At 59.6% G+C, this 230,686-nt stretch carries 218 protein-coding genes, 7 tRNA genes, 1 other RNA gene, 3 pseudogenes and 1 riboswitch (1 of these 230 cut by a window edge); of the genes and pseudogenes, 179 read left to right on the forward strand and 50 right to left on the reverse strand.

Annotated features, from left to right (window positions below):
• The 9 genes from VB144_00005 to dut all read right to left on the reverse strand — a co-directional run.
• The coding region (locus VB144_00005; protein MEA4882043.1) for a ribonuclease J at positions 1-1,578 on the reverse strand (1,578 nt) is incomplete at its 3' end.
• Positions 1,579-1,802: 224 nt separating this feature from the next.
• Complete coding sequence (gene dapA / locus VB144_00010) at positions 1,803-2,702, reverse strand: 4-hydroxy-tetrahydrodipicolinate synthase (GenBank protein ID MEA4882044.1); 900 nt, start codon at positions 2,700-2,702, stop codon at positions 1,803-1,805.
• Positions 2,703-2,752: 50 nt separating this feature from the next.
• Entirely contained in the window at positions 2,753-3,982 is a 1,230-nt protein-coding gene (dapG, locus tag VB144_00015) for an aspartate kinase (GenBank protein MEA4882045.1), read from the reverse strand.
• The gene (locus VB144_00020) at positions 3,979-5,004 is read right to left on the reverse strand and encodes an aspartate-semialdehyde dehydrogenase (protein MEA4882046.1); all 1,026 of its coding nucleotides are present in this window, start codon (positions 5,002-5,004) and stop codon (positions 3,979-3,981) included. Before VB144_00020 ends, dapG begins: the two co-directional genes overlap by 4 nt.
• Before the next feature lie 41 nt (positions 5,005-5,045).
• Positions 5,046-5,672 (reverse strand): dipicolinate synthase subunit B, encoded by a 627-nt coding sequence (locus VB144_00025; GenBank protein MEA4882047.1) that lies wholly within the window; start codon positions 5,670-5,672, stop codon positions 5,046-5,048.
• A 160-nt stretch (positions 5,673-5,832) separates the two neighbouring features.
• The gene (dapB, locus tag VB144_00030; GenBank protein ID MEA4882048.1) at positions 5,833-6,624 is read right to left on the reverse strand and encodes a 4-hydroxy-tetrahydrodipicolinate reductase; all 792 of its coding nucleotides are present in this window, start codon (positions 6,622-6,624) and stop codon (positions 5,833-5,835) included.
• 127 nt (positions 6,625-6,751) lie between these two features.
• A complete protein-coding gene (locus VB144_00035) occupies positions 6,752-7,255 on the reverse strand; it encodes a hypothetical protein (GenBank protein ID MEA4882049.1) in 504 nt (167 codons plus the stop codon).
• 64 nt (positions 7,256-7,319) lie between these two features.
• Positions 7,320-7,586 (reverse strand): aspartyl-phosphate phosphatase Spo0E family protein, encoded by a 267-nt coding sequence (locus VB144_00040; GenBank protein ID MEA4882050.1) that lies wholly within the window; start codon positions 7,584-7,586, stop codon positions 7,320-7,322.
• Positions 7,543-7,965 (reverse strand): dUTP diphosphatase, encoded by a 423-nt coding sequence (gene dut, locus VB144_00045; protein MEA4882051.1) that lies wholly within the window; start codon positions 7,963-7,965, stop codon positions 7,543-7,545. Before dut ends, VB144_00040 begins: the two co-directional genes overlap by 44 nt.
• 288 nt (positions 7,966-8,253) lie before the next feature.
• Here dut and VB144_00050 point away from each other — a divergent pair, with 288 nt between their 5' ends.
• A complete protein-coding gene (locus tag VB144_00050) occupies positions 8,254-9,597 on the forward strand; it encodes a glycosyl hydrolase family 18 protein (GenBank protein MEA4882052.1) in 1,344 nt (447 codons plus the stop codon).
• 29 nt (positions 9,598-9,626) lie between these two features.
• Here VB144_00050 and VB144_00055 read toward each other — a convergent pair whose 3' ends face one another.
• From VB144_00055 to VB144_00080, 6 genes are all read right to left on the reverse strand, one after another.
• Positions 9,627-10,622, reverse strand: coding sequence for a polysaccharide deacetylase family protein (locus tag VB144_00055; protein MEA4882053.1), 996 nt, complete (start codon positions 10,620-10,622; stop codon positions 9,627-9,629).
• Positions 10,613-11,554 (reverse strand): polysaccharide deacetylase family protein, encoded by a 942-nt coding sequence (locus tag VB144_00060; GenBank protein ID MEA4882054.1) that lies wholly within the window; start codon positions 11,552-11,554, stop codon positions 10,613-10,615. Before VB144_00060 ends, VB144_00055 begins: the two co-directional genes overlap by 10 nt.
• 132 nt (positions 11,555-11,686) lie before the next feature.
• Positions 11,687-14,278: a helicase C-terminal domain-containing protein gene (locus tag VB144_00065; protein MEA4882055.1), complete on the reverse strand. Its 2,592-nt coding sequence runs from the start codon at positions 14,276-14,278 to the stop codon at positions 11,687-11,689.
• Positions 14,275-15,144, reverse strand: coding sequence for a deoxyribonuclease IV (locus VB144_00070; protein MEA4882056.1), 870 nt, complete (start codon positions 15,142-15,144; stop codon positions 14,275-14,277). The genes VB144_00065 and VB144_00070 overlap by 4 nt, the downstream gene beginning before the upstream one ends.
• Positions 15,145-15,278: 134 nt before the next feature.
• Entirely contained in the window at positions 15,279-18,353 is a 3,075-nt protein-coding gene (locus tag VB144_00075; GenBank protein MEA4882057.1) for a glucodextranase DOMON-like domain-containing protein, read from the reverse strand.
• A 299-nt stretch (positions 18,354-18,652) separates the two neighbouring features.
• A complete protein-coding gene (locus tag VB144_00080; protein MEA4882058.1) occupies positions 18,653-18,997 on the reverse strand; it encodes a DUF3795 domain-containing protein in 345 nt (114 codons plus the stop codon).
• Positions 18,998-19,922: 925 nt separating this feature from the next.
• Here VB144_00080 and VB144_00085 point away from each other — a divergent pair.
• From VB144_00085 to hutU, 8 genes are all read left to right on the forward strand, one after another.
• Positions 19,923-20,930 carry a LacI family DNA-binding transcriptional regulator gene (locus tag VB144_00085; protein ID MEA4882059.1) on the forward strand — a complete coding sequence of 336 codons (1,008 nt, stop codon included), beginning with the start codon at positions 19,923-19,925 and terminating at the stop codon, positions 20,928-20,930.
• 73 nt (positions 20,931-21,003) lie between these two features.
• Positions 21,004-21,927 (forward strand): ribokinase, encoded by a 924-nt coding sequence (rbsK, locus tag VB144_00090; protein MEA4882060.1) that lies wholly within the window; start codon positions 21,004-21,006, stop codon positions 21,925-21,927.
• A 143-nt stretch (positions 21,928-22,070) separates the two neighbouring features.
• On the forward strand, positions 22,071-23,414 hold the full coding sequence (locus tag VB144_00095; protein MEA4882061.1) for an extracellular solute-binding protein: 1,344 nt from the start codon (positions 22,071-22,073) through the stop codon (positions 23,412-23,414).
• A gap of 100 nt (positions 23,415-23,514) precedes the next feature.
• Complete coding sequence (locus VB144_00100; protein MEA4882062.1) at positions 23,515-24,384, forward strand: sugar ABC transporter permease; 870 nt, start codon at positions 23,515-23,517, stop codon at positions 24,382-24,384.
• Positions 24,385-24,386: 2 nt separating this feature from the next.
• A complete protein-coding gene (locus VB144_00105; GenBank protein MEA4882063.1) occupies positions 24,387-25,232 on the forward strand; it encodes a carbohydrate ABC transporter permease in 846 nt (281 codons plus the stop codon).
• A 24-nt stretch (positions 25,233-25,256) separates the two neighbouring features.
• Positions 25,257-26,573 (forward strand): ADP-ribosylglycohydrolase family protein, encoded by a 1,317-nt coding sequence (locus VB144_00110; GenBank protein ID MEA4882064.1) that lies wholly within the window; start codon positions 25,257-25,259, stop codon positions 26,571-26,573.
• The gene (gene hutH / locus VB144_00115) at positions 26,573-28,099 is read left to right on the forward strand and encodes a histidine ammonia-lyase (GenBank protein ID MEA4882065.1); all 1,527 of its coding nucleotides are present in this window, start codon (positions 26,573-26,575) and stop codon (positions 28,097-28,099) included. Before VB144_00110 ends, hutH begins: the two co-directional genes overlap by 1 nt.
• Positions 28,100-28,160: 61 nt before the next feature.
• Entirely contained in the window at positions 28,161-29,810 is a 1,650-nt protein-coding gene (gene hutU, locus VB144_00120; GenBank protein ID MEA4882066.1) for a urocanate hydratase, read from the forward strand.
• Between the two features lie 34 nt (positions 29,811-29,844).
• Here hutU and hisIE read toward each other — a convergent pair whose 3' ends face one another.
• The 8 genes from hisIE to VB144_00160 form a co-directional block, all read right to left on the reverse strand.
• Positions 29,845-30,498 carry a bifunctional phosphoribosyl-AMP cyclohydrolase/phosphoribosyl-ATP diphosphatase HisIE gene (hisIE, locus tag VB144_00125; protein MEA4882067.1) on the reverse strand — a complete coding sequence of 218 codons (654 nt, stop codon included), beginning with the start codon at positions 30,496-30,498 and terminating at the stop codon, positions 29,845-29,847.
• Between the two features lie 79 nt (positions 30,499-30,577).
• A complete protein-coding gene (gene hisF / locus VB144_00130) occupies positions 30,578-31,351 on the reverse strand; it encodes an imidazole glycerol phosphate synthase subunit HisF (GenBank protein MEA4882068.1) in 774 nt (257 codons plus the stop codon).
• A gap of 2 nt (positions 31,352-31,353) precedes the next feature.
• Positions 31,354-32,178, reverse strand: coding sequence for a HisA/HisF-related TIM barrel protein (locus VB144_00135; protein MEA4882069.1), 825 nt, complete (start codon positions 32,176-32,178; stop codon positions 31,354-31,356).
• Positions 32,179-32,778 (reverse strand): imidazoleglycerol-phosphate dehydratase HisB, encoded by a 600-nt coding sequence (hisB, locus tag VB144_00140; protein ID MEA4882070.1) that lies wholly within the window; start codon positions 32,776-32,778, stop codon positions 32,179-32,181.
• 2 nt (positions 32,779-32,780) lie between these two features.
• A complete protein-coding gene (gene hisD / locus VB144_00145) occupies positions 32,781-35,171 on the reverse strand; it encodes a histidinol dehydrogenase (protein ID MEA4882071.1) in 2,391 nt (796 codons plus the stop codon).
• Positions 35,168-35,848 carry an ATP phosphoribosyltransferase gene (gene hisG, locus VB144_00150; protein MEA4882072.1) on the reverse strand — a complete coding sequence of 227 codons (681 nt, stop codon included), beginning with the start codon at positions 35,846-35,848 and terminating at the stop codon, positions 35,168-35,170. Before hisG ends, hisD begins: the two co-directional genes overlap by 4 nt.
• A complete protein-coding gene (locus tag VB144_00155) occupies positions 35,845-36,897 on the reverse strand; it encodes an ATP phosphoribosyltransferase regulatory subunit (GenBank protein MEA4882073.1) in 1,053 nt (350 codons plus the stop codon). The genes hisG and VB144_00155 overlap by 4 nt, the downstream gene beginning before the upstream one ends.
• A 94-nt stretch (positions 36,898-36,991) precedes the next feature.
• The gene (locus VB144_00160) at positions 36,992-37,342 is read right to left on the reverse strand and encodes a YerC/YecD family TrpR-related protein (GenBank protein ID MEA4882074.1); all 351 of its coding nucleotides are present in this window, start codon (positions 37,340-37,342) and stop codon (positions 36,992-36,994) included.
• Positions 37,343-37,542: 200 nt separating this feature from the next.
• Between VB144_00160 and VB144_00165 the strand changes: the two genes are divergently transcribed.
• The gene (locus VB144_00165) at positions 37,543-40,701 is read left to right on the forward strand and encodes a PD-(D/E)XK nuclease family protein (GenBank protein MEA4882075.1); all 3,159 of its coding nucleotides are present in this window, start codon (positions 37,543-37,545) and stop codon (positions 40,699-40,701) included.
• Entirely contained in the window at positions 40,698-44,279 is a 3,582-nt protein-coding gene (locus VB144_00170; GenBank protein ID MEA4882076.1) for a UvrD-helicase domain-containing protein, read from the forward strand. The genes VB144_00165 and VB144_00170 overlap by 4 nt, the downstream gene beginning before the upstream one ends.
• Here the strand turns inward: VB144_00170 and VB144_00175 are convergent.
• Positions 44,245-45,396 carry a DUF362 domain-containing protein gene (locus VB144_00175; GenBank protein ID MEA4882077.1) on the reverse strand — a complete coding sequence of 384 codons (1,152 nt, stop codon included), beginning with the start codon at positions 45,394-45,396 and terminating at the stop codon, positions 44,245-44,247. The two genes, VB144_00170 and VB144_00175, sit on opposite strands and share 35 nt — an antisense overlap.
• Before the next feature lie 399 nt (positions 45,397-45,795).
• On the opposite strand from VB144_00175, the gene VB144_00180 reads away from it, so the two are divergent.
• The 4 genes from VB144_00180 (at position 45,796) to VB144_00195 (ending at position 50,062) form a co-directional block, all read left to right on the forward strand.
• Positions 45,796-45,870, forward strand: a tRNA-Asn gene (locus VB144_00180).
• Between the two features lie 1,447 nt (positions 45,871-47,317).
• The gene (gene rsmI / locus VB144_00185; GenBank protein ID MEA4882078.1) at positions 47,318-48,148 is read left to right on the forward strand and encodes a 16S rRNA (cytidine(1402)-2'-O)-methyltransferase; all 831 of its coding nucleotides are present in this window, start codon (positions 47,318-47,320) and stop codon (positions 48,146-48,148) included.
• Between the two features lie 5 nt (positions 48,149-48,153).
• Entirely contained in the window at positions 48,154-49,278 is a 1,125-nt protein-coding gene (locus VB144_00190) for a tRNA guanosine(34) transglycosylase Tgt (GenBank protein MEA4882079.1), read from the forward strand.
• Positions 49,259-50,062 carry a hypothetical protein gene (locus VB144_00195; protein ID MEA4882080.1) on the forward strand — a complete coding sequence of 268 codons (804 nt, stop codon included), beginning with the start codon at positions 49,259-49,261 and terminating at the stop codon, positions 50,060-50,062. Before VB144_00190 ends, VB144_00195 begins: the two co-directional genes overlap by 20 nt.
• Before the next feature lie 176 nt (positions 50,063-50,238).
• Here VB144_00195 and groL read toward each other — a convergent pair whose 3' ends face one another.
• Together groL and groES are read right to left on the reverse strand one after the other, a co-directional pair.
• Entirely contained in the window at positions 50,239-51,861 is a 1,623-nt protein-coding gene (groL, locus tag VB144_00200) for a chaperonin GroEL (GenBank protein MEA4882081.1), read from the reverse strand.
• A gap of 70 nt (positions 51,862-51,931) precedes the next feature.
• Positions 51,932-52,216 (reverse strand): co-chaperone GroES, encoded by a 285-nt coding sequence (gene groES / locus VB144_00205; GenBank protein MEA4882082.1) that lies wholly within the window; start codon positions 52,214-52,216, stop codon positions 51,932-51,934.
• 211 nt (positions 52,217-52,427) lie between these two features.
• Between groES and VB144_00210 the strand changes: the two genes are divergently transcribed.
• The 21 genes and pseudogenes from VB144_00210 (at position 52,428) to VB144_00310 (ending at position 71,531) form a co-directional block, all read left to right on the forward strand.
• Positions 52,428-53,195: a PrsW family glutamic-type intramembrane protease gene (locus tag VB144_00210; GenBank protein ID MEA4882083.1), complete on the forward strand. Its 768-nt coding sequence runs from the start codon at positions 52,428-52,430 to the stop codon at positions 53,193-53,195.
• A gap of 125 nt (positions 53,196-53,320) precedes the next feature.
• Positions 53,321-54,085, forward strand: coding sequence for a YebC/PmpR family DNA-binding transcriptional regulator (locus VB144_00215; protein MEA4882084.1), 765 nt, complete (start codon positions 53,321-53,323; stop codon positions 54,083-54,085).
• Positions 54,086-54,198: 113 nt separating this feature from the next.
• The gene (gene ruvC, locus VB144_00220; protein ID MEA4882085.1) at positions 54,199-54,708 is read left to right on the forward strand and encodes a crossover junction endodeoxyribonuclease RuvC; all 510 of its coding nucleotides are present in this window, start codon (positions 54,199-54,201) and stop codon (positions 54,706-54,708) included.
• Complete coding sequence (gene ruvA / locus VB144_00225; protein ID MEA4882086.1) at positions 54,705-55,310, forward strand: Holliday junction branch migration protein RuvA; 606 nt, start codon at positions 54,705-54,707, stop codon at positions 55,308-55,310. Before ruvC ends, ruvA begins: the two co-directional genes overlap by 4 nt.
• Before the next feature lie 18 nt (positions 55,311-55,328).
• A complete protein-coding gene (gene ruvB / locus VB144_00230) occupies positions 55,329-56,366 on the forward strand; it encodes a Holliday junction branch migration DNA helicase RuvB (GenBank protein ID MEA4882087.1) in 1,038 nt (345 codons plus the stop codon).
• Complete coding sequence (locus VB144_00235; protein MEA4882088.1) at positions 56,363-56,911, forward strand: epoxyqueuosine reductase QueH; 549 nt, start codon at positions 56,363-56,365, stop codon at positions 56,909-56,911. The genes ruvB and VB144_00235 overlap by 4 nt, the downstream gene beginning before the upstream one ends.
• An 80-nt stretch (positions 56,912-56,991) precedes the next feature.
• A complete protein-coding gene (recO, locus tag VB144_00240) occupies positions 56,992-57,759 on the forward strand; it encodes a DNA repair protein RecO (GenBank protein MEA4882089.1) in 768 nt (255 codons plus the stop codon).
• Positions 57,756-58,202, forward strand: a complete 447-nt coding sequence (locus VB144_00245) for a DUF4342 domain-containing protein (protein ID MEA4882090.1) — start codon at positions 57,756-57,758, stop codon at positions 58,200-58,202. Before recO ends, VB144_00245 begins: the two co-directional genes overlap by 4 nt.
• A gap of 124 nt (positions 58,203-58,326) precedes the next feature.
• Complete coding sequence (locus VB144_00250) at positions 58,327-58,956, forward strand: stage II sporulation protein M (GenBank protein MEA4882091.1); 630 nt, start codon at positions 58,327-58,329, stop codon at positions 58,954-58,956.
• A 32-nt stretch (positions 58,957-58,988) separates the two neighbouring features.
• Complete coding sequence (locus tag VB144_00255; protein ID MEA4882092.1) at positions 58,989-59,858, forward strand: glycine--tRNA ligase subunit alpha; 870 nt, start codon at positions 58,989-58,991, stop codon at positions 59,856-59,858.
• Complete coding sequence (gene glyS, locus VB144_00260; protein ID MEA4882093.1) at positions 59,848-61,971, forward strand: glycine--tRNA ligase subunit beta; 2,124 nt, start codon at positions 59,848-59,850, stop codon at positions 61,969-61,971. The genes VB144_00255 and glyS overlap by 11 nt, the downstream gene beginning before the upstream one ends.
• Positions 61,972-62,053: 82 nt before the next feature.
• Positions 62,054-64,705, forward strand: a complete 2,652-nt coding sequence (gene ppdK / locus VB144_00265) for a pyruvate, phosphate dikinase (protein MEA4882094.1) — start codon at positions 62,054-62,056, stop codon at positions 64,703-64,705.
• A gap of 138 nt (positions 64,706-64,843) precedes the next feature.
• The gene (locus VB144_00270; protein ID MEA4882095.1) at positions 64,844-65,866 is read left to right on the forward strand and encodes a deoxyguanosinetriphosphate triphosphohydrolase; all 1,023 of its coding nucleotides are present in this window, start codon (positions 64,844-64,846) and stop codon (positions 65,864-65,866) included.
• A 288-nt stretch (positions 65,867-66,154) separates the two neighbouring features.
• The gene (gene dnaG, locus VB144_00275; GenBank protein ID MEA4882096.1) at positions 66,155-68,038 is read left to right on the forward strand and encodes a DNA primase; all 1,884 of its coding nucleotides are present in this window, start codon (positions 66,155-66,157) and stop codon (positions 68,036-68,038) included.
• A 63-nt stretch (positions 68,039-68,101) separates the two neighbouring features.
• Entirely contained in the window at positions 68,102-69,208 is a 1,107-nt protein-coding gene (rpoD, locus tag VB144_00280; GenBank protein MEA4882097.1) for an RNA polymerase sigma factor RpoD, read from the forward strand.
• 68 nt (positions 69,209-69,276) lie between these two features.
• Positions 69,277-69,351, forward strand: a tRNA-Asn gene (locus tag VB144_00285).
• A 2-nt stretch (positions 69,352-69,353) separates the two neighbouring features.
• Positions 69,354-69,428 (forward strand) — tRNA-Ile (locus tag VB144_00290).
• A gap of 369 nt (positions 69,429-69,797) precedes the next feature.
• Positions 69,798-70,156: RNase P RNA component class A (gene rnpB, locus VB144_00295), an RNA gene on the forward strand.
• Between the two features lie 256 nt (positions 70,157-70,412).
• A pseudogene (locus VB144_00300) lies at positions 70,413-70,568 on the forward strand (rubredoxin).
• 87 nt (positions 70,569-70,655) lie between these two features.
• Positions 70,656-71,153 carry a rubrerythrin family protein gene (locus VB144_00305; protein ID MEA4882098.1) on the forward strand — a complete coding sequence of 166 codons (498 nt, stop codon included), beginning with the start codon at positions 70,656-70,658 and terminating at the stop codon, positions 71,151-71,153.
• Positions 71,154-71,195: 42 nt separating this feature from the next.
• Entirely contained in the window at positions 71,196-71,531 is a 336-nt protein-coding gene (locus tag VB144_00310; GenBank protein MEA4882099.1) for a rubredoxin, read from the forward strand.
• 89 nt (positions 71,532-71,620) lie between these two features.
• On the opposite strand, the gene VB144_00315 is transcribed toward VB144_00310, so the two are convergent.
• Complete coding sequence (locus VB144_00315) at positions 71,621-71,749, reverse strand: hypothetical protein (GenBank protein ID MEA4882100.1); 129 nt, start codon at positions 71,747-71,749, stop codon at positions 71,621-71,623.
• A gap of 642 nt (positions 71,750-72,391) precedes the next feature.
• Here VB144_00315 and spoVT point away from each other — a divergent pair.
• From spoVT to VB144_00345, 6 genes are all read left to right on the forward strand, one after another.
• Complete coding sequence (gene spoVT, locus VB144_00320; protein MEA4882101.1) at positions 72,392-72,925, forward strand: stage V sporulation protein T; 534 nt, start codon at positions 72,392-72,394, stop codon at positions 72,923-72,925.
• A 278-nt stretch (positions 72,926-73,203) separates the two neighbouring features.
• On the forward strand, positions 73,204-73,407 hold the full coding sequence (locus tag VB144_00325) for a hypothetical protein (GenBank protein MEA4882102.1): 204 nt from the start codon (positions 73,204-73,206) through the stop codon (positions 73,405-73,407).
• 112 nt (positions 73,408-73,519) lie between these two features.
• Positions 73,520-73,663, forward strand: a riboswitch (TPP riboswitch).
• A 78-nt stretch (positions 73,664-73,741) separates the two neighbouring features.
• Complete coding sequence (thiT, locus tag VB144_00330) at positions 73,742-74,308, forward strand: energy-coupled thiamine transporter ThiT (GenBank protein MEA4882103.1); 567 nt, start codon at positions 73,742-73,744, stop codon at positions 74,306-74,308.
• Complete coding sequence (locus VB144_00335) at positions 74,274-74,960, forward strand: thiamine diphosphokinase (protein ID MEA4882104.1); 687 nt, start codon at positions 74,274-74,276, stop codon at positions 74,958-74,960. The genes thiT and VB144_00335 overlap by 35 nt, the downstream gene beginning before the upstream one ends.
• Before the next feature lie 375 nt (positions 74,961-75,335).
• Positions 75,336-78,458, forward strand: coding sequence for an isoleucine--tRNA ligase (gene ileS, locus VB144_00340; GenBank protein MEA4882105.1), 3,123 nt, complete (start codon positions 75,336-75,338; stop codon positions 78,456-78,458).
• Positions 78,439-79,275, forward strand: a complete 837-nt coding sequence (locus VB144_00345) for a PHP domain-containing protein (GenBank protein MEA4882106.1) — start codon at positions 78,439-78,441, stop codon at positions 79,273-79,275. Before ileS ends, VB144_00345 begins: the two co-directional genes overlap by 20 nt.
• Before the next feature lie 123 nt (positions 79,276-79,398).
• Here the strand turns inward: VB144_00345 and rpmB are convergent, their stop codons facing one another.
• Entirely contained in the window at positions 79,399-79,590 is a 192-nt protein-coding gene (gene rpmB / locus VB144_00350; GenBank protein MEA4882107.1) for a 50S ribosomal protein L28, read from the reverse strand.
• Positions 79,591-79,761: 171 nt separating this feature from the next.
• On the opposite strand from rpmB, the gene VB144_00355 reads away from it, so the two are divergent.
• From VB144_00355 to VB144_00380, 6 genes are read left to right on the forward strand one after another with little or no spacing between them, the layout of a single operon-like run.
• The gene (locus tag VB144_00355) at positions 79,762-80,139 is read left to right on the forward strand and encodes an Asp23/Gls24 family envelope stress response protein (GenBank protein MEA4882108.1); all 378 of its coding nucleotides are present in this window, start codon (positions 79,762-79,764) and stop codon (positions 80,137-80,139) included.
• A complete protein-coding gene (locus VB144_00360; GenBank protein MEA4882109.1) occupies positions 80,139-81,857 on the forward strand; it encodes a DAK2 domain-containing protein in 1,719 nt (572 codons plus the stop codon). The genes VB144_00355 and VB144_00360 overlap by 1 nt, the downstream gene beginning before the upstream one ends.
• Before the next feature lie 17 nt (positions 81,858-81,874).
• Positions 81,875-82,729 carry a DegV family protein gene (locus tag VB144_00365; protein MEA4882110.1) on the forward strand — a complete coding sequence of 285 codons (855 nt, stop codon included), beginning with the start codon at positions 81,875-81,877 and terminating at the stop codon, positions 82,727-82,729.
• Between the two features lies 1 nt (position 82,730).
• Complete coding sequence (rsmD, locus tag VB144_00370) at positions 82,731-83,288, forward strand: 16S rRNA (guanine(966)-N(2))-methyltransferase RsmD (protein ID MEA4882111.1); 558 nt, start codon at positions 82,731-82,733, stop codon at positions 83,286-83,288.
• A gap of 3 nt (positions 83,289-83,291) precedes the next feature.
• Entirely contained in the window at positions 83,292-83,780 is a 489-nt protein-coding gene (gene coaD, locus VB144_00375; protein ID MEA4882112.1) for a pantetheine-phosphate adenylyltransferase, read from the forward strand.
• 4 nt (positions 83,781-83,784) lie between these two features.
• Positions 83,785-84,246 carry a hypothetical protein gene (locus VB144_00380; GenBank protein ID MEA4882113.1) on the forward strand — a complete coding sequence of 154 codons (462 nt, stop codon included), beginning with the start codon at positions 83,785-83,787 and terminating at the stop codon, positions 84,244-84,246.
• Positions 84,247-84,268: 22 nt separating this feature from the next.
• Here the strand turns inward: VB144_00380 and ylbJ are convergent, their stop codons facing one another.
• Positions 84,269-85,501: a sporulation integral membrane protein YlbJ gene (ylbJ, locus tag VB144_00385; protein MEA4882114.1), complete on the reverse strand. Its 1,233-nt coding sequence runs from the start codon at positions 85,499-85,501 to the stop codon at positions 84,269-84,271.
• A 135-nt stretch (positions 85,502-85,636) separates the two neighbouring features.
• Here ylbJ and VB144_00390 point away from each other — a divergent pair, with 135 nt between their 5' ends.
• The 109 genes and pseudogenes from VB144_00390 to VB144_00930 all read left to right on the forward strand — a co-directional run bounded on the left by VB144_00390 (position 85,637) and on the right by VB144_00930 (position 190,555).
• Entirely contained in the window at positions 85,637-86,566 is a 930-nt protein-coding gene (locus VB144_00390) for a peptidoglycan-binding protein (protein MEA4882115.1), read from the forward strand.
• 89 nt (positions 86,567-86,655) lie between these two features.
• A complete protein-coding gene (locus VB144_00395; GenBank protein MEA4882116.1) occupies positions 86,656-87,873 on the forward strand; it encodes an acetate kinase in 1,218 nt (405 codons plus the stop codon).
• Between the two features lie 14 nt (positions 87,874-87,887).
• A complete protein-coding gene (locus VB144_00400; protein MEA4882117.1) occupies positions 87,888-88,358 on the forward strand; it encodes a DUF177 domain-containing protein in 471 nt (156 codons plus the stop codon).
• A gap of 129 nt (positions 88,359-88,487) precedes the next feature.
• Positions 88,488-88,667: a 50S ribosomal protein L32 gene (gene rpmF, locus VB144_00405; GenBank protein MEA4882118.1), complete on the forward strand. Its 180-nt coding sequence runs from the start codon at positions 88,488-88,490 to the stop codon at positions 88,665-88,667.
• An 87-nt stretch (positions 88,668-88,754) separates the two neighbouring features.
• Positions 88,755-89,768 (forward strand): phosphate acyltransferase PlsX, encoded by a 1,014-nt coding sequence (gene plsX, locus VB144_00410; protein MEA4882119.1) that lies wholly within the window; start codon positions 88,755-88,757, stop codon positions 89,766-89,768.
• Between the two features lie 96 nt (positions 89,769-89,864).
• Entirely contained in the window at positions 89,865-90,113 is a 249-nt protein-coding gene (gene acpP, locus VB144_00415) for an acyl carrier protein (protein MEA4882120.1), read from the forward strand.
• On the forward strand, positions 90,079-90,816 hold the full coding sequence (gene rnc / locus VB144_00420) for a ribonuclease III (protein ID MEA4882121.1): 738 nt from the start codon (positions 90,079-90,081) through the stop codon (positions 90,814-90,816). The genes acpP and rnc overlap by 35 nt, the downstream gene beginning before the upstream one ends.
• Before the next feature lie 93 nt (positions 90,817-90,909).
• Positions 90,910-91,647, forward strand: a complete 738-nt coding sequence (locus VB144_00425; protein MEA4882122.1) for a sigma-70 family RNA polymerase sigma factor — start codon at positions 90,910-90,912, stop codon at positions 91,645-91,647.
• 76 nt (positions 91,648-91,723) lie between these two features.
• A complete protein-coding gene (gene smc, locus VB144_00430; protein MEA4882123.1) occupies positions 91,724-95,266 on the forward strand; it encodes a chromosome segregation protein SMC in 3,543 nt (1,180 codons plus the stop codon).
• A gap of 47 nt (positions 95,267-95,313) precedes the next feature.
• Positions 95,314-96,258, forward strand: a complete 945-nt coding sequence (ftsY, locus tag VB144_00435) for a signal recognition particle-docking protein FtsY (GenBank protein MEA4882124.1) — start codon at positions 95,314-95,316, stop codon at positions 96,256-96,258.
• Positions 96,259-96,360: 102 nt separating this feature from the next.
• Positions 96,361-96,780: a YlxM family DNA-binding protein gene (locus VB144_00440; protein ID MEA4882125.1), complete on the forward strand. Its 420-nt coding sequence runs from the start codon at positions 96,361-96,363 to the stop codon at positions 96,778-96,780.
• Complete coding sequence (gene ffh, locus VB144_00445; GenBank protein MEA4882126.1) at positions 96,777-98,117, forward strand: signal recognition particle protein; 1,341 nt, start codon at positions 96,777-96,779, stop codon at positions 98,115-98,117. The genes VB144_00440 and ffh overlap by 4 nt, the downstream gene beginning before the upstream one ends.
• 52 nt (positions 98,118-98,169) lie before the next feature.
• Positions 98,170-98,472: a 30S ribosomal protein S16 gene (gene rpsP / locus VB144_00450; GenBank protein MEA4882127.1), complete on the forward strand. Its 303-nt coding sequence runs from the start codon at positions 98,170-98,172 to the stop codon at positions 98,470-98,472.
• 12 nt (positions 98,473-98,484) lie between these two features.
• Positions 98,485-98,745, forward strand: coding sequence for a KH domain-containing protein (locus VB144_00455; GenBank protein MEA4882128.1), 261 nt, complete (start codon positions 98,485-98,487; stop codon positions 98,743-98,745).
• Positions 98,742-99,260, forward strand: coding sequence for a ribosome maturation factor RimM (rimM, locus tag VB144_00460; protein MEA4882129.1), 519 nt, complete (start codon positions 98,742-98,744; stop codon positions 99,258-99,260). Before VB144_00455 ends, rimM begins: the two co-directional genes overlap by 4 nt.
• A 33-nt stretch (positions 99,261-99,293) precedes the next feature.
• Positions 99,294-100,049 (forward strand): tRNA (guanosine(37)-N1)-methyltransferase TrmD, encoded by a 756-nt coding sequence (gene trmD / locus VB144_00465; GenBank protein MEA4882130.1) that lies wholly within the window; start codon positions 99,294-99,296, stop codon positions 100,047-100,049.
• Between the two features lie 62 nt (positions 100,050-100,111).
• A complete protein-coding gene (rplS, locus tag VB144_00470; GenBank protein ID MEA4882131.1) occupies positions 100,112-100,465 on the forward strand; it encodes a 50S ribosomal protein L19 in 354 nt (117 codons plus the stop codon).
• A gap of 75 nt (positions 100,466-100,540) precedes the next feature.
• The gene (gene lepB / locus VB144_00475) at positions 100,541-101,266 is read left to right on the forward strand and encodes a signal peptidase I (GenBank protein MEA4882132.1); all 726 of its coding nucleotides are present in this window, start codon (positions 100,541-100,543) and stop codon (positions 101,264-101,266) included.
• 40 nt (positions 101,267-101,306) lie between these two features.
• A complete protein-coding gene (gene ylqF, locus VB144_00480) occupies positions 101,307-102,164 on the forward strand; it encodes a ribosome biogenesis GTPase YlqF (GenBank protein ID MEA4882133.1) in 858 nt (285 codons plus the stop codon).
• Positions 102,161-102,763, forward strand: a complete 603-nt coding sequence (locus VB144_00485; protein MEA4882134.1) for a ribonuclease HII — start codon at positions 102,161-102,163, stop codon at positions 102,761-102,763. The genes ylqF and VB144_00485 overlap by 4 nt, the downstream gene beginning before the upstream one ends.
• 100 nt (positions 102,764-102,863) lie before the next feature.
• On the forward strand, positions 102,864-103,232 hold the full coding sequence (locus VB144_00490; GenBank protein MEA4882135.1) for a YraN family protein: 369 nt from the start codon (positions 102,864-102,866) through the stop codon (positions 103,230-103,232).
• An 18-nt stretch (positions 103,233-103,250) separates the two neighbouring features.
• Positions 103,251-104,798 carry a YifB family Mg chelatase-like AAA ATPase gene (locus VB144_00495; protein ID MEA4882136.1) on the forward strand — a complete coding sequence of 516 codons (1,548 nt, stop codon included), beginning with the start codon at positions 103,251-103,253 and terminating at the stop codon, positions 104,796-104,798.
• Positions 104,791-105,978, forward strand: a complete 1,188-nt coding sequence (locus VB144_00500) for a DNA-processing protein DprA (GenBank protein MEA4882137.1) — start codon at positions 104,791-104,793, stop codon at positions 105,976-105,978. The genes VB144_00495 and VB144_00500 overlap by 8 nt, the downstream gene beginning before the upstream one ends.
• Positions 105,979-106,100: 122 nt before the next feature.
• Positions 106,101-108,227: a type I DNA topoisomerase gene (gene topA / locus VB144_00505; GenBank protein MEA4882138.1), complete on the forward strand. Its 2,127-nt coding sequence runs from the start codon at positions 106,101-106,103 to the stop codon at positions 108,225-108,227.
• Positions 108,217-109,590: a methylenetetrahydrofolate--tRNA-(uracil(54)-C(5))-methyltransferase (FADH(2)-oxidizing) TrmFO gene (trmFO, locus tag VB144_00510; GenBank protein ID MEA4882139.1), complete on the forward strand. Its 1,374-nt coding sequence runs from the start codon at positions 108,217-108,219 to the stop codon at positions 109,588-109,590. The genes topA and trmFO overlap by 11 nt, the downstream gene beginning before the upstream one ends.
• A gap of 92 nt (positions 109,591-109,682) precedes the next feature.
• Positions 109,683-110,573, forward strand: a complete 891-nt coding sequence (gene xerC / locus VB144_00515; GenBank protein MEA4882140.1) for a tyrosine recombinase XerC — start codon at positions 109,683-109,685, stop codon at positions 110,571-110,573.
• A gap of 47 nt (positions 110,574-110,620) precedes the next feature.
• Positions 110,621-111,169 (forward strand): ATP-dependent protease subunit HslV, encoded by a 549-nt coding sequence (hslV, locus tag VB144_00520; protein ID MEA4882141.1) that lies wholly within the window; start codon positions 110,621-110,623, stop codon positions 111,167-111,169.
• A gap of 15 nt (positions 111,170-111,184) precedes the next feature.
• Positions 111,185-112,582, forward strand: coding sequence for an ATP-dependent protease ATPase subunit HslU (gene hslU, locus VB144_00525; GenBank protein MEA4882142.1), 1,398 nt, complete (start codon positions 111,185-111,187; stop codon positions 112,580-112,582).
• 121 nt (positions 112,583-112,703) lie between these two features.
• Positions 112,704-113,471 (forward strand): GTP-sensing pleiotropic transcriptional regulator CodY, encoded by a 768-nt coding sequence (gene codY, locus VB144_00530; protein MEA4882143.1) that lies wholly within the window; start codon positions 112,704-112,706, stop codon positions 113,469-113,471.
• A gap of 175 nt (positions 113,472-113,646) precedes the next feature.
• A pseudogene (rpsB, locus tag VB144_00535) lies at positions 113,647-114,327 on the forward strand (30S ribosomal protein S2).
• Between the two features lie 218 nt (positions 114,328-114,545).
• Positions 114,546-115,145: a translation elongation factor Ts gene (tsf, locus tag VB144_00540; GenBank protein ID MEA4882144.1), complete on the forward strand. Its 600-nt coding sequence runs from the start codon at positions 114,546-114,548 to the stop codon at positions 115,143-115,145.
• A gap of 180 nt (positions 115,146-115,325) precedes the next feature.
• Positions 115,326-116,045, forward strand: coding sequence for a UMP kinase (gene pyrH / locus VB144_00545; GenBank protein MEA4882145.1), 720 nt, complete (start codon positions 115,326-115,328; stop codon positions 116,043-116,045).
• A gap of 2 nt (positions 116,046-116,047) precedes the next feature.
• Entirely contained in the window at positions 116,048-116,605 is a 558-nt protein-coding gene (gene frr, locus VB144_00550) for a ribosome recycling factor (GenBank protein MEA4882146.1), read from the forward strand.
• Between the two features lie 20 nt (positions 116,606-116,625).
• Positions 116,626-117,405 carry a polyprenyl diphosphate synthase gene (gene uppS / locus VB144_00555; protein MEA4882147.1) on the forward strand — a complete coding sequence of 260 codons (780 nt, stop codon included), beginning with the start codon at positions 116,626-116,628 and terminating at the stop codon, positions 117,403-117,405.
• Positions 117,405-118,232 (forward strand): phosphatidate cytidylyltransferase, encoded by an 828-nt coding sequence (locus VB144_00560; protein MEA4882148.1) that lies wholly within the window; start codon positions 117,405-117,407, stop codon positions 118,230-118,232. The genes uppS and VB144_00560 overlap by 1 nt, the downstream gene beginning before the upstream one ends.
• Before the next feature lie 18 nt (positions 118,233-118,250).
• A complete protein-coding gene (gene ytvI / locus VB144_00565) occupies positions 118,251-119,294 on the forward strand; it encodes a sporulation integral membrane protein YtvI (protein MEA4882149.1) in 1,044 nt (347 codons plus the stop codon).
• A gap of 7 nt (positions 119,295-119,301) precedes the next feature.
• A complete protein-coding gene (dxr, locus tag VB144_00570) occupies positions 119,302-120,447 on the forward strand; it encodes a 1-deoxy-D-xylulose-5-phosphate reductoisomerase (protein MEA4882150.1) in 1,146 nt (381 codons plus the stop codon).
• Positions 120,447-121,487: an RIP metalloprotease RseP gene (gene rseP, locus VB144_00575; GenBank protein ID MEA4882151.1), complete on the forward strand. Its 1,041-nt coding sequence runs from the start codon at positions 120,447-120,449 to the stop codon at positions 121,485-121,487. Before dxr ends, rseP begins: the two co-directional genes overlap by 1 nt.
• A 27-nt stretch (positions 121,488-121,514) precedes the next feature.
• Positions 121,515-122,591: a flavodoxin-dependent (E)-4-hydroxy-3-methylbut-2-enyl-diphosphate synthase gene (gene ispG, locus VB144_00580; GenBank protein ID MEA4882152.1), complete on the forward strand. Its 1,077-nt coding sequence runs from the start codon at positions 121,515-121,517 to the stop codon at positions 122,589-122,591.
• A gap of 45 nt (positions 122,592-122,636) precedes the next feature.
• Complete coding sequence (locus VB144_00585) at positions 122,637-124,451, forward strand: proline--tRNA ligase (protein ID MEA4882153.1); 1,815 nt, start codon at positions 122,637-122,639, stop codon at positions 124,449-124,451.
• Entirely contained in the window at positions 124,420-125,049 is a 630-nt protein-coding gene (locus tag VB144_00590; protein ID MEA4882154.1) for a glycosyltransferase family 2 protein, read from the forward strand. Before VB144_00585 ends, VB144_00590 begins: the two co-directional genes overlap by 32 nt.
• Positions 125,050-125,077: 28 nt before the next feature.
• Positions 125,078-128,860, forward strand: a complete 3,783-nt coding sequence (locus tag VB144_00595) for a PolC-type DNA polymerase III (GenBank protein ID MEA4882155.1) — start codon at positions 125,078-125,080, stop codon at positions 128,858-128,860.
• A 231-nt stretch (positions 128,861-129,091) separates the two neighbouring features.
• Entirely contained in the window at positions 129,092-129,577 is a 486-nt protein-coding gene (gene rimP, locus VB144_00600) for a ribosome maturation factor RimP (protein ID MEA4882156.1), read from the forward strand.
• Positions 129,564-130,601, forward strand: a pseudogene (nusA, locus tag VB144_00605) (transcription termination factor NusA). Before rimP ends, nusA begins: the two are co-directional and overlap by 14 nt.
• 55 nt (positions 130,602-130,656) lie before the next feature.
• Positions 130,657-130,941 carry a YlxR family protein gene (locus VB144_00610; GenBank protein MEA4882157.1) on the forward strand — a complete coding sequence of 95 codons (285 nt, stop codon included), beginning with the start codon at positions 130,657-130,659 and terminating at the stop codon, positions 130,939-130,941.
• A gap of 153 nt (positions 130,942-131,094) precedes the next feature.
• Complete coding sequence (gene infB / locus VB144_00615) at positions 131,095-134,055, forward strand: translation initiation factor IF-2 (protein MEA4882158.1); 2,961 nt, start codon at positions 131,095-131,097, stop codon at positions 134,053-134,055.
• Positions 134,056-134,122: 67 nt separating this feature from the next.
• Positions 134,123-134,515 carry a 30S ribosome-binding factor RbfA gene (gene rbfA, locus VB144_00620; GenBank protein MEA4882159.1) on the forward strand — a complete coding sequence of 131 codons (393 nt, stop codon included), beginning with the start codon at positions 134,123-134,125 and terminating at the stop codon, positions 134,513-134,515.
• Positions 134,512-135,498: a bifunctional oligoribonuclease/PAP phosphatase NrnA gene (locus tag VB144_00625; protein MEA4882160.1), complete on the forward strand. Its 987-nt coding sequence runs from the start codon at positions 134,512-134,514 to the stop codon at positions 135,496-135,498. Before rbfA ends, VB144_00625 begins: the two co-directional genes overlap by 4 nt.
• The gene (gene truB / locus VB144_00630) at positions 135,486-136,403 is read left to right on the forward strand and encodes a tRNA pseudouridine(55) synthase TruB (protein MEA4882161.1); all 918 of its coding nucleotides are present in this window, start codon (positions 135,486-135,488) and stop codon (positions 136,401-136,403) included. The genes VB144_00625 and truB overlap by 13 nt, the downstream gene beginning before the upstream one ends.
• Positions 136,404-136,414: 11 nt before the next feature.
• Positions 136,415-137,380 (forward strand): riboflavin biosynthesis protein RibF, encoded by a 966-nt coding sequence (gene ribF / locus VB144_00635; GenBank protein MEA4882162.1) that lies wholly within the window; start codon positions 136,415-136,417, stop codon positions 137,378-137,380.
• 121 nt (positions 137,381-137,501) lie between these two features.
• The gene (rpsO, locus tag VB144_00640; protein MEA4882163.1) at positions 137,502-137,762 is read left to right on the forward strand and encodes a 30S ribosomal protein S15; all 261 of its coding nucleotides are present in this window, start codon (positions 137,502-137,504) and stop codon (positions 137,760-137,762) included.
• A 96-nt stretch (positions 137,763-137,858) separates the two neighbouring features.
• Positions 137,859-140,090 carry a polyribonucleotide nucleotidyltransferase gene (pnp, locus tag VB144_00645; GenBank protein ID MEA4882164.1) on the forward strand — a complete coding sequence of 744 codons (2,232 nt, stop codon included), beginning with the start codon at positions 137,859-137,861 and terminating at the stop codon, positions 140,088-140,090.
• Positions 140,091-140,228: 138 nt separating this feature from the next.
• Positions 140,229-141,362 (forward strand): butyrate kinase, encoded by a 1,134-nt coding sequence (gene buk, locus VB144_00650; protein ID MEA4882165.1) that lies wholly within the window; start codon positions 140,229-140,231, stop codon positions 141,360-141,362.
• Positions 141,356-142,252, forward strand: coding sequence for a phosphate butyryltransferase (locus VB144_00655; protein ID MEA4882166.1), 897 nt, complete (start codon positions 141,356-141,358; stop codon positions 142,250-142,252). Before buk (VB144_00650) ends, VB144_00655 begins: the two co-directional genes overlap by 7 nt.
• Positions 142,253-142,269: 17 nt before the next feature.
• Positions 142,270-143,358 (forward strand): butyrate kinase, encoded by a 1,089-nt coding sequence (gene buk / locus VB144_00660; protein MEA4882167.1) that lies wholly within the window; start codon positions 142,270-142,272, stop codon positions 143,356-143,358.
• A 3-nt stretch (positions 143,359-143,361) separates the two neighbouring features.
• Positions 143,362-143,568 carry a 4Fe-4S binding protein gene (locus VB144_00665; GenBank protein MEA4882168.1) on the forward strand — a complete coding sequence of 69 codons (207 nt, stop codon included), beginning with the start codon at positions 143,362-143,364 and terminating at the stop codon, positions 143,566-143,568.
• Between the two features lie 14 nt (positions 143,569-143,582).
• A complete protein-coding gene (locus tag VB144_00670; GenBank protein MEA4882169.1) occupies positions 143,583-144,653 on the forward strand; it encodes a 3-methyl-2-oxobutanoate dehydrogenase subunit VorB in 1,071 nt (356 codons plus the stop codon).
• Complete coding sequence (locus tag VB144_00675; protein MEA4882170.1) at positions 144,650-145,405, forward strand: thiamine pyrophosphate-dependent enzyme; 756 nt, start codon at positions 144,650-144,652, stop codon at positions 145,403-145,405. Before VB144_00670 ends, VB144_00675 begins: the two co-directional genes overlap by 4 nt.
• On the forward strand, positions 145,398-145,934 hold the full coding sequence (locus VB144_00680; protein ID MEA4882171.1) for a 2-oxoacid:acceptor oxidoreductase family protein: 537 nt from the start codon (positions 145,398-145,400) through the stop codon (positions 145,932-145,934). The genes VB144_00675 and VB144_00680 overlap by 8 nt, the downstream gene beginning before the upstream one ends.
• 477 nt (positions 145,935-146,411) lie before the next feature.
• A complete protein-coding gene (locus VB144_00685) occupies positions 146,412-146,615 on the forward strand; it encodes a hypothetical protein (protein MEA4882172.1) in 204 nt (67 codons plus the stop codon).
• Positions 146,612-147,718, forward strand: coding sequence for a DUF3866 family protein (locus VB144_00690; protein ID MEA4882173.1), 1,107 nt, complete (start codon positions 146,612-146,614; stop codon positions 147,716-147,718). The genes VB144_00685 and VB144_00690 overlap by 4 nt, the downstream gene beginning before the upstream one ends.
• On the forward strand, positions 147,719-148,303 hold the full coding sequence (locus VB144_00695) for an NUDIX hydrolase (GenBank protein ID MEA4882174.1): 585 nt from the start codon (positions 147,719-147,721) through the stop codon (positions 148,301-148,303).
• Positions 148,300-149,541 (forward strand): endonuclease Q family protein, encoded by a 1,242-nt coding sequence (locus VB144_00700; protein MEA4882175.1) that lies wholly within the window; start codon positions 148,300-148,302, stop codon positions 149,539-149,541. Before VB144_00695 ends, VB144_00700 begins: the two co-directional genes overlap by 4 nt.
• Positions 149,542-149,680: 139 nt before the next feature.
• Positions 149,681-150,313, forward strand: a complete 633-nt coding sequence (gene spoIIM, locus VB144_00705; GenBank protein MEA4882176.1) for a stage II sporulation protein M — start codon at positions 149,681-149,683, stop codon at positions 150,311-150,313.
• A gap of 94 nt (positions 150,314-150,407) precedes the next feature.
• Positions 150,408-151,346, forward strand: a complete 939-nt coding sequence (gene xerD, locus VB144_00710; GenBank protein ID MEA4882177.1) for a site-specific tyrosine recombinase XerD — start codon at positions 150,408-150,410, stop codon at positions 151,344-151,346.
• Between the two features lie 12 nt (positions 151,347-151,358).
• On the forward strand, positions 151,359-152,573 hold the full coding sequence (locus VB144_00715; protein ID MEA4882178.1) for a phosphopentomutase: 1,215 nt from the start codon (positions 151,359-151,361) through the stop codon (positions 152,571-152,573).
• Between the two features lies 1 nt (position 152,574).
• Positions 152,575-153,882: a pyrimidine-nucleoside phosphorylase gene (locus VB144_00720; GenBank protein MEA4882179.1), complete on the forward strand. Its 1,308-nt coding sequence runs from the start codon at positions 152,575-152,577 to the stop codon at positions 153,880-153,882.
• Positions 153,883-153,964: 82 nt separating this feature from the next.
• Positions 153,965-155,209, forward strand: coding sequence for a D-alanyl-D-alanine carboxypeptidase family protein (locus VB144_00725; GenBank protein ID MEA4882180.1), 1,245 nt, complete (start codon positions 153,965-153,967; stop codon positions 155,207-155,209).
• 88 nt (positions 155,210-155,297) lie between these two features.
• Positions 155,298-155,666: an STAS domain-containing protein gene (locus tag VB144_00730; GenBank protein ID MEA4882181.1), complete on the forward strand. Its 369-nt coding sequence runs from the start codon at positions 155,298-155,300 to the stop codon at positions 155,664-155,666.
• Positions 155,645-156,076, forward strand: a complete 432-nt coding sequence (spoIIAB, locus tag VB144_00735) for an anti-sigma F factor (protein MEA4882182.1) — start codon at positions 155,645-155,647, stop codon at positions 156,074-156,076. The genes VB144_00730 and spoIIAB overlap by 22 nt, the downstream gene beginning before the upstream one ends.
• A 4-nt stretch (positions 156,077-156,080) precedes the next feature.
• Complete coding sequence (locus VB144_00740) at positions 156,081-156,800, forward strand: sigma-70 family RNA polymerase sigma factor (GenBank protein MEA4882183.1); 720 nt, start codon at positions 156,081-156,083, stop codon at positions 156,798-156,800.
• Positions 156,801-156,850: 50 nt separating this feature from the next.
• Entirely contained in the window at positions 156,851-157,318 is a 468-nt protein-coding gene (locus VB144_00745) for a SpoVA/SpoVAEb family sporulation membrane protein (GenBank protein ID MEA4882184.1), read from the forward strand.
• Positions 157,319-157,321: 3 nt separating this feature from the next.
• Positions 157,322-158,329 carry a stage V sporulation protein AD gene (spoVAD, locus tag VB144_00750; protein MEA4882185.1) on the forward strand — a complete coding sequence of 336 codons (1,008 nt, stop codon included), beginning with the start codon at positions 157,322-157,324 and terminating at the stop codon, positions 158,327-158,329.
• A gap of 15 nt (positions 158,330-158,344) precedes the next feature.
• On the forward strand, positions 158,345-158,695 hold the full coding sequence (locus tag VB144_00755) for a SpoVA/SpoVAEb family sporulation membrane protein (protein ID MEA4882186.1): 351 nt from the start codon (positions 158,345-158,347) through the stop codon (positions 158,693-158,695).
• Complete coding sequence (locus VB144_00760) at positions 158,692-159,672, forward strand: acyl-CoA dehydratase activase-related protein (protein ID MEA4882187.1); 981 nt, start codon at positions 158,692-158,694, stop codon at positions 159,670-159,672. Before VB144_00755 ends, VB144_00760 begins: the two co-directional genes overlap by 4 nt.
• Positions 159,626-160,774, forward strand: coding sequence for a CoA protein activase (locus VB144_00765; protein ID MEA4882188.1), 1,149 nt, complete (start codon positions 159,626-159,628; stop codon positions 160,772-160,774). The genes VB144_00760 and VB144_00765 overlap by 47 nt, the downstream gene beginning before the upstream one ends.
• Positions 160,775-160,798: 24 nt before the next feature.
• Positions 160,799-161,416, forward strand: coding sequence for a site-2 protease family protein (locus VB144_00770; protein MEA4882189.1), 618 nt, complete (start codon positions 160,799-160,801; stop codon positions 161,414-161,416).
• A 20-nt stretch (positions 161,417-161,436) separates the two neighbouring features.
• Positions 161,437-162,417, forward strand: a complete 981-nt coding sequence (gene trpS, locus VB144_00775) for a tryptophan--tRNA ligase (GenBank protein ID MEA4882190.1) — start codon at positions 161,437-161,439, stop codon at positions 162,415-162,417.
• Positions 162,414-163,193: a ScpA family protein gene (locus VB144_00780; protein MEA4882191.1), complete on the forward strand. Its 780-nt coding sequence runs from the start codon at positions 162,414-162,416 to the stop codon at positions 163,191-163,193. Before trpS ends, VB144_00780 begins: the two co-directional genes overlap by 4 nt.
• 4 nt (positions 163,194-163,197) lie before the next feature.
• Positions 163,198-163,758, forward strand: a complete 561-nt coding sequence (gene scpB / locus VB144_00785) for an SMC-Scp complex subunit ScpB (GenBank protein MEA4882192.1) — start codon at positions 163,198-163,200, stop codon at positions 163,756-163,758.
• A 128-nt stretch (positions 163,759-163,886) separates the two neighbouring features.
• The gene (locus VB144_00790; protein MEA4882193.1) at positions 163,887-164,426 is read left to right on the forward strand and encodes a DUF2953 domain-containing protein; all 540 of its coding nucleotides are present in this window, start codon (positions 163,887-163,889) and stop codon (positions 164,424-164,426) included.
• Between the two features lie 120 nt (positions 164,427-164,546).
• A complete protein-coding gene (ytfJ, locus tag VB144_00795) occupies positions 164,547-164,990 on the forward strand; it encodes a GerW family sporulation protein (GenBank protein ID MEA4882194.1) in 444 nt (147 codons plus the stop codon).
• Positions 164,991-165,128: 138 nt separating this feature from the next.
• Entirely contained in the window at positions 165,129-165,782 is a 654-nt protein-coding gene (locus VB144_00800; protein MEA4882195.1) for a TrkA family potassium uptake protein, read from the forward strand.
• 91 nt (positions 165,783-165,873) lie between these two features.
• The gene (locus tag VB144_00805) at positions 165,874-166,866 is read left to right on the forward strand and encodes a pseudouridine synthase (GenBank protein ID MEA4882196.1); all 993 of its coding nucleotides are present in this window, start codon (positions 165,874-165,876) and stop codon (positions 166,864-166,866) included.
• Positions 166,817-167,083 carry a hypothetical protein gene (locus VB144_00810; protein ID MEA4882197.1) on the forward strand — a complete coding sequence of 89 codons (267 nt, stop codon included), beginning with the start codon at positions 166,817-166,819 and terminating at the stop codon, positions 167,081-167,083. Before VB144_00805 ends, VB144_00810 begins: the two co-directional genes overlap by 50 nt.
• Positions 167,084-167,133: 50 nt before the next feature.
• Complete coding sequence (locus tag VB144_00815; GenBank protein ID MEA4882198.1) at positions 167,134-168,408, forward strand: aminoacetone oxidase family FAD-binding enzyme; 1,275 nt, start codon at positions 167,134-167,136, stop codon at positions 168,406-168,408.
• Position 168,409: 1 nt separating this feature from the next.
• Complete coding sequence (locus tag VB144_00820) at positions 168,410-168,967, forward strand: hypothetical protein (protein MEA4882199.1); 558 nt, start codon at positions 168,410-168,412, stop codon at positions 168,965-168,967.
• 89 nt (positions 168,968-169,056) lie between these two features.
• On the forward strand, positions 169,057-169,749 hold the full coding sequence (gene cmk / locus VB144_00825) for a (d)CMP kinase (GenBank protein ID MEA4882200.1): 693 nt from the start codon (positions 169,057-169,059) through the stop codon (positions 169,747-169,749).
• Entirely contained in the window at positions 169,731-170,342 is a 612-nt protein-coding gene (locus tag VB144_00830) for a lysophospholipid acyltransferase family protein (GenBank protein MEA4882201.1), read from the forward strand. The genes cmk and VB144_00830 overlap by 19 nt, the downstream gene beginning before the upstream one ends.
• A 22-nt stretch (positions 170,343-170,364) precedes the next feature.
• A complete protein-coding gene (fsa, locus tag VB144_00835; protein MEA4882202.1) occupies positions 170,365-171,012 on the forward strand; it encodes a fructose-6-phosphate aldolase in 648 nt (215 codons plus the stop codon).
• Between the two features lie 2 nt (positions 171,013-171,014).
• Complete coding sequence (locus tag VB144_00840; GenBank protein ID MEA4882203.1) at positions 171,015-173,135, forward strand: bifunctional 4-hydroxy-3-methylbut-2-enyl diphosphate reductase/30S ribosomal protein S1; 2,121 nt, start codon at positions 171,015-171,017, stop codon at positions 173,133-173,135.
• Between the two features lie 144 nt (positions 173,136-173,279).
• Entirely contained in the window at positions 173,280-174,191 is a 912-nt protein-coding gene (locus VB144_00845; protein ID MEA4882204.1) for a peptidylprolyl isomerase, read from the forward strand.
• A 72-nt stretch (positions 174,192-174,263) separates the two neighbouring features.
• A complete protein-coding gene (locus VB144_00850; protein MEA4882205.1) occupies positions 174,264-175,637 on the forward strand; it encodes a DUF512 domain-containing protein in 1,374 nt (457 codons plus the stop codon).
• 1 nt (position 175,638) lies between these two features.
• A complete protein-coding gene (gene der, locus VB144_00855; protein ID MEA4882206.1) occupies positions 175,639-176,949 on the forward strand; it encodes a ribosome biogenesis GTPase Der in 1,311 nt (436 codons plus the stop codon).
• A gap of 21 nt (positions 176,950-176,970) precedes the next feature.
• Complete coding sequence (gene plsY, locus VB144_00860) at positions 176,971-177,570, forward strand: glycerol-3-phosphate 1-O-acyltransferase PlsY (GenBank protein ID MEA4882207.1); 600 nt, start codon at positions 176,971-176,973, stop codon at positions 177,568-177,570.
• 82 nt (positions 177,571-177,652) lie between these two features.
• Positions 177,653-178,552: a HEAT repeat domain-containing protein gene (locus VB144_00865; GenBank protein MEA4882208.1), complete on the forward strand. Its 900-nt coding sequence runs from the start codon at positions 177,653-177,655 to the stop codon at positions 178,550-178,552.
• A 29-nt stretch (positions 178,553-178,581) separates the two neighbouring features.
• Entirely contained in the window at positions 178,582-179,250 is a 669-nt protein-coding gene (locus VB144_00870; GenBank protein MEA4882209.1) for an MgtC/SapB family protein, read from the forward strand.
• Positions 179,251-179,290: 40 nt separating this feature from the next.
• Positions 179,291-180,037 (forward strand): 5'/3'-nucleotidase SurE, encoded by a 747-nt coding sequence (gene surE / locus VB144_00875; protein MEA4882210.1) that lies wholly within the window; start codon positions 179,291-179,293, stop codon positions 180,035-180,037.
• Positions 180,019-180,276, forward strand: a complete 258-nt coding sequence (locus tag VB144_00880; GenBank protein ID MEA4882211.1) for a hypothetical protein — start codon at positions 180,019-180,021, stop codon at positions 180,274-180,276. Before surE ends, VB144_00880 begins: the two co-directional genes overlap by 19 nt.
• Before the next feature lie 64 nt (positions 180,277-180,340).
• Entirely contained in the window at positions 180,341-181,282 is a 942-nt protein-coding gene (locus VB144_00885) for a D-alanine--D-alanine ligase (protein MEA4882212.1), read from the forward strand.
• A gap of 126 nt (positions 181,283-181,408) precedes the next feature.
• Entirely contained in the window at positions 181,409-182,923 is a 1,515-nt protein-coding gene (locus VB144_00890) for a sigma 54-interacting transcriptional regulator (protein MEA4882213.1), read from the forward strand.
• Between the two features lie 133 nt (positions 182,924-183,056).
• Positions 183,057-184,097 (forward strand): L-erythro-3,5-diaminohexanoate dehydrogenase, encoded by a 1,041-nt coding sequence (locus tag VB144_00895; protein MEA4882214.1) that lies wholly within the window; start codon positions 183,057-183,059, stop codon positions 184,095-184,097.
• A gap of 16 nt (positions 184,098-184,113) precedes the next feature.
• A complete protein-coding gene (gene ablA / locus VB144_00900) occupies positions 184,114-185,352 on the forward strand; it encodes a lysine 2,3-aminomutase (protein ID MEA4882215.1) in 1,239 nt (412 codons plus the stop codon).
• Positions 185,300-186,448, forward strand: coding sequence for a hypothetical protein (locus VB144_00905; protein MEA4882216.1), 1,149 nt, complete (start codon positions 185,300-185,302; stop codon positions 186,446-186,448). The genes ablA and VB144_00905 overlap by 53 nt, the downstream gene beginning before the upstream one ends.
• On the forward strand, positions 186,429-188,030 hold the full coding sequence (locus VB144_00910; protein ID MEA4882217.1) for a lysine 5,6-aminomutase subunit alpha: 1,602 nt from the start codon (positions 186,429-186,431) through the stop codon (positions 188,028-188,030). The genes VB144_00905 and VB144_00910 overlap by 20 nt, the downstream gene beginning before the upstream one ends.
• 5 nt (positions 188,031-188,035) lie before the next feature.
• Positions 188,036-188,812: an OAM dimerization domain-containing protein gene (locus tag VB144_00915; protein MEA4882218.1), complete on the forward strand. Its 777-nt coding sequence runs from the start codon at positions 188,036-188,038 to the stop codon at positions 188,810-188,812.
• A gap of 35 nt (positions 188,813-188,847) precedes the next feature.
• Entirely contained in the window at positions 188,848-189,270 is a 423-nt protein-coding gene (locus tag VB144_00920) for a hotdog domain-containing protein (protein MEA4882219.1), read from the forward strand.
• Between the two features lie 3 nt (positions 189,271-189,273).
• The gene (locus VB144_00925) at positions 189,274-190,098 is read left to right on the forward strand and encodes a 3-keto-5-aminohexanoate cleavage protein (protein ID MEA4882220.1); all 825 of its coding nucleotides are present in this window, start codon (positions 189,274-189,276) and stop codon (positions 190,096-190,098) included.
• Between the two features lie 217 nt (positions 190,099-190,315).
• The gene (locus VB144_00930) at positions 190,316-190,555 is read left to right on the forward strand and encodes a hypothetical protein (GenBank protein ID MEA4882221.1); all 240 of its coding nucleotides are present in this window, start codon (positions 190,316-190,318) and stop codon (positions 190,553-190,555) included.
• A 181-nt stretch (positions 190,556-190,736) separates the two neighbouring features.
• Here the strand turns inward: VB144_00930 and VB144_00935 are convergent.
• Positions 190,737-190,812 (reverse strand) — tRNA-Trp (locus VB144_00935).
• Between the two features lie 168 nt (positions 190,813-190,980).
• On the opposite strand from VB144_00935, the gene VB144_00940 reads away from it, so the two are divergent.
• From VB144_00940 to VB144_01010, 15 genes are all read left to right on the forward strand, one after another.
• Positions 190,981-192,669 carry a spore germination protein gene (locus tag VB144_00940; GenBank protein ID MEA4882222.1) on the forward strand — a complete coding sequence of 563 codons (1,689 nt, stop codon included), beginning with the start codon at positions 190,981-190,983 and terminating at the stop codon, positions 192,667-192,669.
• Positions 192,666-193,778, forward strand: a complete 1,113-nt coding sequence (locus tag VB144_00945) for an endospore germination permease (GenBank protein ID MEA4882223.1) — start codon at positions 192,666-192,668, stop codon at positions 193,776-193,778. The genes VB144_00940 and VB144_00945 overlap by 4 nt, the downstream gene beginning before the upstream one ends.
• Positions 193,778-194,998 carry a Ger(x)C family spore germination protein gene (locus VB144_00950; GenBank protein MEA4882224.1) on the forward strand — a complete coding sequence of 407 codons (1,221 nt, stop codon included), beginning with the start codon at positions 193,778-193,780 and terminating at the stop codon, positions 194,996-194,998. The genes VB144_00945 and VB144_00950 overlap by 1 nt, the downstream gene beginning before the upstream one ends.
• Positions 194,999-195,011: 13 nt before the next feature.
• On the forward strand, positions 195,012-195,230 hold the full coding sequence (locus tag VB144_00955) for a hypothetical protein (protein ID MEA4882225.1): 219 nt from the start codon (positions 195,012-195,014) through the stop codon (positions 195,228-195,230).
• 11 nt (positions 195,231-195,241) lie between these two features.
• On the forward strand, positions 195,242-196,594 hold the full coding sequence (locus VB144_00960; protein MEA4882226.1) for a GH1 family beta-glucosidase: 1,353 nt from the start codon (positions 195,242-195,244) through the stop codon (positions 196,592-196,594).
• Between the two features lie 128 nt (positions 196,595-196,722).
• On the forward strand, positions 196,723-197,304 hold the full coding sequence (locus VB144_00965) for a phosphate propanoyltransferase (GenBank protein MEA4882227.1): 582 nt from the start codon (positions 196,723-196,725) through the stop codon (positions 197,302-197,304).
• Between the two features lie 25 nt (positions 197,305-197,329).
• Positions 197,330-198,541 carry a DNA polymerase IV gene (gene dinB, locus VB144_00970; GenBank protein MEA4882228.1) on the forward strand — a complete coding sequence of 404 codons (1,212 nt, stop codon included), beginning with the start codon at positions 197,330-197,332 and terminating at the stop codon, positions 198,539-198,541.
• Positions 198,538-199,323, forward strand: coding sequence for a DUF72 domain-containing protein (locus VB144_00975; GenBank protein ID MEA4882229.1), 786 nt, complete (start codon positions 198,538-198,540; stop codon positions 199,321-199,323). Before dinB ends, VB144_00975 begins: the two co-directional genes overlap by 4 nt.
• Before the next feature lie 25 nt (positions 199,324-199,348).
• Positions 199,349-199,570: a zinc ribbon domain-containing protein gene (locus tag VB144_00980; protein ID MEA4882230.1), complete on the forward strand. Its 222-nt coding sequence runs from the start codon at positions 199,349-199,351 to the stop codon at positions 199,568-199,570.
• 15 nt (positions 199,571-199,585) lie between these two features.
• Complete coding sequence (locus VB144_00985) at positions 199,586-200,677, forward strand: M24 family metallopeptidase (GenBank protein MEA4882231.1); 1,092 nt, start codon at positions 199,586-199,588, stop codon at positions 200,675-200,677.
• Between the two features lie 26 nt (positions 200,678-200,703).
• Positions 200,704-201,636 carry an efflux RND transporter periplasmic adaptor subunit gene (locus tag VB144_00990; GenBank protein MEA4882232.1) on the forward strand — a complete coding sequence of 311 codons (933 nt, stop codon included), beginning with the start codon at positions 200,704-200,706 and terminating at the stop codon, positions 201,634-201,636.
• Positions 201,633-202,385, forward strand: coding sequence for an ABC transporter ATP-binding protein (locus VB144_00995; protein ID MEA4882233.1), 753 nt, complete (start codon positions 201,633-201,635; stop codon positions 202,383-202,385). The genes VB144_00990 and VB144_00995 overlap by 4 nt, the downstream gene beginning before the upstream one ends.
• A complete protein-coding gene (locus VB144_01000; GenBank protein ID MEA4882234.1) occupies positions 202,382-203,584 on the forward strand; it encodes an ABC transporter permease in 1,203 nt (400 codons plus the stop codon). The genes VB144_00995 and VB144_01000 overlap by 4 nt, the downstream gene beginning before the upstream one ends.
• A gap of 21 nt (positions 203,585-203,605) precedes the next feature.
• On the forward strand, positions 203,606-204,430 hold the full coding sequence (locus VB144_01005) for a DNA-formamidopyrimidine glycosylase family protein (GenBank protein ID MEA4882235.1): 825 nt from the start codon (positions 203,606-203,608) through the stop codon (positions 204,428-204,430).
• On the forward strand, positions 204,409-204,996 hold the full coding sequence (locus VB144_01010) for a peptidylprolyl isomerase (protein ID MEA4882236.1): 588 nt from the start codon (positions 204,409-204,411) through the stop codon (positions 204,994-204,996). The genes VB144_01005 and VB144_01010 overlap by 22 nt, the downstream gene beginning before the upstream one ends.
• A 163-nt stretch (positions 204,997-205,159) precedes the next feature.
• Here VB144_01010 and VB144_01015 read toward each other — a convergent pair whose 3' ends face one another.
• Positions 205,160-205,606: a LysM peptidoglycan-binding domain-containing protein gene (locus VB144_01015; GenBank protein ID MEA4882237.1), complete on the reverse strand. Its 447-nt coding sequence runs from the start codon at positions 205,604-205,606 to the stop codon at positions 205,160-205,162.
• Between the two features lie 241 nt (positions 205,607-205,847).
• On the opposite strand from VB144_01015, the gene lexA reads away from it, so the two are divergent.
• On the forward strand, positions 205,848-206,465 hold the full coding sequence (lexA, locus tag VB144_01020; GenBank protein ID MEA4882238.1) for a transcriptional repressor LexA: 618 nt from the start codon (positions 205,848-205,850) through the stop codon (positions 206,463-206,465).
• A 142-nt stretch (positions 206,466-206,607) separates the two neighbouring features.
• Here the strand turns inward: lexA and VB144_01025 are convergent, their stop codons facing one another.
• The 5 genes from VB144_01025 to VB144_01045 all read right to left on the reverse strand — a co-directional run bounded on the left by VB144_01025 (position 206,608) and on the right by VB144_01045 (position 209,010).
• The gene (locus VB144_01025; GenBank protein ID MEA4882239.1) at positions 206,608-206,967 is read right to left on the reverse strand and encodes a hypothetical protein; all 360 of its coding nucleotides are present in this window, start codon (positions 206,965-206,967) and stop codon (positions 206,608-206,610) included.
• Positions 206,968-207,158: 191 nt separating this feature from the next.
• Positions 207,159-207,560 (reverse strand): TIGR04086 family membrane protein, encoded by a 402-nt coding sequence (locus VB144_01030; protein MEA4882240.1) that lies wholly within the window; start codon positions 207,558-207,560, stop codon positions 207,159-207,161.
• A gap of 89 nt (positions 207,561-207,649) precedes the next feature.
• Positions 207,650-208,258: a uracil-DNA glycosylase gene (locus tag VB144_01035; GenBank protein ID MEA4882241.1), complete on the reverse strand. Its 609-nt coding sequence runs from the start codon at positions 208,256-208,258 to the stop codon at positions 207,650-207,652.
• 575 nt (positions 208,259-208,833) lie between these two features.
• Positions 208,834-208,917: transfer RNA gene (locus tag VB144_01040), tRNA-Leu, on the reverse strand.
• A 16-nt stretch (positions 208,918-208,933) separates the two neighbouring features.
• Positions 208,934-209,010: transfer RNA gene (locus VB144_01045), tRNA-Pro, on the reverse strand.
• 237 nt (positions 209,011-209,247) lie between these two features.
• Between VB144_01045 and mscL the strand changes: the two genes are divergently transcribed.
• Together mscL and VB144_01055 are read left to right on the forward strand one after the other, a co-directional pair.
• Positions 209,248-209,712 carry a large conductance mechanosensitive channel protein MscL gene (gene mscL, locus VB144_01050; protein MEA4882242.1) on the forward strand — a complete coding sequence of 155 codons (465 nt, stop codon included), beginning with the start codon at positions 209,248-209,250 and terminating at the stop codon, positions 209,710-209,712.
• 81 nt (positions 209,713-209,793) lie between these two features.
• Positions 209,794-210,036 carry a hypothetical protein gene (locus VB144_01055; protein ID MEA4882243.1) on the forward strand — a complete coding sequence of 81 codons (243 nt, stop codon included), beginning with the start codon at positions 209,794-209,796 and terminating at the stop codon, positions 210,034-210,036.
• 147 nt (positions 210,037-210,183) lie between these two features.
• On the opposite strand, the gene lepB (VB144_01060) is transcribed toward VB144_01055, so the two are convergent.
• On the reverse strand, positions 210,184-210,963 hold the full coding sequence (lepB, locus tag VB144_01060) for a signal peptidase I (protein MEA4882244.1): 780 nt from the start codon (positions 210,961-210,963) through the stop codon (positions 210,184-210,186).
• A 677-nt stretch (positions 210,964-211,640) separates the two neighbouring features.
• Here lepB (VB144_01060) and VB144_01065 point away from each other — a divergent pair.
• From VB144_01065 to VB144_01080, 4 genes are all read left to right on the forward strand, one after another.
• A tRNA-Pro gene (locus tag VB144_01065) sits at positions 211,641-211,718 on the forward strand.
• 116 nt (positions 211,719-211,834) lie between these two features.
• Positions 211,835-212,740, forward strand: a complete 906-nt coding sequence (locus tag VB144_01070; protein MEA4882245.1) for a patatin-like phospholipase family protein — start codon at positions 211,835-211,837, stop codon at positions 212,738-212,740.
• 229 nt (positions 212,741-212,969) lie between these two features.
• Complete coding sequence (locus VB144_01075; protein ID MEA4882246.1) at positions 212,970-213,896, forward strand: DUF2935 domain-containing protein; 927 nt, start codon at positions 212,970-212,972, stop codon at positions 213,894-213,896.
• 154 nt (positions 213,897-214,050) lie between these two features.
• The gene (locus tag VB144_01080; protein MEA4882247.1) at positions 214,051-214,779 is read left to right on the forward strand and encodes a hypothetical protein; all 729 of its coding nucleotides are present in this window, start codon (positions 214,051-214,053) and stop codon (positions 214,777-214,779) included.
• A 176-nt stretch (positions 214,780-214,955) separates the two neighbouring features.
• On the opposite strand, the gene VB144_01085 is transcribed toward VB144_01080, so the two are convergent.
• The 13 genes from VB144_01085 to VB144_01145 all read right to left on the reverse strand — a co-directional run.
• Complete coding sequence (locus tag VB144_01085; protein MEA4882248.1) at positions 214,956-215,228, reverse strand: HU family DNA-binding protein; 273 nt, start codon at positions 215,226-215,228, stop codon at positions 214,956-214,958.
• A gap of 82 nt (positions 215,229-215,310) precedes the next feature.
• Positions 215,311-216,789, reverse strand: a complete 1,479-nt coding sequence (spoIVA, locus tag VB144_01090; GenBank protein ID MEA4882249.1) for a stage IV sporulation protein A — start codon at positions 216,787-216,789, stop codon at positions 215,311-215,313.
• A gap of 123 nt (positions 216,790-216,912) precedes the next feature.
• Complete coding sequence (locus VB144_01095; GenBank protein MEA4882250.1) at positions 216,913-217,758, reverse strand: ribonuclease H-like domain-containing protein; 846 nt, start codon at positions 217,756-217,758, stop codon at positions 216,913-216,915.
• 17 nt (positions 217,759-217,775) lie between these two features.
• On the reverse strand, positions 217,776-219,014 hold the full coding sequence (locus tag VB144_01100) for a hypothetical protein (protein ID MEA4882251.1): 1,239 nt from the start codon (positions 219,012-219,014) through the stop codon (positions 217,776-217,778).
• Between the two features lie 27 nt (positions 219,015-219,041).
• Positions 219,042-220,331 carry a methionine gamma-lyase family protein gene (locus tag VB144_01105; GenBank protein MEA4882252.1) on the reverse strand — a complete coding sequence of 430 codons (1,290 nt, stop codon included), beginning with the start codon at positions 220,329-220,331 and terminating at the stop codon, positions 219,042-219,044.
• Positions 220,318-221,298 carry a tRNA (adenosine(37)-N6)-dimethylallyltransferase MiaA gene (miaA, locus tag VB144_01110; GenBank protein ID MEA4882253.1) on the reverse strand — a complete coding sequence of 327 codons (981 nt, stop codon included), beginning with the start codon at positions 221,296-221,298 and terminating at the stop codon, positions 220,318-220,320. Before miaA ends, VB144_01105 begins: the two co-directional genes overlap by 14 nt.
• Positions 221,295-222,137, reverse strand: a complete 843-nt coding sequence (locus VB144_01115; protein MEA4882254.1) for a class I SAM-dependent methyltransferase — start codon at positions 222,135-222,137, stop codon at positions 221,295-221,297. Before VB144_01115 ends, miaA begins: the two co-directional genes overlap by 4 nt.
• Positions 222,134-223,921, reverse strand: a complete 1,788-nt coding sequence (gene mutL, locus VB144_01120; GenBank protein MEA4882255.1) for a DNA mismatch repair endonuclease MutL — start codon at positions 223,919-223,921, stop codon at positions 222,134-222,136. Before mutL ends, VB144_01115 begins: the two co-directional genes overlap by 4 nt.
• A 5-nt stretch (positions 223,922-223,926) precedes the next feature.
• Complete coding sequence (gene mutS / locus VB144_01125) at positions 223,927-226,548, reverse strand: DNA mismatch repair protein MutS (protein ID MEA4882256.1); 2,622 nt, start codon at positions 226,546-226,548, stop codon at positions 223,927-223,929.
• Complete coding sequence (gene miaB / locus VB144_01130) at positions 226,548-227,900, reverse strand: tRNA (N6-isopentenyl adenosine(37)-C2)-methylthiotransferase MiaB (protein MEA4882257.1); 1,353 nt, start codon at positions 227,898-227,900, stop codon at positions 226,548-226,550. Before miaB ends, mutS begins: the two co-directional genes overlap by 1 nt.
• A gap of 59 nt (positions 227,901-227,959) precedes the next feature.
• A complete protein-coding gene (locus VB144_01135) occupies positions 227,960-228,643 on the reverse strand; it encodes a DUF554 domain-containing protein (protein ID MEA4882258.1) in 684 nt (227 codons plus the stop codon).
• 35 nt (positions 228,644-228,678) lie between these two features.
• Positions 228,679-229,896, reverse strand: coding sequence for an FAD-dependent oxidoreductase (locus tag VB144_01140; protein ID MEA4882259.1), 1,218 nt, complete (start codon positions 229,894-229,896; stop codon positions 228,679-228,681).
• A 374-nt stretch (positions 229,897-230,270) separates the two neighbouring features.
• A protein-coding gene (locus VB144_01145; GenBank protein MEA4882260.1) for a hypothetical protein crosses the window boundary here: on the reverse strand, positions 230,271-230,686 show its 3' portion. Its footprint extends 88 nt past the window's final position; the window shows 416 of its 504 coding nt (coding positions 89-504); the start codon falls outside the window, past its right edge; its stop codon occupies positions 230,271-230,273.

Consider the following 230,686-nt stretch of genomic DNA (forward strand, 5'->3'; position numbering starts at 1 on the left):
CCCCTCTCCCTCGAATCGCTCGACAACTTCCGACGCGACCGATCGGATCTCCTCGATGAACTCCTCCGAACCCTTTACGTACACGAAACCTCGAGAGACTATCTCTGGTCCGCCGACTACCATGCCCCTGCCGCGATCCACGGCAACGACTGCCATGAGGATTCCGTCTTCTGCAAGGAGTCTCCTGTCACGGAGCACCACATTCCCCACAGCTCCCACTGACAGCCCATCCACGAGCACATGCCCCGCGGCAACGCGCCCGGCGAGCTCGGCCGAGCCATCGGTGAACTGCATCACGTCGCCAATTTCCGGGATCATTATGCTGGATCTTGGGATCCCCAACTCCTGCGCGATCCGGGCGTGCTTCACAAGGTGGCGGTACTCGCCATGGATCGGGACAAAGTACTTGGGCCTGACCAGGTTTATCATGAGCTTAAGCTCTTCCTGGCTCGCGTGCCCTGATACGTGGAACCCCGAGAATGCCTCGTATATCACCTCGGCGCCCTGCTTGAACAGGCGGTTGATGGTGCTCCCGATCATCCGCTCGTTTCCAGGCACAGTGCTCGCTGAGATGATCACCGTGTCCCCAGGAACGATAGATATCTTCCTGTGATCCGACATGGCCATGCGAGTGAGAGCGGACATGGGCTCGCCCTGGCTCCCGGTAGTTATGACCACCGTCTTTGACGCAGGTACAGAGTCGAGGGCTTCCACCTCGACCAGCGTTCCGGGCTCCACGTGCAAATAGCCCAGCTCGCGAGCGATCCTCACGTTGTTCTCCATGCTGCGGCCCACGATGGCGACGCGGCGGCCAACCTCTGTGGCGGCATCGAGGACCTGCTGGATCCGCTCGATGTGGGATGCGAAGGTCGTAACGAATATCCTGGCCTTTGCGTCGCGGAAGGCGTCTCCGAAAAGCCGACCCACTACCCGTTCGGATAGAGTGTACCCAGGCCTGTCGGCGTTGGTGGAATCGGCGAGCATCGCAAGCACTCCGCGCTCTCCAAGCTCTGCAAAGCGTCGAAGGTTCATCACCCGACCGTCCACAGGTGTCTGGTCGATCTTGAAGTCACCAGTGTGAATGACGACCCCTGCTGGCGTCTCGAGGGCAAGGGCCACGCAGTCAGCGATGGAGTGGCTCACGTGGATGAACTCCACTCCGATGGATCCAACCTGCACCCGGTCGCCTGCCTCAACCACGTGCGCTCTGGAGTTGAGCTTCAGCCCGTGCTCCTTGAGCTTCAGGTCAACTAGGGCAAGAGTCAGCCTGGTGCCATACACTGGCACCTCGTTAAGGCGCTTCAGTACGTATGGAAGCGCGCCTATATGATCTTCGTGTCCGTGTGTCAATAGAATCGCCCGTACGCGGTCCTTGTTCTCCTCCAGATAGGTGACATCGGGTATGACAAGGTCGACTCCAAACATGTCCTCATCTGGGAACATCAATCCGCAGTCGATCACGACTATGTCCTGGCCATACTCAAGAACCATCATGTTCTTGCCGATCTCGCCAATTCCACCCAGAGGGATCAGCCGAACGGGTGTTGCTCCGGCGTTTGCCACTGTGTCGATTCGCACCTCGCAATTACTCGTTTCATACTCCGCTTACGCGGTTTCAATACCCGCTCCCCAGAGGGACGCGGCTATTGTTCAATGCAGTTTCGTTTAGCTCGCCAACGTTTCAGATTATACACGTACAGGCCTGTACCTTACAAGGACCAAAGCCCTTGCGATGCAGACCGAGCATCCGATAACCCGGCTGTCTCCCCCGTCGACCCACTGCGGAGCCTTCCGCCGCTGGGCTACGCCCCCAATAGTGACAGCGATTCCAGAACCGACCTGACCTGAGCACGTTCCCCATCGGCAGCCTCCACCAGAGGAGACCTGAGCCCGCCAACATCGCAGCCAATCAGCTTGAGCGCCGCTTTTATCGGGATCGGGTTGCTCGTGACGAAGATGACCCGGAAGAGCGGCAGCAGCCTCCTGTGAAGCTCTGCAGCACGCATCACATTGCCTGCGATGAACGAGGCAATCATATCCTGGATCTCCATCCCAGCCACATGCGACGCGACGCTCACGACGCCCTCTCCGCCGATGGACATGATTGGAATGGTCATGTTGTCGTCGCCGCTGTACACTGCGAACCCCTTGGGGGTCTTCTCCCGTATCTCAGCCACCTGTTCAAGATTCCCGGAGGCCTCTTTGAGAGCCACGATGTTCGCGAAATCACGTGCGAGCGCGATCATGGTGTCGGCAGAGATGTTGGACGCAGTCCTGCCTGGCACATTGTACACCATCAGCGGGAGCTTCGTGGCCTTTGCCACCTGAGAGAAATGCCTGTACAGCCCGGCCTGTGGAGGCTTGTTGTAGTATGGCGCCACAATCATCGCACCATCCACGCCTATGGCCTCCGCCTCTGCAGTAAGCTCAATCGTGACCCTCGTGTCATTTGTGCCAGTTCCCGCAATCACCAAGGCCTTTCCGCCAACCTCATCAACCACCGCTCGGAATAGGTCCAGTTTCTCCTGGTGAGTGAGGGTTGCTGCCTCGCCGGTTGAACCCGCCACGACGATCCCATCGGATCCGGTTTCCACAAGCCGCTTCGCGAGGGCGCGGGCCACATCTAGGTCAACCGACATGTCAGGCGCGAATGGTGTCACCATCGCGGTGAAAACCCGCGCAAATCTGCCGTTCTTCCTCAAGGCAATACCTCCCGATGTACAGGAATCCGCAGGAATTCCCAAATTGGCGCTCATCTCGAGAGCTCGAACTCTGCGTGCAAGGCCCTTGCCGCCCGCTCCATATCGGCCTCAGGCACGAGGCATGAGATGGAGTGGTGCGAGTCGGAAGTCTGCAGGATCCGGACACCTGTGTTGTGAAGAGCACGTACTACCTTCGACATGACGCCGGGAACCCCTCGCATGCCCGCTCCCACCACCGACACCTTAGCGCACCCAAGGTTCGCTTGCGCGGCAAGGCCTATGCCTCTGAGCGCCCCAATGGCATGATCGGCCTGTTTGGCTGCTACGATGAAAGCAATCCTCTCAGGGAAGACGCTGATCATGTCGACAGAGATGCATTCATCAGCAAGTGTAGTGAACACGTCGAGAACCCTGCCGGTGGAGTTGAAGTCGGCTTCAGCCAGGGTAACCTGAGCCATGCCTCCGAGGCATGTCACGCCTGAGATGAATCTATCCGGAACAGACACCGGAAGGCCCGGTTTGCTCGCCCCGTCGGTCACGAGGGTCCCACGGGCATCTGAGAAAGTGCTCCTTATGAGCAAGGGGATTCGGGACTGCATCGCGATCTCCACGGCACGCTGATGGACTACCTTTGCGCCAAGGTTAGCCATCTCCAGTAGATCAGCATATGCCATCGTCTCCTGGTACCTCGCCTCAGGCACGATCCTGGGATCAGCGGTCATTATCCCCTCTACATCGGTGAATATCTCTATCACATCTGCCTCGAGCACCGCGCCTAGCGCTGCGGCCGTAGTGTCGCTCCCTCCACGGCCTAGAGTGGTAATGTCCCCGGATTCGGTGGCGCCCTGGAAACCCGCTACCACGGCCACCTTGCCCTGGGCCAACGCCTCAAGGATGCGCTTCGGGTCGATCTTCCGGATTCGGGCGTCGCCAAAGGCATCGTCTGTGATGATTCCCGCCTGCCCGCCGGTGAGTGAGACGGCCGGACACCCGGCCGCCGCTAGCGCCGACACGAGCACGACTGAGGAGATGATCTCGCCGCAGGCTATGATCGCATCCTGCTCCCGGGGAGACATGTTGGCCCCTCCCCGCTCGGCCAGTTCGATCAGGGAATCCGTGGAATAGGGCGCAGGCTTGCGCCCCATCGCCGACACGACGGCAACAACATCATGGCCTCCAGACCGGGCCTCCAGTATCCTCGATACGACCCTGGCGCACGCATCCGGATTAGCCACAGATGTGCCGCCGAACTTCTGAACGATGATGCTCAAGGCCGTCACCTCTGCTTCCCATACAGGGCAAGGGCGATCTGGACGGCATTCGATGCTGCGCCCTTCCTGAGCTGATCCCCTACTATCCAGAGCCAGATCGCGTTCGGGGCAGACGGGTCTTCCCGAAGCCTGCCCACTTCGACTGGGTCGGCGCCAGAGGCATGGATCGGCATGGGGTAGCTGAAGTTGGCAGGGTCATCCACCAGCACTACACCTGGGGCTGACTGAAGAACCTGCCTGACCTGGTCAATCGGGGCGTGTTCCTTTGTCTGTACGTTCGCCGACACAGAATGCGACCGGAACACCGGAACCCTCACCGTGGTGGCGCTTATCTTCAAAGACTCGTCGCCCAGGATTTTCCTTGTCTCATCAACCGTCTTGTGCTCCTCCTTGGTGTACCCGTCCTCGAGGAATACATCCACTTGGGGCACGACATTGAAGGCAATCTGGTGATGCACAGGCGCTGTTCGGTAAGGCATGACCGACGGCTTTGGGTCCTCTCCCGCCAGGACCGATTCTGTCTCCTGCCGAAGCGCCTCCATGCCCCAGTGGCCCGCCCCGGATACTGCCTGGTATGTGGAGACTATCATCCTGCCGATTCCCCAGCGCCGGTGTATCGGGCCGACTGCCGTGACGGTGATGATGGTTGTGCAGTTCGGGTTGGCGATGATTCCAATGTGGGACTTGGCGGCATCCATGTTGACCTCTGGGATTATGAGTGGGACAGTGGGATCCATCCGAAACGCACTGGAATTGTCGATTACCAGGGCTCCGCGCCTAACGGCCTCAGGCGCGAGTTCTCGGCTCACCGATGCTCCCGCCGAGAAGAAGGCCACATCGACGCCGCGAAACAGCTCGGGCGCGGCCTCTGCCACGGTAAGGTCGCCCAAGGGCGTGGACACGACAGTTCCTGAAGAACGCGCCGACGACATCAGAGTCATGGTCGAGACTGGCAGGCCTAGCTCGAATATGGCCGAGATCATCTCTCGTCCCACTGCACCTGTTGCCCCGACGACTGCAACATTGAGCATATATATCAACTCCCGCGGTGTGTATAAACAAGTTTACTTTGCTATCGGTCACAGGATTCCTGCTGCCCGACACGGGCATCACGCCATTTTTCGATCAGCATCGGCTGAGCCTGCCTGCCGGAGAGCGCCTCCTCGATGGTCTTCTCCATCTCGTTCATCCGCGCCACAAGAGATGTGGGTTTCCCAACGGGATCATCCTGCCCGTATGGTATGAAGAACACGTTTCTCCGAGCAAGCAGCGTTCCTATGTGGCGTGCGCACCCCGAGAGCCCGTCATTGGTGGATACTCCAATCACCAGGGGCCTTCCGTTACGCAGGTGCGCCTTCGCCGCCATCAGGACCGGAGAGTCCGTGATGGCCAGAGCCAGTTTAGCCAGGGTGTTGCCAGTGCATGGAGCAATCACGAGGCAGTCGAGAAGTCGCTTGGGCCCGATCGGCTCAGCCTGGGCTATAGTCTCTATTGTGCGGTTTCCGGTGAGTTTCTCGATCCTGTCCCGAATATCCTGCGCACGTCCGAACCGGGTGTCGGTGCGCGCAACCGACTCCGACATGATCGGGACTACCGACGCGCCCTCAGCCACCAGGCTCTCAATCTCCGGAAGGACCTCAGGGATGGTGCAGTGCGAGCCTGTGAGTGCGATCCCGATGCATTTGCCTTCGAGGGTCATCCGGCGACACCTCCAGTGGTCACCCACTACAGCGTGCGGCAGGCACTGATCCGCTGCCGCCGTTCGCAGTATATGGCTGGAGACACGCCGGTGTGTATGTCCGCCGACGGCCAGCGCCTGCTGATGAGGCGCGAGCGCGTCGACCTCTTCTTTATAGGGCCTAATCCATCAGCGAGTCAAGCCCAAGCACGACCATATCCGAGAGCATCACTCGCCTGATGGCTAGCAGGACCCCGGGCATGAACGAATCACGCCCCATGGAGTCGTGCCTGATGGTAAGGACCTGCCCGGGTCCGCCGAATATCACTTCCTGATGAGCTACAAGCCCGGGCAACCGCACTGAATGGATTGGCACTCCCTCAACTTCCACCCCACGCACGGCACTATCTCGCGCCCGGGCGCCAACTGCGTCGCCTCGACCGGAAGCCACCTCATGCGCGGTGGCCACAGAGGTGCCAGAGGGGAAATCCACCTTCCCGTCATGGTGCAGTTCGATTATCTCGCATGCAGGCATGTACTTGGCGGCTGCCCTCGCGAAGCGCATCATCAGGACCGCCCCGAGGGCGAAGTTCGGCACGATTGCACCCGCGACACGTTCCTTCGTTGCCTCATTCATCAGATCGCTGATCGCCTCTGGCCCCAGACCCGAGGTGCCTACCACGAACCTCACGTGATTCGCGATGGCAGTCATAGTGTTCTCCTGTGCTGCCCGCGCAATGGTGAAATCGACCATTACGTCAGGACGGCAGTCCCGAAGTGCGCCGTCGAGATCATCCCGAATCTCGACCCCGAGTGGGCCGACTCCAGCGACGACCCCTGCATCCTGCTTCACGAGGGAACGGTCTACCGCGCCTGCCAGTTCCATGCCTTCTGCTCTGACCACTGCGCGAACTACCTCTCGTCCCATTCGCCCAGCGGCGCCAGTTACCAGTACTCTTGGGTTGGACCCCATGGGCCAGACGCCCCCTTCCGTTATCCTATATGATAACACGGGCAGAAGGGCCGGTCGACGGCATGTGCTTAACACACACGTCGCGACCGGCCCGGACGCGCTTCCTGGCTACTGTGTTAGCCCTTGCCTAGTGAGTCTCCACATCGGACGCGCCGAAATCCCGCATTGTCTTCGCAGCAAGATCCACCTTATCGCCTGATGTGTCGACCACCGCAAGTATCTGCCCTTCACGCACCTTGCCCTCGTAGTACTTCCCTCGCTCGGCCGGGATCCCCATGTCAACCAGCCCACCGACGAGCCCTCCGCCTACCGCTCCAGTGAGGGTCGCAGCGAGCGGCCCTGCCGCCACTATTGGCCCGAGCCCCGGAATAGCCAGCGCGCCAAGACCAGCCAGAAGGCCTGTCACTCCTCCGAGGACCCCGCCGGTGGCTGTTCCGCCCATTGCAGCACCTGCATTGGACATCGTAGCGCCGCCACCCTGCTGGCCCTCTTTTCCGCCTCCGCCTCCGCCTCCGCTTTCACCTTTGGCAACCACGGATATCCTGTCCTGCGCGAGCCCGGAATCGCGCAACCGCCTGATGCAGGATTCAGCGTTATTGCGAGATGAGAAAGTGCCGATTACCCTGGACATCACTCAACCTCCTTGAAACGGAAACACTTGAACCCTGTGACTAGTGTCTCCAGGAGGTGTGAGTTCATTCCCGAGTTGGGATTCTCTCCTTCACCCTGAGGAACTGGACAATGAGCTTGTCAAGCTGGCCAGAGACAGCGTACGCTCTGCCAGACGCACATGCCGTCCCCTCCTTGATCACAATGTCGTGGAGTTCAGCGCGAAGAGCCTCGATATCCTGTCGGAGCAAGTCAAGTCGCTCCTCGATTGCCTCATCCATGGTGGGTTTTCGCACCTTCCTTCGGCGATCAGCCGGTGTGCCCGAATCCGCCATCTCCGCGTGCAGTCTCATCAAGCGACTCCGCCTCGGAGAGTTCCGCTCTTGTCACAGGCGCTATCACCAACTGAGCGATGCGGTCGCCGTGTCGGACAAAGAACTCCTCCTCGCCCAGATTTATGAGAACCACCGCGATCTCCCCGCGGTAGTCGGAATCTATGGTCCCCGGCGAATTGAGAACTGTCACGCCGCGCTTCGCCGCGAGTCCGCTCCTCGGGCGGACCTGTCCTTCATACCCTGGAGGCAGCGCTATGCGCCAGCCAGTGGGAACAAGACCACGGGCGCCTGGGGCGATGCTGACTTCCCCATCAAGGCAGGCCCGAAGATCGAGCCCAGAAGCCGACTCCGTCATGTAGCAGGGCAGCTCGGCACGGGGCTTCCCTGCACAGCGCATAACCTTCACAGCCAGGCGGCCTGCGGATCCGCCGCTCTGGGCAGGCTCTTCCGTATGCATGAGATCTCCTCCTTTGCTCCGGCGCCGGAAGGACGCCTCGGCTGTGATTCGTCTTGTTTGCCGCAACTCCTGCGAGAACTGCGAAATACATCGTACTATGGAAACCGAATCCATACTGCCCCCTATTTGCTTGAAGGATTTGCGAGTGAGGACTCGAAATCTGCATCTAGCTGCGCTGCGGCATATGAACCAGGAAACCACGGACGTCCATGGAGGGGAGGGAACCAAGTGCAGCCTAACGCAACCGCAACAGCTCTCGTCGTGCTCCTGTATCTAGCAAGTTCTCTAGCAGGCACTCACACTAGTAAGACGGGCTCCCAGGTCCCCACGCCGCCTGGCGTCCACACAACACAATCCACCCCCCAAGCACGAAACGACGCAGTCGAGGACATGGCAGGCCGCAGCGCAGCCGTCTCCGGCACGGCCAACGTCCGTTCAGGCCCTGGAACCAACTACCCGAAGATCGCGTCGCTGCCGAAAAACAGCCCACTGCACCTTCTGAGCGAGGTCAATGGATGGTGTCAGGTGAGCCTTCCATCTGGAGGGTATGGGTGGATCGCGCGGCGCCTGCTTACCCTCGGTCCTGACCCGAGCGGCAGCGAATCCGCCTCACGCGGCAGAGACGTCGTCGGTTACTACACTGTGGACTATCCTGGCGACAGGTCTTCATACAATGTAGTGCGCACCTACTCAGGCGCTCTCACAGCCATCGCGCCATTCTCCTTTTCGGTGGACCATGTTGGCAACATCGATGGGCAACACAGTGCAGAGGCACAGGAACTTGCAGCCTCCAGAGGCCTTACGAACCTTGCTTTGGTTCACAATCTCCGCGGGGATTCATTCAACCGCTCGGAGATCTCAGCGATGCTAAACTCCAAAGCAGCCAGGAAACGAGCGGCGGAGGGCATCCTCACCGTTTTGAAGACTCACCACTACGACGGTGTGAACATCGACTTCGAAAACGTTCCTCCGTCAGATCGGGCAGTGCTTACCCAGTTCATGCAGGAGCTTCACGCGAGTCTGTCCCCGCTTGGGTACAAGGTCACCATGTCTGCGCCTGCGAAGCATAGCGATTCCCCCAAGTCTTCATGGATCGGGGCTTTCGACTATTACCAGCTGGGCAGGGCAGTCGACCAGTTCATGATCATGACGTACGATGAACACACGTCTGGAACACCGGCAGGTCCAGTTGCATCGCTTCCGTGGGTCGAACGCGTGGTCAAATACGCAACCACCCAGATTCCGAAGGGGAAGATCCTCCTCGGGGTGGCCGCTTACGGATATGACTGGAACACCGCGACCAACCGGGCCAGGGCGCTGACCTACTCGAAGGCCATCTCGACTGCGGCGAAACACGGCAAGAAAGTGCTGTGGGATAACAAAGCGAAAACCCCCTACTTCCGCTACACGTCGGCTGGCGTCTCGCGGGAAGTGTGGTTCGAAAGCGCGGATAGCCTCAGCGCCAAGCTGGATATCGTGAAGAAGTACGACCTCGGAGGAATCGCCATCTGGAGACTGGGCCAAGAGGACACAGAATACTGGAAACTTATCAAGACCGAGCTGATCAGATAGACCACATAGCGAAAAACCCGCTCCCGCGGTCACCTGCTATCCATCGGCTTGCCCATTGGCAGCAACTCTGAGACCGTAACCGCCCGGTATCCCTTGTCCGATAGTGTAGCGAGGACGGCAGGGAGGGCCCGGGCGGTGGGCTCGGTAGGATGAACGAGTATGATGTTCCCGCCAGCCAGCCTTCGCTGCGACCTCTCCAGGATCAGTGTGGGCTCGGGCCGCTGCCAGTCGATGGTGTCGACTGTCCACATCACCGTGGTATAGCCAAGCCTCGCCGCAGCTGCCACGATCTTCTGGTTCACCTCTCCGTAGGGCGGGGCGAAGAGAACGGTTCTTACTCCAGTCAGCTCCCTGATGAGATCCTCGTTCTTCGTGATCAGCGCCGCAAGCTCCGAATCCGACAGCAGCTCGGGATGTGGATGCTCGTATCCGTGGTTCGCCAGTTCGTGCCCTTCTGCTGCTATCCTCTGCGTGAGCTCTGGGAACTTCCTCACCCACGTGCCAGTCAGGAAGAACGTAGACTTGGCGCCTGCGGAGGCCAGGGAGTCCAGTATTCCCGGAAGGCACTCCTCACCCCACGCCACATTGAACGCAAGGGCCACGGCTGGTTCATTCGTCTGCACCCCGTACACCGCTTTGAGCATCTGCGCGGTCACTGAAGGCTGAACGAGGCGCGTGAGCAGGCTCACCTCTTCGCCTCGCTTCGCCTCCATGACAATCTGCACTGTCCTATCCACGTCCACTGAGATCCCCGGTTCTTCAGGAATGATGTCTCCGGTCTCACTGTGATACATGGCCTCCACGGGCTGCCTTTCCACCCGCGCGGCCGTGGCCAGGACCACATCCCGCACTTCGCTTCCGAAGAGCCCTCCCACCTGCACCCCTTGGACAGTCACTCCGGACCTGGCCCCGTGAGCGAACCTCCTGAAGCGAGGCATCCAAAGAGCAAGGCACACCCCGAGGATGGCAAGGACGATCCCAGTAGAGATGAGAACCACGGTCCGGCGCCTGATTGTTATGAACACCAACTCCCCATCCCTCCCTCCGTCGCTCTCGGCAGCCCCGACCGGCGGGGCGGCAACGTCCCCGGCTTGCTCGGCGCAGGGGCAGGAACAGGAGTAGAATCGCGCTCTGGTGCGCCTGGCACAGGCGGCGCCCCACTCCTCACCGGCCTCTGCTCACCTGTGTTGCGGTCAACGTAGGTCTCACCAGCAAGCAGGAGTTCGGATACTGGAATCACGGTGTATCCACCGGCCTTGAGGTCTCCGAGGATTAGCTCCAACGCCTCCACGGTATGCTTGCCGGCATTGTGGAAGAGCACCACTGCGCCTGGGTGGACTTTCGACATTACTCTGTGGCGTATCTGGGCAGCCCCTATGTCCTTCCAGTCAAGTGAGTCCACACTCCACTGAATGGTCCTGCATCCGCACTCCTCCGCCAGAGCGATCACCGGGTTGCTGTAGTCGCCGAACGGCGGCCGGAACAGTTTGGGACGCACCCCAGTCAGCAGAGCGATGGCCTTTTGAGTCCTCTCCACCTCCTCTCTGATCTTCTCCGGGGGCAACGCGCTCATATGGGGGTGAGTCCAGGAATGGTTTCCGACCTCGTGCCCGCGCTCAGCAATCGCCTTCACCTTGTCGGGAAATGATTGGATCCAGTTTCCAGCTACAAAGAAGGTCACGTGCACTCTGTGGCGGTCGAACAGGTCGAGCAGAGCCAGGGTCTTGTCATCTCCCCACGTGGCGTCCACAGTGATGGCAACCGCCTTATCCTCTCGCGCCACCTTGTATACGGGAACGAGCCTGCCGCTGGTCCCACTTGTAACTGCGGCGATCACGCACCGGCCAACGCTCGCCGCTGTTTCACTCACAATCGCCAGGATCGCCGCCAGCGCCAGAATCACGATCCCAACGGCGATAAGGATCTTTCGCTTACTGACAACGTATATGAATACCACGGACATCCTCCCCTCGTGGCTCGATTGCCCGTAGTACATATGGCGGAAACCGATGGTATAGACTATGAGAGGGCAGCGGGCAATGCTCTCAGATGGAAGCGGCTGTGGGCGACGGCTCACTGGCGCGACGGCTCACTGGCGCGACGGAGGAATCCATCCCGCCAGGCGCGTGCATACCAGGTCTGTTGACCCGACCACCATTTCGCACTTGGGAAGTGCGGAGATGAAGTGACGCCCGTAGAATCGCTGAGAAGTCCGGGAATCGAGCACTATCACCGCCCCTCGATCAGTCGAGTTTCTGATGAGGCGGCCGAAACCCTGTTTGAACCTTAAGACTGCGGAAGGCAGCGTGAACTCCCTGAATGCATCGCCGCCGTTTGCCCGAATGCGCTCGATTCTGGCCTCGATCACAGGATGAGTTGGCACCGCGAACGGAAGCCTCGGAATTACGACACATGAGAGTGCCTCACCGGGCACATCTACACCCTCCCAGAAGGAGTCGGTTCCGAACAGCACTGACCGGGTATCATCGCGGAACTCGGTGAGAAGGGCGTGCCTCTGCTTTTCACCCTGCCGCAACAGGCGTATTCCACGGTCCCGGAAGAACTGCTCCATCCCACGGGATATGCGATCAAGCAGCCTGTACGAAGTGAACAGGACGAAAGCCCGGCCATCCGATGCATCGAGCACATGGGACACCGCTTTCGCCAGCGGTTCCTCCCAGTTGGCGCTGTCAGGAGCTGGCAGGTCATTCGCTACGCCCAGCAGCACCTGTTTCTCGAAATCGAACGGCGACGGTACGACCATCTCCCGGACGCGGCCAGACTCGGCGCAGTCCAGGCCCAGATCATGCCTGATGTACTCGAAGCTCTGCCCAACCGCCAGGGTGGCAGATGTGAACACCACCGATTCCTGCCCGGCGAGGAGGTGGTTTGCGATCTCCCGTCCACCCTCTATCGGCGCCGCCACGACCCGGACATTCGACCGGAGCCCAGTGCCAGAGCAATCGATCCAGTAGACATATTCAGGGGATGCAGAAGACATGGCAAATTCCAGGGAAGCGGCGTACTCTCGAATGCGGCCGGCATATGCCGACAGCTCCAGCCTCTCCGAGTACTCGTCATCTCCCTGGTCGGCTTCGGCGCCTTCGTCAGCGTCATCGGCGCCGAGCTCCTTCACCAGCCTGGCCAGGATCTCGGCCAGCTCCTTGAGGGAGGAGACCAATCGCTCGTGCGCAGGCCAGAGCGTTCGATCCCATTCATCGGACTCCCTGACCGCATCAGTGACGCGAAGGATCCTATCGGCGCCCTCGCCGGGGACACGGGACAGCATCTGCCTGGCGATTTCGAAAAACATCTCGCTGGCCTCACGAGTGCGGATCGCCGCCGGCATCGCCTCTGAGTCCAGTATGTCGGCACAGACCCTCGCCATGGCCTGGTTGGCTTGATCCGCCCACGGACCCCACGACCCAAGCAGATGTCCGCGGAGGCCCACCAATGCACCGAAGTCGAGGGACGTGGAGGAGCGGGATCGCTCCTTGCGGTACACGGCGTTTAGAAGCCGGACTAGGCTCAGTCGGGACGCCATGCGTCCGAAATACTCCGATGCCACAGCCGCAGCATTGTGGGCTTCATCGACAACCACTGCGCGGTACGGAGGCAGCAGGCCACGCTGTGCATCACCGCCACTATCTCCCCTGATGGAGCAGTCAGCGAAGAGGATGTGGTGGTTAACCACCAGGATCTCTGCTTTCTCCATCCCGCTTCGGGCCTTGTAGAGGAAGCACTCAGAAAAGAACTGGCATCGGCTGTGAGGGCACATGTCCGCCTCGCAGCTCACGAGTTCCCACACCTCCGCCTCTGGAGCGAAATCCATGTCGGAGCGGTCGCCGGTCTCCGTGTTCCGCGCCCAGGAAGCAATCCGAGCGAACTCGTCTCGCTGCTCCGGTTCGAGCATAGGCTCGGATTCGGCATTCAGACGAACAAACTTGCGCATGCAGAGGTAGTTGCCCCTACCCTTCACCAGCATGGCATGGATCGGTTCTCCTAGGGCCAGAGATAGGCCTGGGATATCCTTGTAGATCAGCTGCTCCTGCAGGTTGATGGTGTTGGTGGAGATCACCACGCGGATCTCATTCCGCTTGGCCCAGAGGAAGGCGGGAACCAGATAGGCGAGGGATTTTCCAGTGCCGGTGCCCGCTTCCACCACCAGATACGCGGCGTCGGAGAAGGCCTGGGACACTGACAGGGACATCTCCGCCTGTCCGGCTCTCGCTTCATAGCCATCGAACTTGGCAGCCAAAGGCCCGCTTGATGAGAAGATGTGCCGGATATCCGCGGGATCGATAATGATCGATCCCGACTCATTTGCGAGCGGATCGGTGACTGGACGAATTCGGTCGACAGCATTGTCCACTATCCAGAATCCGATCCCTCTGGCGCCTAGGGCGGCAGCCACGGAAATGTCGGCGTCTGATGGCATAAGCTTGCCAGATGGGTGATTGTGCATGACCACCTGCCCTCGGATCAGGGTAGGATCTACCACCGGAGCTGCATTCATGTTCCCCACGGCGAGGATCGAGATCTCCACCACGACGAAATCCCGATCACATCGCCCAACGGCGAACACCTCAGCGCCGCCCGCCTCCTCAATGGCGCGGCGCAGCTTTTCCACAGCATCGGAGGTAATGTAGTTGGCCACGGCCCCAACAGGCTCGGCTTTCAATCTTGCTCCTCCTCATCTGTGTGAGGTTCGGCACATGACCTGATCGCAGCGAGGTCACGCTCTTGATCTGCTGGTGAATCCACTGGAGTTTCGAGAATAAACGGCAGATCGTGAAGTGACGGATGCACTATGAGGTTGCGAAATCCGGCAAAGCCGATGAAGCCTTCCCCGATGTGTTCGTGGCGGTCTCTGTGCGAACCCAGAGCTCCCTTGGAATCGTTGGCATGTATCACGACCAGTCGCTCAATGCCCACTGCTCTATCGAGCTCATCAAGCAAGGCGTCGATTCCTGCGGTCGATGTGACGTCGTAGCCTGCCCCAAATGCGTGGCAGGTGTCGAAGCACATGTCGATGGAACCACGTGCATCCGCCAGTTCGACTATGTGTGCAAGCTCTGTGAAAGATGAGCCAACCTCTGTGCCGCTGCCCGACATATTCTCAAGACACAGCCGCACAGATGCGCTGGTCTCCAGGTAGGCCCGGTCGATCGCGCGAGCCACTCGCTCTCCCGACGCTGCCGGCCCTGCTCCCATGTGGTGCCCGGGGTGCATCACTACGTACTGTGCGCCAAGGATGTCGGCGCGGGAAAGCTCCTGGGCAAGAGCCGCCACTGAGCGCTCGTAGGTCTCGTCCTCGGGTGAAGCAACGTTGATGAGGTAGTTCGTGTGGATGACGATGGGGGCGAGTCGTGCCGCTCCAACCGCATCGCGGAAGGCAAGGCCGTCCTCCTCCAGGATGGGCTTGCTTCTCAGTGTGCGAGGGCTTCTGCTGAACATCTGAACAGCGTCACACCCGAGTTCCACTGCCCTCCGAGCTGTGCTTTCGAAGCCGTCAGATATGGAAAGATGAATACCGAAGCGCGGCATGTGCTGCATCCCTTCCTTCCCTGGGGTGTGGATGGTCTTCTCCTATTCTACATGTGAACACGGTACGTAAACAAGCAGGGGCGACCGGCCGAACCCAAGGCGTGGCCCGCCCCCGCTGTCTCATGCCGCGCCGGTTATGGCCGAGTAGTCCAGGGATACACCATCTGGACTTCAGCTTGCCTACGCGCGCCAGCGTCGTAGTTGCTGAGAGTCTGCTCCTGGCTGTGACCGACTGGGACGAGCATGTCGATGACATTGGGGTCGAATACGCCGTTGTCGCCTCCACCGAACCGCCACTCCGCCGCCTGCTCCATGACCTCGCGGACCCTCAGGTTTCCCTGGGACGGGTAGCCCTCCTGTCCGAGGACGAACACCTGAAATCCCCACCCTGGCTCGGGCGTACCGACTATCGACTTGGGAACTGTGATCGACACCACGTTGTTGATAGGATCGACGCTGGCAGTGATCCCACCGACCTCAGAGCCGTCTGCCGAGAACACCCTCTGATGCCATCCCTCTATCCAGATTGCGTAATCCCAGGCGCTCTCGGCCGCAAAACTCACCCTTCTTCCGCCCAGCGCCTCAGTGAGTCCGGATCCTATCGTATGATCGGTGTCGATGTATATGTCGATGGTCTGCACCGAGAGGCCAATGCCAGACTTCCACGGGTTTACGATCTTGCCTGCGAGACCCACGTTCAGGGTCAGCTCATCTCCGCCATCGATGCACTCAAAGGAGGTCAGGTCAAATGCGCCGGGCGTGAACACAGCATTCATCGGGTAGGCGTACGTCCCTGGCCCATGATCATCTCCCTCGGGATCGCTGATGCGGAACAGGCTGACGCCACTACCCACGATCGGCGCCATGAAGTCAGCAGGGCCGGAAGCGGGGATCACGTCGACGTTCCTTCCCCCGCGCGTCGCCACCACTGCAAGCACCGCCGTGTCGGCGCTGCTGATGCCGAGCGCTGCGAAGGGAACCGATACCTCCAGTGCTTCTCCCACTCCGGCTGTTTGGAGCTCGCACACATCCTCCCAGGCTCCATCGCCTAGAGCAAGAGCGAGCCTAGCCGTGACCGGTCCGTTCTCGACCACCTGCTTGAAATCCACCATTATCTCAGCTCCCAAAGGGAATCCGAGCACCGTTCCGTCCGGTGCGTCTCCCGCTCCCGCGAACTTCGGGAGCGGATTAGCTTCCGACCGGCGCGGGATGCTCACATACAGAGCGATCTGCGCATCGCTTCCGTACAGACAAGCGATGTTCTCATCGGTCATGACCCGCACATACAGGTTCTCAGCGTCCACTCCAACCCGCAGGGATCTGAGGAGTTGCTCACCTCTGTCGCCACGAAGCAGTGCGGCAGTCTCTTTGGCATAGAGGGCGGACTTATCCCACTCTCCCCAGTCGATGCGCCCATCCATGGATGGATCTTCCATCAGGCCGGAGAGCCTCTCCTCTGCTGGCGCCGGCTTCTTCGGGATGATCGGTATGTATAGATATCCCGGGACTGGAAGACCCAAGCAGCTATAGACATTCCGCAGATGAACCCTAAAGAGCTCATCGAAGGCCTCGTCGTTCCCTGATGATTGATCAGCCCCGTACCACCAGAACCAGTCAGACCCTTCCGCAGCGAGAAGCTCGTCGAAGGCCCTGCCCACCTGCCCCTCAGGGGGTTCGCACAGGGGAGCGATGGCCGTGTCCAGGGCCTCGCGCGCCTCATATAGGTAGTCCCATGCTCGGTTCTCCTCGGCCTCCCCTATCCACGTTTCCAGGTTGTCGGCTATCCATGAACCGGTGTGCAGTACGGGTATACGCAGAGTCGCAGGGTGCTCCGCAAGATACTCCTCAACAGTCACCGCCTTGAGATCCGGGTCGGAGTTCAGCGCCGAGTACATGGCGTGCAGAAACTCCTTGCCATCGTTTGCGTAGTACTCCCAGCAGTTCTCGCCATCTAGAGCGATAGTCACTAGGTGAGGCCCTGGGCAGTCTGCCAGGCTCTGACGCACACTCCTCAGATAATCGAGGAGATCCCGGGCAGCGCTGCGGCCGGGCATCCCTGAATAGCTGAATCCGATCTTGTCCGAAAGGACAGCATCCCGGAACAGGATAGTGACCTGCTTCCCGTTTTGCTCCACCACATATGGTCGATATAACAGTTCCGGGCGGACGACGTTCCCGGCGCCATCGCGGAGGGCTACACCGAGGGATCTGGCAAGCACTCCTTCGCTTGATGCCATCCAGCTGAAGCCGGCATCGTGGACGAGGTCAATGAGTTCCTGCCCTACTGCCTGTTCCGAAGGCCACAGACCCCGTGGCTCAGTGCCGAAGTGTTCCCTGTATGATGCAACAGCCTTGGCGAGATGGGCCTCCACATCCTCAGGATGCCGAAACGAGCTCTGCGGAAGATCAAGCTTTGGGCTTGAGATCCTGGCAAGGCAGTTGTCGAGAAGCAGGGGCATGATCGGATGGTAAAACGGCGCGGCAGTGACCTCGATCTGCCCGGTACGCTGCATCTCTCGATATAGCGGGACGGTATCCTTCACGATCTCGATGTGCTTTGCCAGCACCATTAGCTTGTCGGCCTCGGTGAAACCCCTGGCCTTGTCCACCAGATATCCCATCCGCAGGTCGGAATCGACGAAGTCAGGGTCGAGCCAGGCAAGGTTGAACCATGTTTGCAGGTCCAGAAAGTCCTGCTCGGTGTAGGCTTCGATCGCCTGCGCAATCGACTCATCGCTTACCGATGCACCACGCTTTTGGAGGAGTTCCCAGTATCGAGGATGCCTCTTGATGATGTTGTCCCAATTCGCGTCGAAGAAACGCCTGAGTATGAAGTTCTTGTCATCAGTGGTGAGCTCAGAAGCCGGCTTCTCCGTGAGCATCTGCTGGATATCCTTCGCCCCGGCAGCGTACTCGTCCAGCTGCTGGAGGAGCGATGGAACCAGGTTGAACGCGACATGCACGTTAGGGTAATCCTTCAGCATCGCAGCCATGTCGTAGTAGTCCTTGGCTGCGTGCAGACGGACCCAGGGCATCATGTATGTTCCAGTGGCGGTATTCTTGTAGAAAGGCTGGTGATTGTGCCAAACAAGGGCCACGTACAACGGTTCTCTCGCTGCGGCGCACGCCTGCGCGGGACCGATAGCCCAGATCACGATGAGAGCTGCCGCGATGATACGCACGACAAGCATATTCCTGCCATGGCTCATGGCCACGCCTCCCCGCCCCAACAAGATGGGGTAATAGGTGAGTACCCTCCATGTGCATTCGCCCCTCAGGGTGGTTGGTCCTCCATAAGCGGACAGGAAAACGGCGGCGGAACGCACACGGCGCGGGCATGGTGCAACCCGCCGCAATCGCGATGCAGCCTGATTGGTCAGCCGCGCCTCGGCCCACCCCAACGTCTGTGGAAGAGTACGAGGCTGACGGCGAGAGGGCCATCATCACCGACGGCCCACCCCAACGTCTGTGGAAGAGCATACATGCAGACGGCACGCCCTGCAGAAGCCTACCTCTTGGCTCTCAGCCCATCAAGGGTTTCCTTGGCGCCTGGAGCCACCTTGAAGAAGCCTTGAAGCTGTTCGCACCCGTACTCAGAGCAAGACCCGCAGTTCGCCAGCTCTCTCTTCGTGGTGCATGCCCTGATCCCACAGTCGGAGCAGTAGGCGTACACCCTTCCACTCGTAGCCGTGCAGCCATCGCAGTTGATGTCATCCTTTGTGATGTTTCCGCCAAACTGCTTCACCCACTGCTGAGCGACCCTCTCCCGCATTGCGTCATCATCTGCCTGAGTCGCGATGTAAGCAGGGCAATCAGTGCACACGAGACCACAGCAACCTACTATCCTGTCCATGTTCGACATTCCTCCCTTCCGATCCGTGCCTGGAACATATGTTCTATGCGCCGCCAGCAATTCCTTCTCCTGGCGCAAGGTATTTCCTCGTTGAAACGTTGGCGGGCGCCGCCGGCGACCACTCACCCGAGCAAGTGCATCGGTGGTCCCCGCCGCCCGTGACTGCACGCCCGAACAAGCGCCGAAGCATACGAGGTAGGCGGAGCCGCCGCGCCGCCTTTCCCTTATGTCCAGCTACGTGCGTTGTGCCCGCCGCGGGCATCGTCGCACCGAGAACCTGCCGCCGATCCACTGGCCGCATTCAGTCACGCCTCGGCGGCATGCCTCATAGGTCCGGGCGGACTTTCTCATTTTTGAGCGCGAGACGCCGCAAAACACTCACGGGTGAGAATATACACCCGCCGTTTCACTCAAAATTGAGAATCGCGGCCCCGATCCCGGCCCCGCCGCCCGCGACTGCTCACCCGAACAAGCACAAGAGCACATAAGGTAGGCGGCGCACCCGCGCCGCCATTCCTTTATGTCCAACTACGCGGTTATGCCAGGTCCGGGAGTGGCCAGTGCGTGATCACTGGGGCTAGGCGACTCAAGGCTGCCGGGAGCGTTTCCGGGGCGTTTCGGGCTCCAAAACTCCCCGTGGGAATGCGATGTGGGGGCCAGTCTGGGTAAAAGGCGTCCATCTTCAGCGGGAAGCTGAGCGCCCTGCGCCCAGCCTGGGCTCGCATACCCCGGCCGGTATGCGAAAGCCAGACCCGAAATGCAAGCTGAAGGTGATCACCGTGTGCAACTCGAGCCTAAGAATCGAAAAAAGTCGCCCGGTTAAGCAGGAATACTCACATCACTGGCGAAATGTGAAACCGCTATCATATGCAAACGCTTACATATCGCAGGCCCGCTGATATCGGACGCGAGGAGGTGAGCTGGAATGTCCACTATCTATGAGATTGCCAGGATGGTCGGAGTCTCCACGGCCACTGTCTCGAGGGCGCTGTCCAGCAGAGGCTACGTTCGAAAGGATCTCAAGGAGAGGATCCTGCAAGTTGCTCGCGAAATGGATTATATGCCAAACTCGTTCGCTCGCGGACTTGTGACCAAACAGAGCCACATTCTTGGTCTCATCATGCCCGACATATGCAACCCGTTCTTTCCTGCCGTCGCCCGAGGTGTTGAAGATGTTGCGAGTGAGAACGGGTACAATGTGGTGCTGTGCAACACGGACGGAAGCCGAGCAAAGGAAAATGACTACATAAGCGTGTTGCGCAGCCAGCAGACCGACGGGGTTATCTTTACCACGTCTCAGGTCAGCTCACGCCATGTGAAGGCGCTAATCGAGGCGGGCATTCCCGTGGTACTAGCCGACAGGCGCCTGGATATCGAGTGCGACATTGTTGTGGTCGACAACGTTGAAGGGGCCTATCAGATGACTCGCCATCTGCTCGAGATGGGCCACACCAGGATCGGCATCATCACCGGACCCATGGGAGTAGCCACTAGCGCCGAAAGGATAGAAGGCCACAGGAGAGCTCTCGTGGAGGCGGGCGTCGAGATCTGCGACGATCTAGTGATGGAAGGCGACTATCGACAGCCCAGTGGGCATGAACGGGCCCTGGAGTTTCTGCGTATGCCCAGCCCGCCCACAGCGGTGTTTGCATGCAACGATCTCATGGCGGTCGGGGCGCTGTCTGCGATCGAGGAAGCAGGCCTTATGGTTCCAAATGATGTCGCAGTCGTCGGGTTTGACGATATCGCCATCGCTTCAGCTGTGAAACCTCGCCTGAGCACGATGGCTCAGCCCATGTACGAGATCGGCGCCATAGCAAGCAGGATGCTGATTGGCCGCATCAAGAGTCCGACCAAACCCTATCAGACTGTAGTACTCCAACCCCAGTTGGTTATCAGGGAATCAAGCATCATGAGGGCACGTACATCCTAGCAGAAGCGGCTGGATCTCCGATCGGCGCGGCGTTTCGGCACACAGAACGGCGTAGTTGCAGGGAGTTGTGAACATGCAGCCAGCGATAGTAGTTGTGGGTAGTTTGAATATGGACATGCGTTTCGGCGTGGTGCGACTGCCGGCGCCGGGCGAAACGACCAGTGCTCGTTGCGCCGAGCGTTCTCCAGGCGGAAAAGGCGCTAACCAGGCCATCGCAGCGTCCCGCTTGGGTGCTCTGGTAGCCATGGTGGGCCGGGTGGGTGTGGATTCCCAAGGCGACGAACTGCTGGAGAGCCTGAGCGAGGCCGGTGTGTGCGTGGACCATATCGTGCGCGACGCGCATGCTGCCAGCGGAATGGCTTTCATTACCGTTGATGAAGACGGTCGAAATGTGATAGTAGTCTGGTCGGGCGCCAATGGCAGGCTTTCCGAGGATGACCTGAAGGCCGCGGAGAACGTCATTTCTCGCGCTGGGGCGCTGGTTGTTCAGTTCGAGACCCCCATGCCGACTGTGAAGGCGGCCTTGAATGCTGCAAAGCGCCACGGCGTGCTCACGATATGCAACCCGGCGCCTGCGCAGGATGTTGGCGCCGATCTTCTATCGCAGGTAGATATCCTCATGCCCAATGAAATTGAGGCGTCACTGATGGCCAATGTGCATGTGGCGGATGCACCAGGGGCGATTCGAGCGGCCGAAGTCCTTCGGACACGTGCAGCGTCGAGAGTCGTGGTCACGATGGGGGCAGAGGGGGCAGTGTACGTGGGGCCAGAAGGCAAGTGGCACTGTCCAGCGTTTCGCGTTAAGAGCGTTGACACAACCGGAGCGGGGGACGCGTTTGTCGCGGGCTTCGCGGCGTCATGGCTTGCGAAACCGGATCCATGGGAGAGCTTGCGGTACGCGTGTGCAGTCGGAGCCCTGGCCACTACTACTCCGGGGGCGCAATCGCCGGCCATATCTCGCGGTTGTGTAGAGAGACTGCTCCAGGCTTCATGTTAGGCGCGAAGCGCGGGGCCTAGGAGGTGAGATATCGAAGGCCATCGGCTACAAGCAACGCAGCTATTCACTCACACTGTTGCAGTCATCGATGCAGTGAAACACGAAGCGTCTGATATCAAGACATGGGAGGACTGAGTGCAGAAATGACGACGAAAAGCTCGTGGCTCAAGTCAATACTATGCACGCTCGTAGTTGCGATCATGGCACTAGCGCCGATGGCGACCGGTGCGGCTAGCGCCCCGGTGACGATTCGTTTCTGGATCGAACAGACCCAAGACGAGGCAATGAAGCAGATGGGGGAATGGTTCGAGCAGTTCAACAAGAGCCAGAAAGAGGTAAGAGTTGAACTCAGGAACGTAGGCTCTGGGGATGAGTATCTTCAGGCAGTGCGCGCGGCTCTTGCATCCGGTTCCGATATCGATCTCTTCAGGCTGTTCGGGCCGAGCACGATGCCTCCGTTCGCGGATGCGGGGCTTCTGCTAGACCTCACCCCATATTCCACCAAGTACAACTGGAAAGACAAGCTGTTTGCCTACGCTTTGGAGAGCCACACCTACAAGGGAAAGCTGTTCGCATTCCCAGGCAACCCTGAGACCCTTCTCCTGTACTACAACAAGACGCAATTCGACAAGCGAGGCTGGAAGGTCCCAACGAACTGGGACGAGCTATGCAAGACCTGTGAGAACATCCAGAAGGCAAATTACATCCCGATCGCCTTCGGGACCCGTGGGTTCACTCCGGCGAACGAGTGGTGGCTATCTGTCGTGTTCAACTCCGCCGCAGGACCCGAGAACGTGTACAAAGCGCTAACGGGGCAGATACCCTGGACATCAGCTCCATTCGTTGACTCCATCAACAAGCTGAAGTTCATGTGGGACAAGGGCTGGATCATGAACAAGCAGATGTATGATGTGTCGAACGATGACGCCATAGCCATCTGGGGCGCCCAGAAGGCCTTGATGATGATGGATGGAAGCTGGGGCGTTAAGTACGCTCCCACATACGCCAGAGACTTCGAGTGGGCGCTTGTTCCGTTCCCGTCAATGGGCGCCCCGAAGGCCACCTTGCCGCTAGCGCTTGGCTTTACGGTCGGAGTCAGCTCTAGGACTAAGCACCCCGACGCTGTCGCCCAGTTCCTGAACTGGCTCACTGAGAATCCAAAGAGCGCTGTGGAGTACGGCATCAAGTCCAACCTGGAGTTCTGGCTGCCTCTGAAGAAAGGCACTCCGGATCTGCTTCCTGCCACAACCGCCCCGAAGACTGGGGACATGTACAGGGCAATCTACGAGGCCGAGTCCACCGGACGGTTTGGCTATGCAACCTGGACTTTCTGGTCACCCGAAACCCAGCTGTATATGTACGAGAATCTTCCTCGTGTGCTGCTCGACATGATGTCGACTGAAGACTACCTGAAGGAAGCCCAGTCCATATTCGCAAAGGAGCTTGCAAAGGGCAAGGTTCCTCCTGTGCCCAAGCCTGCCAAGTAGAAGAACGGCGCGTGTGGATGTAGTTGAGGAGGCGCGGCAGCAGAGAACCGAAACCACTGTAGGGCGCTGCCGCGCCCTCAAACGAAGGAGCTGTCTTCTGATGAACAAGCGCAGACTCAGCAAGAAGGTACAGGCCGCGCTGTTTTGCGCGCCGGCCGTCGTTCTGCTGATAGTGGTCATAGGAATACCTTCAGCGGCGAGCCTGGCGATGTCGGTTTTCGACTGGGATGGCCTGAGCAAGCCCACATTCGTTGGTCTTCATAACTTCTGGGAGATCATCGCCGAGGATAAAGTGTTCAAGATCGGCCTTGTGAACAACATTAAGTGGACGATGATCTTCATGGTGATTCCCATCCTTCTTGGATTGGGCATTGCCTTCGCGTTGGCCTCGGTAAGGAGACTGCGTCTCCTTTACATGACCATCCTATTCATACCGGTTGTGCTTTCCCGCGTTGTCGTGGCTAGATTGTGGGGATGGATCTTCAATCCGTTCTTCGGAATCAACCTGCTGTTTGAGAGGCTCGGATGGGCGTCTTTGAGCCAGTCGTGGCTGGGAAACCCGAAAATCGCGCTGTATTCCTTAGCTTTTGTGGACAATTGGACATGGTGGGGGTTCGTGATGGTCATCTTCCTCGCCGCCATACAGCAGATAGACCCTGCATACTATGAGGCTGCTGTCATCGATGGGGCGAGTCCATTTCAGAAGTTCAAGTTCATCACGATACCGCTGGTTCGGTCGACGCTCAACTTCATACTGCTGTTGACAGCCGTGTGGTCGCTTTCTGCGTTTGACTTCAGCTACATCATGACCCAAGGTGGTCCGGGACACGCTACCGAGATGATGTCGACATGGATATACAAACAGGGAATCCTGAACTTCAGAGCCGGCTACGCGAGTGCCATGTCAGTGCTTCTTCTGGCTTTCTCGGTAATCGTCATAGTCGTGTTCTCTGCGGTTAGGAGGGACTAGAAATGGAGAGGATTTCGAAACGACGAAGTGACTTCCGACATCAGCTTTTCCTTCACCTGGTGTTGGTGGTTGCCTGCCTGTACGTCCTGACTCCCCTGTTCTATCTGGTCGTGAACTCGTTCAAGGACAACTACGAGGTAATCATATCGCCGTTTGCGTTGCCTTCCGCTCCTACGTTGGAAAACTACAAGAAGGCCTGGACCACGGGCGGGCTGGCGGCTTCCATGCTAAACACAGTCCTCGTTGTCGCGGTGTCGACTGCTGCTCTCGCTGTAGTATCGTGCATGATGTCCTACGGCATGGCATTCATGGGACTCCGGACTGCGCCCCTGTGGTCCGCTATCCTGATGCTGGTCATGCAGGTCCCTTTGCACATGTACATCGTGCCGCTTTTCGTGATGTGGAAGCGCTTGGGGCTGGTCAACAACCCGCTGGGAATAATCCTGATCTATAGCGCGGTGTATGTTCCATTCTCCGTGCTCTTCCTGAACTCGCAGTTTGCCTCCATCCCAAAGGAGATAATCGAAGCGGCTGAGATTGATGGCTGCTCATATGTGGGCACGTTGACGCGAGTGGTCGTGCCGATAATGCGACCGGCGCTGGTGACATTGACCCTTATCAACGCGAAGTGGGTATGGAACGAATTCACATTCTCGATGACGTTTCTCCAAGAACCCGCATTCCAAACAGTTACCGCGCGGTACCTGCAGTTCAGCGCGAGGTTCGTTGCTGACTATGCTGTTACTGGGGCGGGGGCGGTAATCAGCGTTCTTCCGATTGTACTGGTTTATCTGCTGTTGCAGAGAAGGTTCATCGAAGGGATGACTTCAGGAAGCGTGAAAGGCTAGCAATTGGCAAAGGAAGTGGCGCGAATGAACCATGCAGAGTCGCAGGCGGCTGAGATGTGGCAGGACATAATGACCTACAGCCGCACTGTTGAAAACCGAGTTATCGAAGGTATCGATGCCCTAGAGAAACAGGGATACGACGTGTCAGAGGCGCGGGCGCTGGTTCCTGAGGGCTGGGCGGCGTTCAACGGCAAGGACTACTGGCATCTTCAGAAGGTAATCGCAATGATCTGGGAGGCTCTGCGCAGGGCGCCCAAGATGGTGAACGATGATCACAAGCCGGACACCTGGGAAGAACTCAAGCGCAGCTGGACGGCTGCTGTGCCCACCTTGGGGTACGATGTGAGCGAGGGAAATGCGGAGTACCGCAACAAGGTGTATGGGGCCTGGTATGGCAAGTGCATCGGCTGCGCATTGGGAGACCCGAACGCAGGATGGTCCAGCGAGAAGGTTCGCAAGAACCGCGGCAAGGTCACTGATTATCTCCAGAAGCCTGATACGCGCAACGATGATATCAACTACCAGATTATCGTCTTGCACTGCATCGATGAGCACGGCGTCGAGTTCACCAGCAGGGATCTGGGCTACGAATGGGTCGGCCACCTGGATCTCGATATGACGTACACTGCAGAACGGCAGGCGCTGGAGAACCTCCACAGGGGGCTTATCCCGCCATATTCGGCCCGGGAGAACAACCCATTCAGCGATTGGATCGGGGCTCAGATGCGCGGTGAAGTGCATGGATTGATCGCGCCTGGACGGCCTGACGTCGCAGCTGAGCTTGCGTACAGAGACGCCATCATCTCCCATGTCAAAGAGGGAGTGTACGGCGAGGTCTTCAACTCCGTCATGGTGAGCCTGGCATTTGTCACCTCTGACATCAACGAGATCATACAGCGCGCACTGGGATACGTGCCTCGCAACAGCGAATTCGCATCAGTCATCAGATCCACGGTTGCGAAGTGCAAGGAGCATGCTCATTGGGAGGATGTGCTCCAGTGGATCAACGAGACCTATGGAGATCTGCACTGGATCCACACTCTTCCGAACGCTGCCATCGTGGTGATGAGTCTGCTCTGCGGAGGCGGAGACTTCAGTGAGAGCGTGCTGATCTCAGCTAGCTGCGGATGGGACTGCGATTGCAGCACTGGACAGGTGGGCGCCACTATGGGAACCATTATCGGTGAGAAGAACATCCCAGCAAGGTGGAAGGAGCCTATTGCGGATCGGCTGGATACTGATGTAGTCGGGTTCAGCACCATTCAGCTGCCCAAGCTTACTGACTGGACGTGCGGTGTTGGCAGAAGGATAGCTAGGGAATACAAGGAGAAGGGACTCTAATGCACGTTTGCCTCGATGGAAGAAACCTATGTATAGGGGACGCGGTTGCGGTGGCCAGAGAGGGAGCCCAAGTGTCCCTTGCCCCTGATGCCCGGCTCAGGATATGTGAGTCGTCCGCGCATGTGGATGAACTCCTGGGCGGGAAAAGACCTGTGTATGGAGTGACGACCGGCTTCGGCAAGTTCGCAGATGTCGTGATATCCCCTGAAGACTCAGCGGTCTTGCAGCGCAATCTGCTGCTCTCCCACGCCTGTGGGGTTGGGGACCTGTTGCCGGACGAGGTGGTGCGGGCAGTGCTTCTGCTCCGCGCGAATGCGCTTGCGTACGGATGCTCCGGCGCCAGGGCGGAGGTCGTGGAAACTCTCATCGCCATGCTCAATGCGGGTGTGCACCCGGCGGCGCCATCTCAGGGGTCTGTGGGGGCCAGCGGCGACCTGGCGCCACTGGCCCACACTATGCTTGTGCTGATTGGCGAGGGCGTCGCGCGTTACAGGGGCGAGACGCTTCCGGGCGCAGAGGCGATGGCGCGGGCGGGCATTCCAACGATCATGCTGCGCGCCAAGGAGGGTTTGGCCCTCATAAACGGCACTCAGGTCATGACGGCTATTGGGGCCCTGGCAGTGCACGATGTCACGATGTTGGCCAGGGTGGCGGACATCGCCGCTGCGATGGCCACGGAGGCTCTTCGAGGAACGACGGCTGCATTGGATCCCAGAGTGCATGCGGTGCGGCCACACCCAGGTCAGGCAGCGTCTGCTCGCAATATGTTGCGGCTGATCGAGGGGAGCGAAATCCGCGAATCACACAGGAACTGCCCGAAGGTGCAGGACGCGTACTCGCTCCGGTGCGCACCACAGGTGCACGGGGCTGCCCGGGACGCCATCGGATACGCGAGGCGGGCCGTGGAGACGGAGATGAACTCCGCCACCGACAACCCACTCATTTTCATGGACAACGGCGATGTGATCTCCGGTGGCAATTTCCATGGGGAACCCATTGCAATGGCTATGGACTTCCTGGGCATTGCTGCTTCAGAGCTGGGGAGCATAGCGGAGCGACGCACGGAGAGGATGGTCAACCCGCAGCTTTCGGGGTTGCCGCCCTTCCTCACCGAACATGGTGGGCTGAACTCTGGGATGATGATAGCGCAGTACACTGCAGCCGCCCTGGCATCGGAGGACAAGATACTGGCGTCGCCCGCAGTGGTCGATTCGATACCCACCTCTGGCAACCAGGAAGACCATGTGAGCATGGGAACAATCGCCGCACGCAAGGCCAGGCGGATTGCAGAGAATGTCACAAGCATACTAGCAATTGAGATAATGTGCTCTGCACAGGGCATGGACTTCGTTGCTCCTCTGAGGCCGGGGGCCGGCACTGGGGCGGCCTACAGAGCTGTGCGGGACGCCGTGGAGCATCTTGAGCATGACCGAGTGCTGGCGGACGACATCGCGAGCCTGCGCGAGCTAGTGAGGTCGGGCGCGCTGCTGCGTGCCGTGGAGCGCGCAGTGGGGCCTCTCGAGTGACCGCAGGTTCGGCGTTCGGCGGCGGCAGGCTGCACAGATACACAACTGGAGGGATCACCGCATGCCAAGAGTCATAACAGCCCCGCGCGGGACTGAGATCTCGTGCAAAGGGTGGCAGCAAGAAGCAGCGCTGCGGATGCTGATGAACAATCTGGACCCAGAGGTCGCGGAGCGACCCGAGGATCTGGTGGTGTATGGCGGCAGGGGCAAGGCTGCCCGGAACTGGGCGGCGTTTGACGCCATCGTTGAGTCCCTCAGAAACCTGGAGTCTGACGAAACCCTTCTGGTCCAGTCAGGCAAGCCAGTGGCGGTATTTCGCACCCATCCAGATGGCCCGCGCGTGCTGATCTCCAACTCTATGCTCGTTCCGCACTGGGCCACCTGGGAGAAGTTCTGGGAACTCGAGGCCATGGGTCTCACGATGTACGGCCAGATGACTGCGGGCAGCTGGATATACATTGGCGCCCAGGGCATTCTGCAGGGCGCCTTTGAAACGCTCGCTGCAGCGGCGCGCCGGCATTTCGGCGGAAGCCTCAAGGGCAGGCTTGTGCTCACAGCTGGGCTCGGGGGCATGGGCGGAGCCCAGCCGCTTGCCGCTATATTCAACGATGGCGTAGTCATCGCGGTCGAGGTGGATAGGTCCAGGATTGATAGGCGGATCGCGACCGGCTATTGCGAGATGGTCACCGACAGCATCGACGAAGCCATCGAGCTTGCCCGGGAGGCACAGGAGAAGGGCATTCCCAGATCCATTGCGCTGCTAGGCAATGCGGCGGAAACGCACGCGGAGTTCGTCAGGCGCGGTGTCATACCAGACCTGGTTACCGACCAGACTTCAGCCCACGACCCGCTCAACGGCTATGTGCCAGCGGGCCTCACCTTGGAGCAGGCGACTGAGCTGCGCAAGACAGACCCGAAGGATTACATTCGCAGATCCCGAGAGTCGATGGCTGCACAGGTCCGGGCAATGCTGGAGATGATGGATCGCGGCGCCGTCGTGTTCGACTATGGCAACAATCTGCGTCAGGCAGCGTTTGACGAGGGCGTGGGTCGCGCTTTCGACTACCCTGGTTTCGTGTCGGCCTACGTGCGGCCGCTGTTCTGCGAAGGGAAGGGACCGTTCAGGTGGGTTGCCCTGTCGGGCGATCCGGAGGACATCTGGGTGACAGACGAGGTCATCATGAAGGAGTTTGCCTACGATGAGCACCTGGTGCACTGGATTCAGATGGCTCACGATCGGGTGACGTTTCAGGGACTGCCGTCGCGCATATGCTGGCTCGGCTACGGAGAACGCGCCCGGTTTGGCCTGATAATCAACGACCTTGTGGCGAAGGGGAAGATCAAGGCGCCGATTGTTATCGGTCGCGACCACCTGGACTGCGGTTCGGTGGCCTCGCCCAACCGCGAGACTGAGGGCATGAGAGACGGCTCCGACGCCATCGCCGACTGGCCGGTGCTTAATGCGCTGCTCAATGCGGTAAACGGCGCCACGTGGGTGTCCTTCCATCACGGCGGCGGAGTGGGGATCGGGTATTCGCTCCATGCAGGCATGGTCGTGCTGGCCGACGGGACGGAGGCCGCAGCAAACAGGCTGCAACGGGTGCTCACTTGTGATCCAGGCATTGGAGTAGTGCGTCACGCGGATGCAGGCTACGAGGAGGCGCAGGCCTTCGCTCGCAGTCACGGGATCAAGATTCCACACGTGCGATAGCGCCCTTCCAGTCACCACTCACTGAACGCCTCGTTCACGCCGGCCCTCGCCTACGCCCGAGCTCCGCGCGGAGGCTGGCAAGAGGTATCCCGAGTGCGGCTAGGGCAACCAGGGAATGGTACACAAGGTCGGCGAGTTCGGAGACCACCTCGATCGGGTCACTGTTCTTGGATGCGATCATGAACTCGCCGGACTCCTCTCCCACTTTTCGGAGAACCCGATCGATGCCCGCCTGGAGCAAGCGAGAGGTGTAAGAGGCATCGGAAGGGTTGGCCTTTCTGTCGAGTATCACCGCGTAGAGTTCGTCGAACACATCTCCGCTTCCCGAGGCGGGCTCTTCGCTTACGGTGGCTGCTGGGAGCGTCCTATGGAAGCAAGTGTACGTTCCCTCGTGACAGGCCGGTCCCGCCGGGCACACCCTGAGCAGGATCGTGTCATAGTCGCAGTCCACAAGAATGCCCGCAACCTGCTGCGTGTTGCCTGATGTGGCTCCCTTTTCCCACAGGCAATTGCGGGATCTGCTCCAGAACCAGGCGCGCCCTGTTTCGCAGGTGAGGCGAAGCGCTTCACGGTTCATGTAGGCCAACATCAGCACCGCTTCGGTGCTTGCATCCTGAACAACCGCGGGGATGAGCCCATCCTCCGAGAATCGAAGACGGTCTTGTGATATTTCTTCTGTGTTGTACATGGTTTCGCCCTCCAAGTGCCGAAGCGGACGGCGCACAGCGCACCGCGAGACGCGCGCCGCGTTTTCGGTGGTCATGCTGTCACTGCCGTGTTGGCACACCGTTCTCGCGGAGATGCTCCTTGATCTGGTGGATGGTGAGTATCCCCAGATGGAGGACTGACGCCGCCAGGGCGGCCGAGGCGCCTCCATCCGTGAGAACGCGCACGAAATCCTCAAGTGATCCCGCTCCTCCAGATGCCACCACGGGCACTCCGGCTGCGTCTGCCACGGCGCGGGTGAGAGCGATGTCATAGCCTGATCTGGCGCCATCTGCCATGATCGAGGTCAGAAGTATCTCTCCAGCTCCCAAAAGCGCGCCTCTTGCCGCCCATTCCACCGCGTCGATGCCTGTGCGGGTGCGGCCGCCGTTGATGCATACCTCCCAGCCACGGCCGTTGAGGCTCTCAGTTGCATCGATGGCCAGAACAACCTTGTCACCGCCGAAGGCCTCTACAGTGCGTGCGATCAGATCCGGGTCTGAGACAGCCGCCGTATTCATCGATACCTTTGAGGCGCCTGCACCAAGGACGTCGGCCGCATCCTCCACCGATGCTATTCCTCCGCCCACCGTGAGCGGGACTGTGGCCCGCAGAGCTACCTTACGCACCTCATCAATGGCGGTCTTGCGCCTTTCGCCGGACGCGGATATGTCGAGGAACGCGAGCTCGTCCGCGCCTGACTCCGAGTAGCGGGCCGCCAGTTCAGCAGGGTTCCCGATGTCGCGAATCCCCTCGAAGTGCACTCCTTTCACCACACGCCCGCGATTGAAATCGAGGCAGGCCACGATTCGTCTGGCGCTGTCGGTCATGCCCATGCTCACGCCTCCTCAGTCCTCATTCCTGTCATTGTATCCGAACACTGCACCCATGAGTTGTCTACTACGCTCTGGACCTCGCGCAGCGCATCTCGGAGAGACAGCAAGCCCGTGTACAGCGCCTGCCCGATGATCATCCCTGTGATTCGACCCATAGTGGGCGAAAGCTCCGAATCCTGCGCTGCAATGGCTATCCGGGCCACGTCCTCAAGGGATGATACTCCTCCCGAGATCGTGACCTCCAGACCGCACGCGGCGACTTCCATCCCGAGGGCGACGTTTGGGCCACACAGCATGCCATCGTACCGTGCATCAGTCACAACGGCGCGGCTAACGCCTGCTGCGCGCGCCGTCGTCGCGAATTCGGCCGGCGCAAGGCCACACCCATCCACCCAGCCACGGGTGAGAACACGCCCATCGCGCACATCAACTGCGACGGCGATAGCGTCCGGCCCATACTCCGACACCAAGGCGGTTGCCATCTCAGGTTGACTGACGGCCCACGTGCCCAGGAGGACGCGGCTCACTCCGCTCGCAAAGGCCGCGCGGACATCATCCATGGTGCGTAAACCCCCTCCTAGCTGGACGTGAGCCCCCGTCCGTTGAACAATCCTCCTGACTGAGCTGAGGTTAACGGGATGCCCTTCCTTCGCCCCGTCCAGATCAACCACATGGAGCAGGCCGGCGCCTTCCGCTACCCAGCGCTGTGCAGCTTCTGCGGGGTCATCGAAGAAGATTGTCTCACGTGCGAAATCCCCTCGCATCAGCCGGACGCACTTCCCAGCCCGGACGTCGATGGCGGGAATTACCTCAGCCCGAGCTGCCATTCATAGCACTCCTTTCGTGGATGGAACCGCGCCCTGCCTCGGGTTGATCTCAACCGCTTCCGAAAGCGCCCTTCCGTACGCCTTGAAGATGGCCTCAAGCATGTGATGGGTGTTCTGGCCATAGGCCAGGTCCACATGGAGGGTGGACCGTGAGGCCCTTGCGAATCCAGCGAAGAACTCTGGAACTGCCTCGGTGTCCATCTCTCCAACGCGTTCCCCGAGCCCCGTGACCCTCCATACCAGCTGGCCCCTTCCTGAGAGATCTACTGTGCATGTGGCCAGGGCCTCATCCATCGGAACCACTGCGTGACCGTACCGGCGGATTCCGCAGCGATCCCCAAGGGCTCGATCGAGAGCCTCTCCGAGGCATATGCCGATGTCCTCAGAGAGATGATGGCAGTCGACCTGTAGATCTCCGCTGGCTGCCACTGTGAGATCGAAAAGCCCGTGAGCGCCGAAAAGCGACAGCATGTGGTCGAGGAATCCGCATCCCGTCTCTACGTTGCAGCTGCCAGAGCCATCGAGGAGAATCCGCACCTTGATGTCGGTCTCTTTTGTGGTCCTAGAGATCTCGCACACCCTGTCGGGAGCCGAATCCATGCTCATCGAACCTCCACCTCCTCAAGCACTGCACCGAGGGCGTTCAGAAACGTGCTGTTCTCCCACGGAGCGCCTATGGTGACCCTGAAGAAGTCGGGGGCGTCCTCAATGCACCTGACCAGGACCTCGCGTTCCATGAGCCTTCGCCTGATTTCATCGCCGGGAACGGGGCATCGAACAAACAGGAAATTGGCGTTCAGTGCACCGTGGGACAGTCCGAGCTCTGAGAGGCCCGCGGCGACGTGGGCTCGCTCCTTCAGGATCAGATTCACAGCGGACCGCTTAAGGTCAGGCCTCGCGAGCGCCTGCCGTGCTGCTACAAGAGAGAGTGTGCTGCAGTTGTATGGCAGCCTCACACTCTGCAGAAGCTGAGTCATCAAGGGGCCCGCCACGGCGAATCCTGCCCGCAGCCCGGCTAAGCCGAACGCCTTCGACAAGGTCCTGGTGATCATGAGCCTGCCGGAACGCCCTGGCACTTCTGTGATGAGCGTGTCGCCGCAGAACTCGTGGTAGGCCTCATCCACGACCACATACGCCCGCGCGCAGGCGACGATCTCCCGGATTCCCCGGGTGAACAGGTCGCCTGTGGGGTTGTTCGGATTGCATATGAACACCAGGGCGTCGTCACACCGAAGCTCGCGCTCCAGAGCGTCCATGTCGATGCCGAACCCCCCAGAGGGACCTTCCGACAGGGGAATTTCGTGCACCGGCAGGCCGACGGCCTCGGCGATCCTGCGATACACGGTGAAGGTGGGCGGCATGATCGTTACATGATCGATGCGCGGCCTCAGGGCCAGCATCGTCATTTGTATGATCTCGTCGGAGCCGGCGCCGAGTGTCACCCGGTCCGCATCGACATCAGCCTCTGACGCGAAAGCGTTAGCCACATCCTGCTCCAAGTCAGCACATGGATATCGGTTGAATGGCATCTTCGTGATCTCTCGGACGATGTCGGCCTTGAGCGCCTCCGGGATATCCAGGGGGCTCTCATTGGCATCGAGCTTGACCACGATCGGGGAGATCACCTGTTGCACCGATTGCACCCGGTGTGCTGGTTGCGCCTGTTGCATCAGGCTTACGGCCTTCGCCGATCTGAGCACCGAGCCGAATCTGCCCGCGTTCTGCACTGCCGAGGCGCGCATCTCCATTGATGCTGCGTGCCCGTCGAGCCCCTCGGCTCGCGCCAGCATGATGGCGTCTGCACTTGCGACGAGCAGTGACTCCGCCGTGCATTCCACCGTATTGATCGGCCTCAGGAAATCGCCAGCGCTCAGCGAACCCCGATGCCTAGCAGAGCCCATTGTTGGGAGGACGTGATTCGGGCCGGCCATATAGTCGCCAATCGGTGTAGGAGTGTATTCGCCTACGAATACGGTCCCGGCGGATCTAATGGACGACGCTGCCTGCCGCGGGTTATCCACCATTATCTGAACATGCTCAGCTGATGCCTGATTGGCGAGGGAGATCGCATCTTCCACTGAATCCACCTCTACGATGGCGCCCCATCGGGATAGCGACTCGCGGATCACCGCGCGTCGCGACCTGAGGGGAAGCTGAGACGAGATCTCCGCTTCGACACGGTCCGCCAGAGACCGCGAGACAGAGACGAGGACAGCGGAGGCGAGCGGATCATGTTCCGCCTGGGCTATCAGATCCGCCGCCACCAGGGCGGGATTCGCAGATGAATCGGCGATGATTAGCACCTCGCTGGGCCCCGCGAGCATGTCGATGCCCACATCACCCCATACAAGGCGTTTGGCGGCGGTGACAAACGCGTTGCCAGGTCCAACGATCTTGTCGACCCTCGGAACGCAGCCAGCGCCGTAGGCCATGGCCGCGATTGCACCTGCGCCGCCGGCCCTGAAGACTCGGCTGACGCCGCACAGCACGGCGGCTGCCAGGATCAGCTGGTTCACTGCGCCGCTTCGCCCAGGGGGTGTGCACATGATGACCTCTCTCACACCCGCCACTTTGGCGGGAACTGCAGTCATGACGACGGTAGAAGGGTAGGGAGCGGTTCCTCCGGGTACGTATATTCCCACCCTCTCGATTGGCTCGAGCCTGTAACCGAGCCTCGCTCCATCCGAGGAGGTGCATTCCCAGCTTTGGCCGACTTGCTTCGAGTGGTAATCCCGCACATTGTCGGCTGCATGCTCTATCGAGCGTAGAAGGTTCCTGTCGGCGCAGGTGAACGCCTGCTCCATTTCTGACCGAGCAACCTCAACACCGATGGCGGTAAGATCAGCACCATCGTACTTCGCGGCGAGACGCACGAGGGCGGCGTCTCCATCGCGCCTGACCTCCGACACGATCTCGGTCACATCAGGCAGCTGCAGGCTGAGCGCCGCTGCCCGACGCTGCATGTACTCAGCAGGCGTCATGCGCGGGATCATTCCCCAACACTCCCATCCTGATTGGTCTCAAACGCCGACACTACTGCTCGCGCACCCTCTGGCCACAGGCCCATGCTGGCGCGGTTTGCTATCAGCCTGGCTGTTGTGGCGCTGATGGACTCGATTTCGGAGAGTCCGTTCTCCCGGAGGGTGCGTCCCGTTGAGACGATATCGATTATGGCATCTGCGAGCCCGGCCTGGGGAGCGAGTTCGAGTGCTCCCCGCAATGTGATTATCTCGGCTGGGATTCCAATCCCGCGGAAATAGGTGTATGCCACGCGAGGGAACTTGGTGGCCACCCGGAGCGGACGTGAAGGCGGGCTGCACAGGCCGGCCCGTTTCTCGCTCACGCGGCGATATAGCTCCGCAGCAACGGGCTCAGGAGCTGCCAGTGCGAACCGAGCTGCCCCGAAACCCAGGTCGAGCAGCTCATACACGTCTGGGCAGTCCTCGTCGAGTACATCTTTTCCCACGATTCCGAAATCCGCCGCACCGTGACTGACGTACACCGGCACATCTCCAGGCCTGGCCAGTATGTATCTGGCCGGACCTGATTCGAACATGAGTTTTCGTGTTCCCTCGGCGATATCGCATTCAAACCCCGCCCTGGCAAGCGCATGGAGGCAGTCATCCAGCATACGCCCTGATGGAAGCGCAAAGGTGACCTGGGCGCTCATCTGGACATCCCTCCGTTCCGCGACTGCGCCGTGGCTTTGGTGCATATACCCACGATTCGGTCCAGTTCGACTGCAAACCCAACGGCCGGCTCGCTTGACCCCATCAGCCTCAACAGTCCATCATACCTCCCGCCTCCAGCTATCGGAGCGGGGCAGCCTGGAGTGAACGCTTCGAACACCGTTCCGGTGTAGTAGGCCAATCTGCGGACGAGGCCAAGATCGACTACGGCGTGGTCGCGCATGTCGCAGCAGGCCAGTCCGGCCAGCACTGCGTGGATGTCGCGGATGGCCTCGTGCAATCGACCTGATTGATCGAGGCGCGCCAGCGCATGGGCGTCGGCGAGAGCCGAATCGCCAGAAGGAAAGAACAGCATGTTACGGATGAGCTCGCAGTCAGATCCATGCACAGAAGAGGCGGCGATCATCCGCGACACTGCGACCATGTCGTGCCTGAGCAGGGCAGAGCCTAGCTGCACTTTGCCGGGGACGTTCAGTTCCAGCACATCCGTGACCGCCTCGAGTGCCCCCATGTGCCCGATCCGGATCTGGAAATCGCTGATGCCCGTGATCGACAGGCACCTCGCTAGGGCGACTGCAGCGGCGACGTCAGTGGAACGTCCCTGGCCGCCGAAGATCTCGGCCCCAAGCTGTTGAGTTTCAATGGCGCCGCGCTCCCATGGAGAAGTGGCGATGCTCCACTCAGCGGGATGCGGAGGCCGAAAAACCGTTCCAGAGTAGAAGAGCTTGAGAGGGCGGGGAGATGAAGCCAGTTCGCCCTGGGCGATCGCGGCCGCAGCCTCGGTTAGGTCGTGGCGCAACACGACAACCTCCGCTCCTGGGCCGACCAGCTTGTACCCTGCATCCATCATCTCTCTGATTGGCGCCGGAGCTTCAGGGTCATAGGACTGCATTGTTGGGATGGCCACCTCTGTGTGACCCAGTGCTGCCAGGAGAGAAGCGACTCCTGACTCGACGCGTCTCCGAATAGCAGGCTCAGAGGGGATCAGCGCGGTGTTCTCGTCTGTGGCGTAGTACGGCATACAGCTCATATTGACCTCACCTTGACTTCATCACGGTAATACTTTAACGCGGTAAAGCAAGAAAGACGACATTGCCCAATTCTAGCCTGCGAAAGCGGGATTGTCAAGACGTCGTGTGCGAGTTTGGCGCGGGCCTCGACGAGTCCGGACACAGGAGACCTCGGTCCTTCATCCTGTCGAGCACCAACCGGTACCCGTCGGCGCCGTAATGGAGGAAGCGCTTCACGCGGCTGATAGTAGCCGAACTTGCGCCCGTCTTCTGGGAGATGTCGGTGTAGGTAAGGCCGGAGTCGATCATCCTGGCCAGCTCAAAGCGGGATGACAACGATTCTATCTCCGAGACGGTGCACAGATCCTCGAAGAACCTGTGACACTCGTCAACACTGCCGAGTGTAAGGATCGCCTGGAATAGAACGGCACTTCGCTCGTCTACGATTCTGCTGTTCGGACTCATCGCCGTGACCTCCTGTGATCTGACGTTCAAGCGACCGCTCTGTATATCAATTCTGCATGAGTGTCTGTTGACCTCCTTCGTCCTGAAGCCTAGGGTGCGATCATCTGCAGGTGTACTGGGGGCAGTAGACGAATGAACAACTGTTGAGAGGCTGGTCTCGTCATGTGCGGGATTGGATATCGATCGGAGTGAGGAGAGTCATGGGTTGCTCGCCATATCTCAGTCGGGTAGCGGAGGCAGTCGAGAGCGGACGGCATCGGGAGGTCGCGCTGGTAATGCCCTCGGCCCTGCTAGCCGCGCGAGCCCGTGCTGAGCTGCTGCATATGCTTCCGTCGCAGACCGGCTTCGGAATCCCGATCTACGAGTTCGATCAGTTCGTGCTGAGGCTCGTCGCCCGCGCGGGCAGTCGACTGGCCGTTCGGAGGAGGGGCCTCGGCGATTTCCAACAGGAGATAGTCGTAGGAAGGCTTCTTGTGAGGGCCGCCGAAGCGGGAAGACTGAAGCGGTTTGGCAATGCGGCGATGAGACCCGGCCTTGCCAGGGCCATCTGTTCGCTGATTGATGAGATGAAGATGGCCCTGGCTACTCCGGATAGCTTGCAGCGGGCCCTGCCTGGCCAGTCGCCTCGTGCTCCCATGCAGATAGACTTCGTAGAGGTGTGGCGGGATTATGAATCGTTCCTGGCCAGGGCAGGATGCGGCCGTTCTGAGGATGGTTGCCTCGATCTGGTGCATGCTCTTGAGCAGGATCCCTGCTGGGTGTTGGGCGACCTGAAATCTGTCTGGTTTGAGCACCTGGCAAATCCCACGCCCGCTTCCGCCCTGGTAGTGAAGTCGATTGCGCATGCAGTGGATGAGTGTGAGGTGAACCTGCCTTACGAATGCAGCAGGCAGGAGGTATCATCGGCGGTGAGCAGGGCCCGTGTTCTCCTTGGAGATGTACAGGTAGTCGCGAAACCGGCAGGCGCCTACCTCAAGGAGCGCAGTTCCCTTCGGATCATCACGGCCCCGGGGCCCTCCCAGGAGGCGCGGGAGGCCGCGAGAGAGATCAAGGCGCTGATATGCCGGGAAGGGTTCCGCCCGGCTGACATATGTGTCGTGACCGCTGATAGTCGAGAATTCCGCCCCGAATTCCTGGCCGCGCTTAGCGAGTTTGAGGTTCCCTGTTCAACGCGGGACGCGAGGCCCCTTGCTTCGTCTCCGCTGGTGGCCGATTGTCTAGCACTGGCCGAGGCCATGACAGCCCAGAGGTCTGGATTCGATCTCGTGGCGTTGTTCTCCAGTCCATATGTGGGGCTCGGCCCTTCCGCAGGGGCTGACCTCCTCCGTTCTCTGGGGGTGAGGGGGCTTTCGCTTCCCCTGGCGCGCTGGAAGGCTCGCCTGTCTTCCTCGCCTGGCTGTGATCAGGCTGCCGAATACTGGTCCTGCCTCAGTCGGGCGTGGAGCGGAAGAGGAGAGGGCGACTCATTGCGCAGGCATGTGCAGGATTTCCGGTCAATCCTCTCGGAGCTTGGCATGCCCCGAGCGTTGTTCTCCCGCGACAATCTGGCCTTCGCGGTTCAGGCTTGGGCCGCTTGGTCCGGATTTGATACTGCGCTAAGCCGCATCGAGGAGGCATCGGAGGTTCTTGGCGAGGCTGAGGGAGGCGCCACCTGGGCGGATTTCGTGACCATCCTCAGTTCTGAAATCGGTCGCGACGCCTTCATGCTTGAGCGAGGCGACTCTGCGGGTGTTGCCGTAACCGATTGGAGCAGTATGGCGGGACTCAGCTTCCCCGTGGTGTTCCTGTGTGGGATGCTCGAGGGCGTGTTCCCGAGAAGGATGAGGCGGCCGTGGATCTTCACTGAGGCCGACATGGCGCATCTGGCGGATCGTGGCATCGATGCTCCGGCGCCAGGCAGGTTCGCGGAGAACGAGAGGTTCCTATTCCGCATGGGGGTGGGAGCGGCCGAGAAGCGGCTGTACATTACGTATCCATCCTCAAGCTCCGACGGTGCAGCCGTGAGGCGCTCGTTCTTTGTGGATGAACTACTGGAAGAGGCCGGGGTGGCGCATGACATGGAAGGCGCCGTCTCGCGGAGGCTCTCTCCCGCGGATCTGTTTCCTGAGGAGTGGGAACTCACGGCGAGCCAGCGAGAGCTTGAACTGTGTGCTCTGTGGAGGCTCGCCCGTGGGATGTCTGATCCTGGGGTGGAGGCATGGGCCGCCACGCGCCCGGAAGATCTGAAGCTCGCCATGGTCTGGTTTTCCAGGCGAAAACGGGCAGATGCGCTGGAGTTCACCGAGTACGATGGACGTCTGTGCGAGCAGGCGCTTCTCTCTTGGCACTCCTCTGAATGGGGCCTCGATAGGGTCTGGCCCGTTAGCGGATTCGATGACTACGGCAGGTGTCCATTCCTTTTCTTCTGCCGGCGTATCCTTGCTTTGAAGGCGCCGGATGGAGCGGAACCCGAGCTTCCGGCGATGGAAGGAGGAACGGCTCGTCACGAGATACTGCGCAGGTTCTTCCAGGGGCTGAAGGGGACGGTCGACTCTGAGCGAGGTGAGGAGTACGCCGACACGATCAGGGGGATCACCGCGGATGTATTCGCTGGGATCAACAGAGAGAATACTGCGGCGCCGCCTGGGGCGTGGAAGGCCTACGAAGACGCAATTGCTGATCAGATGGCCAGAGTAGCCCGGGCTGAGGCCAAGTTCGCCGAGGACACCGGCGGCATGTGGTCACCTGCCTATCTGGAATGGGGCTTCGGGCCGGGCTCTTTCGATCGGCCTGCCGACTCTTCGGTGGAGGCGCCGCTCATGCTCACCGCAGCGGGCCCCCTGGTATCGGGAAGGATCGACAGAATCGACCGCGGACCAGATGGCGCGCTTGCTCTCTATGACTACAAGACCGATCATTGCCCCGAAGGTCGAGACGTGGCGAGCATGGTCAATATGCAGATGGCGATCTACATGCTTGCCGCTTCGGAGTTCCTCGCGTCGAAAGAAGGCAAGGTGGCAGGAGGGTCCTACTACAGCATCGCGTCGGCAGACGTCAAGTCGGGGCTGTGGATCCGGGATTTCGCCGACTTTCTTCGGGCTGGCCGCAAGGGGCATGGGAGACTCGATGAACAGTCGTTGCACGAATTCCTCTGCAGCGCACGGGAACGGGCCTTCGAGATCGCGCGGGCCGTGGCCTCGGGCCAGTTCCTCGTGTATCCTTCGTCCTGCGGACTTGATAGGTGCCCATACATACGTATCTGCAGATACGATCGGGATGTAGCTTTTGCCAAGGTGGGAAGAGCTCCCGACGCGGATGAGTGCGGCCGCGGCGCCCACGATTCGGAGCAGGAAACTCCTTTCGGAGGTGATGCGCAGTGAGGGAGTATTCCGATGAGCAGAAGAGGGCCGTCTACGGCCTGGATGAGAGCCAGATTGTAACTGCAGGCGCAGGATCAGGGAAGACGCGAGTCCTTGTGGGAAGGTATGTGGAGATACTCGCTTCCGGTCGAGCCGACCTCGATGAGATCGTGGCGATAACCTTCACTGAGAAGGCCGCGAACGAGATGAAGGCCAGGGTGTGGGAGGAAGTCTCCCATATGGAGAGATCCGCCTCATCAGAAGGCGAGGCCTCAAGATGGAGGGAGATCGGCCGCAGAATCCCGACAGCACGCATAAGCACCATCGACTCGTTCTGTGCTCAGCTGCTGCGGGAATATCCCATCGAGGCGGGAGTGGATCCGGATTTCGCGATTATAGATGAACTCCAGGCCGCCAGGGTCATGAGATCGGCAGCGCAGGAAGTGGTGGAGAATGCCATTCTCAGGCGCGACCTTCCCATCAAGACGCTGGTGGGAGAGCGCGGGTTTGGCCAGGCGGCGGATGCTTTCTCGGGCCTTTACGAGCAGATCCGAATAACCGGTCGTCCGCTCTCGGAGATCCGCGATACAGCTATAGTTGCGCTTCGAAGGTCAGAGAATGAGGCCAGAGAGGCACTGGAAGATTTCCGCGCTGCCCTTGCAGCAGCCGGAGCGAACGCAGCAAGCATCGCTGCGCTGGACCATACATCGTCAGCCTTTCACATTGATGCTGCTGCTCTGGTGAAATCCCTTCCCGGAAAGAGGAACGCGGCGGCGAAGAAGGCTGCGAGCGACGTCCTCAAGGAACTCCTGCCGCTCCTCGCCGATGTGTGGAATGTGGATTTGGTGGAATCGGCATTCGCGGTATGTGAGGCGCTGGATGGGGCATATGCACTTGCGCGAGGCAGCGGGCTTCTCATGGACTTCACGGGCGTGGAGCTGGCTGCGAGAGACCTTCTCCGGGATAGCGCTGCCGGAAGAGCATGTAGGGAGAGGTTCAAGTTCCTCCTCATGGACGAGTGCCAGGACACGAACGGGCTGCAAAGTGAGATACTGTCGCTCCTCGTGGGCGAGCCCGCGGTCAACAGGAAGTTCATCGTGGGCGATCCGAAGCAGTCGATCTATCGGTTCAGAGGAGCGCGTGTGGAGCTGTTCCAGCGGGAGATCGCCGAAGTGAACAGCACTGGCATGGCGCGGGTGGAGCTTGGGACCAACTACAGATCACACCCGGATCTTGTGAACGTAACCAACGCCATGTTCTCCAGGATAATGTCAGATTCCGAGGCGTGCTTTGCGCCTGCTGTGGCAGGGAGAAGCGGCGTGAATATCTGCGAGCCCAGGGCGGAGTTGATGCTCGTCGTGCGCGCTTCGTCCGGCGATGATGAGGAAGGGCAGAAGCCAACAGCTGCCCACGCGGCGGCGACGGAGGCGACCGTGGTGGCCAGGCGCATAAGGGAGATGGTGGAGGGTTCCGTCAAGCCACTGTGCGAAACCACGCCAGATGGTCACATGCCGGCGGCGGCAAAATGCGGCGACATCGCCATTCTCCTAAGGGCGATGACTTACGTGAAAGCGTACGAGCACGCCCTCGAGAAGGAGGGAGTGCCATACTACGTCGTGGCCGGGAAGGGATTCTACGGAACTCCGGAGGTGCAGTGGACCATGGATCTGCTGCGGGCGGTGGATGATGAATCGGACGAGCTGTCTCTGGCGGGTTTCCTTAGGTGTCCGCCTGTGGGGCTCTCGGATGAGACTCTACTGTGGATGCGTCTGGCGTTTGGAAGCCTCAGTTCTGCTGTGGCAGATTGTGCGCCGGAGGCCGCAGCATGCCCAGAGCAGACCGGGACGTACGTTCCCCCTGCAGAGGAGAGGCTCAAGTACGAACGTGCTCGAGATCTGGTGCAGTCGCTGAGGCAGGCAGTTCGAAGGGTCTCCGTCGGCGAACTGGTGAAGGCCGCCATAAGCGGGGCCCGGTTTGAGGAGTACTTCGCGATGGGTGTCTCTGGGACTCAGGCTATAGGCAACATCCGCAAGCTGGTCTCCATGGCTTCGGACTACTCACGCACGAAAGCCAGCCTTGGGGGATTCGTGGAGGATGTGGAGCTGGCAGAGGGATTTCGCGCACGGGAGGCCGAGGCTGCGGTCCACGAGGAGTCTGGCGATACTGTTAAGATCATGACGGTCCACAAGGCCAAGGGGCTGGAGTTTCCAGTTGTCTTCGTCCCTGACATGGGCCGCAAGCCAATGTCCAGGCAGGGCATGTTCCTCCTAGACCCCGAGATCGGATTGGTGTTGAAGCCGCGGCAGGGAGAGCCGAAGAGCCGCACCTTCGCTCGAATCGACGATGCGGCCAGGGCAGGAGACGAGAGTGAACTGAAAAGGGGCCTTTACGTCGCGGCCACCAGGGCATCTGATTATCTCGTCATGAGCGCGACTCTGAACGAAGACAAGTCGGGGAAAGGCGCCTGCAGCGCGGAGTTGGGGTCGTGGATCGCCCCGGTGCTTGACGCCGTGCTTGGGACAAGTGAGAACCTGGACCTTTCCAGCCTGGGCCAGGAGGGGGTGGTCGCGGACTTGGATGGGGCGGGAGCACTGATCCGAGTGTCTGCGCCATCTCCGAATTCCGTGCCCGGTGTGGCTGTTAAGGCAGACCAGGATGTCGCCGCCGCGGTGGAAGTGGAGTGTGAGCGTTGGCGTGGTCGGCAGGCGCCTGGGATTCGCGGGGTCGCGCCATTGGCACTGCCCGTGGATCGAGTGGTTGGCGATGGTGAGGGCAGGCGGCTATCAGTATCCGGCCTGATGTGCTATGCCCACTGCCCACGCTGGTATGTGTACGAGTATGTGTGTAGTCTTCCTCCTGTGCCTGCCGACCTTACGGGTGCGGCCGGGGCCGGGCTGAGGCTAAACGCTGCTCTGAAGGGCGAGATAGTTCATGCACTGTGCGAGACAGTGCGTTCCTCAGAACAGGTTTGTAGAGCCCTCGAAGACGAGTTAGTTAGGCGCGGGGTTTCCGGCGAGTTGTTGGCGCAGACTGTCGATGAGCTTGCGCCCATAGTCTACACATTTCTGCGCCATTACGGAGGACGCGCTGAGAGCCATGCCGTGCATGAATCGGCATTCTCCCTGAACCTTTCCGGATTCGTCATATCCGGTGTGGTGGACTACATCAGTGAGAGTGCCGATGGGTCGATCATAGTGGTGGACTTCAAGACCAACAGGATAGGGAAAGAGCAGGTGGCGGCCACCGCCGAGGGATACAGGCCACAGCTCGACGCGTACGCGCTGGCTGCTTCGCGAGGGCGTGGAGTGCCGAACGTTATCTCAAGGCTCCACTTCCTCTATCCAGACGAGCTGTGGGAAGCCAGCTACGGCCGTGCCGAGCTGGCCGATTCCGAGAGCAAGCTGATCTTTCTTGCTGAGGCTGCAAGTGGCGCCACACTCTCGAACACACTTCCATCAAGGATAGGGGAGTGCGGATGGTGCCACTACACCGCTCTGTGCTGGGGCTGGCCCTGTGGGGACGGTTCAGTAGGCGCCGCGCGCGCAGTGCCGGACGGGCTCCAGGCTATCGGAAAAGCCCGGCGAGAGGAGGTGTCTTGAGCACAATCGCTCCACGCTCGCACAGCTCCTGGCAGCAGTAGCACCTGATGCACTTCGAGTAGTCGAAGTGAGCTGCTCCGTTCGCCATGGTAATGGCCTGAGCTGGGCAAGCGCGCGCGCATACTCCGCAGCCGCGGCACTCCCTGGGGAGCAATGCAGGCCTGGTGGTGAGCATGTTCCGAAGGGTGATTCCTGCCCAGCCAGTGGTGAGGGTCTTCCTCAGCGATGGACGGGAGGCGCGCGGCGTCTTGAAGCCTACCACCTTAAGCTCATCGATGGGCGGTCCGGATACAGCTACGTCTGCCAGGGATCGTGGCCCAAGCCCAAGATCGGCAGCGGCCGAGAGTGGAGGGCTGTCCATCGGGTTCAGCCCTATGATAGAGCATGCGGCGATGTCCGCAGCGAGGCCGTTGGTGGAGGCCAGGAGAAGACCGAGCGAGACTGGATCCCCGTTGCGGGGACCGTTTCCCTCCATGGCCACTATTCCATCGAGAATGGACAGGGTAGGAGTTGCCACAGCATAGATCTGGGCGAGGAGCGCTGAGAAGGTGTCCCGATCCTGAAATCGAAGGTGATACTTGGCCTTCGAGACGCCGGAGATCACGCCGAACATGTTCTTTATGCACCCGGTGTACGCCACTAGCCCATGCGCCTTCAGCTTCGGCAGACTGATGATGACGTCAGCATCAAGTATGGGTTCGGCGATGGGAAGGGAAGGCGCGATGTGCCCGCTTCCCAGGTGTACTTCGCGGGTGTTCGAGAAGGACGCCTCTTCCACAGAGAGCTCCTCCATGACTTCCAGCAGGCCGGATTTCCGCGCCGCTGTCCGAAAGCTTTCGGCGCCGGGGCTTTCGCCTACCGTCGCCTCTCCGCCTGCAGAGCGCACCTCTTCGATCACAGCGCGCAGGATCTCAGGGTGTGTCGTCGCACCTCGTTCGGGAGGCGTGCCTGCGATCAGATTGGGCTTGATCAGCACGCGGCTGCCAGGCGAGACAAATGCCTCAATCCCTCCTAATGGAGCGATGGCGGCATGAAGGGCCTGTTTGACCCTGGCACGGTCGTAATCAGCGCATCGGACTATCGATACCAGTGGCTGCTCTGGTTGTTTCGACTGCATCGTTTCCACGCGGAATCCCCTTCCAGAGTGTGCTTTGTCCACGCTCGAATATACTACACCTCCATCAATCGGGCAACCCAGACACGCGCCTAAACACGCGCCGTGCGCCCAGACACGCGCCGTGCGCCCAGACACGCGCCGCCGTCGTCCTGATTGCCGTCCCGGTTGCCGCCATCGGGCTCAGAACCTCCTGCACTCTCTTAGCGCCCCATTGCATCTTCGATCTCCTATGGCGCACCCGCACCACATTGGGCTCCGGCGCCATGTCTTTTGGCGGTCTGACCGGTCAAGCGCCGATCTTTTGGGCATTCTTGACGCGTCCGGACCTTTTTTGCGTTCCACGACCGGCAGGGCCTTGACTGCGCGGCGGCAGGCTGGTATTATGCTGTTTGATGATGTTCCTCGATAGCTCAGCGGTAGAGCAACCGGCTGTTAACCGGTGGGTCGCAGGTTCGAATCCTGCTCGGGGAGCCAGAGATCTATCCGCCGATTTCGGCGGTTCCTATTCAATGGCAAGACCCCGTGGGTTGATCCCCTCGGGGTCTTGCCATTTCCACCGCATCCACGCCCACCGTAAGCGCATCGCCCGGCGCATCCAGGCCCTGGCTGAGGGCGACCTTTCGGAGAGAGTACGGCGCAGGGCCGAGGAACTGGCCAATGATGCCGACTTGAGAACGCGGGCGCCGCGTGATCCGGCTACATTAGGTTCTGCCGAGGTCAAAGCGAGAATGACGATCCGGCTCCCGCTGTCGAGGTGCACGTGAACTGCATCGCGCGCCCGACCCATCACTGAAAACGTGTCTACCTGCGAGTCAGCCACGCCACATCATGCCATGCGGTTGGCCGCGGAAGCTCCCTGTCGCGGATTCTGCCGGAGCTGACGTTTGGAGGGCCTCAATGCTGGATTCATCGACATTGCGGGCGTTTCAACGTCGATTCCATCGACATTGAGCTCGTCTCACTGCTGGATTCGTCGACATCATCGCCCCAGGACTCGGTCGCGCCGTTCGCGCCTCGTCAGGGAGCGCGGGCGCGCAGCCAGGGAGCCCTATATTCGGTTCCCAGCTGCAGCCCGAGCCCGTTTCAGTGATGTTTCCCGCTAAGGTGTACGGATCTGACCCAGGCTATCTCGCAAGGTGGCCGAAATCGGATCAGCTGGGCTCATTTCCATGCGGAATCGTGCGGAATGGGGGGTATATGTCGGCTCGAGTTGGCTCAAATTGGCCAGAATAGGCGTCTACATGACAGAAACTAGGCGAGGAGAGGTTGCCGGGAGCGCTTCTGGGGCGTTGCAGGGTGCTAAATCCCCCGTGGTCATGCGCTGTGGCGGTCAACCTGGGTCATAAGCGCCCACCTCCCGCAGAAACCTGGTCACTCCGCGTCCAGCTTGCACCTAGATACCGTGTTGGGTATGCGTGGCGTGCGAATCCGAGAGGAAACTGGGACTCTGTATTGGAATGGAATCTCTTTGAGGCAGATTCCGTGATGGCCCCTGCATTCCTGCTGTGCGGTCGTCTCGGCAACCAGATCCTAGAATGGCGTCTTTCGGGTAGATGGGATGCTCAAGTGGAGACAGTAGGCGACGGGCCTGAAACCTGCCGACAAACGAGGCGCATAGGGAAACAGAACTTAACGCGGCTTTCGGTCAACAGGGAAGTGGCTGCTCTTTGGCAACTCGTGATATGATAGGAACCTAGGGGTTGACGATCGGATGGAGAATGGTTATGAAGAGGGTTGCACTTGGGGAGCCATTTTCATTTCCGCACTGAACAGTCGAATACCAATGCTCTTCGCAACCCTGTCCGGTTTCCGGCGGGGTTTTTTGCCACCTGCGCAGGGTCGTTAGGATATCGTCTGTTGCGTTCGCGGCTTGGCGCCATTCTCCCACCTGCGCAGGGTCTACAGAGGCGCATCACTACAGGTGCTGGCGTCTATCTTCGATACTGGCATGTATGATATAGCATCAGATGAAGAAGGGACTAAGGAGATGGCGACTGGAACAGGAAGGCTCGTGATCATCGCAACACCCATCGGCAATCTGGAGGATCTGACGTACCGAGCGGCCAGGCTGCTCGGCGAGGTCGATGCACTGGCGTGTGAAGACACTCGGCACACCCGGATTATCCTTGATAGGTATCAGATCCGGAAACCAGAGATCATGTTTTCCTACCACGAGTATAACGAGGATCGTGCCGCGAACCGCATTCTCGGCCTCTTGGAGGAGGGGCTCTTGGTGGGAGTCTGCTCGAATGCGGGGTGCCCCGGGGTCAGCGATCCGGGCTACCTGGCTGTGAGCCGCGCTGTTGAGCGGGGGTTCGCTGTTGAGGCGCTTCCGGGCGCATCTGCAGTTCTCACTGCTCTGCTGGCTTCAGGGCTACCAACGTCGTCCTTCACGTTCAAGGGCTTTCCCCCGAAGAAGCCTGGCCGGAGGCGGGCCTTTCTCGAAATGGAACGGGACCTTCCACACACCCTGATTCTGTATGAGACGCCCCACCGAGTCCTGCCTCTGCTGCAGACGGCCCTGGAGGTTCTGGGCGACAGGATGACGGCGGTCTGCATCGAGCTCACGAAGATGTTCGAGGATGTGCGTCATGGGCATCTGTCTGAGATCATCGGGGCACTGACCGGCGTGAAGATCAAGGGCGAGGTAGTTGTGGTCATAGCCGGCAACAATCCGAAGTTCACAGCCGAAGCAATTGAGGACAGGGCCGAGCCCGATACCGACGCTTGCGTCGATGGAGATGAGGGGTGAAATCGATGAGCACTGCCCCACACACGAGGCATGGAGGGATGCCCGTTCCCACCTTCATCCCTGACGCGACTAGGGCCGTGGTTCGTTCCATCGACTCACGGGATCTGGAAAGCGTCTCCATCAGAGCCCTGATGGTCAACACCCTTCACCTGTCAACGCACCCCGGGGTATCCACTGTAGCGTCAGCGGGCGGAGTGCACAAGTTCATGGGCTGGGACCGGCCAGTTGCATCCGATTCCGGGGGGTTCCAGGTTTTCTCTTTGATCTCCGAGGATCCTAGCCTTGGCAGTGTAACCGACCGCGGTTTCACATACCGCACTGCGAGGGGCGGAGAGAAGCAGACCCTCACACCGGACAAATGCATTGAACGGCAGTTCAAAATCGGGTCGGACATCATGTTCTGCCTGGACTACTGTACTCATCCAGATGCGCCGAAGCAGATGCAGGAGGAGAGCGTTCGCCTTACGGTGGCGTGGGCCCGGCGGTGCAAGGAGACATTCACGCGACAGGTCGAGCAGCGCAGGCTCAATCCCTCAGATCGCCCGCTGCTTTTCGCTGTTGTGCAGGGAGGGGAGGCCCCGGCTCTTCGTCGCGCCTGCGCAGAGCAGCTGTTGGAAATCGGCTTCGACGGGTATGGCTACGGCGGATGGCCGATCAGCCCCTCCGGTGGGCTCGTAGATGCGGTGGGTCTGGTTGCCGAGCTGGTCCCTGACGGCCTGCCGAGGCATGCTCTGGGCATTGGGAAGCCCGAGAACGTGGTGTGTGGCGCGGGTATGGGCTATACGACGTTCGATGCGGTTATTCCCACGCGTGATGCCCGCCACAAGCGGCTGTATGTTGCGGTCGACAACTTCGCGTCGTTGAACCTTCGCGGAGGAGAGTTCTACGAGAACCTGTATATCCAGGATGACAAGTTCGTGAGGGATGATCGTCCAGTTGAGGAATGGTGCGATTGCCCCTGCTGCACACGGTATTCCCGCGCGTATCTGCACCACCTGTTCAGCATAGGCGACACTCTGGCCTTGCGGTTGGCGACTATGCACAATCTGCGCTTCTATACGCGACTTTCGGAGCGGCTGGCCGAGATCCTGGCCAGAGGTGAGCGTCTCAATGATGCAGGATCTTGCTAGCCAGGTCGTGGCGTCCTTGACCTCCTCGAAGAAGTATGGCGACCTGTGCCCGGACACATTAGGACGAGTCGCGAACTGGGCCGTCGCGCGGCATCCCGATCGGGATGAGGCAACAAAGGCAGCAAAGCGGAAACTGCACCAAGTGCATGCGTCGTTCATGACTTTGGCGCAGATCTCTCGGCTGGAACTGCTAGAGGGGGAATTGCCTGACCATCCCTGTGACGAGGAGGTGCGCGCCGTGTTCCACAGCGCGATGTGTTTGCATACCTCGACGAGGGAGCGCATGGAGATCATGGAGGAGCTGTATCCTGTGCTTTGGGAGCAGATCGGCGCCCCGCACAGGGTTCTGGACCTAGCCTGCGGGCTGCATCCCCTCGCTATTCCGTGGATGGGACTTCCGCATGATGTTGCGTATCGCGGGGTTGACATCGACCAGAGGCTCGCTCGGGCGATCAACGCACTCCTGGAACGGGCGCGCTGCGCCGGGCAGGTTGATTGCCGCGATCTGCTGACTGGCATGCCCGAGGGCGATTGGGACGTGGCACTGCTTCTGAAGGCCCTGCCCAGCCTGGAGCAGCAGGAGAAAGGCGCCGGCCTGCGGATGCTGAGTGCGCTCCGAACCAGATGCGTGGTGGTGTCGATGCCCGCGAGAACCCTGTGTGGGCGTGAAAAGGGCATGTACGAGCATTACGACGCCATGATTTCGAGCCTAACGGCGGGGCTTGGGTGGCGCTCACGGCAGCTTCGCTACCCGCAGGAGACGTTCTACCTCCTAGAGCACTGAGCTGCCAGCTCACGATGGAGGCAAGCGGCCGTCTGGCGGCGAGTGCATGCCGCGGCGACTGATAGGGAACAGGGGAAAGGCCCTCGTCTGACATGCCAGACGAGGGCCTGCTTTCGCGAAAGTGTTGGGGTATGCTATCACATCCTAGCTCAGATCATATCGCGGTCAGTCCCGAATTAGTAGTCCATTCCGCCTCCCGGAGGATATGGCGGAGGGGTCTCCTTCTTCGGAATGTCGGAGATGACAACCTCGGTCGTGAGGAGCATCGACGCGATGGATGCGGCATTCTGCAGAGCATAACGGGTGACTTTCACAGGGTCGATGATGCCGGCCTTGACCAGGTCGCAGTACTCGCCGGTGAGGGCGTTCAGGCCGAAGCCCGGGGTCTTCTCTGCCTTTACCCGCTCCACTACGACTGAGCCCTCGAGGCCCGCATTGTTTGCGATGGTGCGAAGAGGCTCCTCAAGCGCGCGCTTGATGATGTTGACGCCGGTCTTCTCATCGCCATGAGCGTCGATCTTGTCGAGAGAGGGGATGATGGTGACGAACGCGGTTCCGCCGCCTGCAACGCTTCCCTCTTCAACAGCCGCCCTGGTGGCGGAGAGTGCATCCTCGATCCTGTGCTTCTTCTCCTTGAGCTCGGTCTCGGTTGAAGCGCCGACCTTGATAATGGCGACGCCGCCTGCGAGCTTCGCTAAGCGCTCCTGGAGCTTCTCACGGTCGTAGTCGGAATCGGAATCCTCGATCTGCCTGCGGATCTGGTTGATGCGCCCTTCGATCTTGGACTTGTTGCCGCCGCCCTCTACGATGGTGGTCTTCTCCTTGTTGATCTTGACGGTCTTGGCCCGGCCAAGCTGGCTGAGTTCGACCTTCTCAAGCTTGGCGCCGGTCTCCTCGGAGATGAACTCCCCGCCGGTGAGGATCGCGATATCCTCAAGCATGGCCTTGCGCCTGTCGCCGAAGCCTGGGGCCTTGACGGCGGCCACATTCAGGATGCCGCGGATCTTGTTCACAACTAGGGTCGCAAGGGCTTCGCCCTCGATATCCTCAGCGATGATCACGAGAGGCTTGCCGCCCCGGGCGACCTTCTCGAGAAGCGGGAGCAGATCCTGAACGTTAGTGATCTTCTTCTCATAGATGAGGATGTATGGATCTTCGATTTCCGCTTCCATGCTCTCCGCGTTGGTGGCGAAGTAGGGGGATATGTAGCCCTTGTCGAACTCCATGCCTTCGACCTGCTCAACGCTGGTGTCGATACTCTTCGATTCCTCGACGGTGATGACTCCGTCCTTGCCCACTTGGTCCATGGCATCAGCTACCCACTTGCCGATGGTGTCGTCGTTCCCGGAGATCGAGGCCACATGGGCGATGTCTTCTTTAGTGGCGACTGGGATCGACATCTTGTGCAGCTCCTCGACCACCACTGCAACGGCCCTGTCGATTCCGCGTTTCAGGAACATGGGGTTTGCGCCGGCGGTGACGTTCCTCAGGCCCTCGTTCACGATGATCTGGGCGAGAACCGTAGCGGTGGTGGTTCCGTCTCCCGCTATGTCGTTGGTCTTGGACGCGACCTCCTTGCAGAGCTGAGCGCCCATATTCTGATTAGGATCCTCAAGCTCAATCTCCTTGGCGACGGTGACGCCGTCCTTGGTGATGACAGGGGATCCAAACTTCCTCTCGAGCACCACATTGCGGCCCTTGGGCCCTAGTGTGACCTTGACCGCAGCGGCTACTGCGTCGACGCCCTTCTTGAGCGCCGCGCGAGCGTCCTCATTGTATGACAACTGCTTCGCAGCCATGAGCGTTTTGCCTCCTTTGAAACGTGTTCATTATGCCTTGAATGCCGTGACGGACCTTATATGTGCGACCCTACTTGACTGCAAGGATGTCGGACTCGCGGAGTATCAGGTACTCGTCGCCGTCCACCTTCACCTCAGTGCCGCCGTACTTGGCGTACACGACCTTGTCGCCCACCTTCACATCGACGGGGACGCGCCTCTTGCCTTCCTCATCCCACTTGCCAGGGCCGACTGCTATGACCTCGCCCCACTGCGGACGCTCCTTTGCGGTGTCGGGAAGGACGATTCCTCCTGCGGTCCTGTCCTCCTCAGTGCTGGGCTTGACTAGCACTCTATCGGCACACGGTTTCAGCATCGTAGATAACCCCCTTCGCACGTTGCTTTTAGCAGTCACCTCTGGTGAGTGCTAACAACGCTATGATACAGTGACTGTTTCGGGATTGTCAAGGCTTGTGATAGAATAATTGACAGGTTAGGCAATGCTCCTCTGAAGCAGGCAGCCGCGTCGCCGGATATACTGGTACGTATCAGTTGGTCGGGTGAAGGAAAGGAACGGGTTTTGCCACATGGGCCAGGATTGGCTGTCGCTGCTAATGCTGTTCGGTGTGTCGGTGGTCCCAGGCGCGCTTTGGCTTGTCTACTTCTACCGTAAGGACAAATACGAGGCTGAACCACCTGCCCTGGTTGCGAAGGTGTTTTTCGTGGGCGCTCTCATGATAATCCCAGCCGGGATCATTGAGACACCTCTCCGTGATATCCTTACGAACCCACCATCCTTCTCAGCGCTTCTGCTTGCGTGCATTCTCGGAATCGGGCTCATCGAGGAATACCTGAAGTACTGGGCTGTAAGGCGTACGGTGTTTCACCGGCCAGAGTTCAACGAGCCTGTTGACGGAGTGATCTACGGAATCTCGGCAGGGCTCGGATTCGCTGCGTTCGAGAATGCCATGTATGCGACCTCATATGGTCTCCAAGTTGGGGCGATGAGGGCGGTCCTCACATCGATCGTCCACGCTTCCTTCTCGGGGATCGTGGGATTTGCAGTCGGATTGGCGAAGTTTTTGCCCAAGCCTGTGCAGATGCCGGTGATCGGCAGGGCCATTCTGGTGGCAGCAGTGCTCCATGGGCTATACGATTTCCTACTTATCACCGATCTGATGAACTTCTACCTTACAGTGCTCGTGGTCGTCTTCCTTTACGGCGCGCTCATCGCAAGGATTAGGGCCGCGCTTGCCCTATCTCCATTCGGAGGCGGGCGTGCGCGCATCACTGATGTGGACGATGATGACTCCGGGAGCGATTCCCAGGGGCCAGATAACGATGGAGTCTCATGAATAGAGCCTGCTCTGTGATGACCTGTGCTGTGCAGGCGGGCCGAATGCCTTCCCAACCTGCTGTGGCTGTGGTAAAATGTAGCCGATAAAGGCGGCCGGGTCTCCGAAGGAAGGGGGTAGGCAGGATGTCCGGTCATTCCAAGTGGGCTAACATAAAGCACAAAAAGGCCAAGGCCGACGCTCAGCGTGGCGCGGCATTCACCAAAGCGGCGCGCGAGTTGATCGTCGCTGTCAAACAGGGTGGCCCTGACCCCGAAGCCAACTTCAGGCTGAGAATGGCTATTCAGGATGCGAAATCCGTGAACATGCCCAACGAGACGATGCAGCGCGCCATCAAGAAAGCGGCAGGCGATTCCGACGGCGTGAGCTACGAGGAGATCGTCTACGAAGGATACGGCCCTGCGGGTGTGGCTCTGATAGTGGAAGCTACCACCGACAACCGCAACCGAACCGCGTCCGACGTCCGCTACATCTTCTCGCGGCACGGGGGGAACCTGGGCGAGACTGGCTGCGTGGGCTGGATGTTCGACCGCAAGGGGTCGATAACCATCGATAAAGAGAGCTTCGCCGGCGGCGAAGACGCCATGATGATGATCGCGATGGACTCGGGAGCTGAGGATCTCAAGGAGTACGAAGAGCACTACGAGATTCTCACGTCCCCGGAAGATCTCGACACAGTGAGAAAAGCTGTGGAGCGTGCAGGCGTGGAGTATTCGGGTGTCAGGATCATCAGTGTTCCGAAGGCCCTCATGACCCTGAATCTCAAAGAGGCCATATCAGCGATGAAGATCGTGGATGCCCTTGATGAGCACGATGATATCCAACACGTGTATCACAACTTCGACATTCCCGATGAAGTTCTTGAGCAGCTTGAGAGGGATGACGACTAGGGCGTGCCCAACACGCTGGGATGGCGACCACGCGCGTGGCGTGGCCGCTTTTCTATGTAGGCGGGCAGGCGCAGGGATCTGCTGGGGTGTGAGCGGACGCGGGGGTGAGGCAGGTGCTGGTTCTGGGCATTGACCCTGGGACTGCCACAACAGGCTACGGGCTGGTGCGGGAGAGGTGCGGCAAGCTTGAATGCATTGGAATGGGCTGTGTTCTCACCAAGGCGGGAACTCCCCTTCCCGAGCGGTTGGAGTCCATATTCGACCAGCTCTCGGCTATCATCGCGGACGAGAAACCGGATTGCGCTGCAGTGGAGAAGCTCTTCTTCAACACGAACGCTACGAGCGCGCTTGCTGTGGGGCACGCTAGAGGCGTGGCGCTTCTGGCGTGCCAAAGGGCAGGATTGCCAGTGGCGGAGTATACTCCTCTTCAGGTGAAACTGGCTGTCGCCGGTTTCGGTAGGGCCGACAAGAAGCAGATACAGAGCATGGTGAAGCTTCTGATGTCACTCCCTGAGGAACCTAAGCCTGACGATGCAGCAGACGCTCTGGCGATCGCCATCTGCCACATCAACACAGCGCCGTATTTTGCGAGAGCATGCTTGGATGGTGATCTGAGGTCATGATATCGCAGTTGCGTGGAAGAGTAGCCGCGCTGGAGCGTGATGCAGTGGTGCTCGATGTGGGCGGGATCGGGTTTCGCGTTTCCGTGCCTGCCGGAACCCGTGCGTCCTTGGGGCGGGTGGGCGAAGAGGTTCGACTGCTCACCACAATGGTGATCAGGGAGGGCTTCGTGGGCCTGTACGGATTTGAGACATCCGAAGAGCGCGGGCTATTCGAAATGCTCCGAGATGTGAGCGGGATCGGACCCAAGACCGCCCTATCCATACTGTCGACTCTCCCCCCAGATCGTCTCATTCTGGCGATATCTTCAGGCGACATCCGCACGCTTTCTACAGCTCCCGGCGTGGGCAAAAGGACTGCAGAGAGGCTTGCCGTCGAGTTGCGCGGCAAGGTGGGCGAGCTTGCTCCAGCCGACGCTGCGCCCGATTCAGGAGCTGACTACGGCAGCGGGCAGGTTGGAGATGCCATAAGCGCTCTCGTGTCCTTAGGCTACTCACCAGTGGAGGCAGAGCGGGCGGTGGCGACCGCCGTTGCCGCGGGCTGCTCAGGCGAGGCATCGGTTATCATTCGCGCTGCCCTTTCCCGCCTAGCCCGAACAGAATGATCAGGGGGTTGCCGAGCCATGGATGATCAAGATGACAGGATGGTAGCGGGAGCGCAGACCGGTGAGGATGGCGCCTCAGAGCTGAGCTTGCGCCCGAAGAAGCTCGCAGAGTTCATAGGGCAAGACAGAGTAAAGGAAAGCCTGTCCATATTCATAAGAGCCGCTCTTGCCCGTAATGAGACCCTCGACCACGTGCTGTTCTACGGGCCTCCTGGGCTCGGGAAGACGACTCTAGCTGCGATAGTCTCGAATGAGATGGGTGTGAGGTTCAGAGTGACTTCGGGGCCTGCAATAGAGCGTGCAGGGGATCTGGCAGCCATACTCACGAATCTAGGCCCCGGAGATGTTCTATTCATCGATGAGATACACAGGCTGAACAAGGCTGTTGAGGAAGTCCTGTACCCTGCCATGGAGGACTACGCCCTCGACATCATCATAGGGAAGGGCCCCTCCGCCAGGTCGATCCGGATCGATCTCCCCCGGTTCACGCTTGTGGGGGCGACCACGCGAGCCGGACTGATATCCCATCCCCTGCGCGACCGGTTCGGGGTCATCCACAGGCTGGAGTTCTACACAGTGGACGAGCTGGCCACTATCGTATCGAAGTCAGCTGATATCATGGGAATACGAATCGACAGGAACGGCGCCTATGAGATCGCCAGGCGTTCAAGGGGCACGCCGCGAGTGGCCAACAGGATGCTGAGGCGCGTTCGAGATTATGCGCAGGTAGTTGCGGACGGCGCAATAACCCTAGCAGTGGCGGGCGACGCGCTCTCCATGTTCGAAGTCGATGGCCTAGGCCTCGACCGGCTCGATAGGAAGATCCTCTCCACCATAATCGACAAGTTCGGCGGAGGCCCTGTAGGAATCGAGACCATAGCTGCATCAATCAACGAAGAGCGGGACACCATCGAAGATGTGTACGAGCCCTACCTACTGCAGCTCGGATTCCTGGATAGAACCCCGCGTGGGCGCGTCGCCACGGTGAGAGCATACGGCCACATGGGTCGGCAGTTGCCTGAAGGCAATCAAGATGGGCAGGCGACTCTGCTTTGAAGATCTTGCTCCATTCATGCTGCGCTCCGTGCACCACCTACTCACTGGAGGCGCTCAGGGCCTCAGGCCATGATGTCCTGGGTTACTTCAGGAACCCCAATATTCACCCATACACTGAGCACCGCCGCCGCGTTGATACGTTCAAGGCGTACTGCGCCGCGGTGGGCCACGAGGCGATTATCGACGAGGCGTATGGATTGCGGGAGTATCTCGCTGCAGTTGGATCAGATATCGACAACCGCTGCGAGGTGTGCTACCGAATGCGGCTTGGTCCCGCAGCCGCCATTGCCGCCGAGAGAGGCTGCGATGCTTTCACTACAACGCTCCTGATAAGCCCATACCAGAACCACGAGCTTCTCAGGAAGGTGGGAGAAGCCGAAGGCGCCCTTGCGGGGGTGGCTTTTGCGTATTTCGACTTCCGACCGGGATACAGGAGGAGCGTCGAGATGTCGAAGGAAATGGGCCTCTACCGCCAACCATACTGTGGCTGCATTTTCAGTGAGGAAGAGCGGTACTCGAAAGCCTTCCGGCGGCGGCCTGAGTGAGGCCTGCTGCATACGGCGGAACCTGCATGGGAACGGTAGTGTACGTGATCCCTGCAGTCCGCATGTGAGGTTGATGCGGATTGGCCCTTGTAAGATGTGAGGGTGTTATCCTCAGGGTTCGTGATTACGGCGAGGCGGACAGGATCATTACTGTGCTTTCCGGCCCTGAAGGCAAGTTCGATGCGGTTGCCCGCGGTGCGCGGAGGCCGAGGAGCCGGATGGTCGGCGTCACTCAGCAGTTCTCACAGGCGGCTCTTCTGCTATTCCGGGGGAAGAACCTGGATACTTTGAGCACAGCGGAGCTCGTGTCTGCACATCTGAACCTATCATCGGATGTGCTGCGCATGGCATACGCCTCATACGTTGCTGAACTCATCGACAAGATGACTGGCGAACGCGAGAGGAATGATCACCTGTACCACCTGGTCGTTGCCACATTTGACGCGCTTGACTCGCTCAGCTGTGACCCGGCTCATGTGGCGCTTGCTTTCGAGGTCAAGTTCATGAGCCTGATAGGTTTCAGGCCTGAGCTGTGGAAATGCGTGGGGTGTGGAGCTTCGGCGGAGGCCTCTGGCTGGTTCGGGCCTGAAGCAGGGGGCCTTCTGTGCGACCGCTGCAGGCAGCGGGATCGCGGCAACGTGCCGTTTGGAACAGAATCCCGGCAGGCTGCCATCGCGATGCTCACATTGGGATATGGCCAGATATGCCTGGAGATGGCTGAACCGGGCGGCACGACCCAACTGCAGATGGCGCTACGGTCCTACGTGGACCATCGGGTGGAGCGCAGGCTGCGTTCGCTTGACTTCATCGAAGATCTCAGAACGATGGAGCGGGGGGAAAACCGGTGAAAGTGGACCTCAACAAGATAGATCAGCTTCGGGAGAGGATCGATCTGAGCTACGAGGAGGCGGTGGCCTACCTCGAGGCAGCAGGCGGAGACCTTGTACGTGCTCTTGTCACGGCTGAGCGTGACTTCGTTGCCAGTTCAGCTGCTGACGGGGAAAAGCCTGAGGCTGTTTTCGAGGACGCGGGCGAGCCTGCTGGGGACGGGTTCGGGGCAAAGTGGATCGACAGAGTGTCGAGCCTGATGCGCAAGGGGTCCTCGATGAGGCTTGTTGTGGAGCGCGATGGAACCCAGTTCGCCAGTGTTCCCGTGGCGGCAGGAGTAATCGGGATCATGTGGGCGCCGGAGCTGGCAGCTGTGGGCGCATTTGCTGCGCTTGCCTCGCGGTGCTCTGTCCGGATCGAGGATCCAAATCCAGGCACTGCGCCTAGGACCGGCGGTGATTGACAGGCTCAGGAGTGTTTGCTATAGTGAGGGCACATAAACACCCCCGGTGTTTCGGGAGTATGGCCTCTCGTCCCCATGGAACCTCAGGGGCGGAGGCTTTTTTCATGGAGGTGGGCGGTCAGAGTTGAAGAGTGTCTCCGTCCTCTACAGGCGGGCCCTTCCAATGGCTTTTCGCAGTCACCGGCGGTACCTGCTGTTTGCCGGTGTGCTGTTCAGCGCCTGCATCGTCATTGGCTACAGGGGATACTCCGGCTCCGGTGATTCGCTTCCGTGGGTTTTCGCAAGCCTTGTGAGGCTGAAGGACAGCATGGCCACTGCCTCTCCGGGGCGGAGGATCCTGATTCTGTTCTGGAACAACTTCAGGGTGACTCTGATCTCCGTGGGTTTGGGCTGGCTTTTGGGACTAGTCCCCCTCGTAAGCCTCGCATTGAACGGCGTCATCATCGGGGTGGGAGTCAGGTCGATGATGCTGAGATCAGGGGCATCTCTGCCTGCAGTGGCAGCATCCTTCGCGGCTCATGGGCTGTTCGAGCTGCCAGCCTTCGTGGCCGGGCAGGCAGTGGGCATTAGGATAGGGTTCCTGACGCCTCTCGCCTGGCGGGGGAAAGGCGGGGCTCCGGATCTCGGTCGCGCAGTTGCAGAGGGAGTGACGATACTGGTTCTGTTCGTCGTGCCTCTTCTGGCTCTCGCAGCTGTTCTGGAGCTTGAGGTGAGCCCCGCAGTGCTCAGGATGGCAGCCCCTGTCCTCAAGTAGTCGTCCCTGTAGGTGAATGGGAGGGAACGTGCTTGAACTTTCAGGACCTAATAGTAAGACTGGAGCATTACTGGGCCAGCCATGGCGTCACGATACAGCAACCTTACGTGATCGAGGTTGGGGCCGGCACCATGAGCCCGCATACGTTCCTCCGGGTTCTCGGGACCCGTCCGTGGAATGTGGCATATGTGCAGCCTTCGCGGAGACCTGCAGATGGCAGATACGGCGAAAACCCGAACCGCCTGTTCCAGCATCACCAGTGCCAAGTGATCCTTAAACCAAGTCCAGACGATGTGCAGGACCTCTACCTGGGTAGCCTCGCTGAAATCGGCCTCAACCCTCTCGAACACGACATCAGGTTCGTGGAGGACAACTGGGAGGCTCCTACGCTGGGCGCATGGGGCGCCGGGTGGGAAGTGTGGCTCGATGGAATGGAGATAACCCAGTTTACGTACTTTCAGCAGGTGGGCGGCATGGACGTGAAGCCCGTGTCGGCAGAGATCACCTATGGGCTGGAGAGGCTCTCCATGTACCTGCAGGGCGTTGACAACGTGTACGATCTGGAATGGGCCAACGGGCTATCCTATGGGGAGGTCTATCGTCAGGCGGAATTCGAGTTCTCAAAGTACGCGTTCGAGCTGGCTGATGTGGATGCCCTGCGTGGATCGTTCGATAGTTGCGAGCACGAGGCCATTCGATGTGTTGAGGCAGGCCTCTTGCTCCCTGGATACGACTACGTGCTGAAATGCTCCCACGTGTTCAACCTGATGGATGCGAGGGGCGCCTTTGGCGTCGCTCAGCGAGCCGCGTACATGGCTCGAGTCCGCGCGCTTGCGCGAAAGGTCGCAGTGGCCTGGGTTAAGCGCGAGAGGGAGGAGGCCCCGACGAACGATGGTGAGTGAACGGAAAGACGCCGTTCTAGAGATCGGGATGGAAGAGATCCCCGCAAGGTTCATGCGCCAGGCCATAGAGGATGCGAGAGCTCGCGCGGTGGAACTCCTCGCCGCGGCGCGACTCGATGCCGACAAGGTGCTGGCCTTGGGCAGCCCAAGAAGGATAGCCGTGTACCTAGAGGGAGTGGCGCCGTCACAGCCTGACCTCATGAGGGAACTCCGCGGTCCCGCGGCAGCTGCCGCCTACGGCCCGGACGGCCTCCCAACCAAGGCGGCGGTGGGGTTTGCGAGATCAGCTGGTGTGAGCGTGGGGTCACTGGAGAGGCGCGCGACCGCCGGAGGGGAGTACATGTTCGCCCATGCGGTGGAGCCTGGCCGCAGCGCGGAGGCTGTACTCACTGAGATATTCCCTCAGATCATCTCGGCCTTATCATTTCCGAAGTTGATGAGATGGGGTTCGCACGACTACAGGTATGTTCGCCCGATAAGGTGGATACTGGCCCTTCACGGCGGGGACATTGCGAACTTCCAGTGGCACGACATTAGGAGCGGTCGGACCACGATGGGACACCGCACCCTCGCCCCAGGCCTGTGCGAGATCCGGTCGGCTTCCGAATACTGCGACCGTCTCCGCGAGATAGGTGTAATGCTCGATCCCGAGGCGCGCACCGACTCCATACGGGAGCAGGCGAATGTGTTAGCACTAGCCCACGGAGGTAAGGCGATAATCGATCCCGAGCTTCTTGAGGAGGTCACGTTCCTTGTGGAGTGGCCCACCGCCTTCGTGGGAGCGTTCTCCAGGGAGTATCTCGACCTGCCTGAGGCGTGTGTGATTACTCCGATGAAGGATCACCAGCGCTACTTTCCAGTGCGCGATGGCAACGGCGTGCTCTTGCCGCTGTTTATCGCCATCCGCAATGGAGGAGACTACTGCCTCGACACCGTGAGGGCGGGGAACGAGAAGGTCCTAGCGGCGCGGCTCGCCGACGCCAAGTTCTTCTACGATGAGGACATGCGCACCCCTCTCCAGGACAGAATCGAAGCACTTCGTGAGCTGGCCTTTCAGGAGAAACTGGGGACAATGTATGAGAAGGCCGAGAGAGACCGCGAACTCGTTACGGTGCTTCTCTCGGGTGACGCTGCTCTTGCTGCTGCCCAGAGAGCTGCCGAGCTTGCAAAGGCCGACCTAGTCACCTCAGTGGTGCGCGAGTTCACCGAACTTCAGGGGGTCATGGGCAGGGAATACGGGATCAGGCAGGGCGAAGCGCCGGACGTCGCGCAGGCCGTGTTCGAGCACTACCTGCCGAGATTTGCAGGGGACGCCCTTCCGGCGACCCGCGCAGGCGCAGCTCTGTCGGTTGCAGACAAGATAGACACCATAGTAGGCTACTTCGGGCTGGGCCTGATCCCCACCGGATCGGCGGACCCGTATGCTCTGCGCCGGCAGGCGGCAGGGCTTGTCGCAGTGCATTCACAGTGGAGGTTCGATCTGGGCCTTGATGCCCTTGCGGAGAAGGCCGCAGAGCTGTACGATACTGCGGGGACGCTGGGTGAAACCCGTGAGAAGACAGTGGCTGATGTCATGGAGTTCCTCCGGGCGAGGGTGAAGGCAGCGCTGGAAGAGGCCGGGATCAGATACGACATAGCCGATGCGGCGCTTGCTTCCGGAGTGGCGCGCCCCGGATCAGTGTTCGAGCGGGCGAGAGCGCTAAGCGCAGTAGCGGATGAGGCTTGGTTCCTAGCCCTCGCTACTGCGGCCTGCCGAGTGAGGAACATAGCTGGAAACACGGAGTCGGCCTGTTTCACCACAGAGCGCTTCGAGGATGCGGCCGAATCCGCCCTGTACGATGCAATGAGGCAGTTGGAAGCGGACATACGTCCGATCGTCGGAGGCGGAGGAACCTCGCACGGGGCATTCGTGGATTCCGCAGCCTATCAGTCGAGCCTTGAGCGGATGAGCAGAGTGACTCAGGCGGTGAACGATTACTTCCAGGCAGTGATGGTCATGGCGCCGGACCCACAGGTGAGGGAGAACCGACTTACGATGCTAAGGTGGGTCCAGAGTATTCTCTTCTCAGTCGGGGATTTCTCGCGGGTAGTGTTCAGCGCGAAAGAGAGCTAATCGCGGGAGAGGATATTCCGTACGGAAGTCGAATTCGATGCAACTTGATGGACAGCGTATTGCATGGAATAGGAGGATCAACATGGGAGAGTGCAAGAAGCCAAAGCATGTGTACTACTTCGGAGGCGGCAAGGCTGAGGGAACAGGTGAGATGAAGAACCTCCTTGGGGGCAAAGGGGCTGGTCTGGCTGAGATGGTCAACCTTGGCATCCCGGTGCCGCCAGGGTTCACTATCACCACGGAGGTATGCACCGCTTATTACACGAACGACCGATCCTGGCCTGAGGGCCTCACGGAGCAGGTGGATGAGGACCTTTCCCGCCTTGAGAAGGACATGGGGGCCAGGTTTGCAGACCTGGACAATCCGCTGCTCGTCTCGGTCAGGTCAGGCGCTCGCGTGTCGATGCCGGGGATGATGGACACCATCCTCAACCTCGGGCTCAACGACTCGACTGTGCAGGGCCTGATCAAGAAGTCGGGAAACCCCAGGTTTGCCTATGACAGCTACCGCAGATTCATCCAGATGTACTCCGATGTGGTGCTCGGCGTGGAGCACGGCCTCTTCGAGCATGCTCTGACCGAGGCGAAGAAGGCGAGAGGCGCTAAACTCGACACTGAGCTCAACACGGAAGACCTGGTTGGCCTGGTCGCGGAGTACAAGAAGATAGTCCGCGAGCACACGGGCGTGGACTTCCCGGATGACCCCAAGGAGCAGCTCCGCGGGGCGATCGACGCCGTATTCGGGTCGTGGAACAACCAGCGCGCCATTACATATCGGAAACTCAACAACATCGCAGGCGACTGGGGAACAGCCGTCAACGTTCAGGCGATGGTCTTCGGCAACATGGGAGAGACTTCAGGCACGGGAGTCGCATTCACTCGTGACCCAGCCACTGGCGAGGGCGTGTTCTACGGCGAGTATCTCATGAATGCACAGGGAGAGGACGTAGTGGCAGGCATCCGCACTCCCCAGCCCATAAGCACCCTCAAAGACAGGATGCCGGAGATCTATGCCGAGCTTGTAAAGATCTACAAGGTTCTCGAGAATCATTACAAGGACATGCAGGACATCGAGTTCACCATACAGGAAGGCCGCTTGTTCATGCTCCAGACCCGGACCGGGAAGAGGACAGGACCGGCCGCTGTTCGAATTGCCGTTGAACTGGTGAAGGAGGGGCTCATCGACGAGAAGACCGCGGTGCTCCGCGTTCCTCCCGCACATCTCGATCAGCTTCTGCACCCAATGATCGACCCCAAGGCCAAGGTGCAGGTCATTGGCAAAGGCCTTCCGGCATCGCCTGGCGCCGCAGTCGGTCGCATCGTGTTCACTGCTGAGGCTGCCGAGGAGTGGGCATCCCGCGGCGAGAAGGTAATCCTGGTGAGGACTGAGACTTCTCCCGAGGACATAGGCGGAATGGACGCCGCAGTTGGCATCCTCACCGCCAGAGGCGGCATGACCTCTCACGCTGCAGTGGTTGCACGTGGAATGGGGACCTGCTGTGTAGCAGGGTGCGGAGCTCTGATGGTGAATGAGAAGCAGAAGAAGCTCACGTGCGGTGCGATGGCCCTCGAGGAGGGGGATTGGATCACACTCAACGGTTCAACGGGAGAGGTAATACTGGGCAAGGCCCCCCTGGCTCAGCCGGCGCTCACAGGCAACTTTGGCAAGCTGATGGAGTGGGCCGACAAGTACCGCGCTCTCAAGATACGCACTAACGCCGACACCCCGAAGGACGCGAAGCAGGCGCGGGCGTTCGGCGCCGAGGGAATCGGCCTGACCCGCACAGAGCATATGTTCTTCGCCGAGGATAGGATTCGCGCTATGCGCGAGATGATCCTGTCAGATACTGAGGAGCAGAGGCGCACATCACTTGCCAAGCTGCTCCCATTCCAGAAAGGCGACTTCATAGGCATCTTCAGAGAGATGGCCGGGCTGCCGGTAACCATCAGGCTCCTGGACCCTCCTCTACATGAGTTCCTTCCTACCCACGATCAGAAGAAGCAGATCGAGGAGATCGCGGCTGAGATGGGGATCTCCGAGGACAAGGTGCTTGAGCGCATCGAATCCCTGCATGAGCTCAACCCGATGCTCGGCTTCCGTGGTTGCCGCCTCGGCGTGGTGTTCCCTGAGATCTTCGAGATGCAGGTGAGGGCGATTTTCGAAGCCGCCTGCGAGCTTACCCGGGAGGGAGTCGCTGTCCTTCCTGAGGTCATGATACCGCTGGTGGGAACCACCGGAGAGATGAAGATGATCAAGGAATACTCAGTCCGCGTAGCTGAGGAGACGATCAAGGAGTATGGAGTCGATCTCCACTACATGGTCGGAACGATGATCGAAATCCCTCGCGCCACTGTGATCGCTGACAAGATCGCGGAGGATGCGGAGTTCTTCTCGTTTGGCACCAACGACCTCACCCAGATGACCTTCGGGTACAGCCGGGACGATGCCGGCAAGTTCCTCAAAGACTACACCGACAAGAACGTGCTGAAGAGCGATCCGTTCCAGTCCCTTGACCAGGAAGGCGTTGGTCAGCTTGTCAAGATGGGTGTTAAGCTTGGCCGCGCAACAAAGCCCGACCTCAAGATAGGCGTGTGCGGTGAGCATGGTGGAGACCCTGATTCGGTCGACTTCTTCCACCGGGCGGGCCTGAACTACGTGAGCTGCTCGCCGTTCAGGGTGCCGATCGCGAGGCTCGCCGCGGCGCAGGCGCAGATCAAGAACCCCAGGAAGTAACGGATGAGCGAGGCGGGCAAGAAGGATAAACCGCCCTCCGGATCAAATACCCCCGCATGGGGGATTCGCACGGCCCACGCGGAGTAAGCCCCGCGTGGGCCGTGCGCGGCCTCAGGTGAGCTATTGGAGGGATGCACGGTGAGTATCAGAGAGAGGATAGAGGCGGAGGAGGCCCAGCGGCTCTCCCCCTACGCCGCACTCGCCCGCGAATCCCGCGGACGCGATAGGTCCGAGGCGCCTGACGCATTCCGCACCTGCTATCAACGGGACAGGGACAGGATCATTCACTGCAAAGCCTTCAGGAGGCTCAAGCACAAGACCCAAGTGTTCTACTCGCCTGAAGGAGATCACTACCGTACCAGGCTCACACATACCCTCGAGGTATCGCAGATCGCCCGGACGGTCGCGCGAGCTCTGTCGCTGAACGAGGATCTCACAGAGGCCATATCCCTCGGTCATGACCTTGGGCATACTCCATTCGGCCACTCCGGGGAGGCGGCACTAAACGCGGTGCTCGAGGGAGGATTTCGCCATAATGAGCAGAGCCTGCGTGTGGTGGAGTTCATTGAGCGAAGGGAGAACCATGAAGAGCGAGGATTGAACCTCACCTGGGAGGTGCGGAATGGCATTGTGTGCCACTCCGCAGAATGGCCGGAGTACGCAGTGACCCTAGAGGGGCAGGTGGTGAGATACGCCGACAAGATTGCGTATGTGAACCATGATGTGGATGATGCTATAAGGGCAGGGATAATCACCGAGAGCGCGATTCCCGATGAGGCCAGGCGCACTCTGGGAATGAGCAGGGCCGAGAGGCTTGATACGCTGGTAGGAGACTTGATCGAGAACAGCTCTGGCCAGCCCAACGTCGTGCTAAGCCCCGAGGTTGCAGAGGGTATGGCGGTACTCCGTGAGTTCATGTTCGAACGGGTGTACACCGGCTCTGCGGCGAAAACAGAGGCGGAGAAGGCCAAGGCGCTTCTCATTCAGCTCTACTACTACTACATTGACCATGTGAATGAGCTCACTTGCGATTCGGGTGAGCCATCCGCGCCTGGCGACCCTGTGCAGACAGCTGTGGATTACATCGCGGGCATGACTGATCAGTATGCAATGAAGCAGTGGATGTCCAGGTTCGTCCCGGCGCCATGGGCAGTCTACTAGTCTTGAGCCGAGCAGTCGCATAACACGGGCATCCTTCGAAAACATTAACCGTACTCTCACCGGAATGGCTTCGAAGCGGAAACATTGGGCATAGGAGAAGGGAAACGCAATCCTGGGTAGAATTATCGAGAAGCAATCAGGCGCTGTCAGCCGCGATCCGGACGTTCCTCGCTTCCGGGAGGTCGTGAATTCGGAAGCGGGGTTTTGTTTGACAGGACCAAATCGCGCCTTGCAGGATAACGACGACCGCCGGCGAACAATACCCCGGCAGGGGCTGGTCGATGAGTGATGACAGGTTCCAACTACCGGGATGAGTTGGTCGACAAAGTACGAGAATCCAACGACATAGTATCCGTGGTATCAGAGTATGTGAAGCTCAAGAAGATAGGGAACAGACACGTGGGGCTCTGTCCCTTTCACTCGGAGCGCACTCCGTCGTTCAGTGTATCCGCTGATAGGCAGCTTTTTTACTGTTTCGGTTGCCACATCGGTGGGAATGTGTTCACCTTCATCATGAAGATGGACGGGCTGACCTTCCAGGAGGCGGTGCGGCGCCTTGCAGAGCGGGCCGGATTGGACATATCGTCCAGGGAGGAAGCTCCACAGGAGCGGGCGGCCAGGGAGCGTCGAGAGCGTTCGTATGCTGTCAACGCATTGGCCATGGCATACTACAGGCAGGTGCTGATCCGCACGAAAGCCGCCCAGCAGGCTCGGGAGTATTTGGAGCGTCGAGGTGTTGGCCCGGAGGCGCAGGAGAGGTTTGCCATAGGTTATGCCCCTCAGACGTGGGATGCGCTCATAAGGGCGCTCGAAACCAAGGGCGTCACTGCGCAGGAGGTATGCGATGCAAGCCTCGGCGTGCCGAACTCGGATGAGCGCTCCCACGGGTCTCATGATCGGTTCCGGAACAGATTGATCTTTCCGATCGTTAATGTGTACGGTCGCGTGGTTGGGTTCGGCGGGCGCTCCCTAGGAGAGGATACTCCCAAATACCTGAACAGCCCGGAATCTGCCGTGTTCGCGAAGAGGGCCAACTTGTACGGGATCAATATTGCGGCTGATTCCATCCGAACCGCGGGGGATGCAGTGGTCGTGGAAGGCTACATGGATGTGGTGGCAGCTCACCAGGCTGGCGAGGGCAATGTGGTGGCGAGCCTAGGCACTGCGCTCACTCCCGAACAGGTGAGGCTGATTTCGAGATACGCGAGCCGCATAGTGATATGCTACGATGCGGATGCAGCCGGCGCCCAGGCGACTATGCGCGGTATCGGCACTGCGAGAGATGCTGGGCTTGAGGTGCGGGTGGCTTCTCTGCCAGATGGGCACGATCCGGATTCACTGGTGAGGGCAAAGGGAGGAGATGCGCTCCGCACTGCGATCCAGAGCGCGGTCCCCTTCGCTCGGCACCAGGTGGAGCGGGCCATTGCTCAGGCTGACCCGAGCGATTTCGAGAGTCGAGTCAGGGCAGCTCGGGCTGCAATCGAGGTTATTGCCGGCGTCGATGACGAGGTAGAGCGGACAGAGTACATCCGGGAGCTGTCAGGCAGGTTGCAGGTGGATCCGTCTGCGTTCACAACTGAAGTGAGGAAACAGAGGGCTAGGCGTGCGGCGCAGCAGCGTGAGGCGCGGGCAGGCGCCCGGCGGCCTGCCGCAGGCGCTGCGTCGAGAACGGTTCAGCCAGCCGCCGCCGAGTCGGTCGGCACGCTAGGCGCCGACGACTCCGTTTCAGAGAGCAAGGCATATCTTGAGGTTGAAAGCGCCCTGATTAGGCTCGCGGCGTTGGGCGCCACTAACCGCGCCAGGGTGATCAAGGAAGTGGGGCAGGATGGGTTCAGGGTCGCCGCAAACCAAGAGCTCTTCCGGCTTCTGTGTGAGCAGGGCATGAATTCGGACTCCCTATCCGCAGCTGAGCTGATCGATATGGTTCCTGCCGATCTGAAGAGCCACTCCGCAGCAGTCCTTTTCGGGGCGAAGCCCTGGGAGGGTGAGGCGAGTGCAGCGGAAAGAACCATTGCGGCATGGAGGCAGTTCACAATGAAGCGCCGCCTTTCGGAACTCGACGTGGAGATACGCGAGGCGGATGCGTCTGGCGAGGACCAGCGAGTGAGCGCACTTCAGCAAGAACAGCAGAGGCTTCGCGGGGCCTTAGGTCCTGATGTGACCATATACTAGGCAATCCATACATCCGGAGATGCACGCAGCTGTTCGGAAGGGGATTCGGAAGGTGAGGAGACTATGCCCAAGGAATTGACCGCGCCCGAGCTTAAGGAACTCGTTGCTAAAGGAAGAAAGCGGGGCGCCCTCACTTACCGTGAGATCATGGACGCGTTGCAGAATATCGACCTCACTACGGAGCAGATAGACGACATGTACGAGGTCCTGGCTGAACATGGCGTTGAGATCGTTGCGAGCGCTCCCGAAAGTAATGCTCCCGCGGATGTTCTGGAGCCAGAGGATGAAGTAGTGGAGCGGGAAGAGGATGTCGAAATCGATCTGACGGTTCCTGAGGGCATTGCAATAGATGATCCGGTGAGGATGTACCTTAAGGAGATCGGTAGAGTCCCGCTGCTCACAGCGGACGAGGAGGTAGATCTCGCCGAGAGGATCGAGGCTGGCGATGAGGATGCGAAGCGTCGGCTCACCGAGGCCAACCTGAGGCTTGTAGTGAGCATAGCGAAACGTTATGTCGGCAGAGGCATGCTCTTTCTCGACCTCATCCAGGAAGGCAACCTGGGGCTTCTCAAGGCAGTCGAGAAGTTCGACTACAGAAAGGGTTTCAAGTTCAGCACCTATGCCACCTGGTGGATTCGTCAGGCGATTACCAGGGCCATCGCAGACCAGGCTCGAACCATTAGGATACCTGTGCACATGGTCGAAACCATCAATAAGCTTGTTCGAGTTCAGCGCCAGCTCCTTCAGCAGCTGGGGCGGGAACCCATACCAGAGGAGATCGCTGACGAGATGGATCTCTCCGTTGAGCGCGTAAGGGAGATCATGAAGGTGGCGCAGGAGCCTGTGTCCCTTGAGACTCCCATAGGCGAGGAGGAGGATTCGCACCTAGGCGATTTCATCGAAGACGAAGACGCTCTGGCTCCGCCGGACGCCGCGGCATTTCGCCTTCTCAGAGAACAGCTGCAGGAAGTCCTGTTCACCCTGGCGCCGCGGGAAGAGAAGGTGCTGAGGCTCAGGTTCGGAATCGACGATGGGCGGGCGCGCACCCTGGAAGAGGTCGGGCAGGAGTTCGGGGTTACCCGCGAGAGAATCAGGCAGATTGAGGCGAAGGCTCTCCGGAAGCTCAGGCATCCAACTCGCAGCAAGAAGCTTAAGGACTTCCTGGAGTGAACTGAAACCAATGGGCCTGACGCCTTGACCCAGGGTCGCCAGTACAGTATAATAATCAAAGTGATCATTCCTCGATAGCTCAGCGGTAGAGCAACCGGCTGTTAACCGGTGGGTCGCAGGTTCGAATCCTGCTCGGGGAGCCATCGGGCCCATAGCTCAGCGGTAGAGCGGTCGGCTCATAACCGATTGGTCCCTGGTTCGAACCCAGGTGGGCCCACCATAATTGTGAACGGGGCGGACAGATGTCCGCTTCTTTGTTTTTCCTGGCAACAAGTCACAGTTTCGAATGAAGGAACTTGGCAAGCTCTGTAGAAGTACAATGAACGAGGTGCCGGAACCTGATAGTCTGCATCGGAGGCGAATCGCGTCTTGAGGCGCAAATGCGAAATCTGCGGCAAGGTGATTCCCAAAGATAGAGTCGAAGCGCTGCCAGAAACCAGGCGGTGTATCGAATGCGCAAGGACTCGTGGAACAGATGTATCTGCGAGGCGCATCGACGTTGGAATGGACCCGGATACCTATAAGGATCTTCTGGGAGCGGTCCGTAGTTGACCGCCGACATCCGGCTGTGCTACGATAACGGTTGGAGCAAGCAGCCTGAGTGGTCGCGGGCGGCGCAAGCCGCCTGAGGAAAGTCCGAGCTCCGCAGGGCAGGGTGCTGGGCAACGCCCAGTGAAGGTGACTTCAAGGAAAGTGCCACAGAAATCAAACCGCCTGTGCTCTCGTTTATTGCGAGGCGACAGGTAAGGGTGAAACGGTGCGGTAAGAGCGCACCAGCGTCCGGGCGACCGGGCGGCTAGGTAAACCCCACCCGGAGCAAGACCAAATAGGAGGGATACAGGGCTGCCCGCCCTTCCCTCGGGTTAGGTCGCATGAGGCTCGCGGCAACGTGAACCCAAGATAGATGATCACTCTCGACAGAACTCGGCTTACAGGGCTGCTTGTGGCCATCTGTGACGCCCGAGGCCGGCGCTATGCGGCCTACGGGCGTTGCCTCATTCATAGGGCGCTGAAAGGGAATACAGCGCAAACGTGGAAATCCACAGTGAATACCGCACCATACACTGACGAGGTTATCAATTAGAAACCTCATTGCGGTGATCCGCCTCGGTCATTGTTGACAGCCGATACGGTTCCATGGTATACGGATGTACATGGGTCAGCTCAGGCTGAACCCTGTGAACCGAAAGGGGGCAGTGCCACGAAAAAATGGGTTTGCACTGTGTGCGGTTACATCTACGATCCTGCAGAGGGAGATCCAGATGGCGGAGTAGCTCCAGGTACGCCTTTTGAGGAAATCTCGGACGATTGGGTCTGTCCCGAGTGTGGCGCTGGCAAAGACGCGTTCGAAGAGGCGTGATCGACTGTACTGCAGAAACCATTCACAGATAGGAGGCTTATGCCATTGGGAGCCAAGCTTGAGGGAACCAGAACATACACGAACATAATGGCCGCATTTGCTGGCGAGTCGCAGGCTAGGAATAAGTACAACTACTTCGCCGATATCGCGCGCAAGGAAGGCCTTGAGGGCATTGCCGCGATCTTCGAGGAGACTGCGGATAACGAGAAGGCTCATGCGAGAAGGCTTGCGGGGTTCGTGGGCCTAGTTTCCATAACCGAGAAGAACCTAGTCCACGCAGCCGAGGGCGAGAACTACGAGTGGACTAGCATGTATCCAGAATTCCAGCGGATCGCTCGAGAGGAAGGTTTTGACGACATCGCCGTAGTCTTCAAGGAGATCGGCGAGGTGGAGGAGGAGCACGAGAAGAGGTATAATGCACTCCTGTCCAACCTTCAGAACTGTAGGGTCTTCAAGAAGGACGAACCCATAAGGTGGAAGTGCCGGAACTGCGGGTATGTCCACGAGGGACCAGAGGCTCCGAAGTCCTGCCCCGCCTGCGGTTATCCCCAGTCCTACTATGAGGCGGCCTGCCGGAACTACTAGATTCCATCCGTAACTAGCCGAGCCTGAGAGGAGGCGCTGAAGTTGAAGCTATGGAGATGCGGAGTGTGCGGCTATGTGCACGATGGCGACACTCCTCCGGAGAAGTGCCCCAAGTGCGGCGCACCCAGGGAGAAGTTCTCGGAGATACCCCAGGCCGATGCAGACATGATCCGCAGATCGCGGTTCACGAATGACCTCCATTGCAAGCTGATAACGCTGATGGAAGAGGTTGGAAGGCTGGCGAATGCCGGCATCGAGGATAACCTGGACCCGCCATGCGTGGGAGTGTTCAAGCTCGCGAAGGAGCAGGCATGGATCATCGGGCAGGCGTCCAAGGCCGAGATCAGAGGCCACATAGGCAAGAGCAAATGGAGCTAGGCTAGCGTACATAGGCAGATGCTTTCGGATGCAAGGTGGTAGGGGCAGTGATCATCTCCTCTGCCACCTTGCCTTTTGCCTCCTGATCCTCACCTGGGCCAGTACAGTCTCCCGAGGTAGGCGACTCCGATGATGGCCGCGACGTGAAGGATCCACCAGCCCGCTCTGAGGAATTCCCAAACAGTGTTGTCAACGGGGTTCTTTACTGCACTGGTCATGTCATGTCCCTCCGACTTGTAAGCATCGTTTGACGACACATTCAGCTTTCCCATCTTCCCATGTAATATACGTCTTGGAACAATATTCCATAGATCTGGCCGAATATGTAGCGTGCTTCAGGTTATGATACCTAACGAGGTTTGCGACGGTCGAGCTAAGACCTGCGACGGATCTGGCCATAGGAGTTGTCGGGTTCGTCGTGCGTCGAGCAAAGGTTGGTTGTGATCGTATGCACGATCACAGCCGGCCGGAGCGAAGATCGTTGTAGGTGGCCCAACTTATGGCGGCGGTTGATGAGATCGTCGCTGTAGGGAAATCCATCTGCAGCGGTTGAGCTAAGATCGGCGTACGGGCGAAAGCGTGGTGCTGTAGTCGAGAGACTACAGTATGATGCCCAAGTCCGGACGTTGGTCGATCAAAGGTTGTTGTAGTCCGCGTAATGGCTGTTCGGCGCCGAGAGGTGTCGGATAGTCACGCAGCGGGGTGCAGCAGCCGGAGAGAAGATCGCCGCAGACCTCCTTTTATTTGCGTTCGAGGCCTAGTTGAGGCGGCTGCTGCCCACATTTGGCTCTAACCGGTGCGTTTCCCTGAGCATAAGCGCGCATGCTCGACGGTAAAATACTAGCAAGGGAGGGATGCGCGTGAAGGCGACAGGGATAGTGCGAAGGATAGACGACCTTGGAAGAGTAGTCATTCCCAAAGAGATCCGAAGGACCCTCCGAATACGCGAAGGGGACCCGCTTGAGATATTCACAGACCGCGAGGGCGAGGTCATCCTGAAGAAATACTCCCCAGTGGCTGATCTCGGGGAGTTTGCTCAGGAATACGCAGACTCACTTTGCGAGGGCGCCGGGCATATCGTGCTCATCGCAGATCAGGATGAGATAGTTGCCGTCGCTGGACTGCAGAAGAAGGGTTTCGTCGAGCGCAGGATCACAGAGCATGTGGAAGAGGTGATGCGCAACCGGAAGCCCGTACTTGCCAACACTCCGAACGAGAACCCTCCTGTGGAGGACATGGAATTCACAGCCCAGGTCATCGCACCGATAATTGTTGAGGGTGACATTGCTGGTGCAGTCATCCTTGTATCGAAGGACGGGCGCAACATGGGCGATCTTGAACTGAAGATGGCGGAGACTGCAGCGGGATTCCTCGCAAAGCAACTCAGTCAGTAGGTCTTGCCAGGATCGATCCGCAGACGGGATCCTTCTGAGATCCCGTTTTGTGTTTTCGTGGGGCGCGTTGGCCCACACAGTAGTCGCGAATATGCGTGTTGCTCGATTACGATACCACTCGGTGTGCGTCTGGCTGCTTCGAAGTGGAGCGGTTCGAGGCGTGCACGGAAATCCCGGCGATATCCAGCCATCAGCGCATAGTGAGCCCGGGAGGGGTCCGAAGGACAGAAGGGCGCCGCGTCGAAACAGAGACGGTGACATGGGAGGGGGTTGCCCAGATGCACGTTTCTGAGATACGAGGTGTCCTTGTCGCCGTGGTGGTAATGGATGATCGCGATGTGGGAGCGGTCGGCGGCATGGACGATTCCCAGATGGTTGCAGCAGCAAGGCGCGCGTTGGGAGAGGTTGTGCCTGAGAACCTCATCAGAGACATCCTGGTTGGCAGGGAAGGCTCTTCTCTTCATGTGGCCTTCAGCCTGTAGATGGTCAGCATGTTCCTCGTGCTCCTGCGGGTGGAAATGAATACATTTCTCTTCGGAGCTAGGAGGTTTTCCACTCTCGATGTATAACTAACTCAGACGTACAACATCATAGCCAATCCGCTAGGGGAGCCGTATGGGCTGAGAGCGGGCGGCGGCGCGGTCGATCTGCGCTCCTCCGTCCGATACCCTTGAACCTGAAGGCACAGGCGACTGTGCCGTGGGCAATGCCAGCGTAGGGAAGCGGTTAAGCCGTTGCAGGCTGCGGATTTGTCGTGTTCGCGGCCTGTTTTCTTTACTTCGGCTCAGCGGGATGGCCAAGTGGGAGGCGCATGTAATGCCAAGCTCAAAGAGGCCGAGATCGAGCTCAGCCAGTATCATTGCCGAGGTCGGAGTCGCGGCGGCGCTATCTGTGGTTTTGGGCAAGATCGCGGTCTACCGTATGCCCCAGGGGGGGTCTGTTTCGCTGGAGATGGCGCCGATTCTCTTTCTTGCGTTCTACCGTGGAGTCCGTTCGGGGGTGTTGGCCGGGCTGGTCTCCGGTCTCGCCGAGCTGTTCATCGGCGCTACGATTGTCCATCCGGTCCAGGCTGCTCTCGATTACCCAGTGGCCTTTGCAGTCCTAGGGCTTGCCCCCTGGCTTTCACTTGGAAGCGGCGTGCTCCGCACTGTAACTGGGACAATCGCCGCAACTGCTCTTCGCTATCTTGCTCACGTGGTGTCTGGGGTGGTGTTCTTCGCACAGTACGCACCGGAGGGCACTCCAGTATGGCGGTATTCAGCCGTGTACAACGCGACTTTCCTCGGGCCGAAACTGCTAGTATCCCTGGTCGTAGTCGTATACCTCATGCAGAGGGGAGCCTTCAGTGATGGAGCGCGCGCTTACAAGCGAAGACGGCGCTAGGGGTGTGGATGCACTGGTATTCGCCGCAGGGGATTCTGCATGCCGCGATGCCAGGCGCTTTGGGGTTCGCGACCGAGTCACCGTGATATGTGCAGATGCGGGTGTCGAGCGATGCTGCGCGGCGGGTCTGGCGCCGGACATCGTTGTGGGCGATTTCGATTCCGTATGCCCTGCCATCCTCGAGAAGGCGCGCCTCGGAGGCGCTAGGATTGTGCAGCATCCGGTCTGCAAAGACGAAACTGACCTCGATCTGGCCTTGGCTATTGCCATCGAGGTCGGGGCGAGGTCAGTGATCGTAAGCGGGGTCACTGGAGGCCGCATCGACCACACGCTGGCGAATCTCGAGGTATGCATGAGGTATGCCCGAGACGGCCTGCGGCTCTGCGTGGTGGAGGAGTGGGGTGAAGCCTACTTCGTGGCCGGGCGGTCACGAAGTGTTGACATATGCGGTCGGCCGGGCGAGATCGTTACAGTGATGGCCAGTGCACCAGAAGCTCTAGGGGTTCGTACTGCCGGCCTGCTCTACCCGCTTCGAGCGGAGACCCTACCATGGGGTGCGTCCCGCGGCGTGTCCAACCTCATGACGCATGTGCAGGCCACAGTCGAGGCGCGTGAGGGCAACCTCCTCGTCATTCACCTCCTGCATGGTTGACGCTCTCTGGTTCCATGTGTTAGATTTATGCTATCGAAATACTGCAAAGGCTGTGAAGGGGAAGAGTAGGGCCGGGGGCGGCTTTCAGAGAGCGGGGGATGGTGGGAACCCCGTGCAGGTCCGGCCAACAAAATCACCCCTGAGCCGCGCGCTGAAAGTGGGCGAGTAGGCGCAGCCGCGTTCCCCGCGTTACAGGGGATCACCGTTTGAGTGGGCCGGCGTCTGCAGGCGCCAACTGCATACCCGCAGTTAGCTGGCCAAAAGGGTGGTACCACGAGCTTGCCCCTCGTCCCTTGTATGGACGAGGGCGTTTCTTTTTCGCGGTACGGCCCGAACGGGACGTAGATGCAGGCGACAAGGAGGCAGCAGCCAGGCATGTTCAGGAAGGTCGACGCATCAATGGATTTCCCCCGCATGGAGCAGGAAATCCTCAAGCGCTGGCGCGAGGAGCATGTGTTCGAGGAGAGTATGTCGAGGCGGGAAGGTTCCCCGAGGTTCGTGTTCTATGAAGGGCCTCCCACTGCGAATGGCATGCCGCACCCGGGGCATGTGCTCACCAGGGCGATGAAGGACGTAGTCCTTCGCTACAAGACTATGCGCGGGTACCAGGTGAGGAGGAAGGCCGGCTGGGACACTCATGGCCTACCGGTCGAGCTTGAGGTTGAGAAACAGCTGGGCATAAGCGGCAAGCCCCAGATCGAGCAGTACGGCGTCGAGGAGTTCGTGCGCCGCTGCAAAGAGTCGGTCTTCAAGTACGAGCAGGAATGGCGCCGGATGACTGAGCGCTTGGGGTTCTGGGTGGACATGGACGATCCATATGTCACCTATCACGACTCCTACATTGAGTCGGTATGGTGGGCCATCAAGACCATCTGGGACAATGGATTGATGTACCGCGGTCACAAGGTGGTTCCCTACTGCCCTCGGTGCGGAACTGCACTTTCCTCTCATGAGGTTGCGCAGGGCTACCGGGAAGTGACCGAGCCATCGATATTCGTCAGGTTCAGGGTGAGGGGGCAAGACCATGTCTCGTTCCTGGCCTGGACCACCACGCCGTGGACTCTTCCGTCCAACGTCGCACTGGCGGTCTCGCCCGATTTCGAGTATGCCTATGTCGAGGTCAACGGGGAGACCCTGATCTTGGCCCGGGAGCTGGCAGAGTCCAGGATTCACGGGGACTTCGTAATCTCCAAGGTGGTCCGCGGATCTGATCTGCTCGGGATGGAGTATGAACCCCTGTTCTCATTCGCTGAGCCAGATCGGCCTGGGTTCAGGGTGGTGGCCGGCGACTTCGTCACGCTCACTGAGGGCACTGGCATCGTGCACATCGCCCCTGCTTTCGGTGAGGACGACATGCGCGTTGGGCGTGAAAACGGCCTACCTGTGATACAGCTTGTCGACACTCAGGGCAGATTCGACGACCGAGTGACGCCATGGCGCGGGATATTCGTAAAAGAGGCAGATCCGCTCATCATAGATGATCTACGGGCACGAGGCCTTCTGTATGAGGCGATGGATTACACCCACACGTATCCGTTCTGCTGGCGATGCGACACTGCGCTCCTGTATTACGCCCGCAACTCCTGGTTCATTCGCATGTCGGAGGTACGTGACAGGCTCCTCGCCAACAACAAGCAAATCAACTGGGTCCCAGAGCACATCCGAGACGGCAGGTTCGGCAATTTCCTCGAGAACGTGATCGATTGGGCGGTGAGCCGTGAACGGTACTGGGGCACACCTCTTCCCATATGGACCTGTGAGAGCTGTGGAAAGCAGCACGCGGTGGGAAGTGTGGCAGAGCTCAAGAGCATGGCGAAGGCACTGCCTGACCACCTCGAACTGCACAGGCCCTACATCGATCAGGCCATCCTGTCCTGCCCGGATTGTGGAGGCGACATGCGCAGGGCGCCGGAGGTCCTCGATTGCTGGTTCGATTCGGGATCGATGCCATTTGCGCAGTGGCACTATCCCTTCGAGAACCAGGATCTTTTCAGCCAGGCGTTCCCGGCGAGCTTTATCACAGAGGCGGTGGACCAGACCCGTGGGTGGTTCTACACTCTCCTTGCCATATCCACGCTGCTCTTCGACAAGCCGCCTTACGAGAACTGCGTAGTGCTTGGGCTGGTGCTCGACGAGAATGGTCAGAAGATGAGCAAGAGCAAGGGCAACGTAGTGGATGTGTGGAGGCTCTTCGACACTCAGGGAGCCGACGCGACGCGGTGGTACCTGTACACAGTGAACGCTCCATGGAGTCCGACCCGCTTCTACGCAGAAGGCGTAACCGAAGCCATGCGCAAATTCCTGGGCACTCTCTGGAATGTGTACTCCTTCTATGTGCTCTACGCCAACATCGATTCGTTCAGCCCGCAGGAGCATACTGTGCCCCTCGCGGAGCGGCCGCTTATCGACCGGTGGCTGGTGTCTCGCATGAACGGTCTCGTCGGAGAGGTATCTCGTGCGATGGACGGGTATGATATCACTGCTGCGGCGCGCAGGATTGAACAGTTTGTCGGCGATCTCTCCAACTGGTATGTGAGGCGGTGCCGGCGCCGATACTGGGCCGGCGAGATGACTCGCGACAAGGAAGCAGCATATCTTACTCTCCACGAGGCGCTGGTCACCGTAGCGAAACTGGCGGCGCCGTTCACGCCGTTCGTGGCAGAGGAGATATTCACAAATCTCCAGCATGAGCAGGGCAGCGTCCATCTGCAGGACTACCCCGTCGTATGTGCGGGGGCTTGCGATCCCAGCCTGGAGCGTAGGATGGACCTTGCGCGGCAGGTGGTGTACCTTGGCCGTGCCGCCCGCAACGAGGTGAACATCAAGAACAGGCAACCGCTGACTCGGATTGTGGTCTCTGCCACCCCTGACGAGCAGGAAGATATCTTGGCCCTGTCGGATCTCATCGGCGATGAGCTCAACATTCGGGCCATCGATTTCGCGGCCGACATGTCTGAGTTCGTGTCCCATAAGGTGAAGCCCAGGTTCGATCTGCTCGGGCCGAAACACGGCAAGCTCATGAGGGCGATAGCCGCGGCAGTCGCGGAGTCGGATCCGGAGTATCTGGCGGCGGAGGCAGCGGCCGGACGCGAAGTCGCGCTCACCCTCGGCGATGATCAGAGCGTGTCTCTACTTCCCGAGGAGATCAGTGTCGAGACTACTGCTGCCGAGGGCTACCACGTGGAATCGGACGGCGGTCGATCAATCGCTCTGGCCACCGAGATCACCGAAAGCCTCAAGATGGAAGGATTCGCAAGAGAGCTTGTAAACAAGATACAGGCGTCACGCAAGGAGGCCGGGTTCGACATATCCGACAGGATCGTGACCTACCTCGCCGGTGGAGACGACTCAATGCGCGCCGCTGACATTCACAGGGACTACCTCATGGCAGAGACTCTCTCTCTCGACCTTCTGAAGGGAGAGATCGAGGCCGAGTTCGTGCGCGAGTGGGACGTAAATGGCGAGAAGGTGACTATAGGTGTCAGAAGGGTCCGCTGATCTTCACTGCCACACAACTGCATCAGATGGCACATTCACGCCGGGCGAACTCGTGCAGGAGGCCGCCCGGCGCGGTCTGACGGCAATAGCCGTCACCGACCACGATTCTGTGGACGGTGTCGCGGAAGCATCGGCCATGGGTGCGGAGGTTGGCGTATGGGTGGTGCCGGGCGTGGAGATAAGCACAGATCTGGACAATGGAGAGATCCATGTGCTCGGGTACTTCATCAACACGCGGGATGGGCGTCTCTCGGATCTGCTGAGTTCGCAGAGGGAAAGCAGGCATGCCCGGGTGGTGCAGATGATAGGCAAACTCGCTGACCTTGGGGTGCACATTTCGCTCGAGGATGTGATGGCTTGCGCAGGCGACGGCGCACTCGGCAGGCCCCATGTCGCGGCAGCGCTCATCCGAGCAGGATACGTCACATCCTGGGATGACGCCTTCGCTCGCTACATAGGAAGGCATGCCTCGGCATATGTGCGTCGCTCCAAGCTTACGCCTACTGACGCAGTCACCGAGATCTCGGCCGCGGGAGGGGTTTCGGTGCTGGCTCACCCCGGCCTTTCGAACAGGGATGACATGATTCCCCAGCTGGTGCGTGCGGGTCTCGCTGGCATCGAGGCGATCTATCCAGACCACTCCCGCGAGCAGCGTTTGCACTACGAGAGAGTGGCGGCTCAGTATGGGCTGATTGTGACCGGCGGGTCCGATTGCCACGGCCCCCGCTCGAAATCCGGGGTGGTTTTGGGAAAAGCCACTGTGGATCAGTCGGTGGTCGCCTCATTGGCGGCCCGTTCCCGCGCTGTCCTGCAGTGAGTGCTATTGGCTGGCATCAATCAAACAGATGGTGAACAAGAAGCGCCCCCTTGCAGGGGGCGCCGCGTCTGGACAGAGGAGATCGAAAGAACGATGAACTGGTGGCGAGATCAAGCTAGGGGCTCAGACCGCCCGTGTCACTTTTCCAGAGCGAAGGCACCTTGTGCACACCGTGATGCGCATGGACGTGCCGCTAACAATGGCCCTGACCTTGTGAAGGTTAGGATACCACCGACGCCTGGTCTTGATCTCAGAGTGGCTAACACTGTTTCCCGATGTCGGCGCCTTGCCGCATATTGCACACATCTTCGACATGATAATTCCTCCTCGTAAGGCCTGAAACACACGATGTAAATGGTATCACAGGCTGGCGCAGTACGCAAGTGACGCCGAAGAAGGAATACCCAAGAGACGCGCAGAATAAATGAGAGATGTTTGAGCCGAAAAACATGGGTTGTCTTCGAGGTTGGCATTGGAGGTTGCACGATGGGCAAAGAGTTGAGCACCGGGCTGGGTCAGATCACCATGTCTGACGATGCGATCGCCGCCTTGGCCGGCATGGCTGCAACAGAGTGTTACGGCCTTGTCGGCATGGCGTCGCGCACCTTCACAGACGGCATAGCGGAGCTCTTGGGAAGAGAGAACATATCCCGCGGAGTCGAGGTCCACGTGGAGGGCGACGACGTGTGGGTGCATCTTTATATCATTGTTGAGTATGGCACCCGCATCACCGTGGTGGCGGGAAACGTGATGGACAAAGTCAAATACGTGCTTGAAACCAGCACAGGGTTGCATGTGGCAGGGGTCAACATCACGGTCCAGGGCGTTCGAGTGGGTGCGGACGGAAAGGAACGACGCAAGTAATGGCTGGAGCGATGCACAGTCATGGCCCTCAAGTGATGACCCTGGATGGGCAGACCCTTCTTCAGGCATTCGCGGCTGGGGCGGCATGGCTTGGTGAAAATAAGAGTATAATCGACTCACTGAATGTTTTCCCTGTTCCCGACGGAGATACCGGAACGAACATGTACCTCACGGTATCATCTGCGCTGAAAGAGGCGCAGAAAGTGAAGGCCGGCTCCGTCGGATCTGTCGCCGATGCGATAGCGATGGGTTCGCTCATGGGAGCGAGGGGCAACTCAGGCGTCATATTCTCGCAGCTCATGAGGGGATTCTCGAAGAAGCTCCACGGGCTTGCCACGGTCGGTCCCCACGATTTCGCTGCTGCGCTCACCGAGGCATCTTCAGTTGCTTACAAGGCGGTCATGAAGCCAGTTGAGGGCACTATACTTACGGTGGCAAGAATGGGCGCCCGGGCAGGAGTCCAGGCCGCCAGGGACGGAAATGACATTAATGCAGTCCTCGCTGCCGCTCTTCGGCAGGGGGAAGCCACCCTCGAGAAGACTCCAGAGATGCTTCCTACCCTGAAGGAAGCCGGCGTGGTCGATGCGGGTGGAAAGGGGCTCATCATCTTTCTGGAGGGATTCGCCCGTGGGCTTCGCGGCGAATCCGCCGAGGCCATCCTAACAGCAGAAACACGTCCCGGAGCGCAGGTCGCGCCGGAGGTTCCAGCCAAGGCGCATGCAGCAGTAGCGCACGCGCCGAAGCAGAAGATCGAGTTCACATACTGTACCGAGCTGATTGTGCGCGGCACAGAGCTGGACACGGAGGCTATCAAACGGTCTCTGGCTGCTGCGGTGAAGGGTGATTCCACCCTGGTGGTCGGCGGTCCGGATACTGTGAAGGTGCACATGCACACGAATTTCCCAGGCAAGATCCTTGAGGCGTGCGTTGCGCACGGCTCGCTCCATGAGATCCACATCAACAACATGGAGGACCAGAACGAGGAGTTCGCCGCAGTGGGAGGCGCGCAGCCTGAGGGGGCGCCCCTTGCCGCGCCGGTCAAACGTCCGTCTAGGGATATGGGGATTGTGGCCGTAGCATCGGGAGACGGGATCGAGATGATCCTCAAAAGCCTCGGTGTTGACGTGGTCGTAACCGGCGGCCAAACAATGAACCCGAGCATCCAGGATATCGCCGCCGCGGTGCGAACAGCGGGCGCCCGCGAGGTCGTGGTGCTTCCGAACAACGGGAACGTTGTGCTCACCGCCAGGCAGGCCTCTGAAGTCCCAGACATCAGCGATGTTGCTGTGCACGTGGTGCCCACCAAGACCGTGCCTCAAGGGCTAGCTGCGCTTCTCGCAATGTCGCCGTCTGCGCCTACATCTGAGAACGTGGCGAGGATGGTGGATGCCATTGCGAAGGTGAGGAGCGGAGAGATCACCTACGCTGTGCGGGATTCGAAGGCTAACGGGTTCACCATTCATGAGAATGATGTAATAGGCCTGGCGGATGGGACCATCAAGGCAGTTGGACAGGATCTCGGCGAGGTCTTCCGGGAGCTTTTCGGAGCGATGCACTCAAGCGAGGACGAGATCGTCACCGTACTATATGGGGCGGGAGTCACTGAAGCGGAAGCGGAGGCGCTTGTTGAGGCCATGCGGGAGCAGTACTCCGATATCGAATTCGAGCTTCAATACGGTGGGCAGCCACTGTATTTTTACCTCGTGTCGGTTGAGTGAGGAGGTAAACAGTCGTTATGACAAGAATCGCTATTGTCACTGACAGCAGCTCCGATCTTACGCTCGACATCTGCAAAGAGAACAACATAGCCATGGTTCCACTCACTGTGCACTTCGGATCGGAGAGCTACATCGACAGGGTGGAGATCACAAGCGCTCAGTTCTTCGAGAAGCTTGTGGCGAGCTCAGTGATGCCCAAGACCAGTCAGCCATCGCCTGCGGATTTCGAGAAGGTCTACAGACAGATCCTAGAGGACCACGACTACGTATTCTCTGTGCACATCTCATCCAGTATGAGCGGAACCTGCCAGAGTGCAATGATAGCAGCTGAGGCCGTCAATCCCGGGTCCATCGAAGTGATCGATGGGCGTGCAGTCTCCCTTGTGACCGGCCTGATGGTTCTGAGCGCCGCTGAGGGCGTTCGGGCTGGGGAAAGCGTGGAGGAGATTCGCAACCGCATTCACTTCGTGATGGACAACTTCGGACTGTACTGGACCCTCGATACTCTTGAATACCTGCGAAAAAATGGGCGCATCGGCCGCGCCACTGCGTTCATCGGAGGCTTGCTATCAATCAAGCCGATCATGTCGATCACCGATGGAGAGATATCCGGAGTGGAGAGAGTTCGCGGCGTCAGCAGGGTGTTTCCACGCATCATCGAGCTGATGGAGGCCGACATCGCACCGGGATCGCCCATCGATGTGGTGGTTCTTCACGCCGCAGACGAGGTTCAGGGCTGCCAGTGGATGAACGAGGTCAAGTCGAGGTTCAACTGTCGACGGCTGTGGCTCACTGAGTGCGGTCCCATCGTTGGTACGCACGCAGGCCCTGGCACCATGGCTGTGGCCTGGCGCCCCAGCATTATTAAGTAGCATGAGGGTCATAGCTGGCGCAGCGAAAGGCCGACGACTGGCATCTCCATCTGGCAGGTCCACCAGACCCACATCAGACAGAGTGAAGGAATCGGTCTTTGGAATCCTCGGCGATCTCGTTGAGGGTTCGTGTGTGCTTGACTTATACGCAGGCGCGGGTTCACTTGGAATCGAGGCGCTTTCGAGGGGCGCATCGAACTGCGTATTCGTGGATCACGACAGGACAGCGTGCGACGCCATAAGGCGCAACCTCGATGTGCTGGGTATGCTCTCTAGGGGCACGATCGTTCGCGATGATGTGGAACGCTTCATCAGGCGCGGAGCTCTTGGGAGAATGTATGGCATTGTGTTTGCTGATCCACCATATGAAATGGACAGCCTTTCGGAGCTCCTGAACCTGATGAATGGCACGGGGATTCTTTCCGAGCGGGCAGTGATCGTGCTCGAATACTCATCTCGGGCGGGGGCCATCCGCAGTGACGGCCCTCTCGAGTGCGTGAGACAGGAATCCTACGGAGATACACGAGTCTCTTTTCATAGGCTGTCGTCGGAGGGATGATAGTTGACCGTAGCGATATGCCCAGGCAGCTTCGATCCGATCACCATGGGCCACATCGACATTATCAAGCGAGCCGCAGCCATATACGACAGGGTGATCGTCGCGATACTTGAGAACTCGGGCAAGGCCCACCTTTTCTCCATTGAGGAACGGCTCGAGATGCTCCGAACAGCCTGCGCTCATATTCCCAACGTTGAGGTGGATCATTTCGAAGGTCTTCTCGTCGACTATGCGAGGTCGAGAGGATCTCGCCTGGTTGTGAAAGGCCTTCGCGCAGTATCCGACTTCGAACTGGAGTTTACAATGGCCCTCATGAACAGAAGACTCGACCCATCGCTGGAGACTGTCTTTGTTGCGACATCGTCAGAGTATTCTTTCCTGAGTTCCAGCATGGTGAAGGAAGTCGCCCGACTCGGAGGGGACGTCCGCGGGCTGGTGCCTGACTCGCTGTTGGCGCGCGTGCAGGCGCGTTGCATGGAAAAGGGCAGGTGATATCGTGGTCAAGCAGTCGGTGGTAGAGTGCCTCGACAAGATGGAGAGCATCATCGAGTCTGCAAGCAAGGTTCCCCTATCAAGCAAGCGCGTCGTGGACGGAGTCGAACTCCTAGAGCTTATCGACAAGGTCAGAATCGCTCTCCCTGAGGAGATACGACAGGCGGAGACGCTCATAGCAGAACGGAACAGGATAGCATATGAGACGCCATATCCTGAGTCCGCAGCCCCACGCCAGGCGTCTGCCTTCAGCGAGGCCTTGGCCGATGCCAGAGAAGAGGCCGGCCGGATCGTCGAGGAGGCGAGGAGAGAGGCTGCGGAAGTGCGCTCCGGCGCGGATGAGTATGCGGAGTCCACACTGTCTTCTCTCGAGGATACTCTGGAGAAGACGGCCGCGGTGGTGCGCAAGGGAATCGAGGAACTGGGACGACGAAACCAAGGGCCGGTCCAGGGGCGTCCCAGCTAGACTCGCCCTGCCAAGAACGGGGTCAGCGGCGGACCCGGAAGGCAGTGTATCGAGGCTTCGCGAGAGCCGCGAGCACAACTGTTGCTGCTGCGCCGAACCCCATGAGCTTTCCGAGGCTTGCGCATGAGTTCAGGAGCGTTGACACGAAACCCGGATACGTGTATGCTGCCCCGACCGCGAGTACGGTATTGTCGGCGAGAGGCCAGATTCGCATGAGCACAATTGCTGCCGCCCCGGCGAGGGCGGCGTGCACAGTTCGGGCCGCTAGGTAGGGAGTCAGCCGGACATCAGTGCCGAACACCATGCTGGCGACCTGCGCGAACACTGAGAGGCCGCTCCATGCGATTATGGCGCTGGTTGCTACAACTCTCTGGGCGATGGGGGCGGCTGCGCGGCTCGCGAGTTCGGAGCCTATTGTGATCTCGAAGAAGCCGCTTACGAGCGGGGAGATGATCTTGTTCGACACTCCGAGCGGCGACAGGATCGCCGCTATGGGCGCTGATATCAGCTCGGTTCCGTGGAACACTGCGAGAACACGGACGATGACGGAGAAGACCATGATGCATCCTCCCACGAGGAGGAGGGTGTTCACTGATTCCCTGATGGAATCCCCGAATATCTGCCCAAAGGAACGGCTATCCTGTTTTCGTGCTGTGTACAGCTCATGGGCAGCCCTTGACAGCAGGGACTCGCCGCGGCGATAGAGTTCGGTGGGCCTTTCGTCTTCAGCCCTGCCGTAGAACTTGAGCAGGAACCCCAGGAGTATCGCCGATATGTAGTGAGACGCGGCCAAGAGCGGACCGAGACGTGGTGCGTGGAACATCCCAACGGCCACGGCGCCTGCCATGAACAGAGGGTCCGCGGTGTTTGTGAAAGAGACTAGCCTCTCTGCTTCCACGCGGGAGCAGAGGCCCTCGCGGCGGAGCCTTGCAGTTATCCGTGCTCCCATTGGGTATCCTGAGGCTAGCCCCATGGCCAGGGCGAAGGCGCCTACCCCTGGAGAGCCGAAGAGGGGCCGCATGAGCGGTTCGAGGAGTGCGCCTATGAAATGGACGACTCCGAGGCCCATCAGGACCTCAGATGCTACGAAGAACGGCAGTAGCGCGGGAAACACGATTTCCCACCACACGCGTAGGCCATCGAGGGATGCTCGGAAGGACACCTCTGGAAGTGCGATTATGGCGATGGTGATCAGCGCGGCGAATGAAGCTGCTGCGTACACGCTTCTTCGCCTTGGTTCGAGGCGCGTTCTCATGTGAATTCCACTCCCTTCGGCGCGACGGGTCGTCCTCGTATCTATATTTGCAGCCCGGTGTGCGTATGCTGAAGGAGTTTCGTGAGAGCGGTAGAATAGAAATCGATATGGTTCCGACGGGGGGCTGGATCGTCGATGATAGGATCACCCGCGTCTACGAGGATACATCTGGGTCGAACAGTGCTGCTGGCGTTGCTGGCGGCATCCTGTGTCAGCGGGGCGGTGATCGCTCTCGTGCCGGGGCGCGTGTGCGCCGCAGAGAACAAGGCGCCAGCGCAGACTTTGCGAAAGGGCGACCGAGGAGAGTATGTGTGCGAGTTGCAGGAGTACCTCAGCCTTGCCGGGTGTCTTAAAGGCGTATCAGATGGGGTGTTTGGCCCTGCTACCCACAGCGCGGTCGTGAAGTTCCAGTCGGACCATGGTATACTGGCAGATGGAATCGTGGGCCCCATGACGTGGGCTGCCCTGGCTAAGGGGACCGGGCCGAAGGAGTCTCGCTCCTACGTGGTGGCGCAGGGCGACACCATGTACGGTATCGCCAAAAAGTTCGGAGTGAGTGTTGAGGCGATAGCTTCTGCGTCCGGGGTTGCCAAGCCGGAGATGATTCGTCCTGGCCAGAAGCTAGTCATACCGGTGTCATCGTCCGCCTCATCTAGGGCTCAGTCAGGCCGTGGGAATGTGGAGTTGCTTGCGTGGGCTGATGCTGCCAAAGTCTTTGTGAGCAGGGCCACGATTACTGACGTAGCCAGCGGGCTTTCCTTCAATGTGCAGAGGCGCGGTGGGCACAACCATGCCGACGCGGAGCCTCTCACGGCGGCGGATACTGAAGTCTTCCGGAGAATCGTGGGCGGCGCCTGGTCGTGGGAGCGGAGGGCCGTGATTGTAACCGTCGGCGTTCGCAGGATCGCTGCTTCGATCAACTGCTGTCCCCATGGTGGGCAGGCGATCCGGGGCAACGGCTTCGATGGGCACTTCTGCGTGCATTTCCTGGGGTCGCGCACTCATGCCAGTGACTTGGTGGATCCGGATCATCAGCGTATGGTCCGTGTGGCCGCGGGCAGGTAGAGATGCCGTTCGCACCTGACGTTGGTTCGCGTTTCGCAACATGGCGCAGGCCATGTTTTCTTTTTGAACGCTGAGGAGGTCTATGTTCGATGAAGATTCTGGTCGTCAATTGCGGCAGTTCGTCGGTGAAGTATCAGCTTTTCGACATGTCGGATGAGTCGTGCCTCGCCCGCGGAGGAGTGGAGAGAGTCGGGACGCCAGAGGCTTTCCTGGTCCATCGGCCGAACGGAAAAGGAAAGACTCAACTCAAGGTGGACGCGCCCGATCACGAGCGTGCCCTAGACGCTGTCTTCCGGGCTTTGGTCGATCCAGCGATAGGTGTGATCGGCGATCTCTCGGAGATATCCTCCATAGGCCACAGGGTTGTTCACGGAGGAGAGAGATTTGCCGGATCGGTGCTGATCGATTCCGAAGTGATGCAGGCCTTGATCGACTGCCAGGATCTGGCGCCGCTTCACAACCCCCCGAACATCATGGGCATCGAGGCGTGCAGGCGGCTCATGCCAAGTCTTCCCATGGTGGGAGTGTTCGACACGGCGTTCCATCAGACCATGCCAAAAGAGGCTTTCATGTACGCGCTTCCGTACGAGATGTACAGAAAGTACGGTGTGAGGCGCTACGGATTCCATGGCACGTCCCATAGGTACGTGGCCGGGCGGGCCGCTGGCCTCCTTGGGCGACCAATTGAGGAGATTAGCATCGCAACTTGCCATCTTGGCAACGGCTCGAGCGTCGCTGCTGTCAAAGGCGGCAAGTCGATCGATACGAGCATGGGTTTCACACCCCTAGAAGGGCTCGTCATGGGAACGCGGTCAGGCGACATCGATCCTGCGATCGTGTCCTTCCTCTGCGAGAAACTCGGCAAGAGCGCAAGTGAAGTGGTCCTTGGCTACCTGAACAAGAAGTCCGGGGTGTTGGGGCTTTCTGGTGGACTGTCCAATGATTTTCGCGATCTCGAGGAGGCCGCTTCGAAAGGCCACGAGCTTGCTCAGCTTGCGCTGGATGTGTTCGCCTACAGGGTGGCGAAGTACATTGGGGCGTATGCTGTTGCCATGGGCGCTCTGGATGGCATCGTCTTTACGGCCGGAGTCGGCCAGAACTCCGGGGATATGCGAAGGCGCATATGCGACAGGCTTGGATTCTTTGGGGTCCGGCTCGACGTGGAGAAGAATACATCGAGAAGTGTTGAGCAGATAATATCCCTGCCCGGATCGGGTGTTGCTGTCATGGTGATCCCGACCGATGAGGAGATAACTATAGCTCGGGATACCGCGGAGCTTGTCGGCAAGCTGCGGTCTGGGTCCTGACAGAGGTGGATCTGATGCGCATTGACGTGGAGTCACTTCGAGGGGAGAAAGGCGCCTCTGTGTCCCTCGACCTCGTGGAGGAGTTCCTTCCCCTCGATCTTCAGCGTTCGGAGATTAGATTCATGGAGCCTTTGCGCTTCGTTGGGCAGGCGACTAATACAGGTCAGAGGATCGTGATCACGGGCTACGCGACCGGGCGTGGAACGGCCACTTGCGACAGGTGCCTGGGAGAGTTCACAATGGATTTCCATGTCCCTTTCGCTGAGTCGTACTACAGGCGAGATGAAGCCCCATCTGCCGTGGACGAAGATGAGGGAGTCTACGATGGCGAAGTGATTGACATTGGGCCGGAGGTTGAGAAGGCCATCCTGCTTTCGCTGCCGTTCAGGATAGTCTGCAAGGAGGAGTGCCGTGGGCTGTGTCCCACGTGTGGAAAGGACCTTAACCTTGGCGAATGTGGGTGCGCCGGCAATGATCGCGTTTGAGGATCGGCGGGGTCTTGCCTCGCTGAGCGAAGAATAGTACAATAGGAAAGCTTGACGTTTTCCATTAGACTAGGGGGTGGGGAGGTTTTTCGGGGCATCTGCCAAGCGAGCCTCGAATAAACCGGAATCATGGCTAATCCAAAGCAGCGATTCGGAAAGTCGCGCACTCGCAAGCGCAGAGCTAACTGGAAGGCCGAAGCCCCTTCTCTCTCCGTGTGTCCGCAGTGCAAGAAACCAAAACTCCCTCACACTGTGTGTGCGGAGTGCGGATACTACAATGGCCGAGAAGTCATCGTAGTGGCAGAGTAGCGAGGGCAAAAGCAGGTTGAGCGGATTCACTCGGACTGCCACAGGTTCGGGCGAACCCGCTCTAAGCTTTTTATGGGGGAGTGTTCAATGCGCATAGCCGTTGATGTCATGGGCGGCGATCTGGGGCCGCGCGGGATGGTGGCAGGCGCTGCAAGGGCATTCGAAGAGTATGGTTCCGACATGATACTCGTAGGCGATGAGCGCATCATCCGCAGCGAGCTTCGCGAGCTGGGAAAGAGTGAATCACCCCTCGAGATCATGCATGCGCCGGAATCCATTTCCATGGATGAGGATCCGCTCTCAGCCGTGAGGCACAAGCGCGATTCCTCACTGGTAGTTGGGGCCAGGTTGGTGAGAGATGGGTCAGCCGGGGCCCTGGTGTCGGCTGGGAGCACAGGCGCATTGGTCGCCGCGGGTCCGCTTGTTGTGGGGCGGATTCCCGGCGTCGCCAGGCCTGCTTTGGCTACGCCCATTCCAACCACGGGAAACCCCTGCGTCATGCTTGACGTGGGAGCAAACCCGGAGTGTAGGCCAGAGCACCTGCTTCAGTTCGCCGTCTTGGGGGCGGCCTACGCAGCATCGGTTTTTCACATCGAGAGGCCCAGGGTTGGCCTCCTCTCCAACGGCGCCGAGGCTTCGAAGGGAAACGCAGTGACCGTGGCAGCCCACAAGATGCTTGAGGACCAGTCCAGGCTGGAGTTTGTGGGCAACGTGGAGAGCCGTCTCTTGCTGCAGGGTGTGGCAGATGTGATCGTGACGGATGGATTCACCGGGAACATAGCCTTGAAGCTCATGGAAGGGGTCGGGCTCACCATATTCGAAATGGTGCGCGAGGCTGCGGCTTCGAGCATGCGCGCCAAAGTCGGCGGGCTGCTCATGAAACCCGCACTTCGGAGTGTAAAGGCCCGGATGGACTACTCGGAGTATGGAGGGGCGCCTCTTCTCGGCCTCTCTGGATTGCTGGTCAAGGCGCACGGCAGTTCTAACGCGAAGGCTTTTGCGAACGCGATACGCGTTGCGGGCGAGGCAATGGATTCAGGGCTCACGCTCCGCATGCGCGAGGGAATCGGGAACCTCGGAGCCATTCCCGAGGCCGAGTAGGCGGTTTTCTCGGAAGATGTGCATCAGCGCTGACTTGAACAAGATTCGGTTACCCGATAATATGAGTACAAACGCGCGCACGCGGAGGTGTTGATGATGACGGAGTCTGAGGTCATGGCAAAGGTGCGTGAGATCGTCGCCGACAAGCTCGGCATCCCTGAGGAGGAGATCCTTCCGGAGTCGAGCTTCATCGAGGATCTTGGCGCTGATTCGCTTTACCTGAACGAGATCGTGTACGATCTTGAGGAGGAGTTCTCCATTAGGGTTCCAGATGCGGACTTCGATTCCCTCAGAACAGTGGGTCAGGCTGTTGCCTACATACTGGAACGTGTCTCAAACAGGTGATGACCGTGGCCTGGTAGAGGCCACTATAGGCTGCCATTTCGGCGATTCCGGACTCCTGGTCCGCGCCCTTACTCACACTTCCTACGCCTCTGAGCACGGGCTGGAGCGCTCTGAATCTAACGAACGCCTTGAGTATCTGGGTGATGCTATCCTCAAGGCAGTAGTTGCAGGGGAACTGGTTCGGGTTATGGGAGATGCTGATGAGGGCAAGCTCTCGAAAGTATCCGCTCAGGTCGTGAGTGGGCTCTCGCTTGCACGCGTGGCGAGAGAGATGGGGCTCGACGCCCACGTGAGGCTTGGCCACGGCGAGGAGAGCACCGGCGGCCGAACGCGGACTCGGAACTTGGCTGGGGTGATGGAAGCCGTGATAGGGGCTCTCTACCTCGACTCTGGATTCGAGCACGCCAGGGCCTTCATCGTCAGAGCCATGTCGCCTACCATTGAGGCGGTCATGTTGGGGCCAGCTAGCGACTATAAGACTGCTCTTCAGGAAGAGGTGCAGGGCGGTCCCTTGGGTGCGATATCATATCGAATCGTAAGAGCCGAGGGCCCACCTCACAGGCCATGTTTCACGGCAGAGGCGCTCATCGGAGAGGCGATAGCCGGCTCTGGGGAGGGGTCTAGCAAGCGCCAGGCGGAGCAGGAGGCCGCAAGATCCGCTCTGGCCTCACTGCTCGATGCGTCGTCACATCGGGATTCGTAACGCGAGCCATCCGCGAATACCTGCAGGGACGTCCAAATATGATTCAGATAGGATGCACGATGCAATCTGGATCGGCGATTTGGAGGTCTGGCCATGGTGGAGCGGGAAGACGACATATCTCTCGTCGCAAGATCGAAGCGGGGTGAACAGGGCGCTTGGATAGAGCTGGTGAAGAGGTATACTCCCATGGCGCGCTCCCTGGCCCGAGCTTCCTGGCGTCCGACTCATGACTACGACGATGCATTGCAGGAGGGCATGATCGGGCTCATCCGTGCTGTCATGCAGTTTGATCCGACCTGTGCTGGCATCAGGTTCAGTTCGTTCGCGTACCTCTGCATATACAGGCAGATCGCGAACTGGGCGGCTCGCGCATGGAAGATGCCTACCTACGCCCTTCGGTCCGTGGCGCCCAACAGGGCGGAAGCCAGCACGGAACTGGGACTGCTCCCGCCTGACGTGAAGTCGTCGCGCCCCCTGAGCCCTGAGGATGCGGCGGTTGAGGGCGAATCCGCGGCACGGGTGGCTGAGGTTCTTCGTGGGCACCTGTCCACCTTGGAGCTATCGGTAATCCTGATGGTCCTCGCAGGCTACTCGGCGGGGGAGATGCCCGGTCGTCTTGGGGTTACATACAAAAGCGTGGACAACGCTCGTTCGAGAGCTCTGCGCAAGCTCGGGCGCCTGGTCAGAAGATATGGCTCACTGGGCAACCCGGATCTGCCGTTGTACGGCAGGCGGCGGGAGGATCTGTGCTTGAGCCTCAGGTCATATAGGCGGGCGCCAGAGGGCGTGCCGAAAGACGTGCCGGAGCATGCACGCGCAGATGGCGAGTAGGCGGCGGAGTTGGCATCTATGGTAGAAATGCGGGCCGGCTCATACCGGCCCATTGCTATGGGAGGGCCATTCATCTTTGTACTTAAAGAAGCTCTCTCTCTTCGGGTTCAAGTCATTCGCAGGCCGAGTTGAACTCGACTTGACCCGTGGCATTGTCGGGATCGTCGGGCCCAACGGTGTTGGCAAGAGCAACATATCCGACGCCCTCAGGTGGGCACTGGGCGAACAGAGTGCGCGGTTGCTCAGAGGCTCGAAAATGCAGGACGTGATCTTCGCCGGCAGCGAAAGCCGGCGCGGGCTGGGTTACGCTGAGGTGACCCTTGTATTCGACAACTCCGATCAGTTCTTCGATATGGATTTCGACGAGGTTACGGTGACGAGGAAACTATACCGTTCAGGTGAGGGCGAGTACTCCCTGAACGGGGTGGCTTGCAGGCTTCGGGACATTAGCGATCTCTTCTCTGGGACAGGCCTGGGCCGAGAGGCCTATTCCGTGGTGGAGCAGGGCAAGATCGATTCGATACTGTCTGCGCGTCCCGAGGACAGGCGCGCGGTGTTCGATGAGGCTTCTGGCACAGCCAAGTATAGGGTCCGGAAACGGGAGGCAGAGCGGAAACTCGCTGAGGTTCACGCAGACCAGCTTAGGGTTGGCGACCTCGCTGCGGAACTCGCAAGGCAGCTGCCGCTGCTCGAGGCCCAGGCGGAACAGGCACGACTGTGGCAAGACCTTACTGATCGGGCTTCCCGAATGGAGCTAGATATCCTCTCTGCTGACATTCTACAGCTTGCCAGCCGTCGGGCGGAGCTTGCCGCTCGGCTCGAAAGCCTTATCGAGGAAGAGAGAGCCGACGCTGTCGCGGTCGCAGAGTGCGAAGCAGCTCTGGAAGACGCAAGAATGAGCGTGGCGCAGGCAGAGTCGGCGGTGGACGCCATGCATTCAGCTGCCTCCGAGGCTGCCGCAACGGCAGAAAGGGAGAGCGGGCGCGTCCAGGTTTGCGAAGAGAGACGGGCCGCTCTAGAGGCCCAGTCTGCTCAGATTGAGGCAATGCTTTCTGCTGAATCGGATCGGCTCACAGTCCGACGTTCTGAGTTCGCGGATGTATCGGCGCGGGCAGCAGAGGCGAGGTGCAGCCTCGAGCAGTGCGTGCACGAGGCGAAGCAGCTAGAGGCGCGAGCTGCGGAACTTGCGGCACAGGTTGCAGCGGCCGAGTCGGCGGCGGAAGGGAGCAGAGCGAGCCTCTTCGGTGCGCTTGCGCGCGGGGCGGAGCTTCGTTCGAGGTCCGCAGCGAACGAGGCGTCGAGGCGATCAGGGCAGGCGCGGGTGGAGAGAATCCGCGCACAAATCGCTTCCCGCAGCAAGGAGCAGGAGCGTGCCGAGGAGGCTTCTGAGCAGGCAGCTATCGAGGCTGTTTCGCTGGAGCGGGCCTGGGCGGAGGCGGGCAATGGCCTTGACCTTGCGAAGGCGGATCTGGCAACCTCCAGGCTTCGCCTTGAACAGAGTGCTGGTCGATTCGGTGCAGCCAGTTCCGTGGAATCTGAGATCCGTGCGACCCACACAAGCCTCGAAGCCATTCAGCGTCAATACGAAGGATACGGACGCGCTGTGAGGACCCTTCTTTCGAAAGACGGCGGGAAGCGGCTCGGGCTTCTCGGAGTTGTCGCTGACCTCATCAGGGTCCCAAGAGAGTATGAGACGGCCGTGGAGGCCGCTTTGGGAGCGGCTGTCCAGAACATCGTAGCGAGTTCCTCCGACGCCGCCGAGCGTGCGGTGGGGATTCTCAAGTCTGGAAAATCCGGACGCGCTACGTTCCTTCCCCTCGATATCCTGCGGCCGTCGCCGTTGCCTCGCTCTGAGGTTCCGCATGGCCCTGGCATAGTGGGCCTTGCATCGGAGCTGGTTGAGTGTGCCCCTGAGCACCGAAAGGCAGTCGACTATCTCCTCGGGAGAGTCGTGGTCGTGGCTGAACTCGCACGTGGAGTGGCCCTGGCCAAAACCGGGCTCAGGTGCAGGATAGTGACACTGGATGGGGATGCCATTTCCTCAGGAGGAGCGATCACCGGAGGAGAGATCCCCGATAGGCAAGCTGGACTGCTTGCCCGTTCACGGAGGCTCGAGGAGATTCAGGCTGATCTGGCCCGTGCGGAGGCTGAACGCAGCAGGCTCGGGCAGGACCGGGAGTCTGCGGCATCAGCGGTCGAGGCTTCCGAGGAGGCACTCGGGGCAGCTCAGCGCAGGAGGGCAGAGTGCGAACTTGCGCTGAGGACTCTCACTGAGAGGGCGCGAAACCAATCATCTGCGCACGTGCGCTCGTCGGAAGAGCTGGAGGCGCTCAGGCTTGAGTTGGAATCTGTTCTGGCTGAGAACGAGTCGCTAGAGGCAGATGCAGTGCGGATCAGTGATGAGGCGGTCGAGGCGGAGCTTGCGCGCGCTGAGATCGGACAAGCGCAGGCTGCTGCTGCTGAGAACCTCGCTTCGCTTCGGGCCGACGCGGCCGCGGCTTCGAGATGCTGCACCGAAGCGGCATCTGCACTGGCCGCTTCACGGGAGAGGACGAAGGCGCTCGACGCCGCCCTGGAAAGAGCCAAAGCGGATTGCGCTGCATCCGCGGCAGAACTGGCGCGACTTGGGCAGGACACCGAACGGGTCGTTGCAGAGTCTGCATCGAACATGCGCGAGATCGAAGCCGCGCGGGAGGCTGCAGCCGTGTGTGCGCAGTCCCACAGAAGGATGCAGGAGGATCTGGATTCGGCGCGTGAGGCCAAGGCGTCTCGTGCTGAGGCGGCCAATGCGGCCGAGAGAAACGCCAGAGCGGCGAGGAGGGCCCACGGGGCAGTCTCGGACCTTCTCGCGCAGGTGCGGGTGGAGGACGCGCGGGTGGAGGCTGAGTATGAATCCGCAGTGGGCAAACTGGCCGCATCATACTGCATGAGCCCTGAGGAGGCGCTCCGCCGCGACGTTGTGCTGGAGTCCAGGGAGAGCGTGCTCTCGGAAATAGCTGTGGTTCGTGCGAAGATATCAGAGATGGGGCCGGTGAATCACGCCGCAGTTGAGGAGCACTCCGGCCTCGCCCAGAGATGCGCATTCCTCCAGGGCCAGCTAGCGGATCTTGATGAGGCGCAGGAGTCGCTTGCCAGGGTTGCCGGCGAAAGCGAACGGGTGTGCAAAAAGCAATTCATGGAGACCTTCGAGGCGATCAGGATAGAGTTCAACGACATCTTCGACGACATATTCGGGGGCGGAACTGCGGATCTGATTCTCGATGACACGGATAATCCACTCGAATGCGGGATCGATGTGGCCTGTCAGCCGCCTGGCAAGAAGCTCACGAACCTGTCCCTACTCTCAGGGGGAGAGAGGGCTCTCGTGGCGATTGCGCTCTTGTTTGCGATCATGAGAGTCAAGCCAAGCCCAGTTTGCGTCCTTGATGAGATAGACTCCGCACTTGATGAGGCGAACGTTGCCAGGTTCGTAGATCTACTGGGTCCGTTCTCACGGCAGGTTCAGATTCTCCTGGTCACTCACAGGAAGCGCACTATGGAGTGTGCAGACACGCTCTTCGGAGTGACAATGGAGGAGTCCGGCGTATCGAAGGTGTTCTCAATCAGAGCAGCACAATAATGATGAGTCCCGCAGCATAAGCATCGCGGATTCACGGAGGTAGGTCCATGTCGCCATCGGTTTTCTCCGCTATTCGTAACGGGCTTGCGAAGACGAGAGACGCGCTCATGGGTAAGATCGAGGCTGTGTTCTCTGGCAAGTCGGCACTTGATGAGGATTCCCTTGAGGAGTTGGAGGCAGTCCTGATCCAGGCGGATCTGGGTGTATCGGCGGCGCGTTCGGTCATTGACTCGCTGCGCGCTCGCAGATTGCGCGGGGAGAAGCTCGACGCGGATGGTGTGAGATCGCTGCTTGGAGATGAGCTCATGTCCATCCTTGGAACTGAGCCGTCTCCACTCGTGCGTGCAGCAACATCCCCGACAGTCATCATGGTGGTTGGCGTAAATGGCACGGGGAAGACCACGTCAGTCGGGAAAATCGCGGCGAGCCTCTCGAACGCCGGAAACCGGGTGATGCTGGGGGCTGCCGACACTTTCCGTGCCGCCGCCATCGAACAGCTGGAGGTATGGGGCGGAAGAAGTGGATCTACCGTCATCAGGCACCAAGAAGGATCGGACCCTGCTGCAGTGGCGTACGACGCATTGCAGGCCGCAAGATCTCGCGGCGCCGACTATCTGCTGGTGGACACGGCGGGCAGGCTGCATACAAAGAGCAACCTCATGGAGGAACTAAAGAAGGTCAGGAGAGTCATCTCCCGAGAGTGCCCAGATGCTCCCCACGAGGTGCTGCTGGTAATCGACGCCGCCACGGGCCAGAATGCGATTGCGCAGGCGAGAGTGTTCAACGAGGCAGTGGGGGTCACAGGAATCGTCCTAACCAAGCTTGACGGGACGGCGCGTGGCGGAATAGTCGTGGCAGTAAGCCAGGAGTTGGGGATCCCGGTCAAGTTCGTTGGAGTGGGCGAAGCAGTCGATGACCTCCGTCCATTTGACCCGCGTGAGTTCATTCAGGGCTTGCTCCGACCGGAGGGCGTCAGCACGGCAGCGGAATAGCGGACCGATGAGGCAAGGATGAGTTGACACAGTTCGCCCGAGGCCATATACTTGCTGGTGTAAAGGTTTGCACCTTAACACTTGGATGGATGGTCGATGTAGATGCTCGGCAAGATGATTCGCATGGGCGAACTGCTTGACAGATACGGACTTCTTCTCACCGAGCGCCAGCGTGAGATGTGCGACCTCCACTACCTTCAGGACTTCTCCCTTGCTGAAATCGCCGAGCTTCATGGGGTGTCGCGCCAGGCGGTCCACGATACGCTGGCGCGAGCGGAGCGGTCGATGGAAGGATACGAGCAGGTCTTCGCGTTGGTAGCCGAGGGCGAGTCGAGGGAGAGACGGCTCGCACAGCTGGATGAGTCGGTGTCCGCCGCGATTTCGGCGGTGCTGGCTGTCGCTGATCATACAGGCCCTGGCGCTGCAGAGCTGTTAGAGGCGGCCTTGGCTGAGCTTACTCGCGCAAAGGAGTGCATCGCTTCACTGTCGAGCGAAAACTGCTGCAGGGAAGGTGACGTCTGATGTTTGAGGGGCTCTCGGCGCGGCTTCAGAGCGTTTTCAAGAACCTGAAGAACAGAGGCAAGCTCACGGAGAAGGACGTGGACGCCGCATTGCGCGAGGTGCGAATGGCGCTTTTGGAGGCCGACGTCAACTTCAAGGTTGCCAAGGACTTCATTGGGCAGGTGCGAAGCCGCGCTGTGGGCGAGGACGTGTTGTCGAGCCTGACCCCCGCCCAGCAGGTGATAAAGGTAGTCCACTCCCAGCTCACCGAGCTTATGGGTGGGCAGGCCTCAAAGATAGCGTTTGCTCCCAAGCCTCCTACAGTGATCATGCTCGTGGGGCTGCAGGGCTCTGGCAAGACCACAAGCTGCGCGAAGCTGGCGAACACCCTTCGTCGACAGGGCCGCAAGCCGCTGCTCGCCGCCGCGGACGTGTATCGCCCTGCCGCCATTAAGCAGCTCGAGGTGCTCGGAGAGCAACTCCACGTGGAGGTCTTCACCCTTGGAGAGCGGGCTGATCCGGTGGATATCGCTGCAGGCGCAGTCGAGCGTGCGAAGTCGTTCGGCTACGACACGGTGATTCTCGATACAGCCGGAAGGCTCCACATAGATGACCTTCTGATGCAAGAGCTTTCCCGGATCAAGGAACGGATCCATCCGGACGAGACTCTTCTCGTGGTGGATGCCATGACCGGACAGGATGCCGTGAACGTGGCCACATCCTTCAACCAGCGGCTCGTGATCGACGGGGTGATCCTCACCAAACTCGATGGAGATGCACGGGGAGGCGCCGCGCTTTCGGTTCGGGCGGTCACTGGCAAGCCCATCAAGTTCGTCGCCGCCGGAGAGAAGCTGGATGCCCTTGAGCAGTTCCATCCGGATCGGATGTCGTCGAGGATCCTTGGCATGGGCGATATGCTCACTATGATCGAGAAGGCGCAGGAGATCTTCGATGTTGAGCAGGCAAAGAAGGCCGAAGAGAAACTCCGCAAGCAGGAGTACACCCTCGACGACTTCCTGAAGCAACTTCAGGACATGCGCAAAATGGGTCCCCTCGATCAGTTGCTGGGCATGATCCCGGGATTCTCCAAGGCAAAGGCCTTCAAGGATGTCAAGGTGGATGAGAAGGAACTCGGACACGTTGAGGCGATAATCCGCTCAATGACCCCAGCGGAACGGAGGAACCCCGCGATAGTCGACGGGTCGCGGAAACGGAGGATCGCCGCTGGAAGCGGAATGAAGGTACAGGACGTGAACGGGCTTCTCAAGCAGTTCGGGGAGGCTCGTAAGCTGTTGAAGCAGCTTGGAGACGCGGGACGCCGGGGCGGCCCAGTGGGCAAGCTCCCGTTCATTCCATAAACGCAGGATAACCAGGCTCAAGTGGACCAGGCATTCGGAGGTGTTTTACAGAATGGCTCTTCGTATCAGGCTGACCAGAACAGGAGCGATCAAGCAACCCCATTATCGGCTCGTCGTGGCTGACTCACGCTCGCCTCGCGATGGCAGGTTTGTGGAGATCATAGGCCACTACAATCCTCGAACCCAACCAGTTGAACTAGTAGTCGACGCCGAGCGCGCGGCCGAGTGGCTTGGGCGCGGGGCGCGTCCGTCAGACACTGTGCGTGCGCTTCTCGTGAAAGCCGGCGTGGAGGCCGCTAAGAACGGGACACGGCTGGCCAGTGCTGCTGAGCCTGCTGAGGGTTCCGAGAAGTAGTCGGTGAGATTGATGACTGCAGCTAACAGGGAAGAAGGACGACTTCGAGATCTGGTGGTCTTTCTCGCAGCAAACATTGTGGACGAACCGGAACAGGTGCAGGTGAGGGAGATTGACAACAACGATTCCGTGATCTTCGAAGTGTCGGTCGCCCCCGATGATATGGGCAAGATCATCGGGAAGCATGGCCGCATCGCCAGGGCGATACGCACCGTGACCAAGGCGATGGCTGCACGCGAGGGAAAGCGCGCCATGGTCGAGATCGTGGGATGACTAGCGACCCGTTGATCCTGGTGGGAGAGGTAATCGGCGCCCACGGGCTTCGGGGCGAGGTCAAGGTCGCAACGTGCAACGGCTCACCTAGGAGGTTCCAGGGCGTACAGAGGGTATACCTGGAGCGCAACCCAGGGGATGAGCCCGTGCCGGCGCTGGTGGACTCCGAGCGCGCCCACGGCCGGTTCGCTCTCGTGAGATTGTTGGGAATGCGCGACCTGGATCAGGCCCGCACGCTTGTGGGGGCGAGCATGTACCTTCCTGCTTCGGAGATCCCGCCTGCGCCGGAAGGCGAGTTCTATGAGCACCAGCTTGTTGGGCTCATGTGTGTTTCATCTGCCGGAGAACGGCTCGGGGTGGTCGCTGATGTGCTGGACATGCCAGCCAACCATGTGATTGTAGTCAGGCAGGATTCGGGCGCGGAGTTCCTAGTTCCGGTCGTCCACGACATTCTACTGCAGGTGGACGTGATTGAAGGCCGCATAGTCGTGGATGATAGGCCTGGCCTGCGTTGATGCAGGCGGTCGAGGGGCATGGTGAGGCAGCGCATGGAAGTGGATATCCTAACGATCTTCCCGGGAATGTTCTACGGGGCGATGTCAGAGAGCATTCTCGGGCGGGCTCAGGAACGCGGGATTCTCACCATCCGGATCCACGATATCCGCGATTTCGCCACGAGCAAGCACAAGGTGGTCGACGACTATCCGTTCGGCGGCGGTCCTGGCATGGTGATGAAACCGGAGCCTATAGCGGCGGCGGTGGAGCATGCTCTCGCAGCGAGGGAGCTTTTGGGCGGAGGGGAGTCCAGGGTTATCCTCACCACACCGGCGGGGCGGAGATTCACGCAGGACGCTGCGCGGGAGTATGCGGCCTGTCCGCATCTGGTGGTGATATGCGGTCACTACGAGGGCATCGACGAGCGCGTGGCGGAGCTGGCAACCGATGAGGTCTCGATTGGCGACTACGTACTCACTGGAGGGGAGCTTCCCGCGATGGTCATGGTGGACGCCGTGGCGCGCCTGCTCCCGGGCGCCCTTGGGGATTCGGAGAGCGCGGCGGAGGATTCCTTCTGGCACAGTGTTCTAGACTATCCACATTACACGCGCCCAAGGGAGTGGCGCGGGCAGGGAGTTCCTGCTGTGCTCCTCTCTGGGGATCACGAGCGGATCCGGGTCTGGAGGCGCACTCAGGCCCTTGCGCGGACCATGGCAAGGCGGCCGGACGTTCTTGCGGAGGCGAATCTCTCTGAAGAGGATATCGAGATCATCGAGATGCTCAAGAAGGACTCCATGCTCAACGAGTGACGCGTTGATCCGGTTATGCTATACTGTCGTCTGTCGAAAACGGGTTGAGGAGTGAAATGCAATTGAATATCATCGATACAATCGAGCGCGAGCAGATGAAGCAGAATCTGCCCGACTTTGCACCAGGAGATACGGTTCGCGTTCACGTTCGGGTGGTTGAAGGCGCCCGCGAAAGGATTCAGGTCTTTGAGGGCACCGTCATTGCAAGGAGCGGCGGTGGAGCCTGTGAGACATTCACCGTGCGGAAGATGTCATCAGGAATCGGTGTGGAGCGCATATTCCCTGTCCATTCTCCCAAGGTCGACAAGATCGAGGTATCCAGGCGCGGTTCTGTCCGCAGGGCGAAGCTGTACTACCTGAGGAACCGGGTTGGGAAGACTGCCAGGATCAAGGAGCAGAAGCGTCAGCAGGCGTAGGGCTGTCGTCCACCGGGATCAGCGCGTGCATTCGCCGCTTAACGACGGGTTTCGGCGTGTACGGGAGGTACTGGAATGCATCTGCTGCCTGAAGATGGCGCGCAGTCTACCGACGAGCGTGCACCCAGCGAGAACAATGGGGAATCCCCGTCAGGCTCGTCGCCGAATGGGCGTGAGCCCAGGTTTGTGGCGAGAAGGCTCGCAGCAGATGTAGCCAACTACGTGAACACATTCATCGTTGCCCTGGTCCTGGCTGCGTTCATGACGACCTTCGTCGCCAGATCCTTCGTTGTACGGGGCAAGTCCATGGAGCCGACACTGCACGACGGAGAACGTCTGCTTGTGGATGAGCTGGGATACAGGTCTCGCGCGCCTGCCAGAGGCCAAGTCATCGTGTTCAGATACCCTGCGAATCCGCAGGAGAGATACATCAAGCGAGTGATTGGGCTTCCAGGGGAGCGGGTGGCAATCCTCTCCGGCCTGGTGTTTGTGGACGGAGAGGCCCTTGATGAGCATTACACCTCCGAGCCCGCCAAGTCGGATTACGGGCCCCGGAGGGTGCCAGAGGGCGCCCTGTTTGTGCTGGGAGACAACAGAAACGCGAGCCAGGATAGCCGGGATGAGTCAGTCGGAATGGTCCCGGTCTCGAGTATTGAGGGGAGAGCGTTCTTCGTTTTCTGGCCGCCTTCTCGCGCAAGGGAGTTCCGGGCGCCGGTGTATCGAAGAGCGCCTGGTTCTGCCTATCTGCCAGGCAGGTGGGCGTTTGTCAACGGAGCAGAGAGTGGTTTGACGCCGGACTGACTGGGTCCGGCTTTTCTCTCACGGGGGGGAGTCAACGCTAATGGGGCAGAGCTGGTACCCAGGCCATATGGCGAAAGCCCTTACGGGTCTGCGCCAGAGCATGAGATTGGTAGACGTGATGATTGAGATCCTAGACGCAAGGGCCCCAAGATGCACGGCGAACCCACAGTTTGCGCTGGCGGCTGGGAACAAGCCCAGGCTGATTGTTCTCACCAAGGCCGATCTGGCCGACCCTGCGGCCACGAAGGCATGGATGGGCCGTTTCAAGCAGGAGGGGGTCCGTGCGGTGCTGGCAAACTGCCAGAATGGCAGCGGGGTTTCTGCGGCCATTGCAGCCGCGGAGTCTGTTGCAGCTGACGCCCATGGAACAGGTGATCACTCCGAGGTCGCTCTAGAGCGGAGGATTCACAGGAGGTTCAGGTCCGTGGTTGTTGGCATTCCAAACGTGGGGAAGTCCTCATTCATCAACCAGGCAGCCGGCAGAGCCGGAGCGAAAACAGGCGACCGACCTGGGGTGACGCGAGGGCCGCAATGGATAGTGGTTGGGCGCGATCTTGAACTGCTCGACACTCCGGGCATCATGCCCCCAAGGGTTGACGATCCTTCAACATGGTTTGTGCTTGGGTGCATAGCCTGCATCTCCGACACTCAGTATGATGTGGAAGAAGTGGCTGCATCACTTGCCGGGCGTCTGGTTGAGTCAGGCCCTGTGCAGTGGCGTGAGAGATACGGGATGCCTCCGGAGCTCACTGACCCCGGGCTGATCCTGCAGCACGTCGCCAGGGTGCGCAAATGCGTTCTGCCCGGCGGGGGGGAAGACACCGCGCGCGCGGCCGACCTTTTCATCAGGGACTTCCGATCTGGTCGTCTCGGCCGGATAACGCTGGATCTGCCATGAGCGCGCTCGCAGATTTCGATGATTGCCTGAGGAGTGCTGGATTCCCAGTGATTGCAGGCGTCGATGAGGCGGGGCGTGGTCCACTCGCTGGGCCGGTCATTGCCGCGGTCGTTGTGATGCGAGCCTCATCACATGTTGACGGGGTGAGGGATTCCAAGAAACTCACGGCTACCGTCCGCGAGCATCTTCTATTCGAAATCATCAGGCGCAGCGCCGAAGTGAGCATCGGCCTCGCCTGGCAGGATGAGATAGATGCTGCTAACATAAGGGTAGCGTCACTTGCGGCCATGTCCCGCGCAGTGGGAGGCCTTACGACGAAACCCAGCGCCATATTGGTCGACGGGCGTGATCTCCCTGCAATGCCGTTCCCAGGAATTGCACTCGTGAAAGGCGATGGCCGAAGCGAGTGCGTGGCGGCGGCTTCTATTGTAGCTAAGGTCGTGAGAGATGCGCTTATGTGTGAGTATCATGTTCTGTACCCTCAGTACGGCTTCAACCGACACAAGGGCTATCCCACTGTCGAGCACCTGAGGCGGCTGGCGGAATGGGGTCCATGCGCCATTCACAGGCGCACATTCCACGGAGTGGGATGGGGCTAATGCCAATGAGATTAGTCGACGCCCGAAAGGGCGATTTTTCATTTTATGGTAGGAGTTAGGCTCCTCGATGGCGAATCCAGTTCCCAGAGGAGTGCTGCAAATGAACCTGCATGAAATTGGCATGGCAGGCGAGGATCTGGCAGCGGAGTATCTCATCGCCAAGGGCTACAGGATACTGGAGCGCAACATGCGCATCGGGCATTTGGAGATCGATATCCTTGCCTGCGATCGCGATACTCTCGCAGTTGTGGAGGTCAAGACCCGCCTCTCCAGCCTGTTCGGAAGAGCAGAGGAGCAGATCTCAAAGAGGAAGCGACAGGCCCTAATCCGATGCGCCCAGTCCATTTGGGCATCGTGTCCCGGTTGGAATGTGCGAGTGGATGTTGTGGCCATTGCAGGTCGTATGACTGATGAGCCTTCGCTCGACGCAGTTCAAATCGAGCACTTCATCGGGGTTGAGCTGGCGTAGCAGACTGGGGGTAGGAGCGTGTTTGCTCGTGCGCATGGATGTGCAGTGCGCGGCATCACCGGGCTCATGGTGGAGGTGGAGGTCGACGTCGCCCGCGGACTGCCATCCTTCGAAATCGTGGGGCTTCCTGACCCTTCAGTCAGGGAGTCGCGCGAGCGGGTGAGGGCGGCCATACGCAACTCCGGTTTCGAGTTTCCCATGGGCAGGATAACAGTCAACCTTGCGCCAGCCGACGTGAGAAAGGTCGGAGTGGGCCTGGATCTGCCCATAGCAGTGTCCATCCTAGCAGCCGTAGGGGCTGTCCCCGAAAGTCGCCTGGAGCGGGCGACGCTCATCGGAGAGCTCGCGCTCGACGGGTCCGTCCGTCCTGTGCGCGGAGTGCTTCCTGCCGCTGCCGCTGCCTGGCAGTGCGGGCTTGGCGCCGCCCTGGTGCCGCCTGATAACGCGCAGGAGGCGAAGTGTATCGGCAACCTGGACGTGCTGGCGCCGGGAACCCTTTGCGAGGCGGTTCGTTATCTGAATACGGGAGCGCGCCCAGCCCTTCCTCAAAGGCGTGGGCACGATAAGGAATCTTTTGGGGCAGGGCCGGATTTCTCGTGTGTGATCGGACAGCGTTCCGCGGCAAGAGCGTTGGAAGTCGCGGTGGCCGGCGGACACAATCTGATCATGGTGGGATCTCCAGGTGGCGGCAAGACTCTCTTGGCATCCTGCGTTCCATCGATTCTGCCCGAAATGAGCATGCGCGAGGCGATCGAGGTATCCTGCGTCAAGAGCGTGTCTGGATCTGACATGGCTGCCGGAATTGCCACCGTGCGTCCATTCAGGCAGCCCCACCCGTCAGTTACCCTGGTTGGGATGTTGGGCGGCGGCAGCCCTCCAATGCCGGGCGAGGTCACACTTGCCCACGCAGGCGTGCTGTATCTCGATGAGTTCTGCGAATTCCCGAGGCCGGTCCTAGAAAGCCTACGTAGTCCGATGGAGGCTGGGGTCATCACCGTGTCAAGGGCACGTGCTGCTGTCACGTTTCCCTCCAGTTTCATGTTGATCGCATCGGCAAATCCATGCGCGTGCGGAAACCACGGGGACAGTGAGCGCCGTTGCGTATGCACTGGCGTACAACTGGCGAGGCATAGGAGGCGACTGTGCGGCCCCTTGGTGGATCGAATCGACATACAGGTCGAGGTTCCCAGGGTGAACTGGGATAATCTGCGCATGTGCGACGACCGGAGGTCATCATCGGAGATACGCGAGGCTGTGGGCAATGCCCGAAGGTTACAGGAGGCGCGGTACGGACGTGAGGGTGAGACGAACTCCAGGCTGGGCGCGAACGAGATAGAGAGGAAGGCGCACCTTCGCGCTGAGGCCCACGCGACTCTGGTCGAGGCTGTTCGAACCATGCGCCTCTCAGTGAGAACCTACCACAGGCTCATCAAGGTTGCTAGGACAATAGCCGACCTGGATGGATCCGAATCAATAGCAGAGGAGCATGCCCTGGAGGCGCTTCAGTATCGGATGCTCGAGCCTGCGATCGGCTGCGCAGGTGCTGAGGTGGATCCAGATGACTGATGATGGCGCCTGCTACATCCATCCAGGGAGATTCATGAGCGCATTCGATGCTCCGGATGGGCCGGAGCTTGCGGCATGGATCTTTTGGAACATGGCGCCCGGGGTGGGACCTGCCACATTCTGCAGGCTGCTGCAGGATTACGGAACAGCCCAGATGGCAGCACGGGCGGCAGCGGGCGGAGGAGTGAAGCCCTCATATGTCAGTGCCGATGGTTGGAGATGGGCCTCTTCATTTCGGGATCCCATCGGGCAGGGGATGAAGGAGGCGGATACTGCGGCAAGCGCTGGAGCATCAATAGTAGCTGTTCCCGCGGCAGGCTATCCCCCCTTGTTGCGTGAGATATTCGACCCGCCCATTCTCCTCTACGTCCTCGGGTCTGTGGGGCTTGCTGGTAATCCGTGGGTTACAGTAGTGGGATCAAGGGACGCCACCGGGTACGGCGTGAACATGGCAGGATCATTCGCGGGCGCCCTCGTTAGAGTGGGCATTGGGGTTGCTAGTGGGCTTGCCCGAGGGATCGACGCTGCTGCTCACCGCGGAGCGACGTCCCATGGAGGCCCTACAATGGGGCTTCTGGGAGCGGGAATCGGGTACAACATGACATCGAGATTGCGCAGGCTTGTCTCCGAGGTGACGGAGAACGGATGCATTGCATCGCCCTTCCCGTGGGCATGCCCCGCCTCGAGGCTTACGTTTCGCTCAAGGAACCGGATCATGAGCGGAGTATCAAGGGCATGCATAGTGGTGGAAGGGACCTTGGCAAGCGGAGCTCTTGTAACGGGACGGCTCGCAGCCGAGCAGAACAGGAGTGTATACGCGGTTCCCGGCGACATTAACAAACCGACTTCGCAGGCGCCTTTCTCACTGATGGCGGAGGGAGCTACGATGTTGCTGAGCATATGGGATGTCCTTCGGGAATTCGGCTTGCACCCTCCGTCTGAGGGCGGGAGGAGCAATGGCGGTGGCCATGGAATGCCGACCCCAAGGCAGCCCGCGCCGACTCATCGGCTGGACCCTGTGGAATCCGAAGTGTACGATGTGATTGGATCTGGGACCGAGTTCGACGCGGTGCAATCATCGGTGGGCATGCCCACGAGCGACCTTCTGGCATGCCTCTCCCGGCTTGAGTTGTTCGGCCTGATCAGAAGGGAAGCCGGAATGAGGTTCAGCAGGCGCTGACCGACGAGATGCGAGCTTAGGGCAGTGCTCTTATGCAGCGGGCGAGAACCGCGCATGCGTGTTGACCTCGGGTAGTCGCTGAGTTAAACTGTTCCTGACATTCTGCCCCTGGAGGTGCCTGTATGGCCAAGACCCTCGTGATTGTAGAGTCGCCGGCGAAGGTGAAGACCCTATCCAAGTTCCTAGGCCGCCAGTACACTGTTAGAGCATCGGTTGGCCACGTGAGGGACTTGCCCAAGAGCCAACTAGGCGTTGACGTTGATAACGGCTACGCCCCGAAATACATAACCATACGCGGCAAGGGCGATGTCATCCGCGAACTCAGGGAATCGGCCAGGAAATCGGATCGGATCCTCCTTGCAACAGACCCAGACCGGGAGGGCGAGGCCATATCCTGGCATCTCGCACAGATCCTGAATGTAGATCCGGAGTCGAACTGCAGGATAGAGTTCAACGAGATAACTGAGAACGCAGTGAAGAGCGCCATCAAGGGCCCAAGGCGCATCCACTCAGGACGTGTGAACGCGCAACAGGCCAGGCGCATTCTGGATCGGCTGGTGGGCTACAACCTCAGCCCATTCCTGTGGCGCAAGATCCGCCGCGGCCTTTCTGCAGGACGCGTGCAATCATCTGCCCTGAAGCTCATATGCGACAGGGAACGGGAGATCGCGAAATTCGTTTCAGAGGAGTACTGGACGATTACTGCTGTGCTCTCTCCGGATGCACGAGGCCAGAGGTTTCAGGCACGGCTGATAGCGGGCGACGATGGTCGGATCGCCAAGGCAGAGGCCGACAAGGTCGCAAGTGAACTCGATGGGGTCGACTACAAGGTGAAGTCCATATCAGTCAAGGAGCAGGCGAAGAGGCCTGCGCCTCCATTCACTACAAGTACGCTTCAACAAGAGGCATGGAGGAAACTGGGTTTCTCCGCCAAGCGGACGATGGGAATAGCCCAGCAGCTCTATGAAGGGGTAGAGGTGGCAGGTGAGGGACACGTCGCACTGATCACGTACATGCGAACTGACTCCACGCGTATCGCAGCTGAGGCCCAGGCGGCCGCCGGGGAGTACGTGAAAGGACGATACGGCGCAGAGTATGTGCCGAACAGCCCCAGGGAGTACAAGGCCAAGAGCGGCGCACAGGACGCGCACGAGGCCGTGCGCCCAACCATGGTATGGCGCGATCCCAACGGCCTCTCAGGCGCTCTCGGCCGCGACCAGGTCAGGCTCTACAGGCTGATCTGGGAGAGATTCACGGCAAGCCAGATGTCAGATGCCCTTTATGAGGCCAAAACGGTTGACATTGCAGCAGGCGAACGGCTATTCCGCGCCACCGGGCAGACCGTGAAGTTTCCCGGGTTCACTGCACTTTACACTGAGGGCAGAGATGACGAAAAAAGCGAACGCCCTGAAGAGCAGGCGCTTCCGGAGCTTTCCGAAGGGCAGCGGCTCACCCTGGTTGAGCTCAAGCCCGAGCAGCATTTCACTCAGCCTCCGCCTAGGTACACGGAGGCGACTCTGGTGAGGACTCTGGAGAAGAACGGGGTGGGCCGTCCCTCCACATACGCCCCGATCATCGAGACCCTCAGGAAGCGGGAATACGCCACGACGGAGAAGAAGCACTTTAAACCCACTGAGATTGGGCTTGCAGTGTGCGACTTGCTTACGTCGAACTTCCCGAGCATTGTGGATCTGAAGTTCACTGCGAGGATGGAGGAGGAGCTCGACCAGATCGAAGAGGGGAACGCGGAATGGGTCGCGACGATAGAGGCCTTCTACAGGCCCTTCCATGAAAGCCTCGAGAAGGCGGACGCACTTGTGGAGAGGGTGAAGGTTGAGGACGAGCTAACCGATGAGCCATGCCCGTTGTGCGGATCGATGTTGGTGATCAAGACTGGCCGGTATGGGAAGTTCATCGCATGCCCAGCATATCCGGAATGCACATACCGGCGCAGCATGGCTCGGAAACTCGATGCGAAGTGCCCGAAGTGTGGAGGCGACATGTTCGAGAGGCGGTCGAAGAAGGGCAGGGTCTTCTACGGTTGCGCGAACTACCCGAACTGCGACTTCACATCCTGGATGCCCCCCTCAGGCGTTGACTGCCCGAAGTGCGGCGCCTTCGCCACGGTGCGCCAGGGGAAAACCGGCGACAGCTACTCGTGCGCGAATCCATCCTGCGCTCACAAGTGGCGTGTGGGGAAGGGCAGCCCGGATAGCGCTCATTCGGAGGCGAACATAGTTGCGGAGTGATATCACCGTAATCGGCGCCGGCCTTGCAGGAAGCGAGGCCGCCTGGCAGGCGGCCTCGATGGGCTGTTCGGTGACGCTATTCGAGATGCGCCCAGTCGTAACCACCCCAGCCCACTCCAGTCCGCACTTTGCAGAACTCGTGTGCAGCAACTCGCTTGGCGCCGACCGGGATGGCGCGGCTCCAGGTCTTCTCAAAGAGGAGCTTAGGGCACTAGGTTCCTTGATTCTGGAATGCGCCGATTCGACTCGTGTCCCTGCAGGTCAGGCTCTGGCCGTGGATAGAGAGCTATTTGGAAAGGCGGTCACGGCGCGGCTTGAGGCGTGCCCTAACGTTCGGATAGTGCGGGGCGAAGTGACTGAAATACCGAACGAAGGCATCACAGTGATAGCGACCGGCCCACTTACGTCACCTGCTCTCTTAAGCTGCATCGCCCGGATTCTCGGCGAGGAGCAGCTGTTTTTCTTCGATGCCGCAGCCCCGATAGTTGATGGTGGGTCCATCGATTGGTCGCGGGTATTCTGGGCGTCCCGATACGGCAAGGGCGAGGCCGACTACGTGAACTGCCCCATGAGCGAAGAGGAGTACGATGCGTTCTGGAATGCGCTTACACGTGCTGAAGTCGCTCAGATGCACGGATTTGAATCCCTTCGGCTGTTTGAGGGATGCATGCCAGTGGAGGAGATCGCCAGGCGCGGACGGGACACCCTATCCTACGGCCCCATGAAACCCGTTGGGCTAGCCGATCCACGCTCAGGGGTCCGCCCTTTCGCAGTTGTGCAGCTGCGCAAGGAGAATTCTCCGGGATCCCTTTTCAACCTTGTGGGGTTCCAGACGAGGCTTGCAAGGCCCGAACAGCGCAAGGTGTTCAGAATGATACCTGGATTGGAGCACGCTGAATTCGTGAGGTACGGGATGATGCACAGGAACACGTACATCAATTCACCTGCTCATCTCCTGCCCACACTGCAACTGAAGGCTGTTTCCGGTGAGGATGCCGCAGAAGGCGGGCCACACGTCCGTCAGGTGCTCATGGCCGGGCAGATCACTGGTGTTGAAGGCTACATTGAGTCGGCGTCCATGGGGCTCGTGGCGGGGTTGAATTCTGCAAGGCTAGCTCGGGGGCTTGAGCCATTGATCTTCCCGCGCGCGACCGCCATCGGCGCCCTGTGCAGTTACATATGCACTCATCCAAGAGGCGAATTCCAGCCCATGAACGTAAACTTCGGCCTACTTCCGGCGCCCCCGAGCGGAACCAAGAAGCAGGACCGACGGCAGGGTCAAATCGAGGCTGCAAGATCAGCAATGCATGAAGTGGTCGAAGCCGTACGCGAAATGCGCTCTGCCGGGTTTTCGGCTGTCTGACGGTGGATCCGGACAGAGCACTGGCAGCAACGGTTGATCGTCTGGACCACGTGCGGTAGAATTCGATTGTCAGTCGGGATGAGGTGACCCTGATGCCGTATCTCGAGCAGTTCGTAGAGCATCTTGCCATGGAGCGTGGCTTGTCCCCGCGAACGGTGGACGCGTACTCCAGGGATATCTCGCAGTTCATCGATTTCTGTGAGTCAGCAGGTGTGCAGGAGTCGGATCCTGGGTCGATAACCCAGGGAACTCTCCGCAGGTATCTGGCGGCGAGTCAGTTGCGAGGCATGAGCCCCGCTACTGTGAGCCGGCGGCTCAGCTCGATCCGGTCCTACTTGAGGTTCCTCGCGAGGGAAGGCGTGATCGATGTGAGCCCTGCTCTGTCCATGGCCCAGATGAAGCGACCGAGGAGGCTCCCGAGGTCGCTTCCGGTGGGCGACGTGGTCAGGCTCATCGAGGCCGCTCGGGGCAACTCCCCTGCCGAACTCCGGGACCGCGCCATTATCGAGTTGCTTTACTCGTCTGGTATCCGGCTTTCTGAGCTGTGCGGTCTTGACCTTGCGGACTACTCCGCTGAAGCCCGTACAGTCCGGGTGTTGGGCAAGGGGGCAAAGGAGCGGATTGCGCCTGTTGGATCGAGTGCCGTCGCTGCTCTAGATGACTATCTGACAGGGGCGCGCCGACATATGGCTCGTTCCTCGGATTGCACGGCGATCTTCCTCAACAGGAGCGGCGGAAGGATCTCAGGGAGATCAGTTCAGCGAATCATGAAGAAATACTTGCTGAAGGCCGGTCTTCCGATGTCTGCAACGCCCCACTCGATGAGGCATTCATTTGCGACCCATCTGACGGACTCGGGAGCGGATCTTAGGGTGGTGCAGGAGCTTCTCGGACATGCGGATATCTCAACGACTCAGATATACACCAGCGTTTCAAGGGAACGGCTGTACAGGGTGTACCGGAAGGCCCATCCACGGGCATAGCCAAGCCCCGGAGTATCGCTGATTATGATGGAGGAGTGGATCAGCTCATGGATGGGCCTGAGGAGCGCCGTTTCTGTGGCACTACCGTGATCGGAGTACTGCGCGATGGCAAGTGCGCCATAGGCTCTGATGGGCAGGTTACCCTGGGCAACACCGTTGTCAAACACAAGGCGCGCAAGATTAGGGTGATCGGTGAAGGCACAGTCCTAGCAGGGTTTGCAGGTTCGGTTTCGGACTCGCTTGCCCTTCTTGAGCGCTTCGAGAAGAAACTCTCAGAGTACAAGGGCAATCTCACACGCGCCGCTGCGGAACTGGGGAGAGAGTGGCGCACGGACCGAGTCCTGCAGAAACTCGAGGCCATGCTGATCGTGGCCAACGGTGAGAGAATGCTGCTGCTCTCTGGGGGCGGAGAGGTTCTGGAGCCTGACGACGGCATAGCGGCGGTTGGGTCTGGCGGCGCGTACGCTCTTGCTGCTGCGAGAGCTCTCGCAGCTAACACATCTCTCGGCGCGTCTGAGATAGTCAGAAAGTCCCTTGAGATTGCCTCCGAGATCTGCATATACACAAATGGCCACATCACAGTCGAAGAACTGTAGGCAGGAGGCGCCGCAATGGTGGATCTTACTCCGCTTGCGATCGTTCGTGAACTCGATAAGTACATCGTGGGGCAGGCCGCCGCCAAGAAAGCCGTCGCCATTGCGCTGCGTAACCGCGAGAGGCGGCTTCGGCTGAGCGGAGAGCTCAGGGAGGATATTATTCCCAAGAACATCCTCATGATAGGGCCTACTGGTGTGGGCAAGACGGAGATCGCCCGGAGGCTTGCACGCCTAACCAACGCCCCTTTCGTGAAGGTGGAGGCCACCAAATTCACTGAGGTGGGCTATGTTGGCCGCGATGTCGACAGCATCATCCGCGACCTTGTTGAGACGTCAATACGAATGGTGAAAGCCGAGAAGGCGGAGATGGTCAAGGAGCGGGCCGCTGCCATGGCCGAGGAGAGACTGCTCGAACTGCTCGTTCCCATGCCGGCAAGGCAACGGCAGGTTCAGAATCCGTTCGCCGCCCTTTTCGGGCCCGGCGCTGCGCAGGACTCAGGAGACGATCAGGCGTACGAAGCCAGAACCGCCGACGTGATGGCTAGACGGGCGGAGATGGCAGCCAAGCTTTCCAGGGGAGAGCTTGAAGATCAGATGATCGAGGTCGAGGTTGATGATCAATCACCAGGGATGATTGAGGTGTTCTCGGGCTCCGGTGTGGAGGAAATGGGGGTGAACCTGCAGGACATCCTGGGCGGGATGCTTCCAGCAAAGAGGAGGCGCCGGAAGGCGCCTGTACGCGAAGCGCGCAGAATCCTTGTCTCTGAAGAGGCTGCGAAGCTGATTGACATGGATGAGGTAACTTCTGAGGCGATCTCCAGGGCGGAGCAGTCCGGGATTGTCTTCATCGACGAGATCGACAAGATCGCGTCGAAGGGGCAGGGGGCTGGCCCTGATGTATCACGAGAGGGGGTTCAGCGCGATATACTTCCCATCGTAGAGGGCTCGACCGTGCAAACCAAGCACGGTCCGGTGAGGACAGCTCACATGCTGTTCCTGGCGGCTGGTGCGTTTCACATCTCGAAACCGTCGGACCTTATCCCCGAACTTCAGGGAAGGTTCCCTATCAGGGTGGAGCTCGGAAGCCTCACCCAGGCCGATTTCGTGAGGATACTCACCGAGCCAAGGAACGCTCTAACGAAGCAGTATTCGGCTCTTCTGTCTACGGAAGGCGTCGAACTCTCATTCACGAAAGACGGCATAGAGGAGATAGCTAGAACTGCAGATGGAGTCAACTCCACGTCCGAGAATATCGGGGCAAGAAGGCTCCACACCATTCTGGAGAAGGTGTTGGAGGATGTGTCATTCAATGCTCCAGAAGAAGCGGGCGCAGTAGTGGTGGACGCGGCCTACGTGAGTGCCAAACTCGCGCAGGTGAAAGCCAGCCCGGACCTTTCTGCATACATTCTGTAGTGTATCGCTCGTGCCCCCGCGTTAGGACGTGAATCGTTGGACAATATAAAACAGCAGCACCGTTTGATCAATTTGAAGCACACGGCACGTCGTCTGTTGCCCGTGAAAAGGGGGTTCCAAGGTGAGTTCGCTATTAGATCGTACACGCAGGCTGAACAGGCTAATACAGAATACAGCATCGTATTCGGTGGACTTTGGAGAGCTATCGCAGGCGCTGGCGGAGGCAGTCTCATCGCAGGTGTTCATCATCGCCAAGAATGGCAGAATCCTTGGCCAGTCCATGGCACTAGCTCCCGAAGAAGGGGCGGAGACCGGCGCATTGCCAAGGGAGGCAGGCGATGAGCTGCTGAGATTCTTTGAGACTACCGCGAATATCGCGCCGAAGGGCGTCCTAGCGAGAGCGGCAGCTGAGGAACTTGGAGCTGTCGGGGAAGTGTGGCTCACGTTGTCGCCGGTGTACGCCGGAGGCGAGCGCATCGCCACTCTAGTTCTCACCCGGCCCAACGATGGCCTCGTCGATGATGACATAATCATCATCGAATACGCTGGAACGGTGGTTGGGATCGAGCTGCTAAGATCCAGGAGCGAGCAACTCGAAGAGGAAGCGAGAAAGCGTTCCGCAGTTCAGATGGCCCTCAATACACTGTCCTTCTCGGAGCAGGAGGCAGTCGAGCACATATTCGATGAACTTGCCGGAGATGAGGGACTGCTTGTGGCGTCGAAGATCGCCGACCGCGTCGGGATCACCAGGTCAGTGATAGTGAATGCGCTTCGGAAATTCGAGAGTGCAGGTGTGATCGAGTCGAGATCCCTTGGGATGAAGGGCACGTACATAAGGGTTCTTAACGATAAGCTGTTCGAGGAGCTTGACAAGCTCCGAGCACGCTAACAGGTCATGATGCGCACGGCGGTAGCGATTGCAGAGCCTTCGCACCTGTGATATACTGCTCGTTGTGCGATTACACACGACCTTGAACCTGAGCGGCGGTGCCAGCCCATTGTGCTGGTGAGCTCGGGGATGAAGGGGTCGGAGGGAAAACCGCTGCCGGAGGGAGGTGATACCCATGGCAGTAATAACGATGAAGCAGTTGCTCGAGGCGGGCGTGCACTTCGGTCACCAGACGAGGCGCTGGAACCCTAAGATGGCTAAGTACATCTTCACCTCAAGGAACGGCATATACATCATCGACCTCCAGAAAACAGTCAGGAAGGTAGAGGAAGCGTATCAGTTCGTCCGATCTACTTCCGTGGACGGAGGAACCATCCTCTTCGTGGGCACTAAGAAGCAGGCTCACGACACAGTCACCGAGGAGGCCCAGCGCTGTGGCATGTTCTGGGTGAACGAGCGTTGGCTCGGCGGCATGCTCACGAACTTCGCCACCATCCGCAAGCGGGTGGAGCGGATGAAGACCCTCGAGCGTATGGAGGAGGACGGATCGTTCGATGTGCTTCCAAAGAAGGAAGTCCTGAATCTCGTGGCCGAGAGGGAGAAACTCCAGAAGAACCTGAACGGCATACGCGATATGAAGAGCACTCCTGATGCGGTGTTCATCATCGACCCGCGCAAGGAGAGGATCGCAGTCGCCGAGGCGCGCAGGCTTGGTATACCGATCGTAGCTATTGTCGACACCAACTGCGATCCGGATGAGATCGACTACGTGATTCCCGGGAACGACGATGCGATCCGCGCAGTCAAGCTTCTCACATCGAGAATGGCCGACGCCGTGATCGAGGGACGTGAAGGGCTCGACCAGGCGCCTGTGGCCAGCGCCGACGCAAGAACGGTGGAGATACCGGACAGCCGCCCGATCAAGGCCTTCGATACGCCTGTGGCAAGCGCCGACGCAAGAACGGTGGAGGAGTCTGGCAACGCCGATGCAGCTGATGAAGCACCGGCGATAGTCGGAGCATGTGAAGACGCCTCCGCGACCGGCGTCTGATGAATGTGGAGGGACCCCATCGAATGGAAATCACCGCATCCATGGTAAAGGAGCTTCGCGAGCGAACGGGCGCCGGGATGATGGACTGCAAGAAGGCGCTTTCCGACGCAGAGTGCGATCTGGAGCGCGCGGTCACCATTCTCCGTGAGCGCGGGCTTGCTGCGGCTGCGAAGCGTTCCGGCAGGGAGACTAGCGAAGGCGTTGTCGATTCCTACATCCATATGGGAGGAAGAATCGGCGTGCTTGTCGAAGTCAACTGCGAGACCGACTTCGTGGCGAAGAACGAGAAGTTCAGGTCCTTGGTGAAGGACATCGCGATGCAGATTGCAGCCTCCCGGCCGCTGTACGTCTCTCGAGACCAGGTTCCGGCTGATGTGGTCGAGCGGGAGCGCAGCATATACCGCAGTCAGGCCATAAACGAGGGCAAGCCCGAGAAGTTCGCCGAGAAGATCGTCGAGGGTCGGCTTGAGAAGTTCTACCAGGAATCATGCCTGCTCGACCAGGCGTTCATACGCGATCCCGAGCGGACAGTGGGCGACTTGGTCCGAGAGGCCATAGGCGCCATTGGGGAAAACATCACCGTTCGGAGGTTCGCCAGGTTTGAGCGTGGAGAGGCTCTATAGTATGTGCAGCAAAGGGAGAGAACACGTTCGTGTTCTCTCCTTTCTGTGTTCGATTGACTGTACTCCATTATTGGCTCGGAGCCGCAGGAGACTGCCGCATTATGCCGAATCCGAGTCCACGGGGGGAGCGCCTTGGATACTCCATTGAATACTCCATCGGATAAGCCGTCCGACACCAAAATGAGCACTCCAAAGTACAAGCGCGTGGTGTTGAAGCTGTCGGGCGAGGCCCTCGCCGGGCGGCAAGGTTATGGCGTTGATCTTGATGCCGTGAAGTGGATAGCGCAGCAGGTTGGAGAGGCTCATGCCCTCGGCGCCCAGATCGCAGTGGTCGTGGGCGGGGGGAACATATGGAGGGGCGCCGAGGCGAGCCGGCGAGGAATGGACCGGAGCACCGCTGACTATGTCGGCATGATGGCGACGGTCATCAACTCCGTCGTTCTGCAGGACGCTTTGGAGCAGCAAGGGATAGCGACGAGGGTTCTAACCGCGATGGAGATCCGCGAAGTCGCTGAACCTTACATTAGGCGCAGGGCAATACGCCATCTTGAGAAGGGCCGAATCGTGATATTCGGCGCCGGAACGGGAAATCCATTCTTTTCCACCGATACCGCTGCTGCGCTTCGGGCTGCCGAGATTGACGCCGAGGCGATCCTCATGGCGAAGAAGGTGGATGGCGTGTACGATTCAGATCCGCTGAAGAACCCCGATGCGAAGCTGTTCGACAAGCTATCGTTCATGGAAGTAATAAACAGGGGACTTGGCGTCATGGATTCGACGGCGGCCTCACTGTGCATGGACAACGGCATACCCATAGTTGTGTTTAACCTGCTGAAAGATGGAAACATCCGGCGAGCGCTTGAGGGTGAGGCCGTTGGTACCTTAGTAAGGAGGGATTAGGCGTGAACCAGGCCGTTCTGGAGAGAGCCGATGAGAGAATGAAGGGCGTGATCGAGGCCACTCGCCGTGATTTCGCGGGAGTGCGAACCGGGCGCGCGAACCCGGCGCTCCTCGATAGAGTGGTGGTTGATTACTACGACACACCAACCCCCCTAACGCAGCTGGCCAACATATCCGCACCTGAGCCTCGCTTGCTTGTGGTGACTCCGTGGGACAAGTCAGTACTGGGCAAGGTCGAAAAGGCAATACAGAAATCGGATATCGGATTGGTCCCTACGAATGACGGAAACGTGATCCGGATGGCGGTTCCCCACCTAACAGAGGAGCGCAGGCGGGACCTTGTGAAGCTCGTCAGGAAGATCGCTGAAGAGATGCGCGTAGCCGTAAGGAGCATCCGTCGCGAGGCTGTGGAAGAGGCACGCGCGATGGAAAAAGGCGGCGACATTACTGAGGATGATCTCAAGCGTGCTCTGGACGATATTCAGAAGTTGACTGACAAGTTCATCGCGGAGGTCGACAAGCTCCTAGCTGAGAAGGAAGTCGAGATCCTCCAGGTGTAGGATGGGCTCATTCATCTTTCTTGCACCCCCTCGCGTCGAGGGGGTTTGTCACATACGGCCCCTCGCGAAAGGAGGAAACCCTGCTGCTGCCTTCGCATATAGCGATCATAATGGATGGAAACGGCAGGTGGGCGCGGGAGAGAGGCAAACCTCGACTTAGCGGTCACCGAGCGGGAGCTGAGGTTGCCAAGAGGATCTCCATCGCAGCTCGCGACATGGGCATAGCCTACCTTACCCTCTACGCCTTTTCCACCGAGAACTGGAAGCGTCCCCCGGCGGAAGTTCAGGGCATCTTTCGGATCCTGGAGGACTACTTGCATCGTGAAATGGAGGCTCTGGCAGGCTACGGTATTCGAATGCGCTGCATCGGAGATCGGGCCGCTCTGCCCGCATCGTTGGTCAGGGTAGTCGATGAATCGGAACATCTCACGTTCTCGGGCCCCAGGCTTACGGTGAACCTCGCACTGAATTACGGTGGGAGATGGGACATTGTCCAGGCAGCGCGATCCATTGCCACGGACGCCGCAGAGGGGCGGCTTGCGCCTTCGGATGTTGATGAGGATCTGATCGCAGCAAGGCTTTCCACAGCGGGGCAGCCGGACCCGGACCTGCTCATACGAACGGGCGGGGAGAATCGAATCAGCAACTTCCTCCTGTGGCAGCTTGCCTACTCAGAGGTGTATGTGACGCCGACACTCTGGCCTGACTTCACCCCGAACGACCTCAGTTCGGCAGTGAGGGCCTATGAGGCAAGAGATAGGCGCTATGGCGGACTGAATGGCCAGGGAGGGTTGCCGTGATGAGAGCAAGGGTCATAGTGGGCTTGATTGGCGCTCCCATAGGCCTGGCGCTGGTATGGCTGGGAGGCGTTCCCCTGGCGGCAACACTGCTCTTCATCTCTCTCGCCGGAGCGCTGGAATACGCGGCGCTCACCCGAAGGAAGGCCTGGGCGCCGAGCCTTCCAGTCCTGCTAGGTGGAACAGCGCTCTTTGTTGTGGACGCGTTCGCGACGCGCGGAAGTCTGTCGGAGGTGGTGCTCGGAGCGGTTCTGCTGGGCTCTCTTCTCGCTCAGGTTATGCGGGGCAGCCCTGCGAACGCCGTGGCCGGCCCGTCTCTTGAGCTGTTCGGAGCCGTTTACTGCGGCTGGACGGCGAGCCGGTTCTACTTGATCCGGGCGTCGCTGGGCGATGCAGGCAGAGGCCTTGCGATTCTCACCATCGCCCTGGTATGGCTGAACGACATGGGCGCCTACTTCACAGGTCTTCTATTCGGCAGGAGAAAACTCGCTCCGACTCTTTCGCCGAGGAAAACCATAGAGGGATCCCTCGGGGGTTTCGTATGGGCTGTGGCCGGGTCCATTGTGTATAAGTGGATAGGCGGCTCAACAGGGATATGGACCACACTGAGCTGGCCACAGACAATCGCTATAGGGTTGATCGTCGCCGCATGCGGGCAGATAGGGGATCTGGCGGAATCGGCCATGAAGCGGGATGCCGGGGTCAAGGACGCAGGGCGGTTGCTCCCAGGCCACGGCGGGGCGCTCGATAGGTTCGATTCATTCTTCTTCGTCATGCCGGCTGTGTATTACTGGTTCATCTGGGCGTTTCACGGCTTCCGCTTGATGTGACGGCAGGAGGTGGGCTCGGTGGGGAGCTACGGTAGAGCAGCCGCGGCTGTTGTACTGCTGATCGTGATCACCTATGCAGCAATACGGTTCATGCTGCCTCTGTTCACCCCTTTTGTTATCGCTGTGTTCATGGCGGCCCTTATCGATCCAGGCGTGACGTTTCTTCAGCGAAAGCTGAGGCTGCCTCGGGGTGTTGCTGCTATTCTGGTGCTGGCAGTCATGGGAATCTCATTGGGCCTGCTTCTCTGGATCGGAATTGTGGAGATCGGAGCGGAACTTGAGCAGTTGTCGCAGAACGACGGCGCGCTCAGCGCCGCGTTCTCCAAGGGCATCGATCAGCTGATGGCTGCGATCACCCGCATTTTCGAGCAGCTGCCCGCCCCTGTGGCTGACGCGATACGGGCAAACCAGGGGAGAGTGGTGGCCCTGGCAGAATCGGCGGTAGTGTGGCTCACGGGAGTCGCGCGCGGGCTTCCCCAATTCACCATTGTGCTCCTGATAAGCACCATATCCACATTCTTCATTGCGCGCGACAGCGCCATTCTCTCGGAGACGGTCACCAATGCCCTCCCCAAGCCCTGGCGCAAGCAGTTCCGTAGGATCAGGAGCGAACTGGTGGCTGGCTTTACCGGTTACATGAGGGGCAGATTCGTGCTCATCGCCATTACAATGATTCTCACACTCTTCGGCCTGTCGGCAATGGGTGTGAGCTACTCGTGGCTCCTGGCTTTGACCTGCGGGGTTCTCGATATCATCCCATTGATTGGCCCATCGGTCCTGTTCTTGCCATGGGCTTTCTACCATGCGATAATAGGGAACATCGGATACGCGATAGGGCTCGTTGCCGTTCTATTTGTAACGTCAGCTATACGTCAGGTGGCCGAGGCGCGGGTTATGGGCAGCAGCTTGGATCTGCACCCACTGGCGGCTTTGATCTCAGTTTACGTCGGGGTCCGTCTGTTTGGCGTAACAGGGCTCATCGCCGGGCCCATCGCTGTCGTATTCGTGAAGGCAGTGTACAGGTTTGTGATCCGCCCGATGTTGCCGGCTGAGGAGGAGTAGTCGGAAGTTGACTCGTCTTTGCATTCTTGGCTCCACTGGTTCTGTTGGCGCACAGGCTCTGGAGGTCGCCCGGTCTCTCGGGCTCGAAATCGTTGGGCTCTCAGCCTGGTCCAGTGTTGATCTCCTGGTAGAGCAGGCACGGGAGTTCTCACCGAGGGCAGTGGCTGTTGGCGATTCCCGCTGCGCGGAGAGGGCGCGGGCTGCACTATCGACTCTGTCGCCCTCCCCTGAGCTTCTGATTGGTCGGGACGGCATCGCCGAGCTCGCGGCCTACGCAGAGCAGGACCTGGTGCTGAATGCCATAGTCGGATTCGAAGGCGTGTATCCCACCCTTGCAGCCTGTGCTGCAGGCCACGATGTGGCTCTTGCCAACAAGGAGACGCTTGTGGCCGCGGGGCAATTGGTGATGAAGGCTGCTCAGGACGCAGGGTGCACTATCCGCCCTGTGGACTCTGAGCATTCAGCGATCTGGCAGTGTCTTTCGGGGCAGGACAGGTCTGCTGTGTCGCGCATTATACTGACAGCGTCGGGAGGCCCATTCCGTGATAGGACCGATCTTTCGGAGGTCACCCGAGCTGAGGCGGTGTCTCACCCGAACTGGGCCATGGGACCCAAGATCTCTGTGGACTCAGCCACGATGATGAACAAGGCGCTTGAGGTGATCGAGGCTCACTGGCTGTTCGGAGTGGATCCTGATCGCATCGATGTGTTGATCCATCGAGAGAGCGTGGTGCACTCCATGGTTGAGTTCATCGATGGTTCCACCATCGCGCAGCTAGGGGCGGCAGACATGCGTGTTCCCATCCAGTTCGCGATCACGTACCCGAAGAGGCGACGAGGCCTTTCCCGGGGCTTGGATCTCGCCTCCATGGGAACGCTCAGCTTCGCCCACCCGGATCTGAACCGATTCCCTGCTGCAGGCCTAGGACATGCGGCTCTCTTGCGCGGCGGATCTTGTCCGGCTGTCATGTCGGCTGCAAATGAAGAAGCGGTGCGCCTGTTCCTGGCTGGGAGAATCCGCTTCACCGAGATCACTCCGGCGGTCATCGCGGCCATGAACGCCTTCGATGACACAGGATTCGATTCCATCGACGCTATTGCGCGCGCAGATGCATGGGCGCGCGACTACGTGAGAGGGCGGTGCAGGCTGTAGTGTATGCTCTCGCATTCATGGTCGTGATCGGCCTGGTTGTTTTCGTGCATGAACTCGGCCATTTCCTGGCAGCCCGGGCCTCGGGAGTGCGCGTGTACGAGTTCGCCCTGGGCTTTGGGCCCCGCATCCTGTCGAAACGAGTCGGCGAGACGCTGTACGCGGTGCGTGCTCTTCCCCTCGGTGGAATGTGCCGGTTTGCTGGAATGGACGACACCGACATGCCTGGGGAGAAGTCGGATGACGACGACCCGAGGAGCTTCGTGAACAGGCCGTTCATCCAGAGGATATTCATTGTGATCGCCGGTCCTCTCATGAACTTCCTGCTTGCGGTGGTTGTGTTCAGTGCGCTGTTCGGCGTCTATGGGGTGCCTACTGCAACGGTGGCGGAGGTGCTCCAGGGGACGCCTGCATCGGAGGCAGGTTTCGCGCCGAACGATACAATACTGGCGGTCGATGGCGCGCCTGTGGCAAGCGTCGCTGGATTCGTGAACACGGTCGCGGCGAACTGGAACAGGAGCCTGACCGTAGATGTTAGGCGGGACGGAGAACGCATGTCCCTTCAAGTAGTCCCGGCGTACGATCCTGAGGTGAAGGTCGGCCGAATCGGTGTGAAACTAAGTGAGGTTCCGGTTCGCACAGGACCGGCGGGGTCGGTATCCGGTGCACTAAGGTACACCTGGGGCATAGTGAACACATCAGTCGTCTCCATGAAAGCGATGATCTCTGGCAGAGCAAAGCCAGATGTATCAGGGCCGATAGGAATCGCAACCATGTCGGCGCAGGCCGCGAGGGCAGGGTTCTCGAGTCTGATGATGCTGGTGGCTCTGATATCGACTAGCCTTGGGCTTCTGAACCTCATGCCAGTTCCCATCCTCGATGGCGGGTGGGTGGTGTTGCTTGCCATCGAGCAGCTCCGCGGGCGGCCTTTGTCTGAAGGGGTTGAGGGCGGCCTCAAACTCGCAGGGCTGGTTCTGCTCTTTGCGCTGATGGTCTACGCAACGGTGGGCGACATCTCCCGCCTTGTGGGTTCGCATTTCTAGGGAAGGGGATCAGTCGGATTGGCCGAAATACGCGACCTAACCAGGCGAGTGTACGTGGGTAGTGTTCCAGTCGGCGGCGGCGCCGAGGTATCGGTTCAGTCGATGACCAAAACCGATACTCGTGATTCTGAGGCCACTCTGGAACAGATACGTGCCCTTGCGAGGGCCGGATGCGAGATCGTGCGTGTCGCAGTTCCTGATGAAGAGGCGGCTTCCGTGCTCCCAAGGATCTGCGCTGGATCGAGCATTCCGGTGGTGGCGGACATCCACTTCAACTACAAGCTGGCGCTTCTCGCAATCGAGGCTGGAGTGGCGAAACTCCGCATCAACCCGGGCAACATCGGCGGACCAGCTCACGTTAGGGAGGTAGCCGCTTGTGCGGAAGCTCATGGAGTGCCGATCCGCATCGGGGTGAATGCAGGGTCTCTGGAACGTGACCTTCTGGAGAAGCACGGTAGAGGCCCTGAGGCCATGGTGGAGAGCGCTATGCGCCACGTTGCGATGCTCGAACGAGTGGGCTTCCAGTCGATAGTCATATCACTGAAAGCCTCCGATGTTAGGCGAACTGTGGAAGCCTATCGGCTGATTGCTTCCAGGGCGCCATATCCTCTTCACGTGGGCGTGACGGAAGCTGGTCCGCCGCCCGGGGGCCTCGTTAAGTCGGCAACGGGAATTGGGATCATCCTTGCGGCTGGGATCGGTGATACCATAAGAGTGAGCCTCACCGGCGATCCTCTCGCAGAGGTGACAGCGGGCAAGCAGATTCTGGAGTCGCTCGAGCTTCGATCGTACGGTCCCATCATCGTCTCATGCCCCACCTGCGGAAGATGCAGGAGCGACGTCATCGGGATTGCGCGGGAGATAGCCGAGGCTGTTTCCGATATCAAATGGCCGCTGACCATTGCGGTGATGGGGTGTGAGGTCAACGGGCCAGGCGAGGCTTCCGATGCAGACCTCGGCGTTGCCTGTGGAAATGGGGTCGGACTCCTGTTCGCCGGAGGCCGGCCGGTGCGTAAGGTGCCTGAAAGCCAGATCATCGCCGCGATCACCGAGGCCGCGAGGGAGGCGGCGCGGGGGGCCGCTCGCGAGAGGGCGCAGGAGTAGGCGCATCCTTGGCGTTGAGCCAGAGGATAGAGGAGTTGATGCCGGATGAGAATGACACAGCTATTCGCACCCACACTGCGCGAAGTGCCATCTGAGGCGGAGATACCAAGCCATCAGCTCATGCTGAGAGCTGGTCTTATGAGGAAGACGCTTTCGGGTGTGTACTCTTATCTCAACCTGGGATGGAGAGTAGTGTTCAAGGTTGAGAACATCGTAAGGCAGGAGATGGACCGTCAGGGAGCGCAGGAGGTTCTGATGCCCGCGGTTCAGGCTGCTGATCTCTGGAGGGAGACTGGCCGTTGGGACGACTATGGCCCAGAGATGTTCCGCCTCCGAGACAGGGGCGGGCGGGAGATCTGCCTAGGCCCCACCCACGAGGAGATCACCACAGTCACAGTCCGGGACGAGATTCGTTCATACCGGCAGCTTCCCAAGCTTCTCTACCAGATACAGACGAAGTTCCGGGATGAGATACGTCCCCGATACGGGGTCATGCGTGCACGTGAGTTCATCATGAAGGACTGCTACAGCTTCGATAGAGACGAGGCCGGGCTGGATGTCAGCTACCGGAAGATGTACGAGGCCTACTGCCGGGCTTTCGATAGATGCGGCCTGCACTACAAGGTGGTCGAGGCGGATTCGGGAGCGATCGGCGGCAGCCAGAACCATGAGTTCATGGTGGTGTCGGAGGTAGGCGAGGCGGACCTGGTGTTCTGCAACTCCTGCGGCTATGCTGCCAACACGGAGAGGGCGGAGAGCGTTCCTGCGGACAAGGCGAGGCGGGTCGCGGAAGCGGCAGAGGCCGGGCGTGGCGCCTCAGGTTGCCAGGGCTCTCATGCCAGGGTGGTTTCCACCCCCGGGGTGCACACTGTCGATGAACTCTCCTCATTCCTAGGAGTTAAGCCTTCAGGGATTCTCAAGAGCCTGGTATATACGGCAGATGGAGAGCCTTTCATTGCTGTTGTTCGGGGAGATCGAGACGCGAATGAGGCGAAACTCAAGCGCGCGGTGGGAGCGCATGAGCTGGAGTTGGCTGGTTCTGAGCTTATCCAGGGGATCACCGGCGCACCAGTTGGTTTCGCAGGACCTGTGGGGCTTGCGAAGAAGGTGCGGATAGTGGCGGACTGGGAGGCCATAGCCGTGGCCAGCGGTGTGGCTGGAGCCAATGCCGCAGATGCACACATGACCGGAGTGGAGTATGGGGTAGACTACGTTGCCGATGTCATCTCCGACATTCGCGTGGTATCCCGCGGCGACGCCTGCCCTAGGTGCGGGAACGCGCTCGACGGCGCCCGTGGCGTTGAAGTCGGTCACGTGTTCAAGCTGGGCGCCAAGTACAGCGAAGTCCTTGGCGCCAGGTATCTGAACGAGTTTGGGGATGAACGCACGATGCTCATGGGATGCTACGGCATAGGGGTCACTAGGACCGTGGCCGCTGTGATCGAGGAGCACCATGATGAGCGCGGGATCATCTGGCCAATGTCTGTTGCCCCCTACCAGGCAATCGTGTTGCCCGTCAACAGCTCAGAACCTGCTCAGGCCCAGGCGGCAGAGGCAGTGTACGCCGAACTGCTCGAGTGCGGAGTCGAGGCCGTGCTAGATGATAGGGATGAGCGTCCCGGTGTGAAGTTCAAGGATGCTGACCTCATCGGCTTTCCAGTCAAGGTTACTGTGGGACAGAAGCGCCTAGCCAACGGCAATGTGGAGATCTCAATGCGGCGCGGCGGCGACATTGAACTCGTGGAGCTGACTCGAGCAGCTGCACGCATTAAGGAGATCGTCGATTGCGAACTCGCGGCATACACGCCGCGCAAGGGGGTCGGCCTCGGTGCACGTGACAGCGATAGTCCCTGCGTATAACGAGGGTCCCCGTATCGGGGCGGTTCTCGCCGTGTTGAACACGTGCGACATGATCGACGAGGTGGTTGTGGTGGATGACGGCTCCACCGACGAGACCTTCGATGTGGCCTCGGCCCACGGGGCGCACGTGATCAAGCTCCCCATCAACACCGGAAAAGGGGGCGCCGTGGCGAAGGGACTCGATGAATCCCCCAGTGATGTCGTCCTTTTCCTCGACGCGGATCTGGTGGGCCTCTCAACCGACCATGTGCGGCGTCTTCTCACGCCGGTCATGAATGGAGACGCCGACATGACAATCGGCATCTTCGAGGAAGGGCGCGCGGCGACTGATCTGGCACAGGCCATCACGCCTTGGCTTTCTGGGCAGCGTGCGTTGAAGAGGAGCATCCTCGACGGAATGCACCTGGAGATCTCCAGATACGGACTCGAGGCCGTGCTCACCAGGCATGCCAAGGAGAGAAACCTGAATGTGGTGGAGGTGAAGCTTCCGAGGCTCACCCATGTGACCAAGGAGGAGAAGATCGGCCCAGTAAAAGGCGCAGCCATGAGGATGCGAATGTACTGGGATGTCGTGAGGTCGCTCGTCCATAAAGAGTGAGAGCTGCAGTACGCTTGGAGGGTCGCTGTTGTCGACTGTATTTGTGATCATCCCATCGGATGATCGGGCACACCTTCAGTACGTGTTCGAGTGCGCCGGCATGAAAATGCCGGCTGCTATTTCGCATGCTTGCAGAATTGCGCAAATTGAGGCTAACCTGGACTCCGGAGAGTGGAGGGTTCGGATCGAGGGGAAGACGCCGGATGATGCGCACTGCAGTGACCTGGCGCGCGCCGCACTCCGCAGGGTCCTAGGAGACGTTGGAGAGATCACCGTTGATTTCTGCGGAACGCACCAGGCCTGTTTGGAGTCGGACGCCGTTTCGTCCGAATGGATCGAGGAACACTGGCGCGACGTGGTTGACAAGGTGTGCGCCGGCGCTCCCTACCTAGGCGCGTGGCTTGCTGAGGCCAGATGCGTGCAGGATGAGGGGGAGCTTGCAGTTGAGGTCCCAGGCGAGGTGCAGGCGGCCAAGCTCACGGAGAAGGGCTGTTCCCACATGATCGCAGCCGCGATTGCGGAACTCTCAGGGGCAAGGCCCGAGGTGCGTATAGTTGTGGGCGACTTCACGGCAACAGACCAGGGCGATGATGAGGAATCGCCAGATGCCTGGGTTGAGCTCGCAAGCCCGCCTCCCCCGGGCGACAGTGAACAACGCCCAGCGGGAGACTGGGCGGAGTCGAAACCGCGTACGACTCCGACGCGGACAGAAACTGAGCCCAAGCGCCGCGGAAGGCGGCGTCCGGTAGTCACGGCTGAGGGCGCGATTCGGGGACGGCTCATCGCCGAGGCCCCCCAATCAATCGCCGAGATTGCACAGGGGCAGAAGAAAGCCGTGGTCGCGGGCGAGCTGTTCGACGTGGATGAAAGGCAGACAAAGAGCGGGCTGTATGTGATCTCGTTTTGCATCACTGACCTGACCGACTCAATCACCTGCAAGTTCTTCCGAGATGCGGATGAACCGAGGGCGGAGCTTGCCGATGGGCAGTGGGTGAAGGTGCGCGGCGAATTGCAGTACGACCAGTACGCCAGGGAGACAGTGATCATGGCGTCGGACATCGTTCCATATGCAAAGCGCGAGCGGATGGATCTGAGCGCGGAGAAACGCGTAGAACTGCATCTTCACACGAAAATGAGCGCACTGGATTCCGTGTGCGAGGTTCAGGCGGTGATCCGGCAGGCGGCCGCCTGGGGCCATCCCGCCGTCGCTATTACCGATCATGGCGTGGTTCAGGCATTCCCTGATGCTTACGCGGAAGCGAGGAAGCTGGGAATTAAGGTCATCTATGGGATGGAGGCATATCTAGTCGATGATCCTGCCGATGACGGCGCCCACATGTTCCACATGACGGTCCTCGCAAGGAATCGTGATGGCCTTCAAGGATTGTACCACCTCGTAACTGACTCGCACCTTCGCTACTTCCATCGGCACCCGCGAGTGCCCCGGGAGGCTATCGCGCAGTACAGATCCGGGCTTCTCATCGGGTCCGCATGTGAGTCAGGGGAGCTTTTCCGGGCCATGCTGGCCAATGCTCCTGACGAGGAGATCCAGCGGATTGCGGGTTTCTACGACTATCTTGAGGTGATGCCTCCTGGCAACAACGCGTTCCTAGTTCGTTCCGGCGCGCTTCCTGATGTTCGAGGAGTGCAGAACCTCACAGCAAGGATCCATGACCTCGGCAGGAAGCTTGGGATACCTGTTGTTGCCACAGGGGATGTGCACTTTCTTAACCCTCGCGATGAAGTTTACCGGCGCATACTCATGGCCGGGCAGGGATACGAGGACGCAGACTCCCAGGCGCCACTGTACTTTCACACCACAGACGAGATGCTTGAGGAGTTTTCATTCCTCGGCGAGGAGATCTGTCGTGAGGTGGTCATCGAGAATCCGCGGAAAATTGCAGGCATGATCGACGACATGAAGCCAGTGCCGGATGAGCTCGCTACTCCCGAGATAGAAGGCGCAGATGATGAAGTCCGCTCTCAGGCCCATCGGAGAGCAAAGGAGCTGTACGGGGATCCACTCCCGGAAACCGTTGCCGACAGGCTGGGACGTGAGCTGGACGCGATTATCGGGCACGGCTATGCCGTGAACTATGACATCGCGGCGAAACTGGTGCGCAAGTCCGTGGAGGCCGGATATCCTGTGGGATCGAGGGGGTCCGTCGGATCGTCCCTCGTGGCCACCATGTGCGGAATAACCGAAGTGAACCCACTTCCTCCGCACTACCTGTGCCCGAGCTGCCATTACAGCGATTTCGATCACGGGCTTCCCGCCGAATCCGGGTACGATCTTCCATCTGCGACCTGTCCGCAATGTGGGTGCGCTTTGGCAAAGGACGGCCAGAACATCCCGTTCGAGACATTCCTCGGTTTCGAGGGAGATAAGGTGCCAGATATCGACCTGAACTTCTCCGGTGAATATCAGGGAGCAATACATAAATACGCGGAGGAGCTGTTCGGAGCGGATCATGTGTTCCGAGCGGGAACCATAGCGACGATAGCCGACAAGACCGCGTACGGGTTCGTCAAGGCTTACGCAGAATCCCACGGGTTGGTGATGAGGCAGGCCGAGGCGGCGCGACTGGCTCGCGGGTGCTCCGGAGTGAAGCGAACGACAGGCCAGCATCCCGGCGGATTGATGATCGTGCCAAAGGGGCGGGATGTGCACGAATTCACGCCGGTTCAACACCCGGCCAACGATCGCAACTCCGAGACGGTGACTACTCACTTCGAATACAAGACGATACATGAGTGCCTTCTGAAACTGGATCTTCTGGGACATGATGATCCCACGATGATAAAGATGCTTGAGGACCTCACGGGGATGCGGTCTGGTTCGATTCCAATGGATGACCCGGAGACCATTGCGATCTTCGCATCGATCGATCCCCTCAAGCTCAGAGCGAATCCGACAGGTCTCACCTGCGGAACCGTCGCCATCCCGGAGTTTGGAACCAAGTTCGTGAGAGGAATGCTGGATGAAACGAAACCGCGTTCCTTCGCGGATCTGGTTCGGATCAGTGGTCTCTCCCACGGGACGGATGTGTGGCTCACCAATGCTCAGGAGCTGATTGCGGCTGGACGCGCATGCCTGTCTGATGTCATTGCCTGCAGGGACGATATCATGATTCGCTTGATCCGTGACGGGCTTCCGCCGAAGACCGCGTTCAAGATAATGGAGAAGGTCCGAAAAGGGAAAGGGCTAACTGACGAGGACGCGGCTGCCATGAAGGGGCATTCAGTGCCAGACTGGTACATCAATTCATGCAACAAGATCAAGTACATGTTCCCGAAAGCGCATGCCGCTGCTTATGTTACGATGGCGTTTAGGATAGCATACTTCAAGGTGCACTACCCCATTCAGTTCTACGCAGCCTACTTCAGCATCAGGGCGGCGGAATTCGAGGCACAGATAGCCACGATGAGTGTGAACGACATGATCGCTGCCATGGACTCAATCGAGACGAAGGCTGATGCCACGTCGCGGGAGAAGAACCTGACTACGGTCCTTGAGGTAGTGGCAGAAGCCAAGCTAAGAGGGGTGGAGTTCCTTCCTGTGAGCATCGGCAGCTCAGAAGCGACGCGCTTCTCCGTAGAGGACGGGGCTCTGCGCATTCCCCTGGTCACTGTGTCATCCCTGGGGGAGGCTGCTGCTGCGAGCGTGATCGATGCCCGCTGCGAGAGGCCGTTCAGCTCCATCGCGGATGTGAGGGGGCGGACTCGACTCACCAGGTCCCACATCGACGCGCTGCGGGAGATGGGTGGGTTCGATGGGCTCCCCGAGACTGACCAGCTATCTCTGTTCTAGCCCGCGTCCGATGCGGAGGAACGCCGCCAGTGGCCCGCTGGCTGCGGTTGCTCTGCCGCGGCGCGCGCACTCTTGCGCGGTGTGCTGGCATATGCTATATTGAGACGTGTGAGGGTAGTCTTGAGTGGTCTTTTGTGGTGTGGTGAGAGTGGGGAGGACCCACTCTTTCATCATGTGTGTTCCTTGCAGGGCCAGCGCCCTGCGCTTTGGGTGTTGGGAGGATGAAAGGCCATGGATCGTGGGCAGGCGGAGGCCCGGGCCAATCGCATAGCGGAGTTGGAGGCTGCCCGCCTCGGGCTCACAGTAGTCGATACTGAGTTCGTGCGTGACTCGGGGTACTGGTACCTGCGCGTGTACATCGAGAAGCCGGGGGGCGTGGCCATCGACGACTGCTCAGCTCTGTCGGAAGCGGTAGGAGCTGAGTTGGATCGGCAGGATTTCATCCCCCAGAGCTACATTCTGGAGGTGTCGTCCTCGGGAGAGAAGCCACTCAGGCGTGACGAGGAATACGATGAGTTCAAAGGCCGCTGGGCTCTCATCACGACATATGCCGAGATCAATGGGTGCAAGAGCTTTGAGGGGCGCCTGATGGGCACTTCGGACGGCTCCGTGCTGATTGAGGTCGATGGGACGACAGTTCGAATACCCCGCAGCAAGATCGCTGCCGCGAGGCTGGCGGCGCCGCTCAGGGAGGTTAACGGCGATGAGTCAGAATGACAGTGTCGAGATAATCAAGGCCCTCGATGAGATAGAACGGGAACGAGGGATATCCAAGGAAATACTTCTTGACGCGCTCGAGGCCGCTCTGGTCCTTGCCTTCAAGAAGCACTACGGCTCATCGCAGAATGTCAGGGTGAGTTTGGATCCGAGTGTCGGTCGCATAGTCGTTCTATCCCGCAAGAATGTGGTCGAAGAGGTGCAGGATCTCAAGACGGAGATCTCGCTTGCAGATGCGAGGGAGATCGACCCTAACTTCAATGCGGGAGACGTGGTCGAAACCGAGGTGACTCCCAGGGAGTTCGGGCGCATCGCGGCGCAAACTGCCAAGCAGGTAATCGTGCAGAGGATCCGCGAGGCGGAACGAGGAGTCATCTACGAGGAGTTCTCGAATCGCGAGGGCGATGTGGTAACCGGCATGGTCAGCCGTGTCGAGCTGCGCAATGTCATCGTCGATCTTGGCAAAACAGAAGCCACTATCCCATCTCAGGAGCAGATCCAAACGGAAAACTACGAGCTCGGCATGAAGATCAAGTGCTATGTTGTGGAGGTCCGCAAGAGCAACAAGGGTCCGATGGTGCTGGTGTCACGGACACATCCTCTTCTCCTTAAGCGCCTCCTAGAGCTCGAAGTGCCTGAGATCGCCGATGGAGTTGTTGAGATCAAAGGAATCGCCCGTGAGGCCGGGGCCCGTTCAAAGGTTGCCGTCGTCGCTCACGACCCGAATGTGGATCCGGTCGGGGCGTGCGTGGGGCCGCGCGGCGCGCGCATACAGGCGGTTGTGACAGAGCTTGCAGGCGAGAAGATAGATGTCATACCATGGAGTGAGGACTACTCGAAGTTCATCGGGAACGCCCTCAGTCCGGCCAAGGTTGTTGAGGTGCGTCCGGATTTCATATCCAAGATCGCGATGGTCATTGTTCCTGATTATCAGCTTTCGCTCGCCATAGGCCGAGAGGGTCAGAACGCCAGGCTGGCAGCGAAGCTAACCGGCTGGAAGATTGACATCAAGAGCGAGTCCCAGGTTGGACTCGGCGGCATCCCCAAGTTCGAAGTAGACTTCTAGGGGGTGTGGCAGTGTGCCTAAGGTCAGGAAGTTGCCTCAGCGAACATGCGTCGGCTGCGGGCGAGTGGCCGACAAACGCGACCTGGTTCGCGTCGTGAGAACGCCAGAGGGTCAGGTGGTCATCGACCCGACAGGCAAGAAGTCTGGGCGCGGCGCTTATGTGTGCAGAGAAGGGGAATGCGTGGCCAAGGCTGTGCGCGGCGGGAGGCTTTCCCGGGCCTTGGGGACAGATATACCTGAAGAGGTAATCGAGACGCTCCGAGACCAGCTGCAAGCGGCTCGGCTTCCTTCGCAATAAGCGTCACTTACCACGCTCGTGCGTGGGTTGGAACAAACATCCGCGTGGCTGCGGCTGTCGCGGTGGGAGCCACTCGGGATACCTGCTCAGCCCAGGGGCTAACGAACGCTGCGACTTAACTCGGCCTATTGCGGGCCACGGGGGTGATGCTCAATGGCAAAAGTGAGAGTATTCGAATTGGCCAAGGACCTCAATATGCCGAGCAAGGATCTGGTTACACTATTAAATGAGTTGGGTGTGAAGGCGAAGAATCATATGAGCGCAATTGATGAAAACGCAGCAAGATATGTGATGCGGAAGTACGGACCTGATGCAGTCAAGGGAGAAGCCAAGGCGTCAGCTCCTGCAGGGGCACCGGTTGTCGCACCGACGCCTATCCAGCCGGGTCAGCTGGCGCCGGTCGTCTCAGAATGCACGCCAGCAGCAGGTTCGGCGCCTGCGCAAACGCCAACGCCCACTCCCATAGACATGCAGCTGCAATCGCAGGGGCAGCGGGCGCCGTACTCCGAAGCAGCTCCGGTCGCAACAGGGACAGGCGCGGGAACTGGGCATCCTGTTCAGCCTGGGATTCAACAGCCATTCAATCCGCAGCATAGGATCGGACCTTCTCAGCAGAGGCCCGCACCATATCCTCAGCAGACCCAGGGTCCGCGGTCGGGCGATTTTGGGCCGAGGCCTGATGGCAGGCAGTTCCCGCAATCTCAGGGGAGGCCGATGCAGGGCCCTAGGTCAGGCAGGCCGTTGCCGGGAGCGCCCGCTGGCGGGCAGGCCGGTCAGGTAAGCCAGGTCCAGCGCCCGCTGGATCCGTCTTATCCCTTCATACCCGCTCGTCAAGGCCCGAGGCCGTTCCCTCAGGGTGGAGCGCCGAGGCCGCCCAGGCCAGTTGGCCAACCAGTCCAACCTGGCCAGGCATGGCAGCAGGGTCCTTCATATTCATCAGGGCAGGCGCGGCCGATGGGCCCTTCGGGTGGACCCCGTCCCATGGGCGGGCCCGGCGCCGGAATGGCCCGGCCGTATGGCCCACGCCCTACTGGATCAGCTGGCGCTGGCGCTAGGCGCGGTCCCGGCCTCTCAGTGCCTCCTCCACCTCAGACGGCGACTCCGGCGCCTCCGAGCCGCGGGGCCAAGGGAAAGTCGCAGTGGACTGGGCGAGGAAGGCGCGGGGAACTAGGTGAAGAGGGATCGGATCGTCCTAGCGCTCGCGCGGATAAGCGAGGGCGTAAGAAGGCGCCCACGTCTGCGCCTCTCGATGATGCACGACTCATCGGACGCCGTATCGTGTCCGGTGAGATGGATATCGATAGCGAAGACGAGGTAGGCATCAAGCGCTCCGTCCGCAGACGCGAAAAGGCGGCCAAGGTCAAACGAGTGGAGATAGGGTCCGCCATAGCGGTGCGTGATCTCGCCGCGAAGCTGGAGATTCCCGCCTCGGAGGTGGTTTCGAGGCTGATTCGGCTTGGCGTGATGGTCAACATCAATCAGGAGATTGAAGGGGAAGTTGCGCAGATACTCGCAACTGATCTGGGTTTTGAAGCAGAGCTCACGTCAGAGCGGGAGGAACGCGAAGTCGCAATTGCTCAGGTGGAGGATTCCGAGGAGAGCCTCAAGCCGAGGCCTCCGGTGGTCACCATCATGGGTCACGTTGACCATGGCAAGACTTCTCTCCTAGATGCAATCAGAGAGACCAACGTGACTGCTACAGAGGCTGGAGGCATTACGCAGCACATAGGCGCCTACCAGGTTGAACTGCGCGGAAGGAAGATCACCTTCCTCGATACTCCAGGACACGAGGCGTTCACGGCTATGCGCGCCCGCGGGGCGCAGGTCACTGATGTGGCGGTACTAGTCGTGGCAGCCGACGATGGAGTAATGCCCCAGACAATCGAGGCGGTGAACCACGCGCGGGACGCGAAGGTGCCCATCGTGGTCGCGATAAACAAGATCGACAGGCCAGGCGCTCAGCCTGAGCGAGTTCAGAGGCAGCTTGCAGAGATCGGCCTTGTCTCTGAGGAGTGGGGCGGCGATACTGTCATGGCGCCAGTATCGGCGCTTCGAAGGCAGGGAATCGAAGACCTCCTTGAGATGATCCTTCTCGTGGCCGATATGCGAGATATCAAAGCCAACCCCGACAGACCCGCGTGGGGCACTGTTGTGGAGGCCAGAATTGACCGAGGACGTGGCCCAGTCGCAACGGTGCTGATCCAGAAGGGCACACTGAAGGTGGGCGACAACTGTCTGGTGGGTGAGACGTTCGGCAGGGTGAGAGCGATGGCCGACTACATTGGGCAATCAGTGGAGGTGGCCACCCCATCGATGCCCGTGGAGGTGCTTGGCCTCAGCGAGGTCCCGGAGGCCGGAGACGTGTTCCAGGTCGTCACCGATGAGCGCGAGGCCAAACAGGTCGCAGAGAGACGCGCGGACCGCCGACGCCAATCGGTGATGAAGGATACGAAGAAGGTCTCTCTCGAAGATCTGTTCAGCCAGATCAAGGAGGGAGAGGTCAAGGAGCTCAGGGTAGTCATCAAGGCCGACGTTCAGGGCTCTGTAGAGGCAGTGCGGCAGGCGCTTGAGAAGCTGTCTACCTCCGAGGTCAGGGTCAATGTGATCCACGGCGGAGTGGGAGCGGTGAGCGAGTGGGATGTGATGCTCGCATCTGCATCCAACGCTATCGTGATCGGTTTCAACGTGAGGCCGGACGGTGCAGCGGCGAACTCTGCCGAGATTGAACAGGTTGACGTGAGGCTGTATCGGGTAATCTACGATGCTATCGACGATGTTAAGAAGGCAATGGAAGGGCTTCTAGAGCCTGAGTTCCGCGAGGTTGTGTACGGCCACGCCGAAGTGAGAGAGACGTTCAAGGTGCCCAAGGTGGGAGTGGTGGCAGGCTGCTACATCACTGATGGCAAGGTCACCAGGTCTGCCAGAGTGCGGCTCATTCGTGACGGAGTCGTTGCGTTTGAAGGAAAGATAGCCTCGCTCAAGAGGTTTAAGGATGATGCGCGCGAAGTGGCCGCAGGGTTCGAGTGCGGAATCGGCATAGAGAACTGGAACGATATTCGCGAAAAGGACATCATCGAAGCGTTTGGCAAAGAAGAGGTAAAGCGCGAGCTGTAGCCTGCGAATCCAGTTGAATAGGGACAGTCCGTGCTGAGCGCCAGCGGGTGGAAGGAGGCGGCGCGCGGTGCCAACACATCGCTCCGACCGCATTCGGGCGGCATTCCGTGAAGAGATCTCACAGATGCTCCGCCGCGATCTTAAGGACCCAAGGCTTGGGTTTGTGACCGTAACCGATGTCGAGGTCAGCGGAGATCTGCAGCACGCAAAGGTCTATGTGAGCATTCTCGGCGATGAGAACTCCAGGACCCAGACGATGCATGCTCTGGAGAGCGCGAAAGGATACATCAGATCGGAGATCGGGCATCGTGTTCCGTTGCGGCTTACGCCGGAGATATCGTTCGCCTACGATGATTCCATTGAGCGTGGCGCCCACCTGCTGAAACTCATTCACGACGTGCAGGCGGGCCCCGCTGGGCCTGGGGATGAGATTGAGCATGGCGAGGAGGACCGCAGTTGAACATCCCTGATGATGTTCTCCGCGCCATTGCGGAGGCTAGTTCCATTCTCATCACTACCCACGTGATTCCAGATGGCGATGCGATTGGCTCCATGCTGGGGATGAAGATGGCTCTGGAACAGATCGGGCTTTCGCCGGTCGCCGCCATTTCGGACCCGGTGCCTGCTTCTCTTAGGTTCCTTCCCGGAGCGGGATCGGTTCTGGGCCCGGAGGACCTGCTTTCCAGCTACGGCGTTGCACTGGTGCTCGATTGCGGCGATATCGAGCGAGTGGGCCGGGTCGCAAACGCCGTCCGGGGCAGTGCAGCTGTGGTGAACGTTGATCACCACGCCACCAACGACGAGTTCGGCACTTACAACTGGGTGGACACGCAGGCGGCGGCAACGGCTGAGCTGGCAGCGCAGATAATCCGTGCGCTTGGGGTGGAGTACACTCCGGAGATAGCTGCCTGTCTGTATGCGGGGATCTCTACTGACACGGGGTCGTTTCGCTACTCCAACACTCGCGCTGCCACACTGCGGACAGCGGCGGAGCTTATCGAGGCAGGCGCACGGCCGTGGGAGATCGCGCAGAACATATACGACAGCAAACCATACGGCTCCCTTGCAGCTCTGGCTGAGGTGATCCTCGGCATCGAGTTCAGTTGCGACGGATTGCTCGCCTCCATGAACATCACTGCCGAGATAATGGCTAAGCACGGGGTCTCTGAGGGAGATACTGAGGGATACATCGGCTACGCAAGGTCAGTTGCAGGGGTTGAGGCAGCAGTGGCCTTCCGCGAGGCGCCGGATGGGCTCATAAGGATAGGCTTTCGATCCAAGGAGAAGGTGGATGTGGCTCGCGTCGCCTCCGACTTCGGCGGAGGCGGGCACGTGCGGGCATCAGGATGCACTATGCCTGGGCCTCTTCCAGAGGCCAGGTCCAAGGTGATGTTGAGGCTCCGCACAGCGCTCCGGGAGGCTGGCTACACTTGGACGGAATAGTCGCAGTACATAAGGCGCCCGGGATGACGTCTCACGACGTTGTGGCCATGGCAAGGCGCATCACCAAAGAGCGGTCGTGTGGACACACGGGCACACTGGATCCCGGAGCCACTGGGGTCCTTGTTCTCTGTTTCGGGAAATCCACTCGCCTGTCCCAATTCCTAATGGACCTTCCCAAGGAGTACGTGGCAGAGATGGTCTACGGAGTTTCCACAGATACCGGCGATTCGGAAGGGCGGATCACCTCCGCAGACTCCGACTTCGCCATTCCTCTGTCGGCTGTGTGCGCTGCAATCGAAGGGTTCCAAGGGGAGATCGAGCAGATTCCTCCGATGGTGTCCGCCGTTCACCACGAGGGTCGCAGGCTATATGAACTTGCGCGGGAAGGGATAGAGGTTGCGCGGACCCCGCGGCGAGTGATCATACACCAGATCAGCCCCGTCGATGTAGGCGCCTGGCCGGATCCTGTTGTTCCGGGTTCGCGAGGCCAGATCCGCGTCAGGTGCTCCAAAGGCACCTACATTCGCACTCTGTGCCAGGACATATGCAAGAGCCTTGGAGTATCAGGCCACATGGGATCGCTGGTCCGAACGGAGTCGGCGGGCTTCACATTGGCTGAGTCAGTCACCCTCGGACAGCTTGAGGAGGCGGCCCGTGAAGGCGTGCTCGATATGATGGTGCATGAACCTGCCAGGGGCATCCGGCACATGCTCACCTTCGAGCTTACGCAGGTGGAATCAGCAAGGGTGGCCTGTGGTGCTCCCGTCCTGCGCCCAGCTTCCAGCGCAGCCGATGGAGAGAGGGTGGGGCTGATCTGCCCAGATGGATCCCTCGCAGCTATCGGACTGGCGACTCGTGCGGAACAGGGAATCATCATCCGGCCGGTTATCGTCTTTAATGCCTGAGGTGTTTTTGAATGCAGTCTTTGTTGATCGATGGCGATGCGCATCTGAAAGACAGCGCCCATGTGTACGTGCTTGGAGTGTTCGACGGGGTTCACCTAGGGCATCAGGCTCTAATACGCGAGGCGACGAGCCGAGCTCAAGCGCGCAAGGTTGGCGCATACACCTTCGATGTGCATCCACTCGCAGTAATAGACCCCCCTCATGCACCTTCCATGATTGCCACACTCCCTGAGAAGCTCGTCCTTCTTGCCGAGGCAGGGGTGGATCTATGCGTTGTGCAGCGATTCAGTCATGAATACGCGGCTCTTACGCCTGAGGAGTTCGTGGAACGAGTCATTATCGATACCCTGGGCGCCCGCGAGATAGTCATTGGGTTCAACTACAGTTTCGGTCGACGTGGAGAGGGCTCCCCAGCCATACTGCAGAGCCTCTGCAGCGCGAGGGGAGTTGCGGTAACCTGTGTTTCGCCTGTAATGCAGGATGGGCTGCCGGTGGCAAGCACGGAGATCAGATCCGCGATCGCTTCCGGGGATGTGGAGAGGGCAGCGCGCCTTCTCGGCAGGCCGCACCGTGTTCAAGGCCCTGTCGTGAGGGGCAGGGGCGTTGGAAGGACCATAGGAATGCCTACGGCGAACGTAGCCGTGGCGCCGGAGATCTCGATTCCAGCTGATGGAGTGTACGCTGTTATTGCAACGTGGCGCCGGACGCCTGGCGGCGCCAGGGAACGGGCAGCAGGCGTGTGCGACATCGGCTGGCGTCCTACGTTCCCCGGCGTCACACCCGCGCGCGTGGTGGAGGCGCACCTGCTGAGAGTGGACGAGGATCTGTATGGGCTTGACTTGAGGCTCGAGTTCATTGCAAGGCTGCGGGATGAGATCCGTTTTCGGGACCCGGCCGCGCTCCGAGCCCAGGTGGCTGCCGACATCGAACGGGCGATGCAGGTTCTCAGCGTTTACACCAGTTCTCAACTATGCTAAAATGGATATCGCTGGCTCGCAGGGCGGGCCGATTCAACCCTACACTAGGACTGCCGAGGCTCCAACGGCTCTCTTGGTGAGGGCGTTTACGCTATAGGAGGTGCCATCAGTCTTGAGCCTAATGCCAGAGCAGAAAAAGGCAGTGATCGAGAAGTACCGAGTGCATGAGTCCGATACCGGGTCTCCAGAAGTCCAGATAGCAATCCTCACAGAACGGATAAACTATCTCACAGAGCATCTGAAATCCCACAAGAAAGACCATCACTCCAGGCGTGGCTTGCTGAAGATGGTAGGCTCGCGCCGAGCGCTTCTCGACTATCTTAAGGCCAAGGATGTGGAGAGATACCGGGGCATCGTTGAGAAGCTCGGGCTCCGCAAGTAGGATAGTGGCGTCGAGAGCGGGTGTTGTAGTATCCCGCTCTCTTCTTCGTGGACTCGTGGACGCGATTCCCTGCATATCGAGGAGGTAGGTGACTGAATGCATCAGGTTTTCGAGGCAGTCGTGGGCGGAAGGAAACTAGTCGTCGAAACTGGCAAGCTGGCCCAGCAGGCCAGCGGTTCGGTGTTTTGCCGGTACGGCGACACAGTAGTCCTGGTGACTGCGACGGCCTCTAAGGATCCGAGAGAGGGCATCGATTTCTTTCCCCTCCTTGTGGACTATGAGGAGAGGCTATACGCCGTGGGGAAGATCCCAGGTGGGTTCATCAAGCGGGAGGGCAGGCCAAGTGAGGCAGCCGTACTCTCCGGTCGCATGATCGACAGGCCGATCAGGCCCCTGTTCCCCGAGGGCTTCCGCAACGATGTTCAGGTCGTGGCTACTGTTATGTCGGTTGAGCCGGGCGTTGAGCCTTCCATTCTGGCGATGAATGGCGCGTCAATCGCGCTGTCCATCTCCGCGATTCCGTTCGAGGGCCCCATCGCTGGGGTGAAGGTGGGGCTGGTGGATGGCAAATTCGTGATCAACCCAGATGCGGAGCAGGCCGAGAAGTCCTCGATGTCCGTCGTAGTCGCGGGCACTAGGGATGCCGTGCTTATGGTGGAGGCAGGCGCAAGTGAGGCGCCGGAGGCCACCGCTCTGGAAGCGATCATGTTTGCACATGAGGAGATCAAACGGATAATCGCATTCCAAGATGAGATCATTGCGGCAGTCGGAGTTCCTAAGACGCCGTTCACCTCGTTCGATCCTGATCCGGAACTTGTGGCCAAGGTCCGCGCATATGCAGAGAGTGCGCTCGATGATGCCGTGAGGAACTCGGACAAGCTTTCGCGCGAGGAGAGCACAGAGGCCGTGAAGGCCGATGCCATGGCCCATTTCGCCGAGGAGATGGGCGAGGATGCGCCGATGAAGGACATCGCGGCGGTGCTTGATAAGGTCCTCAAGCAGATAGTGCGCAAGATGATCGCGGTGGAAGGGATCCGCCCAGATGGAAGGGCGCTCAACGAGATTCGCCCGCTTTCCTGCGAGGTGGGCCTCCTGCCTCGGGTTCATGGCTCCGCCATGTTCCGAAGAGGGCAAACTCAGGTCATCACTGCCTGTACGCTCGGCGCCGTTGGGGATGAGCAGATCCTAGACGGGCTCGGCCTCGAGGAGTCCAAGCGCTACATGCACCACTACAACTTCCCTCCCTACAGCGTAGGCGAGGTCAAGCCGATGCGCGGACCCGGCAGGCGTGAAATCGGGCACGGCGCCCTGGCTGAGCGCGCGCTTCTGCCTGTGATCCCTCCGGTGGAGGAGTTCCCGTATACGATTAGGCTGGTATCTGAGGTGGTCGAATCCAACGGTTCGTCAAGCCAGGCATCGGTGTGCGGCAGCACACTCTCTCTTATGGATGCTGGAGTGCCTATCAAGAAGCCGGTGGCGGGCGTAGCGATGGGTCTTGTGAAGTATGAGGATAGGTTCACTGTTCTTACCGACATACAAGGCCTGGAGGACGCGCTGGGCGACATGGACTTCAAGGTGGCCGGGACCCGGGATGGGATAACAGCCATCCAGATGGACATGAAGGCAAGAGGGATCTCCCGGGAGATACTCGAGAAGGCCCTCGAGCAGGCGCGCCAGGGCAGGCTGTTCATCCTCGACAAGATGCTCTCTGTCATCCCTGAGCCTAGGACGGAGCTTTCGCCGTATGCCCCCAGAATGCTCACGATCACGATCGATCCCGACAAGATCCGCGATGTGATCGGGCCCGGCGGCAAGATGATCAGGAAGATCATCGAGCTCACTGGCGCGAAGATCGACATCGAAGACGATGGCAGAGTGTTCATCGCCTCCATAGACATGGATAAGGCCAAGGCTGCGGTGGATATGATCACGAACCTGGTGCATGACCCGGCGCCGGGAGAGGTGTACGCGGGCAAGGTCACTCGCCTGATGCCTTTCGGCGCCTTCGTGGAGATCCTTCCGGGCAAGGAGGGACTGGTGCACATCTCGCAGCTGGCTCATGAGCGAGTGGCCGCGGTCGAGGATGTCGTTAGCGTGGGAGACGAGATCTCAGTGCGCGTGTCCGAGATCGACAAGCAAGGCAGAATCAACCTCTCGCGAAAGGATCTGCTTCCGAAGCCCGAGGGTCTGGCGTCTGATCCTGGGCCACGTGGACCAGTGGGTGGTCAGGGCGCTGGCACTGGTTTTAGACCACGGCCATTCGGAGGCGGTTCTCGTCCGCCTCAGGGCAGCAACGGCCCTGGCAGGGATGGCGAACACCGCCGCTAGAGGCCATAATCTGCAACTCAACATGGAACAGCACAGTAGATAGCCGGATCACGTCCGGCTGTTTTCTATTTAAGAAGGGACTTTCGAGGTTGGGGCGAATATTCGGTATTGTATTACCAAGCGAAGGTGGTGGGCCCATTGGGCCAAGTCGAATCGGAGATCAAGGTGCTGGTGGTGAACCCAGGTTCTACATCTACCAGGGTGGCCATATATCACGGGCGCGACCAGGTGTACACAGACAATATCCAACACCCCGCACGCGAGCTCGCGGCATTCCCCTGCATATCCGATCAGCTCGAATACAGGAAGTCGGCGGTTGCCGAAAGCCTTGCCTCATCTGGATACACCGCGTCCGATTTCGACGCAGTGGTGTCGCGAGGAGGTGCTGTACGCCCCGTTTCCGGGGGGGTATACAAAATCGATGAGGCAGTGATTGATGATGTCACTCACAGGCCGAGCACGGAGCATGCGGCGAACCTCGGTGCGGTGATCGCAGCGGATATCGCACGTACTGCCGGAATCAGCGCCTTCCTGGTGGATCCCATATCTGTGGACGAATTCGAACCCCTGGCCAGGCTTTCGGGCCTCCCCGAGCTGCCCCGGGTTTCGCTCTTGCATGCGCTCTCGATTCGCGCTACTGCTAAGAAGGCGGCGGAGCGCCTGGACCGTAAGGTGGCGGATATCAATGTGATCGTCGCACACATGGGCGGTGGGATCACGGTATGTCCAGTGAAACGCGGGCGCATGATCGACGCCAATGGGGCAAACGACGAGGGGCCGCTCTCTCCGGAACGATCTGGGTCAATCGCGGCGAAGGACCTTGCGGAGATATGTTTCTCGGGCAAGTACACTGAACGGGAACTCATATTCAGGCTGACCCATGCCTCAGGGCTTGTGGCTCACTTGGGAACTAGCGATGCCAGGACGATTGAGGAGATGATCGAGAGCGGCGATGCCCACGCATCGCTGGTGGTGCAGGCAATGTGCTGCCAGATCGCCAAGGAGATCGGGGCGATGGCGACGGTGCTCTCGGGTGATGTGGACGCCATAGCGCTCACCGGCGGGCTTGCTGCCTGGGATCGGGTGGTGTCGGACCTCACTGCAAGGTGCAGATTCATATCTCAGATCCTCGTGTTCCCCGGAGAGAACGAGATGGAGGCTCTCGCCCTCGGCGCGCTTGGGGCGCTGCTTGGCACTGAGGAGGTCAAGTCGTATGCCGCAGAGGCGGGGAAATGCCAGGGAGAACCAGGGAGGAGGAACGGGCTGTGCTGAACGATTTCGAGCAGGTCCTAAGCGAAGCGAAGAAACATCCATCCGTGCGGGTTAGTGTCGCCATGGCTCAGGATCCAGAGGTGCTTGAGGCGGTCCGAATGGCAAGGGAGATCGGGATGGGCGAGTTCGTGCTCGTGGGCGATGCGCAGAGTATTCGAGCGTCCGCGTCATCAGTCGGCCTGGATCTGTCGGGGATTCAAGTGCTGCACGAGGCGGATGGTCCTGCGACGGCGCTTCGCGCGGTGTCAGAGGTCAGCTCCGGACGTGCGGGCATCCTCATGAAAGGCCTGATCCCTACTGCCGATTTCCTCAGAGCAGTCCTCGATAAGGAAGTAGGACTGAGGTCTGGTCGCCTCCTCAGCCATGTGGCCGTGTTCAAGTCCCCGAAGTACGACCGCTTTTTCTACCTCACTGACGGCGCCATGATGGTGGCGCCAACCCTCGTGGAGAAAACCCAGATCATCCAGAACGTCGTTGGCCTTGCCCATAAGCTCGGGAATGAGCAGCCCAAAGTGGCATGTTTAGCAGCTGTCGAGGTCGTGAACCCTGATATGCCCGAAACGGTGGAGGCAGCGGCGCTCGCAAAGATGAGCGACAGACGCCAGATCAAGGGATGCCTCATCGACGGACCACTGGGCCTCGACAATGCGGTCTCGATGGAATCCGCGACGCACAAGGGTGTCACAGGCCCCGTAGCTGGGCAGGCCGATGTGTTGCTGGCGCCTGATATTGCTGCAGGGAACGCCATCTACAAGACCATAGTGTATTTCGGAGACGTGGACACCGCAGCTGTTGTCGTAGGCGCTCGGGCTCCCATAGTGCTCACTTCGAGGTCTGATTCACCTAGGGCCAAGCTCCTCTCCATTGGGCTTGCGATCCTGGCGTCGTAATGTCGGGGGTAGAAAGCATGAATGGCCACAGGCTTTTGATAATAAACCCTGGTTCCACATCCACGAAAGTCGCCCTGTTCGAAGGCTCGACGCTGATCTCGGGCGAGGCTTTGCATCACGATGCAGCCACGCTAGCCGCATATGATCGCATACTCGACCAACTCCCTGCCAGGAAGGAGAGGGTGCTCCAGTTCCTGGCCTGGGGGCCCATGCCGGCGAATACGCTCTCCGCTGTTGTAGGACGAGGAGGGCTCCTGCCTCCGATGGAAGGCGGGGTGTATCTCGTTGATGACGCGCTCGTTTCCGCTTTGCGCGAACGCGGCGAGGGCCACGCATCGAGCCTGGGGGCGCTCATTGCCCGCGAAATCGCAAATCCCCTTGGCATCCCGGCCTTCACTGTTGATCCGGTAACCACAGACGAGTTCGAGAGTATTGCTCGCTACACGGGCCTTCCAGAGGTTCAGCACCGCAGCATATTCCATGCTTTGAACCAGAAGGCCGTGGCGCGGCGTGCGGCTCGCGACCTAGGAGTGGACTACACGGAGTGTAACCTGATCGTAGTCCACCTAGGCGGGGGAATCAGTGTAGGAGGCCACAGGCGAGGGCGAGTTGTGCATGTGGCAAATGCTCTCGAGGGGGAGGGTCCGTATTCGCCTGAGCGGTCAGGAGGCCTGCCGAACACGTCGCTAGTCAACATGTGTTACTCCGGCCAGTGCACCCTCGCAGAGGTAAGGAAGAAAATCGCAGGCCGTGGCGGGCTCGTGGCCCATCTGGGCACTAATTCCCTATTCGATGTGGAGAACAAGATAGCAGGCGGAGATGAATACGCCAGATTATGTTACGAAGGAATGGCTTACCAGGTGGCGAAGGAGATAGGGAGAGTGGCGTGCGCGCTCTCTGGAGATGTGGATGCGATAATCCTCACCGGAGGCGCTGCGAACTCAAGGATGTTGGTTGACTGGATCACAGACAGAGTGAAATTCATCTCCAAAGTCCTAGTGTACCCGGGCGAGGCCGAAATGGATGCTCTGGCCGACGCGGGCCTTAGGGTACTGGCAGGAGTTGAAGATGCCAAGAGAATATGCGAGGGAGGAGGCGGCGCGTAACTCATGCAAAAGGTGGTTTTCGACGAGGCCAAGTGTAAGGGATGCGAACTGTGCATGCAGTTTTGCCCAAAAGGCGCGATTCGGATGGCCGAACACATAAACGCGAAGGGATACCATCCGGCTGTGCTCGCAGATGAGGAAAAGTGCATTTCGTGCGCAATCTGCGCGAGAATGTGCCCAGACGCTGTGATCGAAGTATTCAAACCCTGAGGAGGGGAGTGCTTATGGCAGAACGCAAGCTGTTCAAGGGAAACGAAGCAGTGGCTGAGGCCGCTATCAGAGCAGGATGCCGCTACTTCTTTGGCTACCCGATTACCCCTCAGAACGAGATACCGGAGTATATGTCCCGGCGGCTTCCTGAGGTAGGCGGCGTGTTCGTGCAGGCAGAGAGCGAAATCGCTGCGATCAACATGGTGTACGGAGCAGCCGGCGCCGGAGCGCGTGTGATGACCTCTTCATCTAGCCCTGGCATCAGCTTGAAGCAGGAGGGAATATCCTACTTGGCAGGCGCGGGGCTTCCGTGCCTAATCGTGAACATGGTCAGGGGAGGACCTGGGCTCGGAGGCATACAGCCAGCCCAGTCAGACTACTTCCAGGCGGTGAAAGGCGGAGGGCACGGCGACTACCATCTCGTAGTGTACGTCCCTGCCTCAGTGCAGGAGATGGTGGATCTGACCATGGAGGCCTTTGACGTCGCTGAGATCTACCGTATGCCCGCGATGATACTCGGCGATGGGATCCTCGGGCAGATGATGGAGCCAGTTGAGTTCCATGAGCCTCGAAAGAGGGAGGTTCCTGCGAAGGACTGGGCCACTACTGGAGCTGCAGGGCGTGCGCCAAGGGTAATCAACTCCCTGTACCTGAATCCAGAGCAACTGTACAGGCACAACTTGGCACTGGCTGACAGGTTTGAGCAGGTCAAAGCGAATGAGGTCAGATGTGAGGCCGTAAATGTCGACGATGCCGACATCGTGTTGGCAGCATACGGAACCACTGCCAGAATATGCAGGTCGGTCATGGATCGAGCCAGGGCTTCCGGGCTTCGGGTCGGCCTCATGAGGCCCATCACGGTCTCGCCATTCCCATATGACGCCATCGGGAAGGCTGCACGCACTGCGAAAGCCTTCCTCACCGTGGAGATGAGCATGGGGCAGATGGTGGAGGATGTAAGGCTCGCAGTTCTTGGGAAAGCGCCAGTCCACTTCTACGGCACTACGGGCGGAGTGGTTCCTACTGCTGCTGCGATACTTGCGCGTGTCGAGGAGATCGCCGGTGCGGAGGTGTCACGTCCATGAAACAGGTGTACGCAGTCCCCAAGTCGCTTCAGCCTAGGCCCACTCACTACTGCCCGGGGTGCACCCACGGGATCATCCACAAACTCATTGCGGAGACCATCGATGAGCTTGGGGTCCGCGACAGGACTGTCGGCGTCGCCCCGGTGGGCTGCGCAGTTCTGGCCTACGACTACTTCGATTTCGATGTGCAGCAGGCGGCGCACGGGCGCGCGCCGGCAGTAGCCACCGGAATCAGGCGAGTCCTTCCTGAAGGAGTAGTCTTCACCTACCAGGGCGATGGCGACCTTGCCTCAATCGGAGCGGCGGAGATAGTCCATGCGGCGATGCGGGGCGAAAGGATAACTGTGGTCTTCGTAAATAACGCTATCTACGGAATGACCGGCGGCCAGATGGCGCCCACTACCCTTGTGGAGCAGAAGACGACCACATCTCCATTTGGCAGGCAGGAGGCCACGCAGGGCCAGCCCATCAGGATGTCGGAGATGCTAGCTACGATTCCGGGCGCCGCATACATCGCCCGAGTGGCGTTGTCGTCGCCAGCCGGGGTGCAGCGAGCCAAGAAAGCGATCAAGCGCGCCTTCGAGGTGCAACTCTCGGGCGCCGGCTTCTCCATGGTCGAGTGCCTCTCAACTTGTCCGACCAACTGGGGGATGACGCCTTTCGAGGCCATGAAGTGGCTGGATTCCAACATGGCGCCGTATTACCCTGTTGGCGAATTCCGGACGCCTGAGGGGGTGACGCAGAATGCTTGAGGAACTGATAATAGCCGGTTTCGGTGGACAGGGCGTAATGGTCATGGGGCAGCTTCTGTCCTATTCCGGGATGTTCGAGGGCAAGAATGTGTCGTGGATACCCTCGTACGGCCCGGAGATGCGAGGCGGCACGGCGAACTGTGCTGTTGTTGTCTCTTCCGAGCAGATTGGCTCTCCGATCGTAACCGAGCCCATGTCGGTGATCGTGATGAACCGGCCTTCGATGGACAAGTTCGAACCCACGCTCAGGTCCGGAGGCCTTCTGATCTACAATAGCTCGCTAATCGACAGGACGCCGGCGCGTAGTGATCTGCGCGTAGTCGCGGTTCCCGCCAATGAGATCGCGATTGAGCTTGGGGTGGACAAGGTCGCCAACATGTGCGCCCTCGGGGCGTACCTGGCCGCCACGAGAGTAGTGGCGATGGATTCGGTCGTCGAGTGCCTTAAGAAGGTGCTGCCAGAGCGCAGGCATAATCTGATACCTCTGAACGTCGATGCACTGCATCGTGGGGCGGCGCTCGTGAAGTAGCTTCAGTTCTGTGACACGGACGCACTGAAGCAGCAGCTGCTTATCCTGCCTACGCCGGCCCGGTGGCGGTTCGCCCCGGGCCGGATGCGTCAGTTTGTTTCGCGCGATCCCAGTTTGTTTCGCGCGATCCCTCGGTTGTTCTGTGCGTCCCGTTGCTGGTTCCGTGCACGCTGTACGGAATTCGTACTGGTTCGTCGCTCCACCAGTACGGAATTCGTACGAAGCTAGGCGGAAATCGCGGTCGACGACCACAGGGAGAGCGCAAAAACACCTACAATCTGGGAGCGCATGCCCCGCCATATGGTGTTGCATGCTGTTATTGGCTGAATCGCGGAGTTTCCGATGATCGCCGGGCGGTTTTGCCCTTAGCGTCGTACGGATTCCGTACTGGGTCCCCAGTGTTGCAGTACGGATTCCGTACTGGGCCCCAAGGAGACTCGATGTGCCGGCCGAGAATGCGTACAGGCGCCTTACGGAATGTGCATTTGCAGAAGTGAGAAGCACCACTGGTGCGGGCGCGCGGGGCGCGTAGGATCGGTGGAAATGCTCGCCTGGGAGGCGATCAGGGGAATGCCAGCCCGGGAGGCGATCAGGGGAATGCCAGCCTGGGAGGCGATCAGGGGAATACTAGCCCGGGAGGCGATCAGGGGAATGCTAGCCCGGGAGGCGATCAGCAGTTGATTCGCTATGCCGAAGCCCGCGTGGGCAGGGTGGTGTGGGAGTCCGACGACATCCAGGAGCTCACGGTGGACCTTGCAGGAGGTGAACTGGCGGTATGCTATCCCTCACTGACTGGCCGAGCGCGCCCCGGCGATGTGGTGATGCTCAACACCACCGCTGTGGACCTAGCTCTGGGCACAGGCGGCCGCCATTTCGTTGTGTGGATAGCCGGACGTCAACCCCTCCAGCCCGAGCTGACTGGGCACATAATGAAAATGAGATACGCCCCTATGCAGGTGTGCACCGGCGCCTATGAGGAGGACCCGACGAATCGTGCTTCCATCGACGAGTTTCGTGGGCTCGCCGGGATGCCTGTGGTCGTGTGTGAGCTTCACTCGATGATAGCCCCGGTTTTCGCCGGGATCGCCGGAAGAGCGGCATACATAATGACTGATGGGGCAGCCCTTCCGATCGCCTTTTCCAACACAGTGAGGAGACTTCGGCGGGAGGGGCTCATGTGCGCTTCCATAACTGCAGGTCATGCCTTCGGTGGGGATTACGAGGCGGTGAGCGTCTACTCAGCATTGGTCGCGGCGCCCACTGTGGCCAGGTGCGAAGCTGCCGTAGTCGCCATGGGACCTGGCATAGTGGGCACAGGCGCCAAATACGGGTTTTCCGGAATTGAGCAAGGCTACATCGTCGACGCAGTCAACAGAATGGGCGGCAGGCCCATACTGGTTCCCAGGCTGTCAAGGCGCGATCCCAGGCCCCGCCACCGGCCTGTTAGCCACCACACAATTACGGTGCTTGAGGATGTGTGCTGCACTCCCGCTACGTGTGTGATCGCATCCGACATGGACCCGGCTTTCTCAGAGGAGGTCAGGGCGGCGCTGGCTGACGCGGTTCGTGGACGAGGCCATTCGATGGAGAGCGCGCCAGGGCGGGATGCCGTGGATTCGCTTCTCGCACGCGGGGTAGAGCTCTCTACCATGGGACGGGGATTCGAAGAAGAGCCTGAGTTCTTCCTCACGTGTGCCGCGGCGGGGGTCTACGCACGAAAGCTCCTTGATGATGCAGATGTTGAGCGCCGGGGCCGCGAGGATCTGGCAGCGGAGGGGGATTAGGTGAGCATAGGCAGATCACGTTTGGAGGAAAAGACGCTTTCCAGCGAGCGAGTGTTCTCGGGCAAGATAGTTTCACTTCGCCTCGATACGGTCGAGCTTCCGAATGGGGTTTCGGCTACGCGCGAGGTGGTGGAGACTCGAGACTCGGTTGCGGTGGCGCCCATCACAGGGGATGGCTCGGTGGTCATGGTCAGACAGTACAGGTACGCGGGGAAGAGCGAACTTCTGGAGATTCCAGCGGGCCGCATGGAGGCTTTCGAGGATCCAGAGGTCGCTGCGGCGCGGGAGCTATCTGAGGAAACGGGCTACGAATGCGTGTCGCTTACGAAGATAGCCGGGTTCTACGTCGCAGTTGGATTCGCTACCGAGTATATGCACCTATTCACTGCGGAGGTTGGGCGAGTGCAGGCCGCTCATCCAGACGAGGATGAGTTCGTTGAGACTGAGCTCGTTCCGATGAGCGAGATACCGGGGATGATCAAGTCCCAGAAGATAAAGGACGTGAAAACCCTTGCGGGGCTGCTCTATGTTGTATGGACTCACGGACTTGCCTCGGGGGATGGGCAGGGGGCAAGTGGCATTTGAACCAGTACTTTGTAGATCTTCACGTACACATCGGACGGGACTCCTCCGGCAGGCCGGTGAAGGTCACCGGAGCACGCAACCTGACAGCTGAGAACATCGCGCGGGAGTGTGCAACGAGGAAAGGCATCGATCTCGTTGCGGTGGTGGATTGCGCGTCTCGTCGGGTGATCGCTGATATCGAGCGTATGCTCGAATCGGGTGAGATGATCGAGGCGCCCGGAGGAGGCATGCGCTGCCTGGATACGACGACGGTGCTCCTAGGCGCGGAAGTCGAGGTCGCATGCCCGCGCAGCGGAAGCGCGCACTATCTGTCGCTATTCTCTTCGCTTCCTCTGATGCGTCGCTTTTCCGATGATCTCGGCAAGCACATGCGGAACGTGGATCTCTCCACGCAGAAGGCGAGGATGTCTCCCATTGACCTCGCTACAGCAACAAGATCTCTTGGTGGACTCTTCATCGTGGCCCACGCGTTCACGCCCCATAGAAGCCTGTATGGAACATGCGCAAGGCGCATGTCCGATGTGTTTGAAGGGGTGGAACGCTCCCTGGTGTCAGGAGTGGAGCTTGGGCTCTCCGCCGATGCGGACATGGCTGATAGGATTTCGGAGTTGGAGCCCTTCACCTTCGTGTCGAACTCAGATGCGCACTCTCTTCCCAAGATCGGGCGGGAGTACAACATAGTTCAGATGGAGAGCCCATGCTTCGACGAGTTGGCATTGGCCCTCTCTCGAACTGGGGGCAGGAGAGTAGTCGCCAACTACGGCCTTGACCCCAGGCTCGGGAAGTACCATCTGAGTGCCTGCGAAGAGTGTGGCGCCAGGTTCCACGCGGCCAGGCATGATGTGCGGGGAAACGATGCGACGGCAGTCCCCAGCGCGCCGCGGGGAAATCCGGGCAGGGCGTTGTGCCCCCATTGCGGCTCGGCCCGCATCGTAAAGGGCGTGTCGGACAGGGTCGAGGAGATCGCGGATACCGCGCAGCCCGTGCGGCCCGCCCACCGTCCTCCTTACCACTATCAGATTCCACTGGAGTTCATCCCGGGTGTTGGCCCTCGGGCCATGGCTTCGTTGATCGATGCCTTCGGGACCGAGATGGCGGTCCTACACAGGGCGAAGGCTCTCGAGCTGGCCACGATCGTCGGCGAGACGCTGGCGCGCAGAATCGTGCTGGCGCGCGCAGGTGAATTGGACATCCAGGCAGGCGGCGGCGGCGCCTATGGCAAGCCTGTCTATGGTTAAGGCTCAGGGCCTGAGGCACGACGCCCGAGGCGGAAGCAGAAACAGGAGCAGAAGAGGATTGATGGCAGCATATCGTTTGTCAGGTTTGGCATTCGCCCGTCTGCAGGCGCATACCCTATGGCCTGTGGGGGTGTACAAGATGGCCAAGGCTAGGATCCGGTCCGGGCTGGCATATGAGCATGTTCGCTCAAACATGCCGGCATATGCAATCGTATTCGCTGTGCTGCTGACGGGCATATGCTTCGGCGCTGTATACGCATCAGTAATGAAGGAGGGGCAGGTCAGCGCCTCCTACCTTGAGTCGGGGCTCGCGGGGCTGCGTACCTCTCTTCCGACCGGTCAGGGACGAGCCTTGTTGTCGAGCTTGGGGTTCAATCTGGCCACTGCCGGGCTGATGTGGCTCTCAGGGGCCACCGTGGTGGGGCTGCCCTTGGTATTCTTCGCCCTCTTCATGCGTGGATTCTCCTGCGGGTTCACTGTTGCACTCATGGTGCGGGAGATGTCGGGCCCAGGGGCCGCAGTGGCTGTGGCTTCTGTGCTGCCGCACAACATGGTCGCTCTTCCGGCAATGATAGTCCTGGGCATGGCGTCGATCTCCTTCGCGTGGTCGGTGGTGCGGAAGAAGCTGTTGGGACTCGATGCCGATGTCCAACTGGCCTTCGCGAGGTCGGTCGCTGCTGCCATAATCGCGGCCATCGCGATGGTAGTCGCCTCTTTTGTTCAGGCGTACATCTCCCCGGCTCTGCTCGTTCTTGCGTCGAGGTTCGTGTGACCACAAGGAGTCTTTCCTGAGGCGTCGAACTGAGACCCAGTGCACTGCCGTGGTTCGAAGACCACGGGTCAGCAGAGTGGATGGAGGAGGAAAGGTGCTTCCGTGTATTGAAGAGTACCTTAACTACCTGGCTGTCGAGAGAGGATTGGCAGAGAACACCCTGGAGTCGTATGGCAGGGACCTCTCCCAGTACGCCGTCTTCGCCGCGAAATCGCGGAGGGGCGCCGACGAGCCATGTGATGACGACCTGCTGACTGCCGGGCAGGCCACGGCTTCTGGCTTTATCGCAAGCACAATCGCAGGCGGCGGCTCGGCTGCGTCCGCCAGCAGGAAGCTCACGGCAATGCGTGGCATGTACAAATTCCTGGTTCGAGAGGGGTTCGTACCGCGCGATCCAACTGCGAATCTGGTATCACCTAGGAAGGCTGAGCGACTTCCTAGGGTCCTGAGTGTCGCTGAGGTGGACAGGCTCCTGGCTTTCGCGAGCTCGAATGTCCATCCAACTGCCGGCGATGGTGATCAGCGCGTGCAGAACATGCGAGACCGCGCTATGCTGGAACTGATGTACGCCTCTGGCCTGCGAGTGTCGGAGTTGGTGTCTCTGAAGACCAGTGACGTGGATCTGGAACTCGGGTTCGTGCGATGTGTTGGCAAGGGCAACCGAGAGAGGATAGTGCCAGTGGGGGAGAGGGCATCTGAGGCGATCCGCGCCTACCTGGCTGTTGGAAGAAGGGAGATATCCGGGGCCATGGATGATGGCTGCCTGTTCATCACCGGACGGGGAACCCGGATGACCAGACAGGCATTTTGGAAGATCATCAAGCGCCGTGCGATGGAGGCTGGAGTCCCCGCTAGCATCACTCCACACACCTTGCGGCATTCCTTTGCCACGCACCTTCTTGAGAACGGAGCCGACCTCAGGTCTGTCCAGGAGATGCTAGGCCATGCCGATATACGTACAACTCAGGTCTACACTCATCTGACCGGGGTGAAACTAAGGGAGGCCTACGACAGGCATCACCCACGGGCTTGACATGGAGGCGTCGTGGATATTGTGAGAGCAGTAATACTCGTTCTCGATGGAGTGGGCGTGGGTGAACTTCCAGATGCCAATCTCTACGGAGACCAGGGCAGCAACACCCTAGGGAATGCGGCCCGCGTCGCTGGTGGGTTAAGCCTGCCCAACTTCGAACGGCTGGGCCTTGGGAACTTGGCGAGGGATGCAGGGTTCGATCTGCTGGGAGTAGCGCCAGTGGATCACCCTATCGCTTCCTACGGCACAATGGCCGAGGTGTCGCCGGGGAAGGACACGACTACCGGTCACTGGGAGCTAGCTGGCATTCAGCTTAGAGAACCCTTCCCGACTTACCCAAATGGGTTTCCCCCTGAGGTCATCGAGGAATTTGAGCGCCGGATCAACCGGCAGGTCCTGGGCAACTACGCCGCATCGGGCACGCAGATCATCGCGGTTCTTGGCGAAGAGCACATGAGAACAGGCAGGCCCATAGTGTACACGTCTGCCGACTCAGTGCTTCAAATCGCAGCCCACGAGGATGTGATCCCGGTTGAGACACTGTACGAGATGTGCCTCATTGCACGACGGATTCTCGTCGGCCCCCATGCGTTAGGAAGGGTAATCGCCAGGCCGTTCTCGGGCCAGCCTGGTGCTTTTGAGCGGACGACCGGGCGTCGCGATTTCTCGGTCGCGCCCACAGGGCCGACTCTCCTCGATCTGGCAGCCCGGTCTGGGCTGGATGTGATGGCATGTGGGAAAATCGATGACATCTTCGCAAACCAGGGAATAACCTTGTCGAAGCATGTTGCAGGAAACGACGGGGTATTCGATGCTGCTCTCAGTTTCCTCGATGAGGGCAGGCAGGGCCTTGTGTTTGCTAACCTCATCGATTTCGATATGAAGTGGGGGCATCGCAACGATGTGAATGGCTTCGCAGCGGGGATGGAGCACATCGACTCACGCCTGCCTGAGCTTCTAGATAGGCTCTCCAGTTCCGATCTGCTGCTGATCTGTGCCGATCATGGAAATGACCCAACCACCCCGAGCACCGACCACTCCAGGGAGTACGTTCCAGTGCTTGCCCACCGGCCCCACAGGGCAGGTGATGGTGTGTCGATAGGAGTCAGGCCCACGTTTGCAGACCTCGGGGCCACCGTCGCTGATTTCCTTGGGATCGAGTGGACTCTGGCTGGCGAAAGCTTCGGGCGCCTGGTTGTGGGCGGTAGTGAGCAGGGGAGGCATTAGGATGAGAGTGCCAGATATCATCATGAAGAAGCGAGATGGACAAGAGCTCTCCCCAGAGGAGATCAGGCTCCTGATCGACGGGATGATTCGGGGCGATGTTCCCGATTACCAGATGTCCGCGTTCTGCATGGCCGTCTTCTTCCGCGGGATGTCGGCTGAGGAGACCACCGCCCTCACCATGGCAATGGTCAACTCCGGCAGAGTAGTGGATCTGTCCGCCATCCCAGGCATTAAGGTCGACAAGCACTCCACCGGCGGCGTGGGCGACACCACCACCCTCGTGCTCGCCCCGATGGCAGCAGCAGCGGGAGTGCCTGTGGCGAAGATGTCGGGCCGTGGCCTTGGGCATACCGGCGGGACCCTTGATAAGCTCGAGTCCATTCCTGGGTTCACGGTCTCCCTGTCTGAGCGCGAGTTTGTGAAGCAGGTCAACTCCATCGGAATCGCGGTGGTGGGGCAGACCGAAGATGTGGCCCCGGCAGACAAGATGCTCTATGCACTCAGAGACGTCACAGCGACCGTAGAGAGCATACCTCTGATCGCCGCGAGCATCATGAGCAAGAAGATCGCCACCGGCGCTGATGCCATTGTCCTCGACGTCAAGGCAGGTTCCGGTGCGTTCATGAACGCGCTTCCTCAGGCTCAGCAACTGGCTAGGCTCATGGTGGACATCGGTAGACTCGCCGGACGGCGTGTTGCGGCAGTGATCTCCGACATGAACCAGCCTTTGGGACGGGCCATTGGCAACTCGCTTGAGGTGATCGAAGCAATCGAGACTCTCCGAGGCGCGGGATCGCCCAGATTGCTCGCCCTCTGCATGGAGCTGGGCGCGCGCATGCTAATGCTTGCAGGCGCAGAGGGAAATCTGGAATCAGCTCGGCGAAGGCTCGCGCGCATGGTGGAATCCGGCGCTGCCGAGAACAAGCTGCGGCAGATGGTGGAGGCGCAGGGCGGAGACCCGAGTTTCGTTGACCATCCTGAGCGCCTGGCAGTAGCCTCGACTACTTGCGAGATCCTGGCCTCGAGTGGGGCCTACGTCTGTGCGGTGGATGCCCTCACCTTGGGCCGGGCCGCCATGGCGATGGGCGCCGGACGCCAGCGCAAGGGCGACCCAGTGGATCTGACTTGCGGTCTGAGGGTTCGCGCAATAGCCGGCGAGCGGGTCGAGGCTGGGCAGCCTGTGGCCACCCTATATGCCAGCGACCGGAGTCGACTGGAAGAGGGGCTCGCGATAGCGCGGGAGGCGTTCTCCTACTCGACCGAGCCTGCCCCTGGCTCGCCCCTTGTGTACGAGGCGATAGAGGGCTGAGGGACGGCTGAGCAAGCCTGTATATCGGGGCATGCGTCCGAATACTCTTCCCGTGAGGAAGCAGGAAAGGGAGGCATGCCCCTTGTCGCTTATTCTCCATGTCGCGGACGTGCGTCCGATCCGACGGGCTCTCATCGCCGGATTTGCTGCTGTGTGCATTCTCCTTTCATGGGGAACTGCAGGACGGACCGCCCCCGCCACAGTCGGCAAACCCACCGGCGCCGGGCAAGAGCTCACAGGAAAGATAACTGCACCATCTGCGATTCTTGTCGAACCTTCCACAGGGCGCGTGCTGTGGGAGAAGAACGCCGATGTGAGCAGGCCAATCGCGAGTGTCGTGAAGGTGATGACTCTTACCCTGGTGATGGAGGCGCTCGATGCTGGCACGATAAGACTTGATGACCCGGTAACCGCGTCGGAGCATGTAGTGTCGATGGGAGGCTCTCAGATATGGCTCGAGTCGGGGGAGACGATGCCAGTATCGGAGTTGATCAAGGCGGTCGCAATTGAGTCGGCGAACGATGCCGCAGTCGCCCTTGCGGAACTCGTGGCAGGGAGCGAGGAATCCTTCGTTTCGATGATGAATGAGAAGGCGCGCTCTCTGGGCTGCACGAACACATCATTCGTCAACGCCACGGGGCTTCCCGGCGCGACTGCGGCCGATGATTGCACTTCTTCCGCCCATGATGTGGCCCTCATCTCTCGTGAACTGCTCAAGCACTCGAAGATCCATGAGTGGCTGACGGTGTGGATCGGGTACGTGAGAGACGGAAAGAACATGCTCACCAACACGAACAGGTTGATTCGATTCTACCCTGGGGCTGATGGTTTGAAGACCGGATTCACCGAGCGCGCCAAGTACTGCCTTTCAGCTACTGCAATGAGGAACGGCGTGAGAGTGATCGCAGTGGTGCTCGGTGTGCCCACATCCGCCGTGCGGTTCGCGGAGGCCTCTCTTCTTCTCGACTACGGTTTCAGGATGTGCGAGGCCCACACTCTTGCCGTGGCGGGTCAGGAAATTGGCACGATAAGAGTTTGTAGAGGGACGCTCACGTCTGTGCCTGTCAGCGTCAGAGAGGATGTCAAGGTGGTGACTCAAAAAGGCTCCGAGAGCAAGATTGAGGCCAGGCTGTCTCTTCCACAAAGTGTGGATGCTCCAGTATCACGCGGGCAGGCGGTTGGAAGGCTGGTGGCCACAGTAGACGGTGAAGAGACAGTGTCGGTGGATCTCGTGGCGTCAACGGATGCCCCGAGAGCCAGGTTCGCGACGATACTCGTCCGATCCACCAGGGAGTTGTTCCGATCGGTGTTTATCTTCGGAAGATAGCGAGCCCCTCCCTACGAAGGAATGCCATCTCCGAGAGAGAATCTATATCTAGGAGTGGGCTTACTTCTTGCGGCCGGGAGGTCATGGCTTGATCGACAGCAGGATCTCAGGATCCAACGTCATCGTCACGGTCCGCGGCGAGCTCGACCTGACCCGATCAGATGGGTTCCGGCGGGATCTTGACGCTGTCACCGAGGCGCACCCTGAGGCGCGCCGCCTGATCCTGTGCATGGACAGGGTAACGTTTATCGACAGCTCTGGGCTAGGCATCATCTTCGGGACCAACCGGCGCCTCACTGCTAGGGGAGTGGGCTTCGCGATTGCTGGCCCGCGGGCGCAGGCCTGGCGCGCACTGGAGCTTCTGGGAGTCCCGAGTGTGATCCCCGTGTACGATTCCCTAGAACAGGCGCTTTCGGCGCGTCCGGAGGGCGGAAAATGCAGGAACAGGTCGCTATGAACCGAGCAGTAGTTGAGTTCGACTCAGTAGATGGAAATCTCGGGTTCGCTCGCGTGGCCGCGGCCAGTTTCGCCGCCCAACTCGACTTCACCGTGGACGAGCTTGAGGATATCAAACTTGCTGTGTCGGAAGCAGTCTCCAACTGCATCGTTCACGCTTACCCAAACGCGATCGGAAGAGTCAGGATGTCGCTTGAATCCTCCCACGGCCATTTCGCCCTGGAAATCGAGGACTGGGGCACGGGAATAGCGGACATCGCCGAGGCGCGCCTTCCAGGCCGAACCACCTGTCCTGAACGGATCGGCATGGGGTTCACCCTCATGGAAGCTCTCTCTTTGCACCTGGAGGTGGAATCGGAGCTGGGGCGAGGAACTCGAGTCAGGATGGCGTTCGCGCCCGATCAGGCCTAGAGCAATGCCTGCCAAGAAGCATGGATCTGGCAACGAAGAGGACTGCGGAGTTCGCCCGGACCGCGGGGATCTCGCGAGGCGACACGCAGGTTTGGTAATGAGCTTGGCTCGGAGATTTGCGGGAAGAGCGGAGCTCGTCGACTTGTATCAGGCGGGTTGCGTGGGTCTGCTTCGCGCCATCGATAGGTTCGATCCTGAACGCGGAAGCGCGTTCTCAACGTATGCTGCACCTCTGATCGTTTCAGAGATGATATCGTACTTGAGAGGGCTCGGACCTGTCCACCTGCCTCGGCCTGTGCGCGAGCTTGCGATTAGGTGTCGGCGAGCGCAGGACGCCCTCAGATCGGAACTCCTCCGTGAGCCCACAATCTCTGAGATTAGCCTGATGGTAGGCGCTGATCCGGCGGATGTGGCATGGGCGATGGAATCCGGCTCATCCGTTGCCTCAATTGATGAGCGCGTGTCCGGCGCTGACAACTCGCTCCCTCTCATTGATGTGATCCCAGGGTCACAATCCCACGAGCAGGCGATAGTCGAGTCCGCCTCATTGCATTCCGCCATCTCTGGGCTCGCCGATATCCAGCAGACGGTGATCAGAATGCGCTACTTCGAACAGCTTACTCAAGTCCAGGTTGCACACGCTCTGGGAATCTCCCAGCCAAAGGCGCACAGGCTGGAGAAGGCAGCCTTGATGGCTCTTCGCCGCAGCATTGATGCGGAATGAAACCGTGCTTCCAGTCGCATACTACCCGTTGCAGGGGAGTGACGCGACACATGGCAAGTCCTGGTGAACGAAAGAGCAAGGCGAATGAGGCGGCGCAGTACAGGAAACTGGCGGAATCCATCATGCCAAAGCCGCCGCTTGCCAGGGATCTCGCCGTATCCTTCGTGGTTGGCGGCATGATATGCGCGGTCGGGCAGGGAGTGCTGAACGCCTTCATGGCGACTGGGATGACCCAGGAAGAGGCAGTAGCTCCCACTCTTGCGGCGATGATCCTCATCGGCGCAATCCTCACTGGCCTTTCCATATACCATCACATCGGGGAGTATGCCGGGGCGGGAGCAGCAGTGCCGATAACTGGTTTCTCCAACACGGTGGCGGCTGCGGCCATGGAGTTCAAACGCGAAGGGTACATCCTGGGCATGGGAGCGAAGATGTTCATCATCGCAGGCCCTGTACTAGTGTACGGAATCGTGTCCGGGATTACGGTCGCCTTCATCAGGTGGCTGTACAAGGGGTGAACCATGGCTTCGAAGCGAGTCGGGAACCAGACCATAAGGTACAGCACCCCTCCAGTCATCGTGAATGCAGCCTCAGTTGCCGGGCCCAAGGAGAGCCAAGGTCCAATGGCGCCGTGGTTCGATGAGATGGTCCCGGATGACATGTTTGGAGAGCGTACGGCCGAGAAGGCGGAGCGGCGCTTCATGGCGGACGCCGTGAAGATAGCGCTCGTGGGCGCGAATATCCAGGAGAATCAGGTGGACTACTTTATCGCAGGGGACCTCCTGAACCAGATAATCACCGCGAGCTTCGTCGCCTCCGAGATGGCCCGGCCGTTCATTGGCATCTACGGGGCGTGTTCCACATCTGTGCAGGGGTTGACGATCGCTGCTGCCCTTGTTGACGCCGGATACGCCGACTACGCTCTCTCGACAGCGAGCAGCCACTATCAGACTGCGGAACGCCAGTACAGATATCCGATAGAGCTGAACATCCAGCGAAAGACCACATCCCAGTGCACTGTGACGGGCGCAGGCGCAGTTCTAGTGGGCGCGTCCGGAGGCAAGGTGAAGATCACTGAATCCACAGTCGGCAAGGTAGTCGACATGGGCATTAAGGACCCCAACCAGATGGGCCCCGCGATGGCGCCGGCGGCGGCCGACACCATCTTCGCTCACCTTGCCGATACAGGGCGAGATCCGTGCTACTACGACGTGATCATCACCGGTGACCTCGGCGCCGTTGGGGCGGAGATACTCCGCAGCCTGATGAAACAGAGAGGAGTCATTCTTGAGGACAACTACAACGACGCAGGTGTCCTGATATTCGATGGCGTTGCCGCATCTGGAGTCGGAGGCAGCGGATGCGCGTGCTCTGCCCTTGTCATGGACGGGTTCGTGTGGAAACGCATGTGTGAAAACGACATATCCCGGGCCCTGATCGTGGCCACGGGAGCTTTGCATTCACCGGTCTCCTGGCAGCAGGGCGAGTCGATCCCATGCATCGCCAATGCCATCTCGCTGCAGTTGTAGAAGGGAGGCAGGCCGTTGGATTACCTGATTGCCTTCTTGGTGGGCGGGGCAATATGCGCGATCGGGCAGGCCATACTGGATCTGACCAAGTTTACCCCAGCCCACGTTCTAGTGATGTTCGTGGTGGCCGGCGCCGTCCTTTCCGGGGTGGGCGTGTACGGCAAACTGGTGGAGTTCGCAGGAGCTGGCGCACTCATTCCCGTGTCAGGGTTTGGACATTCCATAGTGTCTGGATCGCTTCTTGAGGCCAAGCGCATTGGTTTCGTGGGGCTGTTCACCGGGGCATTCGAGTTCACGGGGCTTGGTGTCGCTACTGCGGTGTACGCTGCCACTCTCATGGCCCTCGTTGCTTCGCCCAAAGTATGAGCCTGGTCGCCGGAGTTCCAAGGGGGCTTCTGTACTATGAATACGGCGCGTTCATGGAGGAATTCCTCGAACAGTGCGGTGTAGGAGTAGTCCTCTCCCGTCCCACCGACAAGTCCATCGTGGATCAAGGGGTCCGCCTGTGCGTGGATGGCGCATGTCTTCCCGTAAAGGTCTTCTTTGGGCACGCTCACTCCATCTCCGACAAAGTGGATGTGCTGTTCATACCGAGGTTCGTGAGCGTTGAGCGCAGGGCTTACATCTGCCCCAAGCTCATGGGCCTTCCGGACATGGTCCGGGCTCGTATGCGCCATGCGCCGCGGGTTGTCGACCCATTAGTCGATCTTTCCCATGGCCCGGAAGGCCTGGTGCGATCTGCATTCGACTTGGGCAGGGCACTGGGAATCGGAGGCCTCTGTGGGGCCAAAGCCCTCGCCCACGCGGCTAGAGTGCACAGAAAGCGGAAGATGACGGGCATGGCGGTTCGTTCTTCTGGGCCTGGCGCCGACATAAGCATAGGGGTTCTAGGCCACAGCTACAACCTAGACGACAGGTTCGTGAGCCTAGACCTCATCAACAAGCTGGCGGCGCTTGGGGCTGAGCCGGTGACTCCCTCTGCCTACTCCGATCGGGAACTCGCGCAGTGGGAGATGTGGGCTAACGGCAGGAAGCGCCTGTTTTGGACCCTTGGACGGCGACTCATGGGAGCCGCCAATCGCTGGTATGCCACAGGCGAGGTCGACGGGGTGGTTCACATGATGTCGTTCGGATGCGGCCCGGAATCGTTCATTGCTGACGTGGTCAGAAGGCAGGCGGCGCTTCGTCCTGAGGTGCCGTTCATGCTTCTAAATAGTGATGAGCACTCCGGCGAGGCAGGCCTTGCTACTCGTCTGGAGGCGTTTGTGGACACTGTGCGCATGAGGAGGCGCGGACTTGGTGATCACGTTTCCCCACATCGGGAACCTCTGGATACCCGTTAAGGCCCTGCTGGAATCGATGGGGCTAGATGTGATGCCTCCCCCGCCTATCACAAGGAAGACTGTCTTCATAGGCGCTAGGCATGCCCCTGAAGGAGCATGCCTTCCTCTGAAGGTGACCATCGGCAACTTCATTGAGGCCATCGAGGCTGGAGCAGACACCGTTCTCATGATCGGAGGAATCGGGCCTTGCCGGTTGGGATACTACTGCGAACTACAGCGCGAGATCCTTGCGGGTCTGGGCCACGTGGTTGAGTTCATCACGATTGAACCGCCAAAATCGGACCCTGCGGGCTTCATTCGAAACCTGGCGACCCTTGCGCGTGGAGCGACCCCAGCACAGATCGTGGCTGCCTGTGCCCTCGCATGGGAGAAATGCAGGGGCATAGACCGGATTGAGCAGGCAGTGAACAGCTTAGCATACGTTAGCAGGTGCTCCGGGGAATTCGCTGCAGCCGCCAGGCAAGGCCTCCGCGCCCTTGATTGCGCTGGCACAGTGCGGGAGGCCCGCGAGGTCGCCGACAGCGCCATTTCCGACATGGCGGCCCGTGCCGGGGTGAGTCCCGAGCTGTTCAGGGGCATTGGGTCAGCGTTGCGCCAGCCCTGCGTGGCAGATGGCGAATCACGCACAAGGCCAATCACGGTGGGGGTGGTGGGGGAGATATACATGGTCATGGAGCCCTCCATGAACATGGACATCTGCCGCAAGCTCAGCAGCCATGGGGCTCGGGTGGTTCAGCCGATCGCTTTCTCTGGGTGGATCATGTCGCATGTGATCCTCGACGCAATCCCGCTACGGAGGAAATCCCGCGCAATTGACTACGCTCACCCATATCTGCGCCATTTCGTGGGCGGACACGGCCTCGAGAGCGTCGCTCACTCTGTGCAAATGGCTCGACAGGGTGTGGATGGAGTAGTTCACATCGCCCCGATGACGTGCATGCCTGAGATCGTGGCCGAGAGTGTGCTCCCGGAAGTAAGTGAGCGTGAGGGGATCCCTGTAATATCCATCTCCATTGATGAGCACACGGGCGACGCAGGATTCGACACTCGGCTGGAGGCTTTCTGCGACATGCTCGCGGCTAAGGCGGTGGGTATGGTATAATCGGCAGAAGAGGAGGGAGTGCAATTGCTTTCCTTGGATCCCGTGTCGCTCCTGGTGACCCTGCCGATCATACTTCTCTCCCTCGCATTTCACGAGTTCTCCCATGCTTATGTGGCAGTGCAGCTCGGGGATAGGACTCCGAAATGGGCTGGGAGGCTGACTTTGAATCCCCTTGCCCACCTTGATCCCGTAGGCACAATTGTGCTGGTGATCACAGGCAGGTACGGATGGGCGAAACCAGTGCCCATAAACCCAGGCAATTTCCGAGATAGAGATGCTGGCACAGTAATGGTTAGCCTGGCCGGCCCCCTTTCGAATCTCGTTCTTGCAGTTGCCCTCGGCCTTGTCTTCAAGGCGGTCTACGGACCAGGCCTGGGTCTTTCAGACCGGGCGCTTTTCGTACTTACCGCCATCAACGAGGGCGTATGGATAAACCTGGGCCTGGCTGCGTTCAATCTCCTGCCCGTCCCCCCGCTGGACGGATCCAAGATAGTTGCATCGCTTGTTCGCGGTCGCGCGGCGCAGATATACTACCAGTTGGAGCAATACTCATATATGATCCTGCTGCTCATCGTGGCTACGCCGCTTGCTAGGTGGATCCTCGGGCCCATCATACTCACTCTGTATCGGGCAATCATGTAGAAGGCAAGAAGGTGTCGATATTGAAGAAGGGGCGCATATTCAGTGGAATGAGGCCCACAGGCATGCTGCATCTTGGAAACCTCATGGGAGCGCTGGACAACTGGGTCAAACTGCAAGATGATTATGAGTGCTTTTTTGCAGTGGTGGATTGGCATGCTCTTACTACTGGGTATCAGGATACTTCCGAGATCAAGCAGTACACCCGTGAGATGATCCTGGATTGGCTCGCAGCTGGGCTCGATCCTGAGCGATCAGTTGTGATGCGGCAATCCGACGTTAAGGAGCATGCAGAGCTTCACCTCCTGTTCTCGATGATCACACCCCTTGGCTGGCTGGAGAGGTGTCCAACATACAAGGAGCAGCTTCAGCAGCTCGCTGAAAGGGAGATAACCACGTATGGATTCCTAGGCTATCCCGTGCTGATGGCTGCGGATATTCTGGTCTACAAGGCCGATGCCGTACCTGTTGGGGAGGATCAGCTTCCCCACATCGAGCTCGCCAGGGAGATCGCCAGAAGATTCAACTACTTGTACCGCCCGATCTTCCCGGAACCCCAGAGCAAGCTGAACGAGGTAGCAGTGCTGCCTGGCATCGACGGGCGCAAGATGAGCAAGAGCTACGGGAACACCATCGCAATCTCGGATCCGCCGGAGAAGGCAAGAGCTGCTGTGCAGTCCATGGTCACTGATCCGGCAAGGATTCATAAGTCCGATCCTGGCCATCCGGATGTATGCACGGTTTTCGCATACCAGCGCGCATTCGCTCCTGAGCGCGTGGATGAGATTCGGTCTGACTGTGAAGGCGGCAAGATGGGCTGTGTGGCGTGTAAGAGGAGCCTTGCCGATAGGCTCGTCGCCGTGCTTGAGCCCATCCACAGCAGGAGGCGGCAGCTTTCCTCGGATCCAAGCATCGTCGACGCAATCCTCGAGCAGGGCGCGAAGAGAGCGCGGCCAGTCGCCGCTGCCACGATGGCGGAAGTCCGTGATGCCATCCGGATATGAAGGTAGAGACATCCGTATTCACCGGCCCCCTCGATCTCCTGCTCTCTCTGATCGAGCGAAAACAGATCGATGTATGCGAAGTGTCCATCAGCGAGATTGCGGACGACTATCTTAGCGAAATCACGGCCATGGAATGGCCCGATATCGACCAGATATCGGAGTTCCTTGTGATCGCCGCTACTCTCCTCTACATCAAAGTGAGGGCCCTTCTTCCGCCTGACGAAGCTGCCGTTCTGAGCGTGGAGGGCGAGGAGGATGCCTCCGGGGTTTCCGACCCCCGGGCGGAGCTGGTGGCGCGCCTGATCGAGTACAGAAGGTATCGCGACGCGGCCCGCTCTATGCGAGCGTTGGAGGAGCGTGGCGCCTGCATGTTCGCGCGCACCAGGCAGCCTGCGGCGAAGTCCTCCCCTAGAGGCAATCCCCTCGTCGGCCTGACGGTGCAGGATCTCGCCAGGCTGTACCTGGATGCCGCTGCCGCCCTTCCAGAGGAGTTCACGCTCGTCCCATCGGATGAGATCCCGATCGCATCTCAGATGGTCGCGCTCTTATCGCGACTGGCATCCCGCGGCCAGCTGGGTTTCCTCGAGTTTTTGGGGGGCGGGAGCTCCCGCACTCGGCTAGTGGCCACGCTCCTCGCTCTTCTGGAGCTTGTCCGGCGTGGGCGGGTGAGTGCGGCGCAGTCCAAACCTTTCGGTGAGATCTGGGTATTCCCCAGAGCCAGCGAAACCAACGGAGGTGGGCAACACGACTCTCACGGAAGCGCAGGCGGCAATTGAAGCAGTGCTCTTCGCTTCGTCGACACCTGTGCGGGCGGGGGCCATTGCCTCGGCCCTCGAGATAGACGAGGCCACAGTGGTCAAGCTCATACGGGAGATCCGAGATAGGCATGCCTGCCCTGAGTCAGGATTCGTCCTCTCCGATGTCGATGATGGGTTCATCATGCTGTCAAGGCCCGACTACGCCCAGTATGTGGAGGCGGTTTCCCGCCGTGAACGTCCGCAGCCGCTTTCCCCTGCAGCCATGGAGACCCTCGCGATTGTCGCCTACCGTCAACCCGTAACGAGAGGCGAGATCGACAAGATACGTGGCGTGGTATCGGATTCCTCGGTATCTACGTTGGCCGAGCGCGGACTCATTGTCGAGATGGGGAGGCGAAATACGGTTGGGCGTCCGGTTCTCTATGGAACCACGCAAGACTTCCTTCTGTACCTTGGCCTTGGCTCTATTGCCGATCTCCCTGCTCTCCCAGAGGAAGAACGTGATCCTTCCGAGGACGCGAAATCCCCAGACAGCGCCGCGCCTACTCTCACTGGCATCGATGGGGGTTCGCGCGAGCCCTGAGGCCATTGCCCTTCTGCATACCCCCGCTTCCGCGCGGCAGAATACGGGCGGGGGTGGTCGAGGTGCTGCGCTGGGCGGCTGCGCTGCTGTGGATTCTTGGGTTATTGGCATCGGCAGGAGTGGCCATCATGGTCCTGCCTATCAGAATCGAGCTGGTCGTCTTACGCATTCCTGGGCGGACACGGATCAGGGTGCGCGCCTCTCCTTGGCCCCACATACTGGCGATTCCTGTCTACACGCGGGAAACATCTTACGACAAAGCCGAACCGGTTGATCCCGGGGCTCTCGCCTCATCGGCGGCCGCAGCCCTGACGCGTCTTCCGCACATAGCAGGGGTAGTCTCATCTTCATTCTCCCACCACAACAGGCTTGTAAGCCTGTCATGGCATTCTTCTGTGGGCACAGGAGATGCCGCTTCCACCGCAATAGCATGCGGCGCACTGTGGGCGGCGAAGGCCGCGGCGGTGAGGTTCGCGATGAGCCGATGGGGCACACCTCTCACGCCGCCATCGTTCTCCGTAGTCCCGTCCTTCACCAGGTCGGCATTTGCATCCGACTTCCGATGCACGGCGGACCTCGTAATCGCGTCGTTCCTGTTCTCCGCATCGTTCCGTGAACACGCGTCGGCGTTGATCCGTCCATCCCAGGCCAAGCTGCAGAACCAATGATGCCGCGCGTGAAAGGCAGCCACATCGGCATCGGGCGAATGAAGGCATTTCACCAGGCGAATACTACTGTGCAGAGCGTGTACGCCCGCAAGTGATGCGCCGTGTGAGGAGGATGATATCGTGCCTGATCATCCCATCGATGGCCTGATGAAAACCACCCTAGATAGCATCGCCCAGATGGTGGACGTCAACACAATCCTAGGCGATCCCGTGGAGACTCCGGACGGAAATGTGATAATGCCGGTATCCCGCGTTACGTTCGGATTTGCCGCTGGAGGAACTGACCTTGATTCAGAACCCCGCCGCGAGCAGCCGACTGCCCAGGCTGGATCTGAGGCCGGGTCCGCGCAGTTCGGAGGGGGCGGGGGCGCAGGGATATCCCTTCAGCCAGTCGGCTTTCTCGTGGTCGGCAATAGCCAGGTGAGGTTCCTTCCCGTGAGCGGCGATGCAGTGTTTGATCGACTCCTGGATGTGGTCCCCGATCTTATTGCCAAGATGACGAGCGGAAACGGGAAATCCCACACCGTACCCCTTCGCCATGATGCGAAACCGCCCTTGTCTTGAAGCAGCTCTCTGCGCTCTACAGCCTCTGCGCTCTGCGCCTCTTGCTAGCGCCGCCGCCTGCCCTGTGGTATAATCCAACTTGGCATGGCCTGGTGGGGCCTGGAAGGGCAACAGGCGGCCAACTGGGGATGAGTGTACATGGCACAGCAACTGGCAGTCATAGGGCTTGGAAGATTCGGAACCAGCGTGGCGCGGACCCTCGCAGAGCTTGGGCAGGAGGTCTTCGCCATTGACATCGATGAGGAGAAGGTTCAGAAGCTTGCCAACATGGTCACCCACGCCGTGGTCGCCGATGTCAGAGACATCGACGCAATGAAGTCAATAGGCATTCGAAATGTCGACGTGGCTGTTCTCACCGTTGGCAGCGATGTGACGTCGAGCTTGGTTGGGACCATGGTGCTGAAGGAACTCGGCATCAAGCAGGTCGTTGCGAAGGCCAACGACGATCTGCACGGAAAGGTCCTTGCGAAAGTCGGAGCGGATAAGGTAGTGTACCCGGAGCGCGATACAGGCGCAAGGCTGGCGCGGGTGCTCACGTCCACCAATATCATCGAGGAAATCGACCTCGATCCGGATTACAGCATTGTGGAAATGGTGGCCCCGGGCCAGATGATAGGCAAGACCCTGGCCGAGGCGAACGTTAGGGCCAAGTATGGAGTGTACATCATGGCAATACGCTGCGCTCACAACGGCGTGAAGATTGCGCCGGGCGCCGACGACGTTGTTCATGATGGAGATATCGTGGTCGCCGTCGGGGATAACGACAGCCTCCAGCACTTCAGGCGCCTCTAGGAGAGGCTGTCCGGGCGCCAAAGGGCGCCCCTTTCGTGTCCGTGGCCTCGGATACTGGGCGGCCGACGGGGCACCATAGAAGGAGAGCGCGATGGAGAGGGTTCACAAGTTCCTGGCAAGGGCCGGGGTAGCATCCCGCCGAAAGTGTGAGGAACTAATCGCTCAGGGGCGAGTGGCGGTGAATGGCTCACTCGTTTCCGCCATGGGCGCCACGATCGATCCCGGGCACGATCTGGTGACCTTGGACGGCGCGCCAGTGCAGCCTCGGGCCGATAACATCTACTTGGCGCTCAACAAGCCGTCGGGATACATCACTACTGCAGCGGATACCCATAACCGCCGCACTGTGTTTGATCTTCTTCCGCCCCTGGGCAGGAGGGTCTATCCAGTGGGAAGGCTCGACATGGAATCCGAAGGCCTGCTAATACTGACGGACGATGGTGAACTCGCGTTCGGAATCACTCATCCCAGCCGGGAGGCGCCTCGGACGTATCTGGTGGATCTGCGTTGCCCGGCGACTGAAAGCGATCTTGCGATCCTCAGGGGTGGAGTCGAGCTGTTCGATGGAATCACACTCCCTGCGGAAGCGCGATTCGTGGATTCTTCCCGGAGGACTGTGGAGGTTCAGATTCGAGAGGGTCGCAAGCGGCAGGTGAGGCGCATGTTCGGAGCCATCGGAAATGAGGTAGTCCGCCTCGTCCGAGTGAAGCTTGGATGCGTCGCCCTCGGGGCGCTCGCCCCGGGACAGACGAGAAGCCTCACGCAGGAAGAGGTAGACGGACTCAAGCGGCTCGCCAAGAACCCCAAGAGCCCCAGGAGCACCCAGGGGAGCACTGGTGGGGATCAAACCGGGAAGGGCGGTCAACCAGATGGAAGTGGTGCGAGCACGAGTGAGGTTCGACTACAGGGGGTGCGCCAAGCCCGGTCGTCTGTTCCTCGGGCGCCGGAACGCCTCGGAGATCTCTGCAGAGACTCGGGAACGCGAGGCAGCAAGCCTGAGGCATCTAGTGGATCAAGGGGTGCGAGTGGAGGAGGTGGACGTCTCTCCGGAGACGTACGTGATCGCAGACCCACTCACAGATGAGGAAGTGGCTTACTCTCCAGTGTACGCTACGGTGACAGCCGACTCCCTTGAGGATCTGGCCGAGTTCATACTCAGGGACGAATTCAGAACCGTAGAGGTCATCGATCCCCAGGAGATGAAACTCTCCCAGCGCGAGGTGGGCAGGCTTCTTGCGCGTGCAAACTCGCGGCTCAGGGCGATGGCGCAGGTGATGGCGAGGCGGGCGGACAGGCTTTGAGGCGCTTTGCGGCGTGGGGTTTGGCGAAATGGATGGAGAAGAGATAGTCGATGCAGCACAGGAGAATCGCGGTAGTAGGCGCCGGCGCGGCTGGGCTCATGGCAGCTCAGGCTGCGGCTGGCGCATCTGCGTACGTTACGGTGTATGAGCGGAACAGCATTGCAGGGAAGAAGCTGCTCATCGCGGGGAAGGGCAGGTGCAACTTCACCCATGACGGACCGGCGCAGGAGATAGTGGATGCGTTCGACCGGGATGGCAGGTTCCTCTACTCCGCCCTCTCCGACTTCGGCCCGCAGGAGCTGTGTGAACTCATGAAGAGCCTGGGTGTGGACTACAAGGTCGAACGCGGAAAACGAGTTTTCCCAGTGAGCGACCGCGCGTCTGATGTACGTGATGCTCTGCTTTCATCCGCTCAGAGGCTTGGGGCGCAGTTCGTGTTCGGGAGCCGGGCTTCTCGGTTGCTCATCGAAGGCGGGGCGGCAGCCGGGTTTGAGGACTACGAGGGACATCAGGTACAAGCAGATGCGGTCATCATAGCCACTGGAGGCGCTTCGTATCCCGGAACGGGCAGCACTGGAGATGGCTATGGCCTCGCCCGACAGGCGGGTCACGCGGTGAAACCGCCGCTGCCAGCTCTGGTGGCGATGGAGACAGTCGAGGCTTGGCCTGGGAACCTCGCTGGGCTGTCTTTGAAGAACGTAGAACTGACCCTGTACGATCATGGCCGCGAGGCCGGACGCGAGTTTGGCGAGATGCTGTTCACCCATTGGGGAGTGAGTGGGCCCATAGTCCTGAGTGCGAGCAGGGCCGTGTGCACGTCCCTGCGCTCATCACAAGGCCTTGCGAAGGGTCGTTTCACGCTGGCCATCGATCTTAAGCCTGCGCTCGATGAGCAGACGCTCGATAGGAGAGTCACGCGGGATCTGCGTGAGGCGTCGAGGAAGCAGCTGAAGAACTCCCTTGATGAGTTGCTTCCGAAGGCTTTGATACCTGTCGTGATAGCTATCTCCGGAATTGACGAAACTACAACTGCGAACCAAGTCACCACGGAGCAGAGGAGTCGAATCGTGCACGTGCTGAAGGCGCTTCCCCTCACGGTCAAGCGCACGCGCCCGCTTGAGGAGGCCATCGTGACCTCCGGAGGGGTGGAGCTCTCATCGGTCGACTCGCGCACAATGGAGTCAAAGCTTGTGAGCGGGTTGTACTTCGCCGGCGAGCTTCTCGACCTCGACGCCCCCACCGGTGGCTATAACCTCCAAGCCGCCTTTTCCACAGGACACCTGGCGGGCCTTGCGGCGGCTGGTGCGAAAAGGGTGAGGAGTTAGCTTGTCGCGGCGTCGAGATTTCTTGTCAGCTATCCTCGCTCTACTGGCCGGATCGGGCTTCATCGCATGCCTTGTGATCCAAGCTCTCCTATTCACGAATGTCATCCCCCGCAGCAAACTGCCTCTGGAACGTCTTGAAGGGCGCGTGGTGTGGCGCCCGGTTCCCGCCGGCCCAGAAGGAGTTTCCGACGACCTTGTGGCTATCGGCCCCGATGCTGCAGTCGGCTGCATCGTCCTAGCTCTGTCCGGTCAGGACCTAGCTGCGGAACTGGGAGCAGAGGTCGCAGTGCTGGTCAACGGAACGGCCGTGGCCGATTTCCGCTATGGGAAGGCTGCCGTCTTCCTTCATCGGGGCGATCTGATTGAGGTCGAGTGGACCCCGAGCCCAGCGGACCCGAAAGCGTCCATGCCACGCCCCGCGGAGGAGACGCTCCCTGAGGCGTTGAGCGGCGTGGAGATCGTCGTCACCGAGGCCACATCCAATGTGCGTGAGCCCGTCTGTGGATGGAGGTCTCCGCTGAAGGCTGGTGGAAACGACATTGGAAACGCTATAATATGAGGGAGAGGAATATGCAATCGCGGGCGAAGGAATAAGCACATGCACGTAGAATAAAGTACACTTGGGCATGGATGGGAGTGCGTCGCTGTATGTCGCTCGAGAACTCAATAGCAATCGATGGGCCTGCCGGGGCCGGAAAGAGCACCGTAGCAAGGATGCTCGCATCCGCACTAGGCTATAGATATGTGAGCTCTGGCGATCTCTACAGGGCGTTGGCGCTTGAGGTGATACGCAGAGGCGTGGATCCTCAGGATGAGGCGGCAGTGACGCAGACAGCCCGAACATCGTCAATGGCTCTCGAACCCTCGCCAAGCGTGGGGCAGCGGACTACTCTGAACGGGGAGGACGTCACCGCGCTCATCCGGGCTGCGGCGGTGAATTCCGTCGTATCCCCGGTTTCGGTTTATCCTGAGGTAAGAGAGCTATTGGTCGCTGCACAACGGGAGATCGCGCGCGAGTCTGATGTGGTCATGGACGGTCGAGACATCGGAACCGTGGTGTTGCCAGAGGCTGTCCACAAATTCTACCTAACAGCATCAGCTGCTGAACGGGCGCGACGGCGGCGATCCGATTACATACGCCAGGGCGCGCCAGATAGCTATGACGAGGTGCTGCGAGAGATCGTTGAACGCGACAGAATCGATAGCACCAGGGAAGCATCTCCGCTGAAGGCAGCAGAGGATGCCGTAGTTATTGACTGTACGGAGATTGGTCCAGAGGAAGTCGTCGAGCGCATGTTGTGTCTGCTTGGGAGGTCCCGTTGTTGCTCTATGGGTTCGTGAAGCTGGTCATGAAGGCTTTTCTTCGCGCGTTCCATGGCTTCCGAGCCACCGGGCAGGAGAATGTCCCGATGGACGGTGCTCTTATAGTTGTTGCTAATCACGCGAGCATGCTTGACGCTCCCGCGTTGGGGTGTGCGTTTCCCAGGCAGATACTGTTCATGGCCAAGGCGGAGCTATTTCGTAATCCCTTCTCCCGTGCGCTTTTGATGGCCGTTCATGCGTTTCCGGTCAAGCGCGGGCAGGTTGACCGGGAGGCATATCGCAGATCCATGGAGATTCTGAAGGAAGGCAAAGTCCTCGGGATATTCCCTGAGGGCACACGAAGCAAGACAGGCGATATGCAGCAGGCCCACCCAGGCGCCGCGAGGTTCGCTCTGCAGACTGGCACGCCGGTAGTGCCAGCTGCGATAGTCGGCGCCCACAAGGGGCACAAGAGGCTCTACGGGAAAGCAGGCAGGTTCGGGGTGCGAGTGGCAATTGGGAAGCCGATGTGGCCGGTCCGATCGGAAGACGGTCGAGTCACCCGAGAAGAGATAGATGATTTCGCACAGAGGATCATGGAGCAGATACAGCGTTTGATGAGCGTAGCATGACATCTACGGGGAGTGTTCTGAGTTGAAGCTTTTCATCGATACCGCGAACGTTGAGGAGATCCGCAGCGCTGCGGAAATGGGGATCATATGTGGCGTGACCACCAATCCTTCCCTTGTGGCCAGGGAAGGCAGGGACTTCAAGCAAGTTGTGCTCGAGATATGCAGCATTGTCGACGGGCCAGTGAGTGCGGAAGTGATTTCCCAGGATGCGCCGGGCATGGTCCGCGAGGCTCTCGGGATCGTTGAGTGGTCGCCGAACATCGTCATCAAGATCCCGATGACCGCAGAAGGGCTGAAGGCGGTCAAGATATTATCCAGCAAGGACATCAAGACCAACGTGACACTGGTGTTTACGGTGAACCAGGCGCTATTGGCTGCGAGGGCAGGCGCGACCTATGTGAGCCCATTTGTGGGAAGGCTTGATGACATCGGCGCCGAGGGCATGGATGTTGTAGCCCAGATCGCGGCGCTGTTCAATACTCACAACATAGAGACAGAGATAATCGCAGCAAGCATTCGCGGTCCGGTTCACGTTACCCAGGCGGCCCTGGCCGGAGCGGATATCGCCACCGTCCCGTACGGAGTTCTCATGCAGATGGTCAAGCATCCGCTCACTGATGCGGGAGTGGCCAGGTTCCTTGCTGATTGGGAGAAAGCTCTGGCCAAGTGAGCATGGGGTCGGCAAGGATCAGACTGGCTGATGTCGCAGGGTTCTGCAGAGGAGTAGCGCGGGCATGTGAGATTGCGTGCAGAGCGGGCGAGGAAGCCATCCATTCGGGCGGATGTGGCGCAGTCACCCTCGGCCCCCTAGTTCACAATCCGGATGTTTCTGCGCGCCTCCGAGCCAGCGGTGTCCAGCAAGTCAGATCCATGGACGACGTTTCCGGTCGCGTGTTCATCATTCCGTCGCATGGCCTCCCTCCCGAAGTGATTGAGTCCGCTCGGGAGAGAGGGTTGACGATAGTCGACGCCACCTGTCCGCATGTGCATCGTGCTCAGCGGGAGGTGGAGAAGGCCCATGCCAGCGGGAAGTTCGTGGTTCTGGTGGGGGACAGGTCGCACCCCGAAGTCCGGGCGGTGGCTGCGTTCGCCGCAGGCGACATCGCGGTGGTCGCTGGATCAGACGAGGCAGGGAGCATCCCGCTCCCCATGGCTTCCATTGTGGTGGTAGCCCAGACCACCCAGAGAAGGTCGATGGTGGATGCCGTTGCATGCATCCTCACGTCGAGAGGCGCGGAAGTTGCGGTGGTTGATACGGTTTGCCCTGCCACCGGCGAGCGGCAGGACGCCGCGGCGAGGCTGTCTTCCGAGGTTGACCTGATGGTGGTTATCGGGGGAGAGGCCAGCGCCAACACCATGCGACTTGCGGAGGTGTGCCGCGATTCCGGTGCGGCGGTGTTAAAGGTGGAGAACGCAAGTGAGCTGGATACGGAGGTCATTCGAGCTAGCCGAAGCATCGGCGTGACCGCCGGGGCATCCACGCCATCTTGGGTAATTGAGGAGGTCATGGACGCTATGAACGAGATCATCGAGGGAAACCCGGAGCAGGTGCAGGTGCAGGTGCAGGATCTTGCGCGGGATGCTGAGAAGCCAGCAGAACCAATCCAACCCGAGCAGGAGAAGGCGCAGGTGCAGAGCCAGGCGCATGGAGCGTCGGTCGAGGCCGAAATCCTTCAAGGGCGAGTTACAGAGCTCTACGACGACAGAGTCATTGTTGAGCTCGATCCCGGCCAGACCGTTGTTGTGCTCAAGGAGCAGTTGACCGCGAAGCCAATTGCCCATCCTTCTGAGGTAGTGGCAGTAGGCGATGAGGTCCACGTGGTGCTCGATAGGCAGCGCCCGGGTTCCGATGAGCAGTACGCCTCAAAGAGGCGAGCGGACGTTCTCCTCATGTGGAAGCGCCTTGAGAACGCCAAGGAGACTGGCGAAGTGATCGAGGGCAAGGTCACAGAGTCGGTCAAGGGCGGTCTCGTAGTCGATATCGGGGTCCGCGGGTTCGTCCCTGCATCGCAGGTCGGGCGGAGGTTTGTAGAGGACCTCAGCTCCTATGTGGGCCAGACTCTGAGGCTTGCAGTTCGCGAAGTCGAAAGGCTCAGGTCGAACGTTGTTCTGTCCCATCGCGCAGTTCTCGAAGAGGAAGAGCGCGCAGCCAAGGAACGTGCCTTCGATGTCCTCTCCCGCGGGCAGGTTCTCGCCGGCACAGTCACCCGCCTGGCGTCGTTCGGCGCCTTCGTGGATATCGGGGACGGTGTTGAGGGACTTCTGCACATCTCGGACATCGCATGGTCGAGGATAAAGCACCCGTCTGAGGTGCTCTCCGAGGGGCAGCAGATACAGGTGCAGATCCAGAATGTCGACAGGGAGCGGGAGCGAATCTCGCTTGGCTATAAGCAGCTGCAGTCGGATCCCTGGGAAGATGCGTCTCGCAAGTTCGCCGTTGGGTCAGTAGTGCGTGGCACAGTCACCAAGCTGGTGGATTTCGGAGCTTTCGTAAGCCTAGCCGATGGAATCGAAGGTCTAGTTCACATCTCACAGCTTGCTGACAGGCGAGTGGCGAAGCCCGACGAGATCGTATCGGTCGGACAGGAAGTGTCTGTGAAGGTAATCGGCCTGCGTGAACAGGAGCATAGGATCAGCCTATCGATGAAGCAGGCGGCAGAGGATGGGGAGCGCAGCGATTATCGCAAGTACATGAAGGAGAACAAGGCCGACGACGTTGTGACAATTGGGGACCGCATCAACTGGGATCCGAGCAAACTGAAGGGGCCAGCGAACGGAGATAATCCCAGCTAGCCGTCGCAGGGATTCGTTGACAGGCATATACCCCTATGCTAGACTGACTTTGGCATCCTGCCCTCGGAACTCGCCGTGGGCAGGCATCGTTTAGGCTGAGTAGTGTGTTAGTGTGGACGGAGCTGCAAAGGGGGATTTCGAAGTATGAACAAACGCAATCCCGGACTTACTCGGGTCATCGTTATCGTGGTGGTGGTGGCTGTCGCGGCTATCAGCTGGATTGTCCTCACCAAGCGAAACAACGTGGCCATCGTGAACGGCGAGAGGCTGTCACGCCGCGATTTCATAGGCCGGCTCGAGGAGAACTCCGGCAGTCAGATTCTCAATCAGATGATCGACGAGAAGCTCATCCAGCAGGCGGCCAAAGAGGCAAAAGTCAGCGTAAAGCCTGAAGAGGTGGACGAAGAAGTCCAGAAGCTCAGGAAGGAGATCGGTCCTAGCTTCGATTCCATGCTCGCTCAATATGGAATGACGGAGGCCGACCTCAGGACAAATCTGGATATGAACCTCCTCGTCTTCAAACTCTCTACCAAGGATGTCACCGTCACCGACGAAGAGATGCAGAAGTACTTCGACGAGCACAAGTCCGACTACGACGAGCCGGAGCAGGTGAAGGCAAGCCACATCCTGGTCGAGACCGAATCCGAAGCTAAGGAGATCCAGAAGCGGCTTTCCGCTGGCGAGGAATTCGCTTCGATAGCGACCGAGAAGTCGCTCGATCCCGGATCAGCTGCTGAAGGTGGAGACCTCGGCTTCTTCCCTCGCGGCAGGATGACCGCGGAGTTCGAGAAGGTCGCTTTCTCCATGGCGCCTGGGCAGACAAGCAACCCAGTAAAGAGCGAGTTTGGCTATCACATAATCCGAGTCACCGACCGCAAGGCGGCTCACGAGGCCACCTTCGAAGAGGTCAAGGACGATGTGGAACGCCAGATAAAGGGCAAGCAGGCTAAGAGCCCTCAACAGGTATCGCAGGAGCTTCGCATGACCGGCAAGATCACTGTGACCGACTCCAAGTACAAGGACCTCGGGAACACCACACCCTTCGGTGTTAAGTAGCGCTGGCTTGCGCGGAGGGGAGAGTTCCTGCTCTCCTCTCCTTTTTGTTTCACGTTAGGAGGGCCTGCGATCATGTCGTCTCATGTCCCCTCCCGAGCTCCGCGGCCAGCGGTCATCGCATCGGTTGAACCTGGCAGCATGGCTTGCGCGGCAGGCATCGAACCCGGGGATGCACTAGTCGCGATCAATGGCCATCCAATCCGCGATATCATCGACTACAGATATCACGCTGCCTCCGCTGCGGCAGCCTTGGAGATTGAGAAGCCAGGCGGAACCAGGGTCATCGTAGAATTGGCCAATGGATTCGATCCTCGGCTTGGAATCGAGTTCGATGACGCTCTGTTCGATCGGCAAAAGCGCTGCGCGAACAGGTGCGTTTTCTGTTTCATAGATCAGCTGCCGCGCGGCATGCGCAAGACCCTGTATGTGAAGGACGACGACTACAGGCTCTCATTCCTGCAGGGCAACTTCGTCACACTCACGAACCTCAGCGAGGGGGAACTCCACCGCATCATCAGGCTCCGTCTGTCGCCGATCTACGTATCGGTTCACAGCACCGACGATTCCATCAGGGCTATGCTTCTGGGCAGACTGGCGCCAAGGCCTATCATGGTGACGCTTCGTCGACTTGCGGCTGCTAGGATCGAGTTCCACACCCAGGTGGTGATGGCGCCGGGAATGAACGATGGCGAGGTGCTGGAACGCACAATCTCCGATCTGTGGGGCCTATCGCCGTACTGCGCATCAGTGGGCGTGGTCCCTGTGGGCCTTACCTCCCACAGGCAGGGCCTTCCGAAACTGACGCCGGTCACGCCGAATGTAGCTTTGGCAACCGTGCGTCAGATCGAGGCGGCGCAGCGAAGGTTCACCGCAGAACGGGGAATCAGGTTCGTGTTCGCAGCGGATGAGTTCTACTGCATGGCATCCCAGCCGATCCCTCCGGGCAGCGCCTATGAGGGGTATCCTCAGCTCGAGAACGGCATCGGCCTTTCCAGGTTGTTCATTGACGAGTTTGCCGCCATCGAACCCGAGTTGCCGAGGTCGGTCAGCCGCCCCATCAGCGCCACTGTCGTCACAGGCGCCTCAGGGGCGCAGGTGATCGGGCATGCTATTGACAGGCTGAACCGAATCGGCGGAGTGAGCATCCGGATCGCGACAATCGTGAACGAGTTCATGGGCCCCTCAATCACCGTGACAGGACTGGTGGTTGGGAAAGACATAATCAGCACCCTCTCAGGTCGAGAAGAGCAGATCGGCGATTTCGTCGTAATCCCCGAGGTAATGCTGCGGCGGGAAGGCGATAGGCTCCTCGACAACACCACTCCTGACGACATTTCGACTGCACTGGGTGTGCCAGTGCGGGTTGCCCCCGTCACAGCCCGCGGCCTAGTAGAGGCCGCGATAGGCGCGGGGTGCGCGGCGCCAGATAGTTGCGAGGTGAGATGACATGGCGAAACCCCTGGTTGCGATTGTCGGGCGTCCCAATGTGGGAAAATCTGCCCTGTTCAACAGGATCATCAGAAGCAGAGTGTCGATCGTGGATGACTCGCCTGGAATCACCCGTGATCGCATATACGGTGATGCAGAGTGGTGTGGCCGCACGTTCGCAGTTGTGGATACTGGGGGCATTGAGACAGATCCTCCGAACGATATCTCGGCCAAGATGCGCGTCCAGGCTGAACTCGCCATCGCCCAGGCGGATGTGCTCGTATTCGTTGTCGATTCCAGATGCGGAATCACCTCCGAGGATCAGGAGGTGGCCAACATTCTCCGGAGGGCCAGAAAGCCGGTGGTGGTGGCTGCCAACAAAGTGGATGATCCGCGGCACTTCGACTACGGCCTCTACGCGCTCGGACTCGGAGAGCCGATTGCGGTGTCAGCTGTGCACGGGATCGGAATCGGCGATCTGCTCGATGCTATCGCAGATGGTTTCCCCGAGAAGGCCGCTTTGGATGAGGCCGAGGATGAGCGCATACGCATAGCCGTCATAGGCAGGCCGAACGTGGGTAAGTCGTCGATTGTCAACAGGATACTTGGTGAAGAGAGATCCATTGTGAGCGATTTACCCGGCACTACCAGAGACGCGATTGACTCCTCATTTGAGTTCGAGGGTGAGCAGTATGCCATTGTAGATACTGCAGGGATTCGCAAACATTCGAAGGTATCGGAATCCGTGGAGAGATACTCGGTTCTGAGAGCGCTCCGAGCAGTCGACAGGTGTGACGTGGCAGTCACGGTGCTGGACGGCACTGAGGACCCGGCCACACAGGACACCAAGATTGCGGGATACGCCCATGATGCTGGAAAAGCGGCAGTCATAGCAGTGAACAAGTGGGATATCGTTGAGCGGAAAGATGCGACGGCGCGGGAATATGAAAGCAAAGTGCGGGACCTGTTGCAGTTCATGCCATATGCGCCTGTCGTCTTCGTTTCTGCCATAACAGGGCGCAGGATCTCGAAACTGCTTGAGACCATCTGCACATGCGCTGGTCAGCATCGGAGGCGAGTCCAGACATCTCTTGTCAACAAGGTGATTGAAGACGCAGTGCTCCGCAATCCTCCACCAGATGAAAAGGGCAAACAGATCCGGATACTATATGCCGCCCAGGTGAGCGCCAAGCCGCCCCGGTTCGTTGTGTTCTCCAACTACCCGGAGTACATACACTTCTCATATAAGCGGTTCCTTGAGAATGTCCTCCGCGATTCGTTCGAGTTCGTGGGCACGCCCATTGAGATCGCTCTGAAGCGAAGAGAATAGACCTCGGAGGGAAGTCACCCAATGAATCTCCGTTCTGCGCTGCTTATCCTTGGCAGCTACCTTCTCGGCTCTATCCCGTTCGGCGTCATCCTCGGAAAACTCATCGTAGGAGTGGATGTGCGGGCGTACGGAAGTGGAAACACCGGTGCAACCAATGTCCTGAGGACTCTGGGCTTCGGATTCGCCTTTGCCACATTCCTGCTGGACGCGGGGAAAGGCGCCATTGTCGCCTACTCGGCGCGAGCCCTCATGTTGCCTGTTGCACAGGTCGGCATGGCAGGGATCGCTGTTGTGGCCGGGCATGATTGGCCTGTGTTCTTGGGATTCAAGGGCGGCAAAGGCATAGCCGCCACCTTTGGATTCCTCATGGTGGCGTCGCCACTGGTAGGCCTCACTTTTGCCCTCGTGTGGCTCGCAGTGGTCGTCCCCACTAGGTATGCATCGCTTGGCTCGATCGTGGCTTCGATCGCGGCGCCCATCGTTGCCTACTTCGTTACGTCATCAGTGCAGATGCCACTGGCATGTGCCGTGCTTGCGGTTCTTGCGGTGTGGAGGCACAGATCCAACATATCGAGGCTATTGTCGGGCACTGAACGCAAGTTCGGAGAACGCGTGCGCTAGGGGCGGCAGGAATCGAGCTCAGGCTCGTCGAATCTCAAATGTGGATCTCGCCCGTTGGCGCAGAACGTCGGGGGTGCCCGAAGTGCGTGTATCTCCTCCAGAGTGCGACCGGATCAAGTCGCTAGTCGAGCAGCTGGAACTGCTTGAGCAGGACCTCTCCAGAGTGGCGCCGAGCGACCGCGACAATGCTGTCGAGCAGGTTGCCTCCGTAAGGGCGGAACTGCTCGATCTTCTTTCTGATATCCTGATTGCCGGTGACGATTCCATGCGCCGCACAGCTGCTTACGGCCTGTCGAAGCTGCAGGACGCGCGGTGCGTGCCACTTCTCATAGGAGCGTTGTCCGATTCCGATGAGACTGTTCGCGGGTGGGCTGCTGAGGGGCTAGCGGCGTCGAAGAACTCCGTTGCACTAACACCCCTAGTTCGCGCGCTGCGCGATGAGAGTGTGTACGTATACTACAGCGCGTGCAGTGGGCTCAAAGCGATCCGGTCGGATGATCTTTGGCCTCTTCTGCAGCAGGAACTGCAGTCGCCCCAATCCTTCGTCCGCAAGAGGGTCATCAAGCTCCTTGGAGACCTGCGCGAACACCGCGCCCTGCCTCAGATAATGGAGTATGCCTGTGACGACGAGGACGCGGGCGCCCGATATGAGGCCGTGGAAGCCCTGCGCAAGATCGGCGATAGGCGTGCAGTCGATACCCTCGTATCATGCCTGGAGGATGAGTCACACGAGGTGCGCTGTGGCGCGATTCAGGCACTTCGGTGGATGGGAGATTCCCGCGCTGTGGAATCGCTCATCAGGGTATGCCTAGAAAATGAGGACCTCAGGCTCCTCTCCATTCAGGCCTTGCGCGACATAGCAGGCGACGAGGCAATAGGCCCTGTAGTCCAGGCTCTGCATCGCATGAGGGAGCTCGTAAGATCCACAGCCGATAAGGTTCTGAGCCGCACAGATGCTGAACATGATACAACAGCTGGCTAGAGGAATTATGGGGAGGAAGCATTGCCATCATGTCCCTGTTCATTAGGAACTCCTGGCTCCTCGGACTTGCCACAATACTTGGCGCCCTGGTTGGATTGGAGCGCGAGAAACAGGGCAAGTCAGCAGGCCTTCGCACCCATTCCCTTGTGTGCCTTGGATCTGCACTGATCACCCTGGTTAGCATATATGGGTTCGGGCCCTATGCGGATGGGGTAAGGGATCCAGCCAGAGTTGCTGCGCAGATAGTAAGCGGAATTGGTTTCCTCGGCGCTGGAACCATAATGCGGGAGGGCGCCAACATCAAGGGGCTCACGACTGCTGCGAGCCTATGGACTACCGCAGGCATCGGCCTGGCAATCGGGGCGGGCCTGGTCGTTCCCGCAGTTGTCGCGACCGCCTTTGTAGAGATCGTACTGGTCGTAATGGGGAAGGTAGAGCGAAGGTTCATCGGTCGCAAGCAAGCCTTCATGAGAGTAGTAGCGGTGGACCGCCCAGGCCTGCTTGGTGAAATCGCGACTTGCGTGGGCGAGTGCAACATGAACATCCTGGCCACCGATCTCACCCTCGACCGTGAGAATGCCCTTGTCACCATAGACATAACCATGTCCACGAGCAACACCACTGCGACCCACAGCCAGCTCCTGCAGCATCTGCTCTCGACTCCGGGGGTGCTCCGCGCCGAGCTGGACAACTGGTAGGGGACGCCACAAGGAGGCACTTGGCATATTCAAGGCACTCATCTCGAACGACGACGGAATATGGGCGCCGGGTCTTGCCGCACTTGCTCGAGCAGTGGTGGAGGTTTCTGGCGAGGTATGGGTGTGCGCGCCGGACGGCGAGCGCAGCGCAATCAGCCACGGGCTTACCATGGGCAGCCCAATCAGAGCCGCCTTGGTGGAACTGCCTGGCCTTTCAGTGGACGCCTGGGCTGTGAGCGGCACCCCAGCGGATTGCGTGAAACTTGCCCTTGATGAGCTCCTGCCGTGCCGTCCTGATATAGTCATGGCAGGCGTCAACCGAGGGCCCAATCTTGGGACTGACATCGTCTACTCAGGGACTGTGGCTGCCGCCGCGGAAGGAGCATTCGCAGGGATTCCGTCCATTGCGGTGTCCACTGCCTCATATGATCCCATTGAGTTCGCGAATGCCGCCACGGCAGGGGCGATGCTTGCCGCCTTCACAGTGAAACACGGGATTCCACGCGGGGTCATGTTGAATGTGAATGTGCCCGATTACTGGGATGGAAAGGCAATCGAGCCCACCCGCATGGGCGTGCTCCAATACAGCAACATATTCGACAAGCGGACCGATCCTAGGGGCAGGGCATACTACTGGCTGTGTGGGGATCCTGTGAAACCCGACCTGGAAGCGGGCCTCGACACAGAGGCCGTGAGCCGCGGATCAGTATCGGTGACTCCGATAAGATTCGAGCTGACCGATGAGAGCACCCTGGATGCCCTCCGGAAATGGGACATCTGCACCTAGGAGCGCATACGATACACAGGGGTGTTCGCGTGGCATCTCAGCTGATGTTGGCCTCTGTGTTGACGATGCTGATCATATTCGCAGTTATCTGGGCGAAATCCGGTGACGTTCACGGCGGCTCTGGTCACGCGATTCTCGCCCGGGGATTCTTGGTCGTTGCGGGCCTATGTTACATCCTGCTCGTGTGCAAGACATCTGCAATGGTGCTCAGGCAGGTATTCCAGCGCTGGCCCAGATAGGGCCGGCTATAACGATGAACAGGAACAGGGGGGAGGCGCGCAGGACTGCCTGCGCGCATGCATTATGGATTCAGGGAACCAGCCGTTGACGGTAGCGGTCTTGATGGGAGGCTCATCTTCTGAGCGGGAGATCTCGCTTATGTCTGGCCGGCAGGTGGTCGCGGCCTTAGGTCGGCTGGGCCACAGGGTGATTGAGGCGGACCCCAGCCATGGCGGTGTGGAGAAACTGATGTCGGAGCGGCCTGATGTCGCTTTCATTGCGATGCACGGGAGGCTTGGAGAGGATGGATGCATGCAGGGGCTTCTTGAGGTTCTCGGCATCCCCTACACAGGGTCATCCGTTCTGGGAAGCGCTCTTGCCATGGACAAGGCGGTATCCAAAGCGGTATTCTCGGCAGCCGGTGTGCCCACCCCTGGTTACGTGGTCCTGAACTCCCGTGACCCGCTGGATGCCTCGGCGGCCAGAGCAGTCGCGGAAATCGGCGTCCCATGCGTGGTAAAACCCTCCTGCCAGGGATCTACTGTTGGAATCACCATAGTGAAGAGCCGCCCCGCCCTGGGCGAGGCCATGAAGCTCGCATTCAGCTACGATCCTTTGGCAGTGGTGGAGAGATACGTCTTGGGAACAGAGGTCACCGTGGGAGTGCTAGGCAACGACGAGCTGAAGGCTCTGCCCGTGCTTGAGATCGTGCCCAAGAATGAGATGTACGACTGGGAATCCAAGTACACCCCTGGGATGTCGGAACACATCATCCCTGCGAGAATACCGGCGCAGGCGGACGCGGAATGCAGGAGGCTTGCGGTTAGGGCCCATTCGGCGCTCAAGTGCCATTCCTTCTCGAGGGTGGATATGATCGTAGAGCCATCCGGGCGCGTTTGGGTGCTGGAGGTCAACACTATTCCCGGGCTTACGGAGGTGAGCCTTCTTCCCGACGCAGCGAAAGCAGCCGGAATAACATTCGATCGGCTTGTTCAGCTGATGATAGACGGGGCTTTCAAGCGTTGACGACTACAGCCACATCGGTCTGGCGCTGTCCTTTTCACCAAGAATACGGTAGAATATGAAGGGATGCCGATAATCGGGCATGCCGCTTTCAGGGCATGCCCCCGCTGCAAAGGGGGGTGGAGTCAGATGCGGGATGCTCCCGTCGATCTCGAGCACCTCTCTGCAGACCTTCGCGTGGTGCTCGACTCCATAAACGAGGGAATCCACATAGTGGACACCTCCGGTGTTACTGTCTTTTACAACAAGGTCGCCGCGGTTCTCGACTACCTCGACCCGTCGGAGGTGGTAGGGAAGCATATCCTGTCGGTGTTCCCGTCACTCTCGGAAGACACAAGCACACTCCTGTCAGTGCTTCGAACTGGGCGCCCATCTCAAGTCAGGCAGCAAACGTTCCGCAATTTCAAGGACAACACCATTACAACCCTGAACTCAACACTCCCCATCTACGTTGGCGCGAAGCTCGTCGGCGCCATTGAGGTGTCGAAGGACGTTACTCTCGTGAAAGCCCTCGCTGAGCGCGTGGTGGATCTACAGGCGGAGCTATACGCGGCAAGGAACGGGCAGGAACGGGGCCGCACCGCCGGGCCGGGGCCTGACCGCGGCACTGCCAGGTACAGCTTCGATGACATGATCGCCGCAAGCCGCCAGATGCAGGACGTGATATTCCGAGCTCGGCGCGCGGCCGCTGGCCAGTCGCCGGTGCTTGTTTTCGGAGAGACGGGCACTGGCAAGGAGTTGGTTGTCCAGTCGATACACAATGCATCTCCGCGTGCATCAAAACCTTTTGTCGCTCAGAACTGCGCTGCCCTTCCGGGAACGCTTCTCGAAGGGATTCTCTTCGGCACCGCCAAAGGCGCCTTCACAGGGGCTGAGAACCGCCCGGGCCTGTTTGAGGTGGCAAACGGGGGCGCCATGTTCCTTGATGAGGTTGACGCCATGCCCCTCTCGCTCCAGGCCAAGCTGCTCCGGGTGATACAGGAGGGCGCACTGCGAAGGATAGGAGAATCCGCAGAGCGCAGGATCGATGTCAGGCTCCTCTCATCGATGTCGTCGAACCCCATGTCCGCAGTGGAGCGCGGGCTTGTCAGGCGCGATCTCTTCTTCAGAATAGGAGTGATCGTAATCGAGATCCCCCCCCTACGCGACAGGCGCGACGATATCCCGGCGCTCACATCCCACTTCATCTCCAGGTATGCGACTCAGTTCGGTGTCGATGTGCGTGGCATGACTTCTGCAGCTATGGACCTGTTCATGCGCCATCCCTGGCAGGGCAACATCCGCGAGCTTCAGCATGCCATAGAAGCGGCGGTTCAGCTGTCACAGGGGCAGCTCATCGGCATTGAGCATCTTCCTTCTCACTTCGATGACATCCGCGGCAGTGAAAAGAGCCATCGGGGCGCAGCAGCAGCCGCTGCAGCCGCTGCCGCTGCTGCCCAAACGAGTGAACTCCGCGCCGCTGATAGCCTATCTCCCGCTTTGGCGCCGTCACTGAGGCAGCTTGAGGAGGAGATGCTCCGATCCGCCCTCCACATGTCAAAGGGAAACGTATCTGCCGCAGCGCGCCGTCTTGGCGTCCCTCGTCAGACACTTCAGCACAAGCTCAAGAGGTTGGGCATAGACTCGGGCAAAGCAGCGGACTGACCTGCCGACGCTTGGGCGCATGCCCATTATTGGGCAGCACCCAAACCAAGCCAAGCAGGGCATCTTCTGAGCGTAGCGTTGGCATGGCTCTTGCGAGAGTGTTGTTGACAAGACGAATCAGGAGGTGCGGACGATGGCGAGAGGCTGCAAGTACGGAACTCACCGCGTGATGGAGCCAGCAGGGGTCATGCCTCAGGCGGCGTGGAAGATTGATAACACGATGACGATCCGCGACAACGAGATACTTGTGAAAGTCGAAACGTTGAACATCGACGCGGCGAGTTTCACTCAGATCAAGCAGGAGGCCGCAGGGGATGTTGGCCGAATCGGCGAGATCATGCTCGGGATCGTGGCGAAGCGCGGCAAGCATCACAATCCCGTTACAGGCTCAGGCGGGATGTTGATCGGGGCTATCGAAAAGGTCGGGTCGGACCTAGCTGGAGTGGTCGACCTCAAGGTTGGCGACAGAATTGCTACACTAGTCTCTCTCTCACTCACACCGCTCGTCATTGACAAGATCATCGCGGTGCATTCTGACACCGACCAGGTGGATATCGAAGGCCATGCCGTTCTGTTCGAGAGCGGAATATACGCGAAGCTCCCCAATGACATGCCTGCAAGCTTGGCCCTTGCAGTTCTGGATGTGGCCGGCGCTCCGGCACAAACAGCGAAGCTCGTGAAGCCAGGCGACGTAGTGCTCATAATCGGCGCGGGCGGCAAGTCCGGGCTGTTATGCATGTACGAAGCGCGTAAGCGCGCAGGCGTCACAGGCAAGGTGATCGCCCTTGCTCACTCCGCGGGCAGCAAGGCCAGAGCAGAGGCTACTGGCTGGGCAGATGTTGTTCTCCAGGGAGATGCCACAAAGCCACTCGACATCCTTCACATGGTGGAGAACGCGACAGGCGGACACTTGGCCGATGTGACGATCAACTGCGTCAACATCCCAGGCGCCGAGATGTCGTCGATACTTGCCACCCGTGAACTGGGGATCGTCTACTTCTTCAGCATGGCGACTAGCTTCACCGCCGCAGCCCTCGGGGCTGAGGGCGTTGGTCACGACGTTACCATGATCATTGGCAACGGCTACACTCGTGGGCATGCCGAGATCGCCCTGGCCGAACTCCGCGAAAGCGCGCAGCTTCGCCAGATCTTCGAAGAGCTCTACGCAAGATAGCAGGGAGGCGGGCGCCATGTGGGAAGACGTCCCGAGGAAGGACTGGGACGACTGGCACTGGCAGTTCAGAAACAGGATCACAGGGGTTGAGCAGCTGAAGAGGGTTGTGAACATCACGCCGGAGGAAGAGGAAGGGGTTTCGCAATGCCTCACGAAGCTGCGCATGGCCATTACTCCCTACTACGCCAGTTTGATCGATCCGGACAACCCCAACTGCCCAGTTCGCAGGCAGGCCATACCTGTGAGACAAGAGCTGGATCTGGGCGAGGCCGACATGGCGGATCCGCTCCACGAAGATGTCGACTCTCCGGTTCCGCATCTCACCCACAGATACCCGGATCGAGTGTTGTTCCTGATCACCTCGGTATGCTCCACCTACTGCAGGCATTGCACCCGACGCAGGTTCGCGGGCCACACTGACAGCGCCATATCCAAGGGTGAGATCGACGCGGCGATCCAGTACATTCGGGATACACCCCAGGTAAGGGATGTCCTCCTCTCCGGCGGCGACGCACTCACCGTGTCCGACGACGCGCTGGAGTACATCATCCGGGAGCTTCGCACGATTCCCCATGTGGAGATCGTGAGAATCGGAACGCGCGTGCCGGTGGTTCTGCCACAGAGGATCACGCCGGAGCTATGCACGATGCTTAGGAAGTATCATCCGATTTGGCTCAACACCCACTTCAACCACCCGAAGGAAGTGACCCCGGAATCCCGTCGTGCCTGCGAGATGCTTGTTGACGCAGGAATCCCCGTCGGGAACCAGAGTGTGCTCCTAAAGGGCGTGAACGATTGTCCGCACATCATGAAGAAACTCGTTCAGGATCTTGTGAAGATGAGAGTGCGCCCCTATTATATCTACCAATGTGATCTTTCACAGGGCATCGAACATTTCCGGACATCGGTGGGCAAGGGCATCGAGATCATTGAGAACCTGAGAGGCCACACCTCTGGGTTCGCCGTTCCGACCTATGTGATCGACGCGCCAGGCGGAGGCGGGAAGATCCCTGTGGGGCCTCAGTATCTGATATCCCAGACAGATACGAAGGTGATCCTCAGAAACTACGAAGGGGTCATCACATCATACACTGAGCCTGACGACAAGATCAGCCACTGCCAGGAATGTGGCATATGTGGGAAGCCAGCGCCTCACGCAAATGAGGGCGTAGCAGCACTGATGGACGGGGTGGTGGCAAGCCTTGAACCAATCGGGCTCGAGAGACGCAGACGATCTCATCGGCACAGTTCTTGACATCGCTCTATCGTCCCCAGATCGATGCGTAGGCGTGGTGGGCCTGGCCAAGAACTGCGGCAAGACTACTGTCCTTGCAAGCCTGGTGCGATCGGCGTCGGCGCGCCGCATCCGCGTCGGCGTCACATCGTGTGGACGTGACGGGGAGCTTTACGACGCCATAACTGGGTTGCCGAAACCCGCCATACAGGTATCGGCAGGCACAGTGGTTGCCTTGGCGGAATCGACCCTGAACAGGACATCGTCACACCTAGAGGTTCTGGAGAGGCTAGGGGTTCACACGACTGCCGGCGAGATCGTGGTCGCCCGAGCCATGGGCCGTGGGCCGGTGGAGATCATCGGGTGCAACCATTCGCGGGATCTCATAGCATCTATCGCCGCCATGCGCAGTCACGGGGCGGAGCTGATCCTGGTGGACGGGGCAGCGGGCCGAACCTTCCTCGCCTCACCAGATGTGGTGGGATCGTTCGTCCTATCCACCGGAGCGGCCCTCGATGGAGAAATGCGCGAGGTAGCCGATGCCACTGAGATGGCGGTGCACCTGTTCACACTGCCTCCTCCTCCGCCTGAGCTATCTCGGCAGGCCGAGGCGGCAATAAGAGCCGGACAGCCTAGCATCATCCGTTCAACAGGTGTGGTGCAGCCGTTCCCGTGGCGTACTCTTTTGGGGCGAGAGTCGGAAATAGTAGCACTGCTCAATCCAGACGACATGGGTCTGGCGTACGATAGAGCGATCGGCGACGCGCTCCTGGCCAAGCTCGCCGAATGGCTTGTGCGGCACAGTGCAGAGCGGGCCGAGGGAGCGAAGAGGGCGGGTCGCGCGGGCCCCAACGAGTTCGTGGTAGTAGGCGCCGACCCTGCGCGCGTGGCGGCAGGGGAGAGAAGCGCCAGGGAATTCGAAGCCGCGGGCGGAACGCTGAGCGTTCTCAGGCGTGCGTCGGTCGTCGCGATCAGCACAAACCCCACGAGTCCGTCGGGGGTCCGGTTCGATCCTCGTGAGTTCACTCTGGAAGTGTCGCGCCGTGTCCCGAACCTGCTGGTGTTCGACGTGGCAGCAGGGCTTTCAGCGTTAGGAGGTGCAGCGTGTGAGGCTTAATCTCGACGCAGCCAAGATAGATAAGTGCAGGGAATGCGCGTCCGATATTGCGTCCTCGGTGATGGACCATGTGAGGCGTGTCACCACGACTACGATCGAGCGCACGGTGTTGCGCCTGCTCGGGATGGATGGAGTTGATGGCGCTGGAGTGCCGCTCCCTAATTCCGTAGTGGATTCCATACACAGAGCGAACAGGCTCGGACAGGGCGCTGCCTCGCTCTTGGGCAGAGGGATCATCGCTACTGGGATGCCGCCGCAGAGGATCGCGGAAGAGGTCGCCTCTGGCAGGCTAGATCTCGTTTCTCTTCCGTCGCCAGGGGTTGATGCAGAGAGGAAAGCCATACGCGGATACGTAGACAGTACCCTTGGCCGGATAAAGGCGAACGTGGAAACCAGACGGGAGATGCTTGGCAGCCTTCGGCCAGGGCCTGAACCTCTCATCTATGTGATCGTTGCCACAGGCAACATATACGAGGATGTAGGTCAGGCGCAGGCTGCGGTCAGGGCGGGCGCAGACATCATCGCGGTGATCAGGAGCACCGCCCAGAGCCTTCTCGACTACATGCCCTACGGCGCCACCACCGAGGGGTTCGGCGGAACCTTCGCTACGCAGGAGAACTTCCGTATCATGCGCAGCGCCCTTGATGAAGCGTCGAACGAGGTCGGCAGGTATGTTCGCCTTGTGAACTACTGCTCCGGCCTTTGCATGCCTGAGATCGCCGCGGCGGGAGCGCTGGAGCGGCTCGACATGATGCTGAATGACTCCATGTACGGGATTCTCTTCAGAGACATCAACATGAAGAGAACCTTCGCAGATCAACACTTCTCAAGGATGATCAACGCTTACGCCGAGATCACCATCAACACAGGCGAAGACAACTATCTGACCACGGCCGATGCATTCGAGGAAGCCCACACGGTGTTGGCGTCGCAGTTCATCAACGAGGCAATGGCCCACCGATCCGGACTGCCTGATAGTAGGATAGGCCTCGGCCATGCCTTCGAGATGAACCCAGACACCCCCAACGGCTTCCTCTATGAGGTGGCGCAGGCACAGATGGCGAGGGACATCTTCCCCGATGCCCCCCTGAAGTACATGCCGCCCACCAAGTACATGACAGGCGACATCTTCCGCGGATACATCCTGAACACCATGTTCAACCTGGCAGGAGTCATGACCGGGCAGTCGATACAGCTGCTGGGAATGCTCACTGAGGCCATACACACGCCTCACATCCAGGACCGCTTCCTCGCCATCAGGAACGCTAAGTACGTGTTCAACAACGCGAGAGACCTGGGTTCCGAGATCACCTTCGCGCCTGGCGGGATCGTGGAAACCCGTGCGCAGGATGTCCTTGGCCGTGCCACGGAGATGCTGACCCGCGTGCGCGACATGGGCCTCATGGAAGCGATAGGGAATGGGATGTTCGCAGGAATCTCCCGAACGTCGGAATCCGGTCGCGGGCTCGATGGAGTGGTGGAGAAGGCGGTTGACTACTGGAATCCGTTCCAAGATGCCATGGCCTCTGAACTTGGCGTCGAGCTGAGCTCAGATTGTCGCCGTGAGCAGGCTGGGAGGTAGGCCAGATGCCTCAGACAGATCTCAAGAACGTGAGGCCATACGGGGACACGCTCAACGATGGGAAAGTCCAGCTTAGTTTCACACTCCCCCTCAGGTACGGCCCTGAGGCCAAGGAGGCTGCGCGGCAGCTTGCAATCAAGATGGGTTTCGAGGATGTTGACGTTGTGAGCGCCCACGACCTAGGAGGGCCCTTCAGCTACTTCATCGTGTACGGCAAGTGCACACACTCAGTTGATGTGACCGAACTTCACATGCCGAAGATCGAAGTGGAACAGATGGACTTCTTCAGGATCAACGATTTCGTCCGGGATAGGCTCGGCCGGAAGATCACGGTGACTGCTGCCTGCACCGGCTCAGATGCACACACCGTGGGGATCGACGCCATCATCAACATGAAGGGGTGCGCAGGTGAGTACGGCCTTGAGAGGTATCCCTGGTTTCGTGCCTACAACCTAGGAGCCCAGGTGCCGAATGAAGTTCTGGTGGCGAAGGCCATCGAAACCGATGCTGACGCCATACTGGTGTCGCAGATAGTGACACAGAAGAACGTGCACATTGCGAACCTGACGCGCCTAGTGGATCTTGTGGAGGCGGAGGGAATTCGCGATGATGTACTGCTCATAGCGGGCGGGCCTCGAATAAGCCACGAGCTTGCGCTTGAGCTTGGATTCGATGCAGGGTTTGGCCCGGGAACGCTGCCATCGCAGGTCGCAGCGTACATTGCGCAGGAGCTTGTAAGGAAGGAGCATCGCACCAGCGAGCGGCTCACCCAAGAGAGGTAGTTGCGGGATCTTCGGAACTGCAGGAGGGGATCAGGATGGATGACGTCATGTTGAGGATGAGAATGAGCCAGGCCGACGCCCATTACGGCGGCAATCTCGTGGACGGCGCGAGGATGATGCAGCTGTTCGGAGATGTGGCAACAGAGCTGCTCATCAGACACGACGGTGATGAGGGACTCTTCTTGGCATATGACATGGTCGAGTTCAAGGCGCCTGTCTTCGCCGGAGACTACATCGAGGCGAGGGGACGCATCACGCGGGTGGGCAGGACATCCCGGGCGATGACCTTCGAAGCGTTCAAGGTCATCGAGGCCTCGCGGGACCCGAAAGACCCATCGGCAGCACGTGCTCTCGGTGAGCCGATTCTGGTGGTCAGAGCATCCGGAACATGCGTGACGCCCATCGAGAAACAGCGACTGGGCAACAACAGCGAGCAGCATTCGCCTGAGGAGGTTTGATCAGTGGATAAGCTTGTCATCTGTGCAGCGCTGGTCGGAGCGGAGCTTTCCCGAAATGAGCAGCCGAATCTCCCGCTAACCCCCGTAGAGATCGCAGAGGCAGCAGCGGAGGCGCAGGCAGCCGGAGCAGCCGTCGTCCATCTGCACGTGAGAGACGACCACGGAAACGCGACGCAGGACGTCGAGGTGTTTCGCACGGTGATCTCGGAGATCCGGAAAAGGACCGATGTGATCTGCCAGATCTCAACTGGAGGCGCCGTCGGCGCCCCTACGGAGAAGCGCCTGGCGCCTTTGGACATCAGACCGGAGATGGCTACCCTGACCACCGGGACTGTCAACTTCGGAAACGGGGTGTTCATGAACGAGCCCTCGGTTATTGAGGCCTTCGCGTCCCGCATGAAGGAACTGGGGGTGAAACCCGAGATCGAGTGCTTCGATGCCGGGCACATCGCAAATGCGCTCAGGCTTGCAAAGAAGGGACTCATTCCGGAGCCTCTCTACTTCGATTTCGTAATGGGAGTGCCGGGCGGAATCCCGGGCACAGTCCGCGACCTGCTCCACTGCATTGAAAGCCTCCCAGCCAGCGCAAGGTGGCAGGTGGCGGGGATTGGTCGGGCGGAGCTTACACTGGCTGCCGTGGCGATTGCCATGGGCGGAAATGTGAGAGTCGGATTTGAAGACAACATCTACTATTCCCGCGGCGTACTCGCCAAGAGCAACGCGGAGTTGGTTGCGAGAGTTGCACGAATTGCGGGAGAACTAGGACGTGAGATTGCGACCCCGAACGAGGCGCGGGTGCAGCTGGGGATCACCGCCAACAGGGGGTAGATGGTTTCGGATCCCATATTCAGCACTCTGGCGGCACAAGGTTGAAGGTTTTTCCAGCCGACTGAGGGGAAGCACCCAGCACGTAGCTGTTTGTCCAGTAGAAGGAACCGCAGGGCTGGTGTCGAACAGAGAAGCCATGCGCGACACATTGATCATCGCATTTCGTTGGCGGCCAACACTTCGGCGCTGACGGCGATAGTCTCGGAGGTGAGCGGCCATGAGCGGACGGCACTACGAGTTCGATTCATATATCGAAGAGAACAGGGCCAGGCTTGTACGGGCATGGCGTGAGAGCGAGGGTCCTAGCGGCTTGGAGCGCCCTGTTCGGCGCCGGCCGCGGCACCCTGACGAGATCGATGTGCTTACCCGCCTCGCAGTTGCCCGCATGGAGCAGGCGCTCGCCACTGGAGAACTGGTAATCACGGGGCCGAGGAGGTATCGCCTTCGTGTGTTCTGATGAAAATGGTCTTCACAGGAACCCTCGATAGACTGGGCATACCTTGAGGCTCAGGCGGAGCTGGAGGGATTGGCCGGCGCCCTGGCGGATCTGCGGGGGACGCCCGCCCCGGATCAGGAGTGATGCTAATAGCGACATTAAGCAACAAGCCACCGCGGCGACGCGGTGGCTTTCAACATCATGGCAGGGGAGACAGGAATCGAACCCGCAACCCTCGGTTTTGGAGACCGATGCTCTACCAATTGAGCTACTCCCCTGCGCAAAACCGATCAATTGACTACCTCGATTCTACAGGCGAGAGCAGACGTTGTCAAGGACCATCAGCCATCATCCTGAAGCGCCTGACGTTGCCCTGTCTGCATAGCGACATGCCTGATGGGCACCATACGTAGCATGGGAAAGAATTCCTGGCGGGTGGGACTGCAATGCTATTGAGCCCGTGGAAAGCCATGCGAAGGCTTCTTGCACCGAGGGGTCAGCCGCTGGGCCGAGGCAGGCCCGGCCGGAGCGGGGTTTCCGGCTGCCGGGATCCGAAGAGCTGTGAAGGAGAGTCCCCTGACGATTCAGGAAAGGAACCCCTGCGAGGGTCTCTCGTACAGGATCTACAGAGGATACGGGAGGAGTTCGGAAACAGCGCGGATCTGGTGATTCGCGAACTCAGAGCGGGCAACAAGGGGCGGGTTCTCGCCGCCATAGTGCACATTGAAGGCCTCATCGACAGACGCCTGGTGTCGGAAGCGATAGTCATGAGGATCGCCGATTCCGATCGCACCTGGGATGACTCCAAGCAGGCGTTTATTGATCTCAAGGAACGGTTTCTCGCCTCCACTAGCCTCGAGGAGACTGGAATGCTGGACAGGTTCATAAGCTGCATCTCGGCGGGGCAATGCGGCGTACTGCTTGACGGAATCCCACGCGGCCTCATATGTGGTGTCCAGGGGTGGAGTCAACGAAGCCCGGAGGAGCCCACCACCGAAACGACAATCAGGGGATCGAAAGAGGGGTTCGTGGAGTCGCTGCGCACAAACACGTCCCTTCTTCGGCGCAGGATCATGTCCCCGCGTCTTTGGATCGAGGAGCGAAAGATAGGGACTCTCGGCAGGACCGGTGTGGCGATTGCCTATGTGGAAGGAGTCGCGAACGCCAAGACTGTTCAAGAGGTGAGGAATCGGCTGGATCGAATCGACGTAGATGCCATACAGGAGAGCGGTCAACTCGAAGAATACATCGAGGACGCGCCGTTTTCCCCTTTTCCCACTGTCATCAGGACGGAAAGGCCCGACAGAGTCGTGGGCAACCTGCTTGAGGGCAGGGTAGCGCTGCTAACCGACGGCACTCCGTTTGTCCTCGTGGTCCCGGTCACGTTTATGATGTGCCTAAGCTCTCCAGAAGACTACTTCGAGCGGTCCCTAATGGCGTCGCCCCTGCGGTTTATCAGAGTGATCGCGTTTATGATGTCTCTCATCCTCCCCTCGATCTACGTGTCTGTGACCACCTTCCACCAGGAGATGCTGCCCACCCCGCTTATACTGAACATCGCGGCGCAGAGAGAAGGAGTGCCGTTCCCCGCAGTGATTGAGGCTCTTGTGATGGAGTTGACCTTCGAGATAATGCGGGAAGCGGGGGTTCGCCTGCCTAGGATAGTGGGGCCAGCCATCAGTATAGTGGGGACCCTAGTGCTCGGGGATGCAGCCATCCGCGCAGGCCTGGTCTCTCCGGCGATGGTGGTGGTAGTGGCGGCTACAGGAATCGCCTCACTTGCCACCCCGTCGTTCAGTCTGGCAGTCGGGGTTCGCATCTTGCGTTTCCTGATGATACTGCTGGCTGGCACGCTTGGGATGTTTGGGGTATGGGCGGGTCTGTTCGCTCTTTTTACCCATCTTGCTGCCCTGCGCTCCTTCGGCGTTCCGTTTTTCGAGCCTCTGGCGCCGCTTGTGCTGTCTGATCTCAAGGACGCGCTGGTGGTATTTCCATGGTGGGGCATGCGGACAAGGCCGCTGTTCACTGGTGGAAGCAATCCGGTGAGGCAGGGGCCCAGGGCGAAACCTGAGCCTCCTTCCGGCAGCGATCGGGAGATTAGCGACGCGGGAGGAGGTGAACGGGGTAGGCGATGATAACCAACTCCCAGAAGATAAGCCCCAGGCAACTCATGGCACTGCTCTTCATAAGCCGCATCGTGCTCATAACCATTACCTTTCCCATGATGGTGGGGATCCGCACTCCGCAGGACGGCTGGATCGCAGCGCTGATAGGAACGGCGCTCTCCGTTCCTCTGATTGCAGGGATGGCCCTCCTTGGTTTGAGGTTCCCAAACAAGACCATAATCGAGTACAGCCAGATCGTTCTCGGCAAGTTTCTGGGCAGAATCGTCGGAGCGCTTCTCATAGGTTACTGGATAGTGATCGCAGCATCTATGGCGAGGGCGCTTGGGGAGTCCTATGTGAAAGGCATCATGGTGGATACTCCGATCCTGGTGTTCATGGCCGTGATCACGTTTCTGGGCGCCAACACCGCCAGATGCGGCATAGAAGTAGCTGGCCGCATGGCGGAATTCAGCATGCCGCTGGTGATCTTCTCCCTGATGCTCGTGTCGATTCTGCCGTTCGACACCATGCGGTTTCGCGATCTGTTGCCCATTCTCCCGACAGGGTTCGGCTCCGTTCTCGACCCCATGGGGGTGGCCGTCTCCTTCTTCGCGGAGTTCAACGTAGTGGGAATGCTTCTGCCCTACGTGAACAGGCCCAAGAATGCGGTGCGATACTCGGTCTATGCAGTGCTGGCATCTGGGCTGATCGCGACGTGGATATGCATTGCGCTGGCAGCAGCGTTCGGCGAGGGAGTGTCGGCCCTGGAAATGCCGGTTTTCAGCCTCTCCAGCCTTATCAGCCTCGGTCAGTTCCTCGAGAGAATTGAGATCATCCCGATGGGGATCTGGACCCTGAGCGCCGGGATCAAGTTGGCGCTGTACCTATGGGCGAGCGCCGAGGGGCTTGCACAGCTATTGGGGGTTGAACGGTCTCAGACCCTGATTTACCCATTGGGCGCCATCTGCGCGGCCTTCGGAGTCCTCTTCTTTGAGAGCGACCTGGCGATGGATGTTTTCCAGGAGTTTGAGAACTGGGGCATCTACTCGCTGCTCCTCACACTGACCGTAATGGCCATTTTGTGGCTCGGCGCCTTGTTCCGCAGCAGGCCTGCGTCGAATGCCGGGAGGCGGGGCTGATGCGCGCGCGCCTTGTCAAGACGGCAGTCCGCGTTGCCGCCATCCTGTGCCTGGCGCTGGCCGTCGCAGGGTGTTGGAGCCGACGGGAGCTCGAGACTCTCGGGTTCATCGTGGCAGCGGGGATCGACAATGCCCAGGAAGAAGGCAAGATCCAGCTTACGGTGCAGATCGTGAAACCGTTCGCGCTTTCCACTGGGGAGCGGGCCGTATCTCCGGAGAAGCCGTTCTGGACTGTCAGCAGCACAGGGCAGACCCTGCTCGATGCAGTGCGTAACCTGCTCGCTCAGTCGCCGCGGGTTCCATTCTGGTCGCACAACCTGTGGCTCTTGATCGGCGAGGAGTACTGTCGCGGAGGCATAGGGGACATTCTGGATCTCTTCGAACGCGACGGCGAGACTCGACGACGGATGCAGATTGCGGTTGCCAAGGGGGCCACGGCATACGATCTGCTGCACGCTGAATTCGAGCTGGAGCGCCTCCCTTCCTCCGGGGGCCGAGGCATATTGCATGGCTTGCAGAATGGGTCATCCACGGTAGTCAGCAGCACTGTGCTGGATCTCGATCGGGCGCTCGAAGGGGAGGGAATCAACCCTGTGCTAACCCGTGTGGAGATCGTCCCCAGGCCCAAGAACCCAGATACCCGCGGAGAATTGCTCAGAAACGAGATAGGCGCATCCGCCCGCCTGACCGGCGCGGCCGTATTGAAGAATGACAGACTAGTTGGGTGGCTGGACAAGTCTGAGGCCCGCGGGCTGAACTGGATTACCAGCAAGATCAAGAGCGGGGTGATCGTGATCAAGCAGCCTGGGCTCGAGGACAAGCTGATCGGGCTGGAGATCCTGTGGGGGAGCGGCGGTTTCAAGACGGAGGTGCGGGATGGCAGAATCACAGTGCTCATAAAGGTTCGCGCGTATGGGGTCATGGCAGACGTGCAGGGATTCATCGACCCGCTTGCTCAGCCTGAGGTATGGGATAGCATGGAGCGCAGGATGGCTGCGGTCATCCGGAATGAGATTGCGGCTGCCCTTTCGAAGGCTCAGGAACTCAACTCCGACATATTCGGATTCGGCGCCGAGCTGAACAGGACCGACCATAGGAAGTGGGAAGAACTGAGGGACCGTTGGGACGAGCTGTTTCCCACAATTGACGTCCGCGTGGAGGTGGATGCCAAGCTACGGCGCTCCGGGCTCGTTGTGAGAAGCGTTAGGATCACGGAATGAAGGGAGGGATCCCATGAAAGTGGCGGCGCTCATAGTCGCGTTCGCAGCCATGGCTGCCTATGACGCCCCCGCCCTGGTCCGCGACAGGATGTGGGGCGATCTCGCTGCGTTTGCCGGACTCATAGTCTTCGGGTTCGTAATAAGCCTATTGCAGGTAATCGGCATGCCACTGCCGAACCCACTGAAGTGGATCGAGGCCGCGACAACCATGATCGTAGGACTCTTCAGATGAGGTGATGAGATGTGACGTATTACGAGTTTCCGAAGAGCTTCATATGGGGCGCGGCCACGGCTGCGTGTCAGATCGAGGGAGCGGCTCAAGAAGGCGGAAAGGGAGAGTCGATCTGGGACCGATTCAGCCGGATTCCGGGCAATGTCGCAAATGGCGATACGCCGGAGGAGGCCTGCGATCACTACCACCGCTTCCGCGAGGATGTTGAGCTCATGCGAGAGCTGAGGCTCGGTGCATATCGCTTCTCCATAGCCTGGCCTAGAATCTACCCGAACGGTGCGGGCAAGCCCAACCGAAAAGGCCTGGACTTCTACAATGAATTAGTGGATGCGCTTCTGGATGCAGGCATCACGCCCATGGCCACGCTGTACCACTGGGACCTTCCCCAGGCGCTGCAGGATAAGGGAGGCTGGGAGAACAGAGACACTGCATCCCGATTCGCGGACTATTCCGCATGCGTTTTCGAGGCGCTTGGGGATCGTGTGGGGCTATGGATAACCCACAACGAGCCGTTCGTCACGTCATTCGCAGGCCACTACGCTGGAGAGCATGCGCCGGGCAAGAGAAGCCTTCAGTCTGCCTTGGCAGCAGCTCACCACCTTCTGCTCTCACACGGGCAGGCCGTCCGCGCATTTCGGGAGGTCGGCAGGTCCGGTTCACGCATCGGCATCACTCTAAACATGGCGCCGGTGTATCCGTCCACATCCTCCGCAGAGGACGCCCGGGCTGCAGCGCTGTGGGATGGAGCGCTTAACCGATGGTTCGCTGATCCGGTGTTCAGAGGAAGCTACCCTGATGACATGTTGCAGCTGTACTCGGACGCCGCGAGCATGCCCGCGATCCACAAAGGCGACATGGAGATCATCGGCTCGCCCGTGGACTTCCTGGGTGTGAACTACTATAACCCGTCTATAGTCATGTCGGACCGCGCCGCCCAGCCCTTCGGATTCGCTGGGGTTCGACGCGGGGATTTGCCGGTCACGGATATGGGGTGGGAGGTGTACCCAGAAGGCCTATACGACCTCATGATGCGGATCAAGAATGACTACGCGCCGGCCTCGATCTACATAACGGAGAACGGGGCAGCCTATCCAGACACGCTCACTCCTCAGGGCACAGTGGATGACGACGAGAGGCTCGACTACATCCGCCGCCATCTGGTGCAGTTGCATAGAGCGATTCAGGATGGAGTCCCTGTGGATGGCTACTTCGTCTGGTCTCTGCTGGATAACTACGAGTGGGCCCATGGCTACGCCAAGAGGTTCGGCATCACCTATGTGGACTACCACACACAGAAGAGAATCCCTAAGAAGAGCGCGCTTTGGTACAGGGACATGATCGCCTCGAACGCACTCCGGGGCTAGCAGCTCAGATGCTACGTAACTGCGGAGGAGGCGGCGACGCAGCCCCGACCGCTGACTGTTTGTTTGCTTTTCAGGGGCCATCTCGGTATCATTGAGTAGTGGCGCACACACGAATTGGAGGCTTCGTCATGTCTGATCGTCTGGTTCCAGTCGGAATATCCAGCAAACACCTTCACGTATCCAGGGAAGACCTCGCTACACTGTTCGGGCCAGGGCATGAGCTGACTGTGAAGAAGGACCTCAGTCAAAAGGGGCAGTACGCTGCAGAGGAAACAGTGACGCTGATCGGCCCCAAGGGTTCGTTCACTGGAATCCGCATCCTCGGCCCCTGCCGAAAGCAGACTCAGGTCGAGCTGTCCCGCACTGATTGCTTTCGGCTGGGAATCACCCCTCCGGTTCGGGATTCCGGGGATCTGGCGGGCTCTCCATCAGTGCGCATCGTAGGGCCTGCGGGTGAAGTCACCATCCCTTGCGGTGTTATCCTGGCCAAACGCCACATACACATGACCCCCGCCGAAGCGTGCGAGCTCGGCGTCGCCAACGGCGACATCGTGATGGTGAGAGCAGACGGGGATCGGGCTCTCACCTTCGACCAGGTTCTGATCCGCGTGCACGACACGTTCACCTGGGAAATGCACCTAGATACCGACGAGGCGAACGCGGCGTCCCTAAAGAACGGAGATATGGTGACCATCATCAAGGTAGGCTAGTTCTGCAAAGGTCTGGTGGTGCGAGTTGCGAACCATATCCCACGTCGACATGGACTGCTTCTTCGCTGCGGTGGAGGCGCTTGATCACCCAGAGTACCGGGGAAAGCCCCTGGTTGTGGGAGGGCCTCGGGGCAGCACCCGGGCAGTGGTATCCACCTGCTCTTACGAGGCGCGCAGGTTCGGGGTAAGATCGGCAATGCCAGTATCGCAGGCGGAGCGACTATGCCCGCAGGCCATCTTCGTGACCGGGAACATGAGGCGGTATGCGGAAGTCTCGCGGGAGATCATGGAGGTCTTGCGCGGCTTCACGCCCCTTGTCCAGCAGGTCTCCATCGATGAGGCCTTCCTTGACATGACCGGCTGCGAGCAGTTCCACGCGGATTCGCACGCCATGGGGGCCCATATCAAAAGGGCCATTCGCGATGCGTCCGGCCTGAACGCATCTGTGGGGATCGCCCCCAATCGGTTTCTGGCGAAGCTCGGTTCCGACATGTCCAAGCCAGATGGGCTTCTGGTGATCCGCCTGGAGGATGTGGACTCCTTCCTCTCTCCACTCCCGGTGGGACGGCTGTGGGGAGTGGGGGAGAAGGGAAGGGAGGCCCTGGGGAGATATGGGATCGCCACGGTCGCTGATCTTCGCAGCTGGCCACGGGAGTGGCTGGTCGAGCGGTACGGACGGTGGGGAGCAGAGGCCTACGACCTTGCTCGTGGAGTGGATGACTCCCCGGTAGTGCCTGATGAAGAGCGCAAGTCATACGGCTCTGAGTGCACATTCGATACTGATGTTTGCGATGCATCCGTGCTTCGCACCTCCATTGCGCAGCACTCCCGCAGGGTAGGTCGACGGCTTCGAAGCGACGGAAGGCTCGCCCGGACTGTGACGATCAAGGTCAAGTTCGCCGATTTTACCCAGATCACAAGGGGACACTCCCTGTCGGAACCGTTCGATAGCGACGATTCCATATACCATGCCGCCTGTGCACTCCTGGACGGCCTTAACCTAGCCGCGCCGGTGCGACTAATTGGCGTTTCGGTGTCGGGGATCCATGACTCGAGGCAGCTCTGCCTCTTTCAACAGAGACCGCCAGAGCACTCAGTCGGAGCGCACGGGGCTTCCGAGGCTGGGCAGGGCAGCGGCAAGAGCATCGACCATGTGCTCGATGGGATCGCGGAGGAGTTCGGGGTGAAGGGAGTGATGCGCGGCCGTGAGCTTGAAATGGAGGCGAGGCAGCGGTGATACAGGTTGGCGCCTGTGGTTTTAGCTACAAGGACTGGCGCGGGGTATTCTACCCCGAGGGGCTCGCAGAACGTGAGATGCTGTCCTATTACTCCACCCAGTTCCCCGTAGTCGAGCTGGATTACACATACTACCAGATGCCGGCGACACGCACCATAGAGGGGCTATCTAGCAAGACCCCTGCTGGTTTCACATTCTGCGTCAAGGCCCACAGGAGCATGACCCACGAGAGGCCGGAGTCGGACGATGATGCTGCCGCCCTGTTCAAAACGTTTCTCTCGGCGTTGGCCCCGCTCGCAGACGACGGCAAGCTCGGCTGTGTTCTCTGCCAGTTCCCGTGGGGCTTTAAGCGCACCCCGGAGAATGCATCCTACATCGAGCGTCTACCAGAACTCCTGCCAGGTGTTCCGGTAATCGTCGAGTTCCGCAATGTGGAATGGGTGTCGCCAGCAGCCTTTGATCTCCTGAGCCGCAATGGCCTCGGGTTCTGCTGCGTGGATGAGCCGAGCCTCAAAGGGCTCTTCCCGCCGCTGGCTGTGTACACCTCATCCATCGGGTACGTCCGGTTTCATGGACGAAATGCGCGATCGTGGTGGGAACATAAGGAAGCTTGGGAACGTTACAACTACCTGTATACCGAGAACGAGCTCCGGGATTGGATTCCTAAGATCGATAGCATCTCGCAGGCCACGGAGCGGACCTATGTTCTGTTCAACAACTGCCACGCGGGGCAGGCCGCGCTGAACGCAAAGCAGATGGAATCGCTTTTGGATCTATTATGAGAACTGCCTACGGAGGATGATTGGCATGCCGATATTCGAGTACAAGTGCAGGAAGTGCGGACGCAAGTTCGAGGAACTGGTATTCGGTTGCGCGAAGGTGAAGTGCCCAGATTGCGGCAACGATCAGGTGGACAAGCTTCCTTCCGCGTTTGGGTTCAAAAACGGCTCTGAGTTCGTAGCGTCAACGCATGGAGGAGGCTCATGCGGGTCCTGCGGTGGCGGATCATGCAGTGCCTGCGGGCACTAGTAGGAGGGGAGCAGCATGTTGCCTGAGGTTCAGCGGAAGCTGGATAAGGTTCGACAATTCATGGGCGACCGCGGTGTAGAGGCCATGGTATACCAGCAGGCCGCCAACTTCGCCTGGATCACAGCTGGGGAGTCGCCGCTGGTCAACCAAGGAAGCGAGCAGGGAGTCGCCTCGGTGGTCATCACTGGGGATTCCGCCTACGCCCTTACGAACAACATCGAATCAGTGAGGCTTCGCGAGGACATGCACCTCGAGGACAAGGGTTTCGAGATCGTCGAATCCCCCTGGCATGAGGGTCCGCCAGACTGCCTGAAATACGCTGTGCGCGGCGCCACAGGCGCGGATACATTGATGAACGGCTCGATCTACCTGGGAGACATGGCCGCGCCACTTCGCTATCAGCTGGAACCTGAGGAGATGGACAGATTCAGGTGGCTGGGAGCGCATGTGGGCCGGGCGGTGGAAGATGCCGCAAGGTGTGTTGAGCCTGGGATGACTGAGCACAAGGCGGCGTCGCTTATGGCGGTGAGGCTATATGAGGCAGGTATTGTCCCGGTGGTCACCCTCGTCGCAGCTGATGGACGCGCCGTAGTCCGCAGGCATCCAACACCTACCGACGCCAGGCTCGATAAGTACGCGATGCTCGTGGCATGTGGACGAAAGTGGGGCCTCGTGGCCAGCGCAACCAGGATTGTAAGTATCGGCCCACTCCCAGATGATATCCGCCGCAAGCGGGATGCTGCCGCATATGTCGATGCCACTGCCATCGCTGCGACCAAGCCGCAGACCAGGGTGGCGGATGTATTCGCTGCTATCGTTCGGGCATACTCCAACGCGGGATTCCCTGATGAGTGGCGCTTTCATCACCAGGGCGGCGCTGCTGGCTACCAGTCCAGAGAGTACCTTGCGACTCCATGCTCAGAGCAGGTGGTAGGGGCCTGCCAGGCGTTCGCGTGGAACCCATCTGTTGCAGGAACAAAGAGCGAAGACACCATTATCGTCACCGATGGACGGACTGAGATCATCACCGCCACCGGCGACTGGCCAGTGCGCACGGTCCTGTCGGAGTCAGGCGAGATCGCTCGCCCCGATATCCTAGTGCGCTGATGCATTTGAATGGGGGTATTGTCGGCTTGTCTCATACATCTACGTCGCGAAATCGTCGGCGGTCGATGCCGTGGGTCATTGCGGCCATCGCCATCCTGGTTTTCGCAGCGGTCCGCGCCAGGAGGAGAACCCCAGGCGCTGCTGCGGCGCTCGCCTCGGCCGTTGCCGGGAAACCCAGCATCACAGTATCACGAGGCGACATTCATCGGTACGTCTATGCATCCGGCAGGCTCGATCCTGTTCGCACCAGAATCGTCAGCCCCGATATGCCGGGCAAGGTCACGTCCCTGAAGGTCCATGAAGGCTCCACAGTATCCTCAGGCGCAATGCTGTGCGAGGTATCTGGAACCCGTCTCGACGCGCCGATGGCCGGCCTGGTGACGCAGGTTAGTGTGGAGGAGGGCGGCTTCGCTGCTCCGGGACAGCCTGCCTTCGTGATAATGGACACTTCAGCCTACAGAGCTAGCATTGAGATAGACGAGATCGACCTGCCTAAGGTGGCCGTGGGGATGCCTGCCACGATTACGTTCGACGCAGCTCCGGATCTGGCCGTATCCGGCAAGGTCGCCTCCATTGGGGCAGTCGCGATTGCCAGAGGAGAACTCGTTACGATCCCGGTGCGAATTGCCATCGATAGTTCCGACCCTGCGCTCAAGCCTGGAATCACGGCGAATGTGCAGGTGGATTCCGACACCATTGTGGATGTGGTTAGGATTCCGGCGCGCTCCTGGGTGGAGCTTGACGGCGCCAAGTACGCAATTCGCCTCGACGATGCGGGTGTGCCGAGCCTCGCCAAGATCGATGTGGGCCTGACCGATGGCAAATACACACAGGTCCTCTCCGGCGTTGACGAGGGTGCTGTCATCATCGAGGACGCAGTGTCGATTCAGGATAAGCTCCCAGGTGCGAAGGCCAATCAAAGAGTCATTAGATTCGGCCCTGGGAGGGCGTCAGAATGAGCGCCGCACCTCTTGCGATTATCGAGAATGTGACCCGCGTGTACTCGATGGGCGGCGCAGAAGTAAGGGCGCTCGACGGGGTTTCGTTGACCATTGGCGAGGGCGACTTCATCTCGATCATGGGGCCGTCCGGCTCAGGCAAGTCCACCCTGATGCATATCATCGGCTGCCTCGATCGGCCTACCTCAGGCAGATATGTCCTTGCCGGAAGAGACGTATCCTCTCTGGACGATTCGGCCCTGGCCCGCGTTCGGAACTCGGAGATCGGCTTCATATTTCAGGACTTCAACCTCCTTCCCCGCGAAACACTCCTTGCGAATGTGGAGATACCCATGGTATACGCCGGGGTGAGGGCAGGGGAGAGACGGGCGCGCGCTCGCGAGGCCCTGACCCGCGTGGGATTGGCGGACCGAACGGATCATCTGCCATCGGAAGTCTCAGGCGGGCAGCGCCAGCGTGCAGCCATAGCCAGATCCCTTGTGAACAACCCTTCTGTGATCCTTGCTGACGAGCCCACCGGCAACCTCGACTCCAAGACGGGCCTGGAGATACTCAGGATACTCGAGGATCTCAACTCCGCAGGCGCCACAATAGTGCTTGTGACGCATGATAGGGCAATAGCTGAGCATTCTGGGCGAGCGGTCCATCTTCGGGACGGCGTCGTCGAGCGAGTAGAGCAAATCCAGCGGCAGGCAGCGTCCCATAATGCTCCGCAGTGCCCCCCGTTTGAGGAAGGTGAGCGCGCATGAGGCCAGCTGAGACCTTCGCTCTTGCCCTTGGGAGCCTTCGCGTGAATCGTGCAAGGACCTTTCTCTCAGCGCTCGGCATTGTGATAGGAGTGGCCTCGGTGATCACCATGATCTCTGTCGGTTCCAGCGCACAGCTGCAGATCACATCGAGCATCTCGGATTTGGGATCCAACCTCATCATGATCTCCCCTACAAAGCCGCAGTCGGCCGAGGTCGGCCGGGAGCGAACTCTCACCATGTCGCTGGCTGAGCGGATCAAGGAGGCCTGCCCAGCACTGAGGGACGTCTCACCGGTGTCACAGATCCCAGCCACGATCGCGTTCAGAGGCGCCACGACAGATGCCATGGCAATGGGGGTATCCCGATCCTATCTGCCACTTTCCAATTTGCATATCGCCAGAGGGCGCGGTTTCACCGCCTCGGAGGAGTCCTCCGCTGCGAACGTGGCGGTGCTCTCGGGCAAGGCGGCCTCGAAACTGTTCGGTGAGGACGATCCCGTAGGGCGCATGATCTCGATGATCACGCCTGTTCGCCGAACACAGTGCCTGGTAGTCGGCGTCACAGAGAGCAAGGCGGATATGTTCACATCCAATGCCAGCGAAGACGTGTATGTCCCGGTGACATCACTGGTGTACAGGATGTCTCCAGTGCGCAGAGTAGCCTACTACATCGCGAACACCAGATCTGCCAAAGATGCTGATGCCGCGGTTGCCCAAGTATCCCGGTTCCTTGATTCCGTTGATGAGACCCGCGACGGTTTCACCATCATGTCGCAGGAGGCGCTCCTCGACGTGGTTCGACAGGCCACATCCACTATGACCCTGCTTCTGGGCGCAATCGCCGGGATCAGCCTCCTGGTGGGCGGCATCGGAATCATGTCGACGATGCTGACGTCGGTGGCAGAACGAACCCGGGAGATAGGAGTGCGGAAGTCGCTGGGCGCCAAGAACCGCGACATACTCGCACAGTTCCTGGCGGAGGCAGTCGCTCTAGCAGTTTCGGGTGGGGTGATCGGCATGCTTATCGGGTGGCTTGGTGGCGCAGCCATATCCGCCGCACTGGGCTGGGCTTCTTCCTTCAGCCTCACTTCAGTTGTGGCGGCCGTGGGGTTCTCATCCGCTGTGGGGCTCGCATTCGGGATCTTCCCAGCCATGAGAGCTGCGCGAATGGAACCTGTGGCGGCTCTTCGATACGAGTAAAAGCCAATTAGCATGGGGGGGGTGCTCGCTCTGCCCGAACTGCCTGAACTTACTGTCATGGCGCGTCAGATGAGGGAGGAGATCGCCGGGAAAGTGATCCTGTCTGCCGCCTGCCTGCAGCCAAAGTGCCTCAACGTAGATCCTGAAGCGCTTAACATGGCATTAACTGGGAAGCGGGTAGGGGAGGCCACCAACAAGGGGAAGTGGATCTTCCTTCCCATCGAGCCAGACTACGCACTTCTGATCAACCTCGGCATGGGCGGCGACCTAGTGCAGTACAAGCCAGGAGAGGCCTTGCCTGCGAAATACCAGTTCAAACTGGAGTTCACCGACGGCACGGGATTCACGATTCGGTTCTGGTGGTTCGGGTACGTTCATCTCGTGGCAAACGCCGATCTTGGCCTGCACGACATGACCCGCGACCTGGGCCCATCGCCGCTGGACGCGGATTTCACGCTCGATGACTTCAGAGCGATCATGCGAGTCGTTCGCGGACGCGTTAAGACGTTCATGCTTGACCAGAGGCGACTCGCGGGCATCGGCAACGCCTATGCCCACGACATACTGTTCCAGGCGCGAATACACCCGGAGAGACCAATTCCATCTCTGACAGCTGAAGAAATCGAGGCTCTGTACGCCTCCATACGCAGCGTTCTTGGCGAGTCGATACATCTGGGCGGGGCCTACTATGAAAAGGACTTCTACGGGCATCCTGGAGGCTATACCGCCGAGAGATGGGTCATTGGCTATCGAGAAGGCACTCCGTGTCCGGTGTGCGGAACAGAGATCCAAAAGATCAAGACCGGGGCCACGAGTTCATTCGTGTGCCCGACCTGCCAGAGGTGAGTGTTGATATGGTGGGACCAAAACGGCATAGCTCGCGCATGGCTCCAATGGTCGCCAGCATTGCCCTCGCGGCGCTTTTTGTGGCCTGCGCCACCCTTGGCGCGCCCGCTCAGCAGGGTGGCCTTGGACCATCAGAGACAGTGCGAATCGAGACAGCCAGAGGCGAGATCGTTATTGAGGTGTTCCCACAGGCGATGCCCAAGACGGTGGCCAACTTCAAGAAGCTGGTCCAGTCCGGCTTTTACAACGGCCTCACGTGGCATCGAGTTGAGGATTGGGTGGTTCAGACTGGGGATCCGACTGCGACTGGCGCCGGAGGTTCGGGCGTGAACGTTGCATTTGAGACCACGCCGTTACTGCCAAACACAAGAGGCGCCGTTGGGATGGCGCGCCGTGCAAACGACATGAATTCGGCAACATCGCAGTTCTACATCCTCAAGGCAGACGCTCAGGGGCTGAACGGACAGTATGCAGTGTTCGGCCGAGTTGTGCGCGGCATGAACGTAGTCGCAGCACTTGCGAAGGGCGACAAGATCGTCAGGGCGACGCTGGAGCAGCTTAAGTAGAGCACAGCAATCCCCATGGAGCGCGCGACTCGTGCGCTCCGTCTTATGCGGCCTAAGTTAACATAATGTGTATTATGCGACGTTATGCGCCTGAATAGTGAGGTGAACTCGCCTATCGATGGGCCTTCATTGCGGGGTCGTCGCCAATAAGCTAAAGTCGAGACTATGGCATAGACGGCACGCGCAAGGTCTGCCCGGCATGTATGAGCGGCGACGTTAGGTAGTTCAGCTCCTGTATCCGTTTCGTGACTTGCCGCGGGTCCACATTTTCACCTGCGACCCTCTTGGCGATGGACCACAGCGTGTCGCCAGGCGCCACAGTGACGCACGGCAGATCGCGCTTGCGTGCGCTTGGCGCTGCATCACCAGTCGCCTGAGCCAGCTGATGCTGAGTTTGTGCAGCGCGCGCGCCCACAGCCAACTCCGATGTTCCCCAGAGCGACACCACGGCCATCGCAGCAATCATCGTGGCAATCACAGCCATGCTCCGCAGCATGGCCCGCCGATGCGAACGACGCCGCGCATTGATCCTGTTGCGGGCGGATTGGCACATTTGAGACTGGCGGCAATGGCCGACTATCCTAGGTGCAACGCGCGCATTACTTCGCATACAACAGCCCTCCATACAAACATATGTTCTATGGTCTGCTTACACAATAGCAGAACATATGTTTGCTGTCAAGGCATTGCCAGGCTTGCATTCCGGCGTTCTTCGGCGAGCCGCGTGCTGACGCAACATCGGCGCCAGGATTTTGGGCGGTTCCGCGGGTGCCGACACTACTGGCCGAACTGGTGTTTGCAGTGGCCGGGAGGCCGTGATATACTGAAACAAAGCAAAGGGGGATATGCGAATGGCACTGCTTAGCGCCAGAGAGAAACAGATCCTTGGTTTCATAGCGCAGGAAACGGAAACGCGAGGCTATCCCCCGTCCGTCAGGGAAATTGGCTTGGCAGTCGGCCTGCGTTCGAGTTCTACTGTCCACGGGTATCTCGCGTCTCTTGAGAATAAGGGATACATCCGACGCGATCCCTCAAAGCCTCGAGCCATTGAGGTTCTCATGGATTCTGATCAGTTGCCTCCTCCAACGAGAGAAGTCTCCAACGTTCCAGTTGTCGGGCGAGTCACCGCAGGCCATCCAATTCTTGCGGTGGAGAACATAGACGAGTACTTCCCCCTCCCCCGCTCCTTCGCAGGGGAGGATGACGTCTTCATGCTCAGGGTGTCCGGTGAGAGTATGATAGGCGCGGGGATCCTAGATAGCGACTATGTGATCGTCAGGAAGCAACCCTCTGCAGCCGATGGCGACATCGTAGTGGCTCTCATCGATGACGAAGCCACGGTAAAGCGGTTCTTCCGTGATGATGATCAGGTAAGGCTTCAGCCAGAGAATCCCGCCTACTCCCCGATCATCACGAACCGGGCTGTTCTTCTTGGCAAGGTAGTTGGCCTTGTGAGGAGGATACACTGATACACTGCCCAGGGCCGCGAGCTAAGAGCCGAGAGCCAGCAATCGAAAAGGCCGGGCGGAACACTATCTCCGTCCGGCCCTCTTGCGCCACCGCTTCATCAGCCCGCATTTCGCCCTGTAAACAAAGAAACGCGCCCTGACCTTACAGGCGCGCCAGCTTCTGCCCGCGGGCATCCTTTATCGTTTTGCGATCTATCCCAACGGCCTTGAAAAACACCTCAAGCGCCTGTTTCCTTCCACGCGCCTCCGGCTGGCTGAACTCGGGCTCTTCATGTAAAAGCGGCAGCTCATTGTACCATTCAATTCCCTGTTCGATCGCTCCAGGAACGCCAGATGACTGGACTATCTCGATAAGCCTGTCGTACTGCTCCCGTCGCGCCTTTGCTTGAGCTGACCAGAACTCCGGATTCTCCGTGAGGCTGCTCGCGAGGAAGTCCTGCTTTGCAATGCTGCGGAAGCGCTCCAGCCCTCGCAGGACATCCTCACGCGCGAGGTGAATCATTTATCATTCCCCCTTATCGCTTATTCACAGAGCCGCTGGCCATGGCCAGTCTATAGTTCACTCATTCGGCGCTGACCTCAGGATTCCTCCTTGCCATGTTGCCCGTCGGGGAAAACAATACGTGGGCATGCCGGACCAGCCGGCCGCCCACGCAGTCTGCAGCGATGCAGAATGGCACACGATCAGAAACTCTATAGGTTGACGCCGATTATCCCTCCCAGTGTAGACACTATGATCGTTGACACGCCGCGCGTGAGCACCGACGCGGAATTCATTGGCTCGCGAACCACGGCCACCGACACCAGGAGCACTAGGCCAAGATAGGCGAGCCCGACGATGAGCCCGTTTCTACCCCCCTTCTCCCCTGCCCTCCTGCCTACGTACAGGCCACCGATTCCAGCACTGAGATAGCCTATCATTGGGATTGCGGTCTCGATCGTGTCGGGTCTGAAGGTGAATAAGGTAGTTAGAACGCCACCCACTGCAGACAGCACTGCCGTCATACCGAAACTGACTGCGCATCCGAGCAAGACCAGCTTCCACGCGGAGATCTGGATTCGGTCGCTCTCGCGCCTAAGAGAGCCGGCCCCCATCCTTTCCGCACCTCCTCAGGAGCGTACCTCCGTTGGAAGCCTATTACCGCGCATGTGGAGTTATTCTACCCGCAATCGCGAGAACCATATCACATGCGCGCCATGACTTTCTTCATGTCCTCCCACACTGGCGCTTTCTTGCTTGGATCCCTGAGAAGCGCTGCGGGATGGAAGGTCGGCATCACCATGATTCCGCCTCGTTCAAGCCATTGGCCACGCATCCTGGTGATGCCTGCGTTCGGATCAATCATGCCCTTGAGGGCTGTGGCGCCGAGCAGCACGATTACACTGGGCCTGATGAGTTCTATTTGGCGGGCCAGATAGGGCATGCACGCACGCATCTCCTCTGGTTCGGGAACCCTATTCGAAGGTGGCCTGCACTTGACCACATTTCCTATGAAGACTTCCTCGCGCTTGAGCCCCATCGCCGCGATTATCCTATCCAGGAGCCTGCCAGCGGCGCCCACGAACGGCCTGCCTTGTGCGTCTTCCTCTGCGCCCGGACCTTCTCCTATGAACATAATACGCGCCTGCGGGTTTCCTTCTCCCGGAACCGCATTGGTCCGTGTGGACCCAAGGCCGCAACGCCTGCACTGTTCCACTGCCGAAGCCACCGAAGCCAGATCTGCGAGGTCATCCCTGCGCTCGCCGCCCTCCCAAAGCCCAGGAACAGCTGTATGCTGCTGATTATCCTCCATCTAGGAACACCTCAATTCCAGCGGACTAGTGATTTCCTCCACCACTTCCCATGCCGCGCCCTGCAGGGCCTGCCGGAAGTCCGCACTGTCTAACACAGATTATTGCACAGTTTGGCATCGGCATCCATCCATGGCCGGGGTGGCGCGTGCGGGCTGCAGAGCCATACACAGGGCTCCACGGCAGCGGCCTCGCACCGCCCTGACGAGGAGCTTTCGCGGCGAAACGCATAGCATAATGTGCCATAGGCCATTCCCTGCTAGACGCGCTTCTGGAAATGGTCCGGGTGCGCCATGGAATCCGCGTGAGCCTCGACTGCGGGGGGGCGGATCGTCAATGTCGACGAAATGGACACTGACCACACGGTCAATGTCCGTTTGAGTCGCATTGATCGCGCGACAATGCCGGTTTGACCGACATTGAGTGCCCACGGGATCGGAATCCCAAGAACCGCGATTCGTTTTCGAGCGCACAGACGGATTGCAGGGACGCAGGAAAAGAGAACGGCCACCGGTTGGGCGCCAGGCCCAGCGGCAGCCGTCGATATCTCCAGGTAGAAGCGCCATTGTAGACAGTTTGGTGCGAGAGGCGGGATTTGAACCCGCACGGGTCGCCCCGTCAGATCCTAAGTCTGATGCGTCTGCCGTTCCGCCACTCTCGCGAGTAAGGAAAGGAAATGGTCGAGGTGCCGGGACTCGAACCCGGGGCCTCTTGGTCCCGAACCAAGCGCGCTACCAAACTGCGCTACACCTCGACCTCGCACCCCGCAAGGCACGTGATCATTATATGGCATAAGGCGAAGGCTGTCAAACGCGAGAACGCTCCCCCAACGCTCCGCGAAACGCTCCATCTGAGCGACTCTTCGGAAATGCATCGCTGCTCACGACCGCATGAAGTCGATGCACAGGACCATCCATCCGGCGGCGATGCAGGATACCCACACCGGGTGTCGAATCGGTAAGTCGCGACCACGATCATTGGAGGTGAAACATTGCTCAAGGAGTTTCGGGAATTCGCAATGCGCGGGAACGTAGTTGACATGGCGATAGGAATTGTGATCGGAGGCGCCTTCGGGAAGATCGTGACCTCGCTGGTGAATGACCTCATAATGCCGCCTATAGGCCTGTTGATTGGGCGCGTGGACTTCTCCAATCTGTTCGTGAGCCTATCCGGTGAGCACTATGCCTCGATCGCAGAGGCGAAGGCAGCAGGAGCTCCCACCCTGAACTATGGTCTGTTCCTGAACACGGTGATGGACTTCGTCGTAGTCGCGTTCGCTCTGTTCCTGATTGTCAAGTGGATGAACAAGATGCGCAACACTGCAGCCTTACTCGAGCGCAAGGAACCTGCGACTTCCGAACCCACGGAGCCTGCGACTAAGCATTGCCCGTACTGTCTATCGGAAGTGCCCTATCACGCGGTCAAGTGCGCTCATTGCACAACAGACCTTAAGTAGGCCATTATTCGCCCGGCGCCGTGTCATGTTCCGCGCCTGAGGAATACGGTACCATCGCAGCTATTGTCGGAGGTGCCGCTCATGCCCAGCGAGGAAGATATTCTCGGCGCCATAAGAGGCAGAGTCCCAAAGCACGGATGTCCATCATGCGGTGGAAGGCAGTGGGAAGTGCAGCCCCTCGTGTTTGTGTCGAACGTGTACTCAGAGGACACGCGAGGCGCTGACCCGGAGAACGGGGCGCCCACGGTTGTGGCAGTGTGCAAGTCGTGCGGGTTATTTCTCCACTACGGAGCCGTTCGCCTAGGATTGGTGGACCCTGACTAGCTGGTGCGCCTCACGCACAGTGACTGAAGCCCCCGGCCGTTCGGGTCAGGGGCTTCAACTCGTCCGCTATCCTGTGGATGGTGCAGTGCTTCCCGGCGCCGCGTGCTGGGCTGAGCCTGCGCATTGTACTGTGCCAAGCCGCGCGCGTCAGTACACGTTTGGCCTCTCGAAGGCGGTGGTGCGAGCGAGAGGCCAGTATCTGACCGCTGCGCGCCCCACAATCCTGGAGATCTTCAGGAAGCCAACACTCCCGCGACTATCGTCGGAATTGTTGCGGTTATCCCCCATTACAAACACATGCCCTTCAGGCACAACTGACGGACCATAGTTGTAGTAGGGCGGTTCCATGATGTACGGCTCATCTAGAGCCTTGCCATTCAGGAATACAACCCCCGCGTTGATCTCGATGGTGTCGCCTGCGAGCGCAATTACCCTCTTGATGTAGGGCCTCATTCGCCCGGTGACATCCACAAGCTCCTTCATGGCTTCAACTGCTGCACCGAATCCAACCGGATCCGGCCTCCAGGGGTTCTTGAGCACGATGATGTCTCCACGCGATGGGCTCGTGAACCGATACGATATCTTCTCCACAATGACACGCTCGCGGTTGTGCAGAGTGGGCTCCATCGACGCTCCTTCAACCACGAACGACCGCCCAATGAAGGTCATGATGAGCATAGCGAGAAACACCGCTAGCACTATGGATTGCATGTAATCCTTGACCTCTCGAACAATCGCTTGCTTTCTCTGGCGGGCAGCCTGAACTTGTGCTGCCTCAGTTCGGGCGATCTCGGCTGCTGCCGCAGCAGCGGCCGCGGCATCCGGATCCAACTCCGGAACCGGCTTTGCACATTCCGGCATCGGTGCTGCACCGGATTCCGGTTCTGCTGACTCTGAGTCAGCAACGGCTGTGCGTTCATCATCCATCAGTATGCGCCTGCCTCACGTCAGGACCGACATCGCCGATCCCTGCGTAATCGTGTCCAAACCTCACACCTAGTAGTAACGATGCCTGCATGGCGCGGGTTCCCATTTCCCACCGCCACATAGATGATCATACCCTCTCGCGAAGCCGATGGCAAGTCGGTCGAACACCTACCCTCGCCCCCCTTCGCCCCCACCCGGACTCCGCTCATACCCCTCCATCGTTGCATACACCTGCGGGATGTTTCGGGCTCATAGGAGCACCGGGCTCTTGCGCATCAGTTGCAGAAGGCGAGTCGCCCTCTCACATTTGGCTGCTGCCGGCATGACTCCGTACCGGGAAGCAGTCCATATGATGCAGTAGGCGCCTCGCGGAGGTGAAAGCGGGTCATGGAAGCTTTGAAATCGGCATGGTTCTTCGTTCCATGGTGGTTCTGGGCATGTGTGGCGGCGGTCTGTTTCCTCGTATGCCTAATGATCGGGTGGCTCTGTCCTTATTAGCATCGTGCGCCTGCCGAGATGACTGCGTCAGAGGGCAGGGCCTCACGCTCCGCCCTCTGGGTGTCTCATCATTCCGACGTGCTGCGGCCCATGTCCGATGCCGCCCGGCATTGAAATGTAATCGAAACGTGCCTTGACCCGATTGCCTGCATCTGATACAATCACATTCGTAACAGGTCCGGGGCGTGGCGCAGTTTGGCTAGCGCGCTTGCTTGGGGTGCAAGAGGTCGGGAGTTCAAGTCTCCCCGCTCCGACCATAAAGAACTCCCCCGAAACGAAGGTTTCGGGGCTTTTTGCGTCTACCCTTCCACTTCACCATCATGATTCGCACACTTTCACCGGATCCTTGTGCAACCGATTGGAGGCGACGGACATGGAGATCACAGGCACCCCGTTGGGAGTCCTCAAGGAACATCTGAGCAGCACCAAAGAGCGCTTCGAGAAACGGATGAATGGGCTCAACCGCCGCTCTGTCGGTATTGCCCTCGGGTCTGGCGCTGCCCGTGGCCTCGCTCACATCGGAGTATTGGATGTACTGTGGCGTGCTCAGATCCCAATAGACATCATCGTGGGAACGAGCATCGGATCCGTGATAGGGGGATGTTACGCGTCGGGGATGGAAGCCTACGACCTTGAAAGGGTGGCTCTCTTGGTCAACAGGCGGGAGGTTCTTCGCTACACCGACTTCGTTGTGCCCCGAAAAGGCGGGCTCATAGCTGGCACACGGATTGAGGAACTCCTGAGGTCACTGACAGGAGGCAAGTCCTTCAGTGAAATGCGATTCCCATTCGCGTGCGCATGCACCGACATCCTAACCGGCGATGAGGTGGTCATGGAAAACGGGCCAGTCTACCGGGCAATGCGTGCGTCATCGTCGATCCCAGGGGTATTCCAGCCGGTGTTGCACGAGGGCCGGGTTCTTGTGGACGGAGGCATTCTCAACCCAATTCCCGTAAACTACCTCACGGCGCTCAATGTGGATGTGACTATCGCTGTTGACGTCATGCCCACCCTCAGGGCGCAGCCGGACCGGGAGGGCAAGCCTCCCTCGATAGTCACAACCATCATCAATGCCTTTGATATCATGGGCAAGCTCGTGGCTGCTCCCCTTTCGCAGCTGGCAACCGTTATGCTGAAACCAGCAGTTGGACAGGTGCAGGCCGAGGAGTTCTGGCTCGCCCCCGAACTCATCGCGGAAGGACGACGGGTAGCTGAGGAAGCTCTCCCGAAGATACGGGCCGCGGTTCTCGATACTGCCTCCAAAGATCGCATATCGTAACGACATCCACCTGTCCGCGGCGTTCCCACAGGCGGTCCACCAGGTGGTCCACAAGGGCCTGCCAGCTCCCGAGGGGCCACGTCCCCTTGGGAGCTGGTAGGCTCTTCTATACTGTGGGTGGCGATTGGCAGCTTCATATGCGACTGCACTTTAGTCGACCACCACGGTAACGAAACCCACCCACGCGAACTATCGTATCATTATGACCGATAGCGGAGGTGGACAAGACATGGGTTTCGATTACTCGAGCTCCATTCCGGCGCCAATCTGGCAAGGAGCATGCCTTGGGGAACGAGAGGCCACTGCGGCTTTTGAGGAGATGAGGTTCTGGCTGCCAATCATGTCAGACCACGCCAGGCTCATTCGCAATGGATTCGACCTAGCCGCCGACGACGTGTTCCGGTACTCTGATGCCCTTGGGGTGGCCATCGATGGAGTTCTCGCCGCTGTCCGTGAGACTACCCCTCCCTTCCCTCCAGGCCAGGCAGAGTGCTTCATCGCGGAGACAAACCGAGTCGTTGTCCCTCTGCGCGACTTCAAGGCCGCCCTCACTGGGCTGATCGAGAAGTGCCAGATCCGAACTGATAGGCCCGCCGGACTCATCGAGCACGTCCGCCGGGAGGCGGATCTGTACCTTGGGATTGTCAATGGACTAGTCGGAGGCCAGGCGCCCACTCGCGAGGATCTGAAGATCCCCGCTCCCAACTGCCACAAGGCCGAGCCCGCAGCGCTGGCTCCGCGGAGCCTCATTCCCAGCCTGGGCGAAGCAGGAGCACTCGTCTTGACCGACGAGACACTGTTCTTCACCGAGATCAATGGGGAGCATGCAGCCACTCTCAGCATATACTTCAGGCCAGGAACGCAGGATCAACTATCGAAAGATGCGGCCGCAACCGGAGAGGCCATACTTGCCCTGCGCAACCGCATGGCCGAAGCGGTCGAGCGCGGCTCGACCATATGTCAGATGAAAGACCTGCTCTCATCGGCCAGGGAGTTGGTCGTTTCCTGGGCGGGCCAGCTTCAGTCGCTCAAGACGGTCGTCGGGACCTGCGCCGTGCCTACTGGCGAGGTGAACTTCCCGTTCTCCATTCTCGATCACATGCTGAAAGAGGCGGGCTACACGCTGGAACTGCTTGACATGGCTTGCCGCGCGTAGAACTATACTGCCGTGCCGCCTAACTGACGTCCGACCGGCGGAGAGCGGCGGTTCCGCCATTCCTCTGCCGGCCTTCTCTGGCCTGCGAAAGCCGATGCCGGGATGGTATAATGATATGATTCGCGGTATGTCGTGGCTGAACGGGGGCATCTGGATGAAACTGGCGGTGAGGTTCGAAATCGAGTCGGAAGTCAGTGTGCGTGCACTGCTCTCCCTGCTGCTTGCAGCTATTCTCCTCATGTCGACTGCGTCTTCAGCGCCTACGCGCGCCTTTGCCGATGCGCAACCGTCGCCAGCTAAGGATTCCGAGGCGTCGATGGTGCTTGAGAAGATGCTCTCCGCGCAGGCAGATCTGACGTCATTCGAGGCGCCGGCTATGGCCCGTATCACCGTAAACGGAAAGACGGTAATGAGCACACGGATCCACCTCATTGCCAGACGGCCGAATTATGTGGCCGTGAGGTGGCTCGGTGTGACGATACGCCCGCACCGCGGCATCATCTTCGTCGATCCTGAGAAGTTCACCTCTGGTGAGTACAGCCTCTCCGTCGAGGCCTGGCCCACTGACAACAATGGACACTGGATCGTGTCCGCCGCATCCAGAGATGACGCACTGGAGCCGCTTCACTGGAGGCTGACTGTTGACGCACTGACGTGGCTCATCACTCGCGCGGAGGTTACGACCTCTGCAGGCGAGCACTGTGCAATTGAAGCTACATACCGGCGAACTGGTCTGAGAAGGTGGGAACCTGAGTCGATACATGCCGACGGCGCCATGCTGCTCACGGAGTTTCTACCGAGTTTCCTCGTAAGGCTGGTCGCGGGCAACGATGCTGCGGTCGATAGCGCTGTAAGCGCTAGCCTGCAATTCGCCTCGGAGTAAGCTCCACTCTCCCACGCTTCCAGTACAGCAAGGAAAGCGTAGCCGAAGGTGCTACGCTTGGCCTTTCCGCGTGTTGTGAGCCCCTGAGCATCGATCGTGCGATGCCATCAGATCAGCAGCGCGACCGCTAATCCGACAGTCGAGGCAGTTGAGGCAGTCTCGGTGATCTAGGCAGTCTAGAGCACCGATTCCTTTAGTTCTTTCCCTGCTCTGAACACCGGCACTTTCCTGGCGGGGATCCTGATCTCCTCCATGGTCTTGGGGTTTCTGCCCACCCGTGCCTCGCGTGCCTTTACCTCGAAACTCCCAAACCCCACGAGCTGCACTTTCTCGCCGGACTTCAGCTCTTCCTTAATCGTGTCAAACACTGCATCCACGGCCTTGCCGGAGTCCTTCTTCGTCAAGCCCGTCTTTCCGGCGATAGCATCCACCAGGTCGGACTTGGTCATTCGTCTCGCCCCCTTCAAGCACTATGCTTTCCAGTGGCACGCGCCATTATTACCTGAGGCGCAAGGGGGCGGCGCACGTCGTCTACAAGATGATGCAGATCAGTCCGCCGCTGCCCTCGTTCACTATCTTCGTCAGGGTCTCCTGCAGCTTCTCCTGGGCGTTTTCGGGCATGTGGGCGAGCTTCGCTTCTATTCCTTCTTTGATCAGATCCTGCATGGATCTCCCCAGAAACTCTGTCTCCCAGAGCTTTGCGGGGTTCTCTGAGAACTCCTCGGCGATCTCGTGTGCGAACTCTTCACTCTGCTTCTCTGTGCCCATGAGCGGGGTCACTTCGGTTCTTATGTCCGCCCGGATCATGTGTATCGAAGGAGCTGTGGCCTTCAGCCTCACGCCGCATCTGTTGCCCTGCCTGATGATGTCGGGCTCCTCGAACGATATCTCATCGAGGAAGGGCATTACGATCCCGTAGCCCTTGGCTCTCACCTGATCTAGCGCGGTTGATACCTTGTCATACTCGCGCTTGGCGTGAGTTAGATCGCGCATCATGTGGATGACGTCCGAGTCTCCCACAACCGCGAACCCGCTCATCTCCGACATTACCGTGTAGAACAGGGACCGAGGCGCGGTCAGGCCGATCTGCACTCTTCCGGTTCCCATGTCGAGCAGAGTCACCATGGCAGATTCGGTGTTCTCCGCCATGCCCAGCATCTGAACTGCCCGCGACACATCGCGGACCCTTTGTATCGTGGCCACTGCGTCCCTAACGCTTTCGATGAACCCGGCGCGAATTGGATGGGATTCATCCAGCTCAGCCACCCAGTCGGGGAGCCTCACTGAGATCTCCCTGACAGGGAACTCGTGGAGTACGCCCGAGAGAACCTGCATTATCTCCTCGTTCGAGGTGCGAAGGCAGTCGATGGGGATGACCGGGACGTCGTACTCACGCGCCAGCACCTCTCCGAGCCCCCGGGTCTCTTCCGCCTGAGGATGAGTCGAATTCAGGACCACGATGAAGGGCTTGCCGAGTTCCTTGAGTTCTGAGACGACTCTCTGCTCTGCGTCTACGTAGTGCTCCCTCTTAATGTCGGTGATCGATCCATCGGTCGTGACGACCAGGCCTATGGTTGAGTGTTCCTGAATCACTTTCGCGGTTCCGATTTCGGCGGCTCTCTGGAACGAGATCTCATCCTCGAACCAGGGTGTGCGAACCATGCGGGGCGCATTTAGCTCCTCATATCCGAGGGCGCCTGCCACCGAATAGCCCACGCAATCCACCATTCTGACTGACGCTTTGATATTGTCGGCAAACGTGACCTCGACCGCCTCGCCCGGGACGAACTTGGGCTCGGTGGTCATGATGGTCCTCCCGGCCCCGCTCTGTGGCAGCTCGTCTCGGGTGCGCTCTTTCTCGTAGGCGTTCTTTATGTTGGGCAGGACTATGGAGTCCATGAACCTGGAGATGAAGGTGGACTTCCCGGTCCTGACAGGGCCAACCACGCCAATGTAGACGTCGCCCCCGGTGCGCTCCGCAATGTGCTGGAAGATATCAAATCGCTCCATCCATCTGCCCTCCCTCGCATCGAGTCCGGGTGGAGGCGGCCTCGCACCCGAGTGGACGCATGCGGGTTGTACCTGCTGAATGACGCTACATCTATATGAGGCGCGCTGAGAATTATGCGGGGATCACGCGAGCAGTGGCAGCAGACTGGCCATGGCGAGGAGGTCCAGCTCATTGTGGAATACCACAGGACTGATGATGTCCCAATCCCCTGTCCGGACGAACTGCGCGTACATCTGTGGAATGAGACTCCCGGGGACATCGTCAACTCGGGGGTGGTCGAGGATAAGATCCTCTATGGTTGACAGGCGGCAGTTCGGAAGGTGGTTTCTGTATCTGCGCCTTGCGGGGTGGCACAGGTCGACAATGCACGCCGCAATTCGATCATCCTGGCCGTGATAGGCGAGGCGCCTTCGGATGAATGGAATGTCGAACGACTTCCCATTGTATGTGATGATGGCGCGCGCGCAAGCGAGCCTCGCCATCGCCTCGTCGAGCACTGCGGGTTCGTCATCGTATTCGCTGGCGAAGAGCTGGCAGAGCCGAAATCCCTCTTTGCCCGGCAGGAGTAGGCCCACCATGAAAAGGGCGGCTGTGGATGGGAGACCGCAGGTTTCGATATCGAGAAACACGACCTCCTCTGGGCTGCACATCGTGAGAAGCTCCATATCCGGAACTCCGCAGCTTGAGAGTGCGCGACCATCAGCGTTCTCCAGCGCCTCCACGACAAGACGTGCGCGGTCCGCCCACCGCTCATGCTGCACCAGGTCGAAGATGGTGGCATATCCCTCATCCCTCAGCCGTGATTCGGTGATAGGGCCGATCCCGTACACCAGCTGCAGGTTACGGGCGATCGCAGCAATAGGATCGCCATCACCTTTCCGTGGCCCAATCGTCGTGATGTCCTTCTCTATCAGCAGGCACGAGCCGTAAGAATTCTCGACCAGAGCTCCTCCGAAGGAGTTGTCCACTGAAACTGGCCTCCCGACTATATTGTGTATCTGACCCTGAACAGAATCTCAGCCTGCCCGCCTGCAGGCGCCTGTACTGTGAAGAGAGCGAGCCCTCCGCTGCCCTTGGTCCACGTGGACGGGGTGCTCTGGAGCATCGTCCACTCTCCGGGCAGCTCCTCGATATCGATGACTTCAACATCCTGCTGGCCCTGGTTGGTGATCCTGACCTGGTAGGCTTCCTCCCATGAGCTGGACCCCACCTTCTTCTGATCAGTCCGCACCTTCTCGGCCCTGAGCTGGCTCGCCTTTCCCAGCCTCACCAGGAGCTGTGCCGGATGCGGAGATGCAGGCAGCGTGTCCGCGCCGAGCAGGTAGGCAGAACCGTCGCGTGAACGGGAATACACCATCATTTTGCCTGCTGGAAGCGGAAACGGGACCGCGCCGTCCTTGGGGCTGGGTATGTCGAGGGCAAGCATCACCGGTTTCTCTTCCTTCTTCGTTCCAGCAGCATCCGGGATAGTGGCGGCAACTCGATCAACCACGTACACAAGCCGCGCGGGCACATTCTCCGCCCTGAATAGCTGGATATGGGAATATGACCCGGAAGGCATGGGATCCGGCTTGGAGAGGACTTTCACTGTGTTCCCAAGAGCCGCTCCGCCCCGGTAGTCCGCCTTTCCCGGCAGTGCATTTGCTGGGCCTGCCACTAGGGTAAGACGGTCGCAGGAGATGTCGGCTGTAGTCCGATTCGACACGGTGCACCATCCGAGGATCTCGGCCGACTCGTCGGCCGCGCCGAGGAGTGCGCTGTAGGACGCCATCCAGTTGAGCCCGGAGAACGCATAGATGACCCTGAAGGTTGCTGGTCCTTCCGAATCCGACATCACGTTGAACGCCAGTTCCCCATTCGTCGGGTCATATCGCTTCGATACTGCGGCAATGACGCCTTTTCCAGAAACGACCGTGATCTCCGATGCCCCGGAATCCACAGTGCCCGGAATCCCCGTCAGTACTAGCCTGTTGATCCCCGGCGATAGCTGCGTGATGATGCTCCTCACGGCAACCGCCTGCCCGGATTCGTAGGCGGCTACCCAATCTGCAGGGATAGCGTCGGGAGTAGCTGCGCTCTCCCGCGCGGCCCCGGCCGCCGCTCCTTGCGCCGAATCCGGTGCGCTTCCTCCGGCGAGGAGAGTTCCTGCTGGCAGACCGAGGATGATGAGTGCAGCGACGAGCGCAACTGCCAGATTGCGGGCGTTCCGCACCATAGCATGCATTTGGCGATCAACCTCCCCTCCCCTACTTCAACTCCGCTGCCGCTGGTTCCTGCGAAGGCACTGCGCGAATCGGAGCATCGCAAATTCCACTTGATGCCTGATCAGTCCACCCTGCAGATACACAGTATACGGAGGCCGCAGGGGCGCATCGGCCGACAGCTCGATGGAGGCGCCCTGGGTGAAGGCGCCAGCCGCCATGATCACCTGGTCGTCGTAGCCGGGCATCGGCGCAGGCTCGGGGGTGACTCCGGAATCGATCGGCGAGCTCTGCTGGACCGCTCGGCAGAAGGCTGATAGATTGTCCGGGCTTCCGAGTTTCACAGCGAGAACGATGTCGTGCCTCTGCTCTCCGGGCATCGGAGACACTTCGAACCCGAGCCGGGAGAGGAATGCGCCTGCGAAGATGGATCCTGCCAGGGCCTCTCCGGTTATCAGCGGCGCGAGGAAAAGCCCGAGGGCGAGATCTCTGGTGAACCCCAGGCTCGGCCCGCAGTGTGACCCGAGGCCAGGGGCATTGAGCCTCTCCGCAGCCATCTCAACGTAATCCCGCTTGCCGACAATGTATCCGCCGCATGGTGCGACGCCTCCGCCTGCATTCTTTATGAGTGATCCTGCGGCGATGTCGGCCCCAACTGCAGTTGGCTCCATGTCCTCTGTAAACTCCCCGTAGCAGTTGTCGACGAACACGATAGCCTCAGGGTTCGCAGCCTTGACGCAACTGCAGATCTCCCTGATATCGTCCACTGACAGGGAGCGCCTCCATGAGTAGCCCCTTGACCGCTGAACCAGTACGAGCCTTGCGGCTTCCGAGGCCCTGGCGATTCCAGGCAGATCGGGACCGCCATCCTCCGCCGGCGCCGCTTCTCGATACCCTACGCCGAACTCAGCGAGGGACCCCCGGTGCACCCGGGCGCCGCAACCTATCACAGTGGTCATGGTGTCGTACGGCGCGCCGCACGCAGAGACCATCGTGTCGCCTGGCCTGAGGATGCCGAAAAGCACGCAGGAGAGGGCGTGGGTCCCCGATGCCATCTGCATTCGGACGAGGGCGGCCTCAGCCCCGAATGCAGCAGCGAACGCGTTTTCGAGCCTCTCGCGCCCGACGTCGTCGTACCCGTAGCCTGTTGCACCCCCGAAGTGATGTTCACCAAGGCCAGCGACTGCGAACGCCTGCAGCACCTTGCCTGTGTTCATCCTCGATATCTCATCTACTGCCGCAACATCCCCCGCGATACCAGCCCTAACCTCCCTGGCGAGATCCAGCAGGTCTGGGTCGACTCCTAGTGCCTGTCCGATCTGTGCGTCAAAGCCCTTCATCGAGTTTGTAGTCCACCTCTTCCAGCCAGCCGCCGAGAATCGTTATTATCTCATCTGCTATCTCATTGGGGCAGGAGGAACCATCGACATCCAGCCAGTGGATGTCCCTGTTCTTCCTGAACCATGTCATCTGGCGTTTTGCGTACTTTCGGGTCTCCGATTTGACTGTTTCCACTGCTTCGTCAAGGCCCTCCCGCCCATCAAGGAACGCCGCCAGTTCCTTGTATCCGATGGCCTGAAGTGCGGTGAACCTTTCCTCGCAGCCTCGGGCGACAAGCGCGCGGACCTCGTCGAGAAGGCCCGCATCGATCATATCATCGACTCTTGCGTCTATCCTCTCGTTGAGGAGGTCCCTGTTCATCCTGAGTCCGAACTGCCTGACGTCGAATTCGGATTCCCCTTCGTGCAGGCGCTGCAACTCGGTTATGGGTGTGCCCGTAACCTCATACACCTCAAGCGCTCGCACCATTCGGCGGAGATCGTTCGGGTGTATGCGCGCGGCCGCGGCTGGATCCACCTCGGAGAGCCTGCTGTAGAGAACGGCGTTCCCCACAGCTGCAGCTTCCTGCTCCAGTTTGGCCCTGATCTGTTCATTGCGGCCTTCATCAGGGAAGAGAAAACCACGGACCGTGGCATCGACATACAGGCCTGTGCCTCCCACCATGATGGGCATCCGCCCCTCAGACCATATCTCACGTATCGCAGCGCGCGCGAGTTCCTGATACCGCGCCACGCAGAACAGCTCGTTAGGGTCTGCCACATCGATCAGGCGATGCTTCACGCATCCCTGTTCCGCCGGGGTTGGCTTCGCAGTTCCGATGTCCATACCCCGGTAGACTTGCATGGAATCAGCGGAGATGATCTCTCCTCGAAGCTTGGGAGCGAGCGCGAGCCCAACCGCGGATTTTCCGACTGCAGTAGGCCCCACAATGGTTATGAGAGGAGGTCGGTGTGCTCCTGCGTTCATCTGTGCCCTCCCACAGCGTCTACATGGATGATGCCATATTCCACGCTGCTCTTTCGTCCTCCCGAACGCTCTGTGATTCCGAGCCTTGCCAGTTCTCCTCCATAGTGGCGATCCTTCACGACCACTCTTCTCCTCGCCACCCGAACCGCCTCGTTCAACGCCTGCGGGGAAAGGTTTCCCGCATGGGCCCACGCGCGGAGAGGCGCTATTCCAGGCGACGCTGTGACGGGAGACCTGAACATGGGGTCGAAGTAGACCACATCAAAGCTGCCGCCGCCAGACTCACTAAGGTAGTGCTCGTGTAGGCCGCACTCCGCCTCAATTCGCCCCATGGCTGCAAGGACATCTTCCTCGGCATCGGAGTAATCCATGAGACCTTCCCGCACGAGCACGGCAAGGACGGGGCTTGCCTCGATTCCCAGCACATGCCCGCTTGGGCCCACCACCCAAGATGAGACTACCGCATCTGACGCCAGGCCCAGGGTGCAATCGAGGACCGTGTCTCCAGGCACAAGACCCATCGCATCTACCATCGGGTCCCGCCCGCCAGATGCGAGTCGTCGTATCCTCATGAGCGCCATCCCTGGATGAAAGAACAGGCGTCCGGTCTCTGCGCCGTCGGGGGCCAGAGACACCAGACTTGTCCTGCCAGCCTCCACCACGACTATGGCCTCGATTGCCCCGTCGGCAGCTGCGCCCGCCGCCACCTCTGGCAGAGAACGTCCGAGGCGCTCGGAATAGGTCGCACCGAGAAGCGAGGCGAGATGCTGTGCGTGGGCCGCCTCCCGATCTCCCGCGCGCATCGATGTGGTCACGGCGATTCCGCCTGCACCTGTCACTTCCGTCCAAAACTCCTCGCCAGATCGTCTCCCTGGATAACCACGACGATCGGCCGTCCATGAGGGCATCTGTATGGATCGCTCGTCCGGAACAGCCTCTCCAGTAGGGACTCCATCTCCTCTGGGCGCAGACGCCCTCCGGCCTTCACTGCGGCCTTGCACGCCAGGGATATGGCTATATGGTCGGCCATTGACACTGGATCTGATCCAGGCGGCGCAGCGACTATCCCTTCCACCGCGGCCGCCAGTGCGTCCTCCGGCGCCACATCCTCACTGTGGGTCGGCACTCCCCTCACCACGATGGAGTTGACTCCGAACACATCAACATCGAAACCCATCTTCGATAGGGTGGCGAGGTTATCCGCGATGAGTTGAGCGTCGGCTGCAGATAGCTCCACAACCGCAGGCGCCAGCAGAAGCTGAGATGACGGGGTTCCCATCGCGTACTCCTGCCTGAACTGGTCTACAAGGATCCTCTCATGGGCAACATGCTGGTCCACGATGACCAGGCCGTTGGTTGACTCGGCGAGGATGTAAGTGTCAGACAACTGCCCGATGATCCTCACTGGAACAACTGCGGCCCCAACTGCAGCTTCAACCGCAGGCTCGGGGGCACTGGAATCTCTCTGACTTGCTCCATCAAAGGCCGCGCTGGCCAGATCTCGACCACCCGCGTACCGCACTGGATTCGCAGTGCCGGGGTATCCCCACGGCTCTCGCGCCCATCCGAAGCGGTCGTCCGCGATCACAGCTGCCGGAGCCTCTGCCAGCGCCTCTGGCTGTATCTCCGCGGCGCCGGCGCCGCCTCGAAGCGCTGCCGACACCGCGTTGTACACTGCAGAGTAAACCTGGGAATCAGCCGCAAAACGCACTTCGCTCTTGGCAGGGTGGACGTTCACGTCAACCATAGACGGGTCCACCTCTATCGATAGCACCACCGGTGCGTGTTTGCCTGGGGGGACCGTTCTATCGTAGGCGCGGTCTATGGCTGCCCAGGCGGTTTTCGACGACACCGGCCTGCCATTGACGAAGATCTGCTGCACATCCCGTGCTGACTTGGCGAACTTGGCTGGTCCGATGAAACCCCTCACAGATATTCCCTGCTGGCTTCGGTCGATAGGCGCCATGGCTTTCGCTAGGTCAATGCCGAGAACCGACACAATGGCCTCTCGAAGGCTGCCTCCACGAGGAGTTGTGAAGACCGTCTTTCCGCCGACACTCAGCGAAACCGATGCCTCAGGATGGGCAAGGGCAAGCCTTCCCGCCACATCGATAACTCTCCTGGTCTCGGAAGCGATAGACCTGAGATACTTGAGCCTGGCAGGGGTGTTGAAGAAAAGGTCGCGGACTGTCACTGTGGTTCCTCGGGGCGCTCCAACTGGAGATGGCTTGCCGACAAGGCCGCCCTCAGCAGTAACCATCGTTCCCTCGGCCGCTTCCTGTTCCCTTGTGATTAACACAACACGGGCCACAGACGCAATGCTGGGCAATGCCTCTCCTCGAAAGCCCAGGGTGCCGATGGAGAACAGGTCCTCGGCGGCAGAGATCTTGCTCGTGGCATGCCTTTCGAAGGCCCGCTGGGCATCCTCGGGGCTCATGCCGCACCCATCGTCAGTCACTGAAATCTGCTCTAGGCCCCCGCCGAGCACATCAATCTGAATGCTCGCCGCGCCTGCATCAATCGAATTCTCGGCGAGTTCTTTCAACACAGAGGCAGGCCTCTCCACGACCTCTCCAGCGGCGATCTTGTTGGCGATATCCTGTGACAGCAAGATTATTCGCACGCCGATCACTCCTCAACCATGGCCTTGAGCTCGTAAACCAGGTCCAGGGCCTCTCTTGCGGCAAGCCCGTCCGGATCCACATCCCGCAGACGCTCATACACCTTGGGCGCCCACGCGGCGATGTCGGAGGCAGTATTCGACTGAGCTTCCAGGCCTGCGACAGGCGGCTCAGCCGCCCAGCCGAAAAGGGTCATCTGGCGTCCTCCTGAGGGCTGGATGCTCTCGAGATCCTTCAGAATCTGCTGCGCGCGGCGGATCACTTCGCGCGGAAGCCCGGCCATCCTGGCCACATTCAGGCCGTAGCTCTTGTCGACCGATCCGCGGGCGAGCCTGTAGAGGAATGTGAGTTCGCCGCCGCGTTCCACCGCTCCCACGTGGTAGTTGCGGGCGTAGGGAAGCCTCTCCTCAAGCGCGGCCAACTCATGATAGTGGGTAGTGAACATTGTGCGCGCGCCGACCTGGTCGTGTATCCACTCCGCCACTGCCCACGCCAGGGCCATTCCATCGTATGTGCTGGTCCCACGGCCCAATTCGTCCATGAGGATCAGGCTCTGCCCTGTGGCCGTATTCAGAACTGTGGCTACTTCGAGAAGCTCCACCATGAAACTGCTCTTGCCGGAGCTGATGTCATCGTAGGATCCGGTGCGGTAGTAGATCGCGTCGCACACTCCGACCTGCGCCTCTCGGGCTGGCACGAACGATCCAACCTGCGCCATGAGGGTTATGAGTCCGACAGTTGCGAGCACCGTAGATTTCCCGGCCATGTTGGGGCCTGTTATGATTACCAGCCGGGCATCATCACACGCCATATCGATATCACTGGGAACGTAACGCGATGGGCCGATCACTTTCTCGAGCACCGGATGCCGGGCCTCCCGAATCACCGTGGCAAGGCCCGAATCCACCTGCGGTCTCACATACCCCATCGCCCTTGCATCCTCCGCAAAGCACGCAAGCACGTCTAGCTGGGCAATTGCCCGGGCGGTCTCCAGCATTCTTGGCAGATAGCGAGAGACGTCCTCAAGCACCTGCCTGTAGATGGCAGATTCCAGACGCACCAGCCTCTCCTCGGCGCCGAGGATTTTCGACTCGAGCTCCTTCAGAGCTGGGGTGATGAATCTCTCGGCATTGGCCAGAGTCTGCTTGCGGATGTAGTCGTCCGGCGCCAGGTGGGCATTGGCATGACTAATCTCGATGTAGTACCCAAATACGGAGTTGAAGCCCACCTTGAGAGATTTGACCCCTGTCCTGGCCTTCTCCTGAGCCTCCAGCTTCAGCAGCCATTCCTTGCCCTCGGTGGAGGCCTTCCGCAGTTCGTCCACTTCCTCGTCGTATCCACTGCGTATCACGCCGCCCTCGGAGGGTGAGGATTTCGCGCTTTCCTGTATCGATTCGCGGATCCTTGCGGATGCCTCCGGCACCGAATCCAGCTCGTCGCGGAGGGTTTGAACGCGTTTGGACGATGCCTTGCCAAGAAGGTGCGCAAGGCCCGCCGCAGCGTCCAACGAGGCCGCCAGCCCAATCAGATCTCTCGGCCCGGCTGTGAGGCAGCCTATCCTGCCGCAGGTTCGCTCCAGATCATGTATTCTGGACATCGCGGCGCGCACATCGCCTCTGAGGATCACGTCTGCCGCAAGCTCCTCCACGGCGTCGAGCCTCTCATTGATCTCACGAACCGAGACCGACGGCCGCTCAAGCCACGCCCGGATCAGCCGTCCACCCATGGCTGTGCTGGTGTTGTCGATCACCGGAAGCAGCCCGCGCTCCCGTCCGAAGAGATCCAGAGCCTTCCTGGCAGGAGTATCGAGTCGCATGAACTCGCCGAGATGGTATGTGCGCATCCTGGAGATCTGGGGAACAGATGTCATCTGGGTCTCCCGGATGTACGACACGAGCGCGCCTGCGGCCCTCACTGCGAGTTCCATGCCTGCGCAGCCGAAACCATCAAGTGATGCCGTTCCGAACTGAGATAGCAACGTAGACTTGGCCCTCGATAGGTCGAAATCGGTTAGCGGGCGAGAGAAGGCTGTGGAATTCGCTGGTATCGTAGGCAACCCTGCGTTGCCCTGGGCGCCGCATTCCCCCATGTCAGCAGGGTATATGCACTCACTTGGACCTATCCTCTCGATCTCGTCGGCGATAAGCTTCATTGCATCAGGCCCATCCACCTGTGTCGCCGATAGCTCCCCTGTGGATGCGTCGCATGCAGCAAGCCCTGCGCCGGAGCCGCCTGTCACTGTGAGCACCGCCACGAGGAAGTTGTTCCGCCTCGGATCCACCTGCTCTGTGAGAGTGCCAGGGGTCACGACTCTCACGATGTCGCGGCGCACAAGCCCCTTCGCGAGCTTCGGATCCTCCATCTGATCGGCAACTGCCACCCTGTGCCCATTCTGCACCAGGGTGGCGATGTAGGAGTCAACTGCATGGTGAGGCACTCCACACATGGGCATCTTGTTGCCTGGGCCGGCCTCACGGGATGTGAGAACGATTCCCAGCTCGCGGCTGCCTATCTTGGCGTCATCGCCGAACATCTCGTAGAAATCGCCGAGTCGGAAAAGCAGGATTGCATCCGACTGCTTCTGTTTCAGCTCTGCGTATTGTTCAATCATGGGAGTAGGCTTCGACATCAACCAGCTCCCCCGATCTCCTCGGCGTGGAGAGTCCAGGTGTGTGGCTCTGTAACCCGGACCATCGCGAGATCGCCGGGCGCCAGTGGCGCACTTGCCCGCCAGTGAACCATCTTGTTTGTCCTTGTCCGCCCGGACATCACTTCCGGATCTCGCTCGGACGGCCCCTCTGCCATGACCTCCACGGTCTGGCCGAGGAGGGAGGAGTTGACCTCATCTGCGTTCCTGTTCACAAGCTCAATGAGCCTGTATATCCGACTGTGCTTCACATCCTCGTCCACCTGATCCGCCATACGGGCAGCACTGGTGCCCTCTCGCGGAGAGTAGATGAAAGTGAACGCAGCATCGAATCTTGCTTGGTCCACAATCCTCAGGGTGTCCTGGAAATCCTCCTCGGTTTCGCCTGGGAAGCCGACCATGATATCGGTTGTTATCGATGCCCCGGGGATGGCCTTTCTGATCCGGGTGAGCAGGGAGAGATACTGTTCAGCCGTGTATCCCCGGTTCATCTGGGCCAGGACTCTGTTGCTCCCCGCCTGAAGAGGCAGGTGGAAATGCTCGCACACCTTGCTGCAGGATGAGCAGGCTTCAATCATCTTGTCGGTGAAATCACGAGGGTGCGACGTAGTGAATCTGATCCTGGTTATCCCGTCCACATCGTTCACGGCTCGGAGCAGGTCCGCAAAATCAGGCGCAGCTCCGCGCTCCGATCCTAGGCCCTTGCCGTAGGAATTCACGTTCTGACCCAGGAGCGTTGCCTCGCGATATCCATCACGAGCGAGTGCCCGGACCTCCTCCACCACATCCCGCAGCCGCCTGCTTCGTTCTCTGCCTCGTACATACGGCACTATGCAGTAAGTGCAGAAGTTGTCGCATCCGTAGGTGATATTCACGAAGGCCTTGTGCCCGAAAGCGCGGAGCGCAGGAAGGCCTTCGGCGATCTCGCCAGGGTCATCCCACACCTCGATGACCCGCTCCCCCGCCGCCACTCGCTGTAGGAGTTCCGGGAGGCGGTGGATGTTGTGGGTCCCGAACACAAGATCCACCCACGGCATCTTCTCAAGTATCATGTTGCGCACGTGCTGCTCCTGAACCATGCATCCGCATATCCCAACGATCATCCCGGGCTTCTTCTCGCGCAGCCGCTTCATGTCGCCGAGATTGCCGATCGCCCGGTTCTCGGCGTTCTCCCGGACACAGCAGGTGACGAATATGACTACGTCGGCCTCGTTGGTGGACCTCGCTTGCGAGTAGCCCATTCCCGCAAGAAGGCCCAAGATCGTTTCCGAGTCCCTCTCATTCATCTGGCATCCGAAGGCCACTACCTTCGCACTTCTCCCGATCTGCTTCATGCTTTACAGAGGCACCTCCGAGCATTGGATGAACACTGGATCCGCATAGCGCGGACTGGTTATGACGCAAGAAAGAAGGCTGCCGCCGCGGCCACGAACACCGCAGGGAGCATGTTCCCAATCCTGAATCTGGCGCGCATGGCCAGGTTCCATCCGATTCCGAGCACCAGTATGCCCCCTACCGCGGTCATCTCACGCAGCACTGGGTCTGTCATCAGCGGCTTGACTGTTCCAGCCAGCATGGTAATCGCTCCCTGGTACAGAAGGATCGGCAGAGCTGAGAATCCCACTCCTAGTCCGAGAGAGGACGCATACGCGCAAGACGTAATCCCGTCCATCAGGGATTTCGTGGCGAGCACCGACCAGTCCCCGGTCAGGCCATCCTGGATGGCGCCCATGACCGCCATGGGTCCCACACAGTAGAGCAAGCTGGACGCCACAAATGCCTGGGTGAAGGTGGCCCCTGCTGCGTCTGGAGCAATCCGCTTCAGCCGCTGCCCCAGGCCATCGAGGCGTCGCTCGATATCTATCAGCGATCCGATTACGGTTCCCACTGCCAGCGATACTAGGACGAGAACTGGGTTCTCGGTCCCTCCGGCCATTCTCAGCCCCAGGAAGACGGTGAACAGCCCGACCCCCTGCATGACCGTGTCGGAGATCGCCTCCGGAAGCCTCCGCCCTACGATGAGCCCTGCAAGGCTTCCTGCGATTATCGCGCCAGCGTTAACAAATGTTCCAACCACGGATTTGTCCCCCCGCAGCGTGCGTTCGCATTGTGCTATCGTGCGAGAGCCTCCAGCACCTCTCCAAAGGCAGGTTTCGGATCAGACGCGACCAGCGAGACCGACGCCCGCTTTTCCACTCCATCACGAACCTTGTCGAACTTCGCGAGGTCCCCCATCAGAAGGCCTCCAACAAGCTTGTCTCCATCGAAGACGAGCTTGCGATAGACGCCCCGGCCCGCAGCATCATCATCGGTTATTGCTGTTGTTCCGACGCCGCCCTGGACTTCGCCTATGGTGAAGATCTTCGTTCCCATCACCATGAGCGTATAGGAGGGCGGAACGGGCTTGTACTCCTCTGCAGCGCCTGCCGCATTCGCGCCTGCGACGCGGCCCTGAGCCATGGCAACTCCCCACGTGCCGCCAGGAGAACCCTCAAGCTCAGCAACATCGCCGGCAGCGTACACCCACGGAACGGAGGAACGCATCGATCTGTCGACGGCAATTCCCCTGTTCGCGCTGAGCCCGGCCGCTTTCGCAAGGCTCAGGTTCGCCCTCACTCCAGTGGAGAACAGCACCATTGCTCCAGGCACTTCCTGCCCGGTGTTCAACCTGACTCCGGTTGAGGCGATAGCCTCCGACACAGCCGAAAGGTGAAGTGTGATGCCTGCGGACGTCACCCTGTCTTCGAGCACGGAGGATCCCTTTTCATCAAGGACCCGCGACAGCAACCTGGGTCCGTTATCTAGTAGGTGCACCGCCACGCCAAGCCTCGAGACGGCCCACGCAGCCTCAAGGCCCAGTGGACCCGCTCCTATCACGCATGCTGACGATGCCGATCTGCACGCTTCAGTGATGGCCCTGGCATCAGCTATGGATCGCAGAGAGAAGACCAGCCCCCGGTCGAGCCCTGGGAGCGGCGGCACGAACGGGCTGCTTCCACAGGCGATTACCACCGCGTCAGCGGAGATCTGGGATCCATCATCTAGCAGTAAGGTCTTGTCGGCTATCTTAAGCTCAACGACGGATCGTCCCAGGATGGTATGCACTTGATTGGACTCGTACCATGAAGCGCGCTTGACCGCGATCTGCTCAGCAGAGATCTCAGACCCGAGGAGATGGGAAAGGCGCGGGCGGTAGTAGGCGAGGTAAGGCTCTGAACCCACCACCGTCACAGGGACAGCAGAATCCACAGAGCGTATGCCCTCCACTGCTGAAAGGCCGGCCACTCCCAGTCCGATAACGACTATGCCTGGTCTTGCAGGTTCACTCATGCCACAACCTCCTGCATGAACGCCTTTATGGATATTATACCATCGCCGTGGTCAAAGCGAAACGAGCTGGGCCGCATGGAACAGCGGCCCAGCATGACGACGGCAGCATTCCTAAGATTATTTGAACATGAAGAACAGGACCACGCCAACCACGACCAGAGCAAGCCACCACCACCAGGGGAACCCCCAGATGAACCCGGCGTGCCTGACACCTGCCAACTCTTCTGCCATTGGCAATCCCCCTTTCGGATCAGAACCACCACTCGATGAAGAGGAACACGATGAGGAGCAGGAACAGGGGCAACAGGCGCCCGACGCCAGTCTGGGAGGAGAAGATCTCGTCAAGTTTCATTCTCCCACCTCCGATGAGCTGTTCATTGATCGCACTTGTTGTCTTCTGGCGGCGCCTCCGCACCGAGCACATCCGCGAGTTTAGGCAGGATATTGGAGCGCATGCCCTCCTCTGCCAGGGAACCGAGCATTGCTGCGAAATTCGGGTCGGCTGCGGCCCTCGCCATCATGCTCTGAAGCAACTTGGTCACATCCTCCGGTCGAGGCGCGCCCTGATGCTGACCCTGATTCCCCTTGGCCTTTCCGAGATCGTCGGTGGGTGCGCCTGTGAAATCAAACATGTTATCTACCGCCTTCGCCACAGTCTTGGGATCCAACTCCATGTTGGCAAGATTCGAAAGAAACGCCAGAGGCCTATCTCCGCCCACTCCACGCCTCTTCTTCATGACACCCCCGAGGGAGTCGAAGATCGTTATGAGATTGACGGAACCCAGAAGAT

The sequence above is a fragment of the Clostridia bacterium genome (assembly GCA_034926675.1).
Lineage (GTDB): Bacteria > Bacillota > DTU025 > DTU025 > DTU025 > JAYFQW01.

What these genes read in the sequence shown, in the direction of transcription:
- VB144_00400 (MEA4882117.1), top strand. Translation starts at nt 87,888, where the DNA reads ATGCGCATTGACGTGGAGTCACTTCGAGGGGAGAAAGGCGCCTCTGTG.
- spoIVA (MEA4882249.1), bottom strand. Translation starts at nt 216,789, where the DNA reads ATGGAGCGATTTGATATCTTCCAGCACATTGCGGAGCGCACCGGGGGC.
- ruvB (MEA4882087.1), top strand. Translation starts at nt 55,329, where the DNA reads ATGGATGATCAAGATGACAGGATGGTAGCGGGAGCGCAGACCGGTGAG.
- VB144_00930 (MEA4882221.1), top strand. Translation starts at nt 190,316, where the DNA reads ATGAGCGGACGGCACTACGAGTTCGATTCATATATCGAAGAGAACAGG.
- VB144_00100 (MEA4882062.1), top strand. Translation starts at nt 23,515, where the DNA reads ATGAACAAGCGCAGACTCAGCAAGAAGGTACAGGCCGCGCTGTTTTGC.
- rsmD (MEA4882111.1), top strand. Translation starts at nt 82,731, where the DNA reads ATGAGGGTCATAGCTGGCGCAGCGAAAGGCCGACGACTGGCATCTCCA.
- dnaG (MEA4882096.1), top strand. Translation starts at nt 66,155, where the DNA reads ATGACAGGTTCCAACTACCGGGATGAGTTGGTCGACAAAGTACGAGAA.
- VB144_01035 (MEA4882241.1), bottom strand. Translation starts at nt 208,258, where the DNA reads ATGGAGGATAATCAGCAGCATACAGCTGTTCCTGGGCTTTGGGAGGGC.
- VB144_01015 (MEA4882237.1), bottom strand. Translation starts at nt 205,606, where the DNA reads ATGCGAAGTAATGCGCGCGTTGCACCTAGGATAGTCGGCCATTGCCGC.
- VB144_00305 (MEA4882098.1), top strand. Translation starts at nt 70,656, where the DNA reads ATGGCCGCATTTGCTGGCGAGTCGCAGGCTAGGAATAAGTACAACTAC.
- rbsK (MEA4882060.1), top strand. Translation starts at nt 21,004, where the DNA reads ATGCAGCCAGCGATAGTAGTTGTGGGTAGTTTGAATATGGACATGCGT.
- lepB (MEA4882132.1), top strand. Translation starts at nt 100,541, where the DNA reads ATGCATCTGCTGCCTGAAGATGGCGCGCAGTCTACCGACGAGCGTGCA.
- VB144_00745 (MEA4882184.1), top strand. Translation starts at nt 156,851, where the DNA reads ATGGCAAGTCCTGGTGAACGAAAGAGCAAGGCGAATGAGGCGGCGCAG.
- VB144_00965 (MEA4882227.1), top strand. Translation starts at nt 196,723, where the DNA reads ATGTCTGATCGTCTGGTTCCAGTCGGAATATCCAGCAAACACCTTCAC.
- lepB (MEA4882244.1), bottom strand. Translation starts at nt 210,963, where the DNA reads ATGGATGATGAACGCACAGCCGTTGCTGACTCAGAGTCAGCAGAACCG.
- VB144_00675 (MEA4882170.1), top strand. Translation starts at nt 144,650, where the DNA reads ATGAAACAGGTGTACGCAGTCCCCAAGTCGCTTCAGCCTAGGCCCACT.
- ylbJ (MEA4882114.1), bottom strand. Translation starts at nt 85,501, where the DNA reads ATGAGAACGCGCCTCGAACCAAGGCGAAGAAGCGTGTACGCAGCAGCT.
- rpmF (MEA4882118.1), top strand. Translation starts at nt 88,488, where the DNA reads ATGGCTAATCCAAAGCAGCGATTCGGAAAGTCGCGCACTCGCAAGCGC.
- VB144_00360 (MEA4882109.1), top strand. Translation starts at nt 80,139, where the DNA reads ATGGCTGGAGCGATGCACAGTCATGGCCCTCAAGTGATGACCCTGGAT.
- hisF (MEA4882068.1), bottom strand. Translation starts at nt 31,351, where the DNA reads ATGGGCATGACCGACAGCGCCAGACGAATCGTGGCCTGCCTCGATTTC.
- VB144_00885 (MEA4882212.1), top strand. Translation starts at nt 180,341, where the DNA reads ATGGATTCAGGGAACCAGCCGTTGACGGTAGCGGTCTTGATGGGAGGC.
- xerC (MEA4882140.1), top strand. Translation starts at nt 109,683, where the DNA reads ATGCCGTATCTCGAGCAGTTCGTAGAGCATCTTGCCATGGAGCGTGGC.
- VB144_00455 (MEA4882128.1), top strand. Translation starts at nt 98,485, where the DNA reads ATGACTGCAGCTAACAGGGAAGAAGGACGACTTCGAGATCTGGTGGTC.
- glyS (MEA4882093.1), top strand. Translation starts at nt 59,848, where the DNA reads ATGGTGAGTGAACGGAAAGACGCCGTTCTAGAGATCGGGATGGAAGAG.
- VB144_00845 (MEA4882204.1), top strand. Translation starts at nt 173,280, where the DNA reads ATGAACAAACGCAATCCCGGACTTACTCGGGTCATCGTTATCGTGGTG.
- VB144_00110 (MEA4882064.1), top strand. Translation starts at nt 25,257, where the DNA reads ATGAACCATGCAGAGTCGCAGGCGGCTGAGATGTGGCAGGACATAATG.
- VB144_00020 (MEA4882046.1), bottom strand. Translation starts at nt 5,004, where the DNA reads ATGCTCAATGTTGCAGTCGTCGGGGCAACAGGTGCAGTGGGACGAGAG.
- groES (MEA4882082.1), bottom strand. Translation starts at nt 52,216, where the DNA reads ATGCTGAAACCGTGTGCCGATAGAGTGCTAGTCAAGCCCAGCACTGAG.
- VB144_00425 (MEA4882122.1), top strand. Translation starts at nt 90,910, where the DNA reads ATGGTGGAGCGGGAAGACGACATATCTCTCGTCGCAAGATCGAAGCGG.
- VB144_00355 (MEA4882108.1), top strand. Translation starts at nt 79,762, where the DNA reads ATGGGCAAAGAGTTGAGCACCGGGCTGGGTCAGATCACCATGTCTGAC.
- der (MEA4882206.1), top strand. Translation starts at nt 175,639, where the DNA reads ATGGCGAAACCCCTGGTTGCGATTGTCGGGCGTCCCAATGTGGGAAAA.
- VB144_00800 (MEA4882195.1), top strand. Translation starts at nt 165,129, where the DNA reads ATGGCACAGCAACTGGCAGTCATAGGGCTTGGAAGATTCGGAACCAGC.
- VB144_00780 (MEA4882191.1), top strand. Translation starts at nt 162,414, where the DNA reads ATGAAGGTAGAGACATCCGTATTCACCGGCCCCCTCGATCTCCTGCTC.
- buk (MEA4882167.1), top strand. Translation starts at nt 142,270, where the DNA reads ATGAATGGCCACAGGCTTTTGATAATAAACCCTGGTTCCACATCCACG.
- groL (MEA4882081.1), bottom strand. Translation starts at nt 51,861, where the DNA reads ATGGCTGCGAAGCAGTTGTCATACAATGAGGACGCTCGCGCGGCGCTC.
- rpsP (MEA4882127.1), top strand. Translation starts at nt 98,170, where the DNA reads ATGGCTCTTCGTATCAGGCTGACCAGAACAGGAGCGATCAAGCAACCC.
- hslV (MEA4882141.1), top strand. Translation starts at nt 110,621, where the DNA reads ATGGATGGGCCTGAGGAGCGCCGTTTCTGTGGCACTACCGTGATCGGA.
- ftsY (MEA4882124.1), top strand. Translation starts at nt 95,314, where the DNA reads ATGTCGCCATCGGTTTTCTCCGCTATTCGTAACGGGCTTGCGAAGACG.
- VB144_00080 (MEA4882058.1), bottom strand. Translation starts at nt 18,997, where the DNA reads ATGGACAGGATAGTAGGTTGCTGTGGTCTCGTGTGCACTGATTGCCCT.
- VB144_01030 (MEA4882240.1), bottom strand. Translation starts at nt 207,560, where the DNA reads ATGGGGGCCGGCTCTCTTAGGCGCGAGAGCGACCGAATCCAGATCTCC.
- VB144_00995 (MEA4882233.1), top strand. Translation starts at nt 201,633, where the DNA reads ATGAGCGCCGCACCTCTTGCGATTATCGAGAATGTGACCCGCGTGTAC.
- VB144_01025 (MEA4882239.1), bottom strand. Translation starts at nt 206,967, where the DNA reads ATGATTCACCTCGCGCGTGAGGATGTCCTGCGAGGGCTGGAGCGCTTC.
- VB144_00095 (MEA4882061.1), top strand. Translation starts at nt 22,071, where the DNA reads ATGACGACGAAAAGCTCGTGGCTCAAGTCAATACTATGCACGCTCGTA.
- VB144_00395 (MEA4882116.1), top strand. Translation starts at nt 86,656, where the DNA reads ATGAAGATTCTGGTCGTCAATTGCGGCAGTTCGTCGGTGAAGTATCAG.
- VB144_00665 (MEA4882168.1), top strand. Translation starts at nt 143,362, where the DNA reads ATGCAAAAGGTGGTTTTCGACGAGGCCAAGTGTAAGGGATGCGAACTG.
- plsX (MEA4882119.1), top strand. Translation starts at nt 88,755, where the DNA reads ATGCGCATAGCCGTTGATGTCATGGGCGGCGATCTGGGGCCGCGCGGG.
- VB144_00335 (MEA4882104.1), top strand. Translation starts at nt 74,274, where the DNA reads ATGGAGCGCGCGCTTACAAGCGAAGACGGCGCTAGGGGTGTGGATGCA.
- VB144_00815 (MEA4882198.1), top strand. Translation starts at nt 167,134, where the DNA reads ATGCAGCACAGGAGAATCGCGGTAGTAGGCGCCGGCGCGGCTGGGCTC.
- thiT (MEA4882103.1), top strand. Translation starts at nt 73,742, where the DNA reads ATGCCAAGCTCAAAGAGGCCGAGATCGAGCTCAGCCAGTATCATTGCC.
- dapB (MEA4882048.1), bottom strand. Translation starts at nt 6,624, where the DNA reads ATGGGGTCCAACCCAAGAGTACTGGTAACTGGCGCCGCTGGGCGAATG.
- rimP (MEA4882156.1), top strand. Translation starts at nt 129,092, where the DNA reads ATGGATCGTGGGCAGGCGGAGGCCCGGGCCAATCGCATAGCGGAGTTG.
- VB144_00880 (MEA4882211.1), top strand. Translation starts at nt 180,019, where the DNA reads ATGGGACATCTGCACCTAGGAGCGCATACGATACACAGGGGTGTTCGC.
- VB144_00070 (MEA4882056.1), bottom strand. Translation starts at nt 15,144, where the DNA reads ATGCCGCGCTTCGGTATTCATCTTTCCATATCTGACGGCTTCGAAAGC.
- VB144_00560 (MEA4882148.1), top strand. Translation starts at nt 117,405, where the DNA reads ATGAGAGCAAGGGTCATAGTGGGCTTGATTGGCGCTCCCATAGGCCTG.
- VB144_00035 (MEA4882049.1), bottom strand. Translation starts at nt 7,255, where the DNA reads ATGTCCAGGGTAATCGGCACTTTCTCATCTCGCAATAACGCTGAATCC.
- VB144_00165 (MEA4882075.1), top strand. Translation starts at nt 37,543, where the DNA reads ATGGGTTGCTCGCCATATCTCAGTCGGGTAGCGGAGGCAGTCGAGAGC.
- hslU (MEA4882142.1), top strand. Translation starts at nt 111,185, where the DNA reads ATGGTGGATCTTACTCCGCTTGCGATCGTTCGTGAACTCGATAAGTAC.
- VB144_00980 (MEA4882230.1), top strand. Translation starts at nt 199,349, where the DNA reads ATGCCGATATTCGAGTACAAGTGCAGGAAGTGCGGACGCAAGTTCGAG.
- miaB (MEA4882257.1), bottom strand. Translation starts at nt 227,900, where the DNA reads ATGAAGCAGATCGGGAGAAGTGCGAAGGTAGTGGCCTTCGGATGCCAG.
- spoIIM (MEA4882176.1), top strand. Translation starts at nt 149,681, where the DNA reads ATGGCCAAGGCTAGGATCCGGTCCGGGCTGGCATATGAGCATGTTCGC.
- VB144_00680 (MEA4882171.1), top strand. Translation starts at nt 145,398, where the DNA reads ATGCTTGAGGAACTGATAATAGCCGGTTTCGGTGGACAGGGCGTAATG.
- VB144_00760 (MEA4882187.1), top strand. Translation starts at nt 158,692, where the DNA reads ATGAGCCTGGTCGCCGGAGTTCCAAGGGGGCTTCTGTACTATGAATAC.
- VB144_00365 (MEA4882110.1), top strand. Translation starts at nt 81,875, where the DNA reads ATGACAAGAATCGCTATTGTCACTGACAGCAGCTCCGATCTTACGCTC.
- VB144_00215 (MEA4882084.1), top strand. Translation starts at nt 53,321, where the DNA reads ATGTCCGGTCATTCCAAGTGGGCTAACATAAAGCACAAAAAGGCCAAG.
- miaA (MEA4882253.1), bottom strand. Translation starts at nt 221,298, where the DNA reads ATGAACGCAGGAGCACACCGACCTCCTCTCATAACCATTGTGGGGCCT.
- VB144_01055 (MEA4882243.1), top strand. Translation starts at nt 209,794, where the DNA reads ATGCCCAGCGAGGAAGATATTCTCGGCGCCATAAGAGGCAGAGTCCCA.
- VB144_00485 (MEA4882134.1), top strand. Translation starts at nt 102,161, where the DNA reads ATGAGCGCGCTCGCAGATTTCGATGATTGCCTGAGGAGTGCTGGATTC.
- ylqF (MEA4882133.1), top strand. Translation starts at nt 101,307, where the DNA reads ATGGGGCAGAGCTGGTACCCAGGCCATATGGCGAAAGCCCTTACGGGT.
- VB144_00790 (MEA4882193.1), top strand. Translation starts at nt 163,887, where the DNA reads ATGGTCCTGCCTATCAGAATCGAGCTGGTCGTCTTACGCATTCCTGGG.
- rimM (MEA4882129.1), top strand. Translation starts at nt 98,742, where the DNA reads ATGACTAGCGACCCGTTGATCCTGGTGGGAGAGGTAATCGGCGCCCAC.
- VB144_00325 (MEA4882102.1), top strand. Translation starts at nt 73,204, where the DNA reads ATGCACGTTTCTGAGATACGAGGTGTCCTTGTCGCCGTGGTGGTAATG.
- rpsO (MEA4882163.1), top strand. Translation starts at nt 137,502, where the DNA reads ATGCCAGAGCAGAAAAAGGCAGTGATCGAGAAGTACCGAGTGCATGAG.
- VB144_00955 (MEA4882225.1), top strand. Translation starts at nt 195,012, where the DNA reads ATGAAAGTGGCGGCGCTCATAGTCGCGTTCGCAGCCATGGCTGCCTAT.
- VB144_01080 (MEA4882247.1), top strand. Translation starts at nt 214,051, where the DNA reads ATGAAACTGGCGGTGAGGTTCGAAATCGAGTCGGAAGTCAGTGTGCGT.
- cmk (MEA4882200.1), top strand. Translation starts at nt 169,057, where the DNA reads ATGTCGCTCGAGAACTCAATAGCAATCGATGGGCCTGCCGGGGCCGGA.
- hisIE (MEA4882067.1), bottom strand. Translation starts at nt 30,498, where the DNA reads ATGTACAACACAGAAGAAATATCACAAGACCGTCTTCGATTCTCGGAG.
- VB144_00895 (MEA4882214.1), top strand. Translation starts at nt 183,057, where the DNA reads ATGGCGAGAGGCTGCAAGTACGGAACTCACCGCGTGATGGAGCCAGCA.
- VB144_01000 (MEA4882234.1), top strand. Translation starts at nt 202,382, where the DNA reads ATGAGGCCAGCTGAGACCTTCGCTCTTGCCCTTGGGAGCCTTCGCGTG.
- VB144_00210 (MEA4882083.1), top strand. Translation starts at nt 52,428, where the DNA reads ATGGGCCAGGATTGGCTGTCGCTGCTAATGCTGTTCGGTGTGTCGGTG.
- pyrH (MEA4882145.1), top strand. Translation starts at nt 115,326, where the DNA reads ATGAGCACTCCAAAGTACAAGCGCGTGGTGTTGAAGCTGTCGGGCGAG.
- VB144_00890 (MEA4882213.1), top strand. Translation starts at nt 181,409, where the DNA reads ATGCGGGATGCTCCCGTCGATCTCGAGCACCTCTCTGCAGACCTTCGC.
- VB144_00945 (MEA4882223.1), top strand. Translation starts at nt 192,666, where the DNA reads ATGATAACCAACTCCCAGAAGATAAGCCCCAGGCAACTCATGGCACTG.
- VB144_00720 (MEA4882179.1), top strand. Translation starts at nt 152,575, where the DNA reads ATGAGAGTGCCAGATATCATCATGAAGAAGCGAGATGGACAAGAGCTC.
- VB144_00105 (MEA4882063.1), top strand. Translation starts at nt 24,387, where the DNA reads ATGGAGAGGATTTCGAAACGACGAAGTGACTTCCGACATCAGCTTTTC.
- VB144_01105 (MEA4882252.1), bottom strand. Translation starts at nt 220,331, where the DNA reads ATGAAGGGCTTTGACGCACAGATCGGACAGGCACTAGGAGTCGACCCA.
- VB144_00985 (MEA4882231.1), top strand. Translation starts at nt 199,586, where the DNA reads ATGTTGCCTGAGGTTCAGCGGAAGCTGGATAAGGTTCGACAATTCATG.
- VB144_00390 (MEA4882115.1), top strand. Translation starts at nt 85,637, where the DNA reads ATGATAGGATCACCCGCGTCTACGAGGATACATCTGGGTCGAACAGTG.
- dut (MEA4882051.1), bottom strand. Translation starts at nt 7,965, where the DNA reads ATGCGCTGTGCAGGGAAGCCCCGTGCCGAGCTGCCCTGCTACATGACG.
- VB144_00155 (MEA4882073.1), bottom strand. Translation starts at nt 36,897, where the DNA reads ATGAGCTGTATGCCGTACTACGCCACAGACGAGAACACCGCGCTGATC.
- rpmB (MEA4882107.1), bottom strand. Translation starts at nt 79,590, where the DNA reads ATGTCGAAGATGTGTGCAATATGCGGCAAGGCGCCGACATCGGGAAAC.
- VB144_00490 (MEA4882135.1), top strand. Translation starts at nt 102,864, where the DNA reads ATGAACCTGCATGAAATTGGCATGGCAGGCGAGGATCTGGCAGCGGAG.
- ribF (MEA4882162.1), top strand. Translation starts at nt 136,415, where the DNA reads ATGCAGTCTTTGTTGATCGATGGCGATGCGCATCTGAAAGACAGCGCC.
- VB144_00040 (MEA4882050.1), bottom strand. Translation starts at nt 7,586, where the DNA reads ATGAGACTGCACGCGGAGATGGCGGATTCGGGCACACCGGCTGATCGC.
- hutH (MEA4882065.1), top strand. Translation starts at nt 26,573, where the DNA reads ATGCACGTTTGCCTCGATGGAAGAAACCTATGTATAGGGGACGCGGTT.
- spoVAD (MEA4882185.1), top strand. Translation starts at nt 157,322, where the DNA reads ATGGCTTCGAAGCGAGTCGGGAACCAGACCATAAGGTACAGCACCCCT.
- ileS (MEA4882105.1), top strand. Translation starts at nt 75,336, where the DNA reads ATGTTCAGGAAGGTCGACGCATCAATGGATTTCCCCCGCATGGAGCAG.
- VB144_00190 (MEA4882079.1), top strand. Translation starts at nt 48,154, where the DNA reads ATGAGCACTGCCCCACACACGAGGCATGGAGGGATGCCCGTTCCCACC.
- ruvA (MEA4882086.1), top strand. Translation starts at nt 54,705, where the DNA reads ATGATATCGCAGTTGCGTGGAAGAGTAGCCGCGCTGGAGCGTGATGCA.
- hisD (MEA4882071.1), bottom strand. Translation starts at nt 35,171, where the DNA reads ATGATCCCGCGCATGACGCCTGCTGAGTACATGCAGCGTCGGGCAGCG.
- spoIIAB (MEA4882182.1), top strand. Translation starts at nt 155,645, where the DNA reads ATGCAGGAACAGGTCGCTATGAACCGAGCAGTAGTTGAGTTCGACTCA.
- tsf (MEA4882144.1), top strand. Translation starts at nt 114,546, where the DNA reads ATGGAAATCACCGCATCCATGGTAAAGGAGCTTCGCGAGCGAACGGGC.
- ablA (MEA4882215.1), top strand. Translation starts at nt 184,114, where the DNA reads ATGTGGGAAGACGTCCCGAGGAAGGACTGGGACGACTGGCACTGGCAG.
- hisG (MEA4882072.1), bottom strand. Translation starts at nt 35,848, where the DNA reads ATGAGCGCCCAGGTCACCTTTGCGCTTCCATCAGGGCGTATGCTGGAT.
- VB144_00805 (MEA4882196.1), top strand. Translation starts at nt 165,874, where the DNA reads ATGGAGAGGGTTCACAAGTTCCTGGCAAGGGCCGGGGTAGCATCCCGC.
- mutS (MEA4882256.1), bottom strand. Translation starts at nt 226,548, where the DNA reads ATGTCGAAGCCTACTCCCATGATTGAACAATACGCAGAGCTGAAACAG.
- topA (MEA4882138.1), top strand. Translation starts at nt 106,101, where the DNA reads ATGGCCAAGACCCTCGTGATTGTAGAGTCGCCGGCGAAGGTGAAGACC.
- infB (MEA4882158.1), top strand. Translation starts at nt 131,095, where the DNA reads ATGGCAAAAGTGAGAGTATTCGAATTGGCCAAGGACCTCAATATGCCG.
- VB144_01070 (MEA4882245.1), top strand. Translation starts at nt 211,835, where the DNA reads ATGGAGATCACAGGCACCCCGTTGGGAGTCCTCAAGGAACATCTGAGC.
- VB144_00950 (MEA4882224.1), top strand. Translation starts at nt 193,778, where the DNA reads ATGCGCGCGCGCCTTGTCAAGACGGCAGTCCGCGTTGCCGCCATCCTG.
- VB144_00500 (MEA4882137.1), top strand. Translation starts at nt 104,791, where the DNA reads ATGACTGATGATGGCGCCTGCTACATCCATCCAGGGAGATTCATGAGC.
- VB144_00175 (MEA4882077.1), bottom strand. Translation starts at nt 45,396, where the DNA reads ATGCAGTCGAAACAACCAGAGCAGCCACTGGTATCGATAGTCCGATGC.
- acpP (MEA4882120.1), top strand. Translation starts at nt 89,865, where the DNA reads ATGACGGAGTCTGAGGTCATGGCAAAGGTGCGTGAGATCGTCGCCGAC.
- VB144_00195 (MEA4882080.1), top strand. Translation starts at nt 49,259, where the DNA reads ATGATGCAGGATCTTGCTAGCCAGGTCGTGGCGTCCTTGACCTCCTCG.
- VB144_00025 (MEA4882047.1), bottom strand. Translation starts at nt 5,672, where the DNA reads ATGACCCTCGAAGGCAAATGCATCGGGATCGCACTCACAGGCTCGCAC.
- trmD (MEA4882130.1), top strand. Translation starts at nt 99,294, where the DNA reads ATGGAAGTGGATATCCTAACGATCTTCCCGGGAATGTTCTACGGGGCG.
- VB144_01085 (MEA4882248.1), bottom strand. Translation starts at nt 215,228, where the DNA reads ATGACCAAGTCCGACCTGGTGGATGCTATCGCCGGAAAGACGGGCTTG.
- VB144_01140 (MEA4882259.1), bottom strand. Translation starts at nt 229,896, where the DNA reads ATGAGTGAACCTGCAAGACCAGGCATAGTCGTTATCGGACTGGGAGTG.
- rpoD (MEA4882097.1), top strand. Translation starts at nt 68,102, where the DNA reads ATGCCCAAGGAATTGACCGCGCCCGAGCTTAAGGAACTCGTTGCTAAA.
- VB144_00585 (MEA4882153.1), top strand. Translation starts at nt 122,637, where the DNA reads ATGAGAATGACACAGCTATTCGCACCCACACTGCGCGAAGTGCCATCT.
- VB144_00940 (MEA4882222.1), top strand. Translation starts at nt 190,981, where the DNA reads ATGCTATTGAGCCCGTGGAAAGCCATGCGAAGGCTTCTTGCACCGAGG.
- VB144_00915 (MEA4882218.1), top strand. Translation starts at nt 188,036, where the DNA reads ATGCCTCAGACAGATCTCAAGAACGTGAGGCCATACGGGGACACGCTC.
- VB144_01075 (MEA4882246.1), top strand. Translation starts at nt 212,970, where the DNA reads ATGGGTTTCGATTACTCGAGCTCCATTCCGGCGCCAATCTGGCAAGGA.
- pnp (MEA4882164.1), top strand. Translation starts at nt 137,859, where the DNA reads ATGCATCAGGTTTTCGAGGCAGTCGTGGGCGGAAGGAAACTAGTCGTC.
- VB144_00840 (MEA4882203.1), top strand. Translation starts at nt 171,015, where the DNA reads ATGGGGTCGGCAAGGATCAGACTGGCTGATGTCGCAGGGTTCTGCAGA.
- hutU (MEA4882066.1), top strand. Translation starts at nt 28,161, where the DNA reads ATGCCAAGAGTCATAACAGCCCCGCGCGGGACTGAGATCTCGTGCAAA.
- VB144_00740 (MEA4882183.1), top strand. Translation starts at nt 156,081, where the DNA reads ATGCCTGCCAAGAAGCATGGATCTGGCAACGAAGAGGACTGCGGAGTT.
- VB144_00850 (MEA4882205.1), top strand. Translation starts at nt 174,264, where the DNA reads ATGTCGTCTCATGTCCCCTCCCGAGCTCCGCGGCCAGCGGTCATCGCA.
- ppdK (MEA4882094.1), top strand. Translation starts at nt 62,054, where the DNA reads ATGGGAGAGTGCAAGAAGCCAAAGCATGTGTACTACTTCGGAGGCGGC.
- VB144_00670 (MEA4882169.1), top strand. Translation starts at nt 143,583, where the DNA reads ATGGCAGAACGCAAGCTGTTCAAGGGAAACGAAGCAGTGGCTGAGGCC.
- VB144_00075 (MEA4882057.1), bottom strand. Translation starts at nt 18,353, where the DNA reads ATGAGCCATGGCAGGAATATGCTTGTCGTGCGTATCATCGCGGCAGCT.
- lexA (MEA4882238.1), top strand. Translation starts at nt 205,848, where the DNA reads ATGGCACTGCTTAGCGCCAGAGAGAAACAGATCCTTGGTTTCATAGCG.
- VB144_00440 (MEA4882125.1), top strand. Translation starts at nt 96,361, where the DNA reads ATGCTCGGCAAGATGATTCGCATGGGCGAACTGCTTGACAGATACGGA.
- hisB (MEA4882070.1), bottom strand. Translation starts at nt 32,778, where the DNA reads ATGGATTCGGCTCCCGACAGGGTGTGCGAGATCTCTAGGACCACAAAA.
- VB144_00085 (MEA4882059.1), top strand. Translation starts at nt 19,923, where the DNA reads ATGTCCACTATCTATGAGATTGCCAGGATGGTCGGAGTCTCCACGGCC.
- VB144_00685 (MEA4882172.1), top strand. Translation starts at nt 146,412, where the DNA reads ATGTGCATTTGCAGAAGTGAGAAGCACCACTGGTGCGGGCGCGCGGGG.
- VB144_01100 (MEA4882251.1), bottom strand. Translation starts at nt 219,014, where the DNA reads ATGCATGCTATGGTGCGGAACGCCCGCAATCTGGCAGTTGCGCTCGTC.
- VB144_00870 (MEA4882209.1), top strand. Translation starts at nt 178,582, where the DNA reads ATGTCCCTGTTCATTAGGAACTCCTGGCTCCTCGGACTTGCCACAATA.
- VB144_00315 (MEA4882100.1), bottom strand. Translation starts at nt 71,749, where the DNA reads ATGACCAGTGCAGTAAAGAACCCCGTTGACAACACTGTTTGGGAATTC.
- plsY (MEA4882207.1), top strand. Translation starts at nt 176,971, where the DNA reads ATGAATCTCCGTTCTGCGCTGCTTATCCTTGGCAGCTACCTTCTCGGC.
- VB144_00135 (MEA4882069.1), bottom strand. Translation starts at nt 32,178, where the DNA reads ATGGCAGCTCGGGCTGAGGTAATTCCCGCCATCGACGTCCGGGCTGGG.
- VB144_00920 (MEA4882219.1), top strand. Translation starts at nt 188,848, where the DNA reads ATGGATGACGTCATGTTGAGGATGAGAATGAGCCAGGCCGACGCCCAT.
- VB144_00160 (MEA4882074.1), bottom strand. Translation starts at nt 37,342, where the DNA reads ATGAGTCCGAACAGCAGAATCGTAGACGAGCGAAGTGCCGTTCTATTC.